Below are 162,320 nucleotides of genomic sequence, written 5' to 3'. Positions count from 1 at the left end.
AATAGAATTCCCTTCCCCGCCACGAATTTCGTCATCTTTTTCCTGTCCCTGGAACCCATAACGGTAGCTATCGGCAGACTTATGTCTGTTTGGCACCAGCATTCCAAAAGGATAGTAATCTAATAGCTTTGAATCCCTTTAAAGATAAGAACTTATTGCTTTTTTAGCTGTTATGAAAATGCGATTTTAGGCATTTTTTCGCATTTCAAAGTTAATAAAATGATTAAAATATTTGCATTTTTAATTGTAGAAATTAGTAGGAAGTTTTTACTTTTTTTGTTGCACTTATGGATAAGTAAAAAATGATCAAAACAAGATCAAAACGTTAATAAAACAATACTATAAAAAAGAAGAAACAGTTTTACAAAAAACCGTTTCTTCTTTTTTTATAAAGAAACTAATGAAAGTTTGAATCCAGTATTATCTCAACTTCCCAACAAAGATTAAACTACCGCCAAGAGCTTCAGAAACAGCTTCAAATTCAGCAGCACCTTTTTGCTTTAATAAACTAAATTTCCCATCAGGAGCTGTGATATTACCATAATATTCTACACCATCAATTGTACCTACAGTATATACTGTTCCATATTTTTCAAAAGAAGTAAAAGGTTCAACTTTTAAAGTTTTTAAATCTACAAGTGCAAATTTTGTTGGAGCATTGTACCAGTCAGCAGGTTTTGCAGGTTGGCTGAAAAATATTACAAAATGTAATGTAATTTTATTATTTTTATTTAGGATTAATAGAAATAATGAATATCTTTGTAAGAATATTAACACATAAGCTAAATTAAATATGAAAAAAATTACTCTTAGTATTTTATTGTTATTAAGCATTCTTTCATTTGGACAGTCTGTAAGCGTTACAGTTACTGAGTTGAAAGTTCTGAATATGGATGCCACAACAATAAATTTCGGTACAAATGTTCAATCTGTTAATGTATCCATAACGGCAACAGTTACTACATCTTATAATGAAGACCCAACTGCCTTGGGAAAGATAGCGGTTTATTATAAACGAAACAGTCATACACAGGGACCTTCGATTCCCACAAATGGATTTGATGGAAGTTTCCAAATGATGAATGGTAGAACTCAATCGAAAACTTTTAAAATTACTTTATATAGATCTGATTTTGATGATGTTGGAGGTAATGTTTATGTACAGTACAGTCCTCCTGGAAATACTTTATTAAATTATAAAAGCGATATTATAAATGTTACAAAGATTCCGGATCCAATTAGCAACAATGTCATCTCAGGTAATCAAACAATTAATGAAGGGCAATCTACTAGTGCTATAAGTGGATCTACTCCTTCTGGAGGCGATGGAACTTTTATTTACACATGGCAACAAAAGGTTGCAAATGGTTCATGGATGAATATTTCAGGTGCTACTAACAAAAATTATTCACCTGGTGTTCTTACTTCAACAACGTCATACAGAAGAATTGTTACATCAGCTGCATACGCAGTTACCAGTACAAGTAACGAGGTAACTGTCACGGTAATTTCTTTGCCAACTATAGAAAATAATGTAATTACTCTAAATGGCAATAATATTTCTGGTAGTTTGCCAACAGGTGGGACTGGCACATATCAGTATTCATGGATAGTATATATAGATGAAGTGCCAGCACCTGATGGGTTTGTTATAGAAGGAAGTGGACAAAATTTAGAAATTCCTTCTTGGTTGCACAATGAATATTGGGAAGGAGAAAATATTAAATGGCCAATGTATATTTATAGGCGAGTAGCATCTGGAAATAAATTTTCAGATAGTAATTGGGTAGAGATTCCGCTTTTAAATAGCAATAGAACGTCACTTACTGAAACAAATTTACAAAGTGAACTAGATGAAATTATGACTGTCTATCCAAATCCAACATCAGAAGAAGTTAATTTTGCAACTAATTTCTCAACCAATAAAGAAATAAATATTGTCGTTTACTCAGATAAATTACAAAATGAAAAATCAGTATTTAGAGGAGTTGTTGAGCCTAATCAAGTTGTAAACTGGAATATTCCTTCAGGATATCAAAAAGGACTTTATTACTATAAAATTCTTTCAGGAAATAAAAAAGTCAAATCAGGTAAAATAATAATTCGATAAATTGGAATTGATGAGAATTTTGGTTTTTAATATTAATTGATTCAACTTAGTTAAAAACGGGCTAAAATAATTATATTTATTTTAGCCCATTTTAAAGTATATCTAAGCCTAAGATAGCATTTGCTAAAAGAAGATTAACTCCAAAAAAATAATGCTTGTCATTTTGTTATCTCAATTTCCCAACAAATATTAAACTGCCACTAGCTTCTGAAATTGCTTCAAATTCTGCAGCTCCTTTTTGTTTTAAAAGTCTATATTTAAAATTATTATTATCTGTAGGAATATTTCCATAATACTCAACACCGTCAATTGCTCCTACTGTATATACTGTTCCGTATTGTTCAAATGATGTAAATGGCACTATTTCTTTTGTTTTTAAATCTACAAGCGCATATTTTGTTGGAACTTTATACCAATCAGCTGGTTTTGCAGGTGGCGTAAAAGTATTATCAAAGTATTGAGTAAGTGCTTTGTTATCATGAACATATGAAACTACATTTACTGAATGTGCATTTAAAACAGCCTTTAAATCTACAAAAAAGGTAGAATCAAACGTTCCATTAGGATTTACTTTTAACAATCCACCTGGCGTTGGGTTACCAGTTACAGTACTATAATCTAATGAAAGGGCTGTAGCACGAGATGGTCTGTAGTATAAACTACCATCATTTCCTTTTGCAAAAGTATCATACCCCATTGACATGCGGGTATCATTAACATAACTAACAGCTTTTGATGCTATGTCAAAAACTGCAATTTGAGCATATTGTGGAAACTTATTAAAATCAGTAGGAGTTGCTGCCACTGGTAAAATGATTTTTTTTGCAGAAGTAACGTAACTCATATAAGTTGATGTTTTAACAGCAGCATCATTACTTAGCGGAAGGGCAGTGACAGAAATGGTTTCTGCAATAGTCATAGTAGTTGGATTGAACTTAATAACTTTCCCATCGTTTAACGCAAAAAAATAAGCTTCTGTTTCAGACACAAAAGCAGGAGGTCCAAAAGTACCGCTAACACCAGTTCCAGTAAGGCTTAAAGCATCTGCAGCCGAAATTTTCATGTTGTTGCTTACATTATATTTCGTTAAAGTTGAAGCTGTACCATTCCAAACATATGGATGTTCTCCATAAGAATATATCGTAGCGCCAGGCCCTATCTCTGTCATTGTTTTATAATCAAGAGTTGAAGGAAATTTATCGTAAGCTCCCAAATAAAAAATAGTTTCTCCACTAGGGCTTTTCACACGAACTGATGCAATAACTGCTGGATTTTGACCTTGGCCTCCATCATCTGTTTTATTATCATCTGAACTACATGATGTTAATGAGAGTACTGAACACATTATGGCTAATGCAGCATTTTTTATAAAAAATCTATTTGTTTTCATAAACTTGTTGGTTAAATAATTATAATTAAAATTGAGTTACTAATTTGATATTAAATGCTCTTCCGGGCTTTTGCACGCCAAAAAAGTCATAATTTTTTTCGTTGGTTATGTTTTGTATTTCTGCAGTTAGGGCATATTTAAAACCGCGTAGGCTGTTATGGTAAGTCGCGCCTAAATCAATGTTATACTGGCTCGGAATAACGAATGGATTTGTAGAAGCACTTTCCCAACTTCTATAAAATTCGTACACATATCTTGCATCCAGAAAAAGAGCCAATTTGTCTTCTTTGCCAATTAGGTTATGAAAAGAATAATTAGCGCCTCCGTTAGCAAAAAAATAAGGCTGGTTGGGTACTCTGTCACCTTTGTAAGCAGCAAATATTCCTTCGTCTGAGTCATTGTAAAAATCTTGATAAGTGCTGTTGGCGTGAAATGAAAGTCTGTCATTTTTAGAAGTCCAGCTCCCAGAAACTTCAATTCCTTTAGAAGTCGCTGCAAAGACATTTTGATAGATATTATTACGATCCAAAGCTGGAACAAAAAGGATCTGATTGTCTATTTTTCTTAAAAACACATTGGTTTGAGCCTGCCAGCTGCTTCTTTCGGCATTTGTTTTAGACTTGAAAAAAAGCTCAAAATTGAAGTTATGGCTGCGTTCTGGTTTTAAATTTAAATTGCCTTGAATAAATTGGCCGTCTCCGAACAATTCGTCTGTCTGAGGCAGACGAGTAGCATATTCATAGGTTAACCTTGTAGAAAACTGTTCGTTAAATTTATAACGAAATCCATTTCCAAAACCAAAATAATTTACGCTTCTGTCTTCTTTTATAACGGTATTATTAGAAGGTATTTTTTCTTCAGAATTGACTTTTTGCAGATAATTTTTAACAAAAAGTATATTTTCTAATTTTTCATTTAAGGCATTTATTTTAAAATCAGCTCCATTTACCCAAGTAAACAAATCTCGTATAGCACTTGCCGGATCATAACCTGTAATAAGTCTGTCGTCTCCAGTTTGTTTGGAATAGGTAGGAGCGGAAGTAAAATTCACGGCGTATTTATCGCTAATTTTCCATGAAGCTTTCAGGCGTGAGAAAATATCATTATTCCAAGTATAAGTATCGCTTGGACCAGTAGATTCAGAAATTTCACCGCTGACATTTCCAGCAGAACCTTCAATGCGTTCGCCATACCAATTGTAAACGTAATCAGATACATCTGTAAATTGACGTTCTCTGTAATTGTATCCTGAGATAATATCTAAATTAAAATTTTCGCCAAAGTCATTGCGATAAGTAAGTACAGTTCCAGCCGCTTTTCGATAGGTCATAACTTCTCCATAGGGAACTCCAACCATTAATTGGTTGTGCTGAATTTCTTTGCTGTAATCCGTATAAAATCCTTCTATGCTCAGTTCTTTTGCCCAAGTTCTGTCTTTTACACCAGTTATCAGCTGTATTCCATAACCTTCGTAGGCATCATGAAATCGAGGTACCGTGACTTTTTTAAGCTTTCCGGCATTATCGGCAACATCAACATCTACTTTATAGTTGTTTTGTGAGGTATCATAAAATCCGCTTCCTTTTATAAAAAAGCCAGTATTTTTATCATAATTGCTAAGTACTAAAGAGGTTCTGTAAGTTCCAAAAGATCCCGCCTGCGCTGCCAAAGAGCCGCTGAAACCAGATTTAATTTTCGGAGTAATTAAATTGACAGCACCGCCAAGTGCATCTGCGCCAAATTCGATAGGAACAACTCCTTTATAAACCTCAGCGCGATCAATTAAGTTTACAGGAACTGTCGAAATTCCGAAAGTATAGCCGTGATAATCCAAAGGAATTCCGTCTAAGAAAAAACGGATTTGATTTCCTGTCAGTCCATTCATCGAAAAATTGGTTCTGGAACCTAAACCTCCTGTACGTCGAATATTAATACCCTGTGTTTGGGCAAGAACTTCTCCTAAATCGGTAGTTTTGAACTTCGCTTCTTTCATTTCTATTACAGAAACGGCTTGTGCTGTTTCCTCTTTTTTCTGTTTTTCAGATACACCTTTTACAAAGACATCATTTAATTTCTCTGCATCTTTTGATGGTTTTTCAGCTTTTTCTAACGCTATATTGATAGTAGCATTTGAATTTTCTAAAACAACGGTTTCTTTTTTCGAAATATAGCCCTCCAAACTAGCTTCAATTGTATAACGCCCCATAGCTGCATTTTCAATTTTATATAATCCGCTGGCATTTGTTTTAACATTTATTTCGGTGCCTAAAAGCTGAATGTTAACTCCCGCTAACGGGTTTCCAAATTCATCATTCACTTTACCAGAGATCGTGTTTTGAGCCATTAAAAATGTCGTCGACAATAAAAAGAGCAATGCTATTTTGAGCTTCATGAAATATACTTAGAATTAAAAACTATTCTTATTTAGAATAAATAAAGCTTCAAAAGTATGAAATTATCTATTAATAATATCCAAAGGTTTAATAAAATATATTAAAAATTTAATTCAGAGCTTCTATAACTTTGGCTTTCTGCTTCTTTTTTCTCAGGAAATCTATTAGTATCTGAACCGAAAAAGTCAGAACGATATACATAACAATTAGCGCCAGTACTGTGGTTATTCCGTTCGATCTGAAACCGAAAATGCCTTTTCCCCAAGAAATTAATATCCATTGCGTCATATACATGGTCGTCAGGTTCTTGCTGCAATATTTTAAAAGCCTTGTAAATTTATTTTCTTTAATGTGTACGGATATTTTAAAAAGAATCCAAAGGAAAATTAAGGTCCAGCCCGCGAAATAAATAACCCCGCCCGGACCCATGTGGTAAAATCCATTGTAATTGTAATCTCCATAAATAAAAACTAACGGAGCACCCAGAGCAACAAATACAAAGCCGATATACAGCATTTTTTTAAACAACTGCGGTCTGTTATAATTCAGTTCCTGATACCATTTTCCAAAAAACATTCCGATGATAATAAAAGACATCCAAGGAAAAACTGGAAAATAAACGTATGCTGGAAAATCATTATTGAAAAGAAGATCTAACACATAATTAACCACTGGAATATCAATATTGATACCGCTGACTTCTCTGGAAACTAATGCAATCAACATTCCTATGGCTAAGATTCCATATTTGTTGGTGATATATTTTCTAATAAAACCAACGAACAGCAAAGACATTCCTGCCAATTGCAAAATATCACCCAATAACATCAGATACACATATTGCTGTTCTATTGGTCCGTGCCAGCCGTATCTCTGAATGAAATTATCGGGTGCAAAACCAAAAAGTACAGGAAAAATGAACTTTAAAAAATTCATTAAAAGTGCCGCGCCCAAAAGCAGTACGCCACGCGTTATAGAACTTTTCAGACTTTGATGGCGCGAGGTCATAAACGTTATTCCCATACAGATTAGAAATATAGAGGTTCCTCTGCCTAGAAAGACAATAAAAACCCCAATAGCACTTTCTGATTGCGATTTTACATCTGCAAATGTCAAGAGTGTATGTATAATAATCATTCCAATGACACTCATTCCTTTTATCAGATCAAGTGCTGGAATTCTTTTGCTTTGCTGTTCCATGGTTTTGTATTTTAGTTATTCAATAATTGAAATTATCCAACAGCTGTTTTTGCTGCTGCAAATGAATTTTTGTTTTCGTTAATAATTTTATTGATTGCGGGATAATCGACTTTACCGTTAACAGTAAGAGGCACTTGGTCGAAATAATAGTTTTTTATCGAACTGGCATGCAATCCCAATTTTTCCTTTGTTACTTGAGTTATGGTTTCGCGAGATAAAGTTTCGTCCTGATGTATTACGCCTAGATATTTATCCTGAACACTTATACAGATAAAGGTTTGCCCGCCCAACTCATTTTTCAATAAAACTTCAACTTCGTCCAGGTTTAAGCGCATTCCAAACAATTTCATAATGCGTTTTATACGTCCCTTAATATGGTAATAGCCCAATTCATCTTTTTCGGCTAAATCGCCAGTATATAGTTTATCAGTTTCATCATAATGCTGTAAATCAAAGATGTTGTTGGCATAACCGCCAGAAACATTTGGCCCGTAATAAATCAATTCTCCAGTGTTTTCATCAATTTCAAACCTTCCGTTTTTTACCGTAAATCCTATAGAAGTTCCTTTATCCTTAAAATCGTTTGGCGGTAAAACAGCCATTCTGCCGCTGGCTTCGGTTTGTCCGTATTGTGCAAAAAACAGTTTGTTGTAATTATCAGTATAATTTGAAATCACATTTGCCAGTTCTTGATTGAGCATTCCACCCGTATGAGTCAAATAACGTAATGTTGGAGTGTCTTTTTTAAAGAAGCCAAAGCGCTGCAGCAACTCATAAAAATAAGGAACACCGCTCAGTGTAGAATAACCATATTCCGTAAGATCTGACCAGAATTCTTTTTGGAGCACATCTCTGTCGGTACACACAATGGTTTTGGCTTTGATGCAGTTGGTTGTAAAAATCGAAAAGCCGTACACAAAATTAATGGGCACATTTAACGGAACAACATCGTGTTCCGTTATTGGCATGTACTCCATAATAGATAAAGCATTCTGAACCAGATTGTAATCTGAAATCTTAACAAATTTGGGCGAACCCGTAGTCCCAGACGTACTCATTAAAAGTTTCACATCGCCATGAATAGGGTAGAGGCGAATTTCTTTTCTTTTAAATAGAGAAATGTCTGCAGAAACCTGCTTTAAATCATAACTTTCAACTTCCGTTCTGGACGGATCGAAGATATAAGCGGGCCTATATTCATCTTCCAAGTTTTGTTTAAACTCAGGATGCAAACCCGCATTCAGCAAGGCTACGGTATATTTTTTTTGATAAAAATTCAAAAACGTTTCAATTGCTGGTAGCTGATTGTCATTATAAATAAAAACAACCGCACGCAGATCTTCAATATCTAACGATTCGTGTATTTGCTTAAACGTTTTGACAACTTTGGTCTTTGCATCTATAAAATTTAATTTTTTATTCTTTTGAATTAAATCATAAAGTTCCATACTTTTTTCTTTTGAAATTATTGGATTTCTACACCGTTTTTCTTCAGTATTGCTTTTATTTTATCGATGTTTCCCATTTCCAGAATATCTTCCATCGGAATGGCTATGTCATAAAATCGCTCCAGTTCTTCAACCAAAAGCAAATGGCTCATAGAATCCCATTCTACAATGCCCTGATATTCTAAATCGGGTGTGATTGATTCTACTGGTATTTCAAATGCAGTTGCAAATACTTGATGTAATTCTTGTGTGGTACTCATAATGATGTTATTTTTTAATTTGTTTATATTATTTATTTTAAATTGTTTGATGTAATTATACAGCTAAATTTTTAGGAGCTAATCCCGCTATTCGTTGCAATCTTTTTTATTTTTAAAGAAAAAATAAAAAAGGATTTCCACTTCTATCGGGGCTAGGACATTCAGTTTCATAAGAATGTTTTCGGCTTTTTTGTCATCTCGAGGCACGAGACCCGAGCGATAGCGAACAGGCGAAGCAAATCTTCGTAAGAAACTCGACAAAGATTGCCGAATATCTGGGTGGAAATACTAGTGTGATCTCTCCTTCGTCGAGATGACAAACTTTGTGGTTACTTACTCATCTTTCAAACTCAAAAACCTATTCCCGATAGCTATCGGGACTATGTGTTTAAAAAATTATACTATTTATTCTTAAACTTTAGCCAGCTTCCATTTTCCTGTTCTGAATATCGTGATACAGCCAAAAGCCAATACAAGCTCTGAAAGTAATATCGCAGCAAAAATCCCTTTTGGACCGAAATTCAATGCGACTCCAAACACAAACGAAAGCGGTATCTGGATCACGTAAAACATGAGAATGTAAAGCAGTGTCACAATCATAACTTTTCCCGCCGCATTAAGCGCTCTGGAAATAACCATTGTATAACCTAATAATACATAGGCAATAGAAATAATATGAATGTAAGTCGTGCTGTGATCAATAACTTCGGGCACGTCTGAAAAGATTCTGACAACAGGATCTGCGATAAAAATCCATAGGATAGCTACCGAAATCAAAAAGCACATATTAATCATTCCTGCCCGCCAAACCGATTTTTCGGCTCTTTCTGGCTGTTGTGCTCCGAGATTTTGTCCGGTTAATATTCCTGCCGCATTTCCTATTCCCCAAGCAGGTGTAGTGACAATCGATGCCACGCGCTGTGCTATGATATAACCTGCGAGAGCGTTTCCTCCAAAATGAGAAACGATTTTAATCATAAACAGCCAACTCGATGCAGGAATTAAATACTGTAGCATACCGCCAAAAGCAAGCCTAACTACTTTTTGAAAAGTTTCGCGTTGTAGTGCCAATTGCTGTTTTCCAATTTGAAGAATGGTTGAACCTTTAATCAAATGAAATGCCTGATAACCAACTCCGACAAAACGGGCTACGGCTGTAGCGATACCAACTCCCAATAATCCGTAGGCGGGTATTGGCCCCCATCCAAAAATAAGGAGCGGGCACAAAAGAATATTTAATATATTCGAAAGCCATAGCGTACGCATCGCCATAGAAGCATAACCCGCGCCGCGCAGAATTCCGTTTAAGGCAATGCGGATAATGATAAAACCGCAACTGGCAAACATTACTTTTGCATATAAACTTCCCTGTTTTATACTCGCTGGAGAAAGTCCCATTAGTCCCAATATTTCATCGCTCCATATAAAACAGATGATGCTGATTAGAATACCGCAGATTACGCTGATGTTGATGACCTGTCCCGCTGTAACACTAGCCTTCTTAAAATTCTGTTCGCCAACACGCCGCGCAATCAAAGTCGAAGCTGCAATGCTCAAACCAATGGAAACCGAATACGAAAAACTGATAACCGATTCTGTTGAGCCTACAATAGAAACTGCTGCAGCGCCCAATTTGCTCACAAAAAACAAGCTGGCACAAACAAAAACAGATTCCATTACCAGTTCTAAAACCATAGGAACAGCCAGCAAAACAATTGCCCGATTTATACTGCCTGAAGTGAATTTTTTCTCTCTGCCTAATACCGCCGTAACAAACAAATCGGTATAAGATTGAAGTCTCAATACAGCTGCCTTCATGATTGGTGTTGTATTGTTTCAGTTCCAATCTCTGTAAACTCGTTCCTTTCGTACTGCCTGATGACATAAAGCGGATTAGGAAGTTTGCTTCCTTTTTTCGGCACAGCAAAACCAGTTTGTTCCGCATAACCATTATTCAACAGTTTCAAACTATTGATATAAAAGCGCTTAAATTCAGGTTCAAAAAGATTGTACTTTTCAAAACGATCTATCAAATGCGGATTATCCAGCTGATATTCTTCAATTGATCCGATTACGGTTTTCCAAAACAAATGTTCGTCATAATCCATATGCGTATGCAGAATATCAGACAAGTATCTAAAAAAGGCATCAAAAACACCAATCAAAATAAACAAAGGCGTATTTTCTTTATTAGAAGATTGAATCAGACCGTCTTTAAGATCGTCTGGTAATTTTGATTTGGCTTCTTCTGTCAACACAATATCATCGACAAAATCTTTGATAATGATGCGTTGCGGAACACCATTTTTCATAACTAAAATGATATTCTCGCCATGAGGTGTCACGCATAAAGAATGCTGATAATAAATATGAAGCAAAGGTTTTAAATAGGCTTCTAAATACTGTTCCAGCCAGTTTTGAATGCTTAAACCCGAAACATTTATCAATTCCTGCAGAAAAGGACGATTGTTATTATCAATATATAATAAAGAGGCCATCGTCATTAAATTTTCTTCGGGCTTGCGGTATTTCTCGGCACTTTCTCTCCATAAAGCACCCAACATTTCACGATAATGATACGGACTGTCAGCTATGGCATTGTACTGCGGATGACGATACGAAACTGTAGCCACTTCGCCTAAAAGAACTACTTCTTTTTCCTCAAAATAAGGATCTTTTTCGAGCATATCTTTTACCCATTTGGTAACTCTTGGCGCAATATCCATTTGTTTTGGAGAAAGTCCGCGGATGTTTCCTGTACTCAAAATAGAGATCGCCGTTTTTACATAATGTTTTGACGGGTGACTTAAATTAAAGAAAGTTCGAATGCTTTGCTGAGGCGAATATACATCGTCACTTTTGCCCAAAATCACTAAAAATTGATTGGCCAAATCCTGATGAAACTGCAGTAAAATTTTATTGTTCAGCTGCCACGGATGTACGGGAATAAAAACGTAATCTTCAACCGTAAGTTTCATATTACGAAGTTTTTCCTGAAATCCTTTATAAACTTCCGCGCCTAATTCTTCGGCATAAAAATCATCAAAATGAATAGTTTCTAAGGAATTAAATAAAGCTCTTTTCTTATGCGCAGCAAGCCAGTACAAAACGGTATTCTTATTAGCTTCGGGAGCATAATTGTGATAATCCGTATTGTTGAAACCAACACGTCCTTTATTGGCAATAACCCACGGATGACCTTCCATTTGATGTTCGATAGTTTGATAATCAGCTTTTGTCAACTCAGCCGCGCTCAGTTTTTCTCTTGTGTACAAATGCGCATCTGCATATAAGGTATTGAGAAGTTCTTCGGTGTATTTTGCCAATGTAAAAGAGTCGATGCCAAAGGTTTGCTGCAATTCCATAAAAAACGAAAGTATATCTTTCGCGGAAGCGGCTATATTATTTTCCCATCTCTGGATACTTTCTTTCTCAATATGCCAATATTCCAAAAGTCTAGGGTAAGCCGAAAAAGTGTAGTAAACCTCTGGACGATCGGTGGTCAGTTTAAAATGTTTAAGACCATCTTTTTCACTGTCTGTAATCACAGGTTTAGCAACATCTTCATGCATTAATTCTGCTAAACTTTTGGCTAGCAAATTAAGATTTACCTTTTCCCAAACGGGAGCGGTAAAAACTTCGAAGTGTGGTATTATTTCTAGATTCATTTTTGATGTATTAAAGACTAATTTCTGCCGCTTTTTCCGTGGAAATATGTGAGAGATCAAAATCCTGAAAAGCAATTCTCTTTTCTAATTTATAGACCTCACGTTTAGCGACTTCGTTAATGATATAAGAATTGCGATAAGCACCCATTCCTAGATCTGATGAAATGTAGCTGTGCGTATGAATTTCTGCGTTTTGTACAAAAATTTCGCTGCCATTGTTATCGATAGTGTAGTTTCTCTTAACATCATAACTGCCAGTCGAAGTTCTGCTAATTCGGTGTTGGATATCTTTCAGAAATTGAGGTTCTTGATAATGATATCCAGTTCCTAAGATTACATAGTCGGTAGAATCAGTAAATTTTTTCTGCTGTTCGATCTGCTCCAGATGCAATTCATAATTGCCATGAAGCCCTACGGTTATATCATCCAATTGAATATTAGGCCTGATTTTTACGCCAATGTCGTCGTTGTCTACGCTAAGCGCATACATGTGATCGTAAATCTCGTTGAGCAAATCAAAGTTGACTCCTTTAAATTGTGATTTCTGACGATCGAGCATAACCTTACGAGTCGAAGCTGGCATTTGATGAAAATAATCGATGTAATCTGGCGAGGTATGTTCTAAAACAAGCTTAGAATATTCCATTGCAAAAAAGCGGTCGGGGCGCGAATACCAATTCAGTTTTAGGTTTTTACGTCTGTTTTGAAGCAGATCAAAAAATACTTCGGCAGCACTCTGGCCCGAACCAATTACGGTAACAGTATCTTGTTCCAGAATTTCTTCTTTATTAAAAAGATAGCTAGATGTATGGCAGACTTTTTCCATCTCTTGCAAATCGACAAACTCAGGAAGTATTGGCACAGTACCAGTTCCTAACACTAATTTTTCGCAATAGTAAACTTTGGTTTGATTTTCATCTTTATGAAAAACATGCAATTCGTAAAGTCCATCTTTATAATAAATCTCTTTTACGCTAGATGAAAAACGGCAATTATTCAATTGTTTAATTACCCATTGACAGTACATATTATATTCTTTGCGAAGGACAAAGAAGTTTTCTCGGATAAAGAATTTATACAAACGATCTGTCTTTTTAAGAAAATTTAAAAAACTAAACTTGCTTGTTGGATCAGCCATTGAAACGCAGTCGCATAAAAATGGCGTCTGCAGTGTAACATGGTCAAAAAGCAAACCCGGATGCCAGTTAAATTGTTCTTTTTGGTCAAAGAAAAGTGATGAAACATCTTCAACGGGTTCTAGCAAAGCGGCTAAACCTAAATTGAAAGGTCCGATTCCGATTCCGATTAGTGAATATATTTTACGATCTTCCATATTATTGGTTTATAAGATTATGCTCTGTTTCAGAGTTGATTACAATGTCTTTGTTTTGAGGGAATTTCTCCCAATACCATTCGCGATAGCAGAAATTAAGATTGGATGTTTTATGTGGCATTTCGATGACTTTGTCGATTTTAAAGCCATGAAAAGCTTTGTTCATCATCGAAGCTCTCGAATCTACAGAACCTTCGCCAACCATTCTGCCCACTTCAGGCTGCGCAAATACATAATCGATCATGCATTGTGTCGATGGTGAAACAAATTTTAGCTTCGGATCTGTCGGCGCAATAAATTGATGCGTTCCATAATCCGTTGGCAGCACTTCGTAATAATCGCCCAATACATCGCGGGTTGGCCAATACACTTCGATATTAAAAGTTGGTTCGCCATTTGCCATTCCTATGTAGCTGTACAAACCGTCACTCGGAAGCAGGGTTCTATAATACGTTTCAAGTTCGCGTAGCGGCCAGTCCATTTTCCAGTTGGCTTTGGCGTGGTCACGATGAAACCATTCGTGCATCATTTCCAAATCATTTTCCAAATCAACAGGACGTAAACTGATCGTTACGTCTTCTTTTGGGAAATAGCGATTATACACCAATTCCTTTCCTTTTGGATTGATCAATTGTTCAGAGAAAAAGCGTTTGTGCAAAACATTCGGGAAATTGATGCGGGTCACGCCAGCTGGATTTCCACCGCAGTCAATATCATTTAGAGCCGTAAGTAAATTGCCTTTTACTTTCCAATGTCTGCTTTCGAGAATAAACGTTACTAAACCACTTTCGTCTTCTTTTTGTAAATCTTCTAATTTGTCGTAAAGTATATTTAAAAGATTTTTTTCGTCAGCAAGTCCGCTAGCGCCAAAAGTATTTACCACTGCCAAAATATTTCCTACCCAGAAATAGTGGAGTATTAGATTATACAAACGATCGTCTGGAATAAACATTTTTCCGTTTTCAGATAAGCCTGGTACAATTTTGTCTAACTGTTCTTCAAAAGATTTTCTAAATAAAAAGCTTTGATTATCACGGAAAAACAGTTTTTCAGGCATAAACGCTGCATCCAGCTGTACCAATGTATTTTGCTGATGCCACTCGCAGAACATTCCCTGCTCGTTAAACATTTTTACTACACCTGTAAGGATGATATCGATATACTTTTTGAACCAAATCTCACTGGTTTTTTCCAGAGATAATCCCGTTTGCTGTGACGCTTTTTTAATCACATTCTGCATTCTTGAAGGATTTCCCAAAATGCTGTCCTGACATAAAGAAGCTAATAAACAAACGTTTTTTTCTTTTTTGTCTAAAGTATTTTTAAACGGATTGTATCTTACGCTTGTAGAAAAAATGTCCAGTACATTTCCGTTATAGGAAACTGCTATAAAGCCAGGATCGCAGATCAATTCAATATCAGGATAGGTTTTCTTTACGTTATTTCCCCAAGCGGTTTGCATCAGCCTTGAAACCTCATAACCTCTGTACAATTCATGAAAATGATTAATGCGTTCTGCTCCCGTAATTTTTACATGAAGCGAAAATTTATACATATAATCACTTTCATTATTGTATACCGTTCTTACCGATGAAGTTGCTGTAAATTCCTTTCCGAATTCACCCAAATCAATAATGAGATTTTCTTTTGTAAGCGTCTCAAATACAGTCTGAGTTTTAAAATATGAAGCTTCCCACGGGTGAACTGGAATTACTTTCCAATCTGAATGTTTTTGCAATAAATCCTGTGTTTTTTGATCTCCTTTGCTTGCTTTCAAAACCTCATCTTTAGCAAAATCTGAAGGTAAAACGTTATCTACAGATTTTTCGGTAACCAAATCAGGATGCACTAAAAAATAATACAACTGAAAATAACCGCCTGTTTCTGGAGCATATTTTAAAACTTCAGATTCTGTAAATCCTTCACGTCCTTTCGTTAGGGGATGCAGTAAATGTCCAGCAGGAAATAATTGTTCGGCTTCAATAAAAGTCATTTCGGCTTTATTGAACTCTTGACCCGAAGTTTGAAAATGTTCTAAAAACTGCGCTATTTTTTCGGTGCTCAGTTGCATTCTCTTTTTTACATTTTTAGAATCTGCTAGCGGATACTGCTGTCTTACCTGATTGGTAATTAATTCTAAAAGACGATTAGCATCTATTTCTTTTATGGTTTCTGTCGTAAGATCACGTTCCATTACTGGAAAATTATACAGATGTCTGAAGGTTTCAGATCTGTAGCGTATAGGAGCGTAGACTTCGACTTTATCTACAGGAAAATCCAGTTTTAGATGAAGTTCATGATTATATTTTGACATGTAAGATCTTAGTACAGGATCGTATTTAGGAACCCCTTCATAAAAACTGCTGTTGCCCAGTTCGCGCACGCAACAGTTCAATAAAATAGTAAACGTAATATCGACTGCTTCTTGAGCGATTTCTTTAGGAGAAGATGTATTCATTTCCGTGTTTTTTTATGATTGAAAGGATATTATTAATGTGATCTACTGTAGTTAATGGATTCAAAATGGTGAACTTCAAGTAAAAAATGCCGTCTACTTTTGTGCTTGCGACTAAAACTTCACCATTAAAAAACATTTTCTTTTTGATGTGTAAGTTCATTTTACAAGTATCTCCAGGCCAGCCGTCTAGTTTATATCTAAAAACCAAAACGCTTAAATCTGAATCTGTTAGAAGTTCAAAATCGTTGTCGTTTTCTAAAATTTCAGCTGTTTGTTTCGTAGTTTCAATTATAGTGTTTGTATAATCGCCAAGTTTGGTTCTGCCCATATAACGCAATGTGCACCACAATTTTAAAGCATCAAAACGGCGTGTGCTTTGTACCAAAGATTTGTTGATTTGAGCAGGAAGTTCATCATAATCCTGTTCTTTCGGATTTAAATAATCGGCGTGATGTTTTATAATGTGAAGATGCTGTTTGTTTCTTACCATAAAAGCGCTGCTGCAAATAGGCTGAAAAAACGATTTATGGTAATCTATCGTAACAGAATCAGCTTGTTCGATACCGTTTAGCAGATATTTGTGTTTATCTGTTAGCAATAAACCACAGCCATAAGCAGCGTCAACATGCATCCATAATTCGTGTTCTTTTGCCAGAACTGAAATTTCAGCTAATGGATCGATATTACCGAAATCTGTTGTACCCGCTGTAGCCACAATTGCAATCGGAATGTTGCCTTTTTGTTTTTCTTCAATAATGGCTTGTTTTAATTTTTCGGCATTCATTCTATAACGGCTGTCGGTAACAACCTGAACAATAGACTGTTCGCCAAGCCCCAAAATAGAAGCGTTTTTCTGGTTGCTGAAATGCGATTTCTCTGAAACAAAAATTCTGAATTTACTAGAGTCTGGTGGACATCCATTTAATTTGATATTCCAGTTTAAGTATTTCAAAGCAAAATAATCTCTTGCTAGAAGCAATCCCATAAGGTTACTTTGTGAGCCACCGCCTGTAAAAATTCCGTCGCAATCTGCAGTGTATCCAATTTGTTCACCCGTCCAGGCAATCAATTTTCTTTCTATAAATGTTCCTCCAGCACTTTGATCGTAAGTATCCTGCGAGGAATTGATTGCGCTAATCAACACATCGGCAGCTAAAGCTGGAATTACAACGGGGCAATTTAAATGGGCGATATATTCTGGTAAATGATAAGCAGTAGCATGATTTACGTAAATTTCATCGATCTCATCCCAAAGTGTTTCATAATCTGTGACAGGCTGATCTAAGTTTACAGCTTCTACTTTGCTTTTAATTTCCTCAGGTTTAATGCCGCTAAACGGAATTTTAGTATTTTCAAGAAAACTGCCTACACGTTTTTGTACTAAGGCTATTGCATTGTTATATTCTTCGCCTGAATTTTCATGAAAAATATCCTGATAAAATGGGTCTATAGAATTTTTTACTAAGACATCTGGGGCATTGTCTAATAGGTTTTGCATAATGATTAATTTTTAGAATTGAGTTTATTGGAAATAAGTTACTTTACTAGAAATAGGCGTTCTCTTTTTTTTGGACGGTTCAAGATCATCTGGATAATACCCAACATAAATTAAGCCCAAAGATTTTTCATTTTCAGCCAGACCAAATTGATTTACATAATCAATTGCACCGGCAGAAGTACTCCAGTAGCTCCCGATATTATGGGCAGTGCAGGTGAGTGCCATGTTTTGAACAGCAGAGGATACGGCGGCAACTTCTTCCCATTCTGGAAGGTTAATTTTGCGATTGAGAACCATCACGACTCCAATAACACAGGCCGAATTAAGAGGATATTTTTTTAGCAGATTGTACTTTTCAAATGCTTCTTCAGGAGAAAACTTTTCAAAATAAAAGTCTTTGTAATATTCAGCCAGAAAAGATCCGAGTTGTTCCAAATAATGATCTTTAAAAACAATAAACCTCCATGGCTCCGTCATTTTATGGGTAGGAGCGTAGGTTGCGTTTGTCAAAATTTCATTTAATAGTTCTTCTGGTATATTTCGCTTTACAAATTCATCTGCATAAATACTTCGTCTGGTCCGAATGATCTTTGAAATCTTTTTTTTCCGGGGCATAAAATCTGAGGTATTGATTTCATTGGGTTTCGTGGTATTATTCATATTTTTTTAATAAATTTTTTAAGAAAATTCTTTTTTTAAATTTTAAAACAAATATATTTGTAAGTAGATTTTATTTAGAATGAATAAAAACAGTAGAAGCAAATGTAGAAATTAATCTTTATAAAAAAAATAAAACAGTAAAAAATAAATACGAAATTCTGTACATTTTAAAAGTGTATTTGAACGATGCTTTATTTATATAATGTTTGATTTCAGTAGTTTGTGTTTTATGCTTGCCTCAATTTTTATTAACTATTAAATAAACTAATAAAATGAAATCACAGTCATTAATTGAAGATGAAATACCAGTAAAAGAAAATTATGTTTATCAAATTCCTACAAGCCCGCTAATAGTGGAGGTTACGCCCCAGGAAAGAAATATTTTATCCAATGTTGGCACTTTGCTCGAGAAAGCATTTAAGAGCTATGAAAACCCAGATTATATAGCGGCGCTTCATCTACATTCTTTCCAGCTTCTTCCAGAACGAATAGCCAGAATCTTAAGCCGTTTTGGAACAGATTTTTCAGCAGATCAATATGGTGCTATTGTTTTTAGAGGCCTTCTAGAAGTAGACCAAGATCATCTGGGACCTACTCCTGCTAACTGGCAGAGTGCAGATTATTCGAAACTCAATAAATACGGTTTTATTTGTTCCTTGCTGCACGGAGCGGTTCCTTCAAAACCTGTCCAATATTATGCGCAACGAAAAGGAGGAGGAATTCTTCATGCGGTTATTCCCGACGAAAAAATGGCGGCAACGCAAACAGGGTCAGGTTCTAAAACCAATTTGTATGTGCATACCGAAGATGCGTTTCTTCTTCATCAGGCCGACTTTTTAAGTTTTCTTTATTTGCGAAATGAAGAACGTGTTCCTTCCACATTATACTCTGTACGATCACACGGAAAAGTTAACAACATAATGGAAAAGCTTTTTCAGCCTATTTATCAATGTCCGAAGGATGCCAACTATGATGAAGAAACTAATAATGGCCCGTTGGCTTCTGTTTTATATGGAAACAAAGAATTGCCTTTTATCCGATTCGATGCGGCAGAGCAGATTTTCAACGAAAAAGCGGGACAAACGCCTGAAGCACTTTACAATTTAACTGAATTTTGGAATGAAGCTAAAGAACTTATAAACAGCGATTATATACCAGATTCAGGAGACGTTATATTTGTCAATAATCATTTATGTGCTCACGGAAGAAGTGCTTTTATAGCGGGACAGAGGGAGGAAAATGGTAAAATTGTGCAGTGCGAAAGAAGACAGATGCTCAGAATGATGAGTAAAACGAGTTTAATTCATATAAGATCAATGACGCATACCGATGATCCGTATTTTGTTATGGAAGAACATTTAGGAAAAGTTTTTGGTCAAGATTAATTTTGGAGACTGAATTGAAGAGAGGCATCAGATAAAATTTGATGTCTCTTTTTTTGTTTGTATAAACCTATGATTTTTTTACGCAGTACTGTTATTTATTTGTTAGAGAAAATTTTATAGAAGATCGCTAGAAACATTCAAGTATTGAGCTAATTATTATAATTATGGAAAAAAGACAATTGATTAAATAAAGGTAAATTTACCTTTATTTGTCTGTAAATGCTATTTTTTGTTTATATTTGCGGTATATTTACCTTTTAAATAATATGATAGACGATATTTTAAATAAAAGTTTTCAATACGCTGGTCCATCTCTTGAAGATTTGTTTAAAGAGAAGCTTGATAATTCTGGATTGACTAAAACTCAATTTGAAAAGCTATCAGGAATGGAGAGAAGAAGTTTAGATGCTATTCTTGATAAAACTTCTAAACAAACTGATATTATTAAACTCATAAAACTTGCTGAATTTTTAGAATTAGATTTTAATGAAGCTTTAGTTGTACATTTTAAAGATAGACCTGTTGATGAAATAAAAGAACTTCAATCTTCAATGGATATTACATTTATAAATAAATTCTTCGATCTTAAAACGTTAATAAGTCTGGGATTTATTAATAAAAATGATTCGTTGGAAGTATTAAAAGAAAGGATTTGTAAATTCTTTGATATCAATAGTATTTATGAATACGATAGAGAATTGAACGAAGCATTTTATAGTAGAACCAAGAAATCATTTAGCGATAAAATGAAAGATTTTTGGATTAAATCTAGCTATAAGTATTTTGAATTAATCGATAATCCTAACGAATACAAAAGGCAGGATCTTATTGATTTAATTCCTAAAATAAAACCTTATACTCAAAATGTTGAAACAGGTTTGCTTACAGTTTTTCAAGCTTTGTATAATATTGGAGTTACTATAGTTTTTCAACCATCATTGCCTAAGACACAAATTCGTGGTGCAACTTTTTTAATTAAAGATAAACCTTGTATTGTAATCACGGATTTCAATAAAAATTATTCTACAATTTGGTTTGCTCTTATTCATGAACTTCATCATGTTTTGTTTGATTTGGAAACAATAAGAAAAACAAATTATCATTTATCTGGTGAACCAGATTTGTTTTTAATTCAAGAAGACAAAGCAAATGAATTTGCTTCAGAATACTTATTGTCATCAGAGAAAATGAGATACATAGAAAAGATGATTCATAATAAGTTTATGGTAGAAAAATTTGCAAAAGAATGTCAAATTCATCCTTGCATAATATATTCTCAGTATCAATGGAGGCAATCTGAAAGGGGAAATGACTATTGGGGAGCATTTAAGGAGCATTTCCCAAACATTAAAGGTATCACGAAAAAACTAAACGTTTCTAATTGGGATATTGAATCAATAAAGGAAACGGCATTAAAAATTAAAGAATTATTAACAGTATAAGATTAGTGAAATGAGTAGTGAAAATATTGATAAAAATAAGATTGAACGAAAACTTTCCCAAGAAGATTTGGAAAGATTAGAAATATTACAAAAGTCCGAAGATGTTAAAGGAGAACAGCTTTTTATTAATCTTGATTCAGAACTTGTAATCGAAAATCAAGCAGAGCTTCTTCTCGGACAGAGAATTGATGACCCTGTCCAAAAGTTTCAACTATATTATCATGGACTAACAAAGCTATTAAAAGATACTTTGCCAAAAGGTAAAGAATTTGAAGATGTTAGAAGAATTGTTTACGATGAAAAAAATATACTTATAAATAGAGGTGCTAAGAAAGATGAAAAAGGAATTAGAGGAAGTGATGGAAGGATGGCATACATTGAAGACTTAGAAGAAGCCATTAAAATAGTAGCAGACTGGACAACTAGAAAAGGTTCTCCCGCTGAACTATTTATGTTATTTTGGGATAAAAACGAAGAACTAGGATATGGACATCAAGATTAAATAAGGAGGATAAGTGATAACTTTTCATTGGCACAGCTTAAACAGGGATTTGCTAATTGTTAGCAAAAGTTCGATGTATATAAATTGTAAATTGAAAAAATCTTAATTTGTTTTTTATAAAGAATAGTGTATTTAATGTTATAAAAAAAAGAGACTTTCGAGTCTCTTTTTTTGAATTATATATCTTTAAAATAATTATTTGATCAATTTCTCAAGCTCGCGATCATTTCATTTTCATCTTCAACATTCTTTCATACTTTAAAATCTTAATTATTTGTGAAACAATTTAGAATGTTTACTTTTGTCAAGAATTAATCTAAATAAGAATAAATACCACGATATTTTTTTCAAAACCATAAAAATGAATTTTAAAAGCCTAATTACCCTAATCATTTTCCTTTTTTTAGCCGTCAATTTACAAGCACAAACACTTCGATTAAAGGTTGAAAACGAATCAAAAAGTCTTATTGCAAACGCCTCAGTTTCTTCAGGCAATAAAATTATCGGACCGACCAATAAAGCTGGTCAGGTTTCGATCTCAGTTCAAGATATACAAGACAAAACGGTTTTAATTTCTTCTCCAGAATATCAGCCGCTTTCTTATGTTTTTTCTAATCTGGACGAAAAAAATGAAATTTCTATTGTTTTAGTTAGCGAAAACGAACTTCATGAAGTGGTAGTTACAGCAGGAAGAAAGCAAGAAAATATTGCTACAGTTCCTTCTTCGATCACTATTATGAGCCAAAAAGAAATTCAGGTTCAAAGCAGTATTAATACCAATTTATCTTCTATTTTAGGAAATGTTATTCCTGGTCTTGGTGTTTCAACAAATAAAGCAACCAACTCAGGTCAAACTTTAAGAGGGCGACAAGTTTTGGTTTTAATTGATGGAATTCCACAGTCAACACCTTTAATGAATGGTGCTCGTGATATCCGTGTGGTCGATGCCAACGCAATTGAACGTATTGAGGTTATTAAAGGAGCTACTTCTATTTACGGAAACGGTTCTGGAGGAGGTATCATCAATTATATTACAAAAAAGAGTCCACTGGTTGACAGTTTTCAAGGGATAACTACTGTAGGTGCTACTTTTAATCCGATTCATAGTAAAGAAACTTTTGGCTACCGTGTTTCGCAATTTTTTAATGGAAGAAAAAATAAGTTCAGCTACGTTATTGGAGGAGCTTTTGATTACACAGGCCTTCAAAGAGATGCTGACGGAAAACCGTTAGGGCAGACAGATGGTTTGTCAAATTCATCCCAGTCTAATGCTTTTGTGAAATTAGGATATGACATGGATGAGCATACTAGTTTTAACGTAGTTTACAATTTCTATAGCAGTACCCAAGATGCTAAATATATTAGCCAAACGGGAGTATACGGTCAGACTCCGACAATAGGTGTGAGAGGTACAGAGCCTGGTAAAAGTGCAGGAACGCCTTTCAACCATAATTTCATGTTTACTTTTTCGAAAAATAATTTATTTAATACAACACAATTGGATGTGTCGGCTTATTTGAACTCTTTTCAATCGATGAATCGTTATGTGCCGTCTGGAACAGCTTGGTACGGTCCAGGACAAACCATGATTAATTCTAATAAAAATGGAACAAGAATTAACTTGAATACGCCTTTCAAAATTGGTTCAATGCCTACTGAAATTACTTATGGTATTGACGTTTTAAATGATGTTACTTTTCAGGATTTAGTAGACGGACGTGTTTATATCCCGAAAATGGACATGTTAAACATTGCTCCTTATGCACAATTAAAAGTGGATGTTTTAGAAAACTTAATTTTTAAAGGCGGATTGCGATATGAAAATGCAACAGTTCGTGTTGATGATTATAATACAATCGCTTCTGGACCAGGAAATCAAGGAAGTATTTTTGTAGAAGGAGGTAAAATTCCATATAATGCTACGATGTTTAATGCTGGTCTTCGTTTTAATAAGTATGAAATTTTTAATCCGTTCGTGAGTTTTTCTCAAGCATTTGCCATCAATGAATTGGGAAGGATTTTAAGAAGTGCAGAAGAAAGTACGATTGCAAGTTTAGCTACAGATCCAATTATTACTAATAATTATGAAGTTGGTTTTTCTAGTAAGTTTTACAACTTTAATTTAACAGCTTCGTATTATATTAGTACTTCAAAATTAGGTGCTAATTTAATTGAAATTGACGGCCGTTTGGTCGCACAGCGCGAACCTGAAGAAATTAAAGGATATGAAATAACATTAGATTACAGATTCTCTGATAAATTGAATGTTGGAGGAAGTTATTCTTATGTGGATGGAAAAGCAGAATTTGATGACGGAAGCGAAGTGTACTTAAACGGATCTCGTATTGCTCCTCCGAAAGCAACGGCATTCATTAATTACAAACCTGGCTCTGACTGGTTTTTACAATTGTCTTGGGTAAATACGGGCTGTCGCGATCGTTTTGAACTAAACGCGAATGGAAAGTACAATAATAGTGAAGGACCTATTTCGACAGTGAATTTGATTAATTTTGCAGGAAGTTATGCATTTAATAAAAACTGGTCGGTAAACTTAGGAGTTGAAAACTTATTAAACAACAGTTATTATTCAACTTTAAGTCAATACCGCGCTGTAAATGCAGATTATGTAATGGGTAACGGTATGACGACTAGTTTAAACCTGCGTTATAAATTTTAAAATTTCAAAAAAGATCATTTTTCGAAGCTTTGCATTATTTGAAAACAATATAATAAATGAACAAAACGCTTAAAAAGAATATTGGCTTATTGCACCTTTGGCTCGGACTTGCGTCCGGGCTAATTGTTTTTATAGTTGCCCTTACAGGAAGTATATTAGTCTTTGAAGATGAATTGGATGAGTTTTTTAATCCCGAGTTTTATAAAGTTGCTAGTATAGGCGAGGAAAAAATGCCAGTAGACGGAATTATTTCTGATGTGAAAGAAGATTTTCACCTTAAAAAAATTGATCGAGTTCATTCTTTTCACGACGCTGAAAGAACTTTACTGATTTCCGCAACTGATTTGGACAAGAAAAAACAGCTTTTTTCTATTGATCCCTACACTGGTAAAGTCCTAGCTTCTATCCCTGCCGAAAGACGTTTTTTTTCTATTGTTTTGGATTTGCATCGTCATCTAGTTTTAGGCGATTTTGGACAAGCTATCACAGGAATCAGTTGTCTTATTTTTGTGTTTATGCTTTTGTCGGGACTTGTTTTATGGTGGCCAAAGAAAATTAAAAATCTAAAACAAAGATTAACGGTAAAATGGGGCGCATCATTTAAAAGAGTAAACTGGGACTTTCATTCGACTTTTGGTTTTTATACTTTTTTGGTTCTGCTAATTATTTCGCTAACAGGTTTAACTTGGTCCTACGATTGGGTTGAAGACGGAGTTTATTTATTGGCCGACGGAACAACGAATAAAAAATCTGCGAAAGTTGAAAACCCAACTAAAATTGATCCAGAAGGAGATAAAACATTTTTCTATCAAAGCATATTCTCTAAGACAGACAGTGTTTTTAAATACAAGGGAGACACTCAAATCAGGATACCATCGGACACTATAAACAGTATTTTGGTTATCAAAATGAATCTTGAAAAAGATATACCAAATATTGCCAGCCTTGCTTATTTTGATAAATATACAGGCGAAATTGTAGAAGCGAGACCCTACGAATCATTTAGCAATGGCGATAAAGTAAGACGTTTGATTTATCCAATTCATACCGGAAGCATTTATGGTTATCCAACCAAAATTCTTGCATTCTTGGTTTGTCTTTTTGCTCTTACGCTTCCCATTACGGGGCTGTTGATTTGGCTTGGGAGGAAGAAGAAGGGTAAATAAATTCCAGCGGTATTGATCACATCAAAAAGATCATTTTTATAGTTGTAGAGAGTTTGATTATATATAAAGTATAATTATTTTATAATGAATAGAAAAGTCCTGAAGAAATTCAGGACTTTTCTATTTAATTTAAACTATTTTGTTTTCGTAGGACGTACTTCTATCTTGCTTGGAAGTACATTAGGATTCATTTTTAAGAGATCCGCAACCATCTGTCCTAAATCTGATGGCTGGATTTTCCATTTGTCGTCTTCACTTGGAATATGGCCGTTAAAGTTTGAAGTGACTGATCCAGGCATAATCGTTGTGCACTTTACATCGTAATCACGAAGGTCTAGCATGGCAGCTTGTGTAAAACCCACCAAACCAAATTTTGAGGCATTATAGGCAGCACCTTTGGCAAAGAAGTTCGCTCCAGCCAGCGATGCAATTGAAATATAATACCCTTTGTTTTCTTTAAGTTGCGCAACAGTAGCTTTCAGGGTATGAAAAGCTCCCGTAAGATTGGTATCTATCATTGTGTTCCAGTCTTCAAGGGACATTTCGTCTATGGGCGCAAATTTTCCTACTCCAGCATTGGCAATGACAATATCAAGTTTTCCGAATTTGGATACAATCTGCTCAACGGCTTTGAGTTCATCATTAAAATTTCTGACATCAGATTGTATGACAATTACGTTCTGTTTTCCTAATGTTTGTTGCGCTTTTTCAAGTGCTTCAGTATCTCTGCCTGAAATAGCTACTTTTAGCCCGTTTTGAACTAAAGCTTCTGCAATTCCCAGACCGATACCTTTTGTCGCTCCTGTTATATACGCTACCTTGTTTTCTATATTCTGCATTTTTTATTATAATTAATTTTAACTTTTTATCTCGCTTCAGCTTTCTACATTGTGCATAGAAGATAAGCGGTTTATAAAAATACGATAAATTTCCAGTACAGTAGAAGATTTTCGAAAATAGTGCACAGTTATAGCGATAGGTTTTCAAAAAGTGCCAGACAGACCATAAAGCAAAAAGTTCTGCACTGGCAGAACTTTTTATTTCTTGAGGATTATTCGATATAAGAATCCTATTAAGCTGTTTCGAAAGTCTTCTGGATTTCGGTCTCAATACCAGTGGCCTTTTGAGCTAAGCTTTCAGCAGCCTGAGCAAGTACATCCTTGTATTTAGCCAATCCTATACCAGCAATGGGTATGGCAAGTTTTCCGATGAGAGAGCCCGCATCGGGATGCCCATTATTTGTAAGATAAGAAGATAGAAGCAGGGAGCCTACCGCACCTATAAGGATATAACTTCCTGGCACATCTGCAATCTTACTTTCAATAAAATCTCTAAGATCTTCAAGGTTTTCCTGGTTTATTAAGTTTTCCATAATTGTAAAGTTTTATATTCTTGTTATTTTTCAGATTAAAATTAAAAAGCCTATCTGAAATTATTTTATAGAATTGGGACACAGTATTATATAATAAAAAGGTGGTTCTAGCTTTCTGTTTATTTTATCGTCTGAATAAAAAGCGGTAAAAAACTTTTAAAACAGATTACCCATTAATCATTTAGAAAATTTAACATGAATTCTTTATAACTAAGTGGTTGCTTTTTAAATTCTAGAGAGCTTAAAATCCTGTAATGTTATTCTAATATTATATAATGAAGGGCTGTTTAAATTGCCGTAAATTTGTCTTTATACTGGTAATGATACTGTTTAAATCAGTCAGAAAAATACAGGGGACCGGCGGGGTTCGTCTGGAGGTTCTGTCCCAAATGATTTAGTTAATTACCATATACTTTTCAGGCAACCGCCGGCCGCCAAAGGACTCCCTTTTTAGGGAGTTTTTTAGTTGTAGCTATACTGTTTTCAGTTAGTCTGATCAGAGCATGATTCGAACTATATAGTTTAAACCCGCATCTAGCTACGTTTTTATAATGTCTTAAATCCTAGATGCACAATTCTGCACCTGAAGTTTTGTGTGCTTTTAAAAAATGAAAATACCGTAAATGCAAAAAAACTGCAAATTTTAATGATCTGCAGGTTTTTCAGTTTAATGCAAAAAAAAGTCCTGAATTTCTTCAGGACTTTCGTGGGGAGAGCAGGATTCGAACCTGCGAAGTTTTCACAGCAGATTTACAGTCTGCCCTCGTTGGCCGCTTGAGTATCTCCCCGAATCTCTAGCGTTGTGCTTAGTTGTTCTTAGCGGTGGCAAAGATAGGAACTCTTTCTACATTTCCAAACAAAAAAATGACTTAATTTTAAGTTATTTTAAAGTTATTTTTTAATTAGCTGGAATTGAATAAAATAAAAAACAGTTAAATTAAAGTTTTTTTTAACTCCTTTCTAAAAGTAAGAATATCTGCATAGTTATTTTAAGGCCTTTGCGTTAAGCTAATCACTAAATAGAGTTGTCAAGTATTGTTTTTATTGATGTATTTAAATAAATAGAGATGAAAAAATCTACTGATATTATTTTTAAAGTGGCTTTTTTTATTTTTTAGAAGCAATAAGTTTAATCTATCTTTATAATAATCATTCGAACCTTCTTGCAATTTTATATTAGTGAAATTTGATTTTTAAGTTTAGAAAGGTATAAAAACAAAAAAATCTCCACAAGGGAGATTTTTTGATTATTTTAAAGCGGATTACTTTGCTAGCAATTCTTTGATTTTTGCTTTCAATTCGTCGCCTCTTAAATCCTGTGCTACCACTTTTCCTGATGCATCAAGAATAAAAGTAGCTGGAATAGATTCAACATTATATTGTTTTGCAATGGGCTCTTCCCAAAATTTCAGATTCGAAACCTGAGTCCAAGTTAAACCGTCTTTTGCGATGGCTTCTTTCCATTTTGTTGCATCTTTATCTAAAGATACTCCAACAATATTTAATCCTTTAGAATGAAACTCTTTGTATAAAGCCACAACATGCGGATTTTCCTGTCTGCATGGTCCACACCATGAAGCCCAAAAATCTACAATAGTTACTTTTCCTAAACTTTCTTTAAGCGAAACTACTTTTCCTTCTGGATTTGGAGCCGAAAAATCTGCTCTTCATTTAGCGCTGCCTACCGCTGGAGCTGTAGCACCAACTGATGGCATTTTTGCTTGACCAAATCTAGTTTTGATTTCTTTTCCTGGAGCAGTATTTTTTAAAGACTCATCCAAAGTGTTGTAAAGGCTTTCTAATTTTTTCATGTCAGCAGTTGGATCATTCAATAAACTTTGAATAATTAAAGCTGTAATGAAAGATTTTGGATGGTTTTCAGCATAAGCTAAATATTTCTTTTTGCTTCCTTCTTGTACTTCTTTCTGAATTTCCATGTATTGTTTCATCAAGCCATTGATAGTTGCTGTATCTTGTGCTTGTTGAGCTTGTTTCATTTTATCGTTGTTCTTTTTCTGGAAATCAATTAAACTTTTTTGAGTTTTATTCATATCTTCCATGAAAGTTACATACTCATCATTGTTGTAAGTTCCAGAGATTTTAGATTTGTGGATACTATCTTTATCAATAGCAACTTTAATTTCTCCAGTTTCTAAAATGAACGGGATAGGTCCGTTTGCACCTTGTAATATTAATGTATGGAAAGCTGGTTCAGTAACTTTTCCTTTTATTTCAAATTTTCCGTTTTCAACTTTTACTGTATCAAGAGAAACTGGCATTCTTGTAGCAGGATCTTGACCTTGTAAGATAATAGTTTTTCCATTTTCAATTCCTGTAGCAGTACCAGTAATAAGGTATTCTCCATCTTTAACTTTACTGCAAGAAATGATAGCTGCAGAAGCTGTAAGTACAAAAAGTATTTTTTTCATTATAAAAAATTAATTAGTTAATTGATTTGTGCAACAAAAGTATCTAAAAATATAAAACATACAGAATTTTGCTACCTAAAATTTTGTTATAGTTTTTTTTGCTTTAAAACGCCTAAAATCAGCGTGTTTGTTGACTTGATTTGATTAAAAACTCTTAATAAGAAACTTATTTGAGCGATCTGTGTTCAAATATTTGAATTTTAAGCATAAAAAAAGCACTCGTTTAACGGAGTGCTTTTTTGTAAATTATAGTAGTCTAAAACTATTCTTGGTTTGTTTTCTTTCTCCAAGTAAAAGAGTTTAAGATATGTCTTTTTGCGAATCTAGCTGGAGAATCTGCATTTACCATTTTCACGTAAGTTGCTTTAGGAACACTGATGTATTCGTAAACACTTCCGTTAGAAAAATCAATAATTAAACGCCCTTCAACAAATTTGTAATCTGTGATAGAACAAGTTGAAATTGTTTCTGTATACTCAGGTAAATTAAGTTTGATAGTATCAGGGTGAATACTTACTAAAAAGTGGTAAGCTTCGATAATCGTTTTACTTTTTTCTTCTGCTTCTTTTAAACCAGCTTCATTTCCCACAAATTTATCAGGATGAGATTCTTTCATCGCATTACGATAAATTGTCTTTAAATCTTTTAACTCTGCAGTCTTTTCTACGTTTAGTAACTTGCGGTATTCAACTATTTTTTTCATAAATAAAAGGTAACTACTTGTCTATTAGTTTGAAATCGTTTTGTTTTAGTTCAAATCGACAAATTTTTTGCAAAGGTACACTTTTTTTTAACTTTTTAGTTTTGATGCAAAAAATATTCAGGAAAGTTGGTTTATTAAAATGTTAACTTGTTTTTTTAAACGCAAAGTCCGCAAAGGTTTTTACGCAGAATGCGCAAAGTTTTTTTGAGTATCATTTAAAAATGAAAGTTCGCAAAGCTTTATCAACACAAAGCTTTGCGAACTTAATATTAGACCTCGTTTAAGCTGTTAATAAAGTATCTTAGCGAACTTTGCGTTAAAAAAAGCTCCAAATCTAAATTTTATGTCTAGTATTTTTACCGCAAAGCACGCAAAGGTTTAACGCAGAGTTCGCTAAGTTTTTTTATTTTGAGAATCATTTAAAAAATGAAAGTTCGCAAAGTTATGTCAACACAAAGCTTTGCGAACTTAATATTGAGATCATGTTTAGGATTCTAATAAAAATACCTTAGCGAACTTTGCGGTAAAAAAAAAAGCCCAACAAGCAACTTGAAACTAAAAAAACATGAAACCTGAAACAAAAAATTATTCCGGTTTATGATTCGCTTTGTCGAAGTTTCTAGATTTCTTTGGATATTTCTTGTAGCTCATGTCACTTGGATTTTCGATAACAGATTTAATCGTAATCCAATCGCCTTCTTTAAATTTAGCCTGAACCATTTTATAGTCTAAAAGATATTCTCCACAGAAATAATTATTGTTTTCATCTTTTTCTATAATGCCTGTAAAAACTCCTTTTTGTGGCATTTTTTGTTCTGTATCTTTAGACATGATTTTTTGTTTTAAAATTAAAAGGCAAAGGTAAGCATTTAATGTTTGTTTTAGGGAGTTCGCTGTAATCTGAGTATATTTGCACATGCAGAAAAATTTTAAGCCACATCCTAATTCCTTTAAAAATACGTTTTGTGCTTTTAATGAAGTCCTTCCAGATTCCATTAAAGGATTGAAAAAACAATTTGAAAGCAAAGCAGGAAGCACTTATTACTATACTGAAGAAGGAATGTATCGCGTTTCAAACCATTGGGGAAGATTGGCCAATAGCAAATGGCGTTTAGTGGCTCGCGAACCGCAAACAGAATCGAAAACCAAAATAGGTTTTGCCAAGTGGGAAGACTTTTATCCCGATAATTCAGAAGAAAAATTATACTATATAAAAGCTGATTTCGAAAATAATCTTGCCAATTACGAGCACAAGAATAATCCAGAATATGACGGAAAAGCAATTTTAAGAACCAGTTTTGAAACTGCTAAAAGATTAAAACAAATACGAAATCTGCAGCAACTGACCAATTGGGCAAAACATTTTGATTATGATGATATTGATGAATTGCGAAAAGAAATCATCACCAAATTGATTTTTACAGAAAAAACGTTAGAACAAATTAAAAGAGAGGTGTAATGGGAAGAAATAACGAAAGAAATATCAAAAAGCACAACGATAAATTGCATAAAGCTCAAGCGAAAGCGAAACAAGCCGAGATTGAACGCAAAGAAAAACTCAAAGAAATTATAAAGAAATACAACGAAAGTAAAGAAGAAGAGAAATAAAAATAGTTTTGCCACAGATTAAAAAGATTACCACAGATTATTTAAAAAAAATCTTTTGAATCCTTTTAATCTGTGGCAAAATCACGAATTAATTTTTTAGAAATACTAAATTAAAAATTAGTGAAAATTAGTGCAATTCGTGGCAAACAAAAAAATAAAACACAATGAACGCAAAATTTGAAACTTTAAAAGGAGACGTACAGGAAATCATTGATTTAATTGCTGCGAAAAACGATAGAGAAGCCAACAATAAATTATTGGAAGTAAGCGAAAAACTGGACGAAATGATTGACTTCGCAGAAGAAGACGAAGAAGTGAGAGAAATTACCCGTTATCAAGTGTTATTAAATCAACTTCACGTAAAAATTAACGGAGAAGAACCAGTTGATGGAGAATAAAAAATGTTTCTGTGATACAGGTTTAGACTTTGATAACTGCTGTAATTTATATTTAAGCGGAAAACAAAAAGCGCCATCTGCATTAAGTTTAATGCGATCCAGATATTCTGCGTATGCAACTCATAATGCTGATTATCTGATGGAAACTACTTATGTTTCTGAAAGAAAATATTATTCGAAAGCTGAAATATTAAGATGGGCAGTTTCGAATAGATGGCAACAATTAGAAATTTTGAGTTTCACGGATAACACAGTCGAATTCAAAGCTTACTTTTTAGATTCAGATAATAAACCGCAAGTTCACTACGAATTTTCTACTTTTAAGTTTGAAAATGGAGCTTGGTATTATGTTGACGGAAAGTTTGAATAATTATTATATCTAACACTGTTAGCTCAAGATTTTGGTTAAATATTTTAACTAAAAATTAATAAACGATTCGTTTTTCATAATTCCAAAAAGATGTAATTTTAGATTTATGAAAAACGAATTTAAAAAAGGCTTTTATTTTAAGACTTACGAAGCTCCTTTTCAGTCTCCGTTTGACAAACTTTTTACGATTTTTAAAGAGTTGATCACCCATACTTCGGGCGATTTTGATGAAGCAATCAACTGGCTTCGGGAGCTGGACAACGAATATAAACTTACCGACGAAAATTATACAATCGACGATTTTATTGAAGACCTGAAGAAAAAAGGGTACATCAGAGATGAAGTTAAAGGCGATGGAAGCAATGGTTTTGGAATTACAGCAAAAACCGAGCGAGCGATTCGTCAGCAAGCTTTGGATCAGATTTTCGGAAATTTAAAACGTTCTGGAAGTGGAAATCATAAAACCAAACATGCCGGAAATGGCGATGAACATACAGGCGAATTCAGAGAATTTAATTTTGGTGACAGCTTAGAAAGAATTTCTCTAACAGAAAGTCTTCGGAACGCTCAAATCAATAATGGTGTTGATGCTTTTAAATTGACAGAAAACGATTTGGTTGTCGAAGAAGCGCAGTACAAAGCACAAATGAGTACGGTTTTGATGATCGACATCAGTCACAGTATGATTTTATATGGAGAAGACCGAATCACGCCCGCCAAAAAAGTCGCAATGGCTTTGGCAGAATTAATCACAACTCGATATCCAAAAGATACATTAGATATTTTAGTTTTTGGAAATGATGCCTGGACGATTCCGATCAAAGATTTGCCGTATTTGCAAGTTGGCCCATATCATACCAATACGGTTGCAGGTTTGCAATTGGCTATGGATATTCTTCGCAGAAAGCGAAATACCAACAAACAGATTTTCATGATTACCGACGGAAAACCGAGCTGCGTTCGCGAACGTGATGGTTCCTATTATATGAACAGTAATGGACTCGACGAATATATTGTCGATAAATGTTACACACAAGCGCAGCAGGCGAGAAAACTGCATATACCAATTACCACTTTCATGATTGCGAGAGATCCTTATTTACAGCGTTTTGTGAATCAGTTTACAGAAGCCAATCAAGGAAAAGCATTTTACACAGGATTAAAAGGTCTTGGTGAAATGATTTTTGAGGATTATGAAGCAAATCGCAAGAAGAGAGTTAAGTAAGGTGCTAAGGTTCTGAGCTTCTAAGTTTCTAAGGAAAGTGACAGAGTAACAAAGAGGCAGAGAGGCAAAGGTTTTTCCGCACGCTTAATCGTAGAGACGAACTGCAGTGCGTCTAACACATGCAAAATAAATCAGCAAAATCTCCTAAATCTGCGGGAGAAAAATTAAATATTTCAAAAAAATACAAACCGATATCTGAATATACGATGAATATACTAGACATAAAAACATTAGGCCAATTAAAAGCCTCAGGATATAAAACCAAATCAATAAAAGACGAATTGCGTAATAATCTCCGTGAAAAAATCAAATCTGGAAAGCCGGTTTTTGAAGGCGTTCACGGATTTGAAAATACGGTAATTCCAGAACTGGAGCGTGCAATTCTTTCTCGTCACAATATCAATTTATTAGGACTTCGCGGTCAGGCGAAAACACGTTTGGCGCGTAAAATGGTCGAATTATTAGACGAATATATTCCGTTTGTGGAAGGCTCGGAAATTAATGACGATCCGTTAAATCCGATTTCACGATTTGCAAGAGATTTAATTGCAGAGAAAGGCGATGAAACTCCGATTTCTTGGTTACACAGAAACGATCGTTTCTTCGAAAAATTAGCAACACCAGACGTTACAGTTGCCGATTTAATTGGAGATGTTGACCCGATAAAAGCAGCAAATTTAAAGTTGTCTTATGCAGATGATCGTGTTATCCACTTCGGAATGATTCCGAGAGCAAATCGCTGTATTTTTGTTATTAATGAATTACCTGATTTACAGGCAAGAATTCAAGTTGCTTTATTTAATATTTTGCAAGAAGGCGATATTCAAATCCGCGGATTCAAATTGAGAATGCCTTTGGATATGCAGTTTGTTTTCACCGCAAATCCAGAAGATTATACCAATAGAGGAAGTATCGTAACGCCTTTGAAAGACAGAATTGGTTCGCAGATTCTGACGCATTATCCTGAAAGTATTGAGATTGCGAGAACAATTACAGAACAAGAATCTAAATTAGATCAAAATCAAACCGATATTGTTTATGTTCCAAGTTTAGCGAGAGATATTTTAGAACAGATAAGTTTTGAAGCCCGTGAAAGCGAATATATCGACAACAAAAGTGGTGTAAGTGCGAGAATGAGTATTACAGCATTCGAAAATTTAATTAGTACAGCAGAGCGTCGCGCTTTGATTTCTGGTGCCGATAAAACGACTTTACGTTTGTCTGATTTTGTCGGAATCATTCCAGCGATTACAGGAAAAGTAGAATTGGTTTATGAAGGAGAGCAGGAGGGAGCCGATGTCGTGGCTGAAAGTCTGATTGGTTCTGCCATTCGAACTTTATTCCCAGAATATTTCCCGAAAATAGAAAAATTAGAAAAACCAGATGAGAAAACACCTTATTCTGATGTGGTAGAATGGTTTTTCGCGGAAAGCGGTTTCGAATTATTAGACGATGCTTCAGATGCAGAATACAAAAAAATTTTAGATGAAGTGAATCCGTTAGATGAATTATTGAAAAAATACCAGCCTCAATTAGGAAAAGAAGATGTATATTTTATGAAAGAATTCATTCTTTGGGGATTGGTCGAATATAAAAAATTGAGCAAAGACCGTTTTGCAAAAGGAAATCAGTTTAGAGATATTTACGGAAGTTACATTAGTAAGTTTTAAACTTTTTACGATTTAAAGATTGCATTAAACCCGACAGAGATTAAAGTCTGTTGGGTTTGTTTTTTTTAACACATAGAAACATAGATTTTTTAGATGTGTAAATAAGTTAATTGAAAGAAACTAGTTTCTAACACATAGATTGACTGCCGTTTGTCATCCTGAGCGGAGTCGAGGACACGCATGAAACTCGACAATCTAAATCAAAATCTTTGTCAAAGTTTTAAACTTTGACAAAGATAAATGCGTAAAAAACTTTGCAGAGCTACTTGCGTGTCCTTCGACTCCGCTCAGGATGACAAAAAAAATTTGCAAACAGCTATGTGAATTTTAAACAAGTGAAACGCCTTTACTCGCAAAGAAAAACTATGTTTCTATGTGTTTAAATAAAAAATAACCTGGACTAGTTTGTTTTTCAAAACCGGTTGAATCATTTTCACTGCTAATACTGTACTTTTACAATCCAAAATTCAATTTATGTTATTCCTTATATTAAGTATCCTTTGCAGTGTTATTGTTGGTGTAATTTTCAAAATTTCAAGAAAATACAATGCTAATCCTTCACAGATTATTTCGTTCAATTATATAGTTGCGATTGCACTTTGTTACTTTACGTTCAGTCCAAATCTTCAAGAGTTTGATGATCAAGCACCTTGGAATATTTATACAGCAGTTGGAATTCTGCTTCCTATTGTTTTCTTGTTTCTGGCTTTTTCAATAAAATATATGGGAATCGCGAAAACTGATGCAGCACAACGATTGTCTCTTTTTATTCCAATTTTGGCTGCTTGGCTGTTGTTTAATGAAGACTTTAATACTTATAAAACAATTGGAGTCATTATTGGTTTTACAGCCCTTTTATTTATTTTGAAAAAACCTTCAGAAAACCAAGAAAACAAATGGATTTATCCCGCGGCGGTTTTGCTTGGTTTCGGAATAATTGATATTCTTTTCAAAAAGATTGCGTTGTACACGGTTGTTCCTTACACGACTTCATTGTTTTTTGTTTTTATAATTTCTTTTGCCGTTTCTGCATTAATTGTGGTTTATAAAATTATTGCTGAAAAAGAGAGACTGGCTGCGAAGAATTTACTTTTCGGAGCTTTGGTGGGAGTTTTCAATTTTAGCAATATTCTTTTCTATTTAAAAGCGCATAAAGCATTTGCAGAAAATCCATCAACTGTTTTTGCGGGAATGAATATGGGCGTAATTATTCTAGGAACTCTTATTGGAGCGTTTTTCTTCAAAGAAAAACTATCTAAAATCAATATTTTAGGCCTTTTTTTAGCGCTAACTGCAGTAGTTTTTATATTTTTTTCGCAATTACAGTAATTTTTTTTAGTACGTAATCCTTTGGTTTACAGTTGTTTTAATAAGCTTTTGTAATTTTGTTAAAAATAAACTCTACTAATTCTATAGAATTTATAAATATATTTTTGTAGATTTGCTTCAACAATGAAAAACTATAGCCAAAATATAATGATGTCTTTGATCTGCAGCTTTGCGATGTGCTGTATGATGAATCACGTTTTGAAATGGCGTTAATAGAGAAAGTACTTGTTAGTTATTTTTTTTTTAGCCTTTCATTGCACCATGAAAGGCTTTTTTTTGAATCATTAAAAATCAAGATATGAGAACCAACAGAAATATGAAAATTTTGATGCGCAACGGTCTGATAAAGATTCCGTGTTGCATCTAATTTGAAGTTCCAGAAAATAGAATGAATAAAATTTTAAACACATAGAAACATAGATTTTTATTGTTTCGTTTAAGAGTAAAGAAAAAGCAAGCTTTAACACATAGCTATGTGTTTTGAAATTAGTGAATCGCCTTTTTTCAGTTTACAAAAGCTATGTTTCTATGTGTTGAAATTAATTTCACTCGGTGAATTAATAAACTAAAAAGATAACCCAAACCTAAAAACTATATAGTATGAGTTCAGAAATTATAAAACATAATCCGTTTCAATCAATGATTGATCGCTTTAATATTGCTGCAGACATTTTAAATTTAGACGATTCGATTCGTCAAAAACTGCAACGTCCTGAAAAACAAATCACGGTAAACTTTTCTATTACTTTAGACAACGGAAACGTTCAGAATTTTGAAGGATACCGCGTAATTCACAATACGGCTTTAGGGCCATCAAAAGGCGGAATTCGTTACGATACTGCTGTAAATATTGACGAAGTAAAAGCACTTGCCGCCTGGATGACCTGGAAATCTGCTGTAACTGGAATTCCATTTGGTGGAGCAAAAGGCGGCATTATTTGCGATCCGAGAAACCATTCTAAAACAGAATTAGAAAAAATCACAAGAGCCTATACCAAAACACTAGCTGATATTTTCGGACCAGAAAAAGATGTTCCCGCGCCAGACATGGGAACAGGACCAGACGAAATGGGCTGGCTAATGGATGAGTTTTCTATTTTGCACGGCAGACCAATTCATGCTGTGGTAACCGGAAAACACCTTCATTCTGGAGGCTCTTTGGGTAGAGTAGAAGCAACAGGAAGAGGAGTAAGCATTATCACGCTTTTGGCACTTCAGAAATTAAAAATCAGACCAGCGAGAGCTACGGCAGCCATTCAAGGATTTGGAAATGTTGGACTGCATTCCGCTTTATTCCTGCATGAAAAAGGAGTTAAAATTGTTGCGGTAAGCGATGTTTCCGAAGCATTCTACAATCCGAACGGAATTAATATTCCAGAACTGATTTTATATTATAATCTGAATAACAAAACGATAAAAGGTTATCCAAATTCGGTTGCGATAAAACACGAAGATTTACTGCTTTTAGATGTTGATGTATTAATTCCTGCTGCAAAAGAAGATGTAATTACGCAGAAAAATGCAGGAGATATTCAGGCAAGAATCATAATAGAAGCGGCGAATGGTCCAGTTTCTTCAGATGCAGACCAGATTTTACATGAAAAAAATATATTAGTTGTTCCTGATATTTTGGCCAATGCGGGCGGTGTTACCGTTTCTTATTTCGAATGGCTTCAGAATTCGCTTTTGGAGTCTTGGAGAATTCACCAGATCAACAAACGTCTGGAGGATATTCTAGAGAAAGGTTTTGATACTGTTTTTAGAGTTGCAGTAAAACACGATGTAACGCCTCGTATTGCGGCTTATATTATTGCTTTGAAAAAAGTAGCCGAAACGCAGTCGGTTAAAGAGATTGCGCTAGAAGCTCCCCAATATAAGCAGAATTAAAAATCAGGTTTATTTTGCAAAAGATCATTTTCGTTGATTACGTTTTTCTTTAACTCTCTAAAAGAACGTAATTGATGGAAATGTCTTTTTCGTTTGAACTTTAAAATATAATTTTTAATCCGTTAGGTGGAATTATTTAACACATAGAAACATAGCTTTTGTAAACGTAGAAAAGGCGTTTTACTTGTTGAAATGCACATAGCAGTTTGAAAAGGTTTGTCATCCTGAACAAAGATCTCCGCAAGTAACTCGACAAAGATGCTGAGTTTTTTTGCCACAAAGTCACGAAGTCGCGAAGTTTTTTAAGACAAAAGTTTGTCATCCTGAGGAACGAAGGATCACACAAGAAACTCCGCAAAGAAATGCTACCAACCTTTGTCGATTCCCGAGTGTGATCCTTCGTTCCTCAGGATGACAAAGCAGAAGCAATCTATGTGTTAGAAACTAGTTTCTTTCAATTCCCTTTACACATGCAAAAAAAATCTATGTTTCTATGTGTTTAAATAAGTTGCTCATAAATAATTTTAGAATAAAAAAGTATCATACAAAATGAAAAACATTAATTTCCTGGCATTTGCCATGCCCGCCTTTTTTCTTTTTTTGTTTTTAGAATATAAGCTTGCCCAGCGTCGAAAAAGGCCTGAAATTTTTAATTATGAAAGTTCTGTTTCCAACATTTCAATTGGAATTGCAGAGCGTTTGATTAACTTATTTATCGCGGCAAGTTTTTATCAGCTATATTATTTGATTTATGACGATTATAGATTATTTGAGATTCCGAGTAATGCTTTAGTTTGGTTTGCGCTTATTCTCGCGACCGATTTCGTCTGGTATTGGTACCATCGATTAGGGCACGAAGTCAATTTTTTCTGGGCCGCGCATATTGTGCATCATCATAGCGAAGAGTTTAATTTTACGGCCGCAGCTAGAATTACGACGTTTCAAGCCATTATCAGAACGGGATTTTGGTGCGTATTGCCATTTATAGGTTTTCATCCAACAATGGTGATTACCATGCTGATTGTGCACGGTGCTTATTCTTTTTTTACGCATACACAGCTTATCGGTAAAATAAAATGGCTGGAATATGTATTTGTTACGCCTTCAGTTCACGGCGTTCATCATGCTTCTGACGAAAAATATTTGGACAAAAATTACGGTGATATGTTTACTTTTTGGGATCGCCTTTTCGGAACTTTTCAGACTGAAGAGGAAAAACCAAAATACGGATTAACGCATCCCTTAAAAAGCTACAGTTTCTTGTGGCAACATTTTCATTATTATTTTGAAATCTACGAATTGATGAAACGCTCCAAAGGATTTAAAGCCAAATGGAAAGCCGTTTTCGGAAGCCCTGCCGATATGGATCAAGATATTCGTCCGATTCTAGAAAAACGTTTTCTCCAAGATAAAGCCGCTCCAAATCAAAGGCTTCGATTTAAAAATTACCTCTATATTCAATTAGGATTCTGCACGCTAATTTTGACTGTTTTCACTTATTATTTCGATTATTTAGAAAGTTATGATAAGCTATTTGTGCTTTCTTTGGTTATTCTAACCTTAATCAATTGTGGAGCTTTATTAGAACAGCGCAAATGGATTTACTATTTGGAATATGCTCGTTTGGCTTTGATTTCGACTTATTTCTTATACGAAGAAGATTTATTGGCGTTCTTCTTTGTACCAATCGCAGTAATGATTTTCGCAGAACAATTGTTTTCGTTGAGTAAACGTTATCAAAACGTTGTTCTGCAGTTGGAGGCTTCGGAATGAGAAATAGCCACGAATTCACGAATTATTTTAAAATCTATGCGGATAGAATTAGTTTAATTCGTGAATTCGTGGCTGATAATTACACGAATTTTTGTTCAAAATGATATGTGAAATTTATGCGCAATAATTATACGAATTGATTGGAAAAGAAAATTCGTGAATTCGTGGCTAATAAAAAAACTTAGAACCTTAGCATCTCAGCACCTCAGAGCCTTTTTTTAAATCGTCTTAATCTCCATAATTTTCTGTTCAAAAGTATCTTTAAAATCAGATTTGCTTTTAATTCTGGTTTTGTATGTGTAAATGGTAGCTACAGAAAGTTCTAGGAATTCTGCCATTTGACTGCTGTCCTGAATTCCTAATCTGTAAAGCGCAAATATTCGCAATTCCGTATTCAGAAGTTCGCCTTTTTTAACGATGCATTTATGGTCATTCGGGAACAATTTATTGAAATCGGTTACGAATGTTGGGAACAATTTCAGGAAGATTTCATCAAACTGATGGAAAAGATTTTCACGCTCTTCTTTTACATTATAGCGTTTTAAACTCGCAATAACTTCATCTGTTTTTTTGGTGATGATTTTGTGCAACGTACTCTTCTGAATATGATCTATTTTATTAATGAAAGCTGAAGTTGCTTTTATAAAATATGTGATGTATTCTTCCTTAATAGCATTGGCTTCACTCAAACTCACGTTCATTTCCTGTAGTTGCAAGTAAGAATCGGCCATGATTTTTCTTGCTTTATTTTTTTCTTTTAATTGTTTGAAAATGATTCCGAGAAAAACAAAAATAATAACCGTAAGAATCGTCAAAAGAATAATGATCTTTTCGAGTTTATCATTTTTATCTTTTACATTATTCAGCTGCGCCTTTTCTATAATGGGAAGAATCGACGAGATTTCAATTTTTCGATGTCTTGCATTGTAGAAAGTAGCATCATCCATTGCGATATTGATGTATTCGTTGGCTTTATCCAAATAGCCCATTTTAAAGAGTTCATTGGCTAAATTTCTAAGTGCTACGGTTTCTTTCGTTGCATTTTTGACATCAGCAATTGCGGCTAAAGCCAAATATTGAATGGCTTTTTTGGTGTAACCTCGTTCCGAATAAATATAACCAAGACTCGAGGTTGCGATTCCGTAATAATCGGGTGGGAGATTATAGTTGTTAATCCAATAGCTGAAGGCAAATTCGGCACCGCGCCAATCTTGCTGTTTGAGGCGTTTTAGACTTTCTGCAGCCCAATATTCATTAGTATTGGTTCCGATTAATTCTAGAGCTTTTTTTAAGAAATGATTTCCCTGCTGTACATAATGAATATTAAAACGCTGATCACGATTGTAATCGGCTAAATCATAGTAAGCGCGAGCCTTTATGTTATAATATTCAAATTTGTTTTTGAGATCCAGTTTGGTGTCATCGATAACATTTAGCGTATCGATTGCTTCTTTAAAAAGTCCCGAAGACAAAAGCACAAAACCTTCTTTGATTCGGCTTTTAGATAAAAACTTGGGATCTTTTAAAATTTTAGCTTTGATTTTAGATTGCTCTAAATAGTAGTAAGCCGAGTCGTATTTAAAAGATTTGTATTCGTCAAACAATGCCATATAACAATTGTATAGTTCTTCATTGTTTTGGTTGAGTGTAAACTTAGATACGTTTTTCTTTAAAGTTTCAATTTTTCGATATTTCTGTTTCAGGTAAATGTCTTTTTTCAAGAGAACCTGATCTAATTCTTCGAGATAAGGATTCGTCTCTTTCGCAGTAAGAGAAAAACCTCCTAAGAAGAAAAGCAGCATCAATATTCTTTGCATGATTTTGTTTTGGTTTAAGGAAAAGGTTGGTTGATAGATATAGTTAGTTAATTCGTTTTAAAATTAAGAATAAGTTTGAGATTACGCTAAACCTGTTTTTCTGGAATTTTATAAAATGTTCAATAACATCGCTTTAAAAGGTGATTTTCAGGGTGAAAATAAGCTGTAAATGTTAAAAATAGGTAATTTATTTGCAATTATACAATAAAAAGTAGTTATATATATGCATAGTGAAAAAAATATACCGAATATTTTACATATTGTCATTTTTACCATATAAAAACTGTCTATTTTCATCTAAACATCATCTTGATTTTTTGATTATAAGTAAAAATGTAAATAATTGATAATTAACTGCTTATGTTTTTTAATCTTTGAATTTTATCTTGATTTTTATCAGATTTTTTTTTTAGGATTTATTTAACGTCTAGTTTCGCTGTATCCTTTTGAAGGGGATAACAAACTAACGAAAACCAAAAATTTATGAAATGTAAAAGTCTTTATTGGCTAGCTTTTATGATGTGTTTTTTTGCAATTGGATGCGACAACACAGATGACGGAAGCTACGTAGATCCGATTACCCTTTATGAAAAAGTAAATGGAAATTGGGGATTAACAAATCTGAAAATGGTTGATGAAGTTGCGAAAGCAAATCAGATCGAACCAAACGAAGAAAACTTGAGTACTTATTTTAACTACGAAGATTTTAAAATCAAATTTAACGTAGATGAAAAGAACAATCCAACAAGTTATGAAGTAACGGGAGACGTGCCTCCGTTATTTGCGCCAAAAGGGTATTGGGCACTGAGCTCAGATTTTCAGCAGACCAATGGCGTTGGAACAAAAATCTATTTGTACAGTGATGCGCAAAAAACGCAGAAAACAGATGAACTGAGATTGATTGCAGTTCCTGGTAAAACTAAAGAAATGCAGCTTCAACTGGCGCGTTCTTCTGGCGGTGTAGATTTCTTGTCTTATGTGTTTAAATTAAATGCTATTAATTAAAAAGTAATATGAAAAAGTTTATATATACAATTTTACTTGCCTTATTGATGGCGCCTAATTTTATTACAGCACAGGAAAATGCTGGAGCTGTTGGGCCAATGTCGTCTTTTCCGGTGGTTTACAAATACGATGAGAAAGTTACATGGTATTTTGATATGTCGGCATCTACGTTTGCTGAAACAGAAGATTTATACATCTGGATTTGGTCTCCATCTGAACCAGACGCAGGAAACTGGGAAAACTCTTCTGACTTTGCAAAACTGAAATATGAAGGAAATAAAATCTGGAGTTTTACTCTGACTCCAACAGCTTATTTTTCTAAAACTCCAGAAGAAATTGCTGCGAGTGCAGGATTTTGGTTTCGTTTAAAAAACAAAAACGGATCTAAACAAAGTGATGTTGGAAACATGGCTTATACTGATTTCTCCTCTTTTTACACTTCAGATGAATTATTTAGAGCTTATCCGTCAAAACCATTAATTGACAAACCAGTAAGTATTTTGTTTAATGCCAATCTTAATCCTGCATTTGCTGGTACTCCGAGTGTACACATGCATGCTGGTTTAAATGATTGGGCTATTCAGCAAATGTATGAAGCAGCAAAACCAGACATTGCAGAAAAAACGAAATTAAAAGACTTAGGAAACGGTTTTTATAAAATTGATTTTATTCCTAAGCAATACTTCAATGCGCCAGATGGTTTCGTTATGGAAAAAATAAATTTCCTAATGGTAGCAGAGAATTGGACAGCAAATTCTGGCGATCAGGTTATTTATGCAGGAGAATTTATTCCGCCGCCGCCGCCGAGTTTTGCTTTCTTTCCATCACAAATCAGTCAGAAAGATTTTCTTGGAATGTCAAGAAAAAATAACGAGGTAGGTGTAAATAAATTAATCTACACTATTACGGCGGGAGCAAAAACTATTTCTGGTGAGTTTACTGGAGGAACTGCAGAAATTAAAGGTTTTGTCAATTTAGTTTCAGAACTAAACGGAGTTCCAAATTTAAGTGAAATCCATGTTTTGGTAAAAGACAATAAAGACAAAACAATTTCGGATACGACGATTCCGCTTAAAACTTTAGATAAATAATCACTATTAAATTAAAACACCAATTCTAATGAATAGTAAAAATACAAAAAGCGTCCTGCATCAAATGTGGACTGCTAAAGGAGCGGTATTGATGATTTTTATGCTTTTTCTTTCTGCCAGCACTTTCGCGCAGGCGAAAAAACAAATCTCAGGAACCGTTTATGACAATACGGGTACGGTATTGCCAGGAGCTTCTATCATTGAAGTAGGAACAAAAAACGGAACTACAACAGATTTTGATGGTAAATTCAGTCTTCAGGTAGCCGTAGGAGGTGCAATCGAAGTTTCGTTTATCGGATCGACTACACAAAAAATTCAAGTTACTGGAAGCACATCAAATGTTGAGGTTCGTCTGCAAAATGATGGTTATACATTGGCTGAAGTACAGGTAGTTTCTGTAGGTTATGGGAAAGTAAAAAAATCAGATTTGACTGGAGCGATTTCTACAGTTGGAGCAGATGATTTAGTAAAAGGAACAATTTCTTCTACAGAACAGGTTTTGCAAGGAAAAGTAGCGGGATTAAATATCATTCGTCCTTCTGGAGATCCAGCTGCGGGCGCAACCATTCGTCTTCGTGGAGGAACTTCTTTAACAGCAAGCAACAGTCCGCTAATTGTAGTAGATGGTATTGCGGGAGTTGACATAAACGTGGTTCAGCCTTCAGATATTAAATCGGTTGACGTTCTTAAAGATGCTTCGGCAACGGCAATTTACGGTTCTCGTGGAGCAAATGGGGTAATCATGATTACAACAAAATCGGGAACAAAAGGAGTTTCTGTTGTGTACAATGGGCAAACGGGAATCGGTTATGTAAATGATAATTTAGATCTTCTTTCTGCAAATCAGTGGAGAGGATATGTTCGCCAGAATCAAATTGCAGATGCGGTAGATTATGGTGCCAATACCAACTGGCAAAAAGCAATTGAGCAGACCTCTGTTTCTCAGTCACATACTTTGAGTATCAATTCGGGAAAAGCAGACAGCGGTTTTAGAACTTCTCTTTCTTACTTAGACAATCAAGGAGTTATTAAAAATTCTGGTTTAGAAAGATTAAGCGGGAATGTGAATGCTTACCAATTTCTTGGAGACAATAAAGAAGTGAAATTTGATATGGGATTATTTGCCAATATTGACAAATGGCACCCAATTGATTACAGAATTTTTGAAAGAGCATATAACTTAAACCCAACGATTCCGGTTTACACTTCAGATGGAAAATTTAGTGAAGTAACAGGAAATATTTACCAAAACCCAGTTGAGATTTTAACCAACAGAACGTTTGATAACGAAAGACACAGACTTTTAGGGTATTTTAAAACCGATGTTAAATTCTTGAATGACTTTACAGCTACAGCAAATATTTCGTTAGAACATAATGCTGTAAAAGGAGGAACTTACAAACCATCTTATGCCGTTATGGAAGGGCAGACTGAAGGCGGTTTTGCACAAAGAACGTATGCAGAATATACTAATGCGCAAGGAGAACTGTATGTAAACTACAGCAAAATTATAGACAAGCATAATATTAGCGCTTTGGCTGGTTATTCTTACCTTGAAAATATCTACGAAGGTTTTGGAGCGCAAAGAGGCGGTTTTGTTACAGATGCTTTTAGCTACAATAATTTGGGAGCTGGTTACAACTACCGTTTAAACGATGTGTATTCATACAAAGGAAAATCAAATTTAGTGTCTTTTTATGCTCGTGCTAACTACGGTTACGATGGTAAATATTTATTGACTGCAACGGTAAGACGTGACGGATCAAGCCGTTTTGGAGAAAACAATAAATGGGGAACTTTCCCATCTGCTTCTGCAGCGTGGAGAATTTCTAATGAAGAATTTATGGAATCTTCGAAAGGTTGGTTAGACAATTTAAAACTTAGAGTAGGTTATGGAGTTACAGGAAATCAAGATGGAATTGGGGAGTATAAATCGCTTTCTATTTTAGGAGTTGGAAGTGACAGTTACTACGATCCAGTTACTAAAACTTGGAGTTTGGCTTATTCTCCAAAACAAAACCCAAATCCTGATTTGAAATGGGAATCTACAGAACAAATTAACGTTGGTTTTGATTTTGGACTTTTCAACAGAATTACAGGATCTTTTGAATGGTATTCTAAAACAACAAAAGATTTATTATACACTTACGAAGTGCCTCAGCCTCCATACTTAGTGGGCACAATGTTGGCAAACGTTGGTGAAATGTCAAACAAAGGGGTTGAATTAACCTTGAATGCAGACATTATAAAAGGAGATAAATTCAATTGGAATGCCAATTTAACGCTTGGACACAACGTTCAGAAAATCGAAAAATTGTCTAATCCGACGTATAAAACAGATGTTATCTACAGCGGATCTCTTCATGGTTTGGCGGGTATGTCTGGACAATATTCTCAGATTATTGCTGAAGGATATCCTGTTGGAACTTTCTGGGGATTCAAAAATGCTGGTTTAGATGCAGACGGGAAAATCCAATATTACAATGCAGCAGGACAAGTAGTTGCTGAAAGTGCGTTGGTAGATGAAGACAAAACAGATTTAGGAAATATTCAGCCAGATTTGACTTTAGGTATTGGAATGAATTTTACTTACGGAAATTTTGATCTTGGAGTTTCAGGATACGGAATGTTTGGACAAAAAGCTTTAAATGCTACAAACATGATGCTGAACGATCCAAACAGATTACCAGCTTTTAATGTGCCAGATTCTTTCTTAAGCAGCGGTATTACTTCTGCTCCTAAGTATTCTGATTACTGGATCGAAGATGCTTCTTTCTTCAGACTTCAGACGTTGACTTTTGGTTATACTTTGCCATTGAAATACAAAAAATCAAAAGTGAGAATGTATGTAATGGGAGAAAACCTATTTGTAATTACAGGTTACAAAGGTGTAGATCCGGAGATTGGTTTAAATGCTCAGGACGGAATCAATCAAACTGGAAGAATGGATACAACCGGATTGGCTGCTCCTGGAATTGACAGATACAACAATTATCCTCGACCAACTACAATTTCTGTTGGACTAAATTTTACGCTGAATAACTAAGCGAATTGATAACCATAAAATATTAACAATGAAAATCAAAATAACAGCAGCAATACTTTTAAGCATGCTTTTTACGGTATCATGTACTGATTTGGACGAACAGTTGTATGATCAGGTAGAAGACGGAAATTTTGGAAATACATCCAAAGAAATCGATGCGCTGGTAGGTGGAGCTTATTCTTCTTTAAGAGGATTCTCTGATGCAATCTCAAATAATTTTCCAACTTGCGAATATGTTTTCTTTTTGAATGAAGTAGTTTCAGATGAAGCTACAATTCCGACAAGAGGTACAAACTGGTACGATGGCGGACAATATCAAGATGCGCAAAAACATACTTGGAAAGCAGATAATAGAATGATTCTTTCGGCTTGGCGTTACAACTATACCGGAATTGCTAAAATCAATGCGATCATTTATCAGATCAATAAATCATCTTTGAGCGATAAAGCTAAAGAACCGATTTTTGCAGAATTAAAAGCGCTTAGAGCTTATTATTACTACAATCTTTTAGATTTATTCGGAAATGTGCCAATTGTAACCAATTTTGAAGACACAGATCTTCCTGCCAATTCAACAAGAAAACAAGTTTATGATTTTGTTGAAAAAGAATTGACAGATGCGATTCCATTTTTAAATCCAAGTCCGGTGTATTCTAAATTAACTAGAAATGTAGCGTACTCTATTTTAGCTAGATTATATCTTAATTCAGAAGCATTTGTGGGTCAGCCGCGTTGGCAAGATTGTATCGATATGTGCCAGAAGGTTACAGGATACAGTTTGACACCAGATTTCTTTGCCAATTTTGTGACGGAGAATCAGACTTCACCAGAAATTATTTTTGCTATTCCTTACGATTCAAAAGCGGGAACAGTTGGAAATTACATGAACTCCATGTCTGCTCATTACAACCAAAAATTAGCGATTTCTGCAATTCCAAACAATTATCCTTGGAGCGCAAACGGAATGTGCGCACAGCCTGGCGTTTATTCTGCTTTTGCAGACACAGACAAAAGAAAAAAATGCATGCTTCAAGGCGATCAGATCAATCTGGCAACAGGAACGGTGATTATGATGGACAACGGAGAACCTTTGACTTACACAGAAAACCTAACAAGTTTAGAAGATGCAAAAGAGAACGAAGGAGTACGTTTGGCTAAATACGAAATGAAAGCAGGGGAGCAATGGGAACGTGATCACGATTTTGTTTTAATCCGTTATTCAGAAATCTTGATGATGCAGGCAGAATGTTACGTTCGTTTAGGTTCACCAGATTTGGCTCGACCATTTGTACAGCAAGTAGCGGCTCGTGCTGGAGAAGAATTGCCAGCAACAATTGATTTGGCATTTATAAATCAAGAATTGTTGAAAGAATTTACATTCGAAGGAAGAAGAAGAACAGACAATATTCGTTTCGGTACATTCTTCGAGCCATGGTGGTCAAAAGGTGCAACAGAAAAATACAGAGCGATTTTCCCAATTCCGAGTACTGTTTTAACCACAAACAAAAACTTAAAACAGAATCCAGGGTATCCTCAAAGCTAGATTCTTAAATGTCAGTCTTCCATGTTGGTTAGTCGTGGAAGGCTGACATGTTTTTAAAGATTTACAGTTTTTAGCTTAACATTAAAGTGATTTTGTTTCACGCAGATTTAGCAGATTATTGCAGATTGAAACAGATTTTTTAGATCAAATAATATTTAATCTTAATAGATCTGCTAAAATCTTTTTTAAATCTGCGTGAAACAAATTTTTTAAATCCTTTAAATATTAAATCAATATGAAAAGATATATCACATCATTGGTTTTTGGTTTGATGAGCATTGTGATGGTTGCTGGATGCAGCAGCGATGACAAAGGCTCAGATCCACCTATAGAACCAGAAGTTACAGCGCCAGTTGCGATTGAGAAAACCAACAGCACCAAAATTTATATGCATTACATGCCGTGGTTCGAAACCAACGAAAGCAGTGCAGATAAAAAATGGGGATATCACTGGACAATGGCAAACAAAAATCCGAACAACGTAGGAGCAAACGGCCGAAGAGAAATTGCATCGCACTATTATCCGCTGATTGGGCCTTATCACTCAGGCGATAAAAATGTGATCGAAAATCATTTACTGTTGATGAAATATTCAGGAATTGATGGAATTCTGATCGATTGGTACGGCACTTACGACGTCAATGATTACGGAATGATCAAAGAAAATACAGATCAGCTTATTGAAATGCTCGATAAAGTAGGTTTAGAATATGCTATTGTTTATGAAGACCGATTTTTGACTAATGTTGTAAATGCTGGAAAAGCAATTTCAGTAACCGGCGCAGCCAAAACAGATTTAGCTTATGTACAAAATAATTATTTTTCTGATGCTAATTATATTAAAATTAATGGCAAACCGCTTTTAATGAATTTTGGGCCAATCGTTTTGCAGACTCCCGCAGAATGGACCAATGTTTTTAATACGCTGACGGTAAAACCAACTTTCCTGACACTTTGGGATCATTCTGTAAAAGCAGGAGAAAATGCTTCTGGCGAATATGCTTGGGTATACAAAGACAATAGCTATCTAACCAATTTCTACACCAATACTAAACCAAAATTGGGTGTTGCAATGGGAAGTGCTTATCCTGGTTTTAAAGATTTTTACGCTCAAGGCGGAGGTGGTGCAGCCATTGGATGGACCATTGAACACAATAACGGAGCAACATTGGACGAAACTTTAGCTTTAGCAAAAAATGCCAATGTAAATTACCTGCAGCTGATTACGTGGAATGATTTCGGAGAAGGAACCATGATTGAACCGACGGTTGAATTTGGATATTCTTTTATCGAAAAAATCAAAACTTTTGCTGGAGTAAAAAGTACAGAAAACGTTTTTTCTGAAATCAGCAAAATGTATGATTTGCGCGTGCAGAAAAAAGGAAATGCAGAAGCTCAGAAAAAACTCGACCAAGCATTTAACTATTTTGTTTCTATGCAGCCAGCAAAAGCAAAACAAGTAATAAGCGAAATAAAATAGAGCTGTAATTAATACAATTTAAATAATGAAAAACAGAAAATATAGATACTGTATAGTGGCTTTGGCATCGATGCTCGTTATAGCCTGCAGTACTAAAAAAACGTATAAAATCAGTTCTCCTGAAAAGATCTCCGAATTAACTTTTGAATTAACTCCTTCTGGACAGCCGCAATATAGTTTTTCTTCTAACGGAAAATCGGTAATTGAACCTTCTCTTATGGGATTTGAATTTCAAGGATTAGCCAAAATGACCGATGGTTTTGAAGTGGTTTCAACTGAAGAAAAATCGGCAGATGAAACTTGGGAACAGCCTTGGGGTGAATTCAAAAAAGTAAGAGATCATCATAACGAACTGATTGTTCACTTAAAAGAAGTAAAAGGCGAGGAGCGTTTGGTTGATATTATTTTTAGAGTTTTTGACGATGGAGTCGGATTTCGTTATGAATTTCCGAAACAGACGCATTTAGGAAAAGTCAAAATCTCTAATGAGGTTACGCAATTTACTTTTAAAGACAATAACGAAGTTTGGTGGATTCCGGTGCATCGCGAAAACAGCTATTACGAAAGCGAATACCGCAAAACATTAATGAGTAAAACCGATACCATTAATACACCAGCTACTTTTGAAACCAAAGACAAATTGTATGTCGCGATTCACGAAGCCAATTTAACTGATTTTGCCTCAATGACGTTATTAAAAACTACTGACAAACAATACAAAAGTGATCTAGTGCCTTGGGCAGATGGCGTAAAAGTATATGCCGAAACGCCTTTTAAAACGCCTTGGAGAACGATTGTTGTGGGCAAAAATCCTGGAGAAGTAGCCACTTCTACCATTATGCTAAACCTAAACGAACCGTCAAAAATTGAAGATTTGTCTTGGATTACGCCTTCAAAATATATCGGAATTTGGTGGGGAATGCATTTAGAAAAATATACTTGGGGACAAGGCCCAAAACATGGCGCCACAACCAAAAACACCAAAGAATATATTGACTTTGCTGCGAAAAATAATTTTGACGGCGTTCTAGTAGAAGGCTGGAACGAAGGCTGGGATGGCGATTGGACAGCAGATGGTTCTGCATTTAGTTTTACAAAAGCCTATCCAGATTTTAATTTGGAAGAAATTACCAAATATGCCGCTATGAAAAATGTTCGTTTAATTGGACATCACGAAACGGCGGGAGCAACTAAAAACTACGAAAGCCAATTGGAAGATGCTTTTAAATTGTATCAGAAAATGGGAGTGAATTCGGTTAAAACGGGTTATGTAAACAAATATTTGGATAAGAAAGAATGGCATGATAGCCAATACGGAGCGCGTCATTATAGAAAAGTAATGGAAACGGCAGCAAAATACCATATTATGATTGATAACCACGAACCAATGAAGGGAACTGGTTTACAGCGTACGTATCCAAACTTTATGTCGCAAGAAGGCGGTAGAGGACAAGAATATAATGCATGGTCTGTAGATGGAGGAAATACACCAGAGCATTTAACAACTTTACCTTTTACAAGAATGCTTTCAGGTCCGTTTGATTACACGCCAGGTAATTTCAATTTTGATTACAAAACGCCGTCTGGTGCAAAAGTGCAGACGACTTTAGCCAATCAATTGGCATTGTACGTGATTATTTTCAGTCCGTTGCAAATGGCTTCAGATCTTCCAGAAAACTACGAAGGAAAACCAGAATTTCAATTTGTAAAAGAGGTGCCATGCACTTGGTCAGATACCAAAGTTTTGGATTCTAAAATTGGAGAATACACCACAATTGCTCGTAAAGATTGGGAGGAGAAAAACTGGTATTTAGGTTCGATTACCAATAGAAATGCCAGAGAGCTGAAAGTAGCGCTTTCGTTTTTAGATAAAAACAAAGAATACGAAGCAGAAATTTATGCAGATGGAGAAGGGGCAAATTATAAAACAAATCCGTATCCCGTTACAATCTCTAAACAAAAAGTAAACAGTAAAACTGTTCTAAATATCAAATTGGCAGCTGGTGGAGGAACAGCTATAAAATTTTCTCCAATAGAGAAATGATTTTTTAAGATTCTAAGATACTGAGGTTCTGAGCTTCTAAGTTTATAAAGTTTTATTTTGAGTTAAGTTATGTAAGTTTAAGTTTGGTAATAAACCCGGTTTCGTTTTACGAGATCGGGTTTGTTTTTTTGATGTAGATTGTGTTTTTTTTAAACGCAAAGTACGCAAAGATGTTTTTTAAAGCCGATGCAGGTTCTAGAAATTAAGTTCGCAAAGCTATAAAGATATGTTTTGCGCTGAATTTTAATCTTGCAAAGACGCGAAGTCGCAAAGTTTTAGCGTGTTTTACGCTGATTTTTTTTAGCCACAAATTTCACAAATTTCACAAATTTTTATTATCGTTGCGGAGTTTCTTGCGTGTCCTTCGACTTCGCTCAGGAAGACAAAAAATGAGGTCATAAATACACAAAAATTAGCGAAAATTCGTGAAATTTGTGGCAAAAAAAACTTTGCGACTTCGCGTCTTTGCGAGAATTTAGAAAGCCTTGCATAAAACCTTTGCGAACCTTGCGTAATTCTTTGCGTTCTTAGCGGTAAAAAAACTTAGAACCTTAGAAGCTTAGCATCTCAGCACCTTAGAACCTTAGAACCTCAATGCTTATAAAGCTTCACATGATTTCCAAAGGTATAAACAGCTGTAATCGTTGGTCCATTATAGCCCCATTTTAAATCGCCGTTAAAACGTTTTCCAACAGCATCTACTTTAAAATTTAAACCAGTGTAGCCAGCATTAAGGCTAAAGTTTTGATGCACATTATACAAAACAGAAAGTCCGTAACTTATAATGTGTCCATCTATATTATCAATTTTAGCGGCCAAATAATTAACATTAGCATAAAGTCCCACGCGTTTTCCTAAAACAAATTCACCCCAAATACCAAGATCAGGAAGAGGAGCGGTAAAACTGAAATTATCTCTTATTTCTTGGCTGGTTTGCTGAGTATCAAGACGCATACCTAAATCACCAAAAAGCACATGCGCTCCAATAAGTAAACCCGCTTCGTATTTAGGTTTCGAGATAATCGCATATCCATAAGCAATTCTGGCAATTTGTATGTCAAAGAAAGCCGTTACTCTTGCGTTTACATCGTAAGTATGATCTCCAAAATTAATTTCCCTTTCTAAAGTTTTGGTAGAGCTTCTGTTCAAAACAAAATATTCAGCTCCTAATCTGGATCTTCTTGAAATTCTCCAGTCAAAAGTTCCCATAAAAGAAGAACTCGATTTATTAAAACCTAAATCGTCTTCAAGATCGATTTTTGTACCAATGTTACCATTATTGCCATCAACGCGAATTTCGGTATTGTTAATAGGAAAAAAAGCACCCGCAGTTACTTTAAATCGTCTTGCATGCCAAGGCAAATCTTCTGCATAGCTGTCTTGAAATTCCTCGTCGGAAGTTTTAGAAGTTGTTAAGCTTTCGCTCGAAATATTATCTGCAACATTCTGAGCGTTTACCGGAATACAAAAAAATGTTAGCATCAAAAGAAATAGGAAATTTTTCATCAGATTGGTTTTTAAGTTTTATTAGGTAAATTTTAACAATTAAAGTTAGCGAAAATTATCTTTCATTTTTCTTTTTTGTATTGAATTATTTTTGCAAAACAATTGTATATCAATAAAATAAGAATTTGTTTTTAAAAATAGTTGACATGTCACTCTTTTTTGTAAATTTGCCTCATGGAAAAAAAACATACCGATACAGCAAGTTTTTCAAATTTTTGGAAAGAAGAAATATCAGATAGTTTCTTCTTTCAGATTAACCGTATAAAACGATCAATTTTTAGACGGACAAATGCGTTAATGACTGAAGCAGGAATCACCTTGCAGCTGGAACAATTGCCGTTACTTATGATTTTGAATCACAAAAGTCTTTCGCAGAGAGAATTATCAGATAAAACGATGCGTGATAAATCGTCTATTTTGAGAAGTATTTCGGCACTCGAAAAAAAGAAATTGGTTGAGGTCGTAAAAGACAAAATGGATAAACGCAAAAACATTGTAAGTCTTACCGAGGAAGGAATCATAATGGCTAAAAACATTCGGTCACTGATGAAAAGGGCAGAAGAAGAAGTAATGTCTGTTTTTTCTCCAAAAGAAAGAATCGAAGCGTTGAATGCAGTAAAGTTTTATGCAGACAAACTAGAAACGCTTTAATTTTTTTTGAACTTTAAAAGTTGATATGTCAACTTATTTTTAAATAATTATTTCGAATAAATGAAAAAAAATGAATTGTTAGAAGGGCCAATCCTTTCTTCATTATTAAAATTAGCAGTTCCAATTATGATTGCTAATTTGTTACAAGCCGCATATCAGCTAGTAGATGCTTTTTGGGTAGGACGCTTGGGCGGAGATGCCGTAGCAGCCGTTTCGATAAGCACGCCTGTCATATTTTTAACCATCGCTTTAGGAACCGGACTGGCTATTGCAGGTTCTATTTTGATTGCACAATATTTTGGGGCAGGAAATCAGAAAATGGTCAATCATGTTGCCGCACAAACTTTGTCGATGGTGATTATAGTTTCTATTGTATTATCCATTATTGGTTATATTTTAAGTCCCTATTTTTTATATCTACTAAAAGTAGAACCAGAAGTTTATGTTGATGCTTTAGGATTTATGCGAGTAGCATTTGTCGGTTTGGTTTTTAGTTTCGGATTCATGATTTTCCAATCCATCATGCGTGGGGTTGGACGTGTGACACTTCCTGTTTACATTGTTTTAGGAACTGTTATTTTGAATTTTGCGCTAGATCCTTTATTTATTTACGGATGGAATTTTATTCCCGCTATGGGCGTAAAAGGCGCAGCATTGGCAACTTTATCGACGCAGCTTTTAGCGATTATAATTGGATTTGCAATTCTGTTTAGAGGCAAACACGGAATTCATATTCGTCTTGCCGATTTCAAACCCGATTACAAACACATAAAAAGAGCTTTTGAAATTGGTTTTCCATCTTCTATAGAACAGTCTATGCGTGCCTTAGGAATGATGGCGATTACGTTTTTGATTGTTCGTTTTGGTACTTTAACTGTGGCTTCTTACGGAGCCGGTTCCAATTTAATTCAGCTGATTCTGATTCCTGCTTTGGGACTATCGATGGCGATTGCTACTCTTGTCGGACAAAATATTGGCGCAGGAAATATCGACCGAGCAACTGAAATTGCAAAACTAGGTGCCTATCTCGGTTTCGGATTATTGACAGGTCTTGGAATTATCGCTTTTATTTTTGCGCCGCATTTAATTGCTTTTTTTGTTCCAAACGATCAGGCCGTTATTGAAGGAGGAACAGAATTATTAAGAATTACATGCCTTTCTTGGGGATTTTTAGGATTACAGCTTTGCTTGACTGGAGTTTTCCGCGCCGTTGGAAATACCAAATTGCCAATGGTTTTGACTTTGGTTTCTCAATGGGTAATTCAGTTTCCGTTGGCTTTTATTTTGTCGCACAATACTTCTTTAGGAAAAGTTGGTATTTGGTGGGCGTTTCCGATTGCTTCTGTTGTAACAGCTTTGATTACCGTTATAATGTATGTAAAAGGCGATTGGAAAAAAGAACGATTGACAGGTAAAACCAATAAATTGATTGATAAGGTTGAAAGTGAGATTGTTAAAGAAGGGTTTGATTTGACGAAATAAAGGTTCTAAGGTGCTGAGGTTTTGAGGTGCAAAGTGACAAAGAGACAAAGGTTTTTGATTCTGTGAATGTAGAGATGCACTGCAGTGCATCTAACCAAAGATTGGCAGATGTCCAAGTAACAAAATTTTTTAAAGACGTGATTTTTTTCACGTCTTTTTTATTTGTAATACTTTTATGCTAAAATAAAATTTCAGTATATTAGAAACTTCAAAAATATACTTCTAGTCTCAGCATCTTAGAACCTTAGCACCTTAAAAAATGAATAAAACTCTACAACGTTATTTTGTAAAATCTGTTATTGTATTAGCCTTTATCCATGTAGCTTATTTTTTATACGGTTATTTAACCTTCAAAGGGCTTAAAAATATTAATAGCTACACCGAATTTTATCGATTTAAATTTTACGATGATGTTTCGATTTCGCATTTTTTTGTCAGTGGTTTGTTTTTGCTTTTCTTTCTTATTTTTCTGATTCGAAATCATTCTAGAGAAAATTATAACGGCACAAGTCTTTTGAAGGTTAGCGCTTGCCTGCTATTTATTTCCTTTTTGACTTTTTCTTTTTTTGTGAGCTATAGTTTCGGAATGAATGCCAAACTGAAAACAGAATTGTCGGAAAATGATTTTAATAAAGACAAAAAACTGCTGAATGTTTTAAATCCGTTTTTGTATGGATATACGTCATATAGTTCGGAGAAATTGTTTAATTACGAGAATATTTTATACCCAAAACCTTATCCTGTACTAAAAGAAGAAGACACTATTGTTCCGGGTGAATATGCTATTACAGAAACCAATTATTATAGTATAGATACGATAACGGCTTTAACAAGCACTTTCGACAAAACAACAAATACAGCAGACAGCATTTTTGATATTCTGGGTTTTGATAAAGATGAAATACACAAAAGAGTAATCTCAAAAAGAATTGTAGGAGACAGTACACAAATTATTTTTAAGAGTGTCCCTGTTCATCCAGAACACGATGATGATATTTGTATTTTTCTGGAAAATAAGTCTTTATTTAATCCTGTTCAGGGAGATTCTCTCGATAAGCAAAAGTATCAAGCCGCAGTGGATCGTTATAAATTATTGTATAATGCTAAAAAAGATTCGCTAACGTATGCCTTCCAGAAATTGGATACGCTTTTAAGAAAATACAATATCGAAACCAATCTCATTCCGAAAGAGCTGACACAAGATGTTTATCATTATAAAGCTAACCGTGATGAACCGCTTAATGCGATCAGAAATAATTTTGATAGGAAAGCTTTAACAGAAAAATTTACAACTCTGGATAAATTGTTTTACGAACCTAATTACTTACATCCTAATATTATTGGAATTTACTTTATTGTAATTATTTCAGTTTGGATCGTATTATTTCTATTTTATCTTGCTTTCAATAGAAAGAAAATTAAATAAACAATAAACAGTTTTTTAAACTCTATGATAATCTGCTTTCCAGTGCACAATTGCTTTTTTAATTGCGTCGCCTGTCAAACTGTTTTTTAAAGCATCTTCTACAAGCGGAACCAATTCGTCGTCTGGAGCAAAACGAAGTGCAAATATCTGATCGTCTGTGAGTTTGTATTCAAATTCTTCGAATCTTTTGCCTGTTAAAGTGAAATAACGGTAACGCATTTCTAAGCGCACAATTCTATTTTGAAGCGTTAAAGCATAGTGCTGGCGCAGCATATAGGCCAATGCGAAAAGAAATATAAAGATTACGCTAATAAATCCCCAAACTAAATAATCTTCTGTTGTAATGCCTAAGTAAATACTAGCGGCTAAGAATAAAATTAAAACAGGATAATAGATAAAATGGTGCGGTGGATAAAACCGTATATGATTGTAATATGTTTGAATTTTCATGTTTTTTTAGATTAAAGGTAGCCTATAAAAACAAAACTACTCTATATTTCTATAGAGTAGCTTTTTCCCAAAAATAAACTAACATAACCAATGTTCTCTTTATAGACTAAACTTTTTACAGTTTGCTTTGTAAATTTTAATAAGAAGAAAGCCTTTTCTTTTCGTTCATCAAATCTTCAATATGGCTTATTTTTCTTTGATGTAAAATTAGATCGAGAGTGGTTGAATTTTGTTATACTTTAAACGAAAAAAGTTACATGATTTCAATATTTGTATTTTTTATTGTGTAAAACATATCTGTTTAGAAGCTTTTGAATGTAATTCAAAAACTATAAAATTTCTACGCCGAGTACAGGATTTGTGTGGTTTAGGAGCTTTTTAATTTCTAATATGTAAATCCTTTTTCAAATAGGAAGCAAAAAAACGTAGTTTGCTGTAAAGAATCCGAAGGATTCAAATATTTATAGAATGTTACGCTGTATCTTGAGTATGACCCCTTCGGGGTCACATTGCTGCCAGGTAATTTCTGCTATAAATATTTGAATCCTTCGGATTCTTTTTGCGTTTTAAAAAACTTTTGATTTTTTCTTTATCCTTTATTAGGTGTGTTACCTAATATAGGTTTAACGGATTCTTTATAATAAGGTTTTAACGATGTTCCATTCCTGTAATTTATCTTGAAAAGTCTTACCAGCATTGGCAGGACTGGTAGAAGGAAGCGTAAAAGTTTTATAATCTTTTGTTAAGTGAACGTATTTCTTAAAAAATGCGGCAGCTTTTTGTCCGTTAAAAAGAATGCTTTCTATTTGAAAATGAATTTCTAGAAATTCTTCAAAGTCATTCGCAATTTCATTTTTTATCGCGCTGTCCAAGCTTCCTATACGATCGCAAAATTGTAAGACATCCCAAAGTGCAATGTTGTTTTTGATTAATAGGTTTTTTCGAGTTTCATAATCAGTAGAAAAATCTTCTCCAAGAATCTGAAACATAAACTTCCAAAAGTTATTCTGATTATGACCATAATATTGATTGAGTTCTAAAGATTTTGTTCCAGGCATTGTGCCTAAAATCAGAATTTTAGAAGAAGGAGAACTTATTGGGGCAAACGAAAAACTTTTCATACTATATTCTTATACTATTTGATGTACCTTAAATTAAACATTTATAAGGAATTATAAAACAAAACCGAAAAATTATATAACATTCTTGGCGTGTCTTTAAACGAACTTTGAATTTCAGATTTTCGATAGAAATAATCTGTTTTGCAAATTATAATTTAAAATCCGGCGAACCATGAAAATTATTACTATAAATACAGAAAAAACTCAAAATATATTTGATGAACTTCAGACTAGTTTTGGCGGAAAAGTGACTTTTGATTTAGATGAGTATGCACTTCAAGTTGAAAATAGTTTTGCTGAAGGTTCTATAATTGGAGCTTCGTTTAACGATAATATCTCCTATGTTCAGTTTGACATGACATTTTCTGCAGATGTGAGACTGGATTTTCTAAATGTAAAATCGTCACCTATTTATTTTGCTTATTGCTCAAAAGGTAATCTTGCACATAGTTTTGGATTGAATGGAGAAGAGCGAAAGCTAAAAACCTTTCAGACTGCAATTGTAACTTCTAAGCAAAATCAAGATAATGTTTTATACTTTGAAAAAGGAAAGAAAACAAAGTTGACCTTAATTATTGTCGGAACTCAAATTGATCCTGCAAATCAAGTTCATTCATTAAATCAACAAGTGAAAGATACTTTTTTTGAAAACAATCAAGTAACAGATTTCTTTTATATAGGTTCTTATAATTTGCAGATTGCAGAAAAAATTGAACAGCTTAACTCGATTACACAAACGGGCATTGTTCGCAATTTACTTAAAGAAGGTATTATGCGAATTATTCTCGCTATGGAAATTCAACAGCATTCAGACGATCTTCATGCTTTTGCAAATGAATCAAACGGATTGACCTTAAGAGAAATGGAAGAAATAAAAGAGCTTTCAGAATTTATAAAATCAAGTCCAGAAGAAGCTTTTTCTATAAAATCACTAAGCAAAAAATCGGGATTGTCGCCAAACAAACTTCAGGAAGGTTTCAAAATGATTCACAACCGCACAGTCAACGATTATATCACACACATGCGTGTTCTAAAAGCCGAAATCTTAATTAGAACATCTGACTTAAATATTTCAGAAATCGTATACTGCATTGGTTTCACCAGCAGAAGCTATTTCTCTAAAATATTCAAACAAAAATTCAATTGCAGCCCAAAAGAATATAAGTTTAATTTGAATTCTTTGGCGATTACAGCGTAATTGAGGGACAAAGTTGCAGAGAGACAAAGTGGCAAAGGTTTTACCTGCTTTTAAAGTAAGGTTAGCTTTTTTAATTGAATTCGTTAGCTTTTAAGCATAATATATATACAAGTCGAAGGTTCAGAGAGGAAAAAGGTCTTAAACTTTATCTCTCTGAACCTTTTTCATTTTCTCTAAAAAAAATATTAGATATAAGATATAAATCTCAAAGGTTCAAAGTAACAAAATTAAAACTTTGTTACTTTGAACCTTTGTCTCTTTGTCCCTAAAAAAGCAACGCTTTTTTCAGCGCCCAAACCGATAATAATCCAAATCCGTATTTTTTTTGTTATGAATGGAATCCAGAATAGAATTCATTCCGAGTACGCTGAAGGTGATTCCGTTTCCGCCGAAGCCTAGGATATAATGCTCATTTTTTCTAGGATTTGGTTTTCCGAAATAGGGAAGGCCGTCTTTCGTTTCTCCGAAAGTTCCTGCCCAGGAATAATCGATTTTGAAATTTAAGTCTGGAAATCGTTTAAAGAATTGTTTTAAAAGATAAGCTTCTTTTTTAGGAAGCAGTTTATCGCGTTTGGAAGTATCTTTAAAATCCTCGTCTCCGCCGCCCATAATAATGCGATTATCTTCTGTAGTTCTAATGTAATGATAAGGCGCTGCAGTATCCCAAAAAATAGTATTTCTAAAATGCTCCGGAAGATCGTGCTGACTTTCTGATGCAATAACGTAAGTGCTTTTTAAATCGACTACTTTTTCTTTTAGGGTTTCTGTACTTTCATAGCCCGTGCAATGTATAATATGCCCCGCTGTTATGACACATTTAGAATCTGTAGTAGCAATAATTTTTCCTTTTTGATGCTGAATAGAAGCGATATTGGTTCGGTCAAAAATTGGCATTCCTTTTTCATGGCAATGAAACAAAAGATCGCTTGCCAGCTTGAAAGGATCCATAACCGCGGCCGTTTTAGATTCTATGCCCGCAATGGCATTCAGCCCCATTTTTTGCAATTCTGATCGGCTCAGCCAGCTGATTTCAAAACCATGCTGTTTTCTGGCTTTAAATTCATTTTTTAAATACGGGACATCTTTTTTTAAAGTAGTAAAATAAACGCTTTTTTTGAACTCAAAACCGCAGTCACAGCCAACAGCATCAATTATATTTCGTAAATCAAAAATGGCTTTTTTTCCGTTCTGATAACTGTCGACGGCACATCTCGCACCGCGAAGTTTGATGAGCTGATGCAAAGGAACATCAATTTCATATTGGAGTAGGGCCGTACTGCCCGAAGTGCTTCCGCCACAAACATCTCGACGGTCTACAAGCACGATTTTTTTTCCTTCGTTGAGTAATTTATAAGCTATTAAGGCTCCTGTTATGCCTCCACCAATAATTAAAATATCGGTGTGAATATCGGAATCTAGGGAGGGGTAACTTTGTTTTATGGCATTTTTTAAAGGCCAATACGTTTCTGTAGAGCTCAATTTCATTTTTTGGTTATTTTTTTAGTGGTATTCTTGGCAATCTTTTTAGTGTTATCTGGTTTGGTATTTTTTTCTTTTTTGCGGCTATGAAGTTCATTGGCTTCTGCAAGAGAATGGGACGTTCTAATGCTCTTATCTTTTTTTGCCAATTGGCTCAAATGGTGATAATATTTCTGAATAATGATCATTTCTTCTTCCGTCATATTTTCGATATCAACAAGGCTGTTGCTCGATAATTCGTTGGAAGCTACAAGCTCGTTTAGTTTTAGCTGAATGGCAAGCGAATCTTTATTCTGCGCTTTCTGAATTAAGAAAACCATCAAAAAAGTAATAATTGTCGTTCCAGTGTTGATGACCAATTGCCAAGTCTCAGAATAATCGAAAATGGGTCCCGAGACTGCCCACGCCAAAACGATGATAAACGCACTGATAAATGCCGTTGTACTTCCTGCAGCTTTTGAAACTTTAGAAGCAAATTTTTCGAATGCACCGCCGCTATGTGGAGATTTAGAACTCATCATTATTTTTTTTGAGTTTTGCTTAATTTTTCTTTTCGAATAACTTTATTGTTTTTTTCATCATAAACGGCAGGATTAATTTCTTGTCCCGTTTTGCTGAATATTTTAATTTTTGGAGCTTCGTGGGTTCCTGTAATTACAATCGGAAAACCTATGATTCCGAAAAGCGGAAGACCTAAACGCATTCTGAGATCCAAAAGTCCGTCAAAGCTTGTAGTTCCTTTAATTGTTGGCTTAAAGCTGGCCACGGTAAAGGTAAATGGCTCAATACTAATAAGATTTTTATCTATAGTCGATTTGATTTCGATTCCTTCCATATCTGGATCGCTCAAACCGTTTTGTCCTGTTTTAGAACTAATTCCATCAAAAAGTTTCAGTCCTTTAATTTTTACATCACGCAAATTAATGGTTCCTCCGCCTTGCATAGATTCATAAATAGGGCCCATATTTCCATTCAGATCTCCTTTTATTTTATAGTCGACAGAGATTATTCCGTGTGCTTTTTCAGCTGCAGTAACCATATCATGAAACATCGGAATTTCTTTGTATGCTCTCTGAACATCAAAATCCTTAGCTGTAAAATGTGCATCAAAATGTGCAGAAGTTGGAGACTCGTCCTTATACAGCGCATTAACTCCTAAAATGCAGTCAATAATATTAAAGGTAATGTTTTCTAAGTAAAATCCTTCTTTTTTTATTCCAATTTTTCCGTTTAGTTTGTTAAAAACTAATTTATTGTATTCAATTTTGTCTGCACTTGCATCTAAATTGACATTTAAGTTTTTCGGAATAATGACTACACCGCTCATTTTTGGATGATCTTCTTTGGCGTATTCGACTTCAATATTTCGGTCTTTATTTTCGCCTGTTTCAAGCGCCATAAATTCGTCAACATTAATCAGTTTAGATTTTAAGTTGAAATTGCCGCTCAGAGTTCCTTTCGATTCTAAGAAATAATTAATCGTATTGAGCAGATAACCGTTGATGTCAAAATCTGATTTTCCATAGGTAGCATTAAACTTCTCAAACCACATTTTTTCATTTTGAAAACGGAAATTTCCTTGTTTGATAAAGAATGCTTTCGGAAACAATTCTGACGTTGCTTTTATATTTTTAAGCAATAATGTTCCTTTGTTGTCTAGTTTATCGTATTGTCCTGTTGTGGCATAACTTTGTTTTCCTTTTAAAGAAAGATCGGCTTTGGCATAACCCGTTATGTCAACACCTTCTTGCGAGAAAACTTTGTATATTCTGCCCACATTGAGTTCACCTTTAATTTTGGCGTTATAAGCCAGATCGCTAAAATCAGATAATGTGGCATTTACATAAACTGGATTTCCTTCAAAAACAAAAGAAGCTGGCGCAACGGCAACAATCAGATCCTGATACGTTCCCGCTTTATTGAGCATGTTTGCCACAAAAGTAATATTGGTAATTGGATTAGGATAATAGCTTGTTTTAAGCCAACCGTTTCGAAGTGAAATTCCGCCAATCGTTTTTGGGAATAATTTTTTGGAAGTGCTAAAAAGCCCTCTCGCCTGAATATCGGTTTTTAAAATTCCTTTCAGGTCTATTTTTTCTAATCCTAGAGCCGCATCAACAACAGCAAGGTCTAATGCACCTTTCACACTTGCATTAATCGACATTTCGCTTAGACCTTTACTGTGTAGATAAGCATTAAAATAATCTTTTTCGCCCACTTTAAATTTGAATGTTCTCAAGTTGACCAATAATTTTTCGGTATCCAACGACGGAAGCAAGGCATTCAAATCCATTTGGAAATCGGTTAAAGGAACGGGTGCATTTTTATAATTTACCGAACCTTCATTAATTTTTAAATTGAATGCCAAGTTTGGTTTTTGGTTTTTCTGAACATTATAATCTCCTTTAAAACTGAGCAATAAATCGCTTCTTCCTGAAATTTCTGTTTTTTCAAGCCATGTTAGATATTCGGGTGGCATTACAGAAAGCAAATCTTTTACGGTTGTATTTTCTGAAGCGGCTTTGATATTAATTTTATATCCGTCTCTTAAAATACTGAATAAACCAGTGAATTTAAGCGGCAGTTTATTGATATGAAGTTCATTTTTCTGTAAAATAAAAGTTAGGGCGTGCGTATTGATTCGGGTAATTAAATCGGCACTGACTTTTTTTCGTCTTAAATAACCGGTTCGGTCATAAAAGAAATCCAGATTATCGATTTTCGCATCAGTCGCGAGATCAAAAATGTCCTCGCTCAGATTTCCTTTTCCAACATAATTAAAACCTTTTGCATCAACCAGAATTTTAGCTGAACGATCGTTATATTTTACGTGGCAGTTTTGCAGATCAATACGTTCCAATCGAATGGCTGTTCCTTCTTCTGGAGCATTCGGATCTTCTTTTTTATTTCGGTCTTCTGGAGCGACATAAATATTATAATTGGCCTGACCTTTTTCGTTGACCATAATATTAATCAGCGCATCAGAAACATACAGTTTGTTTATTTTGACTTCGTTATCAAAAAGAAGTCTTTTAATATCGATTCCGAAAGCAACCTGATCGGCTTTCAATAAAGTGTCATTGCTGAAAGGTTTAGAACCCGTCATGGACAAATCATCTAGAGAAACGGTCAGCGACGGAAAATGCGTAAAAAAGGAAAGCTTAGATTTGGTAAAATCCAGCTTGGTGTCCAATCTTTCGTTGGCAATTTTCTTTACTTCCGAAGCAATTTTTCCAGGAAAAAGCAAGGGAATAATAAATAGCAAAAACAAAATTACCGCAATCGAAATTCCAGTAATTTTTAAAACTTTAATGGCGGTATGTTTGAATGTACTAGGCATATACTTGTAATTTGTGGTTCTTGAGAATTCCCTTAGCTTTTAGTCCTTAGTCCTTAGCTGTTAGTTCTTGTCATTCAGCTTTTAAGCTTTGCACTAAGGACTAACAGCTAAGGACTAAGGACTCTCTAGAAAAAAAAATCAATTCTTCTTAGCTTCTTCCTGCTTTTGTTCCTCTTTCTTCTCTTTTTTTGCTTCTTCTTTCTGTTCTTTCTCTTTAGTGGCTTTTTCTTTAGCTTCTTCCTGTTTTTCTTTCTTTTCCTCTTGTTTTTCTTTTCTTTCTTCTGCTTTTTTCTCTTTTTCCTTTTCTTTTTTCTTGAAGTAGCCTCTAAAAAGGAAATTGCTTTTTGCAGCTTCCATATTTTCGCTAAAACCTTTTGTTCCGGTTTCTAGGTTAGAAAGCGTATTCGAAACACTATTGGCCATTTTATCATCTTTGACTAGTCTTGCCAAAGCACCGTTTCCGTTGTTCATACTGTGGCTGAAAATGGCTATTTCATCTGAAATCACGCCGATATTGTCCACGCTTTTCTTCACGCTTTTCATAATATCGTGCATTTCAATTCCGTCAACAGAAGCTAGCTGTCCGTTGTCTTCGATAACTTTTTGAGATTTTGCACCTGGCGAAATAGTCAGCACTTTGTCTCCCATTAAACCATCAGAACCAATACTGGCTGTGGCATCGGTTTTAATGAATTTTCGAACTTCTTCTTTCATTACTAAAACCACTACAACTGTGGAGTCATTTTTTAACTGAATTTGTTCTACGGTTCCGACATTAATTCCAGAAAATCGAACGTTATTTCCGACTTCTAAACCGCTTACTGTTTTAAACTGGGATGTTATATGAAAGGTAGATCCGAAAAGGTTTTGCTGTTTCCCGATAAAATATACCGCCATTATAAAAAGCAGTAAGCCTATCGTAACAAACATTCCTAATTTCCAAGTATATCCAGATTGCTTTTCCATGATTTCTATTATTTATTTTGCTTTATTGAAAAAATGAGCGTACCCATTCGTCTTCGTCTTTTTCTAATTCTTCGTATGTTCCTTCGGCGTGAATGACACCGTCTTTTAAAACCACAATTCGATCAGCAGTCATTTTTGCGCAGGCCATATCGTGAGTGATAATGATCGAAGAGGTTTTTTGTTTGTGTTTAATATCTAAAATCAGCTGACTGATTTCTCTTGATGTTATCGTGTCCAGACCTGTTGTGGGCTCGTCGTAAAGAATGATTTCCGGCTTTAGAATTAAAGTGCGGGCAAGGCCAATTCTTTTTTTCATACCTCCAGAAAGTTCAGAAGGCATTTTGTCTACGGCTTCAGCAAGTCCCACATTTTCCAGTGCTTCCATTACTTCTTTGTCCACTTCTTCACGGCTTAGATCGCGTTTGTGTTTAGTTAAAGTAAAAGCGAGATTTTCTCTAACAGACATCGAATCGTAAAGTGCCCCGCTTTGGAACAAAAATCCGATTCGGACTCTAATTTCATTCAGCTCGCTTTTGGATATATTAAGAACATTTTCGTCAAAGACTTTAATTTCTCCCTTGTCAGGTTCAATCAATCCGACAATGCATTTTATAGTAACCGATTTTCCAGATCCTGAACGTCCTAAAACCACCAAATCTTCGCCTTTATTCAAAGTGAGATTTACGCCTTTTAAAACGGCATTATCTTTTCCAAAAGTTTTATGAAGATCTTTAATCACAATAATCGGAGTCTGATCTTTCTCTTTTGTTTTTTTAGGTTCTTTATGTATTTTTTCCTCCATCATCTTAAAAAAATAAGTCGGTTATTTGAACAGCCACCATATCGATAATAAAAATGCTTAGCGATGCTGTAACTACTGCAGAATTGGCGGCTTGTCCCACACTTTCTGTTCCGTTAGAAGCATTAAAACCTTTGTAACAGCCAATAATTCCGATAAAAAATCCAAAAAAGAAAGTTTTTAGTGTTGCCGGAAGCAAGTCTAAATATTCTAAGGATTGGACGATTTGGGTTAAAAAACGGTAAAAGTTTACGTCTCCGTGAATGTTAATGCCCACATAACCGCCAATAATTCCGATGGCGTCGGCAAAAAAGACTAGAATTGGAACCATCAGAGTACAGGCAAGAACTCGAGTCACAACCAGATAGTTATACGGATTTACCGCTGAAACTTCCATGGCGTCGATCTGTTCGGTTACTTTCATTGATCCTAATTCGGCACCAATTCCAGACGAAATTTTTCCTGCACAGATCAAAGCGGTAATTACAGGAGCAATTTCTCTTATTAGCGAAAGCGCGACCATTCCTGGAAGCCAAGATTCTGCACCAAATTTCACCAAAGTAGGACGTGATTGAAGCGTAAGCACCAACCCCATAATAAAACCTGTAATGGCAACCAGCGGCAGAGATTTGTATCCTATAACATAACACTGTTTTAGAAATTCTCTGGTCTCGTAAGGCGGAATAAAAACTTCCTTAAAAAACCTTTTGGCGAATATTGTGGTTTCTCCAATTTCGGCGAATGTATTTTTAATATCGAGAATCAAAATTGTATGTTTTAAGGTGAATGATATAAATGAAAATAGGAATGGTAAAAAGCCTATTTTCTCTATATGAAATTACTCTTTTTTAAGAGTAAAAATCTTATACAACTTTTTTGGAAGTTTATATAATTTTCATCGGCTTCTGCACAATAAAAAAATAAAAGTGACGTTGCATCGTTCCTAAAAACAAAAAATCCCTTTTAGTTAAAAGGGATTTTCAGGGTTTAAAAAAAGTGAAGTATTTGGTTAGCTTCAATATGTTTTAAGAATTTATAGCTACTCCAGTTCGTGATTTCATTAAAGGAATAACACGAGACTGTGACATGGCTAATTTTTCCATTAATAATCTTGCAGTTAGAAAGCAAACAGTAGATTCTGCACCTTGATTTAAATTCACATTATTTTTTTCAAGTCCGTCGTAACCGCCACCGCTTACTGGGTTATACATAATCTGATTTAAATGATTTTTTCCTAAAAACCAGTTGAATGCAGCTTTCATTTTCTTTTTGTATTCAGGCGTTTTAAAAGCATTATAAAATGCATTTAAAGTCTGAATTGTATAGGTAACATCAATTGGCTGTTCTCCGTATTGTGCCGGCTCAGATCCTTTGTGATGCCAGCTCTGATTTGAAATGGCTTTGAAATTTCCTTTTACAAATGTTTTAGAAATCAAGAAATCTAAAGAATCCAAAGCTACTTTTTTGTAAACCGGTTTATTGGTAATCAAATAAGCATAAAGCATAGATTCTGGAAGGATTCCGTTACCATAAGTCAGATAATTTTCAAACCATTGCCAGTCTTCTGTAGCTGTGTTTTCATAATTGGCAAGCAGTTTAGCATTCAATTTATTAATGATTGCCGCAACGTACAAATTAGGAATTGTAGAATGGTACAAATACAAACCTTTTGTTGCAAAACCAATTGAACGCGGAGACTGAATGGTTTCTGCCCATTTTAAAGAATTCAATAAACATGTTGTCGCTTTTTTGGTAATCGCTTCAGGAAGAATATCAGACATAGAAACCACAGTTCCTAATGCCCAAAGAGCCCTCGCATTAGAATCTTCTAGATTTACTTCTGCATTTTGTTCTACATGTTCGCGGTTTTCCTGATCGACATAGTTGATGAAGTCTCCTTTTGGTTTTTGGCAGCGCTGAATAAAATCTAAATAGATTAAAATATAAGCTAAATCGTCCTTATCCTGAGTCAGTTTATAGTGCATACAAAACGCGATTAAAGCTCTTGCATTATCATCTAAAGTATATCCTGAATCTAAATCTGGAATAGAAATTTTACTGAACTGAATAATTCCTAATTCGGTAGTCAGTTTTTTGATATGTTTTAACTGAATAGGAGGATAGCTGTATTTGATTTCTGATGGATTTTTAATCAATTTTTTATAGGTATTCATTTGCGTAATTCCGACATTTTCCCAAGATGAAGCTCTCATTTTGGTAAAAGAACTAATTCCCATTTCATGTCGTAGATTTTCATCTTTAATCAATTGAATTGCCGCTGCAGCAAATTGATCAGAATCTCCAATATCACACAAAATTCCAGAATCTGCAGTCAAAACTTCTTTGGTATGCGGAATTTTTGAAGCCACAATCGGACATGCACAGCTCATTGCGTAAGCAAAAGTGCCGCTTACAGCCTGATTTGGATCTTTTGAAGTGAACATATAAATATCGGTAGCTTTTAGATAATCTAAAAGTTCGTCGGTGTCTAAATATTGATTTACAAAACGAACATTATCATGAAGATTTAAATCTGCAACGATACTTTCTAGTTTATCTCTATAAGTATCAACTCCGTCTTTAATTAAATTTGGATGTGTTTTTCCAATAATTAAATACAAGGCGTTTGGCGCTTCTTCGATAATTTTTGGTAAAGCCTGTAAACCCGTTTCTATATTCTTTCCTTCGCCCAAAAGCCCGAAAGTTGAAAGCACTAATCTGTCCTGAATGTTTAATTTTTCCTTTGCCTGCTGTGGAGTTTCGTATATCACAATATGAGTTCCATGAGGTACGCAAGTAATTATTTCTTCATTGATGTCGTAGTCATTAATTAGGATTTCTTTTGATTTATTCGTCATTACAAAAACCGAATTGCTATAACTCAGCAGTAACCTCACGAATGTTCTCAATTCGTCATTTGGATTCGGAATTACGCTATGAAAAGTATACGTAACAGGTGCTTTAATAACATTTAAGAAATCTAAAAGATGATCTCCGTAATTTCCTGAAAACAAACCAAATTCGTGCTGAATATGCACCAATTTTACCGTTTCGTCCTGATTAATTTCCTCGGCGACTTTAGCGTACTCTTCTCTATTTTTTGTGTTTAAGGTAAATGCTTGTGTTGGCTCTTCTTTAGGTTTATCAACAAGTTCACATATTTCGCATTTGATAGATTTACCATAAACATCTGTGATTCCTTTAATGGTATCTTGAGTATAGGTTGCTATGCCACATTGCGTAGGCGGAAAAGTAGATAAAAAAACGATTTTGGATTTATTTGATATTGTTTTCATGTGGATACATTTTTAAGTTCGGTTAATAACTCGTTAAGGTTCAAAGATGCCGCCGCAATCTTATGATCGGCAGCGCAATAATTAAAATAGTATAGTTGATCATCAAAAATGGAAGTTCCTGTAGGGAAGACTACTTACCATGTTTCATAACACTTCCATTGTTCTTTGAAATTTTATGTGAAATTACTTCAGCAATGAAGTCACGATTAATCCAATCGATCAAAAAATTAACTCAAAAGCATTAATATGGTAATTCTGTAAGACTTTGAAATAATAGTGAAAGTCGCACTATGCTTGGCGTGGTTATTAATTTATTGGGATAATAATAAAGTGTATCGAGTTAACAAGATTTGTAGGAATAAAAGAACTTTGAAATAAACAAAAAAGGCTTATAAACAGTCATATTTAAGAACTTAAAAATCGATATTATGTTACGTTGGACAGTTATATTTATCATTCTTGCTATTATAGCCGGAATTTTTGGTTTTGGAGGTATTGCCGCCGGAGCCGCAGGAATCGCAAAAGTTTTATTCTTTATCTTTATAGTATTGTTTGTTATTTCATTAATAACAGGAAGAACGAAGGTGTAGTTTTAAGGTTCAGAGATTCAAAGTGACAAAGAGACAAAGTTTTTTAGTGACTTTGCCACTTTGTACCTTTGTCTCTTTGTCACTTTTTCTCAATACCATTTCGCATAATACTTTCTCGTTATAAACGCAATCGGAATTCCGACGCAGCAAATTACGATTAGAATAGAAAGTAAGAGCGGAAAATCTAAATTCTTTTCGGGTAATACGGGAAATACGATCGGTAGAACCACTAGATTCATTATGACCCAAATAAAGAATCCGTATGAAACTCCCGAAAGTAAAGTGTTTATTTTAAAAAATGGGATGTAGGGAAAAATTTTAAAATAAAACCAGGCAAAAATAAAAGCGATTAAGAAATGAAGTCCCAAACCCACAAAAGTCATTTCTACTCCACCCGTATAGGCTTGTTTTTTAAAAATGCCACTTGCAATAGACTGTAAAATTTTTTCAGCTGTTGTTTTATGCAGTATTCCCGCGTAAATCAAAATGGCAGCAGTAATATCTAATGTTCCTGCAACTAAACCAGATGAAACAATGGTTTTTACTTTTGATCTCATAAAAATAGTTTTGATTTTAATTGTGATCGATTATTTTTTGATATGTTCGTAAATCGATTTTATCTGACGGGTGTGTCTCTGCGTATGCACGATTGCAAAATGAAGCCATTCATAAATCGTGAAATAATCAAAACCGGGTACTTTGGCATCCAAGCACGTCAGTGTCAAATCGTAAGTTTCTGCTGCTTCAAATAAATCATTTTGTATTTTTTTGACAGAAGCCAGCAGCGTATCTTTTTCATACACTATATCAGGAGGTTTTATGTTTTCGGGCGATTGGTATTTGGTATCAAAATCTAAAAAAATAGCGTCGAGCTGTTTGACGTTTTCGTCAGGCTCTCTATTTGTTTTTTCTGTTTTTCCGGCAAAAAGGCTGGTCAGACCAGAGCAGGCTAGAATAATATGCTGTGTAGTTTGTCCCGCAGTCCAGCTCCCTTCAAACGGTACAATATTGATTTCATCTTTTGAAAAAGTTGAAACCAGTTCGTCTAATTTACTGTAGGTTTCTAGTATGGTATTTTGAATAGCACTTTTCATTTTTTTTAATTTTAGAAATTGGAAATTCGATAGCAGATGTTTACCGATTGGTTCAATAAAAACCTCAGTGCATTATCTGTGAAAAATTAAATTTATAGAATTAGGGGAAATGATACTCCTTCAAATATACTACAAAAAATATTAAAACACTATATATCAGTAGTTTGTGAAGTGTTAATTTTTTAAGGAAGGGCTTCGCAGAAATAACCGTGCGAATTTAAAATGTCGATGATTTTGGTATTCGAAAAGTTGGGTGCATGAATACGCAGGATTTTGTCGCAATCTTCTAAGTCGAAGTTGATCGAGCTGCTTGGATAATGCTCAAGAAGCTTCTCAATGATTATCGCACATTGAGATTCTTCTTGAACATTTGTTTTAAAAATTTCAATTATCATAAAGTTTTGGTTTTTAGAGCGCTATGTTTTTATAACGCTGTATTCTGTGATATGTTACATATGATATAATTAAAATCGCCAGAACGATTAAAGGAAAGAAACCTTGAAAATCAATTCCATCTACAGCAAAATGACTGATTGAAGCAAAGATAAAATCAAAAGCAAATCCTGCATAAGCCCATTCTTTTACACGTCCCGGCACTTGCGGAATAATTAAGGCTAAAACTCCAAGAATCTTAAATACAACTAATGTATTTCCGAAATATTCCGGATAGCCTAAATGTCTGATTCCTTCTTTAGCCATTTCAGACTGAGAAGTTAAAGCCGGCATAACGCCTTCAAATAAAAAAATAAGGATTGTAGTAGTCCAGAAAATGATTTTCGTTGTTTTCATTGGGTATTTGTTTTAAATAGTTATTAGTTAATGTATTACAAATGTAACTAATTGTTCTATTGAAACGAAATACACATTTACGACTATTTTAGGGGCATTTGGGACAATTCTTTATTTTAGATTTTAGAGGGTAGATTTTAGATTATTGTTTGTTGTTGTTGTTGTTGTTGTTGTTGTTGTTGTTGTTGTTGTTGTTGTTGTTGTGACGTTAACGTACAGTTTGTCATCCCGAGGAACGAGGGATCTTCGCAAGTAGCTCGACAAAGTTTTGTCATCCCGAGGAACGAGGGATCTTCGCAAGTAGCTCGACAAAGTTTTGTCATCCCGAGGAACGAGGGATCTTCGCAAGTAGCTCGACAAAGTTTTGTCCTCCTGAGCGAAGTCGAAGGATTCTCATGCTAAATCCATTCTGTGTGGTTACGGTGCGTGTCCTTCGACTCCGCTCAGGAAGACATAAAATGAGAGCAAAAATTTTAGGTTTGCATATAAAGAATCCGGAGGATTCAAATATTTATAGAATTCTATTATGCTACGCAAGTATGACCCCTTCGGGGTCACATGTCTGCGATAGGAATTGCGTGCTATAAATATGTGAATCCTCCGGATTCTTTTGGAATTTGGAATTTGAAATTTAGAATTTATTAATTGAAATTTAATCCAAAAAGTAATTCGTAATCATAAACAAATCCTCAAACCCTAATCTCGTATAAATGTTTTTTCCTAAAGGAGAAGCTTGCAATTGCGCATATTCGGCATTGGCGTCAATCGCTTTGTTGATGGCAAATTTCATGATTTCTTCTGCAAAACCTCTTTTTCGCATTTCTGGAATAACACCAACGCCATGAATTCCCATTACGTTTCCCGTTTGAAAAAGAGTAAGAGTTCCGATTGGTTTTTCGTTCAAATAAACTAAATAAAATTTAGCATTTTCATAATTATGAGTCAGTGTTTCTTTACTGATCACATAACTAAAAGACAACGGATAAATATCGGTCCAAGTTTTCGCATCTTCTTCATTTAAAACTCTTTTGAAAGTAAGATTATTTTCAAGCGGAAATTTTTCTCCCAGTTTCAAAGCCATTGCAACGAGTTGAATACGTGTTTTAAATCCGTTTTTCTCGAAAATTTCATTAGAACCGCTTCCAAAAATATCCCAATACGGAATTATTATGCCTGGGTTCTTTTCTATAATTTCAAGAATCTGAGGTAGATTTTCTTCTGTAATATCTTCTCGAAACCATACTCGGTTTGGCCAGCCAGAATTTTTTATCTGAATAACTTCAAACGGATCGTTTTTATGATAAGAAAGGAGTGGAGTAGCAACCGTTTTCCAAAGTGCAGTAAGATTGTCTATATTATCTTTTATAAGGTTTGTATTTTCCATTTTTGGTAATTCATTTTAAATAGTAGAACAAAGATAAAATTGACATTTGTAGAAAACCTTTACATATGTTGATTTACAATTTTTTTTTCTAAACTTTTTCTGATTCGGCTTAATTGTGTTGGAGTAATGCCTAAATGTGACGCAATGTGCAATAACGGAACACGATCTTCAATATTTGGATTTTTTTGAAGCAGACTTAAATATCTTTCAGTTGCATTTTGCATAACCAGAGCAATCTCATTTTGTTCTTTTTCAATAATCCAGTTTTTTTCCAAATAGGCAATATAGAAGCTTTTAAGATCATTGTTTTCGTTGATCAACGCGATGTATTTTTGGTAATTGAGATTGATTAAAATACAATCTTCTAGAGCTTCAATTGTAAAACTGGAAGGAGTTTGCAACATTGATGAAACTTTAGAACAGGCAAGTCTATTTTCGAAAAAAAGGTTTTTGTTATAAAAATTTCCTTGTTGATCGGTAATAAAAGTTCGCAGAATTCCTTTTGCAATAAAATAAAGATTTTTGCAGATTTCCCCATTTTCCAATACTATTTCTCCTTTTTTGATTGTCTGGAAATGTGTCAAGTTTTCAATCAATTTCCATGACTTTTCAGAAATAGGAGCGTAACTTTCGAAGTATAATTTTAGATTGTTGAGGTATGTTTCTTTATTGAAAAGCATAATTGTTTTTGGTTTTGCCACGAAGGCTCTAAGACGCAAAGTTTCTTTTTGCCACTAATTTCACAAATTTACACAAATTTCCTTCTCATTTTATGTCTTTCTGAGCGGAGTCGAAGAACACGCAAAGTAGCTCCAAAAGTAAATCGCCAATCTTTGTCGAGTTTCTTGCGGAGATCCTTCGCTCCTCAGGATGACAAAAGCAAGAGTAGATTGTTGTGGTTACTGTACGCATCCTTCGACTCCGCTCAGGAGGACAAAATGAGAATAAACTTAAAAGAATAATTCGTGAAAATTTGAAATTTGTCGCTTAAAAAAAAAATCCTTTTTAATCCTAACAATCTGTGGCAAAAAAAACTTCGTGCCTTAGTGCCTTCGTGGCAAAAAAAAACTTCGTGATAAAACAAAAAACGCCATGAAACCAAAAAGTCTCACAGCGTTTTCATCTCAAAAAATAAATAATTAACGGGTAACGGGTATTATTTCCAGCCTCCTCCTAATGCGCGATACAAATCGGTGTTGGCTGTAAGTTGTTGTCTTTTTATGTCTGCTAATTCTAATTCGCTTTGCAGTAAGTTTGCCTGAGCAGTTAGAACCTCCAGATATTCTGCTAAACCGTTTTGGAATAACAAGTTGGAGTTTTTAATGGCTTGTTGCAACGTTTTTACTTTTTCTTTAAGGAAAGTTTCCTGCTGTTGTAACTTTTCCACTTTCACCAAAGCATCAGAAACTTCGCTTACAGCAATTAAAACCTGTTGTCTGAAAGCTAAAACCGCTTTTTCTCTTTCCGCGACAGCGATATTATATTGCGTTCTCACTTTTTTATTGTTCAGAATTGGTTGAGTTAAACCACCTGCAACGGTTCCGAAAAGAGAAGCCGGAATATTGAACCAGCTGCTCGTTTCGAAAGAGTTTAAACCGCCTTGTGCCGTAATTCTGAGAGCTGGGTATAAATCCGCTTTCGTGATACCGACATTTGCGTTGGCAACTTTAAGCGCTAATTCTGCACTTTTTACATCGGGTCTTCTGCTTACTAATGAAGACGGAATTCCAATAGACGGATTCGTTTTCACTTCAAGTGCAGTTAAAACCACCGTTCTTTGTTTTGAATTTGGGAAAGAACCAGTTAAAACACTTAAAGCATTTTCTTGAATCGCAATATTCTGCTCCAATAACGGAATCAACTGTTTTGAGTTTAATTCTTGTGCTTCAGATTGTTGAATTGCCAAAGTTGTGACCTGACCAGCATCGTATTTCAATTTGATGATTTTAGTCGTGCTGTCGTTTAACTTTAAATTTTGCTGAGCAATTTTTAACTGAGCGTCCAGCATCAAAAGATTGTAATATCCTCTAGAAACATTTGCCACGATATTAGTCTGCAATGCTTTTTTTACTTCTTCAGATTGAAGATATCCTGCGTAAGCCCCTTTCTTTTGGTTTCTGATCTTTCCCCAAATATCAGCCTCCCAAGAAAGTGAAGCTCCAGCAGAATAGTCGTCAATATGCTTAGCGCCTAAAGCCTGATTCAAGTTCATTCCTGTAAAACTATTGTCTGAAGGATTGCTGGTGCTGGCATTTACAAATAAATTCACCTGAGGAACATTTCCCCATTTCGATTGTGTAAATCTGTATTGCGCAATTTCGATGTTTTTTTGTGCAATAAGCAGATCATTATTTCGGGTAACCGCGCTGTCGATTAACGTGATAATATCTTTTTCTGTAAAGAAGTTTTTCCACTCAATATCGGCAATACTGGTTGTATCACTCGAAACCGATGCATTCCTGAAATTCTCAGGAAATGCATCTTTTGGAGTTTCAATATCCTTAGAGACTTTACAGGATATTAAAGTCGTGATCAGAATGGCGAAGGTCACGATTTTGGTTATATAATTTTTCATTGTTTTTTTATTAGATTTTTTATCCGTTGGGCTGATTTTTTTAACACATAGAAACATAGTTTTTAGAAACTTTTAAAAGGCGTTTCACTTGTCTAAATACACATAGTTACTATGTGTGGAAACTAGTTTCTTCTAATCTCTTTTTCGCTACATGCAACATAAAATTCTATGTCTCTATGTGTTAAAAAATAATCTCCTAACAGCTTAAATTTCTGTACAAATATCTTTTTTGGTTTCAAGATCTTTTGAGATTCTGTACGATATATATCCGATGCCAAATAGGATGGCAATTAAAATGGTTGTGATATAGTTTTCCATATTTTATTTTTCTTCATTATGAATGACAGCAACTGGTTTGCCGCTGAATTTTTCTTGTAAGTGCTGGAATACTATGAATAATACCGGAATGATAAACAAACCTAGAATTACTCCTGAAAGCATTCCGCCCGCTGCTCCAATACTAATCGAGTGATTTCCCTGAGCTGATGGCCCTTTTGCACTCATCATTGGCACTAAACCAACAACGAAGGCAAGAGAAGTCATGATAATTGGTCGCAGACGTAATTTTGCCGCTTCAATAGAAGCTTTGACTAAAGCCTGTCCTGATTTTCGTTTCTGCACCGCAAATTCCACAATCAGAATGGCATTTTTGGCGAGAAGTCCGATCAGCATGACTAAGGCAACTTGTACGTAAATGTTATTTTCGATTCCAGTTAAACCAATAGCCACAAATACTCCAAAAATACCTGCAGGAATTGATAAGATTACAGCCAGAGGCAGAATGTAACTTTCGTACTGTGCAGCAAGTAGGAAATAAACGAATATCAAACACAGTAAAAATATAGTTGCAGACTGTCCTCCAGAAGAAATCTCTTCACGTGTTTGGCCCGAGAATTCAAACCCGTAACCTGCAGGCAATTGTTGAGCTGCTACTTCTTCAATTGCTTTAATGGCATCTCCGGAACTAAATCCAGGTTTCGGAATCGCATTAATAGAAATTGAGTTAAACAAATTATATCTGGAAGCGGTTTCAGAACCATAAATACGAGTTAGTTTTACTAAAGTATTTATCGGCACCATTTCGCCGTTTTTATTTTTAACGAAAACACGGTCAATCGCAGTTGGATCGGCTCTGTCGGCGATATCAGCCTGAACTACCACTCGGTAATATTTACCAAATCGGTTAAAGTCTGATGCCTGTGCACTACCAAAATAAGCCTGCATAGTTTGTAAAATGTCTTTTACATTTACACCTAACTGATTCGCTTTTTCATCATTAATATCCAATTGTAATTGAGGATAATCTGCTTTGAAACTGGTAAAAGCAACTGCAATTTCCGGACGTTTCATTAATTCGCCGATGAAGTTTTGAGAGATTCCAGAGAATTTATCCAGTTTTCCTCCCGTTTTATCTTGCAGCACTAAATCCAAAGCTTCGACGTTACTAAATCCAGGAACGGTTGGGAAACTGAATACGAAGAAACTTCCGCCAGAAATTGAACCTAGTTTTCCACGAACCTGATTCATGATTTCGTCAATGTTTTTCACTTCTCCACGTTCTTCGTTTGGTTTTAATAAAACGAAAACTACCGCAGAAGATGGACTTGTTGAATTGGTCAATAAGTTAAAACCAGAAATCGCTGTTACGAATCTTGAAGCATCTAAACCTCTTAAAGTATTTTCGGCTTCGGTCATTACTTTTTGAGTTCCGTCAAGCGAAGTTCCCGATGGCGTGTTTACTGCAATCGCGATAAATCCTTGATCTTCTGTTGGAATAAATCCAGCAGGAGTTGTTTTTACCAATAAAATAGTTGCAAGAGTGATGGCTGCTAATCCGCCTAAACTCAACCATTTTTTTCTGATTAAGAATTTGATTCCGCCTACATAACGATTCGTCAGCGATTCGAAACTGCTGTTAAAAGCGGTAAAGAATTTTTCTTTAAATCCTTTTTTCTCATAAGCTGCATCGTGATCATGAGCTCCGTGATTATCTTTTAAGAACAGAGCAGCAAGCGCTGGACTCAAAGTCAAGGCATTAACAGCTGAAATTACAATTGCAATTGCCATCGTAAAGGCAAACTGACGATAGAAAACTCCTGTTGAGCCTTCCATAAAACCAACCGGCAGGAATACAGCAGCCATTACCAGCGTAATCGAGATAATAGCACCCGTGATTTCGTGCATTGCTTCATGAGTGGCGATTTTTGGAGACAGCTTTTTGTGCTCCATTTTCGCATGCACGGCTTCTACGACGACAATGGCGTCATCGACCACAATACCAATCGCCAGAATTAATGCGAAAAGCGTTAACAAGTTGATCGAGAATCCGAATAACTGCATGAAGAAGAACGTTCCTAAAATTGCTACAGGTACAGCAATAGCCGGGATTAAAGTTGATCTAAAATCCTGAAGGAAAATAAATACCACAATAAATACCAGAATAAAAGCTTCGACCAAAGTATGTTCCACTTGTTCGATAGATTGGTCTAGAGAAACTTTTGTACTGTAAAATATATTGTGTTTTATGCCTTTTGGAAAATCTTTAGAAGCCTTTTCCATCATTTTATTAATTGCAATCTGAATGTCATTGGAGTTAGAACCCGCTAACTGAATCACACCAATTACAATACCTTTTTTACCATTTAAACGCGTTAAACTGTTGTAAGAGTAAGCACCTAATTCTACTCTCGCCACATCTTTTAAACGAAGAACAGAACCGTCTGCGTTAGAACGAATGGCAATATTTTGATAATCTTCTGGTTTGGTAAGTTTTCCTTTGTATTTAATTACATATTCGAAAACCTCTTTGCTTCGCTCTCCAAATTTCCCGGGAGCCGCTTCCAAACTTTTATCCTGAATAGCGCCCATCACTTCGCTTGGCGTAACATTGTGCGTTGCCATTTGCGTTGGGTTTAACCAAACACGCATAGAGTAATCTTTTACACCACCAAAAATACTGGCAGAACCCACACCTGGAATACGTTTTAATTCCGGAATAATATTAATCTGAGCGTAGTTCGCAACAAAAGTCTGATCGTATTTCGCTTCATCATCGGTATACATACCAATCGCCATGATGAAAGAGTTTTGTTGTTTTGCTGTGATAACACCTTGCTGAACAACTTCCGCAGGAAGCTGACTCGTAGCTTGTGCCACACGGTTCTGAACGTTTACCGCTGCCTGATCGGCATCTGTTCCCAGTTTAAAGAAAACAGTAATTGCCAAAGTACCATCGTTACTCGCAGTAGAACTCATGTAAGTCATGTTTTCTACACCATTTATAGACTCTTCAAGAGAAGGTGCCACAGAACGTAAAACCGTTTCTGCATTCGCTCCCGGATATACCGCCGTTACCAAAACCGATGGTGGCGCAATATCTGGAAACTGTTGTAAAGGCAGTTTAGTTAAACCCAGTACCCCTAAGATCACCAACAGAATGGAGATAACAGTTGCGAGTACCGGTCTTTGTATAAATATTTTGAACATTATTTCTTTTGATTATTTTTTGTTAGTTACTTCGGCAACTTTAGTTGATTTTTCAGGCTGAATCGCTTGTCCGTCCTGTAATTTGTCAATACCGCTCAATACGATTTGATCTCCAGCATGTACACCGTCTTTAATTAAATAATTCGTACCGTTTTTCCCGATAACGGTAATAGGCATTTTGGTTACTTTGTTGTCTTTTCCAACAGTAAACACGAATACTTTATCCTGCATTTCAACTGTAGCCGACTGTGGAACCAAAATTGCATCATCATGATTTAATCCTAAACGGATTCTTCCTGTGTTTCCAGAACGAAGGGTTCCGTTTGTATTTGGGAAAGTCGCTCTAAGCGTGATCGCGCCAGTAGTTTTATCAAACTGACCGTCAACCATATCGATTTTTCCTGTTTTTGGATAATCGGTATTATCAGCTAAAATCAAGTTAACCGGAGGTAATTTTTTGATTTTATCACCTAAAGAATTCCCAGCATATTTCGATTTAAAGTTGATGAAATCTGTTTCGCTCAAAGAGAAATAAGCAAAAACTTCATGAACATCAGAAAGTGTTGTTAAAGCTTCAACATCAGATGCAGAAACCAAACTTCCTTGTTTTTTAGGCAATCTTCCAATGTAGCCGCTTACTGGAGCCGTAACATTGGTATATCCTAAATTAATTTTAGCCGAACCTACCATTGCTTTTGCCTGCTCGATATTAGCGGCAGCAATTTTTTGGGAAGCTTTAGCCGTTTTTAACTGATAATCAGAAACTACTTTATTTTGTACTAGAGGAGTCAGTTTATCAACTTCTAAATTAGCGTTAATCAAAGCCGCTTCAGCCGCATGAAGACTTGCTACAGCGTTGTTTAGCTGTTCGCGAAACGGACGCTCATTGATTTTAAATAAAGTTTGTCCTTTGCTTACGTAAGCTCCCTCATCAACATAAATTCTGTCAAGGTTTCCGCTTACCTGTGGGCGAATTTCAACATCAACAGTTCCTTGTATAGAAGCAGGATATTCAGCGTCAGTAGTTGTATTTGCACTTGTGATCGCCAAAACTGGTAAAACTGGTGGAGGCGGAGCAGCAGGACCTTGATTTTTATCGGCACAGCTGCTTAAAACTAATGCCAGAATAAAACTGGTTATAATTACATTTTTCATTTTAATCGTGGTTTTAATTGGTTGAACATTTTCTCGGATTAATTCTTTGGGCATTTTGGCATTCTCGGGATTCATATTTAATTGGATTAAATTATCTAACATTGTTAAGTAAAAGTGCGCAAATTTCCATACAGCAAGCCTTGCCAAGTTTATTTCTAAATCGGTATTAAATTATCTAACATCGTTAAGTAAAAGTCTAAAAAAAGAGCTTTTATTACCTTTATTAAATTTTCTAACAGTGTTAAGTAAATGTTTCAAAAAAAAGGATTTTATATTATCCGATTAAATTATTTTACACCGTTAAGTAAAACTTGAAAAAATTTTTATTGTATTGATTTGATGATACCACCAATGGCATCCTTCAAAATTTGGGCATTAATTGTTTCTAAAATGTCACTTTTGTTAATGATATTAATGGCAATTAAGCCATGAATAACAGAAAAGAAAGTGAAGTACTTTTGTTTTATGATATCTTGACTCGGATTGCTGTCTTTCATTACTTCAGCAATAACCTGAGTGAATAATTTGTAAGGTCCCTCCTGAGCCGAACATCGCTGTGCGCAACAGGTCATCTGGACACCAAACATTAACTGATACAATTCAGTATTAGTAAAAGCAAAGTCCCAATACGTCATCCACATGGCTTCCAATTGGTCTTCGGGTTTTTCAAACTTGTCGATTGCAGTTTGCAATTCTTTAGTCAGTTTTACAAAACCTTTGCCTGTAAGTTCTTCTAAAATTGCTTCTTTATTCGAGAAATATTCATAAATAATAGGAGCAGTATATTCGATCTTATCGGCAATTTTACGCATACTCAAACCATTCCAGCCTTCTTCTTTTACGATATCATAAGCGGCGCCAAGAATATTATTTCTTGTCTCTTCTTTTTGTCTTAAAATTCGATCTTTGCTAGCCATTTTATTCGAGTATTAAATCGTTTAACACTGTTAGGCAAATGTATGACGGTTTTTCGAATTACAAAATATTTTTATCATAATATTTTCTTATCGTACAATAAGCATTTTAAAAAAGCTTGTGAAGTACTTATTTTACTAGATTTTTTGTTTTGCGAATATTTTTTGGAAGCACAACGTTTTTCGTTTTCATCGAGTTTTGTCCCGCTCTACACTATATCTTTTTCTGTCTAAAGAAGCCAGAAAAAGGATGCCGTTTCGATCGGGGCTAGGAGAGAAGGTACTATTTTCATAATTTTCTAAAACTATTAAATATAAAAATTTTCTTACTTTTAATTGTTTTGTTATTACATTTGCTTTTTTGAAAATCTAAATGTTATGATAGTAAAATCACTATCTTTGTAAAACGACGTAAATGAAATCGAGAGAATTTATTAGAGAGGCAGTTCGAAATGGTTGGGTATTCTTGAGACAAGGTAAAGGTAGTCATGAAATCTACGAGAAAGAAGGTAAACAAGTTGTTATTCCCAATCACGGATCTAAAGAGTTAGGAAAAGGATTGGAGATCAAACTAAGAAAAGAAATGGGATTATAATTTGAAATATAAGTTGAGAAATGAAAACAATTAAAATTATTATCGAAAGAAATGAAGACGGTTTTTGGGGACATGCCGAAAATGAAGCAGCAATTGTAGGAGGTGGTGAGACAGTTCAAGATTGCAAACAAGACATATTAGATTGTATTGAAACGCTAAAAGAATTGGATGGTGATAATAAACCAGATTTTCTGAATAAAGAATATGAGTTGGTTTATAAATTTGATACAGCTAGTTTATTAAGTTATTACAAAGGTATATTTACAAATTCGGCATTAGAAAGAATAACAGGTATCAATCAAAAGCAGATACAACATTACGCTTCTGGACATAGAAACCCGAAACAAGAACAGCGATTAAAAATTGAAAATGCTTTGCATGCCTTAGGTAAAGAACTTTTATCTGTAGAATTATAGTTTTTAATAATTTTTACACATTTAGTCAATAAAAATTCCGACAGGAATGGTCAATATTGTAGCAACGGATTTTAATCCGTTGAATCACGAGAATTGCACCACGAAAGAGTTCCGTAGGAACGGAACATATAAAACGCCAATATGTTTCGATCCAACGGATTTTTTTGATTATTGGAATTCTATAATATACCGGGATTAAAATCCCGGCCTACAAAATTGGTCGAGCCGATGGCTCTTTTATGTTGTTATATCCAGTTTGTCATGCTGAGCGGAGTCGAAGCATACGCCAGAAACTCCACAAAGATTGGTGATTCTGATTGTGGAATTTCTATTGCGATTCTTCTCCCGAAGTTTCGGGATCAAGATGACAAAAAGCACGATACACATATCTGTATTTATTTTTTTCGTAACATTACAATAAAAAATGAAACCACTAACTATCCTCAAAACCACCATTGCAATTTTATTTCTACAACTAGCTTCCGCTCAAGAAGCCAAAGAAAAAGCACCAGAAATAAAATACACTATAGAAAACTGCGTCAATCATTTTGAATTAGACAAAGCCACGAAAACCAAAGTCGGTTATCAATATTGGTTTGGTGATAAAAACTTCACTCAGGAAAATACGCTTAAAATGAGCATCGTCGAACCTGGAAAATCTACACATGCTCCGCATCATCATCCTGAGGAAGAATTCTTTTATATACTCGAAGGTTCTGCTTCTTTTTTCTTAGACGGAAAAACCGTTGTTGTTGGTCCAAATACCAGTTTATATTGCCCGCCAAATGCCGAACACGGAATTAGAAATGCGGGAAATATCAATTTGAAATATTTGGTGATTAAGAAGGATTTGAGGTGATTAATATTAATTAGTTATGATTTTGTCATTTCGACCAAAGGGAGAAATCGCACTGGAAACTCCGCAAAGTAATTCTCCAATCTTTGTCGATATACGAGTGCGATTTCTCCCTTCGGTCAAAATGACAAATTGTTGAATTTTAATAAAAAGATTTACTTCAAAATCACAACTTCCTCTGGAACTATAAACAATAAAACACAACCCGTTTTAGAATACACAGAATGCGTACTTCCTGGAGGCATATACAAATAATCGCCTTGTTTTAATTCGTCTTTACCCGAACGGACTTCGCCTTCTAAAACGTAAATTTGCTCTCCCGCGGGATGAATGTGATTTGGGTAAGAAGCTCCTGCTTCAAATTTGGATAAAAATGCTGTAGGTCTTTTCGCGACTGGATCAAAACATAAAGCTTTTACAGAAATTCCGTCTGTGTTTACACCTTCTTCTATAAGTGGTTTCCAATTGATTTCGTTTGTTCTTGTGATTTGCTTTTCCATTTTTATTGTTTTTAAATTCTTTTAAATAATAACAATACAAAGATGGGAGAGTGGCCAATTTTAAAGAATAGAGAATTCTGGAAAAAGCATGTAACTAGTTTTTTTATTTTTCAATGTGTTACACAAAATACACATTAGTAATCAAAACATTTCCTTATACGTTTTAGGAGAAACATTGGTGTGTTTTTTAAAGAAATTCGAAAAGTAAAAAGGATCATTAAAACCCAAAGCATAAGCGGTTTCTTTGACCGAAAGTTTCTCGTAATTTAAAAGACGTTTTGCCTCAGAAATAATCAATCCGTAAATGACATTTTGTGCTGTATTACTGGTATGCAGTTTAGAAAGTTCGTTAAGCTTAGATTCTGTTGTGCCAATCAAACCGGCAATTTCGGCAACAGAAAGATTTTTATCGAAATTCTTTAAAACAGTTTCTAGAAAATGGAGAAACAATGCCTCCGGTTTATAGATTTCGTCTCCACGATTAATTTTAGTTCGGTTGATTTCTACCAGAATCAGCTCGATTCTGCTGTGAACCGAAATGAGATATTGATAAGGCTGCTCACTTAATTCTTTTGTAATTTCATTTAGCTGATTGATAACAATTTGGCTGTTATCAACCAAAATAATTTCATTCATTGCAAAATGACAGAATAACCCGTTATGAAAAATCAACTCCATATCGTAGTCATCTTTGCAAAAGAAATTATAAGTGAATTCTAAAACAAAGCCCTCTGCATTTTTGTTGTCTGTAAAAGAATGAATCTGACCAGAAGTAATCGTTAAAACCGTATTTGGAATCAGTATATCCTCTTTCATCTACAGAAACCGTGATTTCGCCGGCAGTACAGAAAATCAGAACGTATCTTAAAACACGTCTCGGATTCTGAAGTTCTTCTGCTTCGGCAAAAGTTTTTATCGATATCATTTCCTGCATAGTATCAAATATACGGAATTATTTTTTTTTGCCACTAAGACGCTAAGGCACAAAGTTTTTTAGCTATAAAATAGTAAACTAAAGTGACTTCAATTTTATATAATTCTGATTTAATATTTAATAAATAATTGGTCTTTAGTTAATTAACTTTTATTAAAGAAACCTTTAACACCATCTGTTTTCGCTGGCTTTTTGAAATAAGTAATTTTAGGTAAATCAAAATTAATAACGTTTTAAATACTTAAATTATGAAAAAGAATATAGCCATATTAGCTACAAACGGATTTGAAGAATCAGAATTAGCATCTCCTAAAGCTTATCTTGAAGAGCAAGGTTGGAATGCAGATATTGTAAGTTTAAAATCAGGAACAATTAAAGCTTGGAAAGACGGAAATTGGAGCAACGAATATAATGTCGATGTCGTATTAGATCAAGCCAATGAAGCCGATTACGATGCTTTGGTTCTTCCGGGCGGCGTTTTAAACCCCGATTCATTAAGAAGAGAAGAAGCTGCAGTAGATTTTGTACGTTCGTTTTTTAAAAGTAAAAAACCAGTAGCAGCAATTTGTCACGGACCACAAATTCTGGTAGATGCTGATGTTTTAGAAGGTCGAAAAGTAACGTCGTTTTTCTCTGTCAAAAACGATTTGAAAAATGCTGGAGCACAATGGGAAGACTCAGAAGTTGTCGTAGACCAAGGTTTAGTAACCAGCCGAAATCCAAATGATTTACCCGCTTTTAATAAAAAAATGGTAGAAGAAATTAAAGAAGGAATACACGAGCGCCAGAGAGCGTAAAAAGTTTTTTTTAGATTTATAAAATTGCAAAAATGCAAGATCAATTTTGGTCTTGCATTTTTTTTGTTGTAATAGTCAGTTTCAGTTTGTCATTTCGACCGAAGGGAGAAATCACACTCGCTGATCGACAAACATTGGCGATATACTTTGCGGAGCTTCTTGTGTGATTTGCTTCGCCTGTTCGCTATCGCTCGAGTCTCCCTTCGGTCGAAATGACAAATACTTTGCGCAATAATCTTCGTAAGAACATAAAATCACTCAAAACGAAAATTAAGAAATTCAAAATTCGAGTTAAATTCTCGTATCAATTCAATTTTCTTATCGCGCCTCCATTTCTTTAATTCTTTTTCTCTCATAATTGCTTCTTGTATCCATGTGAATTTTTCGTAATAAACTAAAAATTGAATATTATATTTTGCAGCAAAAGAATTGATGTTTAAATCAATATTTTCTTTGTGTTTTGCGAGCCTCTTCCGTAAATTATTTGTTACGCCGATATAAAAAGAAGTGCGATGTTCATTGGTGATGATATAAACGTAGTAACTATGAAAACCAATTTGAGGATTTAGCATTTTATTTTTTTTGTACGAATATACATGTTTTTTTTATCATTTCGAGGGACGAGAATCACACGCGGGATTCGACAAAAATTGGCGATAATTGTAGTGGAGTTTCTAGTGTGATTTCTCCTTTCAGTCGAAATGACACAATCACAGGTAATGCGTTTAGTTTGTCATTTCGAGGGACGAGAAATCACACGCGGGATTCGACAAAGATTGGCGATAATTGGAGTGGAGTTTCTAGTTCGATTTCTCCTTTCGGTCGAAATGACACAATCATGGGTAATGCGTTTAGTTTGTCATTTCGAGGGACGAGAAATCACACGCGGGATTCGACAAAGATTGGCGATAATTGGAACGGAGTTTCTTGTGTGATTTCTCCTTTCAGTCGAAATGACAAAAAACTTTCTGATAGCGCGGATTTGCAATCCGTGTCCACAAAAGATTGGCTTCGCTGTAATTTTTACTTTTAATATTAGATTATCGTTGCGAAAAAGATCTGCGCTGTCGATTTTTCTTTCTTATTTCTTTGAATTATAATTTATAAATAAACATTTAAAATTATCTTTTAATGCCATAAGATGAATTGTATCTTTTTCGTATTTTAAAATTTTATATCGAGAATCGCATAATTCTAGAATGCTATCATTTTTAGAATATTTCCAAAAGCAATCTTTATATTGTCCGTCCAATAAAATAAGTTTCTGATTATTTGTTACAGATCGATTTTCAAAATCTCCATTTGTATAAAATTTCATGTACCAATTTATAATACCCTTTTTATCATATTTATTATTGCTTATATAACACCATTTTTTGTCTGGATTAGAAAGTAAATTTTCGAATTCACTTTTCTCGCATGATGAAAAAGTAATAATGGAAAGAAAGAAGATTTTTTTAATCATAATGTTTAAAATGCTTATTAAATTACAATTTATAAAAATTATTTAGTTAAAGCGAAAATAGTAATTCTGATATTGATTCCGTTCGATAGCGCGGATTTGCAATCCGTGCCCACAAAGATTGGCTTGGCTTGGATTTTTTTACTTTTAATATTTACTTATCGTTACGGGCACGGATTGCAAATCCGCGCTATCGTTTCGAAGAAGATCTGAGCGATAGGTTCTTTTTAATTTTGGGATTCATTAACCCGGGATTAAAATCCCGGGCTACAAAATAAATCATTCCTAACGGAATTTCAACAAGAGCCATAGGCTCGATTAATTTTGTAGCGATGGATTTTAATCCGTCGAAACGTGTTGGAAGGACACATGTTACCAGAATATTTCAGTAGTTAAAAATTCCGGAGGAATGAAATATTTATAGATTTATAATACGTATCGTACAAAAGCTCCAGCGTAGCGACATATCGTAAATAAGATTTCACCCCGCTGGGGCTCTTTTGAAATGGACTGAATTGTTTTCTATACCTATTTTGTCCCCGCTGGGACTTTCTTAAATACAAAACATACCATTTTAAATCACAATTTCTAATCACGATTTTATACATTTGGTATATTATAAAGCCAAGAAATATAGAAACAATATTGTAAGAAAATATTTATTTTTAAATGTATTTTTCTTACGTTTGTAGTTCTTAAATCTTCACATTAAGAACGCATTAAAATTTGCCCTTGTGCTATGTAGTAAAGCTCCGAAAGGACTTTGACGCCGTGAAGAAGCGTAAGACTGCTAAGGCGCGAGGGTTTTTCTTAAATTCTTCACTTTATGAAAACAAACACCCTTTCCAGAGAAGCCGAAACAAGGCTGATTGATTTTTTTAACCATATTATCGATCCCGAAGATATGGCTAAAATATTAAGACAAGTAAACTGCATTTTAGCGCTCGGCGTCTCAGGCCAACACGAAACCCTCCAAATCGGACTAGCAAATTTTGAAGACAATTATTATTGGCTCAATGAATTGGCGGAGATTTTGAATCCTTATTTGAGTGAAGAGTAAAAGTTGTGAAATGGAAAAACCTCGATTTTTTGGGATCGAGGTTTTAGCTATTGTCGAGATACCGACTATCGAGTTATTCTGTAGCCATTGAATCTACACTTACAGCCATAGTATCAACTGCTTCTGAACTATTTTCATAGCTGTTTATTTCATCATTATTAAATGCTTTATTTACTTTTTCAGAAAGAAAAACATTTCCAAATAGACCGTATCCAATATTTTTGCTTTTGCCTTGCCAAGTAATTTTAGTAATTGAAAATAGTACATAATTGTCACGAGTTACAGAATTCTCAATTAATTTTTCTGCCAATGAACTTCCAAACAAAATTCCTAATTTTTCCATATCAGAACCATTTTCTGAGATAGAATTCTGAACAACTTGATTTATTACTGATTTTACAGCTTGTTTATGTTCTTCACTACTTGGATTGGTTAAAACTGCTGCCAAAATGATAACAGCAAAAACTATAAGTATAATATTCGATTTTTTCATGTATTTTTATTTGATCGTTATTTTTCTAATAAATAAGACTTCCATTTCTGGAAGTCTTAAAAACAAACAATATACTTTTAAGCATATCGAATTAACTTCCACGTTACAGCTTTGTTGTTGTAAGGAGGAAATTGATTACCTCTAGCTAGAGGTATAGTTGTTGATGGAGAAGACTGTGCCTCCCAAACTCCTGATTCAGGACATGTTTCACCAGTCTTCCTGGTTGTTCCTAATGGTAATGCCATAATTTAAATAATTAAGGTTAATAATAGGTAAACTTAAAACCAACCATCATCTAATTATTACGGAAAACCTTCTTTTGATTATTTTTATAAGTTATTTAATTTTTAATGAATTCTTTTTCACTTAAAAATTTCATAACTAACAGTCATAACTTTTAATTTATTGGTAGAAGAAGTCTGTCTTTGGCTTCAGCTGACCATTGAACTTGCCATACGCGTCCATCAATTTGGTCAAGCAAAATGAAATTATATACGTTCGTTGTCGGATAAAGAAAAAATCTTCCATTTTTTTCTTCTTCTTTTGTAACTCTAGTTAATAAGGATAAAGGGGTTTCAAATTCATTACCTTTAGTAGACCACTGAACTTGCCACATTTGTCCATTTTTTGTGTTCAGTTTAATAAATGTATACAAGTTTTTTGTAGAGAATAACCTATACTCAACATTACTATCTGTAGAAATATTTTGACTTGGTGTGTCAGATGTAGTTTGGGCAAAAACAGAAATTGCCGTTAAAAAAATCATTGATACAAAAAAAAATCTCATAATCTTGATGTTTTTAAATTTTTCCAATTGTCACCTTATGATGATCGCTCATTTAGTGAGGTTTGGGACTAAACTAAACTCATTCTTTTAATTTACAATATAGTTTGACACAAATCATTTTTTCATTAAATCTATTGCCCAGATTTCTTGTATTAGTGTTGGTTTCCGTTTTTATTTTTTGTTTTTTCCAGAAATTCTTTTACTTTTTCTAAAGATTCTTTTGTTTTTGTTAGATCTAACAAAATTGGATAAAAAGTCTTTCTAAATTTTATGTCGATTTTTCTTAAATAATCAGTAATTATAAATTTACTGAGCATCATAGTTGGAGGAGTTAGACCTAAGAAAAGAACTAAGAATAATGCTAATGTTTCTTCCCTACTATTGGTTTCAAAATGAGTAAATACATATTCTCCATAGATTGCTTTTACTTCATCAGGGAACCCTTTTGAAATTGAGTTAGAAGAAAAATCTGGTGTATACATTATTATTCCATTATCAAGACTAACAATTAAATCAGGGAGTTCATCACTTTTGTATTCACCATTTTCAACTTTTTTTCTTATAAATTCAATTGTTTTTTTGGGATCAGCAGATTTATGGCTAAAAATAATAGATGGAATCTTTTTATAATAATCAGATTTTTTTGGTTTATTAGTCAATTCACTTAAATCCAAGATGTCAGTTTCTCGCGATAAATTTTTAACGGATTGAATTTGAGATAAACCTCTATTAAATTCGCCTTTATCTGTTAATACTGTTATATCGGGCTTTACCTCAATAGCCGCATAAACCCCTTCAGCAAGTATAACTTCACGTACTGGAGTATTAAGCGCCGGATGATTTGGAGCCAGAACAACACAATCTATATTATTTGATTGGCTATCTAATGAATAAATGATTCCTTTCTTTACTCTGTAATCGGATGGTAAATATCTTTCAATAAATTGGCTAACTGTTAGTTCTTTAGAATCGCCTGTATTGGTTCGATCTTTTTTAAAAACATCAATAGTCGAAGCTTCAACTATTTCAATTGCACGAAGATTTTCTAAAATTGTTCCAAAGACTGCGTTCATAATTACTCGTATTTAGATGGTAACTAAATTATATACTCGCTAAAAAGCAGCAAAAATTTATGCAAATTTGTTTGTATTAACGAATCTTTATTTAATATTATTCTTTTTCAAAAATACCAATTTGTTAGTCTAAATAACTGCGTATTTTTACCTGTTTAATAAGCAAAAAAAACAGTCCCTCCAAAAAGAGGAACTGTCCTTAGGCAAATTTTTAGATTTGCATTCTAACGAATGCGTACAGTTAATGGTAATCTACTAAAAAGGCTAAACGCAGGTTATTCGTTTATATGATCTCCTTCTTTAGTTTCTTCGCTGGCAATTTTTACCAATTTATCATTTGGGGTTAAATCGCCAAATATTTCAACTTTATCGTCGATTTCTCTTCCCTTTTTAACGTCAATTCTGGTGGCTTTGTGGTTGACTACTTTTACCACATACAGCCCTTCTGCAGAACTTACTAAAGCCGTTTTCGGGATTACGTATGTGCTGTCTTTCGCGTTAAGCGGTAATAAAACTTCGGCAACCATTCCAGTAAGTAAATTTCCTTTGGTGTTGTGAACGTCCATTTCGACTCTTTCAGAACGTAGTTTTAAATCTAATGCGCCAGACATTCTGGTGATTTTTGCAGTGAAAGTTTCCGGTAACGACTTTACGTTAAAACTCATTTCGTCGCCCGGATGCAGATATCCTGTGTACAACTCCGGAACCGAAACCGCCAAACGTAATTTACTCTGCTCCTGAATCGTCAATAAAGGCAAATCAGATCCTTTTCCTGCCGGCCCAACAAATGTTCCTAAATTGACATTTCTTGCCGCTACAACTCCGTCAAATGGCGCACGAATTTCAAGATAACCTCTCATAATCGAGATTTCTTTGTGTGCTGCAATTGCGGCCTGATATTGTGCGTAATCCGAATTCTTTTTACCGCTTGCCATTTCTAAATCGTTTTTAGAAATTGTTCCTTCCACTTTGCTTGTTTCGTACAAACGGTTGTACGTGCTTTTGCTGGTTGCGTAAATCGCTTCCATCGATTTTAATCTCGATTCGGCAGCAGCCAATTGCGAACTAATTTCTGGTGCTTCCAAAACAATTAAAAGCTGTCCTTTTTTTACTTTAGAACCAATATCAACTTTTAAGGTTTTTACGAAACTGCTCACTTTTGCATACAAATCAACTTGTTGAAAACCTGTTAATTCTGCTGGCAAACGCAATTCTGTAGTCAGTTTTTCTTTCGCTAAAAGGAAAGTTTCAACTTTAGGTTCGATTTCTGGTTTCGCAGTTTCTTCTTTTTTCTTTTCGCAACCGCTTAATACAACTAATGCTGTAAATAATAATGCAGATGATTTTATAATGTTACTTTTCATTTTTTGGTTTTATATAATGAATATGTTTTAATCTGTTGGGTGTAATTTTTAACACATAGAAACATAGTTTTTCTTTGCGTATAGAAGGCGTTTCACTAATCTAAGTGCACATAGTTTGGCTATGTGTGAAAACTAGTTTTTTCTTTTACCTCTTTTTATTTAAAACTCAAATCTATGTTTCTATGTGTTTAAAAAAATATATACTCAACAGGTTACTTTCCAACTTTCGACTTACTTATTGATGAAATATAATGGACGCTTTCTGGATCTTCAGGATCTAGAGAAACAGATTGTGTCGATGTTTTTTCTTGTGCCCACGCAAAGATCTGCGGAAGGATTAATAATACGGCAAATGTAGAAAATAATAATCCGCCGATTACTGCTCTTCCTAATGGAGAAACCTGATCGCCTCCTTCGCCGTGTCCAATCGCCATTGGCAACATTCCCGCAATCATCGCAACCGAAGTCATGATAATCGGACGAAGACGCAGCGCTGCCGCTTCACGAGCCGATTCTAAGGCGTTTCCGTTTATTTTGCGCAATTGTTCTGCATTCGTAACTAAAAGAACGGCATTGGCAATAGAAACTCCGACCGACATAATGATTCCCATATACGATTGTAAATTAAGCGTAGAACCTGTAAGTGTCAGCATTAATAAAGATCCTAAAACTACGGCAGGAACTGTCGTTAAGATTACTAATGAAACTTTGAACGACTGGAAATTAGCAGCCAACATTAAGAAGATTACAAAAACGGCAACCAATAATCCTGTTTGTAAACTGCTTAATGTTTCGGTCAATACAGTACTTAGTCCAATTGGCGTAATAAACAAACCACGAGGCAATTCGCCCAATGAACTAATTGTTGACGACACATCTTTTGATGCCGTACCTAAATCGGTTTGGTAGATGTTGGCCGTAACGGTAATGTATGGCATGGCTCCTAAATTGTCGTTTTCACCGCTTACAAAGCCGGGTGTAATTTTGGCAACGTCACTTAAAACCGGACGAAGCGAATTCTTTAAAACCGGAATTTCTCCGATATCGGTTTTGCTTTTCATTTTGTTCAACGGAACCTGAACTTGAACTGCGTATGATAATCCTGCTCTTTCATCAACCCAGTTGTTTTTTTCGGTGTAACGAGAAGAAGAAGTTGATGCTACCAACGAACGTGAAATGTCGTTCATATCCACTCCTAATTCTGCCGCACGAGTTCTGTCAATATCAATATTCATTGCTGGATAATGAATTGGCTGTCCAATTTGTACGTCTCTGAAATATGAAATCGCTTTTAGTTTGTCTACAATTTGAGTCGCGTATAATTCGTTTCGCTTTTTGTCTTTTCCTGCAATTCGAATTTCGATTGGAGTAGGAGAACCTTGACTCAACACTTTGTCGGTTAATTCGATTGGCTCGAAAGAAAGTTTAGTATCTGGTAAAACCTTTTTCAAACGCGCTCTAAACTCGTCTTTAAAATCATCCATATCTTCATGGTAATCTTTTAAACTTACTTGAAAAACCGCTTCGTGAGAACCCGCCATGAATAAATAAATCGGGTTAATCGAGAATAGAGAAGGGTGCTGACCCACATATACAGAAGTAATTCCGATATGCTCTTTTCCGACCATTTTTTCTAATTCTTTTAAAACAACTCTAGCTTGTTCTTCGGTTCTTTCCAAACGCGTTCCGTCAACGGCGCGCATTCTTAACTGAAACTGACTTGAATTGGTTCTCGGGAAAACGTCTTTTCCGATAAAAGTCAAGAATACTATTGCTAGAACAGTTGCCACAACTAAATACGTAATACTCGTTATTTTTTTATGAACAAACAATCGGTCTAAAGTGCGCATAAAACGGTTTCTGAATTTTTCGAAACCACTCACTTTTCCGTCGTTGTTAAAATCTTCCCTTTCGACCATTTCCTTTTTCTGTGCAATTAAATCTTGCTCAGATTCTGGAGTTAATCCGCAGGCATTAAATTCTGCTTCGTCGTCGGTAATATTTGATTCGTGTGCGTGTTTTGTGTGCGCTTTCATCATCCAGTTGGCCATTACAGGAACAAAAGTCTGAGAAAGTAAAAACGAAATCACCATTGAGAATCCAATCGCTAAAGCCAAAGGCAAGAATAATGCTCCCGGAATTCCGACCATGGTAAAGGCTGGTGCAAATACCGCCAGAATACAAAGTAAGATCAATAATTTAGGCAACGCAATTTCCTGACAGGCATCCCAAATGGCGAGCGCCTTGGGTTTTCCCATGTCGAGATGCTGGTGAATATTTTCAATCGTTACGGTACTTTCATCCACCAAAATACCAATCGCCAATGCCAAACCTGATAATGACATTAAATTGATCGTCTGCCCGAATAATTTCAGGAATAAAACTCCCGAAATAACCGAAATCGGAATCGTCATAATTACGATTAACGCTGCACGTCTATCGCCAAGGAATAATAAAACCATTAATCCCGTAAGAACCGCACCGATAATTCCCTCTGTAATCAAACTTTTTACCGAATTGATTACATAAACAGATTGGTCAAATTCGTACGTAATATTTACATCTTCTGGAAGTGTACTTTGAATTTTAGGCAATTCTTTTTTCAATTTCTGAACCACATCCCAAGTCGAAGCGTCTCCCGCTTTTGCAATACTAATGTAAACCGAACGTTTTCCGTTTACCAAAGCATAACCCGCTGTGATATCGGCACCGTCTTTTACCTGGGCAACATCGCCCAGTTTTAAGTTTTGAACACCGCCTTTGAATAACGGAATCTGCTCAAAATCTGCAATTTCTTTAATGGTATTATTGGTTGGCGTAATATAGTTTTTGTCGCCCATACGCACGTTTCCAGAAGGAGCCGTTTGGTTGTTCAAACGAATGGCTTCTACAATCTGGTCTGGCGTCATATTATGAGAACGCAATAAATCTGGATCTACGTTAACCTCAATTGTTCTTGGGCTTCCGCCGAAGGGAGCCGGAGACAATAACCCAGGAATTGAAGTAAATGAAGCACGAACATAAACGTTGGCTAAATCCTGCAATTCGTTATTAGATCTGACTTTAGAACTCAAAACCAATTGACCAATCGGCAGAGAAGATGCGTCAAAACGAATGATAAACGGAGGCTGTGTTCCTGGAGGAAAAGCCGCTTGAATCCTGTTCGAAAGCGCACTTAACTCGGCAGCCGCCTGCGCCATGTTGGTTCCTTCATAATAGGTTAATTTCATAATCATTAACCCTTGAATATTTTTGGTTTCTACCGATTTGATACCGTTCGAAAAAGGTAAAACGTTGACGTAGTTTTTGGCAAAATAAGCTTCCATCTGGTCTGGCGTATAACCTCCAAACGGATGCGCGATGTAGATAACCGGCAAATTCATTTTCGGCAAAATATCTACCTTAATGTCTTTGATGGCACCGATTCCGAAGAAAAATAGACCCGCAACCAATACTAAGATCGATATGGGTTTGCGGAGTGCAAAACGTATTAAATTCATTAGGATTTATAATTAAAATTCATTTATAAATAAGTCAAAATTTCCTGTTGCAGCGACTTTCAATAAGTACGACTGCCACACATTATTATTGACAATATCACGATCAATTTCGGCACGGTTTAAAACATACATCGTCTGCGTTAAATCGGTCAAATCGGTTAAACCGTTTTTGTATAAAGTCGATTTCTGGATATACGCTTTTTTTGCAGCATCAACCTGAATTGGCGCTTCGGCGTAGTTTTCCAGCGTGATTCTGATTTTATCTTCAGCAAAATTCAATTGTGATTTCAGTTCACGATCTGCCTGATTGTATTCTTCCTGAATCGCCTGCGAAACAAATTTCTGAGCGCTTACTTGTTTGCTAGAACGGAAAGGCGTGGTTAGATTCCACGTAATTCCAACACCGACTAAATAATTAGAACGATCTGGATTTACACCGTCCCAATAGTTTCTGCTGAAAGCGGTTTGATCTGTTGCGTATGAATTTTCAAATCCTGATGCTCTGGTTTGCAAAACGCCAAAAGCAGTCATCGTTGGGTAATAAAATCTTTTGTACAGTTTCACTTGTTGATTGCTGTAATCAATTCTGGTTTTGTACAATTGCAATAAAGGGTGCAAACTGTCTGTAGTAGCTTCACTTTTAATTAATTCTTTCGGAATCTGCGTTACAAAAAGTGTGTCAGCGACAAAATCCTGTGGCGTAACGCCCATCAAATCAACCAATTTGTTGTTTTGTTCTTTAACAAAATTTCTAGCCAAATTCAAAGCGATTTTAGCTTTAGAAACTTCAGCAGTAGCCAAAGTAGAATCTACTCCAGCCAATAATCCGTTTTTCACTCTCGCGGCTGCAGTCTTTTTGAAAACTTCTGCGCGGGAAAGATTTTTTTGCTGCGAAATCAATAATCTCTGACTTGCTAAAAGATTAAGGTAAGCAGCCGAAATTTTAATTTCCTGTTGGAATTTTTCCTGCTGTAAATCTTTTTCTTTAGCCTGAACATCAATTTTAGAAAGATTGATTTTCTCTTTCGTTTTTCCAAAAGTGAAAAAATCCCAATTCATGTTGACTAAATACAGCGCTCCAAACGCCGAATTCCAGTTTTGTTCAGGAAGAGGTAAACCTGATGAAGCAACTCCTAAACCTCCAAATCCGTAAAGCGGTCCGTTTTGTCCGTTTACGGTTCCGTAATCCTGCTGCGCCGATAAATTTAAGTTGGGCAGATAATCACGACGGGATTGTTTTAGAGTCTCTTTTGATGCATTGGTGTAATTGCTTTTTGCTCGGATAGAACCGTAGTTTTCAAGACCTATCTTTACAGCTTCTTTTAAAGATAGGGTTTGAGCATAACCGATTGAGGCAAAAATCAATAAAAATAAAAAGGTAATTTTTTTGAAATACATAAACTCAAGGTGTGAAATAAAATGTTTTTGATGAAACAAATTTATTTCTCTTATGCTGATAAAAGTCAGGTTAAGTGATGTACTGCACTAGTAAATGACGAATTGAATTTGTCATTTTTTGAAAAAAATAATTAAATATTTGTTCGTACTTTGTAAACTATTTCAAAATTAAGAATGAACAAAAGAATTGATAACATACTGGATAACAAATGGTGGCAGGAGGTTGCCGTTGTCCTTTTCTCCTTTACAATTTATACCTTAAAAAATGATTGGATGTTATTCAGTTCTTTCATTTCTATTTTAATGGGTATATTTTTCTATTGCATTTTGTACATGCACGCCCAATTTAACCGCTTTTTTTTATTGCCCATTTTATTCAAAGCCAATAAACCTTTTACGTATATCATTTTAACGCTTTTTGGAGTTTTTGTCTTTTCGGTCATTTTGTACGAAATTACGATGCTGGATATGTTTGCCAAATGCCATTTGTATCAAAACTCGCATCAGAGAAGTTATGCGTACCAATTGGCGAGTGTTTTAGGAACTTTGGTCTGCATTCTGAGTCCGATTATTGTATTTAAGTTCTATCGTATTCACAGAAAACAAACCGATGCGGCTTTATTGTTCAATCAAATGCAATTGAATTCATTGAAAGGACAATTAAATCCGCATTTTTTATTCAATACTTTTAATACACTTTACGGAATCAGTCTTCAGTTTCCAGACAGAACGCCCGATTTAATTATGAAAGTTTCGCAACTAATGCGCTATCAATTAGAAAGCAACAGCAAACAATGTGTTTCTTTAGAAGACGAATTGGAGTTTATAAACAGTTATGTGCAGCTCGAAAAAGAGCGTGTTGGGTATCGTTGTGATATTACTTTTGAAAGTCAGGTAGACAACGAATACACCTATAAAATTTCTCCCATGCTTTTAATTGCTTTTATCGAAAATGCCTTTAAACATGGAACTTGCGCGATTGAAAGATGTTTTGTGAAAATTACGATTACGGTTGAGAACGGTTTATTGAAATTGCATGTTTCAAATTCGATTCCGAAGAAAAACGATGTGATTTCGACCAAAATAGGCTTAAAAAATACGATCGAACGTTTGAATTTAATTTATGGAAAAGACTATAAATTGAATATTAACGATGACAAACAAACCTACATTGTTGATTTAGAAATTCAGCTAAAAAAGTTTGTAGGATGAAAGAAACCAAAAAATGCATAATAGTAGATGATGAACCCGCAGCGCATTATGTTCTAGCGAATTATATCAAACAGAATCCGCAGTTAGAATTGGTTTTTCAAGGTTATAACGGCATCGAAGCAATGAATTATCTGCGTGAAAATACAGTCGATTTAATGTTTTTGGACATCAATATGCCCGAAATTTCGGGAATGGAATTATTAAAGATTATTCCCAATCATCCAAAAACGATTTTAACAACGGCTTATTCTGAATTTGCTTTAGAAAGTTACGATTACGGCGTAATTGATTATCTGTTGAAACCAATTTATTTCCCGAGATTTTTAAAAGCTATAGATCGCTTTTTTTCTACTGAAAATGGAAAAGCAAAAGAAGAAGAAACCATTGTGAATACCGTAAGCGTAAAGGTTGACGGTTATATTATGGATATAGAACTGGATCAGCTTTTGTTTGCGCAAAGTTTCGGAAATTATGTGAAGCTTCATACTACTAAACGAACTTACTTGGCTTCGATCACGACAACAGAATTTGAAAAATGCCTTCCAGAAAAGAATTTTATGCGCATTCATAAATCGTATATCGTTGCTTTAGATAAAATTGACGCAACCGAAAAGGACTTTGTTGTCATTAAAAATGAAAGAATCCCGATTGGAATTACTTATAAAAGAGAATTGACGGATAGGATTAAAAAAAATTAGTGTTCAGTTGTTAGTCCCGAAATTTCGGGATAGTGTTCAGTTTTAATTAATAGTAAGAAGGCTGAATATTAAAAAACCGACCGTTTACCACTAAAAAATATTTATTTTTCATAATAAAAAAAGTAGTACTTTTAATACGTTACTTAAAGTTCAACTTAAAAGAGAAATTATGAAAAATGCATTTTTGATTTTTACTTTTTTATGCAGTAGTTTTTTAATTGCGCAAGAAGGAACTAACATGAAAAAAGTAATTACACCGCCAGAAAAGGTTCGGTTTACTTTTGAAAAAGAATATCCAGGAAAAGTACCGGTCTGGTCTGAAGAATATGTGGGTGACGATGCAGACGAAGTTAGGTATGAAGCACGATACAATGTAAACGACACCACCAAAGCGGTAGCAATTTATGACAATCTAGGAATCATGAAAGCTTTTGAATTGGAGATCGCTTTTAGAGATCTTCCCGTAAAAGCACAATCCTATTTGAAAAAGAATTACAAAGCGAAAGCGATTCAAGAAATTGCAAAAGTAGTAGACGATAAAAACAAAACAACTTACGAAGTTGGCGTAATAAAAGACACTAAGTTTTATGATGTTGTTTTTGATAAAGACGGCGGTTTTGAAGTCTCAATCGAAAAGAATTAAAGATTTTACTAATTCAAATATTATTTGAAATGACAAACCCGATAAAGTTTTTTAAGCTTATCGGGTTTTGTTTTTTTGTTTCAGGTTTCAAGTTGATATTCTTTGTGTGTTTTTAACCGCAAAGAGCGCAAGTTTTTTAAACTATACGAATAGAAATGCAAGGTTCGCAAAGCTTTATGTGAAAAACTTTGCGAACCTTGCGTAAATCTTTGCGTGCCTTGCGGTTAAACCTGAAACCTCCTTACAACATCATTCCACCAGAAACTTCAATTCTTTGTGCATTTACCCAGCGAGATTCTTCACTGCATAAAAAGGCAACAACACCGCCAATATCGTCTGGCAAACCAACTCTTCCTAAAGCGGTTACAGAAGCGATTTGCTGATTCATTTGCTCGTTATCGCGAACAACTCCGCCTCCAAAATCAGTTTCAATAGCGCCAGGCGCTACAATGTTTACTCTTATTTTTCTAGCGCCCAATTCTTTTGCCTGATATTTTGTCAAGGTTTCCATTGCACCTTTCATAGACGCATAAGCCGCATAACCTGGAAATGAAAATCTCGCTAAACCAGTTGAAATATTTACAATTCCGCCGCCATCATTCATCTCGTTTAAAGCTTTTTGAGTCAAGAAGAACGGACCTTTAAATTGGATGTTAGTTAATAAATCGAAATCGGCCTCTGTAGTTTCGATAAACGATTTGTGAATTCCGATTCCAGCATTATTTACTAAAAAGTCAAATTTGTCTGTTTTGAAAGTGTTTTTTAAAGTTGTTTTCACAGCTTCAAAAAAAGAATCAAAAGTTCCCGAATCCGCTACATTTAATTGTAATGCAGCCGCTTTTTGACCCAAACCTTCAATTTCTGAAACTACTGCATCAGCTTCTTCTTTTTTGCTGTTGTAGGTTATAATTACATCTAATCCTTTGTTTGCAATTGCAATTGCCATGTTTTTTCCTAAACCTCTGCTACCACCTGTAACTAGAGCTATTTTTGTATTTACTGCCATGATGTTTATTGTTTGTTGTTTGTTGTTTGTTGTTTGTTGTTGTCTGTCTGAGTGAAGTCGAAGACTTTACGAGTTTTGCTTGTGAATAATTTTAAACACATAGAAACATAGGTTTTTTGTTTTCGTTAAAAGAGAGCTGAAAGAAAACTAGTTTCTCACACATAGCTGGAAGTGGAATTCTAGACGCTAGCTATGTTTTTTTAAAGAAGTGAAACGCCTTTTATAAATTTCTAAATCTATGTTTCTATGTGTTTAATAAATTAGTTAGAATGTAACGCTTCAAATGATGCTTTTAATTCTGGTACGCTTGCGTTCAATCTCGTTTCGCTGGTTCCGAAAGTAAGCTCTTGTCTGCCTTCTTTTAACTGTCCAAAAATCGACTCAATAAAACTGCTCACGCTTGGGTGAGCGTCGTGAAGACCGATTCCGCCTAAATCGGTGTTTAGTGCTGGTGGAATAATCTCGACTACTTCAATGTTTTTTTCTTTTAATAAATGACGAAGCGAAATCGTAAACGAACGGAAAAATGCTTTTGTAGCCGAATAAACTGGAACTTTTGCAAAAGGTGAAAATGCTAATCCAGAAGTTACATTCATTACAGTTGTAAGTGATTTCAATTGAATGAAAAGCGAAGTTAAATGCAACGGAGCTTCTATGTTTGTTGCTAATTCCGATTTCATACTTTCGTAAAAATCAGCATCGGTTACAGATTTCCAGTTTTGAATTCCAGCGTTGTTTATTAATACATTCAAATCAGGATGATTTTCTTTGATCCATTCGTAAAGTTCAGTTCGTTCTTCCTCTTTAGAAAGATCACATACTTTGGTAATTACATCTGGAAATTTAGCTTTTACTTCCTCTAAAAGAGAAGCTCTTCTTCCACAGATGATTACAGTATTGTTTTCTTTCAGAAATCTTTCGGTAAGTCCAAGTCCGATGCCGCTTGCACCACCGGTTATTAAAATTTTGTTGTTTGATAAATTCATAATTTAAATCTTTTAATTTGATGAGACAAAGGTATAGCCAAAGCAGATTGGAGAGTTTGTAAATATCAAACCGATGTTTGCGAAATTCAAATCAAGTGTGAAATTCCATTTTTTGAAATTCCAAATTCCAAAACCCAAATTCCTCATTTTATGTCTTCCTGAGCGGAGTCGAAGGATACGAACAGTATATACACGATGCGGATGTAGCATGATCCTTCGACTTCGCTCAGGAGGACAAACTATAAAGGAATTACTTTATTTTAAACAGAATCCGAAGGATTCAAATATTTATAGAAGCTGTGTTACCGGGCATAATATGACCCCGAAGGGGTCAAACACAACGAACTAAATAATATGCTATAAACATTTGAATCCTTCGGATTCTCAATTGTATCAAAAAATCTAAAATCTAAAATCTAAAATCAACAATCTAAAATCAACAATCTAAAATCAGCTTCGAAAAGCAATCGGCGTAAACGTTGTTTGTTTTTTAAAGAAATTAGAAAAATGTGCTAATTCTTCAAAACCAAGTGAATAGGCAATCTCAGAGATATTCCAATCCGTTTGTTTTAAAAGGATTTTGGCTTCGTTGGTTAATCTGTTGCTGATTAATTCGGTGGTGGTTTTTCCTGTGTTTTCCTTTAAAACTTTATTTAAATGATTAACATGCACTGATAATCTTTCAGCAAAATCTTTGGCGGTTCTTAATTCTAATCGCTGGTTTGGCGATTCAATCGGAAATTGTCTTTCTAATAATTCGGCAAATAAAGAAGAAACTCTTGCTGCTGAATTGTGCTTAGAATATAATGCTGTTATGGGTTGTAACTTTTGTCCGAAGTGAATTAATTCGGCAACATAATTTCGGATTAAGTCGTACTTATATATATAATCAGAATTGATTTCTTTTTGTATTTTATTGAATATCAATTCTACTTCTGAAACTTCTTCGTCTGAAAGCTGAAAAATTGGATAACCGTCTGAAGCGAAAATAGGCAGTTCGTCCAAGTCGATTCCACTTTTGCTTTTAGAAAGAAATTCACTTGTAAAAACACAAAATTGTCCTCCTTGATTGGTATCCTGCGGAAGGTAATTGTATGGAATTTTGGGAGTTGCAAATAACAATCCCTGTTTTTCTATTTCGATTACTTTATTGGCATATTCTGCTTTATTGTGTCCTCTAATCAAACTTATTTTATAGTAAGCTCTTCTGTCATAAGGCATTCCGGGTTTTCCTTTCATACGCTCTAGAAGTTCTTTTATATCAAAAACATTAAAGTGTCCGATTTCTTTCTGAATGTCATTTGGCAGCAGTGAATTTGGATCTACAGTAGATCCTTCGGTAATGTCTTTGTAAAATGAGTCAAGGGATTTCATAGCATTCGAATTTGCGAAAATCAAATATACGTTTTTTTTAGTTGCTAAGATGCTAAGGTGCTGAGGAGCTAAGTTTTTTTGTTTAACCGCAAAGGGCGCTAAGAATTACGCAAAGGACGCAAGTTTTATTTATATATGAATTAGAAGTGCGCAAAGCTTTGTGCATTTTGCTAGAACATAGCCCAAGGTTTTAACCTTGGGTACGCAATGAATTCCAGCCCTGAATGTAACCAAGGTTGAAACCTTGGGCTATGGTTGAAATGGAGAAATTAGAATATTTAAAAAACTTTGCGCCTTTGTGCCTTTGTGGCAAAACCAATTAAAACAAACTTCCCTGTACAAATTCTGGTTGGGGATTATTGCCAAAAGGAAAAGCATCAATTACAAAAAACTGTTTTACAACAGGATCAAATTCTCTTAAAACAATTGAATCGCAAAGAAAATCCAGATCGATAGTAATAAATAATTCAGTAGCTTTTTTAAAATTTTCTGGAGTTAATCGTCGACCTATTGACATGTGAGGATCGTCGCTTTTTTTGAGTTTTAAAGATTTCAGAGTTTCGTGAGTCTTTTTCATTATTGGTATTAGATTCATTTTAGATTGATCGTTGACACCAATGTAAAACGCGCCAGCATTCTCATAAAATCCAAAATGATCTAAATGTACTTGGGAAGAGGTAAAATTATCAGCAATTTTAATAAGTTTCTTTTTAGTGGAGTCTAGTTGAGAATCGTCAATTTTGAATTCGCAAATGGTAATATGAGCTTCAGAATTGGAGCTGTTGTACCATCCAATTTCACTTTTTAAGAAGTCTTTCATTTCCTTAACTGGAGCGACCAATTTTTTAGAATAAAATACAACTGAATATGTTTTTTCCATTTTGGATATTTTAAAGAAAACAAATTTAAAGCTTTCCTTTCAAATGCAACCTATGCAGGATTTCTGATTTCAATAAACCGCTTCCGCCTCCAAAATGTTCAATAACTTCGACGTCGGGCTGATGTTTTAGGCAGAAAGAAGTAAACTCTTTTTCGACATGATCTTCAATTGCAGAACTTAAAAGTACAATATCTATTTTGTTATTTTGAAAGTATTCTTGAGCTTCTTTTTCGTTATTAAAAGCAACTCCATTCCAGTTTTCATCTGCGTTAACTAGACGAAGCAAAATAGCTAAAATAGCTTCGTTTTTTCCGAGTAATAAAAATTGTAGCTTCATTTTTTGAGGTTCTAAGTTACTAAGATACTGAGCTTCTAGGGAATTATCTAATGGATTCATTCTCTAATTATCTAATTGCATTGGCAAATGTAGTCAGGGATTTAGAAAAAGAAACTTAATCTAGGACAAGAAATGTATTTTTTAGAAGTTTCTCTGCAGGAATCTAGTATTTTCTTTTACAAAATTTAGTTAAAGTTGATTTTGGCAATATTTTGCTGCACAATCATTTAAGGTTTTCGGTTTGTTATAATGATGTTAATTTTTTGTTGAATGAGGAAAACCGTAAGGGAATCTCTATTGAGCCTTTTAATTTTGGGCTGTTGAAATTTAATAACAATGCTGTTTTTGCCTTTTTTAGAATATCATTTTAAGTTTTAACAATTCATGTTTTTTGGAGAAACATTTTTTTTGAATTAAATTTTGACATATTCATTTGATCGTGGGTACTTGTATAAGAGTTTGCACTATACATTAATGTCTAATTTTTTTAGGGTTTTAAAAGGAAGTCGACGGACTGAATTTTAGAACCCTTTTTTTATACGGCAAACGAAAAAGCTAATAAGAAAAACTGAATAATATCGGTGTTGATTTTAAATTTTTGAGGCGAAAATCCGTAATAGCTTTTGAAAGCTGCCGAAAAATGCGAAACGTCTTTATAGCCACATTTGTAAGCTGCTTCGCTTACCGTAGCCGTTTTGCTTTGAAATAATTCTTTTGCATGTTCCATTCTCAGTTTGATGATATAGCTCCTAACAGTCGTTCCGAAACAAGCTTTAAAACCTTTTTTTAGTTTGAATTCGTTTAACGAAATAAGTCTGGAAAGTTCCGGTAGAGTAGGAGTATTTCTATAATCGTTTTCTAATATTTTTTTTGCTTCTAAAAGCTTGCTAAAATCTTCTTCGCTAATTTTTTCTGAAGCTAAAGGTTTTGTATCTACTGTTTCAAGCTGATAAATAAGGAGTTCTTTAATTTTACTTTCGATATAAATTCTTTTTAAAACGCCTTCTCTCGTACAGTTTTTTATTTCTGATGTTACCCATTGAATTGCGGGCGTAAAAGGAAGATATTTTGTTGTTAAATAAGAAGATTGCTTTCCCAGAATTTTTTTCGAAAATTTCTCATGCAGCTGCCAGTCTTCGTTTATAATGTTGTAATAGAATTCCTTAGAAAGTATAATCGACATGTAATTTATCTGCTTATGAGCCGGAATTTTAAAAGAGCCTTTAAAATTATTGGTATAAAAAATATTGTGCGTGTTTTCTTTAGAAAACTTTTCGCTTTCCAATTGATCAATATGAGTTTCTACATTACTGCTGTAAATAAAATTCATGACAATAGACTCTTCATCAATTTCAAAAAGAACAGTTTTAGAACTTGAGAAATATAACTGAGTATCAAGTAGAACCAGTCCGTCGGTTATGAGATGTCTGCTAATTATTTGTTCTGAATCTTCATTCTGTATGTTGACATTTTCTTCGGTTAAAATACTTTTTGGATAATAGTTAGCTCCAATTTGAATTTTAATTATAGGCGTTTGAGAAGTTAAAATAGTGGCGTTGATTTTCAAAATTTAATCCGTTTTTACAAAATAATAATCCGTTTTTCCCTATCTTTTTTCAAGACGTTGATGGTACTTTTGCAGCAAAGTTATTTATAATTAGTCTAATTAAAGATATGTCAGCTCAAAAATTTTTATTTGCCAGTTTATTTTTTCTATCTACGCTCTTATCATTTTCCCAGCAAAATCAAGGTTTTACAGTGTCTGGAAAAGTTGTTGAAAATTCTGGAGAAACCGTTCCGTTTGCAACCGTTATCATCGAAAAAACAGGTTTAAGTGTAATGTCAGATGAAAAAGGGAACTATGTTTTAAAAAATGTTCCATCAGGAAAACACACTATAAAAATCTCTGCAATGGGATTTTCAGTTCAAAAAAAACAAATTCAAGTTTCGGGCAATTTAGATCTTTCGATTAAAATGGAAAGTGAATTGCAAGAATTAGAAAACGTATCTGTAATAGGGCGTTCGGCAGTTGATAAGGTAAATAAACAAGCTTATAATGTAACTGCTCTTGATGCAAAAAAACTGCACAACTCTACTTTGGATCTGGCACATGCATTAGATCGAGTGTCAGGCGTACGTTTTCGTGAAGCTGGAGGTGTAGGATCTCGATCAGAATTATCGATTAATGGATTTTCTGGAAACCAAATTAAGATTTTTATTGACGGCGTACCGATGGATAATTTTGGCTCGTCTTTTCAAATCAATAATATTCCAATTAACCTGGCTGATCGTGTAGAGGTTTACAAAGGTGTTGTACCAATCTGGTTGGGTGGAGATGCTTTGGGTGGAGCTGTTAATATTGTAACGAATAGCAAACCTCGAACTTATGTGGATGCTTCTTATTCTTTTGGATCATTCAACACGTTTAAAACAGCTATAAACGCAGGTTATACTTCAAAAAGTGGTTTTACCACTGAGATTAATGCATTTCAAAATTATTCGGATAATAATTACTGGGTAAATGTTGAAACTAACGATTTAGAAACTGGTAAGTATTATCCAGAAACTCGAGTAAGAAGATTTCATGATAATTACCATAACGAAACTGTAATCTTTAAAATTGGAATTACAGGTAAAAAATATGCGGATAAATTGATGGTTGGTTTTACAGCTGGACAAAATAAGGCCGATATTCAAACTGGAGCCAGAATGGTAGCAGTATTTGGCGAAAGATATAGACGCGGGAATACTTTGATGCCTACTCTGAAATACCAGGTAAAAGATCTATTTACAAAAGGGTTGAATGTGGATGTAACGGGAAATTTTAATTTTGGTTATGAACAAACTGTAGATACAGTAAATAGACGATACAATTGGTTTGGGCAATATACACAAAATGAAGGCCCAGGCGGAGAAGCTGGCAGATCCTTGTATAAATTTAAAAACAACAATGGAGTAGCTACTTTTAATGCTAATTATGCTATAGGAGAACGTCACTCATTGTTGCTAAACAATACATTTAACACATTTGACCGTAAAGGAAGCGATGAACTTTATCCTGAGTCTGTAACGTATCAACAGCCTGAAAAGCTACAAAAGAATATTTTGGCATTTGGCTATAAATTTGACTACAACCAAAAATGGAGCACCTCATTATTTTTAAAGAATTATGATTTAAAAACTACGCTCACAAGAAGTTACAATCCTTCTGGAAACTGGGGAGATGTTGCCTATCAGGAGTTAAATGATAAATCATCTTCTTTAGGTTATGGAGGAGCAAGCAACTATTATTTAAGGCAAAATTTGCAAGTAAAAGCTTCTTATGAAAAAACCTATCGATTACCTACACCAAATGAAATTTTTGGTAATCCTAATGATAATTTGCAGGGTAATAATAATTTAAAACCAGAATCGAGTAACAATGTCAATGTAGGTCTTAGTTATCAAACTAGTTTTAATGAAATTAATGCCTTAACATTTGATGTAAATGGTATATATCGTAATGCTACTGATTTTATTCGTACTGAATTTAATAACAATCAGAACAAAACGGTAACAGTTAATCAAGGAAGTGTAAGAACAAAAGGTATTGATGGAGAGATTCGATACTCTTATAAAAACCGATTTACTTCTGGTATTAATATGACGTATCAGGATATACGCAATATGACCAAATATGAGCCAGAGCAAAATTATGTTTCCTATTACTATAAAGACAGAGTGCCTAATATCCCTTATTTATTTGGTAATCTAGATGCAACGGTCTTTTTTAACGATGTATTTAAGAAAGGAAATAATTTATCTGTAGGTTATAATCTTCTTTATGTGCATGCTTATTACCTGTATTGGCCAAGTAGGGGAGGTTCAAGTGGTAAACACGATATTCCTACACAGCTTAAGCATGATTTAAACTTGGTTTACACGATGGCCAATGGAAAATACAACGTTGCCTTAGAATGCCAGAACTTATTGGATAATGAACTTGTAGATAATTTTTCACTTCAAAAACCTAGTCGTGCTTTTTATCTAAAATTTAGATACTTCTTTAACAAATCGAACAAATAATTTTAATATAAATTTTTAATACTTATGAAAACAATTAGCAAATTACCTTTATTATTGGCTGCATTTGCTTTCACTTTTATTTCATGCGAAAGTAATGATGATAAAAATGAGGGAGCTAGTGGAGAAACAGGAAAATCAAAATATATAGTTACCGTTTCTACAGGAGCAACTGGAGTAGCAGATTATTTATTAACTGCAGACGACGTTTCAAAGGGATTAATTACCACAGCAGGAAACGGACTAGAACAAGATGGTACTTATCGTTATTACTTATCAACGCAAAACAAATTTTTTAGTTTCCTTTACGGTCAAGGAAATCCAGGAGCTGTTACTACTTATGGATTAACTGCGGATGGAAATTTAACTAAAACTTCAAATTTCCAAGCAGAGACAGTACAAGTTTTTGCACCAGTTAACAAAGATATTTTAATGGTGAAAGTACCAAGAAGTGGCGCTTCAATTTCTTATATGTATAAAGTTGATGCTGAACAATCTGTACTTACAGGAACAGTATCACAAGATACTAGACTTTTAATTGGAAATAAAAATGCAGATTTAGCTGAAAGAGCTCACTTTACTTGGGCAACTCAAGTAGGAGATAAAGTATTTATGCCTTATATGAAAATTAATGGTATTGCTCCAGATACTTTTGGAACAAGACATCCTGATAGTACTTGGGTAGCTGTATATAGTTATCCAGATCTAAAATTAGAAAAAGTAATCAAAGATAACCGTACAAGTTATTTAGGAGCTTATTTTACTAATGGATTGTTTCAAGATGAAAAAGGAGATGCTTATGGATTTTCTGGAGCTATTGCAACAGCTAATAATGTTGTAAGCTCTACAAAACCTTCAGCTATTGTTAGAATTAATAAAGGTACTACAGAATTTGACAAATCTTACTTCTTTAACGTTCAAGAAAAATCTGGAGGATACAAAATTTCTTCAACAAGTTATATCTCAAATGGTAAGTTCTTATTATTAATGTACGGAACACCAGGAACTAATTCAGGAGCTGTAAAATTAGCTGTTGCTGATGTGTATAACCAAACTTTTAAATGGGTTACTGGTATGCCTGCTGTATTATCAAATGCTACTACTCGTTATAATATTACAACAGAAGATGGAAATTCAGCTGTTCTTGGTGTAAATACTCCTGATGGAAACTGGATTTACGCTATCAATGGAACAACTGGTGTAGCGACACAAGGTATGAAAGTTGAAGGTGGGCAAATTACTGCAATCCAGAAATTAAAATACTAATAATTTTTTGCCGTAAGTCCTTATTTTTTATGAGGACTTGCGGTTTTTCTATTTATCCTATTTATCTATCCGAATATGTTTTCTTCTTCAAAACCAAATAATAAGAAAAAAAGTAAAAAGTCGCTTTTTAAGCGTATCATGGCTTGGCTGCATTTGTGGCTTGGTTTGGCATCTGGAATTATTGTAGTTATTGTCAGTCTTACAGGCTGTATTTATGTTTTCGAAAATGAAATAAAAGATTTTATCGAAGACTGGCGTTTTGTAAAACCTCAGAAAGAAGCATTTTTACTGCCCTCTCAATTGGTTTCGATTGCAGATAAAAAAATGAAAGACAAGAAAGCTACAAGTGTAACTTTTGGTGCAAAAGACGAAGCAGCAATTGTAGGTTATTTTGTGGAGAAAAAAGAAGAAGGCGAAGGGAGAAGAGGTGAAAAAGGAGGAAATAAAAGAGGTGAACACAAAAGGGGAGAACGTAAAAAAGATTTTGCTCAAAATCAAGCAGGAAAAGCAAAATCGGAACTGAAACCTGGTGAAAAAGGTAAAGAAAAAGGAAAAGGTGAAAAACGCAAAGGCGGAAGAAGATCTGGAACTTTTATAAGCGTTTATATGAATCCGTATACGGGAGAAGTATTAAATGTAAAAACTTTTTCGAGAGGAGATTCTCCAGATTTTTTCAGATGGATATTAAACGGACACCGCGCATTATGGCTTCCGTACGATATTGGAAGACCAATTGTTGGAGTTGCAGTTTTAATTTTCGTTGTATTATTAATTTCAGGTATCGTTTTGTGGTGGCCTACAAAATGGATAAAATCTATTATAGATAAAAGTTTTAAAATTAAATGGGATGCCAGCTTTAAACGTGTCAATTATGATATGCATAATGTGTTTGGTTTTTACAGCTGTATATTCCTGTTTTTTATAGCCGTAACAGGCTTAGTGTGGAGTTTTGGATGGTGGAGCAAATCATTGTATTGGGTAACATCTGGAGGTAAACCGCTTACTGAAAACCGCGAATCTCCAAAATCGGATACAACCAATGTAAAAGAATTCAATATTACAACAGCCGATAAAGTTTTATTGAATCTAAGAAAAGAAAATCCTCAGGCAGCGGGAATTTTAATTAGTATTCCAGCGAAACCTGCAGATCCTATTGGTGCTTTTGTTTACAAGCAAAAACACACTTTTTATAATATGGACAGATATAGTTATGATCAGCAGAGTTTGAAAGAAATCTCGATTAAAACGCCTTTCTCAGGAAAGTATGTCGAAGCCAACATTCCAGACAAAATCCGACGCATGAATTATGATATTCACGTAGGAAGTGTTTTGGGACTTACAGGTAAAATTATTGCATTCTTGGCCAGTTTAATTTCTGCCAGTTTACCAATTACAGGATTTATTATCTGGTGGGGTAAACAGAAATTTGGTAAAAAGAAACCTGCTGCAAAACCAAAAGTAGCAAGTAAAGCAATTCCTGTTCCTAAATTGAAAAATACAGCAGAACAAGAGGTTACTGCTTAAAAATATTAAAATGGTTTTTTTAATTCCTTTTTTGTTTTTTTTTTTTTTTTTGATAAAGGGCAAAACTTGTAAAAGTTTTGCCCTTCTTTTTTTTAATTATAACCGTTTGCTTTTAACCATTCTTCGCAATCTCTTGTCCAAAATTTGCTAGTGTCTGCAACGCCTAAACCAAATCCGTGGCCTCCTTTTTCATAGATATGAAGTTCTGCTGAAACGCCATTTTTCTTTAAAGCTAAATAATAATTGATGCTGTTTTCTGGTATCACGACAGTATCGTCTGTGGCATGAATTAAGAAAGTTGGTGGTGTTTTAGAAGTTACTTTCTTTTCGTTAGAAAAAGAATCTATTAATTCTTTTGAAGGATTGTTTCCAAGCAAATTGGTTTGCGAACCTTTATGAGTAATTTCGTTTTCCATTGAAATTACAGGATAAATCAAAAGCGAAAAATCGGGACGTGCGCTTACTTTAAAAGCCGATTCATAAACTTTATCATCATAATGGGTTGAGGCAGTAGAAGCCAGATGACCTCCGGCAGAAAAGCCTAAAATTCCAATTTTATTTGGGTCTATATTCCATTTTGATGCATTTTGCCTTACGTAACGAATCGCTTCTTGAGCATCTTGCAACGGACCAACGTTTTTGTTTTTCATTGTTAAATCTGTCGGCATTCGATATTTTAATACAAAAGCGGCAATTCCTAAACTATTAAACCATTCTGCGACTTTTGTCCCTTCTTTTTCAAAGGCCAAATGAGTATAGCCGCCGCCTGGGCAAATTACAACAGCAGTCTGGTTCGGTTTGGCCTCTTTCGGAATAAAAATGCTTAAAGTAGGAACAGAAACCTGACTTGTACTCTGCATTTTTCCATCTTTCACGACTTCTTTTTCTTTGTAGTCAGAAGCTTTTATTTCGTCGGGAATTTTACTCCAAAGCGGAATAACCTGATTTTGTGCACTAACAGTAAATATTCCTGAAAAAAGAAGAAAACTGAAGGCAGCTCTTCTTAAAAATGATGTTTTTGTGGTTTTCAATTTGATTTTTAATTAATTGTTTTACAAATGCTTATTTGGTTTTATCGAAAGAAATTCAGTAACTGGATCTAAAAGTCATAAGAAGCAGAAACAGACTTTCAAGATATAAATTTCAGGACAATTTTACCCCTTAAAAAGGATGAAATTCACCTATCGGCTTTTAACAAATATATTGTTTAATGTGTAATTTTGTATTCTTTTTTTTATGCATTATGTTTATTTTGTGACTTAAAATAATTTTTCATACAATATTATTTGGATTGTACAGATTAAAAACTATATTTGTGCAATCGATTACATTAATTTTCTTTAAAGGTGCTAATTTATTGATTTTAATATTTTTAGAAAGCAGTAAATATAGTCTTTTAAGATTACCAAAATTATAAAAACTATAATACCCACTTACTATGAATCAAACCGAAACTGTTGCAGTAAATCAAAGCATCAAATCTACAGGAAAATACCGTTGGAGCATTTGTGCCTTGCTATTCTTTGCAACCACAATCAATTATCTAGATAGACAAGTTCTTTCTTTAACCTGGAAAGATTTTATTGCGCCTGAATTTCACTGGACGAATAACGATTACGGAAACATTACCGCTTTATTTTCTATTTTTTATGCAGTTTCTCTTTTGTTTGCGGGCCGATTTGTTGATTGGTTGGACACTAAAAAAGGATTTCTTTGGGCAATCGGAATTTGGTCTGTAGGAGCTTGTCTTCACGCATTTTGCGGAATCGCCACTTCAGGAATTATTACAGGTGAATGGTTTGTAGGTTTTCATGGTTCAAAAGAAATAATCGGTACAATAAGCGATACAGCGTTGGTGATCAATGTGAGTGTGGCTTTATTTATTTTTGCTCGTTTCGTTTTGGCAGTTGGAGAAGCAGGAAACTTTCCGGCAGCTATTAAAACTACAGCAGAATATTTCCCTAAAAAAGACAGAGCATTTGCCACTAGTATTTTTAATGCAGGAGCAACAGTTGGAGCTTTAGCAGCGCCAATCACGATTCCATTTATTGCAGAATCTTTCGGATGGGAAATGTCTTTTATTATCATTGGAGCTTTAGGTTTTGTATGGATGGGATTCTGGATGTTTATGTACGATAAACCAGAAAAGCACGCAAGAGTAACGCCAGAGGAATTGGCTTATATTCAGCAAGATGATATTGCAGATAGTAAAATTGAAGGTTACAAGCCAGAAACTACTTCTAAAGTTTCTTTAAAGGATTGTTTTAAATACAAACAAACATGGGCTTTTGCATTTGGTAAATTTATGACAGATGGTGTTTGGTGGTTCTTTTTATTCTGGACACCAGCATATTTAAGCTCAGTTTACGGAATGGATTCTACGCAAGCAGCTTTCCCATTGTTTATCTTATACATGATCACTTTACTGTCTATTATTGGCGGATGGCTTCCAACGTATTTTGTGGAGAAAAAAGGAATGAATCCGTATGAAGGAAGAATGAGAGCGATGTTGATTTTTGCCTTTTTTCCTCTGTTAGCTTTAGCTGCTCAGCCATTGGGTTATATCAGCTATTGGGTTCCAGTAATCATTATTGGTATTGCAGGTGCAGCACACCAGTCTTGGTCAGCAAATATTTTTACTACAGTAGGAGATATGTTTCCTAAGAAAGCAATTGCTACGATTACAGGTATCGGTGGATTAGCTGGAGGTGTTGGTTCAACATTAATCAACAAAGGTTCAGGTGTATTGTTTGACTTTACACAAAGAAATTGGAGTACGGTAAACGGTCAGCCATTACTAGAAAAATATCCTCAGTTTCAAGATGCAGTAACTGAAAAGGCTTTTCTTGCTGAAAAAGGAGTAGCAAATTTAGAAGATTTTTTAAAGTCGCTTACCGCTGCAGGAGATACTGTTGCAAATGGAATCAATTCAGGTTACATGATTATTTTCTCTATTTGTGCAGTATGTTATTTAACTGGATGGATAGTAATGAAAACTTTAGTTCCAAAATACCGTCCAATTACCGATCTTTAATAGATTTTTTGATAATTGAAACATTTTTTTTCATTTCAATTATGCTATTTAAATATAAAAATATAATTTTGTGCAATCGATTACATTAATTTAAAATTATGACAAAATATAGTTCAAGATACGCGTCAAGCCCTGAAGCTGTTAAAAAATATGATACACAGCAATTGAGAGAAGAATTCCTGATTGATGACTTAATGCAGGAAGATGAAGTAGTATTGGTTTATTCGCATTACGACAGATACATTGCAGGTTCTGCAGTTCCTGTTAAAGGCGATTTGGCTTTAGAAACTATAGATCCGTTAAAAGCTCCGTATTTCTTAGAAAGAAGAGAATTAGGAATTATCAATGTTGGAGGAAGCGGTTCTGTTGTGGTTGAAGGAACAACGTATGAGTTAGGTTTTAAAGATGCTTTGTATATCGGAGCTGGAAATAAAGAAGTTGTTTTTAAAAGTGATGACAAAAACAATCCTGCTAAATTCTATTTGAATTCTGCTCCAGCGCATAAGACTTATCCAACTAAAAAAGTAAGTTTAGCTGAAGCTAATAAATTACAGTTGGGAACAATGGAAACGGCAAACCACCGTACCGTAAACCAAATGATTATTGGAAGTGTGGTTACAACTTGCCAATTGCAAATGGGAATGACAGAATTAAAGCCAGGAAGTGTTTGGAATACCATGCCGGCACACGTACACGACCGTAGAATGGAAGTGTATTTCTACTTAGATATTCCACAAGATCAAGCAGTTTGCCACTTTATGGGACAACCGCAAGAAACAAGACACATCTGGATGAACAATCATCAGGCAGTAATTTCTCCGCCTTGGTCAATTCACTCTGGTTCAGGAACTAGTAATTATACTTTTATCTGGGGTATGGCGGGTGAAAACTTAGATTACGGAGATATGGATGTTTGTAAAATCACAGATTTAAGATAAGAAAATGACAAACTTATTTGACATAAAAGGAAAAGTTGCCCTTATCACAGGTTCTACTCACGGACTTGGAATGGCAATGGCAAAAGGATTAGGACAAGCGGGTGCTACAATTGTAGTAAACGGAAATTCTTCTCAAGAAAAAATTGATAACGCTGTAGCTGAATTAAAAAGTGAAGGGATTAATGCAGTTGGTTACAAATTTAATGTGACGGAAGAGCAGGAAGTTAAAACTGCTGTTCAGAAAATTGAAAGCGAAGTAGGACCAATCGATATCTTAATTAACAACGCTGGAATTATCAAAAGAATTCCATTGCTTGATATGGAAGTTTCAGATTTCAGAGAAGTTGTGGATATTGATTTGGTAAGTCCGTTTATTGTTTCTAAGCATGTTGCAAAAGGAATGATTGAGAGAAGACAAGGAAAAATCATCAATATCTGTTCTATGATGAGTGAGTTGGGTAGAAATACAGTTTCTGCTTATGCTGCTGCAAAAGGAGGCTTAAAAATGCTGACTAAAAATATGGCAACAGAATGGGCAAAATACAATGTGCAAATCAACGGAATCGGTCCTGGCTATTTTGCTACTGAGCAGACAAAGCCAATCCGCGTAGACGGACATCCGTTTAATGATTTTATTATTAGCAGAACGCCAGCGGCTAAATGGGGAGATCCAAGTGATTTAGCTGGAGCAGCGATATTTTTATCATCAAAAGCAAGTGATTTTGTAAACGGTCACATTTTGTATGTTGACGGAGGAATCCTTGCTACAATCGGAAAACCTTCAAACGAAGAATAATTTTCAAATTATATTTAAAAAGACATGAGCACATTCATCAACGATAATTTTTTATTAGAAAATAAATATGCTGAAGAGTTGTATCACAATTACTCTAAAAATCAGCCAATCATAGATTACCATAATCACTTAAATCCGCAGTTTATTGCAGAAGATAAAATCTTTGACAACATCACTCAGGTTTGGATTAACGGTGACCACTACAAATGGCGTGCAATGCGTACATTGGGAATCAACGAGCAGTTTGTAACTGGAAACGGTTCAGATAAAGATAAATTCTTAAACTGGGGAAAAACAGTTCCGTACACAATGCGTAATCCGTTATACCACTGGACGCATTTAGAATTGGCTCGTTATTTTGATATTTATGATTTATTGAATGAAAAGTCGGCTGAGAAAATTTATTTAGAAACTTCTGAAAAAATAAATTCTCCAGCTTACAGCACGCAAAACTTGCTTAAAAAAGTAAACGCTGAATTAGTTTGTACGACAGAAGATCCAATCGATACATTAGAATTTCACCAGAAATTCGCAAACAATTCGACTGGAATCAAAATGAGTACGGCTTTCAGACCTGATAAAGCCATCTTAATTGCTAATGATGGATATAATGCATATCTGGACACATTAGGGGATGTGTCCGGAGTTGCAATTAACACGTTTGCTGATTTACAGTCTGCTTTAAGAAAAAGAATCGAATTTTTTAATGCAAACGGATGTAAATTAAGTGACCACGGTTTAAATCAAATTGATTTTGAAAACTTTACAGAAAGTGAAGTAAATGCTATTTTCAAAAAGAAAAGAGAAAACGGCGAATTGTCTCCAGAAGAAGTTTTAAAATTCCATAGTGCAATTTTAGTTTTCTTGTCTGAGACATACCATGAGTTTGGATGGGTACAGCAGTTTCACTTAGGTGCATTGCGTAACAATAATGCTCGTATGCACAGAATCTTGGGCCCAGATACAGGATGGGATTCTATTGGAGATTATCCTCAAGCTCAAAAATTATCTGCTTTCTTAAATGCTTTAGACAGTAAAGATAAATTGACTAAAACGATCATTTACAACCTAAATCCTGCTGATAACGAAGTTATGGCAACAATGATTGGAAACTTCAACGACGGAAGCGTTCGCGGAAAAGTACAATTTGGTTCAGGATGGTGGTTCTTAGATCAGAAAGATGGAATGACAAAACAATTGAATGCTTTGTCTAATATGGGTTTAATCAGCTGTTTTGTTGGAATGCTGACAGATTCTAGAAGTTTCTTATCATTCCCAAGACACGAATATTTCAGACGTATTTTGTGTAATCTTTTGGGAGACGAAATCAAAAGAGGCGAATTGCCAAACGATATGGAATGGATCGGAAAATTAGTTTCAGACATCTCATACAATAACGCAAAAGAGTATTTCAAATTTTAAGAAAAGTTTTTTGAACCATTAAGACATTAAGAAATTAAGTTTTTTTTTGGAATCTGATTTTAGAAGCTGAAAGCTTCACATGTTTATAGCAAATGAATAATTTTAGCCACGTTCGACTCCTACGGAGTCGTATGTTTGAGAATATTTTAGATCTATAAACATATGAACCTTTCAGGTTCAGAATTGGAAAATCTCTAACTTATTTTGGATTTTCTTTCAATAAAGAAAACTTAATTTCCTTAATTTCTTAATGGTAAAAATACCTTTAATGGTAAAATAAAAATATAATATGAGTAGAGTAGTTGCATTTGGAGAAATCATGCTTCGTCTTTCGACAGAGAGACATTTACGTTTTTCACAGTCTACAGCATTTGGTGCTACTTATGGAGGCGGTGAATTTAATGTTTGTGTTTCTTTGGCAAATTATGGTGTAAATGCCGAATTTGTTACCAGACTGCCAGAAAACGAAATTGGTTTTTCGGCATTAAAAGAAATGAGAAAAATGAACGTTGAGTCGAAAAACATTGTTTACGGCGGAGAACGTTTAGGAATTTATTTCTTGGAAACTGGAGCAGGAACACGTGGCAGTAATGTGGTTTACGATCGTGCGCATAGTGCGATGTCAACTATTCAAAAAGGCCAAGTTGACTGGGAAAAAGTTTTGGAAGGAGCAGAGTGGTTTCACTGGAGTGGAATTACCCCAGCGATTTCTCAAAGCGCTGCAGAAGCTTGTTTAGAAGCAATTCAAGTGGCTCATAAAAAAGGAATTAAAATTTCATGCGACTTAAATTACAGATCAAAATTGTGGCAGTACGGCAAAACGCCAAGTGAAGTAATGCCAGAAATGTTGCAATACAGCAATGTAATTTTAGGAGATATTGATACAGCTTATTTCATGCTTGGAATTCCAAAAGTGAATCCGAATTATCAGGATGAAAAAACGCTTCCTGCGGTATATGATAAATTGTTTCAATTAATTCCGAATTTGAAGATTGCTGCAACAACGCTTCGTTATTCTGTAAGTGCTTCTCACCAAAGAATCGGTGGAATTTTATACGACGGAAAAGCAATTCATAGCGCTGCTGTAAAAGAAGTTACTCCAGTTGTAGATCGCGTAGGAAGCGGTGATGCTTTTATGGGCGGATTAATCTACGGTTTATTGGAATATGATAATAACCAAAGAGCGTTGGATTTTGCAGTTGCGGCTTGTTGCTTAAAACATACCATTGCTGGAGATTACAACTTGGTTACCTTAAAAGAAGTGGAAAATATGATTGATGGTGATGGTTCTGCATTAGTATCAAGATAATTTTAAAATAAAAAATGGCAAAATATTCAAGAATAGAAGTGGCATCTCAAATGAAAGAAAACGGAATGGTTCCGCTATTTTTTCATTCGGATATCGAATTAAGTAAGAAAGTTTTAAAAGCCTGTTATGACGGAGGTTCTAGATTAATGGAATTTACAAGCCGTGGTGATTTTGCTCATGAAGTTTTTGGAGCTTTAAACAAATACGCTTTAACAGAACTTCCAGGAATGATTTTAGGCGTAGGTTCTGTAACAGATGCAGCTTCGGCTTCATTGTATATGAGTTTAGGGGCGAATTTTATTGTAACTCCGGTTTTTAGAGAAGATATAGCGATAGCTTGTAATCGCAGAAAAGTACTTTGGTCACCAGGTTGCGGAACTTTGACAGAAATTGCAAGAGCAGAAGAATTAGGCTGTGAGATTGTGAAATTATTTCCTGCCGATATTTATGGGCCAGAATTTATCAAAGCGATAAAAGGACCATGCCCTTGGACAAATATTATGCCGACAGGTGGCGTTTATCCAACGGTTGAAAGTTTGAGTTCTTGGCTAAATGCTGGTGCTACTTGCGTTGGTTTAGGTTCTCAGTTAATTTCAAAAGACATATTAGAGAATAAAGATTTCGAAGGACTGACTGCAAAAGTGAAACAGGTTCTTGACATTATAAAAGATATTAGAAAATAGATTAAGGGGTAATCATGCCGAACTCCTTATTTTATAAGTTTTTTTTAGATTTTTAGAGATTGTAATTGAGCATTACGCTTGAAAAATTTGGTTTGCCATTCCTCACAGCAGACTTTATTTTACCCAATCGAGTGTAATGTTTCATTTACAGTTTTAAAAAAAGGACATAAACAATAGGGATTTATAGTGGTTATTTAAAACACTTTAAAGAAAATTTAAAATGAAAAAATTAAATAGAATAAATACAGGATTAGAAAAGTTACAGCCAATTAAGGTAGTTCAGTTTGGAGAAGGGAACTTTTTAAGAGCTTTTGTAGATTATGCTTTTCACAAACTAAATACTGAAGTTGATTTTAATGCCGGTATTGCAATAGTTCAGCCTTTGAAAGACGGTATGGTCAATATGATTAATGATCAGGACGGTTTGTATACTTTGTTTATGAACGGAATCAAAAAAGGTGAAAAAATACAAAATATTGAGTTAATTTCTAATATTGTAAAAACTGTAAACCCTTATACTGAATTTTCAAATTATTTGGCTTTGGCTAAAGAAGAAGAACTTCAGTTTATTGTTTCTAATACTACAGAAGCTGGAATTGAATTCATTGGAAGTGATACTCCGGACATGCAGCCACCTGTGTCATTTCCTGCAAAGCTGACGGTTTTATTATATGAAAGATTTAAACATTTTAATGGTGATGCTTCTAAAGGAGTAACAATCATTCCTTGTGAATTAATTGATTATAACTCTGAGACGCTTAAAAAATATATTTTGCAATATTGTGATACATGGAAGTTAGAAGATGCATTTAAAACTTGGGTATCAGATGCTTGTACCTATCACAGTACTTTGGTGGACAGAATTGTTCCTGGATATCCAAGAGCTGAAATTGAAGAGTACAATAGTAAATTAGATTATCAAGACAATTTAATTGTTGCTGCTGAACCTTTTTTCCTTTGGGCTATTGAAGGTGGAGATGATTTAAAAGCAAAATTGCCTTTTGATAAAACAGATTTGAATGTAAAAATTGTTGATGATATACGTCCTTTTAAAATGATTAAAGTTCGTATTTTAAACGGTTCTCACACAGCAATGGTTCCTTTTTCACTTTTGTATGGTAACAAATTAGTGATGGAAACTGTTAACGGAGATTTTACAGGAAAATTTGTAAATAGCGTTATTGGTGAAATTAGTGAAACGCTTGATATGGATAAAAATGAAATTACTGCCTACTGTGAGGAAGTGATGGATCGATTTAAAAATCCATTTATCAAACATGCACTTGCTGATATTGCATTAAATTCTATTTCGAAATTCAAAGTAAGAGTTTTGCCTAGTTTATTAGGATATTATAATGCTAACAAAAAGTTGCCTGTTAATTTGACTTTCTCATTAGCGAGTTTAATTCGCTTCTATAAAGGAACATGGAACGGACAAGAATTACCGGTTAAAGATGGTGAAGATATTGTAGCTTTCTTTAGCGGACTTTGGAAGTCTGATGATTACGAGAAAATCGCTCGTTTGACATTACAAAACAAATCTTTCTGGGATGAGGACTTAACAGAAATTCCAGGATTAACTAGAGCTATTACAATAGCTTTAGAAGAAATTGATTCAAACGGAATTGAAGCTGGTTTTGCTAAGTTTCAAGAAAGAATAAAATAAATAGGATCTAAGAATTAAAATCTAATTTGATCTGCTGAAATCTTTTATAATCTGCGTGAAATATTTTTTCACGCAGATTTACACAGATCAAAGCAGATTATGGCGATTTAAATTTAAGATTGTGAGTAAGATTGAGAAAAAGAGAATTATACTCAATTGCTTGAAAATAAAAGAAAAACAAAAAGAACAAAGAACAAAGGTTAATTATGGCAACGCAGAAAAAATTAATAAAAGTACATCCTACAGATAACGTAGCGGTGGCTTTGGTAAATCTGTCAGCTGGCGAAGTGATTGATTTTGAAGGACAATCAATTGCTGTTGAGTCTGATGTGAAAATGAAACATAAGATTGCAATGGTTCCTTTTAATGTAGGAGACAGAATCATTATGTATGGTGTTTTGGTTGGAAAAGCAAGTGCAAGAATCGAAAAAGGAGGATTGCTTTCTACTGCAAACGTAAAACACGAGAGTGATAAAGTTACAGGTAAAACTGAAACTATTGGTTGGACAGCTCCAAATGTGGATAAATGGAAAGACAGAACGTGGCAGGGCTATCATAGAGAAGACGGGCAGGTTGGAACAGAAAATGTGTGGTTATTTTTTCCATTGGTTTTTTGTGAAAACAGAAACATCGAAATCTTAAAAGATATTTTTGAGAAAGAATTGATGAAACCTAAAGAAAACGATTATCAATTATTGTTGCGTTCTTTAGTGAAATCAGAAACGGGTGGAGCAGGAAATCAAGAAGCTTCAAACGATGCGAACTTGTTCAATAATATTGAAGTAAAATTCATTACGCACCAAGGAGGCTGCGGTGGAATTCGTCAGGATTCTCATAGTTTAGCTAAGCTTTTAGCTGGTTATGTAAACAATCCAAACGTAGCTGGAGCAACTGTATTGAGTTTAGGATGTCAAAATCTTCAGATTTCAATTTTCAAAGAAGCTTTAGATGCAATCAATCCAGACAGTAAAAAACCTGTTTTAATCTACGATCAGCAGTCTATCGGAACTATTGAAACGATGTTGAGCAGTGTGGTAAAAGATACTTTTGAAGCGATTAAAAAAGCAAACGAAATTAAGAGAGAACCAGCTCCATTATCTAAGCTTAGAATTGGTTTAGAATGCGGTGGATCTGACGGATTCTCTGGAATTTCTGCTAACCCAACTTTAGGAGTTTTGTCTGATAAATTGGCAGCATTAGGAGGAACGACAATTCTTTCTGAATTCCCAGAATTATGTGGTGTAGAGCAAGAATTGGTAAACCGTTGTGTGGATGACGAAGACGGAAAACGTTTCTTAGATTTGATGAAGTGGTACGAAAAAACAGTTGTTGATGCTGGTTCGGGATTTGATATGAATCCGTCTCCGGGTAACATTAAAGACGGTTTGATTACGGATGCTATGAAATCTGCAGGAGCGGCTAAAAAAGGAGGAACATCTCCAATTGCTGGTGTATATGATTACGGAGAGTATATTAATGAGCCAGGTTTAACATTGTTATGTACGCCAGGAAATGATGTGGAGTGTACAACTGCAATGGTAGGCTCGGGAGCGAATATGGTATTGTTTACAACAGGTTTAGGAACTCCGACAGGAAATCCGATTGCACCAGTAGTAAAAATATCTTCTAACTCAGAGTTGGCGGCAAAAATGTCTGACATTATAGATATTGACACTGGTGGAATCATCAAAGGTGAAAAATCTATCGAAGAAATGGCTGATGAAATGCTTGAAACTATTATCGATATTGCTAGTGGTACGGTAAAAACTAAAGCGGCAATATTAAATCAGAACGATTTTATTCCTTGGAAAAGAGGAGTTTCTTTGTAATTTTTTAGATTCAAAGTTACAAAGTGACAGAGTAACAAAGGTTTATATAGAAAGACGCACAGTAGTGCGTCTTTTTTTTTTAACCATATAAGTGATATAAGTTCATTTAATAGATGCTTTTAGATTGGGTTGTTTTCGAAGAAAGAGATCATATAAGCGTACTAATTCCTGCAAGGTTTCCAAAACCTTGTAGGTCTCCTGCGCTCAGCGGTTGAAAATGCGAAATAGAATAATGAAAACTTGTTTTTGCTAAAAAAAAGAAATACCTACAAGGTTTTGGAAACCTTGCAGGAAAGATTAAAATAAACTTAATATTACTTATATGGTTAAAAAAACTAATTAGAAATTAGTTCTAGTAGAAGATTTACGAATGTGTAATTCTGGGGCAAGGACAACCTTTTTTTCGATTTTGATTGTATCGGTTTTGTCGACCTGTTCTAAGAAAACGCGAGCAGACATTTTTCCCATTTCTAAAGGCGACTGATCTACAGAAGTGATCGATAATTCCATGAATTTAGTAAAAGGCTCGTTACTAAAACCAGCTACGCAAAACTCATTTGGAATACTGATATTTCTGTTTTGAAGTTCTTGAATTGCGCCTAGAGCAGCGAAATCACTAGAAGAGAATATCGCGTCTGGCGGAGTTTGTAAAGCCAATAATGCAGTCGCAGCTTCTTTACCTGCTTCAACACTACTTTTTACGTAAATAACATATTCTTCGTTAAATTGAAGTCCGTTGTCTAATAAAGCTTGTTTGTAGCCTAAAAACCTGTTTTTAAAGATGTCTAAAGACTGATCTCCAGAAAAATGTGCAATATGTCGGCAGCCTTCATCAATTAAATGTTTGGTGGCTAAGTAACCTCCTTTAAAGTCATTAATGGTTACAGAACTTACGCCATCAATATGTTTGCTTCTATCGAAAAATATCAGAGGGACATTTTTTTCTAAAACATTTCTGAAAGCGCTATCATTTTCATCTGAAATACCAGTAACCGACATCATGATACCGTCTACCTGTGCATCTACCAGCGTATGAAGGTTTTCATTTTCTCTTTTAATGCTTTCGTGTGTTTGGCAGATGATAACCTGATAACCGTGAGGATAAAGTTCTTCTTCGATTCCTCGAATAACCGAGGCAAAAAAGTTGCTGTCAATACGCGGAACAATAACTCCGATATTATTGCTTCGACCGCTCTTTAAAGCTAGTGCCAATTTGTTTTGCTTGTAGTTCATCGCAGCAGCTGTCTTGATAACCAACTCACGCGTCGCTTCCTTTATTTTAGGATTATTGTTTAACGCTCTGGAAACTGTTGCAGCTGTGATGTTTAATTTTTCAGCAATATCGTAAATAGTTACTTTTTCACTCATTCAAAAAAAGTTTTCGGATTATTTTTAGACAAAAGTACATTTTTTTTCATTATGTAATAAAAATTGTTATCGATTACCATATCGAAAAGCTAAAACGTTTTAGGTTCTACAATGATAATAAATTATCTAATTTTTTGCATTAAATGTAATTAAATTTTGCAATAAAAATTAAATATATAATTTTTTTCTAAATTAATTTGGTCTCTTAGAACAATTTTTCTACTTTCGTGTAATCGATTACATCAATCTTGAGATTTTTGGCGTCCAAACAAGAAATATCTATACAAATGATTACAAATAAGATAGTCACATTTAAAAAGATTCTTTTTTTCGCTGCTTTGGGGCTGTCATTGGCATCTTGCACAAGACATTCTTCTTCAATCTCATCAGATAATCCATGGAAAAGAATGGATTTGGTCGTAAAAAGTATTCCGCAGACACATTTCTCAGATAAAGTATATAGCATAAACGATTTTGGTGCCGTTGCTGATGGAAAAACATTAAATACTATAGCTTTCCAAAAAGCAATAAAAGAATGTGCAGCAAATGGAGGCGGTCGAGTTTTGGTTCCAAACGGAAAATATTTGACAGGAGCGATTCATTTAGAAAGCAATGTAAACTTGCATTTAGAAGATAATGCGGAGATTCTTTTTAGTATAAATCCAAAAGATTATCCTATTGTTCATACTTCTTGGGAAGGTACAGAAGTAATGAACTTTTCACCGCTTATTTATGCTAAAAACAAAACCAATATTGCAATTACAGGAAAAGGAACTTTAAACGGTCAGGCAGACAGCACGAATTGGTGGATTTGGTCTGGAGGAAAAAATTATGGCTGGAAAAAAGGAATTCCATCTCAAAATGATCCAACAAATCGTGAGGTTTTGGTGGATATGGCAGAAAAAGGGATTCCGGTAGCAGAAAGAGTTTTTGGCGAAGGGCGCTATTTAAGACCAAATTTTATCGAGTTTTTTGAATGTAATACGGCCTTAATAAAAGATGTAACCATTATTAATTCTCCTTTTTGGATTTTACATCCGATAAAAACCAATAATATGATTATTGACGGAGTAACGGTCAATAGCCATGGACCGAATAATGACGGCTGTGATCCAGAATATTCGCAGAACATTTTAATCAAAAACTGCACTTTCAACACAGGCGATGATTGTATTGCCATTAAAGCAGGACGTGATGGAGACGGAAGGAGAGTGGCAATACCAAGTAAAAATATCATTGTGCAAAACTGCAAAATGATTGATGGACACGGCGGTGTTGTAATTGGAAGCGAAATTTCAGCTGGAGTAAATAATGTTTTTGTTGAAAACTGTGTGATGGACAGTCCGAATCTGGATCGTGCCATTCGAATTAAAACAAATTCAAAAAGAGGAGGAATTATAGAAGATGTCTATGTTCGAAATCTTGAAGTGGGCACGGTGAAAGAATGTGTTTTGAAACTAAACATGTTTTACAACGTATACGGATCTCAGACAGGAAATTTTATTCCGACGATCAGAAATGTAAGCTTAGAGAATGTTACGGTGAAAAACGGTGGAAAATACAGCGTTTGGGCAGAAGGTTACGCGGAGTCTCCAGTTGAGAATATTACGCTGAAAGATGTAAAAATCCAGAAAGTAGATTCGGTCTACTTATTAAAAAATGTAAAAAATATAAACTTTATAAATACCTATATCAATGAGAAAAAAGTAGAATCTATTAAAAACTAAACACTATCAATTAACCAAACTTTAAACCACATGAGTATTAAACAATTATCTGAGAGAAAAGATAAGTACTTTGTATTTTTCTTTTTCCTGAATTTTTTACTGTGCAGTTCTATTAACGCACAGTCAACCACAATAGAGGGAAAGATTACCGACGCTACGGGTATGTCACTGCCAGGGGTAAACATTAATGAAAAGGGGACTAAAAATGGAACTTCAACAGATTTTGAAGGAAGTTTTAAAATTAATGTATCAAACAGTAAAGCAATTTTAATAATTAGCTATTTAGGATTTCAGACACAGGAGGTAAGTGTTGCTGGAAAAACTAAAATCAATGTAAGTTTAGCAGAACAGTCAAATGCATTGACTGAAGTAGTTGTAGTAGGATACGGTTCTGTAAAAAAGACAGATCTTACTGGATCTGTTAGTACGATTAGTGCGGCAACTATTACAGAAAGAAACACAATCAGTCCGCTAGAAGCGATTCAAGGAAGCACGCCAGGGGTTCAGATCTCATCTTCTACAGGTCGTGCAGGAGACGGATTTAAAGTTGTTATTAGAGGAAACAACTCTTTGATTGCCGATTCTAGTAATTCGACTATGGTAGGTTCTTCACCTTTATACGTTGTAGATGGCGTTCCGATGGATGGAATCGATTTCTTAAATCCGCAGGATATTGCTCGAATGGACGTTCTAAAAGACGCTTCATCTGCAGCAATCTACGGTTCTAGAGGTTCTAATGGGGTTATCATTGTAACAACAAAAAGCGGAACAAGTGCAAAAGCAGGTATTAGTGTAACTTTTGATACTTCTTACGGAAATAAAACGGCGGCAAGATTGCCAAATATGATGACAGGAGAGCAGTGGTGGAAATTTCACCAAGTGGCTTACATGAGTGCAACTCCTGCAACACAAACTCCAGCGCAATTGGCTGCTTTGGCAGGAAACCAAAGTCCGTTATTAGTATCTCGTGCCAACAGCGGTTACAATTTTGACTGGTATGATGCAGTACTAAAATCTGGAATGACAGAGAATAATTATTTAAATATTACAGGCCGTTCAGATTCTGGTTTAAGCTATAATTTAGGCTTCGGAATCCAGAGTGATCGTGGTTTAATTGAAAATGATTCAACAGATAAATATTCATTCAAATTAGGATTAAATCACAAAATAAATGATAAGTTTTCTACAGGTGTAAACGTTACGATTGCTAGATTAGACAATCAGTTAGGTAGTGATTTAGCCATGCAGGACGCTTTTAGATTGAGTCCGTTAATGTCTCCGTGGGCAATTGATGCAGCAGGAAACGAGCAAGTTGGAACATTATTTTTTCTTCCAGGTAAGTTAACTTATCCTAATGGAGCTTGGGCAATTAATAAAACATCAACGGTAAATCCATTAATGGAAATTGCTAATTCTTCTCAAACAGAAAAAACTTGGCAAACAGTTGGTAATGCTTATTTCCAGTATCAGCCGCTAAAATGGCTTTCGTTTAAAACAACTTTTGCGGCAGGAATTATGGATTCGCAAAATTCAAAAGCGTATACAGCACAGACGAATGCAGGGGTAACATTAAACGGAAAAAATTCTGCAACTCTAGAAAATTCAAACAACTTCAATTATACTTGGGATAATCAGATTGATTTGAAACATACTTTTAATGATGTTCATGATTTTAGTTTGTTATTGCTTCAGAGTTTATACTCAAATACTGATGAATTTTCTTCATTATATTCTAACAACCAGCCTTTTGATGTAGGTACAGATAATATGGGTTCTGGTGTTCAGACAAGTTATGTGGTAAAATCATCTTTTGCAAAAAACACTTTAAACTCTTATGCAGTTCGTTTAAATTATGCGTTTAAAGACAAATATTTAATTACTGCTTCTACAAGATGGGATGGATCTTCTGTGCTTTCTGAAGGAAATAAATGGCAGAGTTTCCCTTCTGTAGCTTTAGGATGGAAATTAAGCAAAGAATCGTTTTTAGAAAATAGTTCTTTCGTTTCTGATTTAAAACTGCGTGCGAGTTTAGGTTACACAGGAAATGACAACGTAGCTCCTTACACTTCTCAGGCCTTATTAAACCAGCAGACATTTTATGCAGCAGGTCCGAATGTGGTTTCAGGATGGCAATCAGAAAATTTAGCAAATCCTGATTTGACTTGGGAAAAAACAAGAGAATATAATTTAGGTATTGATTTTGGATTCTTAAAAAATAGAATTACAGGTTCTGTTGATGTTTACGACAGATTATCTGATGACTTGATTTACAAACAGCAATTACCATCAGAATCAGGATGGAAAAATACTTTTGCTAACGTTGGTTCTGTAAGCAATAAAGGGGTAGAGGTTTTATTGACTACTAAAAACATCAAATCTCGTCTGGTAACTTGGGAAACTACTTTCACATTCACTAAAAACGTAAATAAATTAGAGTCTATTTACAATCAAGATAAAGTAAGTGATATTGGTAATAAATTAATACTTGGAGCACCTCTTAACCCGAACTACAATTATGTTTATGATGGAGTTTGGCAGGAAAACGAAGCGGCAGCAGCGGCTTCTTATGGAATGGCTCCAGGACAGGCAAGACCAAAAGATTTAAATGGTGACGGTAAATTTAATCAGGATGATAGAACTGTAATTGGTAATCCAAATCCAGAATGGCAAGGAAGTTTTTATTCTAAATTAAATGTAGGTCAATTCGATTTTAACTTCTCCGTAATTACAAGTCAAGGACAAACAGTTTTGAGTACTTTTCACCAAAACTTTGCTGACGTAAGTGATAGAGGACGCCAGAAATTAGCAATGGATTATTTTATTCCTACTAATGGAACAGGAATTGAAGCAAATGCGAATAATACGAACCCAAGACCAGGGCCAGTTGCAACGGGAGCTGGAGCGTATTGGACTTCTTTATTCGGGTACTACAGAGATGCTTCTTATGTGAAAATTAAAAATATATCTTTAGGTTATACACTAGATTCTGAGTTATTGAAAAAACTGAAAATTTCTAATTTCAGAATTTATGTAAACGTTTTAGATCCATTTGTGTTTACAAATTTTGATGGATATGATCCAGAGTGGGCCGCTTCACCTTTTGGTGTAAACCGTCCGGCAGCTGTAACTACACAATTGGGATTAAGTGTTAAATTTTAATAAAGATATCAAAATGAAAAAAATATTAGTAATGATAGGAATAATTGCAGCAGCGGTAAGCTCTTGCAGTGATTATATTGAAGAAGATAGCCGCTCGTATGTGCCAGCGGATGAAACATATAAAACAGCATCAGGATTTCAGTTATTAGTCAATACAAATTATGCGTGGCTAAAAGGAATTTATGGAAAAAATCCGTGGCTTTTTGAAGCTGGAACCGATATGTATGCCGAAGGAAGAACTCCAGAACCAGCAGGTTTGAGCCAGTATACGCTTTTAATTCCATCTTCTACAAATGTTGAAGATTTGTATGTTTCCTGTTATCAGCTGATTCAGTCTGTAAATAAAACGATTTATTATTCTACAATTACAGAACAGACACCCAATCTGAATACATTAGTAGGTGAGGCAAGATTTTTAAGAGCAAATGCCTATTTCTTATTAGTTCAGACTTATGGTGGTGTGCCAATTGTAAATGACAATATTACAAGTCCAGTTTTGTTTTTTACAAGAAACAGTGCAGAAGAAGTATATGCTCAAATCATATCAGATTTAGATTTTGCTTTGGCTAATGCAGGAACTGCTGCTTACAGTACAGCTGGAAAAGTAAATAAGAGAGCCGTAAACGATTTATTAGCAAAAGTTTACTTAACAAGAGGATACGAAAGTTTTGCAAAACCAGATGATTTTTCAAAAGCGGCTACCTATGCAGATGCTGCAATTGCAGGGCAGGCACTAAATATTCCTTTTGGCCAATTATTTGTTACAACGGCAGCTGGTACTGATAACGATTTGAATGCTGAAACGATTTTTTCTGTACAATATGATAAAGCTTCAGTAAGCACAAATCCAACAGAGTTGGGTAACAATCAGTTTTACTATTTCAGTTCTTATTTAGGAGGAGCAGAAACAGGAGCGCCATTAAGAAGTTACAATTTATGTCCTACAGATTATGCTTTAGGTTTATATGAAAAAGGTGATGCAAGATGGAATGCCACTTTTATGACCGAAATTTTAGAAGGGCCAGAAACAGTAAACGGAGTTACAAAAACAATTTTATATTATCCGTATTACAGAAGTTCAAATCCAGCTTCATTAAAAGTGAGACATTTTTACGAACCAAAATGGTTTACACCTGCAGACAAAACTGCTTATATGACAACAAATGCTTCAAGATTAGCTTCGACATTTGTATACCACCCTTGGGGAGAATATTCGGCAGCACATACATTAATCAAAAACTTAGACTGTTACACAATTCCAGTTAAGAAGTTTGATGATGCAAATCCGACTACGCCATCAAGCACAGGACCTGTGAGCACAAGAGATATCATTATTTCTAGACTTGGAGAAACGTATCTTATTGCTGCAGAAGCGTATTTAAAAGCAGGAAATCCAGGAACAGGATTAGACCGTTTAAACGAAGTAAGAAGAAGAGCAGGTGTTGCTAATGCGACTTTGGCTCAATTTAATATCGACTATATCTTAGACGAAAGAGGAAGAGAATTATTGGGAGAATACAAGCGTTGGTTCGACTTAAAACGTACAGGAACTTTGGTTGCAAGAGCTTCTGCTCATAATTATAGAATAAAAGAAGCAAATTTTGTTGGTATAGACGGTCAGCTTAAAATTTTAAGACCAATACCGCAGTCAGCTTTAGATTTGAATCAGAATAAAGATTTCCCTCAAAATCCTGGTTATTAGTAATTTGTTAGTTTTTTGAGAACTATGTTTTTTGAAGTAGTTAAAAAGGAGTTTGACTATCGGTCGAACTCCTTTCTTAACTAAATAGTAAAGATTAAAAATGCGAAAATTTAAATTAATCTTAGTGTTGTTTTTTAATGTCATTGTAATGCAAAGCCAGCAATACAAGGTAGATACGTCGTATACCATTAAAAGCACTTATGCTAAATTAATTAAGAAATATCCCTTTATTACCATTCCTGAAATAAAAGCAAATCCAGACGTAACAGAAACATTTGATTTGGTTTACAGTAAAAAGCAAGATCGAACTTTGCATTTTGATGCTTTTATTCATACAAAAAAGAAAAAAAATCCAGCTGTTATCCTAATTCACGGTGGCGGATGGAGATCAGGAAATAAAAGTCAGATGCAGTTTATAGGAAAAGAAATTGCAGGAAAAGGTTATTCTTGTTTTGCAATCGAATACCGATTGTCATTAGAAGCAAAATATCCAGAAGGTGTTATTGATGTCAAGAATGCAATAAAATTTATCAAAGACAATGCGGCAAAGTTTAATGTAGATCCAAATAAAATTGCGGTTTTAGGCTGTTCTTCGGGAGGGCAAATGGCAGCTTTAATTGGTACAACAAACAACAATCCGCTTTTTGAAGATAAAAATTTTAAAAGCCTTTCTTCTTCAAAAGTCCATGCCATAATTGATGTAGACGGAGTTCTGGCATTCAAACATCCAGAATCGTCAGAAGGAGATATGGCAGCATTTTGGTTAGGAGGAAAATCAGATGAAATACCTGAAAATTGGAAAAATGCTTCGGCGCTAAGCCATACAGACAAAAACACACCGCCTGTATTATACATCTGCAGCAGTATTCCGAGATTTCATGCGGGGAGAGACGATATGATTAAGATTTTGAATGAAAATAAAATCTATAATGAAGTGCAGACTATTCCAGATTCTCCACATTCATTTTGGTTTTACGATCCTTGGTTTACACAGACAATTTCGTATAGCGTACGATTTCTAGATACAATTTTTAAATAATTTTAGCATACAAATGAAAGCAAAAATCACCACAGCAGTTTTATTTTTCGCAGGTTTAACGGCCATAAACGCGCAGAAATACGATATTAAAACCAATAAAACCTACGCCGAAATATCGGCAAAAACAGACGGAAAATGGGAAGGAAGAAAGTATAAAGGCGGAACTGTTTTTAAAAATGTGGACCGATTAAAACTGGCTCCTGAACATACCGATCATTCTTTTGACATTCGTTATGAAGGACCAGGTTGGGAAAACAACAGAATTGGCTACCGTTTGTATTTAGATTGGAGAAATGCTATCGATATTTTCGGAAAAAAAACATCAGAAAATATTCTACCGCTTGTAGGGCAAGACGGATTTGATTCTTACCATAACATGAGCGATTGGGGCGCTGATATCTTAAAAGCAGGAAAAGGAATCGGAATTGGTTCTATCGACCGTTATTTAAACAATGAAAAATTACACTTCCGTGAAGTAGATTCGACTATCGCAACTGTGGCTAATAAATCGAATGAATCTACGGTAAAAGTAAATTATTACGGATGGAAGACTGCTTCAGACAAAATTGATTTTATTTCAGAACTGACAATTAAACCAGATCAATTATACACACAGCATACCATTAAAGCGTCTCAGGCAATTAAAGGAATCTGTACTGGAATTGTAAAACAAAAAACAGCTGAATTGCTTAAAAAAGAAAGCAAAAATAAAAAATGGGCATATTTGGCAACTTATGGGGAACAATCTTTGGTTCCAGATAAGTTAGGAATGGCAATTTTTTATGAAATTAGTACTATCGAAAATATCGCAGATACGGATTTAGATTATCTTTTAATTTTTAAACCAACTACAAAAGCGGTAACTTTTTACCTCTTGGGAGCTTGGGAACAAGAAGTAAACGGAATTAAAACCAAAGAAGAATTTGCTAAATATTTAGATAAACAATTAGAAGTACTGAATAAAAAAGGTAAAATGTAAATTGTTTTTTGCCACAGATTAGAAGGTTAAAATGATTTAAAAAATCTGCTTAATCTACCGAATAATACGTGAAAATATTTAACACATAGTTACAAAGCTTCGGTATAGAATTATGGTATTTTGAAAGAGCATAAAACAGGAGAGACTCTTACACATAGTATGCTATGTTTGTTAATGCAAGTGAAACGCCTTTTTATTAAGTTTTTAAACTATGTTTCTATGTGTTCAAAAAAGTTAGCAAAGAATAATCCAAGTAATCCATTAATCTGTGGCAAAAAAAAATATAGATATGAAGTATAAAAAAACAGCCATATTATTATTTCTGCTTTTCAATGTTTTTGCAATTGGGCAAAATCAAGCCGATGCAGCTGTGATTTCTTATGATTTAAAATGGTCAGAACGTACAGCGCTTTCTATTTTAAATAAATATCCAAATGCATGGCAGCTCGACGGAAACGATAAGCCAAAATGGGATTATAAAATGGGTTTTGTATTGTCTGGTTTTGAAAAATTATACCAAAAGACAAACAATCCAAAATACCTGAACTATATCAAAGAGTATGTTGACGGAATGATTGATAGTACCGGAAATATCAAAAAATACGATGTTAAAGAATATAATATTGATTATTTGAATCCTGGAAAATTGCTGTTTAATTTATATGATGTAACGAAGGATTCGCGCTATCTGCAGATCATTGGTAAATTGAGGAATCAGTTAGAAAGTCAGCCAAGAACGCCAAGCGGAGGATTTTGGCACAAACAGATTTATCTCAACCAAATGTGGATTGACGGTTTGTATATGGCAGAACCTTTTTACACGCAGTTTACGGTTAAGTACGAAAAAGGAAAAAATCTGGATGATATTGCCAAACAATTCGAACTCGTTCAAAATCATATTGTAGATAAAAAAACAGGTTTGGTTTATCAAGCTTGGGACGAAAGCAAAGAGATTGCGTGGGCAGATAAGCAAACAGGAACTTCGCCTACCATCTGGGGAAGAGGAATTGGCTGGTATATGGTGGCCTTGGTAGAAACATTAGATTATTTCCCGAAATCACATCCGAAGTATAAAGTTTTGGTGGGGTATTTGAATCAGATTGCAAAAAATGTGAATCAATACAAAAGTGAAAAAGGTTTATGGTATCAAGTGGCCGATAAACCAGAATTGTATGGAAATTACGTAGAGCCATCAGCTTCTGGTATGATTATTTATGCTTTCGCGAAAGGAGCCAATAAAGGTTATTTAGCGGCAAGCTATAAAGCTACAGCAAAAAAATCATTTGATAGTTTTGTAAAAGAGTTTGTAAAAGTAGATAAAAAAGGAGAAATCAATGTTTTGAATGTTTCTTCCAATGTAGGTTTGGGAGGAAAGCCATTTCGAGACGGAACAAATAATTATTATCTGACTTCCAAAACAAAAGAAAATGGTGCAATAGGCCTTGGAGCATTTTTATTGGCATCAATTGAATTGGATAAATAAGCGTTTTTGATGAATAGAAAAATGAAATATTTGAGTTCGGCATCAGTCATAATTTTTCTGGTATGTTCAATTTTGAATGTAACAGCTCAAGAAAAGGCAATTGTTATTTCTAAAGATTTGAAATGGTCTGAAAGAATGGCGCTTTCAATAATGAAACGTCATCCAAAAGCTTGGCAGATTGATAATAACGAAAAACCAAAATGGGACTATAAAATAGGTTTAGCGATGCTGTCTTTTGAAAAATTATATCAAAAAACAGACAATGCGATTTATTTTGAATATGCAAAAGGATACGCAGAATCGACAATTAATGAGTCTGGAGAAATCTTGAATTACAAATTGGAAGACTACAATATTGATAACATCAACGCAGGAAAAATACTTTTTGATCTTTACGATTCGACTAAAGACCAACGTTATTTAACCGCTTTACAGACCTTGAGAAAGCAGTTAGAAACGCATCCGAGAACGAATTCAGGAGGATTTTGGCACAAAAAGATTTATCCGTATCAAATGTGGCTGGACGGATTGTATATGGGCGAGCCGTTTTATGCACGTTATACTGCCGAGTTTGAAAGCAACAAAGCCTTTGACGATATCGCTAAACAGTTTGAAGAAATCCACAAACATACTTTAGACCCTAAAACAGGACTGCTTTTTCACGCTTGGGACGAAAGTAAACAAATGGCTTGGGCGAATAAAACAACAGGAACGTCACCCAATTTTTGGTCTCGATCTATTGGCTGGTACATGATGGCTTTAGTTGATGTTTTGGATTATATGCCAAAAGAACATCCAAAAAGAAAAGAACTAATCCAGTACTTGAATCAGATTTCGAAAGCTGTGGCAAAATTTCAAGACAAATCAGGATTATGGTATCAAGTTACGGATGCTGGAAATAAAAAAGGAAATTACCTTGAAGCATCTGGTTCTGAAATGTTTGTTTACGCTTTCGCTAAAGGAGCAAACAAAGGATATTTACCAGAAAGCTATAAAAAGTTAGCAGAAAAAGGATTTGACGGTATTGTAAAAAAGCTAGTCACCGTAGATCCAGATGGAGAAATACATATTACGCAAGTTTGTGCGAGCGCGGGGCTGGGAGGAAACCCTTATCGCGATGGCTCTTATGAATATTATATTGGTGAAAAAATAAAAGTCGATAATTCGCATGGATTAGGCCCTTTTATTTTAGCTGCAATGGAATTAGATAATTAGTCAATTAGATAATTAGATAATTGGAGAATTAGAAAATTAGAGAAAATAGATTATAGTAGAATTAAATATATTTTGAAATGAAGAATAGTAGAAAGCAAAGTTACCTAATGTCAGTTTTACTGATTTGTGTAATGACGATTACGAGTTGTAAAGTAACCTCACAAGAGCCAGCGAAGAAAGATATCGTGATTGGAAAAAATCTGAAATGGTCTGATAAAATGGCTTTAACTTTGATGAAACGCCATCCAGAAGCCTACATGCTAGATGATGCCAAAAAGCCAAAGTGGGATTATGTTCACGCTTTAGTTTTACATTCTATTGAAGAATTGTACAAAAAAAATCCTGACCCTAGATACAAAGCTTACATAAGAGGATATGTTGATGAATTGGTTCAAGCAGATGGTGAAATCAAAACCTATGAATTTGATAAATTTAATATCGATTTGGTAGTGCCTGGGCGTCTTTTATTTGATATTTATGCAGAATCAAAACAAGATAAATACTTAAAAGCATTACAGCAAATACGCAAACAATTGGCAGAACAGCCAAGAACGGCAAGTGGCGGATTTTGGCACAAACAAATTTATCCAAACCAAATGTGGTTAGACGGTTTGTATATGGGAGAACCATTCTATGCACAATACACCGTAACATTTGAAAATGGAAAAAGTCTGGATGATATTGCAAAACAATTTGAGCTAATCCAGCTACATGCAACAGATCCTAAAACAGGATTATTGTACCACGGTTGGGATGAAAGCAAGCAAATGCCTTGGGCAAATAAAGAAACAGGAAACTCACCAAATTTCTGGTCTAGAGCATTAGGCTGGTATGTAATGGCATTGGTTGACGTTTTAGATTATTACCCAAAAGAGCATCCAAAGCAAAAAGAATTAGTTAAATATCTAAATAATGCTTCTGAGGCTTTACTTAAATACCAAGATAAATCATCTGGGTTATGGTACCAAGTTACAGACAAAGCTGGTGAAAAAGGAAACTATCTAGAAGCATCTGGTTCGGCTATGTTTGCGTATGCGTATGCAAAAGGAGCAAACAAAGGGTATTTGCCAGCTAAATTTAAAAAAGCAGCCAACAAAGCTTTTGACGGATTAACAACAGTATTAATCAAAAAGGTAGATGCCGATGGCGGAATAACTTTAACAAACTGCTGTCAAGTAGCAGGTTTAGGAGGAAATCCATACCGTGATGGTTCTTACGAATATTACGTAAACGAAAGAAAAAAAGACAACGACCCAAAAGCAACAGGACCATTTATTCTAGCTGCTTTAGAGTTGAATAGATAAAAGAAGTTAATTGTTTATAGTTGATAGTTGATGGTTCTGCAGAGCTAAGATCAGGATCTGTTTTGTCTTCCTGAGCGAAGTCGAAGGACCGCACAGAGACTTAAACTCGCTTAATTAGAAACCTGACAGGTTTTTAAAACCTGTCAGGTTTAATCACCACACGAAGAATGCTAAGGTCAAAAAAATCCCTTTAAAATGAATAATATAAAAATCATCCTTTTTCTTCTTTCTATTTTCTGTTTTCAGAAGAATACAGCACAAGTCTGGACATCAGATAATGGAGACGGAACCTACACAAACCCAATCCTTCACGCCGATTATTCAGATCCAGATGTCGTTCGCGTAGGCGATGATTATTATATGACCGCTTCTTCTTTTAATTGTATTCCAGGATTGCCTATTCTGCATTCTAAAGATTTGGTAAACTGGAAAATTATTGGGCATGCTCTGGTAAAACAGCCGCCTTTTGAAACGTACAATAAAGTACAGCACGGAAACGGAGTTTGGGCGCCAAGCATCACCTATCATAAAAATGAATTTTACATCTATTATCCAGATCCCGATTTCGGAATTTATATGATAAAAGCAAAAAAAGCCGAAGGCCCTTGGTCGGAACCTCTTTTAGTAAAAGCAGGAAAAGGACTGATCGATCCTAGTCCGCTTTGGGATACAGATGGAAAAGCGTACCTGACTCACGCTTTTGCTGGAAGCCGCGCACAGATTAAAAGTTTATTGGTTGTCTGTACCATGAATCCAGAAGGAACTGTCGTAAACAATGACGAAGTAATGGTTATTGACGGACATAAAGGCGAAGAAACTATCGAAGGCCCTAAATTTTACAAACGAAATGGCTATTACTACATTTTTGCTCCTGCAGGAGGTGTTCCAACAGGCTGGCAGACTATTTTAAGATCGAAAAATGTTTTCGGTCCTTATGAAAAGAAAAAGGTTCTAGAACAAGGTTCGACCGCTATAAATGGTCCGCATCAAGGCGCTTGGGTTACGACTCAAACAGGAGAAGATTGGTTTTTCCATTTTCAGGACAAAGGCGCTTACGGACGAATTGTACATCTGCAGCCGATGAAATGGGTAAACGACTGGCCTGTAATGGGAGAAGATTTTGATAAAAACGGAATTGGCGAACCAGTTACGACTTATAAAAAACCAAATGTTGGTAAAAAATATCCAATAGAAACTCCGGCAGAATCAGACGAATTTAATTCGCCAAAATTAGGATTGCAGTGGCAATGGCAGGCAAACAGACAAATCAATTGGGGATTTCCGACCAGCTTAGGTTATCTGAATTTGTTTTGCAATACCACTTCTCAGAACATCTTTAATGCTCCAAACTTATTATTGCAGAAATTCCCAGCAGAAGAATTTACAGCTACCACAAAACTGACTTTTAATCCGAGATTAAACAAAGAATCTACAGGTTTAATCGTAATGGGGTTAGATTATAGTTTTTTATGTTTTAAAAATGTTGACGGGAAATTATATCTAAATCAGAAAACAGGAACTTTTGATAAAACAGTTTCAGAAACTGAAACTGCACCTATAAAAATAGAAAACAATACGATTTACCTTAGAGTGCAAATTACTAAAGCAGGCATGTGCAGTTTCTTTTACAGCTTAGACGATAAAAATTATCAAAAAGTTGGAACCGATTTTAAAGCCAAAGAAGGAAAATGGATTGGTGCCAAAGTCGGACTTTTCGCTTTAGGCGAAGAAGTAAAAAATGATTCTGGAAATGTTGAAATAGATTGGTTTAGAATAACAAAATAAAAAGTAAGCGATGCAGTTTAAAAAACAAATAATCCTTTTTTTATGTCTTTGCAGTTTTGCAGTAAAATCTCAAAACACCTATAAAAGATGGCCAGATATTATTCGTAAGAACGATGCAGCTTGGTTTGCTTCGGCGGAAGCCAAAAAAATAGCAGACAATGTTTTACTGTATCAAAGAGATATAGGAGGATGGCCAAAAAACATCCAGATGCAGGAGGAGCTTACAGAGAAACAGAAAAAGGATTTAATTGTACTCAAAAAAACGGCTGTAGAAACCACAACAGACAACGGAGCAACTTGTCAGGAAATGCTTTTTATGTCGAGAATGTATGCACAGGTTAAAGACGAACGTTACGCTGCATCTTTTTTAAAAGGATTGAATTATTTGCTGGAAGCGCAATATGACAATGGCGGATGGCCACAGTTTTATCCGTTAAAGAAAGGCTATTACACGCATATTACCTACAACGACGATTCGATGGTAAATATATTGAATGTAATTAAAAACGTTGCAGAGGAAACCGATTATTACAGCATAAAACCTTCAAAAGAAATTGTAGAAAAATGTAAAAAAGCTTTTGACAAGGGAGTTGACTGCATTTTAAAAACACAATACAAGCAAAACGGAATTTTAACCGCTTGGTGCGCACAGCATGACGAGATTACGTTGCAGCCTGCAAACGCAAGAGCTTTTGAATTGGCATCACTAAGCGGATACGAATCAGCAAAAATAGTATTGCTATTAATGGCTATTGATAAACCTTCGCCAGAAATTGTTACCGCTGTAAAAAGTACAGTAGCTTGGTTTGAAAAAACAAAAATCACGAATCTGGAAGAAAAAAGAGTGCTCAACGATGCTGGAAAAATTATAGACAAAAAAATGATTCCAACTCAAAATGCTGCACCTCTTTGGGCAAGATTTATGGATTTAGAAACCAATGAACCTTTCTTTTGTGATCGCGATGGAATTAAAAAGAAATCTATTGCAGAAATTGGTTCCGAAAGAAGAAATGGTTATTCATGGTATACAGATGCGCCAAAAGAAGTTTTGAAAAAATTTCCAGACTGGGCCGTTAAAAACGGTACAAAGGTAGGAGCAGCCGAAAAGAAAAATGTAAACTTCATTACTGTAGCACAAGACGGCTCTGGTGACTATTCTAAAATACAAGATGCGGTTTACGCAACACCTGCATTCCCTTATGATAAAGTAACCATTTTTATAAAAAACGGCATTTATAACGAAAAAGTCCGAATTCCAGAATGGAACAATAATGTAATTTTAAAAGGAGAAAGCAAAGAGCACACTATTATTACCTTTGATGATAACTTTTCTAAAATTGGTTTAGGAAGAAACAGTACTTTTTATACGTACACGGTTTTAATAGAAGGCGATGATTGTTCTGTTTCAAATTTAACGATTAAAAATGCCTCGGGAGATCGAGGTCAGGGAATTGCGTTATCGGTTGTGGCAAATCGTGTAAAAGTTTCAAACTGCAACCTTCTAGGAAATCAAGATACCTTATACCTGTCTGGAAAAGAAGCCAAACAATATTTTAAAGACTGTTATATAGAAGGAACAACCGATTTTATTTTTGGAGGTGCGACAGTGCTGTTTGAAAATTGTATTATTCACAGCATTAAAAGCTCTTATATTACCGCGGCTTCAACGCCAGAAGGAACAGCTTTTGGCTTTGTATTTAAAAACTGTAAAATTACTTCCAATCCAGAAGCATCACAAGTATATCTGGGAAGGCCTTGGCGTATTTATGCCAAAACCGTTTACATAGAATGTGAATTAGGAAAACAAATAAAACCAGAAGGCTGGGAAAACTGGTCGAAACCAGAAGTAGAAAAAAATAGCTTCTATGCCGAATACAATTGTAAAGGAGAAGGAGCCCAAACGGTTCAGAGAGTAAAATGGTCACATCAGCTTACAAAAAAAGAAGCTGGTCAATATATTGCAGCAATTATTTTAAAAGATAAAGCATCAGATTGGTATTTAAAATAAAATGCTAATATATAATTGTAATTTATTTTTATTTTAAATTTAATAATTTTTAATTATCACAATTCGCTTGTATAATTTGTTTTCAATTAAATTGTAAGAAAAACACATAACAAAGTATGTTTGAGTCTGTAAACGCTTCTTAAATGGGCTTAAAATGAGTTTCGCTTCAAAAAATGGTTGTTTTTTGGTTTTATTAAGCTTTTTTAATGATACTTTTCAATTTTATTTTATGAATATTAAAAATTTTATTTTCTTTTTTATTTCGGTCACTGCTTTTGCGCAACAAACTCAGTTTCCGACTGCCAAAGCCGATTCGATTGTAAAAAATATACAGCTTCCTGTAATTTCGGCTTATCAAATAGATGTTGTAAAATTGGGAGCTAAAGGTGATTCGGTTACCAATAATAAAAAGGCTTTTGATAAAGCCATGGCATTATGCAAAAAGAATAATGGCGGAACGATTATCGTTCCAAAAGGAATTTATAAAATTAATGGGCCAATCCACTTTGTAAGCAACGTCAATTTAAAGATCGAAAAAGGAGCCAAGATTAAATTCAGTGACAATCCTCAAGATTATTTACCCATGGTTCTAACAAGTTGGGAAGGTACAATGCTGTATAATTACAGTCCGCTAATTTATGCCAATAATTGCAATAATATTGCTATTTCTGGTGAAGGAACAATTGATGGAGAAGGAGGAAAAATATGGAAAACCTTTAAGGCAAAAGAAGGCGAAGGCAAAAACCGAAGCCGCGAAATGAATCATAACAATACTCCATTAAACGAAAGAAAATTTGGAGAAGGTTATTTTTTAAGACCCCAAATGATTCAGTTTCTCAATTGTAAAAATATTTTGGTCGAAAATATCAGAATAGAAAATTCGCCATTCTGGTGTCTTCATCTTTTAAAATCAGAAAGCATAACCGTTCGAGGCATCAGTTATAAATCCTTAAATCACAACAACGACGGAATCGATCCAGAATATGCAAAAGATGTCTTAATTGAAAATATCACTTTTGACAACGGAGATGACAATGTAGCCATAAAAGCAGGAAGAGATCACGAAGGAAGAGTCAATACAGCAACACCAAGTCAAAATATTGTCATCAGAAACTGTAATTTTAAAGGACTTCACGGCGTGGTTATCGGCAGCGAAATGTCAGCAGGAGTGCAGAATGTCTTTGTTGAAAACTGCAAAACCGTTGGTTATTTAAAGAGAGGTATTTATCTAAAAACAAATGCAGACCGAGGCGGTTATATCAAAAATATATTTGTTAGAAACATTCAATTAGACCAAGTGGAAGACTGTCTCTATATAACAGCCAATTATCACGGAGAAGGCAAAGGTTATCAATCGGATATATCCAATGTACATTTTTCGAATATTACTTGTAATAAAGCATCCGAATCAGGAATTGTAATTCAAGGATTTCCAGATAAAAAAATCAAAAACATAACCTTAAATAACATAGAAATTAAACAAGCCAAAAACGCCCTGTCAAACGAAAATGCAAAAAACGTATTAATGACAGATGTTTTTATAGGACAAAGAGCAAACGTCCCAACAGCAGTTTCGAAACATTAGTTTTTTAGGTTCAAAGAGACAGAGGGACAAAGGGACAAAGGTTTTTACGAACCGAATTGTAGAGACGCACCGCAGTGCATTTAACACAAAGATTTGAGCTTAAAACAAACTTTGCGCCTTAGTGTCTTTGTAGCAAAAACAAAAAAACTTAGCGCCTCTGCGTCTTTGCGCGATTAAATAAAAATAATCGTAGCGCAATTTCAGTTTCAGAAATAGAAAATGTGCAGTGAAGCTTAAATAAAACTTTGCGCCTTTGCGTCTTTGCGCGATTAAATAAAAATAATCGTAGCGCAATTCTAGTTTCAGAAATAGAAATGTGCAGTTAAGCTTAAAATAAAACTTCGCGCCTTTGCGTCTTTGTGGCAAAAAGAATTAATAAAAAACCTTGCGTGCTCTGCGTAATCCTTTGCGAACTTTGCGGTAAAAAAAACAATGCATTTAAACTCATTAAAAAAATGAAAAAATATATAATCCTCACACTTCTGATCACCACAGCAGCCGTAGCCCAGAAAACAAACCTATATTGTATTGGCGACTCCACAATGGCAAACAAAAAAGATCCAGAAAAAAATCCAGAACACGGTTGGGCACAAGTTCTACAGCCATTTTTTACAGATAATATATTAGTAGTAAACAAAGCAGTAAACGGCCGCAGCACCAAAAGCTTTATTGCAGAAAAACGTTGGGACTCTATATATAAGGTATTAAAAAAAGGAGACTACGTACTCATTGAATTTGGGCATAATGACCAAAAAATAGAAGATCCCTCACGATACACCAATCCGCATACTGCTTACAGATACAACCTTATAAAATTTGTAAAAGAAAGCCGTGAAAAAGGAGCAATTCCTATTTTGCTGACCTCTATCAGCAGACGCAATTTTAATGAAAAAGGAGTACTGGTGCCTACGCATGGCGATTATCCTTTAGAAACCAGATTGGTGGCACAAGAATATAATATACCTTTTATAGACTTAGAATATTATACAGAATTACTGGAGCAGTCGTACGGGCCAGAAAACTCTAAACTTTTGCACTTGCATTTTAAAGCAGGCGAAAATCCATTTTACGATAAAGACAAAGCAGACGATACACATCTTTCCTTAAAAGGAGCAACAGAAGTAGCACAGATTTTTATAACCCAGCTTAAACTTTTAAAGAATCCCTCACTTCAAAAACTTCAAAAAGAAATTAAATAAGCCTTTATTTAATTAATCCGAACTAACCTTAATACTGTACAAAACGTGTTTTTTGTACAGTATTTTTTTTGCCTATACCTAAAAATAAGGCCGTTAATTTTACCGGACGTACTTCCCCGCGCTGTATTTTAACTCATCAGAAAATAAAAATTGATCCCTACTTATCTGCTTTCTTTTGCAGGACATATCTATAAAGGAAGTATAAAAAGTCCCTTTAACTTATATAGTTGTATCTAATCATACTTCATAAAGGGTAATCTCTTCTAATTGAGATTTTTAAAATTATAATCAAACCATCTTTTGCTAGAGCTGTTTTTTAAAACATACAAAATGCAAGTGTCTGACACGTAGTGTTTTATTGTTTGTTTTAGAAATATCAAGTATGTCTTAATCTATTAATATAAAAACTTTTACAGGTTAAGAAAGGAGGCTTTTGTCTGGAACTTTGCACCTTCAAATTGATAGTAAATATACTTTCAAGTTAGTAGTAACGAAATAAACTACAATGCATATAATAAAAAAAACAGTAAGCACAGCAGAAATTTCAGAATGGCAGCAAATCACTTCTCTAAACTTTAAAGAGACAAAAAAACTGAATTCGATATTTATTAGTACTAGTGAGCATTTTATGCATTTAGAAATATTTCTTATTTCTAATCAGAGCTTAAAAATTAATTAATAATTCATAAAGATCAAATCTCATGAAAAATAAATTACTTCCTTTATTTTTTGTTTTAGGTGCTTTTTCTGCTTATTCGCAAGTAGGTATTGGAAAGCTAAATCCGAGTCCTTCGACGCAGTTAGAGGTGTATTCTAAAGATGGAAATAAAGGTATCTTGATTCCGAGTGTAAAACTGAAAAGTTCGACTGACAAAACCACAGTAACACTGGATAATGGTGGATACGCAAACAGTTTATTGGTTTTTAATACAGAGGCTACTGCAGATGTTATTCCTGGGTACTACTACTGGTATGTAGACAAATGGGTAAGATTAGCTGTTTCTGGAGAAACAGTTTCTGGAAAAGATGGTATTGCCGGAGGTAATGGAGCACCAGGTAAAGATGGTGTTCAGGTTCCTTCTGGTACTAACATATATATAGATAATTCTACAGGTGAAGTTTATATCTTGAAACCGGGAACAGATGGAACAAATCCTACTGACTGGCTTCCTTTAAATGGCAAAAATGGTATCGACGGTAAAAACGGTATCAACGGAGGAGCGGGTCTTCCTGGAGATCGATAATAGAGGGCTTTTTTTAAGAATGTTTAAAAGAAAGCTTAAAGATGATTTTGAACTTTCTGAATGTCTATTTTTTGATGAAAAGGATGAAGACAAAAAACAATACGACAAAATTGTATTTGTAATATATGATAAATTGGAACTGCTTGGTTTCTTAAAAAAGGAACATCGAAACGCTAATACTTTAGTCTGTTTATTTGACAAGCAATTTTATTCAGCCTTGTCTGTTCTGGAAGAAATAAATGGTTTAGTTCTTTTTGATGAGTCAAAAACCAGAAAAGAAGTTTTTAAGGAATTAAAGCAGCATTTTATGGAAAAACCAGTTGCAAAAATTAAAAAAACGCCTTTTGATAAAAAAGTAAATAAAGAAACAAAGTTTCAGGATTATTATAAAGCTATGTATTTTTTAATATAGTTTTTTTTCGTTCATAATTTTTTAGAAGTTGTGGTTCAAGTGCAGGATAATTGTTGTTCGTTATCCTGCATTTTTTTTGAATGAAGTTTATGTTTTAAGTGTGATAATAACAATTAATTTCATAAATTGTTCGGAAAAAATATAAAGATTAAAAAAGAATGAAAAAAATAATCCCATTTTATATTTCAATTGCTTTTACTGCATTATGTTACACAAGCACTAACGCCCAAAAAACCGCAGAAAATACTATAGTTGTAAAAAACACAAGCACTTTAAAATTATCTCAAAAAGCAGTTTCTATAAAGAGAGAAAAGCGATTTGAAAATAAAGCAAATTACCCGATTTTGCTTTTTAAAAACGATACGATTCCGGCACAAATTAATGATCTTGACGGAGATGGAAAATGGGATGAACTATTTTTTGTGACCGATTTTGCGCCAAATGAAGAAAAAAAGATTGTATGGAAGTGGTCAGATAAAAATCCTAAATTTACAATTAAGACAAGTGTTCGTTTTGGAAAAAGAGAAGGCAAAGATTTGCCAGTTCATCCAGATACACAAGAAGTTTTACTTGCCAATCAGGTGCATAAAAAGTTAGGCTACCAAAAATATCAGACTGATGGGCCAACTTGGGAAAATGATAAAGTGGGTTTTAGACATTATCTGGATGGAAGAAACTGTAAAGATGTGTTTGGTAAAAAACTTCCAGGAATAACACCAGAAGATGTTGGAATAAACAGTAAAGGTGCCGTTGAAGACAATTATCACGTCATGCTGGATTGGGGAAGAGATGTTTTTCCTGTGGGAAGTTCTGCCGGTCTAGGCGGTTTTGCATTATTGGCTGATAATAAAATCACTAGGCTTGGTATTTTAGGAAATGATACGATTAATAATGTAGAGAAAACAACATTTAAAATTGTAGCGGAAGGGCCTGTAAAGTCTGTCTTAAGTTATCAATACGAAAATTGGAAAGCTTCTGACAACTTATATCAGGCACAAGAAACGACTTCGATTTGGCCGGGAATGTATGCCTATAAAAATACGGTGTCTATAAATGGCATTAAAGGAAAAGAAACTTTTCTGGCGGCGCTTTCCAACATCAACAATAAAAATCCGCTTCAAGTGATAGAGGCTGGCGAATGGGTATGTTTGATTCTGCATGACCGCCTTACGTACGAACGCCAATGGATTTTGGGATCGGCAATTTTAGTTCCGAAAAATATTTATCAAGGCTATATGGAAGCTCCTAAAACTGGACAGCTTACAGATTCTTATTTGGCAAAATTGAAAATTGAAAACAATAAAGAAATTAGTTATTATGCTGTTGCAGCTTGGGAACTAAGTGCAGATAAAGGATTTGAAGATTCTGCTTTTTTTACTAATTATGTGACCAATTTAGCAAAACAGCTTTCTGCTAAAGTTACCGTTAAAATTAAATAATTTTGAAACTTCAGACTGTTATACAAATGAGAAAGCTTATTCTTGTTTTAACTTTTATATGTTGCCTAAATTCTTCTTTTGCACAGAAAGATTCGGAATTTTTTCCTGATGGAAGTCCGATTAGCAAGTGGTTCAAAAATGATCAGAAGTTGCAGCTGAAAGATTTAGGGAAACAATATCGTATAACAGATTTCGGAGTTAAGCAAGACAGCACATTAATTCAGACGAAGAGCATTCAGACTGTAATTGACCAAGCATCATTAAATGGCGGAGGTGTAATTGTGTTTCCAAAAGGTGTTTTCTTGAGCGGTGCTTTATTCTTTAAACCAAAAACAGCTTTATATTTAGAGAAAGGAGCGGTTTTAAAAGGTTCAGATGCAATTGCTGATTATCCGATTAGGGCTTCAAGAATAGAAGGGCAGAATCTGGATTATTTTCCTGCTTTGGTGAATGCTTATGGAGTAGATCATTTTTCTATTTCTGGAGAAGGAACTGTAAACGGGAATGGTAAAAAATTTTGGGAAGCTTTTTGGAAAAGGAGAAGTGAAAACCCAGATTGTACAAACCTTGAAGTTTCTAGACCTCGATTAGTTTTTGTTTGGAATTGTAATGATGTTCAGTTTCAAGATATAAAATTGATAAATTCTGGTTTTTGGACAAATCATTTCTATAAATGCAAGAATGTAAAACTGCTTAATCTCTATATTTTTTCGCCACATATCGGAATCAAAGCGCCTAGTACAGATGCGGTTGATCTGGATGTCTGCGAAAATGTTTTAATAAAAAACTGTTATATGTCGGTTAATGATGATGCCGTGGCGCTAAAAGGTGGTAAAGGGCCTTATGCAGACCAAGACGAGAATAACGGACCTAATAAAAATATCATCATTGAGGATTGCACTTTCGGATTTTGTCATTCGGCATTGACCAATGGGAGTGAAGCTATTCATAACCGAAATGTAATTATTAGAAACAGTAAGATAGAAGGTGCTTCTCGGCTGCTTTGGTTAAAAATGAGACCGGATACGCCGCAGCGTTACGAATATATTTTGGTAGAAAATATTCAAGGTGAAGCGGAAACGGGTTTGGCTATTTTTGCGTGGCGGCAGTTTTATGATTTAAAAAATCGTAAAGATATCCCGCTGTCTTATGGAGATCATATTACTTTGAGAAATATCAATCTCAAATGCACTAATTTTTATGGTGTGGAAAAAGATCCGAATGTGCGATTAAGCAATTTTGAATTTGAAAATCTAAATATAGAATCTGTAAAAACGAAGATTGATAAGAGTATTGTAAATGGAATTATTTTCAAGAATGTTTATCTAAATAAGGCTCTAATTGACTAATTTTTTCCTTTTTGGAGCAATTTTTTCCTGTAAAAATTAACAAATAGAAGGGTTTCAGACGCCAAATTCTGATAAAATTGTTTGAACTGAGATACTTTCTACGAAGCATTAAAATAAGCGTAATTAGAATATTTTATTAATAAGTCTTTGATTGTTAATATGTTGTGTTTGCTGGGTTTTTGAAAACAAAGCAAGTCAATTTATTGTAAAGAAAATGCATGAAAAACTGCATTAAATTTAACAGCAAAATTGTTGTAACTATCACACAAACTTTTATTTTTGTGGCTTAATTTAACAATATATAAGCATGAAAGATTTATTAGTAAAAATCAACGCCGAAATTGACACATTCAAAGCAGAAGCTGAATCTTTAACTGAGAAAGGTATCAAGGCTGCAGGACCAAGAGCACGTAAAGCTACTTTAGAAATTGAAAAACTTTTAAAAGAGTTCAGAAAAGTTTCTATCGAAGAATCAAAAAAATAATACAACTAAAACCTCGTCAATCGGCGAGGTTTTTTTATGCTTTCTTTTGCCGTGAATTATTGCGCCAGTCAGGCTGAGCGGAGTCGAAGTCCTGTGCGGTTCGTTTTTCGCCACGAATTACACGAATTGCACAAATTTTTCTTGGATTTTTTTACCACAAATTAGCGCAAATTTTCTTGGATAGTTTTTACTGCGTTTGTCAGGCTGAGCGGAGTCGAAGCCCTATGCGGTTCGTTTTTCGCCACGAATTACACGAATTGCACAAATTTTTCTTGGATGTTTTTTACCACAAATTACACAAATTATCGCAAATTTTCTTGGATAGTTTTTTATTACGCCTGTCTGTCTGAGCGGAGTCGAAGACCTGTGCGGTTAGTTTTTCTGCCACGAATTCACGAATTTTTTATATTCGATTCGTGAATTCGTGGCGAATAGATTTTGTGTTTTTTGACACGAATTACACGAATTGCACAAGTTTTTCTTAGATGGTTTTTACCACAAATTACCACAAATTAGCGCAAATTTTATCGGATAGTTTTTGCGCCTGTCAGGCTGAGCGGAGTCGAAGCCCTTTACGGTTAGTTTTTTCGCCACGAATTCACGAATTTTTTATATAATTCGTGAATTTGTGGCGAATAAATCGGTGTTTTTTGGGGTGAATCGCACGAATTAAATTAGAGAAAATTCGTGAATTCGTGGCGAAAAAACTTTGTGTCTTAGCGCCTTAGTGGCTAAAAAAACCTTAGCACCTCAAATAGAATTTCTATCAATAAAATTAAACGGCACTTTTACCTGACCTTTTTCTTTGTTCAGGATCATTCTTGCGGCAGTTTCTCCCATTACATTAAAATCGGTTGACATTACGGTGATGCCTAATAATTCTTTTAGAGGTGTATCATTATAAGAGATAACACCAATTTCTTTTCCTAAAACATATTCTTCATCGCGAATCTGTTTCATTAAATTCACCAAGTCAGATTCTTCGATCGTAATAAACAAATCGCCTTTTTTTAGAATCATATCATCGTAGACTTCGCTTAGAATCTCAAAATTGATTTCGTGTTCGACACAGAATTTTCTAAAACCGTGCAAAATTCTTCTCGGATACGGATAAACGGCTTTATCTGGATATACCAGAATTAAACGTTTGTACTTGGTTATTTTAGAAAGGCCTTCTTTTAATGCATTATAAATATCATTTTCGAAATCTTGATAAATTTTGATGACATTATCGCCAGTTCCTAATTTGATATTGTCTAAAACAACCAGTTTTTCTTGCGGAATATTTTTAATCGCATTTACCACATTGTCAGTAAAACTTAAATGTTTTAATTCGTCTGTTTTAAAATGCGTTGTAATCACATAATAATCGTAAGCGCCCTCAAACTTGTCTAATATATTTAGGAATAAAGTTTCGTCACAGTGGTAAATTTGAAGATCGACATGGGCATTGGCTCCGAGAGTATCAATAAAGCAGCTGTATGTTTTCATTTTATACGAGCTCAATTTATTGGTCAGAAACAGAATATTAACTTTAGATTCTAGTTTGGTTCGGGTAATATAATAGCCTTTTCCTCTAATGGAAGAAATGATTTTTCGTTCTTTTAAAATATTATAGGCTTTCTCAACAGTATCGCGTGACATATAAAATTCTTCACTGAAACTATTAATGGAAGGAATTTTTTGATTGATTTTCAAATTCCCGTTAGCGATGTTCTGAAGAATGGAGTCAACAATCTGTTTGTATTTAGGAACTCGAGAATCTTCGTCGATTTTAATAAGTTTAATCATGTTCATTTTGAGAAAATTTGCTTCGTATTGCACCGAAACCCATTTTAATTCTAAATAATTCAAAAAAATCTCTTCTTTCGAAAGAATCTGTCTGTGCAGAATTATTTAAGCGATTAAAAAGAGAATTTACTAAGGCTTGTAATCTTTTTTTTATAATTCCTGAATTTTAACCCGAATGCGGAATCAATAATTGCGAAATCGATTGCTAAAATAGCCATTTTAAATTTATTTACCCAATAATTACAAGCCGTTATTTCTAATAATCCTTAGTTTTAACAAAAAATACGAAATCCGTAAAGGATAGTACAGGACAGTTTTCTTTTTGACATTCTCTTATTTTACAAAACCAAATTGCTATCTAAACAAACCAAAAACTAAAATTTAATAAATGGAATCATTATTAGGAATCATTTTTCATTCTATCGGAGGATTTTCTTCAGGTAGTTTTTATATGCCTTTTAAAAAAGTAAAAGACTGGGCTTGGGAAAGCTATTGGCTTGTAGGAGGATTTTTCTCTTGGCTGATTGTACCGCCAATCGCAGCTTATTTGACGATTCCTCATTTTGGTGAAATTATCGCAACAGCATCTCCATCAATAAAAGCATTTACCTATTCAATGGGGTTAATCTGGGGAATTGGAGGACTTACTTATGGTCTTGGAGTTCGTTACCTTGGAATGTCTTTGGGGAATTCTATAACGCTTGGATTTTGTTCTGCATTTGGTGCTTTAGTTCCGTCAATTTATTATGATTTTGTTCCGACAGAAGGAAAAATTTCATTTTCTCACATGCTTTCTAATTCTGGTGGACAGTTAGTTTTACTAGGAGTGGTGGTATATCTTATAGGAATTGCTATTTCAGGAAAAGCAGGAATGCTGAAAGAGAAAGATTTTGCAACAGGTCACGAAGATAAAGACAAAGACTTTAATCTAGTAAAAGGCTTAATTGTAGCAGTAATATCTGGAATTTTAAGTTCATTCTTTAACTACGGAATCGAGGCAGGAAAGCCTATGGCAGAGCAAGCGATACTAAATGGTTCTAATCCGCTATTTCAAAACAATGTGACTTATGTTGTTTTGCTTTGGGGAGGTCTTACTACCAACTTTATTTGGTGTCTTTACTTGAATTTTAAAAATAAAACTATTGGTGATTATACCAATAAAGCTACTCCTATAACCAAAAACGTTTTGTTTTCTGCTTTAGCTGGAACAATGTGGTTTTTACAGTTTTTCTTTTACGGAATGGGAGAAAGCAAACTTGGTAACGGAGCAAGTTCATGGATTTTGCACATGGCAACCATTATCCTGACAGCAAATTTCTGGGGATTTTATTTGAAAGAATGGTCTGGAGTTTCTAAAAAGACTTTAAGAACTTTTTTCTGGGGAATTGGGCTGATAATGCTTGCAATCGTTTTGGTAGGAATTGGTAACTCATTATAAATAAATACAAGAATAATAAAATAGTATATGTCGAATACAAAAACAATTAATAATATGAATTTTAAGCACGTAAGCTACCTTTGGGATGAAGCTAAGGCAGCAGCATTGGCAGGTGATGAAGTAGCGCTTTTTATTTATCGTTCTAACTTGTTAGGAGCTGATTTAAGATTGACCAACTACGGAGGTGGAAACACTTCTGTGAAAATTACAGACAAAGATCCTCTTACTGGAGAATCTTCTGAAGTAATGTGGATTAAAGGTTCTGGTGGTGATATCGGTACTTTGACAAAATCAGGTTGTGCGGCTTTGTATTTGGACAGACTTCGTAATCTTGAAAATGTTTACAGAGGTATTGAATTTGAAGACGAAATGGTAGAATTGTTCAACCACTGTATTTTCGATTTGGCATCAAAAGCGCCTTCAATCGATACGCCTTTACATGGTTTTCTTCCATTCAAACATATTGATCACTTACATCCAGATGCGGCTATTGCTATTGCTGCAGCAAAAGATGGAAAGAAAATCACAGAAGAATTATTTAACGGAGAAATTGGTTGGGTAGGCTGGCAGCGTCCAGGATTTGATCTTGGTCTTCAGTTGAGAGCTTGTTTAGAAGAAGCGGCACAAAACGGTAAAAAACTACGCGGAATCATGTTAGGTTCTCATGGTTTGTTTACTTGGGGAGATACTGCGTTTGATAGTTATATCAATACGCTGGAAGTAATCGAGAAATGTGCTTCTTATTTAGAAGATAACTACGGTAAAAAACGTCCAGTTTTTGGAGGAAAGAAAATTGAAAGCCTTCCAGAAGCAGACCGTAAATTAAAAGCAGCAAAAGTAGCTCCGATTTTAAGAGGTTTCTGTTCATCAGAGCGTCAAATGATTGGTCATTATACAGATGATGCAAGAGTTTTGGAATTCATTAATTCTAATGATTTAGCAAAATTAGCTCCATTAGGAACTTCTTGTCCAGATCACTTTTTAAGAACTAAGATTAGTCCACTGGTTTTAGAGTTGGATCCAAACGAAGATTTATCTGATGTTGCAGCTGTGAAAGCAAAATTAGCTCCAGCATTCGAAGCTTACCGTGCAATGTACAAAGACTATTACAATGCTTGTAAAAAGTCGAATTCACCAGCAATGCGTGACCCAAACCCTGTAGTGATTTTATATCCTGGAGTTGGTATGTTCACTTTTGCTAAAGATAAAACAATGGCACGTTTAGCATCTGAATATTACATCAATGCGGTAAACGTAATGAAAGGTGCAGAAGCAGTTTCTGAATATACTTCTCTTCCTCACCAAGAAGCTTTTGATATTGAATATTGGTTATTGGAAGAAGCTAAATTACAGCGTATGCCAAAACCAAAAGCCTTGTCTGGAAGAGTGGCGTTGATCACAGGTTCAGCGGGCGGAATTGGTAAAGCTATCGCTAAAAAATTCGCTCAAGAAGGTGCTTGCGTGGTAATTAATGATATTAACGAAGAGCGTTTACAAGGTGCTACAGCTGAATTTACAAAAGCATTTGGAAAAGATGCGGTTTCTAGCACTTTATTGAATGTTACAGATGAAAAAAGTACAGAATTAGCATTAGACGAAGCTTGTTTGGCTTTTGGAGGTGTTGATATTGTAGTAAATAATGCTGGAATCAGTATTTCTAAATCGATCGCAGAACATACTCTAGAAGAGTGGGATAGATTATACGATATCTTGGTAAAAGGACAATTTATTGTTTCTAAAGCCGGAATCGAAGTAATGCGCAAACAAGGTTTTGGAGGAGATATTGTAAATATCGTTTCTAAAAACGCAGTAGTTGCAGGTCCGAACAATCCTGGTTATGGTTCGGCAAAAGCAGCACAAGCGCACCTTACACGTTTAATGGCTGCTGAATTAGGAGCAGATAAAATTCGTGTAAACACAGTAAATCCTGATGCTGTAATCTCAGACTCAAACATTTGGTCTGGCGGATGGGCAGAAGGTCGTGCAAAGGCATACGGAGTTACAGTTGAAGAACTTCCTGCTTACTATGCAAAACGTACGTTATTAAACGAAATCATATTGCCAGATGATATTGCCAACGCTTGTTATGCTTTTGTTGGAGGTTTACTAGGTAAATCTACAGGAAACGCATTAAACGTAGATGGTGGCGTAGGCATGGGCTTTTATAGATAAAGATTGTTTAGGTTTTTTATATAAGTTTGTTTAAGCAAAAGTGGTTTTTTGTGGTCTAGCGTTCGAATTCTTTCGAACGTTAGATTTTTTTAGACATAACGCTTTCAGCTTTATAAAAACCAAAAAAAAGTGAAGTAAAACAAGAGTTTAGATTGTATAAGTTCTAATTTTTAGTGATTTTTTTTAGCCACAGATTGGAAGGATTAAAATGATTTTTTGTTTCACGCAGATTTAAAAAGATTTAAGCTGATCTGACAGATTATTGATTTTTTTTTTTATCAAAATGATTCAAAAATAATCTGCGCTTTCTGCTCAAATCTTTTTAAATCTGCGTGAAACCAGAAAATAAAAAATCAGCGTCTTATTTGAGAGCATGTGTTAAAAAACTATACTAAAAATATAAAATTATATATCTTGTAAACTCTATTAAAATATCAATAACTATGTTAATCGGATCAAACCACATCGAATCTCATAACGAGGATTTATTAAAAAAACACCAGAACAAATTAGTTTTTACAGCATCAGAAATTAATGATACAGAAGCGATTATTCAAAAACTGATCGATTTTCAAATTGCCATTCCATCTTGGGCTTTAGGAACGGGAGGAACAAGATTTGGGCGTTTTGCTGGCGGAGGAGAACCTCGCTCTTTAGAAGAAAAAATCGAAGATGTTGGTTTGCTTCACAAATTAAACAATGCTTCTGGAGCAATTTCATTACACATTCCGTGGGACATTCCAACCAATTATAATGAAATTAAAACATTAGCAGCACAGCACGGATTAAAATTCGATGCCATGAACTCGAATACATTCCAAGATCAGGCAAGTGCTGAGCACACTTACAAATACGGTTCTTTACAAAACGTAAACAAAGCAGTTCGCAAACAAGCAATTGCTCATAATATAGAAGTAATTAAACACGGAATCGAATTAGGATCTGAGTCTTTAACCGTTTGGTTGGCTGATGGTTCTAACTTTCCTGGACAATTAAACTTTAGAAAAGCGTACCAAAATACATTAGAAAGTTTAGAAGAAATCTACGATGCATTGCCTTCAAACTGGAAATTATTTTTAGAATACAAATGTGCTGAGCCTAACTTTTATTCTACGACTGTAGCAGATTGGGGGCAGTCTTATTCGTATGTTAAAAAGTTAGGTGACAAAGCGCAGACATTAGTAGATTTAGGCCACCATTTGCCAAACGCTAATATCGAGCAGATTGTTTCTATTTTATTAATGGAAAACAAATTGGGAGGTTTCCACTTCAACGATTCAAAATACGGTGATGACGATTTAACAGCGGGAGCATTAAAACCATATCAATTATTCTTGATCTTCAATGAATTGGTTGAAGGAATGGATGCAAGAGGAATGAATCACGCTAAAGATTTAGGCTGGATGATCGACGCTTCTCACAACATCAAAGATCCTTTAGAAGATTTATTGCAGTCTGTAGAAGCGATTATGATTGCTTACGCTCAAGCACTTTCTGTAGACAGAAAAGCATTAGAGCAAGCGCAAGAAGAAAATGACGTGGTAAAAGCGCAGGAAATTCTTCAAAATGCTTTCCGTACAGATGTTCGCGCGTTAGTGGCAGAAGCTCGTCTTCGTTCTGGAGCAGCATTAAATCCGGTAGCATTATATCGTTCGCTTCAAGTTAGAGGAACTTTGATTGACGAAAGAGGTTTAAAAACAGTAGCAACGGGATTATAATTATGAGTTATGAGTTATGAATTATGAATTTTCTTCAAATGAAAATTCATAATTTATAGTTTTGGAATTCATAACTAATAATTCATAATTTATAATTAAAAAAAATGAATGTAGTTGCGATTTTTGATATTGGTAAAACAAACAAAAAGGTTTTTTTATTTAACGAAAATTATAAAATTGTCTGGGAGAAATCGGTGAATCTAGAGGAAACCACAGACGAAGATGGATTTCCGTGTGAAGATATCGAAGTACTGAAAAATTGGATTTTAGATCGATTATCTGAAATAAAAGAACTGAAAGAGTACGTTTTAAAAGCCATCAATTTCAGCACTTACGGAGCCAGTTTCGTTTACATTGACGAAAACGGAAAAGTTTTAACTCCTCTGTATAATTATCTAAAAGATTATCCAGAGGATTTAAAATCTGAATTCTACGAAAAATACAAAGGAGAAAAGAAGTTTGCTGTAAAAACGGCTTCTCCAGTTTTAGGCAGTTTAAATTCGGGAATGCAGATTTACCGATTAAAAGAACAAAAGCCTGAAATCTTCGAACAAGTAAAATACTGCCTGCACTTGCCGCAGTTTTTAAGTTTTCTTTTAACGAATGAAGCCTACGCTGATATTACCAGTATTGGCTGTCACACGAATTTGTGGAATTTCAAAAAAATGAGATACCATAAATGGCTGAAAGAAGAAAATATTGCAGAAAAAATACCGTCAATACATTTTGGTAAAGATGTAATTATGACTCGTGAAAACCTTGCAATTGGTGTAGGTTTGCATGATAGCTCATCGGCGATCATACCTTATACAATCAACTTTACAGAACCATTTGTATTGTTGTCTACAGGAACTTGGAGTATTTCTTTAAATCCATTCAACAACAAACCGCTGACTTTTGACGAACTGCAAAACGACTGTCTTTGTTACATGCAGTATACAGAGAAACCAGTAAAAGCTGCTCGATTGTTTGCAGGAAACGAACACGAAGTGCAGACCAAACGTTTGGCGCAGCATTTTAATGTTCCGGTTGATACGTACAAAGAGGTTTATTTTGATAAAAAAATTGTAGCCAATTTAAGAGCGCTTAATTTTCAAATTATCTATCCTAAAAAATACAATTTTGATATTCTGAAAGAATGTCCTTTTCAAAAAAGGGATCTTTCCAACTATAAAGATTACGAAACAGCTTACCATCAATTAATGTTGGATTTGGTAGAACAGCAGGTTTTTTCGACCAATTTGGTGATTCACAATAGTCCGGTAAAAAAGATTTTTGTTGATGGAGGTTTCAGTAAAAATTCGATTTATATGAATTTATTGGCAGAAGCTTTTCCAGATGTTGAGGTTTATGCGGCTTCGATGGCGCAAGCGAGTGCTTTGGGTGCTGCATTGGCCATTCATGATAACTGGAATCCAAAACCAATTCAGAACGATTTAATTGATTTGAAATTCTATAAACATTAGGTAAAAACGGTCTGTATGTTGTAAATTTGCGGTATAAACGTATTTTTTACATTTTTACAGTACACGCCTAATGAACAACACACTAAATACTACAATATGAAAATTGGACTTTTTATACCTTGTTATGTCGACCAATTTTATCCAAAAGTAGGAATCGCAACCTACGAATTACTACAAAAATTAGGCTGTGAGGTAGAATTCCCAATGGGACAAACCTGCTGCGGACAGCCAATGGCCAATAGTGGTTATGCGCACTTGACAAAAGGATGCGACGCCAATTTTATTGCCAATTTTTCTGGATTTGATTATATCGTCTGTCCTTCTGGAAGCTGTGTTTTGCATGTGAAAGACCATTTGCATGACGAAAAACAGGAAGAGAAGGCAACAGCAATTCGAAATACGGTTTACGAACTTACAGAGTTTATCACAGACGTTTTAAAAATCGACCACATTGATGGAAGATTTCCATTTAAAGTGGGAATGCACGTGAGCTGTCACGGTCAGCGAGGATTGCATCTTTCGCAAATGTCAGAACTGAATGCGCCATTTTTTTCTAAACCTGGGCAGTTATTAAATAGTATAAAAGATCTTGATTTAGTTGAATTGACTAGAAAAGACGAATGCTGTGGCTTTGGAGGTACGTTTTGCGTTACTGAAGAAGCTGTTTCTGTAAAAATGGGGCAGGATCGTATTAAAGATCACGAAAGTCATGATGTGGATTTTATAACTGGTGGTGATATGTCTTGCTTAATGCACCTAGAGGGAATTCTGAAAAGACAAAAAAGCAGAATCAAAACCATTCACATTGCTGAAATATTAAATTCACTGGAAAATTAGTTTTTTACCATTAAGATATTAAGTTCATAAAGCTGGACTTAATTTTCTTTTAAACATTAAGAAATGAAGTTCATAAAGCTTGGCTTAAATTACTTAATACCTTAATGGTAAAAATAAAAAAGGTTTATATCGAGCTTAATTTTCTTTTAATCATTAAGAAATAAAGTTCATAAAGTTAGACTTAATTTTCTTAATGCCTTAATGGTAAAAAACAAAAAAAATGTCATCAGAAAAAGTAATACCGCATAGCGACGCCGCAGCAAAGTTCAACAAAGACGTTGAGCGTGTCAATTGGCATGATGAAACGCTTTGGTTTGTTCGTGCTAAAAGAGACAGATCTGCACACCAAATTGAAGATTGGGAACTGCTTCGCGAAACCGCATCTCAAATAAAATTTAATGTTCTATCTAATATTCACGATTATTTAGTCGAATTCGAAGCAAATGCGCAACGAAACGGAATAATTGTGCATTGGGCGGCTGATGCCAAAGAACACAATGAAATAGTGCATTCGATCATGGCAAAACATGATGTTAAGCAAATGGTGAAATCCAAATCGATGCTTACAGAAGAATGCCATTTAAATGATTATTTAGCCGAAAAAGGAATAGAAGTAATCGATTCTGACCTTGGAGAATATATTGTACAGCTTCGAAAAGAACCGCCAAGTCATATCGTACTTCCAGCAATTCACTTAAAAAAAGAAGATGTAAGCGAAACTTTTCACGAACATTTGGGTACAGAAAAAGGAAACTTCAATCCGCAGTATTTGACAGAATCTGCGCGCCAAAGTTTGAGAAATACTTTTTTAACTAGAAAAGTAGCTTTAACAGGAGTAAACTTTGCTGTTGCAGAAACTGGCGAATTTGTGGTTTGCACCAACGAAGGAAATGCCGATATGGGCGCGCACTTAGCAGACGTTCACATTGCCTGTATGGGATTTGAGAAACTGATTCCGAAAAGAGAACATTTAGGTGTTTTCTTGAGATTATTGGCAAGAAGTGCTACAGGTCAGCCAATTACCACTTTTTCAAGCCATTTTAAAAAGCCAAGAGACGGGAAAGAAATGCATATCGTAATTGTTGACAACGGAAGAAGTACGCAATTAGGAAGAGAAGATTTTAGAAATTCGCTAAAATGTATTCGTTGCGGAGCGTGTATGAATACTTGTCCAGTGTACAGACGAAGCGGCGGACACAGTTATCACAATGCTGTTGCGGGGCCAATTGGCTCTATTTTAGCTCCGAATTTAGATATGAGCAAAAATGCCGATCTACCATTTGCAAGTACACTTTGCGGTTCATGTACCAACGTTTGTCCAGTAAAAATTGATATTCACGACCAATTGTACAAATGGCGTCAGGTTTTGGTTAAAGAAGGGCATACGCCAAAAGCAAAAACAGTAGCTATGAAAACCATGGCAACAGTTTTGGCCAATCCAACAGTATTTAATATTGCTGGAAAATCAGGAAGATTTGTAATGAAGAATATTCCAGGAATAGTCAATAATAAGATGAACAAATGGTACGATCAGCGCGAAATGCCAGATGTTCCAGAAGAATCTTTTAGAGAATGGTACAAGAAAAATTCGAGAGAATCTAAAGAGAATAAGAATGAGTAGTAAAGGCGAAATTTTAAAAAGAATAAAACTGAATCAGCCTGATTTGGTTTCAGAATTGCCGGATCTAAATCTTTTAGGTTCAGAACAATTAGATGTAGTAGAAACTTATAAGACCGTTTTAAAAGGAATTGGCGGCGATCCAGTTGAAGTGGCCGATTATAACGAAATCATCAATTACATCAAATCCAATTACAATCTGGAGAAAAGAGTAATTACGACGCTACCAGAGCTTTCAGAAATTGCTTCTTTGGATTGGAAAACTGTAGATCCGCATTCACTTCAAGATGTGGAATTAACGGTTGTAAAAGCGCATTTTGGCGTAGCAGAAAACAGCGGACTGTGGGTAACCGATGATATTTTAGGACAGCGCGTCGCGCCATTTATTGCACAATATTTAGCTATTATTGTTCATAAAAGTGATCTTGTTCCAACAATGCAGCAAGCGTATCAAAGAATTGGAAACATGGAATACGGTTTCGGAACTTTCATTGCTGGTCCGTCTAAAACTGCTGATATTGAACAATCTTTGGTTCTTGGAGCACACGGAGCAAGAGGCTTAATTGTATTTTTATTGGATTAAAACAAAGAAAAATTATATACTAGAAGATGCAGAAAAAGTTACTTTTTCTGCATTTTTTGTTTTCATTAGAATGTAATTCATTGCTGTAAATAATAAAAAAATGAGCATGGTACATTTTTTTTATTACTTTTAAAGTGTATAACTTACACTTAAACCACACTTGCAATGAAAATTACAAACTTATTTACAATGGCGATAGGAGTTTTTTTCCTGTCAACATTAGGAAATGCTCAAACCAAAGTATTTCAAAAAGAAGAATTTAAACAATGGGCTCAAACCCCGCCAATGGGCTGGAATAGCTGGGACTGTTACGGGCCAACAGTTGAAGAACACGAAGTAAAAGCTAACGCCGATTATATGGCAAAAGAGCTGAAGAAATTTGGCTGGGAATATATCGTAGTCGACATTCGATGGTTTGTAGAAAATGACAAAGCAGGAGGCTATAACCAAACCAATCCGCGTTATGTAATCGATCAGTACGGAAGATATTTACCTGCTGTTAACCGATTTCCTTCAGCAAAAGACGGTCAAGGTTTTAAGCCTTTAGCCGATTATATTCATAAAAAAGGACTCAAATTCGGAATCCATATCATGCGTGGTATTCCTAAAAAAGCCGTTGAAGATAAACTGCCCATAAAAGGAACAAACGGAATAACGGCAGATCAGGTGTATTCTACCGCCTTACAATGCGAATGGCTGCGAGACAATTATACCGTTGTGGCAGACAAACCTGGAGCACAGGAATATTACAATTCTATTTTCGAATTGTACGCGCAATGGGGAGTAGATTTTATTAAAATTGATGATTTGTCAAGACCTTATCACGAAGGAGAAATCAACCTAATTAGAAATGCGATTGACAAATGCGGACGTAAAATTGTCTTAAGCACTTCGCCAGGAGAAACGCCAATCTCAGCAGCTGCGCACGTGAGCACACACGCAAACATGTGGCGCATGGTGGATGATGTTTGGGATACATGGCCTCATATTACGCATTTGATGGATGTAGCGCAAAAATGGTATCCGTACATTGCACCTGGAACTTGGCCAGACTGCGATATGATTCCGTTAGGACGCATTTCCATAAGAGGAGAAAGAGGCGAGGATAGAATGACGCGTTTGACCAAAGACGAACAATATACTTTGATTACCTTTTTTAATATCTTCAAATCGCCATTGTTTTTTGGAGGAGATTTGTCAAGTAATGATGCTTTCACTTTATCATTATTGACGAATAAAGAGGTGGTAAAAATGCACAACGAAAGCAGCGATGTAAAACAGCTTTTTCAGAAAGACGGGAAAATTGCCGTGACATCAAAAAACACGAAAGACGGCAGTACTTATCTGGCTTTGTTCAATATTTCTGATGATACTTCGCAAAAGGTTTCGGTAAATCTTTCTGATTTAGGAATCTCTAGTTCAGCTGAAGTTTTGAATATGTGGACGGGCGAGAAATCAAAAGTAACTTCAAAAGAAATAACAGCTGATTTAAAACCTCATAGTTCTGTTTTGTATCAGTTAAAAGGTAAAAAATAAATAGAAGATATATTTAAATGAAAAAGCTGTTTCTAAATCAATAGAAACAGCTTTTTTTATAATTATAAATAGGCAATTAAGCCGTTTGATCATCTACACTTGCATCAGGAGCATTTTTCTTTACCGATTCAATTCCGTTTTCTCTAGCCGATGTACTTTCATACATTTCGCTATGACCGATAATTTGTCCGTTTCCAGCTTTTAAATTGAAATATGGTTTACCGCTTTTAGATTCTAATCTGTCATAACGATCATCATCTGGTGCGTTTTTTTTAACAGATTCAATTCCGTTACTGCAGGCTGCTTTTGTTGTATAACCTTCACTTGTTAGAATGGTCTGGCCATTACCAGCTTTTAAATTGAATTGAAACTCTCCATTAGCTCTGGTGGTAATTACAAATTTTCCCATGTAGTTTATTTTTAAAGTTAGGTAATAATATTATTTTGCTATTGATAAAAATACAAAACTTAGTAATATAAATCATACATCGGTTTAAAAAAATGATTAACTAAAGGTAAATTTCAAAATTCTAATATTGAAATTCCAAATTCCAAATTCAAAAAAAAGAGCGCAGCGATTTTTTTAGAAAATCTAAAATCTAAAATCTAAAATCTAAAATCTAAAATCTAAAATCTAAAATCTAAAATCTAAAATCTAAAATCTAAAATCTAAAATCTAAAATCTAAAATCTAAAATCT

The 162,320-nt window shown here is 34.7% G+C and carries 129 protein-coding genes, 1 tRNA gene and 1 pseudogene; 70 read left to right on the top strand and 61 right to left on the bottom strand.

Going from position 1 to position 162,320, the window contains the following annotated elements:
• Positions 1–420 precede the first annotated feature (420 nt).
• A complete protein-coding gene (locus tag AC3E9W_RS19230) occupies positions 421–900 on the bottom strand; it encodes a hypothetical protein (protein ID WP_488769635.1) in 480 nt (159 codons plus the stop codon).
• On the opposite strand from AC3E9W_RS19230, the gene AC3E9W_RS19225 reads away from it, so the two are divergent.
• Positions 890–2,110: a DUF8696 domain-containing protein gene (locus tag AC3E9W_RS19225; RefSeq protein ID WP_488769634.1), complete on the top strand. Its 1,221-nt coding sequence runs from the start codon at positions 890–892 to the stop codon at positions 2,108–2,110. The genes AC3E9W_RS19230 and AC3E9W_RS19225 overlap by 11 nt on opposite strands.
• Positions 2,111–2,276: 166 nt before the next feature.
• On the opposite strand, the gene AC3E9W_RS19220 is transcribed toward AC3E9W_RS19225, so the two are convergent.
• From AC3E9W_RS19220 to AC3E9W_RS19170, 11 genes are all read right to left on the bottom strand, one after another.
• Entirely contained in the window at positions 2,277–3,500 is a 1,224-nt protein-coding gene (locus AC3E9W_RS19220; protein ID WP_306157427.1) for a DUF4374 domain-containing protein, read from the bottom strand.
• A gap of 25 nt (positions 3,501–3,525) precedes the next feature.
• Entirely contained in the window at positions 3,526–5,892 is a 2,367-nt protein-coding gene (locus AC3E9W_RS19215; RefSeq protein ID WP_488769633.1) for a TonB-dependent receptor, read from the bottom strand.
• Positions 5,893–6,001: 109 nt separating this feature from the next.
• On the bottom strand, positions 6,002–7,093 hold the full coding sequence (locus AC3E9W_RS19210) for a heparan-alpha-glucosaminide N-acetyltransferase domain-containing protein (protein ID WP_488769632.1): 1,092 nt from the start codon (positions 7,091–7,093) through the stop codon (positions 6,002–6,004).
• A 32-nt stretch (positions 7,094–7,125) separates the two neighbouring features.
• Complete coding sequence (locus tag AC3E9W_RS19205) at positions 7,126–8,541, bottom strand: AMP-binding protein (protein WP_488769631.1); 1,416 nt, start codon at positions 8,539–8,541, stop codon at positions 7,126–7,128.
• 17 nt (positions 8,542–8,558) lie between these two features.
• Positions 8,559–8,801, bottom strand: coding sequence for an acyl carrier protein (locus tag AC3E9W_RS19200; RefSeq protein ID WP_306157419.1), 243 nt, complete (start codon positions 8,799–8,801; stop codon positions 8,559–8,561).
• Between the two features lie 411 nt (positions 8,802–9,212).
• The gene (locus tag AC3E9W_RS19195; protein ID WP_488769630.1) at positions 9,213–10,619 is read right to left on the bottom strand and encodes an MATE family efflux transporter; all 1,407 of its coding nucleotides are present in this window, start codon (positions 10,617–10,619) and stop codon (positions 9,213–9,215) included.
• Positions 10,616–12,469: an IucA/IucC family protein gene (locus AC3E9W_RS19190; RefSeq protein WP_488769629.1), complete on the bottom strand. Its 1,854-nt coding sequence runs from the start codon at positions 12,467–12,469 to the stop codon at positions 10,616–10,618. Before AC3E9W_RS19190 ends, AC3E9W_RS19195 begins: the two co-directional genes overlap by 4 nt.
• 10 nt (positions 12,470–12,479) lie before the next feature.
• Positions 12,480–13,802 (bottom strand): lysine N(6)-hydroxylase/L-ornithine N(5)-oxygenase family protein, encoded by a 1,323-nt coding sequence (locus tag AC3E9W_RS19185; protein WP_488769628.1) that lies wholly within the window; start codon positions 13,800–13,802, stop codon positions 12,480–12,482.
• 1 nt (position 13,803) lies between these two features.
• Positions 13,804–16,260: a GNAT family N-acetyltransferase gene (locus AC3E9W_RS19180; RefSeq protein ID WP_488769627.1), complete on the bottom strand. Its 2,457-nt coding sequence runs from the start codon at positions 16,258–16,260 to the stop codon at positions 13,804–13,806.
• Complete coding sequence (locus AC3E9W_RS19175; protein ID WP_488769626.1) at positions 16,241–17,758, bottom strand: pyridoxal phosphate-dependent decarboxylase family protein; 1,518 nt, start codon at positions 17,756–17,758, stop codon at positions 16,241–16,243. Before AC3E9W_RS19175 ends, AC3E9W_RS19180 begins: the two co-directional genes overlap by 20 nt.
• Positions 17,759–17,782: 24 nt before the next feature.
• Positions 17,783–18,418, bottom strand: a complete 636-nt coding sequence (locus tag AC3E9W_RS19170; protein WP_488769625.1) for a nitroreductase family protein — start codon at positions 18,416–18,418, stop codon at positions 17,783–17,785.
• Positions 18,419–18,690: 272 nt separating this feature from the next.
• On the opposite strand from AC3E9W_RS19170, the gene AC3E9W_RS19165 reads away from it, so the two are divergent.
• The 5 genes from AC3E9W_RS19165 to AC3E9W_RS19145 all read left to right on the top strand — a co-directional run bounded on the left by AC3E9W_RS19165 (position 18,691) and on the right by AC3E9W_RS19145 (position 25,590).
• On the top strand, positions 18,691–19,803 hold the full coding sequence (locus AC3E9W_RS19165; RefSeq protein WP_488769624.1) for a Fe(II)-2OG oxygenase family protein: 1,113 nt from the start codon (positions 18,691–18,693) through the stop codon (positions 19,801–19,803).
• A 266-nt stretch (positions 19,804–20,069) separates the two neighbouring features.
• Positions 20,070–21,245, top strand: a complete 1,176-nt coding sequence (locus tag AC3E9W_RS19160) for an ImmA/IrrE family metallo-endopeptidase (protein WP_488769623.1) — start codon at positions 20,070–20,072, stop codon at positions 21,243–21,245.
• A gap of 10 nt (positions 21,246–21,255) precedes the next feature.
• Positions 21,256–21,747 (top strand): hypothetical protein, encoded by a 492-nt coding sequence (locus tag AC3E9W_RS19155; RefSeq protein ID WP_488769622.1) that lies wholly within the window; start codon positions 21,256–21,258, stop codon positions 21,745–21,747.
• A gap of 361 nt (positions 21,748–22,108) precedes the next feature.
• Positions 22,109–24,424, top strand: coding sequence for a TonB-dependent receptor (locus tag AC3E9W_RS19150; RefSeq protein WP_488769621.1), 2,316 nt, complete (start codon positions 22,109–22,111; stop codon positions 24,422–24,424).
• A gap of 56 nt (positions 24,425–24,480) precedes the next feature.
• Complete coding sequence (locus tag AC3E9W_RS19145) at positions 24,481–25,590, top strand: PepSY-associated TM helix domain-containing protein (protein ID WP_488769620.1); 1,110 nt, start codon at positions 24,481–24,483, stop codon at positions 25,588–25,590.
• A 134-nt stretch (positions 25,591–25,724) separates the two neighbouring features.
• Here the strand turns inward: AC3E9W_RS19145 and AC3E9W_RS19140 are convergent, their stop codons facing one another.
• From AC3E9W_RS19140 to AC3E9W_RS19110, 7 genes and pseudogenes are all read right to left on the bottom strand, one after another.
• Positions 25,725–26,429 carry an SDR family oxidoreductase gene (locus AC3E9W_RS19140; RefSeq protein WP_488769619.1) on the bottom strand — a complete coding sequence of 235 codons (705 nt, stop codon included), beginning with the start codon at positions 26,427–26,429 and terminating at the stop codon, positions 25,725–25,727.
• 233 nt (positions 26,430–26,662) lie between these two features.
• On the bottom strand, positions 26,663–26,962 hold the full coding sequence (locus AC3E9W_RS19135; RefSeq protein ID WP_488769617.1) for a hypothetical protein: 300 nt from the start codon (positions 26,960–26,962) through the stop codon (positions 26,663–26,665).
• A 707-nt stretch (positions 26,963–27,669) separates the two neighbouring features.
• A tRNA-Tyr gene (locus AC3E9W_RS19130) sits at positions 27,670–27,750 on the bottom strand.
• Positions 27,751–28,224: 474 nt separating this feature from the next.
• Positions 28,225–28,611, bottom strand: a pseudogene (locus tag AC3E9W_RS19125) (TlpA family protein disulfide reductase); the annotation flags it as partial.
• A gap of 18 nt (positions 28,612–28,629) precedes the next feature.
• Positions 28,630–29,391, bottom strand: coding sequence for a DUF4369 domain-containing protein (locus AC3E9W_RS19120; protein WP_306157047.1), 762 nt, complete (start codon positions 29,389–29,391; stop codon positions 28,630–28,632).
• A 262-nt stretch (positions 29,392–29,653) separates the two neighbouring features.
• The gene (locus tag AC3E9W_RS19115) at positions 29,654–30,094 is read right to left on the bottom strand and encodes a KTSC domain-containing protein (RefSeq protein WP_095931645.1); all 441 of its coding nucleotides are present in this window, start codon (positions 30,092–30,094) and stop codon (positions 29,654–29,656) included.
• A 585-nt stretch (positions 30,095–30,679) separates the two neighbouring features.
• Positions 30,680–30,925, bottom strand: a complete 246-nt coding sequence (locus tag AC3E9W_RS19110) for a hypothetical protein (RefSeq protein ID WP_306157044.1) — start codon at positions 30,923–30,925, stop codon at positions 30,680–30,682.
• An 85-nt stretch (positions 30,926–31,010) separates the two neighbouring features.
• Between AC3E9W_RS19110 and AC3E9W_RS19105 the strand changes: the two genes are divergently transcribed.
• The 9 genes from AC3E9W_RS19105 (at position 31,011) to AC3E9W_RS19065 (ending at position 40,354) form a co-directional block, all read left to right on the top strand.
• Positions 31,011–31,553, top strand: coding sequence for a hypothetical protein (locus tag AC3E9W_RS19105; RefSeq protein ID WP_488769616.1), 543 nt, complete (start codon positions 31,011–31,013; stop codon positions 31,551–31,553).
• Positions 31,553–31,702 carry a hypothetical protein gene (locus AC3E9W_RS19100; RefSeq protein WP_488769615.1) on the top strand — a complete coding sequence of 50 codons (150 nt, stop codon included), beginning with the start codon at positions 31,553–31,555 and terminating at the stop codon, positions 31,700–31,702. Before AC3E9W_RS19105 ends, AC3E9W_RS19100 begins: the two co-directional genes overlap by 1 nt.
• 164 nt (positions 31,703–31,866) lie before the next feature.
• A complete protein-coding gene (locus AC3E9W_RS19095; protein WP_488769614.1) occupies positions 31,867–32,100 on the top strand; it encodes a hypothetical protein in 234 nt (77 codons plus the stop codon).
• Positions 32,090–32,470 (top strand): YchJ family protein, encoded by a 381-nt coding sequence (locus tag AC3E9W_RS19090; protein ID WP_488769613.1) that lies wholly within the window; start codon positions 32,090–32,092, stop codon positions 32,468–32,470. The genes AC3E9W_RS19095 and AC3E9W_RS19090 overlap by 11 nt, the downstream gene beginning before the upstream one ends.
• Before the next feature lie 106 nt (positions 32,471–32,576).
• Positions 32,577–33,695: a vWA domain-containing protein gene (locus tag AC3E9W_RS19085; RefSeq protein ID WP_125720972.1), complete on the top strand. Its 1,119-nt coding sequence runs from the start codon at positions 32,577–32,579 to the stop codon at positions 33,693–33,695.
• A 206-nt stretch (positions 33,696–33,901) separates the two neighbouring features.
• Positions 33,902–35,365, top strand: coding sequence for an AAA family ATPase (locus AC3E9W_RS19080; protein ID WP_488769637.1), 1,464 nt, complete (start codon positions 33,902–33,904; stop codon positions 35,363–35,365).
• A gap of 474 nt (positions 35,366–35,839) precedes the next feature.
• Positions 35,840–36,694: an EamA family transporter gene (locus tag AC3E9W_RS19075; protein WP_488769612.1), complete on the top strand. Its 855-nt coding sequence runs from the start codon at positions 35,840–35,842 to the stop codon at positions 36,692–36,694.
• A gap of 600 nt (positions 36,695–37,294) precedes the next feature.
• Positions 37,295–38,581: a Glu/Leu/Phe/Val family dehydrogenase gene (locus AC3E9W_RS19070; protein WP_306159519.1), complete on the top strand. Its 1,287-nt coding sequence runs from the start codon at positions 37,295–37,297 to the stop codon at positions 38,579–38,581.
• Positions 38,582–39,130: 549 nt separating this feature from the next.
• Complete coding sequence (locus AC3E9W_RS19065; protein ID WP_488769611.1) at positions 39,131–40,354, top strand: sterol desaturase family protein; 1,224 nt, start codon at positions 39,131–39,133, stop codon at positions 40,352–40,354.
• 218 nt (positions 40,355–40,572) lie between these two features.
• On the opposite strand, the gene susR is transcribed toward AC3E9W_RS19065, so the two are convergent.
• Positions 40,573–42,171: a SusR family glycan utilization regulator gene (susR, locus tag AC3E9W_RS19060; RefSeq protein ID WP_456895384.1), complete on the bottom strand. Its 1,599-nt coding sequence runs from the start codon at positions 42,169–42,171 to the stop codon at positions 40,573–40,575.
• Positions 42,172–42,654: 483 nt separating this feature from the next.
• Here susR and AC3E9W_RS19055 point away from each other — a divergent pair, with 483 nt between their 5' ends.
• The 6 genes from AC3E9W_RS19055 (at position 42,655) to AC3E9W_RS19030 (ending at position 52,380) form a co-directional block, all read left to right on the top strand.
• Positions 42,655–43,176, top strand: a complete 522-nt coding sequence (locus AC3E9W_RS19055) for a DUF5004 domain-containing protein (RefSeq protein WP_306159513.1) — start codon at positions 42,655–42,657, stop codon at positions 43,174–43,176.
• Between the two features lie 8 nt (positions 43,177–43,184).
• Positions 43,185–44,267: a hypothetical protein gene (locus AC3E9W_RS19050; protein WP_488769610.1), complete on the top strand. Its 1,083-nt coding sequence runs from the start codon at positions 43,185–43,187 to the stop codon at positions 44,265–44,267.
• Positions 44,268–44,295: 28 nt separating this feature from the next.
• On the top strand, positions 44,296–47,313 hold the full coding sequence (locus tag AC3E9W_RS19045) for a SusC/RagA family TonB-linked outer membrane protein (RefSeq protein WP_488769609.1): 3,018 nt from the start codon (positions 44,296–44,298) through the stop codon (positions 47,311–47,313).
• Positions 47,314–47,341: 28 nt separating this feature from the next.
• Positions 47,342–48,856 carry a RagB/SusD family nutrient uptake outer membrane protein gene (locus tag AC3E9W_RS19040; RefSeq protein WP_488769608.1) on the top strand — a complete coding sequence of 505 codons (1,515 nt, stop codon included), beginning with the start codon at positions 47,342–47,344 and terminating at the stop codon, positions 48,854–48,856.
• Positions 48,857–49,091: 235 nt separating this feature from the next.
• On the top strand, positions 49,092–50,336 hold the full coding sequence (locus AC3E9W_RS19035; RefSeq protein ID WP_488769607.1) for a glycoside hydrolase family 99 protein: 1,245 nt from the start codon (positions 49,092–49,094) through the stop codon (positions 50,334–50,336).
• Between the two features lie 25 nt (positions 50,337–50,361).
• Positions 50,362–52,380: a glycoside hydrolase family 97 protein gene (locus tag AC3E9W_RS19030; RefSeq protein ID WP_488769606.1), complete on the top strand. Its 2,019-nt coding sequence runs from the start codon at positions 50,362–50,364 to the stop codon at positions 52,378–52,380.
• Positions 52,381–52,971: 591 nt separating this feature from the next.
• Here the strand turns inward: AC3E9W_RS19030 and AC3E9W_RS19025 are convergent.
• The gene (locus tag AC3E9W_RS19025; protein ID WP_488769605.1) at positions 52,972–53,886 is read right to left on the bottom strand and encodes a hypothetical protein; all 915 of its coding nucleotides are present in this window, start codon (positions 53,884–53,886) and stop codon (positions 52,972–52,974) included.
• Between the two features lie 174 nt (positions 53,887–54,060).
• On the opposite strand from AC3E9W_RS19025, the gene AC3E9W_RS19020 reads away from it, so the two are divergent.
• The 3 genes from AC3E9W_RS19020 to AC3E9W_RS19010 all read left to right on the top strand — a co-directional run bounded on the left by AC3E9W_RS19020 (position 54,061) and on the right by AC3E9W_RS19010 (position 57,445).
• Positions 54,061–54,537 (top strand): MarR family winged helix-turn-helix transcriptional regulator, encoded by a 477-nt coding sequence (locus tag AC3E9W_RS19020; protein ID WP_488769604.1) that lies wholly within the window; start codon positions 54,061–54,063, stop codon positions 54,535–54,537.
• 60 nt (positions 54,538–54,597) lie between these two features.
• Positions 54,598–56,019, top strand: a complete 1,422-nt coding sequence (locus AC3E9W_RS19015) for an MATE family efflux transporter (protein WP_488769603.1) — start codon at positions 54,598–54,600, stop codon at positions 56,017–56,019.
• A gap of 259 nt (positions 56,020–56,278) precedes the next feature.
• Positions 56,279–57,445 (top strand): hypothetical protein, encoded by a 1,167-nt coding sequence (locus tag AC3E9W_RS19010; RefSeq protein WP_488769602.1) that lies wholly within the window; start codon positions 56,279–56,281, stop codon positions 57,443–57,445.
• A gap of 15 nt (positions 57,446–57,460) precedes the next feature.
• Here AC3E9W_RS19010 and AC3E9W_RS19005 read toward each other — a convergent pair whose 3' ends face one another.
• Positions 57,461–57,895: a DUF6526 family protein gene (locus tag AC3E9W_RS19005; protein WP_488769601.1), complete on the bottom strand. Its 435-nt coding sequence runs from the start codon at positions 57,893–57,895 to the stop codon at positions 57,461–57,463.
• A gap of 635 nt (positions 57,896–58,530) precedes the next feature.
• Positions 58,531–59,016 (bottom strand): DNA-deoxyinosine glycosylase, encoded by a 486-nt coding sequence (locus AC3E9W_RS19000; protein ID WP_488769600.1) that lies wholly within the window; start codon positions 59,014–59,016, stop codon positions 58,531–58,533.
• Between the two features lie 172 nt (positions 59,017–59,188).
• Here AC3E9W_RS19000 and AC3E9W_RS18995 point away from each other — a divergent pair, with 172 nt between their 5' ends.
• Positions 59,189–60,214, top strand: a complete 1,026-nt coding sequence (locus AC3E9W_RS18995) for a helix-turn-helix domain-containing protein (RefSeq protein ID WP_306159490.1) — start codon at positions 59,189–59,191, stop codon at positions 60,212–60,214.
• 285 nt (positions 60,215–60,499) lie between these two features.
• Here the strand turns inward: AC3E9W_RS18995 and AC3E9W_RS18990 are convergent, their stop codons facing one another.
• The 7 genes from AC3E9W_RS18990 to AC3E9W_RS18960 all read right to left on the bottom strand — a co-directional run bounded on the left by AC3E9W_RS18990 (position 60,500) and on the right by AC3E9W_RS18960 (position 70,094).
• Complete coding sequence (locus tag AC3E9W_RS18990; protein ID WP_456895361.1) at positions 60,500–61,699, bottom strand: NAD(P)/FAD-dependent oxidoreductase; 1,200 nt, start codon at positions 61,697–61,699, stop codon at positions 60,500–60,502.
• The gene (locus AC3E9W_RS18985; protein WP_306159523.1) at positions 61,696–62,211 is read right to left on the bottom strand and encodes a low affinity iron permease family protein; all 516 of its coding nucleotides are present in this window, start codon (positions 62,209–62,211) and stop codon (positions 61,696–61,698) included. The genes AC3E9W_RS18990 and AC3E9W_RS18985 overlap by 4 nt, the downstream gene beginning before the upstream one ends.
• A gap of 2 nt (positions 62,212–62,213) precedes the next feature.
• Entirely contained in the window at positions 62,214–65,033 is a 2,820-nt protein-coding gene (locus tag AC3E9W_RS18980; RefSeq protein ID WP_488769599.1) for an AsmA family protein, read from the bottom strand.
• A gap of 138 nt (positions 65,034–65,171) precedes the next feature.
• Positions 65,172–65,999, bottom strand: a complete 828-nt coding sequence (locus tag AC3E9W_RS18975) for an MlaD family protein (protein WP_488769598.1) — start codon at positions 65,997–65,999, stop codon at positions 65,172–65,174.
• A gap of 22 nt (positions 66,000–66,021) precedes the next feature.
• Positions 66,022–66,801, bottom strand: a complete 780-nt coding sequence (locus tag AC3E9W_RS18970) for an ABC transporter ATP-binding protein (RefSeq protein ID WP_488769636.1) — start codon at positions 66,799–66,801, stop codon at positions 66,022–66,024.
• 4 nt (positions 66,802–66,805) lie between these two features.
• Positions 66,806–67,564, bottom strand: a complete 759-nt coding sequence (locus tag AC3E9W_RS18965; protein WP_306159480.1) for an MlaE family ABC transporter permease — start codon at positions 67,562–67,564, stop codon at positions 66,806–66,808.
• A gap of 259 nt (positions 67,565–67,823) precedes the next feature.
• Complete coding sequence (locus AC3E9W_RS18960) at positions 67,824–70,094, bottom strand: glycosyltransferase (RefSeq protein WP_488769597.1); 2,271 nt, start codon at positions 70,092–70,094, stop codon at positions 67,824–67,826.
• Between the two features lie 428 nt (positions 70,095–70,522).
• Here AC3E9W_RS18960 and AC3E9W_RS18955 point away from each other — a divergent pair, with 428 nt between their 5' ends.
• Positions 70,523–70,684 (top strand): DUF1328 family protein, encoded by a 162-nt coding sequence (locus AC3E9W_RS18955; protein ID WP_306159476.1) that lies wholly within the window; start codon positions 70,523–70,525, stop codon positions 70,682–70,684.
• Positions 70,685–70,773: 89 nt separating this feature from the next.
• Here the strand turns inward: AC3E9W_RS18955 and AC3E9W_RS18950 are convergent, their stop codons facing one another.
• The 10 genes from AC3E9W_RS18950 to AC3E9W_RS18905 form a co-directional block, all read right to left on the bottom strand.
• A complete protein-coding gene (locus AC3E9W_RS18950) occupies positions 70,774–71,241 on the bottom strand; it encodes a DUF1440 domain-containing protein (RefSeq protein WP_306159474.1) in 468 nt (155 codons plus the stop codon).
• Positions 71,242–71,271: 30 nt separating this feature from the next.
• Positions 71,272–71,778: a DinB family protein gene (locus tag AC3E9W_RS18945; protein ID WP_306159472.1), complete on the bottom strand. Its 507-nt coding sequence runs from the start codon at positions 71,776–71,778 to the stop codon at positions 71,272–71,274.
• A gap of 182 nt (positions 71,779–71,960) precedes the next feature.
• Complete coding sequence (locus AC3E9W_RS18940) at positions 71,961–72,173, bottom strand: hypothetical protein (RefSeq protein WP_488769596.1); 213 nt, start codon at positions 72,171–72,173, stop codon at positions 71,961–71,963.
• 13 nt (positions 72,174–72,186) lie between these two features.
• On the bottom strand, positions 72,187–72,567 hold the full coding sequence (locus AC3E9W_RS18935) for a DoxX family protein (RefSeq protein ID WP_488769595.1): 381 nt from the start codon (positions 72,565–72,567) through the stop codon (positions 72,187–72,189).
• 652 nt (positions 72,568–73,219) lie between these two features.
• Entirely contained in the window at positions 73,220–73,951 is a 732-nt protein-coding gene (locus AC3E9W_RS18930; RefSeq protein ID WP_488769594.1) for a GNAT family N-acetyltransferase, read from the bottom strand.
• 59 nt (positions 73,952–74,010) lie between these two features.
• Positions 74,011–74,631, bottom strand: coding sequence for a Crp/Fnr family transcriptional regulator (locus tag AC3E9W_RS18925; protein ID WP_488769593.1), 621 nt, complete (start codon positions 74,629–74,631; stop codon positions 74,011–74,013).
• Positions 74,632–75,107: 476 nt separating this feature from the next.
• Complete coding sequence (locus AC3E9W_RS18920; RefSeq protein ID WP_488769592.1) at positions 75,108–76,526, bottom strand: TolC family protein; 1,419 nt, start codon at positions 76,524–76,526, stop codon at positions 75,108–75,110.
• A 321-nt stretch (positions 76,527–76,847) separates the two neighbouring features.
• Complete coding sequence (locus AC3E9W_RS18915) at positions 76,848–80,012, bottom strand: efflux RND transporter permease subunit (RefSeq protein WP_488769591.1); 3,165 nt, start codon at positions 80,010–80,012, stop codon at positions 76,848–76,850.
• Positions 80,013–80,024: 12 nt separating this feature from the next.
• Positions 80,025–81,242 carry an efflux RND transporter periplasmic adaptor subunit gene (locus AC3E9W_RS18910; protein WP_488769590.1) on the bottom strand — a complete coding sequence of 406 codons (1,218 nt, stop codon included), beginning with the start codon at positions 81,240–81,242 and terminating at the stop codon, positions 80,025–80,027.
• A 248-nt stretch (positions 81,243–81,490) separates the two neighbouring features.
• Positions 81,491–82,084 carry a TetR/AcrR family transcriptional regulator gene (locus AC3E9W_RS18905; protein ID WP_306159458.1) on the bottom strand — a complete coding sequence of 198 codons (594 nt, stop codon included), beginning with the start codon at positions 82,082–82,084 and terminating at the stop codon, positions 81,491–81,493.
• A gap of 412 nt (positions 82,085–82,496) precedes the next feature.
• Between AC3E9W_RS18905 and AC3E9W_RS18900 the strand changes: the two genes are divergently transcribed.
• From AC3E9W_RS18900 to AC3E9W_RS18890, 3 genes are all read left to right on the top strand, one after another.
• Positions 82,497–82,676, top strand: a complete 180-nt coding sequence (locus tag AC3E9W_RS18900) for a type II toxin-antitoxin system HicA family toxin (RefSeq protein WP_488769589.1) — start codon at positions 82,497–82,499, stop codon at positions 82,674–82,676.
• A gap of 20 nt (positions 82,677–82,696) precedes the next feature.
• The gene (locus AC3E9W_RS18895) at positions 82,697–83,092 is read left to right on the top strand and encodes a type II toxin-antitoxin system HicB family antitoxin (RefSeq protein ID WP_306159454.1); all 396 of its coding nucleotides are present in this window, start codon (positions 82,697–82,699) and stop codon (positions 83,090–83,092) included.
• Between the two features lie 424 nt (positions 83,093–83,516).
• Positions 83,517–83,951, top strand: coding sequence for a cupin domain-containing protein (locus AC3E9W_RS18890; RefSeq protein WP_488769588.1), 435 nt, complete (start codon positions 83,517–83,519; stop codon positions 83,949–83,951).
• A 152-nt stretch (positions 83,952–84,103) separates the two neighbouring features.
• On the opposite strand, the gene AC3E9W_RS18885 is transcribed toward AC3E9W_RS18890, so the two are convergent.
• Positions 84,104–84,448, bottom strand: coding sequence for a cupin domain-containing protein (locus AC3E9W_RS18885; RefSeq protein ID WP_488769587.1), 345 nt, complete (start codon positions 84,446–84,448; stop codon positions 84,104–84,106).
• A gap of 141 nt (positions 84,449–84,589) precedes the next feature.
• Positions 84,590–85,264, bottom strand: a complete 675-nt coding sequence (locus tag AC3E9W_RS18880; protein ID WP_488769586.1) for a helix-turn-helix domain-containing protein — start codon at positions 85,262–85,264, stop codon at positions 84,590–84,592.
• A 366-nt stretch (positions 85,265–85,630) separates the two neighbouring features.
• On the opposite strand from AC3E9W_RS18880, the gene AC3E9W_RS18875 reads away from it, so the two are divergent.
• A complete protein-coding gene (locus AC3E9W_RS18875) occupies positions 85,631–86,179 on the top strand; it encodes a type 1 glutamine amidotransferase domain-containing protein (protein WP_456895328.1) in 549 nt (182 codons plus the stop codon).
• A 254-nt stretch (positions 86,180–86,433) separates the two neighbouring features.
• On the opposite strand, the gene AC3E9W_RS18870 is transcribed toward AC3E9W_RS18875, so the two are convergent.
• Positions 86,434–86,751, bottom strand: coding sequence for a GIY-YIG nuclease family protein (locus tag AC3E9W_RS18870; protein WP_488769585.1), 318 nt, complete (start codon positions 86,749–86,751; stop codon positions 86,434–86,436).
• 509 nt (positions 86,752–87,260) lie between these two features.
• Positions 87,261–87,644, bottom strand: coding sequence for a hypothetical protein (locus tag AC3E9W_RS18865; RefSeq protein ID WP_488769584.1), 384 nt, complete (start codon positions 87,642–87,644; stop codon positions 87,261–87,263).
• Positions 87,645–88,467: 823 nt separating this feature from the next.
• On the opposite strand from AC3E9W_RS18865, the gene AC3E9W_RS18860 reads away from it, so the two are divergent.
• Entirely contained in the window at positions 88,468–88,701 is a 234-nt protein-coding gene (locus AC3E9W_RS18860) for a hypothetical protein (protein WP_488769583.1), read from the top strand.
• 73 nt (positions 88,702–88,774) lie between these two features.
• On the opposite strand, the gene AC3E9W_RS18855 is transcribed toward AC3E9W_RS18860, so the two are convergent.
• From AC3E9W_RS18855 to AC3E9W_RS18825, 7 genes are all read right to left on the bottom strand, one after another.
• A complete protein-coding gene (locus AC3E9W_RS18855; protein ID WP_488769582.1) occupies positions 88,775–89,194 on the bottom strand; it encodes a hypothetical protein in 420 nt (139 codons plus the stop codon).
• Positions 89,195–89,271: 77 nt separating this feature from the next.
• Positions 89,272–89,439, bottom strand: coding sequence for a hypothetical protein (locus AC3E9W_RS18850; RefSeq protein WP_488769581.1), 168 nt, complete (start codon positions 89,437–89,439; stop codon positions 89,272–89,274).
• 152 nt (positions 89,440–89,591) lie between these two features.
• A complete protein-coding gene (locus AC3E9W_RS18845) occupies positions 89,592–89,981 on the bottom strand; it encodes a hypothetical protein (protein ID WP_488769580.1) in 390 nt (129 codons plus the stop codon).
• Positions 89,982–90,133: 152 nt separating this feature from the next.
• The gene (locus AC3E9W_RS18840; protein ID WP_488769579.1) at positions 90,134–91,054 is read right to left on the bottom strand and encodes a DUF6602 domain-containing protein; all 921 of its coding nucleotides are present in this window, start codon (positions 91,052–91,054) and stop codon (positions 90,134–90,136) included.
• A gap of 275 nt (positions 91,055–91,329) precedes the next feature.
• Entirely contained in the window at positions 91,330–92,418 is a 1,089-nt protein-coding gene (locus tag AC3E9W_RS18835) for an efflux RND transporter periplasmic adaptor subunit (protein WP_488769578.1), read from the bottom strand.
• 212 nt (positions 92,419–92,630) lie between these two features.
• Positions 92,631–95,918, bottom strand: coding sequence for an efflux RND transporter permease subunit (locus tag AC3E9W_RS18830; RefSeq protein ID WP_488769577.1), 3,288 nt, complete (start codon positions 95,916–95,918; stop codon positions 92,631–92,633).
• 12 nt (positions 95,919–95,930) lie between these two features.
• Positions 95,931–97,316 (bottom strand): TolC family protein, encoded by a 1,386-nt coding sequence (locus tag AC3E9W_RS18825; RefSeq protein WP_488769576.1) that lies wholly within the window; start codon positions 97,314–97,316, stop codon positions 95,931–95,933.
• A gap of 174 nt (positions 97,317–97,490) precedes the next feature.
• On the opposite strand from AC3E9W_RS18825, the gene AC3E9W_RS18820 reads away from it, so the two are divergent.
• The 3 genes from AC3E9W_RS18820 to AC3E9W_RS18810 all read left to right on the top strand — a co-directional run bounded on the left by AC3E9W_RS18820 (position 97,491) and on the right by AC3E9W_RS18810 (position 99,869).
• Positions 97,491–98,528: a sensor histidine kinase gene (locus tag AC3E9W_RS18820; RefSeq protein WP_456895312.1), complete on the top strand. Its 1,038-nt coding sequence runs from the start codon at positions 97,491–97,493 to the stop codon at positions 98,526–98,528.
• Positions 98,525–99,226: a LytR/AlgR family response regulator transcription factor gene (locus AC3E9W_RS18815; RefSeq protein ID WP_306159422.1), complete on the top strand. Its 702-nt coding sequence runs from the start codon at positions 98,525–98,527 to the stop codon at positions 99,224–99,226. The genes AC3E9W_RS18820 and AC3E9W_RS18815 overlap by 4 nt, the downstream gene beginning before the upstream one ends.
• A 169-nt stretch (positions 99,227–99,395) precedes the next feature.
• Positions 99,396–99,869, top strand: coding sequence for a hypothetical protein (locus AC3E9W_RS18810; RefSeq protein ID WP_488769575.1), 474 nt, complete (start codon positions 99,396–99,398; stop codon positions 99,867–99,869).
• A gap of 241 nt (positions 99,870–100,110) precedes the next feature.
• On the opposite strand, the gene AC3E9W_RS18805 is transcribed toward AC3E9W_RS18810, so the two are convergent.
• From AC3E9W_RS18805 to AC3E9W_RS18780, 6 genes are all read right to left on the bottom strand, one after another.
• Positions 100,111–100,875, bottom strand: coding sequence for an SDR family NAD(P)-dependent oxidoreductase (locus AC3E9W_RS18805; RefSeq protein WP_488769574.1), 765 nt, complete (start codon positions 100,873–100,875; stop codon positions 100,111–100,113).
• A 260-nt stretch (positions 100,876–101,135) separates the two neighbouring features.
• Positions 101,136–101,861, bottom strand: coding sequence for an SDR family oxidoreductase (locus AC3E9W_RS18800; RefSeq protein WP_488769573.1), 726 nt, complete (start codon positions 101,859–101,861; stop codon positions 101,136–101,138).
• Positions 101,862–102,311: 450 nt separating this feature from the next.
• Positions 102,312–103,235 carry a helix-turn-helix domain-containing protein gene (locus tag AC3E9W_RS18795; RefSeq protein WP_488769572.1) on the bottom strand — a complete coding sequence of 308 codons (924 nt, stop codon included), beginning with the start codon at positions 103,233–103,235 and terminating at the stop codon, positions 102,312–102,314.
• A 319-nt stretch (positions 103,236–103,554) separates the two neighbouring features.
• Positions 103,555–104,115 carry a 2'-5' RNA ligase family protein gene (locus AC3E9W_RS18790; protein ID WP_488769571.1) on the bottom strand — a complete coding sequence of 187 codons (561 nt, stop codon included), beginning with the start codon at positions 104,113–104,115 and terminating at the stop codon, positions 103,555–103,557.
• A gap of 25 nt (positions 104,116–104,140) precedes the next feature.
• The gene (locus AC3E9W_RS18785; RefSeq protein ID WP_306159412.1) at positions 104,141–104,452 is read right to left on the bottom strand and encodes a hypothetical protein; all 312 of its coding nucleotides are present in this window, start codon (positions 104,450–104,452) and stop codon (positions 104,141–104,143) included.
• Between the two features lie 535 nt (positions 104,453–104,987).
• On the bottom strand, positions 104,988–106,019 hold the full coding sequence (locus AC3E9W_RS18780) for a helix-turn-helix domain-containing protein (RefSeq protein WP_488769570.1): 1,032 nt from the start codon (positions 106,017–106,019) through the stop codon (positions 104,988–104,990).
• A 191-nt stretch (positions 106,020–106,210) separates the two neighbouring features.
• Between AC3E9W_RS18780 and AC3E9W_RS18775 the strand changes: the two genes are divergently transcribed.
• From AC3E9W_RS18775 to AC3E9W_RS18765, 3 genes are all read left to right on the top strand, one after another.
• Positions 106,211–108,517: a TonB-dependent receptor gene (locus AC3E9W_RS18775; RefSeq protein ID WP_488769569.1), complete on the top strand. Its 2,307-nt coding sequence runs from the start codon at positions 106,211–106,213 to the stop codon at positions 108,515–108,517.
• 24 nt (positions 108,518–108,541) lie between these two features.
• Positions 108,542–109,780 carry a DUF4374 domain-containing protein gene (locus AC3E9W_RS18770; RefSeq protein WP_306159407.1) on the top strand — a complete coding sequence of 413 codons (1,239 nt, stop codon included), beginning with the start codon at positions 108,542–108,544 and terminating at the stop codon, positions 109,778–109,780.
• Positions 109,781–109,855: 75 nt separating this feature from the next.
• Positions 109,856–111,304, top strand: coding sequence for a PepSY-associated TM helix domain-containing protein (locus tag AC3E9W_RS18765; protein ID WP_488769568.1), 1,449 nt, complete (start codon positions 109,856–109,858; stop codon positions 111,302–111,304).
• 92 nt (positions 111,305–111,396) lie between these two features.
• On the opposite strand, the gene AC3E9W_RS18760 is transcribed toward AC3E9W_RS18765, so the two are convergent.
• The gene (locus AC3E9W_RS18760; protein WP_488769567.1) at positions 111,397–112,335 is read right to left on the bottom strand and encodes an alpha/beta hydrolase; all 939 of its coding nucleotides are present in this window, start codon (positions 112,333–112,335) and stop codon (positions 111,397–111,399) included.
• A gap of 407 nt (positions 112,336–112,742) precedes the next feature.
• On the opposite strand from AC3E9W_RS18760, the gene AC3E9W_RS18755 reads away from it, so the two are divergent.
• From AC3E9W_RS18755 to AC3E9W_RS18720, 8 genes are all read left to right on the top strand, one after another.
• Positions 112,743–114,338, top strand: a complete 1,596-nt coding sequence (locus tag AC3E9W_RS18755) for an MFS transporter (protein ID WP_456895290.1) — start codon at positions 112,743–112,745, stop codon at positions 114,336–114,338.
• A 98-nt stretch (positions 114,339–114,436) separates the two neighbouring features.
• Positions 114,437–115,276 (top strand): 5-dehydro-4-deoxy-D-glucuronate isomerase, encoded by an 840-nt coding sequence (gene kduI, locus AC3E9W_RS18750; protein WP_488769566.1) that lies wholly within the window; start codon positions 114,437–114,439, stop codon positions 115,274–115,276.
• Positions 115,277–115,280: 4 nt separating this feature from the next.
• Entirely contained in the window at positions 115,281–116,072 is a 792-nt protein-coding gene (locus AC3E9W_RS18745; protein ID WP_073417848.1) for a gluconate 5-dehydrogenase, read from the top strand.
• A gap of 24 nt (positions 116,073–116,096) precedes the next feature.
• The gene (uxaC, locus tag AC3E9W_RS18740) at positions 116,097–117,494 is read left to right on the top strand and encodes a glucuronate isomerase (protein WP_488769565.1); all 1,398 of its coding nucleotides are present in this window, start codon (positions 116,097–116,099) and stop codon (positions 117,492–117,494) included.
• A 289-nt stretch (positions 117,495–117,783) separates the two neighbouring features.
• Complete coding sequence (locus tag AC3E9W_RS18735) at positions 117,784–118,803, top strand: PfkB family carbohydrate kinase (RefSeq protein ID WP_488769564.1); 1,020 nt, start codon at positions 117,784–117,786, stop codon at positions 118,801–118,803.
• 14 nt (positions 118,804–118,817) lie between these two features.
• Complete coding sequence (locus AC3E9W_RS18730) at positions 118,818–119,486, top strand: bifunctional 4-hydroxy-2-oxoglutarate aldolase/2-dehydro-3-deoxy-phosphogluconate aldolase (RefSeq protein WP_488769563.1); 669 nt, start codon at positions 118,818–118,820, stop codon at positions 119,484–119,486.
• A 220-nt stretch (positions 119,487–119,706) separates the two neighbouring features.
• The gene (locus AC3E9W_RS18725; RefSeq protein ID WP_488769562.1) at positions 119,707–121,152 is read left to right on the top strand and encodes a tagaturonate reductase; all 1,446 of its coding nucleotides are present in this window, start codon (positions 119,707–119,709) and stop codon (positions 121,150–121,152) included.
• A gap of 206 nt (positions 121,153–121,358) precedes the next feature.
• Positions 121,359–122,981, top strand: a complete 1,623-nt coding sequence (locus AC3E9W_RS18720) for a UxaA family hydrolase (RefSeq protein WP_306159389.1) — start codon at positions 121,359–121,361, stop codon at positions 122,979–122,981.
• A 339-nt stretch (positions 122,982–123,320) separates the two neighbouring features.
• Here AC3E9W_RS18720 and AC3E9W_RS18715 read toward each other — a convergent pair whose 3' ends face one another.
• On the bottom strand, positions 123,321–124,349 hold the full coding sequence (locus AC3E9W_RS18715; RefSeq protein WP_488769561.1) for a LacI family DNA-binding transcriptional regulator: 1,029 nt from the start codon (positions 124,347–124,349) through the stop codon (positions 123,321–123,323).
• Positions 124,350–124,636: 287 nt separating this feature from the next.
• Between AC3E9W_RS18715 and AC3E9W_RS18710 the strand changes: the two genes are divergently transcribed.
• The 17 genes from AC3E9W_RS18710 to AC3E9W_RS18630 all read left to right on the top strand — a co-directional run bounded on the left by AC3E9W_RS18710 (position 124,637) and on the right by AC3E9W_RS18630 (position 148,462).
• A complete protein-coding gene (locus AC3E9W_RS18710; protein WP_488769560.1) occupies positions 124,637–126,076 on the top strand; it encodes a glycoside hydrolase family 28 protein in 1,440 nt (479 codons plus the stop codon).
• Positions 126,077–126,106: 30 nt separating this feature from the next.
• Entirely contained in the window at positions 126,107–129,235 is a 3,129-nt protein-coding gene (locus AC3E9W_RS18705) for a SusC/RagA family TonB-linked outer membrane protein (RefSeq protein ID WP_488769559.1), read from the top strand.
• 13 nt (positions 129,236–129,248) lie between these two features.
• The gene (locus tag AC3E9W_RS18700; protein WP_306159382.1) at positions 129,249–130,937 is read left to right on the top strand and encodes a RagB/SusD family nutrient uptake outer membrane protein; all 1,689 of its coding nucleotides are present in this window, start codon (positions 129,249–129,251) and stop codon (positions 130,935–130,937) included.
• A 100-nt stretch (positions 130,938–131,037) separates the two neighbouring features.
• Complete coding sequence (locus tag AC3E9W_RS18695) at positions 131,038–131,976, top strand: alpha/beta hydrolase fold domain-containing protein (protein WP_488769558.1); 939 nt, start codon at positions 131,038–131,040, stop codon at positions 131,974–131,976.
• 13 nt (positions 131,977–131,989) lie between these two features.
• On the top strand, positions 131,990–132,955 hold the full coding sequence (locus tag AC3E9W_RS18690) for a DUF4861 family protein (protein WP_488769557.1): 966 nt from the start codon (positions 131,990–131,992) through the stop codon (positions 132,953–132,955).
• Positions 132,956–133,244: 289 nt separating this feature from the next.
• Positions 133,245–134,438 carry a glycoside hydrolase family 88/105 protein gene (locus AC3E9W_RS18685; RefSeq protein WP_488769556.1) on the top strand — a complete coding sequence of 398 codons (1,194 nt, stop codon included), beginning with the start codon at positions 133,245–133,247 and terminating at the stop codon, positions 134,436–134,438.
• Positions 134,439–134,447: 9 nt separating this feature from the next.
• Positions 134,448–135,653: a glycoside hydrolase family 88/105 protein gene (locus tag AC3E9W_RS18680; protein WP_488769555.1), complete on the top strand. Its 1,206-nt coding sequence runs from the start codon at positions 134,448–134,450 to the stop codon at positions 135,651–135,653.
• 77 nt (positions 135,654–135,730) lie between these two features.
• Positions 135,731–136,957 carry a glycoside hydrolase family 88/105 protein gene (locus tag AC3E9W_RS18675; RefSeq protein ID WP_456895261.1) on the top strand — a complete coding sequence of 409 codons (1,227 nt, stop codon included), beginning with the start codon at positions 135,731–135,733 and terminating at the stop codon, positions 136,955–136,957.
• A gap of 195 nt (positions 136,958–137,152) precedes the next feature.
• Complete coding sequence (locus AC3E9W_RS18670) at positions 137,153–138,742, top strand: glycoside hydrolase family 43 protein (RefSeq protein WP_488769554.1); 1,590 nt, start codon at positions 137,153–137,155, stop codon at positions 138,740–138,742.
• Positions 138,743–138,752: 10 nt separating this feature from the next.
• Positions 138,753–140,750: a pectate lyase gene (gene pelA / locus AC3E9W_RS18665; protein WP_488769553.1), complete on the top strand. Its 1,998-nt coding sequence runs from the start codon at positions 138,753–138,755 to the stop codon at positions 140,748–140,750.
• Positions 140,751–140,979: 229 nt separating this feature from the next.
• Positions 140,980–142,335 (top strand): glycoside hydrolase family 28 protein, encoded by a 1,356-nt coding sequence (locus tag AC3E9W_RS18660; RefSeq protein WP_488769551.1) that lies wholly within the window; start codon positions 140,980–140,982, stop codon positions 142,333–142,335.
• A 455-nt stretch (positions 142,336–142,790) separates the two neighbouring features.
• Complete coding sequence (locus tag AC3E9W_RS18655) at positions 142,791–143,534, top strand: rhamnogalacturonan acetylesterase (RefSeq protein ID WP_488769550.1); 744 nt, start codon at positions 142,791–142,793, stop codon at positions 143,532–143,534.
• A 701-nt stretch (positions 143,535–144,235) separates the two neighbouring features.
• Positions 144,236–144,778 carry a hypothetical protein gene (locus tag AC3E9W_RS18650; RefSeq protein ID WP_488769549.1) on the top strand — a complete coding sequence of 181 codons (543 nt, stop codon included), beginning with the start codon at positions 144,236–144,238 and terminating at the stop codon, positions 144,776–144,778.
• A 19-nt stretch (positions 144,779–144,797) separates the two neighbouring features.
• A complete protein-coding gene (locus AC3E9W_RS18645; protein ID WP_488769548.1) occupies positions 144,798–145,190 on the top strand; it encodes a hypothetical protein in 393 nt (130 codons plus the stop codon).
• 158 nt (positions 145,191–145,348) lie between these two features.
• A complete protein-coding gene (locus AC3E9W_RS18640) occupies positions 145,349–146,629 on the top strand; it encodes a DUF4861 domain-containing protein (protein ID WP_488769547.1) in 1,281 nt (426 codons plus the stop codon).
• Positions 146,630–146,655: 26 nt separating this feature from the next.
• Entirely contained in the window at positions 146,656–147,978 is a 1,323-nt protein-coding gene (locus AC3E9W_RS18635) for a rhamnogalacturonidase (RefSeq protein WP_488769546.1), read from the top strand.
• A 307-nt stretch (positions 147,979–148,285) separates the two neighbouring features.
• Positions 148,286–148,462 (top strand): histone H1, encoded by a 177-nt coding sequence (locus AC3E9W_RS18630; protein WP_026729959.1) that lies wholly within the window; start codon positions 148,286–148,288, stop codon positions 148,460–148,462.
• 750 nt (positions 148,463–149,212) lie between these two features.
• On the opposite strand, the gene AC3E9W_RS18625 is transcribed toward AC3E9W_RS18630, so the two are convergent.
• Positions 149,213–150,253, bottom strand: a complete 1,041-nt coding sequence (locus AC3E9W_RS18625; RefSeq protein WP_456895408.1) for a GntR family transcriptional regulator — start codon at positions 150,251–150,253, stop codon at positions 149,213–149,215.
• Between the two features lie 388 nt (positions 150,254–150,641).
• Between AC3E9W_RS18625 and rhaT the strand changes: the two genes are divergently transcribed.
• The 8 genes from rhaT (at position 150,642) to AC3E9W_RS18585 (ending at position 161,621) form a co-directional block, all read left to right on the top strand.
• The gene (rhaT, locus tag AC3E9W_RS18620) at positions 150,642–151,691 is read left to right on the top strand and encodes an L-rhamnose/proton symporter RhaT (protein ID WP_488769545.1); all 1,050 of its coding nucleotides are present in this window, start codon (positions 150,642–150,644) and stop codon (positions 151,689–151,691) included.
• A 27-nt stretch (positions 151,692–151,718) separates the two neighbouring features.
• Positions 151,719–153,863, top strand: coding sequence for a bifunctional aldolase/short-chain dehydrogenase (locus AC3E9W_RS18615; RefSeq protein ID WP_488769544.1), 2,145 nt, complete (start codon positions 151,719–151,721; stop codon positions 153,861–153,863).
• 443 nt (positions 153,864–154,306) lie between these two features.
• Complete coding sequence (locus tag AC3E9W_RS18610; RefSeq protein WP_456895239.1) at positions 154,307–155,581, top strand: sugar isomerase; 1,275 nt, start codon at positions 154,307–154,309, stop codon at positions 155,579–155,581.
• Positions 155,582–155,685: 104 nt separating this feature from the next.
• Complete coding sequence (locus AC3E9W_RS18605) at positions 155,686–157,047, top strand: FGGY-family carbohydrate kinase (RefSeq protein ID WP_488769543.1); 1,362 nt, start codon at positions 155,686–155,688, stop codon at positions 157,045–157,047.
• Between the two features lie 96 nt (positions 157,048–157,143).
• Complete coding sequence (locus AC3E9W_RS18600) at positions 157,144–157,884, top strand: (Fe-S)-binding protein (RefSeq protein ID WP_488769542.1); 741 nt, start codon at positions 157,144–157,146, stop codon at positions 157,882–157,884.
• 220 nt (positions 157,885–158,104) lie between these two features.
• Entirely contained in the window at positions 158,105–159,505 is a 1,401-nt protein-coding gene (locus tag AC3E9W_RS18595; protein ID WP_488769541.1) for a lactate utilization protein B, read from the top strand.
• Complete coding sequence (locus AC3E9W_RS18590; protein ID WP_488769540.1) at positions 159,498–160,085, top strand: LutC/YkgG family protein; 588 nt, start codon at positions 159,498–159,500, stop codon at positions 160,083–160,085. The genes AC3E9W_RS18595 and AC3E9W_RS18590 overlap by 8 nt, the downstream gene beginning before the upstream one ends.
• Positions 160,086–160,250: 165 nt before the next feature.
• A complete protein-coding gene (locus tag AC3E9W_RS18585) occupies positions 160,251–161,621 on the top strand; it encodes a glycoside hydrolase family 27 protein (protein ID WP_488769539.1) in 1,371 nt (456 codons plus the stop codon).
• Between the two features lie 76 nt (positions 161,622–161,697).
• On the opposite strand, the gene AC3E9W_RS18580 is transcribed toward AC3E9W_RS18585, so the two are convergent.
• The gene (locus AC3E9W_RS18580; protein ID WP_306161500.1) at positions 161,698–162,030 is read right to left on the bottom strand and encodes a YegP family protein; all 333 of its coding nucleotides are present in this window, start codon (positions 162,028–162,030) and stop codon (positions 161,698–161,700) included.
• Positions 162,031–162,320 lie beyond the last annotated feature (290 nt).

The organism is Flavobacterium sp. 38, assembly GCF_057799715.1.
Note: the sequence above shows the minus strand (reverse complement) of the source record. Positions and strands in the feature narration are given on the sequence as shown.

Excerpts from the sequence above, each read along its gene's own strand:
- AC3E9W_RS19225 (WP_488769634.1), top strand. The coding sequence starts at position 890 with ATGGATGCCACAACAATAAATTTCGGTACAAATGTTCAATCTGTTAAT.
- AC3E9W_RS19220 (WP_306157427.1), bottom strand. The coding sequence starts at position 3,500 with ATGAAAACAAATAGATTTTTTATAAAAAATGCTGCATTAGCCATAATG.
- AC3E9W_RS19215 (WP_488769633.1), bottom strand. The coding sequence starts at position 5,892 with ATGAAGCTCAAAATAGCATTGCTCTTTTTATTGTCGACGACATTTTTA.
- AC3E9W_RS19210 (WP_488769632.1), bottom strand. The coding sequence starts at position 7,093 with ATGGAACAGCAAAGCAAAAGAATTCCAGCACTTGATCTGATAAAAGGA.
- AC3E9W_RS19205 (WP_488769631.1), bottom strand. The coding sequence starts at position 8,541 with ATGGAACTTTATGATTTAATTCAAAAGAATAAAAAATTAAATTTTATA.
- AC3E9W_RS19200 (WP_306157419.1), bottom strand. The coding sequence starts at position 8,801 with ATGAGTACCACACAAGAATTACATCAAGTATTTGCAACTGCATTTGAA.
- AC3E9W_RS19195 (WP_488769630.1), bottom strand. The coding sequence starts at position 10,619 with ATGAAGGCAGCTGTATTGAGACTTCAATCTTATACCGATTTGTTTGTT.
- AC3E9W_RS19190 (WP_488769629.1), bottom strand. The coding sequence starts at position 12,469 with ATGAATCTAGAAATAATACCACACTTCGAAGTTTTTACCGCTCCCGTT.
- AC3E9W_RS19185 (WP_488769628.1), bottom strand. The coding sequence starts at position 13,802 with ATGGAAGATCGTAAAATATATTCACTAATCGGAATCGGAATCGGACCT.
- AC3E9W_RS19180 (WP_488769627.1), bottom strand. The coding sequence starts at position 16,260 with ATGAATACATCTTCTCCTAAAGAAATCGCTCAAGAAGCAGTCGATATT.
- AC3E9W_RS19175 (WP_488769626.1), bottom strand. The coding sequence starts at position 17,758 with ATGCAAAACCTATTAGACAATGCCCCAGATGTCTTAGTAAAAAATTCT.
- AC3E9W_RS19170 (WP_488769625.1), bottom strand. The coding sequence starts at position 18,418 with ATGAATAATACCACGAAACCCAATGAAATCAATACCTCAGATTTTATG.
- AC3E9W_RS19165 (WP_488769624.1), top strand. The coding sequence starts at position 18,691 with ATGAAATCACAGTCATTAATTGAAGATGAAATACCAGTAAAAGAAAAT.
- AC3E9W_RS19160 (WP_488769623.1), top strand. The coding sequence starts at position 20,070 with ATGATAGACGATATTTTAAATAAAAGTTTTCAATACGCTGGTCCATCT.
- AC3E9W_RS19155 (WP_488769622.1), top strand. The coding sequence starts at position 21,256 with ATGAGTAGTGAAAATATTGATAAAAATAAGATTGAACGAAAACTTTCC.
- AC3E9W_RS19150 (WP_488769621.1), top strand. The coding sequence starts at position 22,109 with ATGAATTTTAAAAGCCTAATTACCCTAATCATTTTCCTTTTTTTAGCC.
- AC3E9W_RS19145 (WP_488769620.1), top strand. The coding sequence starts at position 24,481 with ATGAACAAAACGCTTAAAAAGAATATTGGCTTATTGCACCTTTGGCTC.
- AC3E9W_RS19140 (WP_488769619.1), bottom strand. The coding sequence starts at position 26,429 with ATGCAGAATATAGAAAACAAGGTAGCGTATATAACAGGAGCGACAAAA.
- AC3E9W_RS19135 (WP_488769617.1), bottom strand. The coding sequence starts at position 26,962 with ATGGAAAACTTAATAAACCAGGAAAACCTTGAAGATCTTAGAGATTTT.
- AC3E9W_RS19120 (WP_306157047.1), bottom strand. The coding sequence starts at position 29,391 with ATGAAAAAAATACTTTTTGTACTTACAGCTTCTGCAGCTATCATTTCT.
- AC3E9W_RS19115 (WP_095931645.1), bottom strand. The coding sequence starts at position 30,094 with ATGAAAAAAATAGTTGAATACCGCAAGTTACTAAACGTAGAAAAGACT.
- AC3E9W_RS19110 (WP_306157044.1), bottom strand. The coding sequence starts at position 30,925 with ATGTCTAAAGATACAGAACAAAAAATGCCACAAAAAGGAGTTTTTACA.
- AC3E9W_RS19105 (WP_488769616.1), top strand. The coding sequence starts at position 31,011 with ATGCAGAAAAATTTTAAGCCACATCCTAATTCCTTTAAAAATACGTTT.
- AC3E9W_RS19100 (WP_488769615.1), top strand. The coding sequence starts at position 31,553 with ATGGGAAGAAATAACGAAAGAAATATCAAAAAGCACAACGATAAATTG.
- AC3E9W_RS19095 (WP_488769614.1), top strand. The coding sequence starts at position 31,867 with ATGAACGCAAAATTTGAAACTTTAAAAGGAGACGTACAGGAAATCATT.
- AC3E9W_RS19090 (WP_488769613.1), top strand. The coding sequence starts at position 32,090 with ATGGAGAATAAAAAATGTTTCTGTGATACAGGTTTAGACTTTGATAAC.
- AC3E9W_RS19085 (WP_125720972.1), top strand. The coding sequence starts at position 32,577 with ATGAAAAACGAATTTAAAAAAGGCTTTTATTTTAAGACTTACGAAGCT.
- AC3E9W_RS19080 (WP_488769637.1), top strand. The coding sequence starts at position 33,902 with ATGAATATACTAGACATAAAAACATTAGGCCAATTAAAAGCCTCAGGA.
- AC3E9W_RS19075 (WP_488769612.1), top strand. The coding sequence starts at position 35,840 with ATGTTATTCCTTATATTAAGTATCCTTTGCAGTGTTATTGTTGGTGTA.
- AC3E9W_RS19070 (WP_306159519.1), top strand. The coding sequence starts at position 37,295 with ATGAGTTCAGAAATTATAAAACATAATCCGTTTCAATCAATGATTGAT.
- AC3E9W_RS19065 (WP_488769611.1), top strand. The coding sequence starts at position 39,131 with ATGAAAAACATTAATTTCCTGGCATTTGCCATGCCCGCCTTTTTTCTT.
- susR (WP_456895384.1), bottom strand. The coding sequence starts at position 42,171 with ATGCAAAGAATATTGATGCTGCTTTTCTTCTTAGGAGGTTTTTCTCTT.
- AC3E9W_RS19055 (WP_306159513.1), top strand. The coding sequence starts at position 42,655 with ATGAAATGTAAAAGTCTTTATTGGCTAGCTTTTATGATGTGTTTTTTT.
- AC3E9W_RS19050 (WP_488769610.1), top strand. The coding sequence starts at position 43,185 with ATGAAAAAGTTTATATATACAATTTTACTTGCCTTATTGATGGCGCCT.
- AC3E9W_RS19045 (WP_488769609.1), top strand. The coding sequence starts at position 44,296 with ATGAATAGTAAAAATACAAAAAGCGTCCTGCATCAAATGTGGACTGCT.
- AC3E9W_RS19040 (WP_488769608.1), top strand. The coding sequence starts at position 47,342 with ATGAAAATCAAAATAACAGCAGCAATACTTTTAAGCATGCTTTTTACG.
- AC3E9W_RS19035 (WP_488769607.1), top strand. The coding sequence starts at position 49,092 with ATGAAAAGATATATCACATCATTGGTTTTTGGTTTGATGAGCATTGTG.
- AC3E9W_RS19030 (WP_488769606.1), top strand. The coding sequence starts at position 50,362 with ATGAAAAACAGAAAATATAGATACTGTATAGTGGCTTTGGCATCGATG.
- AC3E9W_RS19025 (WP_488769605.1), bottom strand. The coding sequence starts at position 53,886 with ATGAAAAATTTCCTATTTCTTTTGATGCTAACATTTTTTTGTATTCCG.
- AC3E9W_RS19020 (WP_488769604.1), top strand. The coding sequence starts at position 54,061 with ATGGAAAAAAAACATACCGATACAGCAAGTTTTTCAAATTTTTGGAAA.
- AC3E9W_RS19015 (WP_488769603.1), top strand. The coding sequence starts at position 54,598 with ATGAAAAAAAATGAATTGTTAGAAGGGCCAATCCTTTCTTCATTATTA.
- AC3E9W_RS19010 (WP_488769602.1), top strand. The coding sequence starts at position 56,279 with ATGAATAAAACTCTACAACGTTATTTTGTAAAATCTGTTATTGTATTA.
- AC3E9W_RS19005 (WP_488769601.1), bottom strand. The coding sequence starts at position 57,895 with ATGAAAATTCAAACATATTACAATCATATACGGTTTTATCCACCGCAC.
- AC3E9W_RS19000 (WP_488769600.1), bottom strand. The coding sequence starts at position 59,016 with ATGAAAAGTTTTTCGTTTGCCCCAATAAGTTCTCCTTCTTCTAAAATT.
- AC3E9W_RS18995 (WP_306159490.1), top strand. The coding sequence starts at position 59,189 with ATGAAAATTATTACTATAAATACAGAAAAAACTCAAAATATATTTGAT.
- AC3E9W_RS18990 (WP_456895361.1), bottom strand. The coding sequence starts at position 61,699 with ATGAAATTGAGCTCTACAGAAACGTATTGGCCTTTAAAAAATGCCATA.
- AC3E9W_RS18985 (WP_306159523.1), bottom strand. The coding sequence starts at position 62,211 with ATGAGTTCTAAATCTCCACATAGCGGCGGTGCATTCGAAAAATTTGCT.
- AC3E9W_RS18980 (WP_488769599.1), bottom strand. The coding sequence starts at position 65,033 with ATGCCTAGTACATTCAAACATACCGCCATTAAAGTTTTAAAAATTACT.
- AC3E9W_RS18975 (WP_488769598.1), bottom strand. The coding sequence starts at position 65,999 with ATGGAAAAGCAATCTGGATATACTTGGAAATTAGGAATGTTTGTTACG.
- AC3E9W_RS18970 (WP_488769636.1), bottom strand. The coding sequence starts at position 66,801 with ATGGAGGAAAAAATACATAAAGAACCTAAAAAAACAAAAGAGAAAGAT.
- AC3E9W_RS18960 (WP_488769597.1), bottom strand. The coding sequence starts at position 70,094 with ATGAAAACAATATCAAATAAATCCAAAATCGTTTTTTTATCTACTTTT.
- AC3E9W_RS18955 (WP_306159476.1), top strand. The coding sequence starts at position 70,523 with ATGTTACGTTGGACAGTTATATTTATCATTCTTGCTATTATAGCCGGA.
- AC3E9W_RS18950 (WP_306159474.1), bottom strand. The coding sequence starts at position 71,241 with ATGAGATCAAAAGTAAAAACCATTGTTTCATCTGGTTTAGTTGCAGGA.
- AC3E9W_RS18945 (WP_306159472.1), bottom strand. The coding sequence starts at position 71,778 with ATGAAAAGTGCTATTCAAAATACCATACTAGAAACCTACAGTAAATTA.
- AC3E9W_RS18940 (WP_488769596.1), bottom strand. The coding sequence starts at position 72,173 with ATGATAATTGAAATTTTTAAAACAAATGTTCAAGAAGAATCTCAATGT.
- AC3E9W_RS18935 (WP_488769595.1), bottom strand. The coding sequence starts at position 72,567 with ATGAAAACAACGAAAATCATTTTCTGGACTACTACAATCCTTATTTTT.
- AC3E9W_RS18930 (WP_488769594.1), bottom strand. The coding sequence starts at position 73,951 with ATGGAAAATACAAACCTTATAAAAGATAATATAGACAATCTTACTGCA.
- AC3E9W_RS18925 (WP_488769593.1), bottom strand. The coding sequence starts at position 74,631 with ATGCTTTTCAATAAAGAAACATACCTCAACAATCTAAAATTATACTTC.
- AC3E9W_RS18920 (WP_488769592.1), bottom strand. The coding sequence starts at position 76,526 with ATGAAAAATTATATAACCAAAATCGTGACCTTCGCCATTCTGATCACG.
- AC3E9W_RS18915 (WP_488769591.1), bottom strand. The coding sequence starts at position 80,012 with ATGTTCAAAATATTTATACAAAGACCGGTACTCGCAACTGTTATCTCC.
- AC3E9W_RS18910 (WP_488769590.1), bottom strand. The coding sequence starts at position 81,242 with ATGAATCCCGAGAATGCCAAAATGCCCAAAGAATTAATCCGAGAAAAT.
- AC3E9W_RS18905 (WP_306159458.1), bottom strand. The coding sequence starts at position 82,084 with ATGGCTAGCAAAGATCGAATTTTAAGACAAAAAGAAGAGACAAGAAAT.
- AC3E9W_RS18900 (WP_488769589.1), top strand. The coding sequence starts at position 82,497 with ATGAAATCGAGAGAATTTATTAGAGAGGCAGTTCGAAATGGTTGGGTA.
- AC3E9W_RS18895 (WP_306159454.1), top strand. The coding sequence starts at position 82,697 with ATGAAAACAATTAAAATTATTATCGAAAGAAATGAAGACGGTTTTTGG.
- AC3E9W_RS18890 (WP_488769588.1), top strand. The coding sequence starts at position 83,517 with ATGAAACCACTAACTATCCTCAAAACCACCATTGCAATTTTATTTCTA.
- AC3E9W_RS18885 (WP_488769587.1), bottom strand. The coding sequence starts at position 84,448 with ATGGAAAAGCAAATCACAAGAACAAACGAAATCAATTGGAAACCACTT.
- AC3E9W_RS18880 (WP_488769586.1), bottom strand. The coding sequence starts at position 85,264 with ATGAAAGAGGATATACTGATTCCAAATACGGTTTTAACGATTACTTCT.
- AC3E9W_RS18875 (WP_456895328.1), top strand. The coding sequence starts at position 85,631 with ATGAAAAAGAATATAGCCATATTAGCTACAAACGGATTTGAAGAATCA.
- AC3E9W_RS18870 (WP_488769585.1), bottom strand. The coding sequence starts at position 86,751 with ATGCTAAATCCTCAAATTGGTTTTCATAGTTACTACGTTTATATCATC.
- AC3E9W_RS18865 (WP_488769584.1), bottom strand. The coding sequence starts at position 87,644 with ATGATTAAAAAAATCTTCTTTCTTTCCATTATTACTTTTTCATCATGC.
- AC3E9W_RS18860 (WP_488769583.1), top strand. The coding sequence starts at position 88,468 with ATGAAAACAAACACCCTTTCCAGAGAAGCCGAAACAAGGCTGATTGAT.
- AC3E9W_RS18855 (WP_488769582.1), bottom strand. The coding sequence starts at position 89,194 with ATGAAAAAATCGAATATTATACTTATAGTTTTTGCTGTTATCATTTTG.
- AC3E9W_RS18850 (WP_488769581.1), bottom strand. The coding sequence starts at position 89,439 with ATGGCATTACCATTAGGAACAACCAGGAAGACTGGTGAAACATGTCCT.
- AC3E9W_RS18845 (WP_488769580.1), bottom strand. The coding sequence starts at position 89,981 with ATGAGATTTTTTTTTGTATCAATGATTTTTTTAACGGCAATTTCTGTT.
- AC3E9W_RS18840 (WP_488769579.1), bottom strand. The coding sequence starts at position 91,054 with ATGAACGCAGTCTTTGGAACAATTTTAGAAAATCTTCGTGCAATTGAA.
- AC3E9W_RS18835 (WP_488769578.1), bottom strand. The coding sequence starts at position 92,418 with ATGAAAAGTAACATTATAAAATCATCTGCATTATTATTTACAGCATTA.
- AC3E9W_RS18830 (WP_488769577.1), bottom strand. The coding sequence starts at position 95,918 with ATGAATTTAATACGTTTTGCACTCCGCAAACCCATATCGATCTTAGTA.
- AC3E9W_RS18825 (WP_488769576.1), bottom strand. The coding sequence starts at position 97,316 with ATGTATTTCAAAAAAATTACCTTTTTATTTTTATTGATTTTTGCCTCA.
- AC3E9W_RS18820 (WP_456895312.1), top strand. The coding sequence starts at position 97,491 with ATGAACAAAAGAATTGATAACATACTGGATAACAAATGGTGGCAGGAG.
- AC3E9W_RS18815 (WP_306159422.1), top strand. The coding sequence starts at position 98,525 with ATGAAAGAAACCAAAAAATGCATAATAGTAGATGATGAACCCGCAGCG.
- AC3E9W_RS18810 (WP_488769575.1), top strand. The coding sequence starts at position 99,396 with ATGAAAAATGCATTTTTGATTTTTACTTTTTTATGCAGTAGTTTTTTA.
- AC3E9W_RS18805 (WP_488769574.1), bottom strand. The coding sequence starts at position 100,875 with ATGGCAGTAAATACAAAAATAGCTCTAGTTACAGGTGGTAGCAGAGGT.
- AC3E9W_RS18800 (WP_488769573.1), bottom strand. The coding sequence starts at position 101,861 with ATGAATTTATCAAACAACAAAATTTTAATAACCGGTGGTGCAAGCGGC.
- AC3E9W_RS18795 (WP_488769572.1), bottom strand. The coding sequence starts at position 103,235 with ATGAAATCCCTTGACTCATTTTACAAAGACATTACCGAAGGATCTACT.
- AC3E9W_RS18790 (WP_488769571.1), bottom strand. The coding sequence starts at position 104,115 with ATGGAAAAAACATATTCAGTTGTATTTTATTCTAAAAAATTGGTCGCT.
- AC3E9W_RS18785 (WP_306159412.1), bottom strand. The coding sequence starts at position 104,452 with ATGAAGCTACAATTTTTATTACTCGGAAAAAACGAAGCTATTTTAGCT.
- AC3E9W_RS18770 (WP_306159407.1), top strand. The coding sequence starts at position 108,542 with ATGAAAACAATTAGCAAATTACCTTTATTATTGGCTGCATTTGCTTTC.
- AC3E9W_RS18765 (WP_488769568.1), top strand. The coding sequence starts at position 109,856 with ATGTTTTCTTCTTCAAAACCAAATAATAAGAAAAAAAGTAAAAAGTCG.
- AC3E9W_RS18755 (WP_456895290.1), top strand. The coding sequence starts at position 112,743 with ATGAATCAAACCGAAACTGTTGCAGTAAATCAAAGCATCAAATCTACA.
- kduI (WP_488769566.1), top strand. The coding sequence starts at position 114,437 with ATGACAAAATATAGTTCAAGATACGCGTCAAGCCCTGAAGCTGTTAAA.
- AC3E9W_RS18745 (WP_073417848.1), top strand. The coding sequence starts at position 115,281 with ATGACAAACTTATTTGACATAAAAGGAAAAGTTGCCCTTATCACAGGT.
- uxaC (WP_488769565.1), top strand. The coding sequence starts at position 116,097 with ATGAGCACATTCATCAACGATAATTTTTTATTAGAAAATAAATATGCT.
- AC3E9W_RS18735 (WP_488769564.1), top strand. The coding sequence starts at position 117,784 with ATGAGTAGAGTAGTTGCATTTGGAGAAATCATGCTTCGTCTTTCGACA.
- AC3E9W_RS18730 (WP_488769563.1), top strand. The coding sequence starts at position 118,818 with ATGGCAAAATATTCAAGAATAGAAGTGGCATCTCAAATGAAAGAAAAC.
- AC3E9W_RS18725 (WP_488769562.1), top strand. The coding sequence starts at position 119,707 with ATGAAAAAATTAAATAGAATAAATACAGGATTAGAAAAGTTACAGCCA.
- AC3E9W_RS18720 (WP_306159389.1), top strand. The coding sequence starts at position 121,359 with ATGGCAACGCAGAAAAAATTAATAAAAGTACATCCTACAGATAACGTA.
- AC3E9W_RS18715 (WP_488769561.1), bottom strand. The coding sequence starts at position 124,349 with ATGAGTGAAAAAGTAACTATTTACGATATTGCTGAAAAATTAAACATC.
- AC3E9W_RS18710 (WP_488769560.1), top strand. The coding sequence starts at position 124,637 with ATGATTACAAATAAGATAGTCACATTTAAAAAGATTCTTTTTTTCGCT.
- AC3E9W_RS18705 (WP_488769559.1), top strand. The coding sequence starts at position 126,107 with ATGAGTATTAAACAATTATCTGAGAGAAAAGATAAGTACTTTGTATTT.
- AC3E9W_RS18700 (WP_306159382.1), top strand. The coding sequence starts at position 129,249 with ATGAAAAAAATATTAGTAATGATAGGAATAATTGCAGCAGCGGTAAGC.
- AC3E9W_RS18695 (WP_488769558.1), top strand. The coding sequence starts at position 131,038 with ATGCGAAAATTTAAATTAATCTTAGTGTTGTTTTTTAATGTCATTGTA.
- AC3E9W_RS18690 (WP_488769557.1), top strand. The coding sequence starts at position 131,990 with ATGAAAGCAAAAATCACCACAGCAGTTTTATTTTTCGCAGGTTTAACG.
- AC3E9W_RS18685 (WP_488769556.1), top strand. The coding sequence starts at position 133,245 with ATGAAGTATAAAAAAACAGCCATATTATTATTTCTGCTTTTCAATGTT.
- AC3E9W_RS18680 (WP_488769555.1), top strand. The coding sequence starts at position 134,448 with ATGAATAGAAAAATGAAATATTTGAGTTCGGCATCAGTCATAATTTTT.
- AC3E9W_RS18675 (WP_456895261.1), top strand. The coding sequence starts at position 135,731 with ATGAAGAATAGTAGAAAGCAAAGTTACCTAATGTCAGTTTTACTGATT.
- AC3E9W_RS18670 (WP_488769554.1), top strand. The coding sequence starts at position 137,153 with ATGAATAATATAAAAATCATCCTTTTTCTTCTTTCTATTTTCTGTTTT.
- pelA (WP_488769553.1), top strand. The coding sequence starts at position 138,753 with ATGCAGTTTAAAAAACAAATAATCCTTTTTTTATGTCTTTGCAGTTTT.
- AC3E9W_RS18660 (WP_488769551.1), top strand. The coding sequence starts at position 140,980 with ATGAATATTAAAAATTTTATTTTCTTTTTTATTTCGGTCACTGCTTTT.
- AC3E9W_RS18655 (WP_488769550.1), top strand. The coding sequence starts at position 142,791 with ATGAAAAAATATATAATCCTCACACTTCTGATCACCACAGCAGCCGTA.
- AC3E9W_RS18650 (WP_488769549.1), top strand. The coding sequence starts at position 144,236 with ATGAAAAATAAATTACTTCCTTTATTTTTTGTTTTAGGTGCTTTTTCT.
- AC3E9W_RS18645 (WP_488769548.1), top strand. The coding sequence starts at position 144,798 with ATGTTTAAAAGAAAGCTTAAAGATGATTTTGAACTTTCTGAATGTCTA.
- AC3E9W_RS18640 (WP_488769547.1), top strand. The coding sequence starts at position 145,349 with ATGAAAAAAATAATCCCATTTTATATTTCAATTGCTTTTACTGCATTA.
- AC3E9W_RS18635 (WP_488769546.1), top strand. The coding sequence starts at position 146,656 with ATGAGAAAGCTTATTCTTGTTTTAACTTTTATATGTTGCCTAAATTCT.
- AC3E9W_RS18630 (WP_026729959.1), top strand. The coding sequence starts at position 148,286 with ATGAAAGATTTATTAGTAAAAATCAACGCCGAAATTGACACATTCAAA.
- AC3E9W_RS18625 (WP_456895408.1), bottom strand. The coding sequence starts at position 150,253 with ATGATTAAACTTATTAAAATCGACGAAGATTCTCGAGTTCCTAAATAC.
- rhaT (WP_488769545.1), top strand. The coding sequence starts at position 150,642 with ATGGAATCATTATTAGGAATCATTTTTCATTCTATCGGAGGATTTTCT.
- AC3E9W_RS18615 (WP_488769544.1), top strand. The coding sequence starts at position 151,719 with ATGTCGAATACAAAAACAATTAATAATATGAATTTTAAGCACGTAAGC.
- AC3E9W_RS18610 (WP_456895239.1), top strand. The coding sequence starts at position 154,307 with ATGTTAATCGGATCAAACCACATCGAATCTCATAACGAGGATTTATTA.
- AC3E9W_RS18605 (WP_488769543.1), top strand. The coding sequence starts at position 155,686 with ATGAATGTAGTTGCGATTTTTGATATTGGTAAAACAAACAAAAAGGTT.
- AC3E9W_RS18600 (WP_488769542.1), top strand. The coding sequence starts at position 157,144 with ATGAAAATTGGACTTTTTATACCTTGTTATGTCGACCAATTTTATCCA.
- AC3E9W_RS18595 (WP_488769541.1), top strand. The coding sequence starts at position 158,105 with ATGTCATCAGAAAAAGTAATACCGCATAGCGACGCCGCAGCAAAGTTC.
- AC3E9W_RS18590 (WP_488769540.1), top strand. The coding sequence starts at position 159,498 with ATGAGTAGTAAAGGCGAAATTTTAAAAAGAATAAAACTGAATCAGCCT.
- AC3E9W_RS18585 (WP_488769539.1), top strand. The coding sequence starts at position 160,251 with ATGAAAATTACAAACTTATTTACAATGGCGATAGGAGTTTTTTTCCTG.
- AC3E9W_RS18580 (WP_306161500.1), bottom strand. The coding sequence starts at position 162,030 with ATGGGAAAATTTGTAATTACCACCAGAGCTAATGGAGAGTTTCAATTC.